This window comes from Polymorphospora sp. A560, from assembly GCF_045781765.1.
GTDB classification, from domain to species: domain Bacteria; phylum Actinomycetota; class Actinomycetes; order Mycobacteriales; family Micromonosporaceae; genus Polymorphospora; species Polymorphospora lycopeni.
The window spans coordinates 3,898,822-4,129,507 of record NZ_CP122282.1; the positions used below are offsets into that span (position 1 = coordinate 3,898,822).

General features: G+C 72.8%; 188 protein-coding genes, 1 tRNA gene, 5 pseudogenes and 3 riboswitches (2 of these 197 running past the window's edge). Of the genes and pseudogenes, 100 read left to right on the forward strand and 94 right to left on the reverse strand.

The window, feature by feature from the left end; all coding sequences use genetic code 11:
- The 3 genes in view from QCD66_RS17465 to QCD66_RS17475 are tightly spaced (at most 9 nt apart) and all read left to right on the forward strand, a layout consistent with a single transcriptional unit that may run on beyond the window.
- Positions 1 to 8: the 3' portion of a hypothetical protein gene (locus tag QCD66_RS17465; RefSeq protein WP_364217304.1), read on the forward strand. Its footprint begins 520 nt before the window's first position; only the last 8 of its 528 coding nucleotides appear in the window; the start codon falls outside the window, past its left edge; it ends in the stop codon at positions 6 to 8.
- A gap of 9 nt (positions 9 to 17) precedes the next feature.
- Positions 18 to 959: an ornithine carbamoyltransferase gene (locus QCD66_RS17470; protein WP_364217306.1), complete on the forward strand. Its 942-nt coding sequence runs from the start codon at positions 18 to 20 to the stop codon at positions 957 to 959.
- Positions 956 to 1,684 (forward strand): SDR family oxidoreductase, encoded by a 729-nt coding sequence (locus QCD66_RS17475; protein ID WP_407567209.1) that lies wholly within the window; start codon positions 956 to 958, stop codon positions 1,682 to 1,684. The genes QCD66_RS17470 and QCD66_RS17475 overlap by 4 nt, the downstream gene beginning before the upstream one ends.
- 120 nt (positions 1,685 to 1,804) lie before the next feature.
- Here the strand turns inward: QCD66_RS17475 and QCD66_RS17480 are convergent, their stop codons facing one another.
- Entirely contained in the window at positions 1,805 to 2,632 is an 828-nt protein-coding gene (locus QCD66_RS17480; protein WP_364217310.1) for an alpha/beta hydrolase, read from the reverse strand.
- A 291-nt stretch (positions 2,633 to 2,923) separates the two neighbouring features.
- Here QCD66_RS17480 and QCD66_RS17485 point away from each other — a divergent pair, with 291 nt between their 5' ends.
- The 7 genes from QCD66_RS17485 (at position 2,924) to QCD66_RS17515 (ending at position 21,877) form a co-directional block, all read left to right on the forward strand.
- Positions 2,924 to 8,071, forward strand: coding sequence for an amino acid adenylation domain-containing protein (locus QCD66_RS17485; RefSeq protein ID WP_407567210.1), 5,148 nt, complete (start codon positions 2,924 to 2,926; stop codon positions 8,069 to 8,071).
- Positions 8,068 to 11,442, forward strand: a complete 3,375-nt coding sequence (locus QCD66_RS17490; protein WP_407567211.1) for an amino acid adenylation domain-containing protein — start codon at positions 8,068 to 8,070, stop codon at positions 11,440 to 11,442. The genes QCD66_RS17485 and QCD66_RS17490 overlap by 4 nt, the downstream gene beginning before the upstream one ends.
- Positions 11,442 to 17,954: an amino acid adenylation domain-containing protein gene (locus QCD66_RS17495; RefSeq protein ID WP_407567212.1), complete on the forward strand. Its 6,513-nt coding sequence runs from the start codon at positions 11,442 to 11,444 to the stop codon at positions 17,952 to 17,954. Before QCD66_RS17490 ends, QCD66_RS17495 begins: the two co-directional genes overlap by 1 nt.
- A complete protein-coding gene (locus tag QCD66_RS17500; RefSeq protein WP_364217318.1) occupies positions 17,951 to 18,697 on the forward strand; it encodes a thioesterase domain-containing protein in 747 nt (248 codons plus the stop codon). Before QCD66_RS17495 ends, QCD66_RS17500 begins: the two co-directional genes overlap by 4 nt.
- A 323-nt stretch (positions 18,698 to 19,020) precedes the next feature.
- Positions 19,021 to 19,410, forward strand: coding sequence for an ArsR/SmtB family transcription factor (locus tag QCD66_RS17505; RefSeq protein ID WP_375737064.1), 390 nt, complete (start codon positions 19,021 to 19,023; stop codon positions 19,408 to 19,410).
- Positions 19,407 to 20,048 carry an SRPBCC family protein gene (locus tag QCD66_RS17510; RefSeq protein WP_375737063.1) on the forward strand — a complete coding sequence of 214 codons (642 nt, stop codon included), beginning with the start codon at positions 19,407 to 19,409 and terminating at the stop codon, positions 20,046 to 20,048. Before QCD66_RS17505 ends, QCD66_RS17510 begins: the two co-directional genes overlap by 4 nt.
- A 206-nt stretch (positions 20,049 to 20,254) precedes the next feature.
- Positions 20,255 to 21,877, forward strand: coding sequence for an ABC-F family ATP-binding cassette domain-containing protein (locus tag QCD66_RS17515; RefSeq protein ID WP_375737062.1), 1,623 nt, complete (start codon positions 20,255 to 20,257; stop codon positions 21,875 to 21,877).
- A gap of 44 nt (positions 21,878 to 21,921) precedes the next feature.
- On the opposite strand, the gene QCD66_RS17520 is transcribed toward QCD66_RS17515, so the two are convergent.
- Positions 21,922 to 22,899: an LLM class flavin-dependent oxidoreductase gene (locus tag QCD66_RS17520; protein ID WP_364217326.1), complete on the reverse strand. Its 978-nt coding sequence runs from the start codon at positions 22,897 to 22,899 to the stop codon at positions 21,922 to 21,924.
- A gap of 21 nt (positions 22,900 to 22,920) precedes the next feature.
- Positions 22,921 to 23,124, reverse strand: a complete 204-nt coding sequence (locus QCD66_RS17525; protein ID WP_212818333.1) for an MbtH family NRPS accessory protein — start codon at positions 23,122 to 23,124, stop codon at positions 22,921 to 22,923.
- 279 nt (positions 23,125 to 23,403) lie between these two features.
- On the opposite strand from QCD66_RS17525, the gene QCD66_RS17530 reads away from it, so the two are divergent.
- From QCD66_RS17530 to QCD66_RS17555, 6 genes are all read left to right on the forward strand, one after another.
- Positions 23,404 to 25,695: an MFS transporter gene (locus QCD66_RS17530; RefSeq protein ID WP_407567213.1), complete on the forward strand. Its 2,292-nt coding sequence runs from the start codon at positions 23,404 to 23,406 to the stop codon at positions 25,693 to 25,695.
- A gap of 282 nt (positions 25,696 to 25,977) precedes the next feature.
- On the forward strand, positions 25,978 to 31,521 hold the full coding sequence (locus tag QCD66_RS17535) for an SDR family NAD(P)-dependent oxidoreductase (protein ID WP_375736998.1): 5,544 nt from the start codon (positions 25,978 to 25,980) through the stop codon (positions 31,519 to 31,521).
- Positions 31,522 to 31,587: 66 nt separating this feature from the next.
- A complete protein-coding gene (locus tag QCD66_RS17540; RefSeq protein ID WP_407567214.1) occupies positions 31,588 to 38,178 on the forward strand; it encodes an amino acid adenylation domain-containing protein in 6,591 nt (2,196 codons plus the stop codon).
- Between the two features lie 23 nt (positions 38,179 to 38,201).
- Complete coding sequence (locus QCD66_RS17545) at positions 38,202 to 39,788, forward strand: MBL fold metallo-hydrolase (RefSeq protein ID WP_364217334.1); 1,587 nt, start codon at positions 38,202 to 38,204, stop codon at positions 39,786 to 39,788.
- A complete protein-coding gene (locus tag QCD66_RS17550) occupies positions 39,785 to 40,858 on the forward strand; it encodes a hypothetical protein (RefSeq protein ID WP_375736448.1) in 1,074 nt (357 codons plus the stop codon). Before QCD66_RS17545 ends, QCD66_RS17550 begins: the two co-directional genes overlap by 4 nt.
- A gap of 5 nt (positions 40,859 to 40,863) precedes the next feature.
- Positions 40,864 to 48,501, forward strand: coding sequence for an amino acid adenylation domain-containing protein (locus QCD66_RS17555; protein WP_407567215.1), 7,638 nt, complete (start codon positions 40,864 to 40,866; stop codon positions 48,499 to 48,501).
- 152 nt (positions 48,502 to 48,653) lie between these two features.
- On the opposite strand, the gene QCD66_RS17560 is transcribed toward QCD66_RS17555, so the two are convergent.
- On the reverse strand, positions 48,654 to 49,421 hold the full coding sequence (locus QCD66_RS17560) for a hypothetical protein (protein WP_375736450.1): 768 nt from the start codon (positions 49,419 to 49,421) through the stop codon (positions 48,654 to 48,656).
- A 258-nt stretch (positions 49,422 to 49,679) separates the two neighbouring features.
- Here QCD66_RS17560 and QCD66_RS17565 point away from each other — a divergent pair, with 258 nt between their 5' ends.
- Genes QCD66_RS17565 through QCD66_RS17580 form a run of 4 tightly spaced genes read left to right on the forward strand, consistent with a single transcriptional unit; the run spans position 49,680 to position 54,737 of the window.
- Positions 49,680 to 49,916: an endonuclease domain-containing protein gene (locus tag QCD66_RS17565; protein WP_375736451.1), complete on the forward strand. Its 237-nt coding sequence runs from the start codon at positions 49,680 to 49,682 to the stop codon at positions 49,914 to 49,916.
- Entirely contained in the window at positions 49,913 to 50,587 is a 675-nt protein-coding gene (locus tag QCD66_RS17570) for a hypothetical protein (protein WP_364217344.1), read from the forward strand. The genes QCD66_RS17565 and QCD66_RS17570 overlap by 4 nt, the downstream gene beginning before the upstream one ends.
- Positions 50,584 to 54,102 carry an ATP-binding protein gene (locus tag QCD66_RS17575; protein WP_407567216.1) on the forward strand — a complete coding sequence of 1,173 codons (3,519 nt, stop codon included), beginning with the start codon at positions 50,584 to 50,586 and terminating at the stop codon, positions 54,100 to 54,102. Before QCD66_RS17570 ends, QCD66_RS17575 begins: the two co-directional genes overlap by 4 nt.
- Entirely contained in the window at positions 54,099 to 54,737 is a 639-nt protein-coding gene (locus tag QCD66_RS17580) for a response regulator transcription factor (RefSeq protein ID WP_364217347.1), read from the forward strand. Before QCD66_RS17575 ends, QCD66_RS17580 begins: the two co-directional genes overlap by 4 nt.
- 600 nt (positions 54,738 to 55,337) lie before the next feature.
- Here the strand turns inward: QCD66_RS17580 and QCD66_RS17585 are convergent.
- The 3 genes from QCD66_RS17585 to QCD66_RS17595 form a co-directional block, all read right to left on the reverse strand.
- Positions 55,338 to 57,107 carry a GAF domain-containing protein gene (locus QCD66_RS17585; RefSeq protein WP_407567217.1) on the reverse strand — a complete coding sequence of 590 codons (1,770 nt, stop codon included), beginning with the start codon at positions 57,105 to 57,107 and terminating at the stop codon, positions 55,338 to 55,340.
- Positions 57,108 to 57,241: 134 nt separating this feature from the next.
- A complete protein-coding gene (locus tag QCD66_RS17590) occupies positions 57,242 to 57,799 on the reverse strand; it encodes a hypothetical protein (protein WP_375736376.1) in 558 nt (185 codons plus the stop codon).
- A 149-nt stretch (positions 57,800 to 57,948) separates the two neighbouring features.
- On the reverse strand, positions 57,949 to 58,350 hold the full coding sequence (locus QCD66_RS17595) for a winged helix-turn-helix transcriptional regulator (RefSeq protein ID WP_375736375.1): 402 nt from the start codon (positions 58,348 to 58,350) through the stop codon (positions 57,949 to 57,951).
- A 118-nt stretch (positions 58,351 to 58,468) separates the two neighbouring features.
- Here QCD66_RS17595 and QCD66_RS17600 point away from each other — a divergent pair, with 118 nt between their 5' ends.
- From QCD66_RS17600 to QCD66_RS17615, 4 genes are all read left to right on the forward strand, one after another.
- Positions 58,469 to 58,843: a VOC family protein gene (locus QCD66_RS17600; RefSeq protein ID WP_357541056.1), complete on the forward strand. Its 375-nt coding sequence runs from the start codon at positions 58,469 to 58,471 to the stop codon at positions 58,841 to 58,843.
- Between the two features lie 150 nt (positions 58,844 to 58,993).
- Positions 58,994 to 59,365 carry an STAS domain-containing protein gene (locus QCD66_RS17605; RefSeq protein WP_364217352.1) on the forward strand — a complete coding sequence of 124 codons (372 nt, stop codon included), beginning with the start codon at positions 58,994 to 58,996 and terminating at the stop codon, positions 59,363 to 59,365.
- Positions 59,362 to 60,132, forward strand: coding sequence for an ATP-binding protein (locus QCD66_RS17610; RefSeq protein ID WP_364217354.1), 771 nt, complete (start codon positions 59,362 to 59,364; stop codon positions 60,130 to 60,132). The genes QCD66_RS17605 and QCD66_RS17610 overlap by 4 nt, the downstream gene beginning before the upstream one ends.
- 67 nt (positions 60,133 to 60,199) lie before the next feature.
- Positions 60,200 to 60,712, forward strand: coding sequence for a MarR family winged helix-turn-helix transcriptional regulator (locus QCD66_RS17615; RefSeq protein ID WP_375736374.1), 513 nt, complete (start codon positions 60,200 to 60,202; stop codon positions 60,710 to 60,712).
- 11 nt (positions 60,713 to 60,723) lie between these two features.
- Here QCD66_RS17615 and QCD66_RS17620 read toward each other — a convergent pair whose 3' ends face one another.
- Positions 60,724 to 61,071 (reverse strand): STAS domain-containing protein, encoded by a 348-nt coding sequence (locus tag QCD66_RS17620; protein ID WP_357541052.1) that lies wholly within the window; start codon positions 61,069 to 61,071, stop codon positions 60,724 to 60,726.
- Positions 61,072 to 61,278: 207 nt separating this feature from the next.
- On the opposite strand from QCD66_RS17620, the gene QCD66_RS17625 reads away from it, so the two are divergent.
- Both QCD66_RS17625 and QCD66_RS17630 read left to right on the forward strand, forming a co-directional pair.
- The gene (locus QCD66_RS17625) at positions 61,279 to 61,575 is read left to right on the forward strand and encodes a hypothetical protein (RefSeq protein ID WP_357541051.1); all 297 of its coding nucleotides are present in this window, start codon (positions 61,279 to 61,281) and stop codon (positions 61,573 to 61,575) included.
- 269 nt (positions 61,576 to 61,844) lie between these two features.
- A complete protein-coding gene (locus tag QCD66_RS17630) occupies positions 61,845 to 62,891 on the forward strand; it encodes a DUF4332 domain-containing protein (RefSeq protein WP_375736373.1) in 1,047 nt (348 codons plus the stop codon).
- Between the two features lie 118 nt (positions 62,892 to 63,009).
- Here QCD66_RS17630 and QCD66_RS17635 read toward each other — a convergent pair.
- A pseudogene (locus tag QCD66_RS17635) lies at positions 63,010 to 63,447 on the reverse strand (zinc-binding dehydrogenase); the annotation flags it as partial.
- Here QCD66_RS17635 and QCD66_RS17640 point away from each other — a divergent pair.
- The 4 genes and pseudogenes from QCD66_RS17640 to gcvP all read left to right on the forward strand — a co-directional run.
- Positions 63,442 to 63,867, forward strand: a pseudogene (locus tag QCD66_RS17640) (DNA-binding response regulator); the annotation flags it as partial. The pseudogenes QCD66_RS17635 and QCD66_RS17640 overlap by 6 nt on opposite strands.
- A gap of 197 nt (positions 63,868 to 64,064) precedes the next feature.
- Positions 64,065 to 65,000: a hypothetical protein gene (locus tag QCD66_RS17645; protein ID WP_357541047.1), complete on the forward strand. Its 936-nt coding sequence runs from the start codon at positions 64,065 to 64,067 to the stop codon at positions 64,998 to 65,000.
- Positions 65,001 to 65,138: 138 nt separating this feature from the next.
- Positions 65,139 to 67,472: an endopeptidase La gene (gene lon, locus QCD66_RS17650; protein ID WP_375736372.1), complete on the forward strand. Its 2,334-nt coding sequence runs from the start codon at positions 65,139 to 65,141 to the stop codon at positions 67,470 to 67,472.
- Positions 67,473 to 67,527: 55 nt separating this feature from the next.
- A riboswitch (glycine riboswitch) is annotated at positions 67,528 to 67,624 on the forward strand.
- A gap of 73 nt (positions 67,625 to 67,697) precedes the next feature.
- Complete coding sequence (gcvP, locus tag QCD66_RS17655) at positions 67,698 to 70,565, forward strand: aminomethyl-transferring glycine dehydrogenase (RefSeq protein WP_375736371.1); 2,868 nt, start codon at positions 67,698 to 67,700, stop codon at positions 70,563 to 70,565.
- Positions 70,566 to 70,630: 65 nt separating this feature from the next.
- Here the strand turns inward: gcvP and QCD66_RS17660 are convergent, their stop codons facing one another.
- Positions 70,631 to 70,831 carry a DUF5999 family protein gene (locus tag QCD66_RS17660; RefSeq protein ID WP_212828720.1) on the reverse strand — a complete coding sequence of 67 codons (201 nt, stop codon included), beginning with the start codon at positions 70,829 to 70,831 and terminating at the stop codon, positions 70,631 to 70,633.
- Between the two features lie 104 nt (positions 70,832 to 70,935).
- Between QCD66_RS17660 and QCD66_RS17665 the strand changes: the two genes are divergently transcribed.
- Positions 70,936 to 72,192 carry a chorismate-binding protein gene (locus QCD66_RS17665; RefSeq protein WP_375736370.1) on the forward strand — a complete coding sequence of 419 codons (1,257 nt, stop codon included), beginning with the start codon at positions 70,936 to 70,938 and terminating at the stop codon, positions 72,190 to 72,192.
- A gap of 272 nt (positions 72,193 to 72,464) precedes the next feature.
- The gene (gene def, locus QCD66_RS17670; protein WP_357541042.1) at positions 72,465 to 72,962 is read left to right on the forward strand and encodes a peptide deformylase; all 498 of its coding nucleotides are present in this window, start codon (positions 72,465 to 72,467) and stop codon (positions 72,960 to 72,962) included.
- Positions 72,963 to 72,995: 33 nt separating this feature from the next.
- On the opposite strand, the gene QCD66_RS17675 is transcribed toward def, so the two are convergent.
- From QCD66_RS17675 to QCD66_RS17690, 4 genes are all read right to left on the reverse strand, one after another.
- The gene (locus tag QCD66_RS17675) at positions 72,996 to 74,231 is read right to left on the reverse strand and encodes an alanine racemase (RefSeq protein WP_407567218.1); all 1,236 of its coding nucleotides are present in this window, start codon (positions 74,229 to 74,231) and stop codon (positions 72,996 to 72,998) included.
- A complete protein-coding gene (locus tag QCD66_RS17680; protein ID WP_375734168.1) occupies positions 74,221 to 75,936 on the reverse strand; it encodes an IucA/IucC family protein in 1,716 nt (571 codons plus the stop codon). Before QCD66_RS17680 ends, QCD66_RS17675 begins: the two co-directional genes overlap by 11 nt.
- Positions 75,933 to 77,579, reverse strand: coding sequence for an IucA/IucC family protein (locus QCD66_RS17685; RefSeq protein WP_375734169.1), 1,647 nt, complete (start codon positions 77,577 to 77,579; stop codon positions 75,933 to 75,935). The genes QCD66_RS17680 and QCD66_RS17685 overlap by 4 nt, the downstream gene beginning before the upstream one ends.
- Before the next feature lie 200 nt (positions 77,580 to 77,779).
- The gene (locus tag QCD66_RS17690) at positions 77,780 to 78,547 is read right to left on the reverse strand and encodes a TSUP family transporter (RefSeq protein WP_364217373.1); all 768 of its coding nucleotides are present in this window, start codon (positions 78,545 to 78,547) and stop codon (positions 77,780 to 77,782) included.
- A 612-nt stretch (positions 78,548 to 79,159) separates the two neighbouring features.
- Between QCD66_RS17690 and QCD66_RS17695 the strand changes: the two genes are divergently transcribed.
- From QCD66_RS17695 to QCD66_RS17715, 5 genes and pseudogenes are all read left to right on the forward strand, one after another.
- Positions 79,160 to 79,942 carry an endonuclease/exonuclease/phosphatase family protein gene (locus QCD66_RS17695; protein WP_364217375.1) on the forward strand — a complete coding sequence of 261 codons (783 nt, stop codon included), beginning with the start codon at positions 79,160 to 79,162 and terminating at the stop codon, positions 79,940 to 79,942.
- Positions 79,943 to 80,346: 404 nt separating this feature from the next.
- A pseudogene (locus QCD66_RS17700) lies at positions 80,347 to 81,027 on the forward strand (Hsp70 family protein); the annotation flags it as partial.
- A 780-nt stretch (positions 81,028 to 81,807) separates the two neighbouring features.
- Positions 81,808 to 82,920, forward strand: a complete 1,113-nt coding sequence (locus QCD66_RS17705; protein WP_364217512.1) for a hypothetical protein — start codon at positions 81,808 to 81,810, stop codon at positions 82,918 to 82,920.
- Between the two features lie 84 nt (positions 82,921 to 83,004).
- Positions 83,005 to 83,985 carry an ATP-binding cassette domain-containing protein gene (locus QCD66_RS17710; RefSeq protein ID WP_364217504.1) on the forward strand — a complete coding sequence of 327 codons (981 nt, stop codon included), beginning with the start codon at positions 83,005 to 83,007 and terminating at the stop codon, positions 83,983 to 83,985.
- Entirely contained in the window at positions 83,982 to 84,815 is an 834-nt protein-coding gene (locus QCD66_RS17715; RefSeq protein WP_375734170.1) for an ABC transporter permease, read from the forward strand. Before QCD66_RS17710 ends, QCD66_RS17715 begins: the two co-directional genes overlap by 4 nt.
- Here the strand turns inward: QCD66_RS17715 and QCD66_RS17720 are convergent.
- From QCD66_RS17720 to QCD66_RS17730, 3 genes are read right to left on the reverse strand one after another with little or no spacing between them, the layout of a single operon-like run.
- Positions 84,784 to 85,692, reverse strand: a complete 909-nt coding sequence (locus QCD66_RS17720) for a pentapeptide repeat-containing protein (protein WP_375734171.1) — start codon at positions 85,690 to 85,692, stop codon at positions 84,784 to 84,786. The two genes, QCD66_RS17715 and QCD66_RS17720, sit on opposite strands and share 32 nt — an antisense overlap.
- A gap of 40 nt (positions 85,693 to 85,732) precedes the next feature.
- The gene (locus QCD66_RS17725; RefSeq protein WP_364217379.1) at positions 85,733 to 86,308 is read right to left on the reverse strand and encodes a maleylpyruvate isomerase N-terminal domain-containing protein; all 576 of its coding nucleotides are present in this window, start codon (positions 86,306 to 86,308) and stop codon (positions 85,733 to 85,735) included.
- A 25-nt stretch (positions 86,309 to 86,333) separates the two neighbouring features.
- The gene (locus QCD66_RS17730; protein ID WP_375734172.1) at positions 86,334 to 86,906 is read right to left on the reverse strand and encodes a dihydrofolate reductase family protein; all 573 of its coding nucleotides are present in this window, start codon (positions 86,904 to 86,906) and stop codon (positions 86,334 to 86,336) included.
- Positions 86,907 to 87,005: 99 nt separating this feature from the next.
- Between QCD66_RS17730 and QCD66_RS17735 the strand changes: the two genes are divergently transcribed.
- Both QCD66_RS17735 and QCD66_RS17740 read left to right on the forward strand, forming a co-directional pair.
- Positions 87,006 to 87,584 (forward strand): TetR family transcriptional regulator, encoded by a 579-nt coding sequence (locus tag QCD66_RS17735; protein WP_364217383.1) that lies wholly within the window; start codon positions 87,006 to 87,008, stop codon positions 87,582 to 87,584.
- Positions 87,585 to 87,636: 52 nt separating this feature from the next.
- Positions 87,637 to 88,368, forward strand: coding sequence for a class I SAM-dependent methyltransferase (locus QCD66_RS17740; protein WP_375734173.1), 732 nt, complete (start codon positions 87,637 to 87,639; stop codon positions 88,366 to 88,368).
- Between the two features lie 227 nt (positions 88,369 to 88,595).
- Here the strand turns inward: QCD66_RS17740 and QCD66_RS17745 are convergent, their stop codons facing one another.
- Together QCD66_RS17745 and QCD66_RS17750 are read right to left on the reverse strand one after the other, a co-directional pair.
- Positions 88,596 to 89,081, reverse strand: a complete 486-nt coding sequence (locus tag QCD66_RS17745; RefSeq protein ID WP_375734174.1) for an NUDIX domain-containing protein — start codon at positions 89,079 to 89,081, stop codon at positions 88,596 to 88,598.
- Positions 89,078 to 90,460, reverse strand: a complete 1,383-nt coding sequence (locus QCD66_RS17750; protein WP_375734175.1) for a hypothetical protein — start codon at positions 90,458 to 90,460, stop codon at positions 89,078 to 89,080. The genes QCD66_RS17745 and QCD66_RS17750 overlap by 4 nt, the downstream gene beginning before the upstream one ends.
- A 184-nt stretch (positions 90,461 to 90,644) precedes the next feature.
- Between QCD66_RS17750 and QCD66_RS17755 the strand changes: the two genes are divergently transcribed.
- Positions 90,645 to 92,384 carry a hypothetical protein gene (locus tag QCD66_RS17755; protein WP_375734176.1) on the forward strand — a complete coding sequence of 580 codons (1,740 nt, stop codon included), beginning with the start codon at positions 90,645 to 90,647 and terminating at the stop codon, positions 92,382 to 92,384.
- On the opposite strand, the gene QCD66_RS17760 is transcribed toward QCD66_RS17755, so the two are convergent.
- Positions 92,349 to 92,777 (reverse strand): NUDIX hydrolase, encoded by a 429-nt coding sequence (locus tag QCD66_RS17760; protein WP_364217508.1) that lies wholly within the window; start codon positions 92,775 to 92,777, stop codon positions 92,349 to 92,351. The two genes, QCD66_RS17755 and QCD66_RS17760, sit on opposite strands and share 36 nt — an antisense overlap.
- 53 nt (positions 92,778 to 92,830) lie before the next feature.
- Between QCD66_RS17760 and QCD66_RS17765 the strand changes: the two genes are divergently transcribed.
- A complete protein-coding gene (locus tag QCD66_RS17765; RefSeq protein ID WP_375734177.1) occupies positions 92,831 to 93,670 on the forward strand; it encodes a sugar phosphate nucleotidyltransferase in 840 nt (279 codons plus the stop codon).
- A 153-nt stretch (positions 93,671 to 93,823) separates the two neighbouring features.
- On the opposite strand, the gene QCD66_RS17770 is transcribed toward QCD66_RS17765, so the two are convergent.
- On the reverse strand, positions 93,824 to 93,982 hold the full coding sequence (locus QCD66_RS17770; protein ID WP_407567219.1) for a hypothetical protein: 159 nt from the start codon (positions 93,980 to 93,982) through the stop codon (positions 93,824 to 93,826).
- A gap of 28 nt (positions 93,983 to 94,010) precedes the next feature.
- Between QCD66_RS17770 and QCD66_RS17775 the strand changes: the two genes are divergently transcribed.
- Both QCD66_RS17775 and QCD66_RS17780 read left to right on the forward strand, forming a co-directional pair.
- Positions 94,011 to 94,982 carry a hypothetical protein gene (locus tag QCD66_RS17775; protein ID WP_375734178.1) on the forward strand — a complete coding sequence of 324 codons (972 nt, stop codon included), beginning with the start codon at positions 94,011 to 94,013 and terminating at the stop codon, positions 94,980 to 94,982.
- Positions 94,970 to 95,302 carry a hypothetical protein gene (locus tag QCD66_RS17780; RefSeq protein WP_364217397.1) on the forward strand — a complete coding sequence of 111 codons (333 nt, stop codon included), beginning with the start codon at positions 94,970 to 94,972 and terminating at the stop codon, positions 95,300 to 95,302. The genes QCD66_RS17775 and QCD66_RS17780 overlap by 13 nt, the downstream gene beginning before the upstream one ends.
- On the opposite strand, the gene QCD66_RS17785 is transcribed toward QCD66_RS17780, so the two are convergent.
- Complete coding sequence (locus QCD66_RS17785) at positions 95,278 to 96,009, reverse strand: APH(3') family aminoglycoside O-phosphotransferase (protein WP_375734179.1); 732 nt, start codon at positions 96,007 to 96,009, stop codon at positions 95,278 to 95,280. The genes QCD66_RS17780 and QCD66_RS17785 overlap by 25 nt on opposite strands.
- A 29-nt stretch (positions 96,010 to 96,038) precedes the next feature.
- Positions 96,039 to 96,248: an SRPBCC domain-containing protein gene (locus tag QCD66_RS17790; protein WP_375734180.1), complete on the reverse strand. Its 210-nt coding sequence runs from the start codon at positions 96,246 to 96,248 to the stop codon at positions 96,039 to 96,041.
- A gap of 59 nt (positions 96,249 to 96,307) precedes the next feature.
- On the opposite strand from QCD66_RS17790, the gene QCD66_RS17795 reads away from it, so the two are divergent.
- A complete protein-coding gene (locus QCD66_RS17795) occupies positions 96,308 to 96,436 on the forward strand; it encodes a hypothetical protein (protein WP_375734181.1) in 129 nt (42 codons plus the stop codon).
- Positions 96,437 to 96,484: 48 nt separating this feature from the next.
- Here the strand turns inward: QCD66_RS17795 and argG are convergent, their stop codons facing one another.
- Positions 96,485 to 97,933 (reverse strand): argininosuccinate synthase, encoded by a 1,449-nt coding sequence (gene argG, locus QCD66_RS17800; RefSeq protein WP_364217405.1) that lies wholly within the window; start codon positions 97,931 to 97,933, stop codon positions 96,485 to 96,487.
- 95 nt (positions 97,934 to 98,028) lie between these two features.
- Between argG and QCD66_RS17805 the strand changes: the two genes are divergently transcribed.
- The 5 genes from QCD66_RS17805 (at position 98,029) to QCD66_RS17825 (ending at position 103,547) form a co-directional block, all read left to right on the forward strand.
- The gene (locus QCD66_RS17805; protein ID WP_375734182.1) at positions 98,029 to 98,511 is read left to right on the forward strand and encodes a hypothetical protein; all 483 of its coding nucleotides are present in this window, start codon (positions 98,029 to 98,031) and stop codon (positions 98,509 to 98,511) included.
- A gap of 78 nt (positions 98,512 to 98,589) precedes the next feature.
- Complete coding sequence (locus QCD66_RS17810) at positions 98,590 to 99,804, forward strand: MFS transporter (RefSeq protein WP_375734183.1); 1,215 nt, start codon at positions 98,590 to 98,592, stop codon at positions 99,802 to 99,804.
- A 304-nt stretch (positions 99,805 to 100,108) separates the two neighbouring features.
- Positions 100,109 to 101,557, forward strand: a complete 1,449-nt coding sequence (gene rox / locus QCD66_RS17815; protein WP_375734184.1) for a rifampin monooxygenase — start codon at positions 100,109 to 100,111, stop codon at positions 101,555 to 101,557.
- A 58-nt stretch (positions 101,558 to 101,615) separates the two neighbouring features.
- The gene (locus QCD66_RS17820) at positions 101,616 to 102,353 is read left to right on the forward strand and encodes a VOC family protein (RefSeq protein ID WP_375734185.1); all 738 of its coding nucleotides are present in this window, start codon (positions 101,616 to 101,618) and stop codon (positions 102,351 to 102,353) included.
- A gap of 285 nt (positions 102,354 to 102,638) precedes the next feature.
- Positions 102,639 to 103,547 carry an alpha/beta fold hydrolase gene (locus tag QCD66_RS17825; RefSeq protein ID WP_375734186.1) on the forward strand — a complete coding sequence of 303 codons (909 nt, stop codon included), beginning with the start codon at positions 102,639 to 102,641 and terminating at the stop codon, positions 103,545 to 103,547.
- A 53-nt stretch (positions 103,548 to 103,600) separates the two neighbouring features.
- On the opposite strand, the gene QCD66_RS17830 is transcribed toward QCD66_RS17825, so the two are convergent.
- From QCD66_RS17830 to QCD66_RS17845, 4 genes are all read right to left on the reverse strand, one after another.
- Positions 103,601 to 104,431, reverse strand: coding sequence for a phosphotransferase family protein (locus QCD66_RS17830; RefSeq protein ID WP_375734187.1), 831 nt, complete (start codon positions 104,429 to 104,431; stop codon positions 103,601 to 103,603).
- A 443-nt stretch (positions 104,432 to 104,874) separates the two neighbouring features.
- On the reverse strand, positions 104,875 to 105,606 hold the full coding sequence (locus QCD66_RS17835; RefSeq protein WP_375734188.1) for an MBL fold metallo-hydrolase: 732 nt from the start codon (positions 105,604 to 105,606) through the stop codon (positions 104,875 to 104,877).
- An 11-nt stretch (positions 105,607 to 105,617) separates the two neighbouring features.
- A riboswitch (guanidine-III (ykkC-III) riboswitch) is annotated at positions 105,618 to 105,686 on the reverse strand.
- A 587-nt stretch (positions 105,687 to 106,273) separates the two neighbouring features.
- Positions 106,274 to 106,795 carry an AAA family ATPase gene (locus tag QCD66_RS17840; protein WP_375734189.1) on the reverse strand — a complete coding sequence of 174 codons (522 nt, stop codon included), beginning with the start codon at positions 106,793 to 106,795 and terminating at the stop codon, positions 106,274 to 106,276.
- A 577-nt stretch (positions 106,796 to 107,372) separates the two neighbouring features.
- Positions 107,373 to 107,909 carry a pyridoxamine 5'-phosphate oxidase family protein gene (locus QCD66_RS17845; RefSeq protein WP_375734190.1) on the reverse strand — a complete coding sequence of 179 codons (537 nt, stop codon included), beginning with the start codon at positions 107,907 to 107,909 and terminating at the stop codon, positions 107,373 to 107,375.
- A gap of 681 nt (positions 107,910 to 108,590) precedes the next feature.
- Here QCD66_RS17845 and lexA point away from each other — a divergent pair.
- Positions 108,591 to 109,241, forward strand: coding sequence for a transcriptional repressor LexA (gene lexA / locus QCD66_RS17850; RefSeq protein WP_375734191.1), 651 nt, complete (start codon positions 108,591 to 108,593; stop codon positions 109,239 to 109,241).
- An 87-nt stretch (positions 109,242 to 109,328) separates the two neighbouring features.
- Here lexA and QCD66_RS17855 read toward each other — a convergent pair whose 3' ends face one another.
- The 4 genes from QCD66_RS17855 to QCD66_RS17870 all read right to left on the reverse strand — a co-directional run bounded on the left by QCD66_RS17855 (position 109,329) and on the right by QCD66_RS17870 (position 111,149).
- Positions 109,329 to 110,027: a TIGR03089 family protein gene (locus QCD66_RS17855; RefSeq protein ID WP_375734192.1), complete on the reverse strand. Its 699-nt coding sequence runs from the start codon at positions 110,025 to 110,027 to the stop codon at positions 109,329 to 109,331.
- 51 nt (positions 110,028 to 110,078) lie between these two features.
- Entirely contained in the window at positions 110,079 to 110,300 is a 222-nt protein-coding gene (locus QCD66_RS17860; RefSeq protein WP_375734193.1) for a hypothetical protein, read from the reverse strand.
- Between the two features lie 38 nt (positions 110,301 to 110,338).
- On the reverse strand, positions 110,339 to 110,479 hold the full coding sequence (locus QCD66_RS17865; RefSeq protein ID WP_375734194.1) for a hypothetical protein: 141 nt from the start codon (positions 110,477 to 110,479) through the stop codon (positions 110,339 to 110,341).
- A 115-nt stretch (positions 110,480 to 110,594) separates the two neighbouring features.
- Positions 110,595 to 111,149: a CGNR zinc finger domain-containing protein gene (locus tag QCD66_RS17870; RefSeq protein WP_375734195.1), complete on the reverse strand. Its 555-nt coding sequence runs from the start codon at positions 111,147 to 111,149 to the stop codon at positions 110,595 to 110,597.
- A gap of 433 nt (positions 111,150 to 111,582) precedes the next feature.
- On the opposite strand from QCD66_RS17870, the gene QCD66_RS17875 reads away from it, so the two are divergent.
- The gene (locus QCD66_RS17875) at positions 111,583 to 112,530 is read left to right on the forward strand and encodes a DMT family transporter (RefSeq protein WP_375734196.1); all 948 of its coding nucleotides are present in this window, start codon (positions 111,583 to 111,585) and stop codon (positions 112,528 to 112,530) included.
- A gap of 25 nt (positions 112,531 to 112,555) precedes the next feature.
- Here the strand turns inward: QCD66_RS17875 and QCD66_RS17880 are convergent, their stop codons facing one another.
- A complete protein-coding gene (locus QCD66_RS17880) occupies positions 112,556 to 113,188 on the reverse strand; it encodes a hypothetical protein (RefSeq protein ID WP_375734197.1) in 633 nt (210 codons plus the stop codon).
- A 2-nt stretch (positions 113,189 to 113,190) separates the two neighbouring features.
- The gene (locus QCD66_RS17885) at positions 113,191 to 114,126 is read right to left on the reverse strand and encodes a DUF2332 domain-containing protein (RefSeq protein ID WP_375734198.1); all 936 of its coding nucleotides are present in this window, start codon (positions 114,124 to 114,126) and stop codon (positions 113,191 to 113,193) included.
- Between the two features lie 99 nt (positions 114,127 to 114,225).
- Here QCD66_RS17885 and QCD66_RS17890 point away from each other — a divergent pair, with 99 nt between their 5' ends.
- Complete coding sequence (locus QCD66_RS17890) at positions 114,226 to 114,966, forward strand: class I SAM-dependent DNA methyltransferase (RefSeq protein ID WP_375734199.1); 741 nt, start codon at positions 114,226 to 114,228, stop codon at positions 114,964 to 114,966.
- A 13-nt stretch (positions 114,967 to 114,979) separates the two neighbouring features.
- Here the strand turns inward: QCD66_RS17890 and QCD66_RS17895 are convergent, their stop codons facing one another.
- Positions 114,980 to 115,867: an SDR family NAD(P)-dependent oxidoreductase gene (locus QCD66_RS17895; protein ID WP_375734200.1), complete on the reverse strand. Its 888-nt coding sequence runs from the start codon at positions 115,865 to 115,867 to the stop codon at positions 114,980 to 114,982.
- Positions 115,868 to 115,908: 41 nt separating this feature from the next.
- On the opposite strand from QCD66_RS17895, the gene QCD66_RS17900 reads away from it, so the two are divergent.
- The 3 genes from QCD66_RS17900 (at position 115,909) to pip (ending at position 118,470) form a co-directional block, all read left to right on the forward strand.
- Complete coding sequence (locus tag QCD66_RS17900) at positions 115,909 to 116,532, forward strand: GNAT family N-acetyltransferase (protein WP_375734201.1); 624 nt, start codon at positions 115,909 to 115,911, stop codon at positions 116,530 to 116,532.
- Between the two features lie 101 nt (positions 116,533 to 116,633).
- On the forward strand, positions 116,634 to 117,380 hold the full coding sequence (locus QCD66_RS17905) for an SAM-dependent methyltransferase (RefSeq protein ID WP_375734202.1): 747 nt from the start codon (positions 116,634 to 116,636) through the stop codon (positions 117,378 to 117,380).
- Between the two features lie 136 nt (positions 117,381 to 117,516).
- Positions 117,517 to 118,470 (forward strand): prolyl aminopeptidase, encoded by a 954-nt coding sequence (gene pip / locus QCD66_RS17910; protein WP_375734203.1) that lies wholly within the window; start codon positions 117,517 to 117,519, stop codon positions 118,468 to 118,470.
- 14 nt (positions 118,471 to 118,484) lie between these two features.
- On the opposite strand, the gene QCD66_RS17915 is transcribed toward pip, so the two are convergent.
- On the reverse strand, positions 118,485 to 119,117 hold the full coding sequence (locus tag QCD66_RS17915; RefSeq protein WP_364217451.1) for a hypothetical protein: 633 nt from the start codon (positions 119,115 to 119,117) through the stop codon (positions 118,485 to 118,487).
- Positions 119,114 to 119,326 (reverse strand): hypothetical protein, encoded by a 213-nt coding sequence (locus QCD66_RS17920; RefSeq protein WP_375734204.1) that lies wholly within the window; start codon positions 119,324 to 119,326, stop codon positions 119,114 to 119,116. Before QCD66_RS17920 ends, QCD66_RS17915 begins: the two co-directional genes overlap by 4 nt.
- 263 nt (positions 119,327 to 119,589) lie before the next feature.
- On the opposite strand from QCD66_RS17920, the gene QCD66_RS17925 reads away from it, so the two are divergent.
- From QCD66_RS17925 to pstB, 7 genes are all read left to right on the forward strand, one after another.
- Entirely contained in the window at positions 119,590 to 120,033 is a 444-nt protein-coding gene (locus tag QCD66_RS17925) for a helix-turn-helix domain-containing protein (RefSeq protein WP_407567220.1), read from the forward strand.
- Entirely contained in the window at positions 120,026 to 120,394 is a 369-nt protein-coding gene (locus QCD66_RS17930; RefSeq protein ID WP_375734206.1) for a DUF4180 domain-containing protein, read from the forward strand. The genes QCD66_RS17925 and QCD66_RS17930 overlap by 8 nt, the downstream gene beginning before the upstream one ends.
- A 151-nt stretch (positions 120,395 to 120,545) precedes the next feature.
- Positions 120,546 to 121,076 carry a hypothetical protein gene (locus QCD66_RS17935; protein WP_375734207.1) on the forward strand — a complete coding sequence of 177 codons (531 nt, stop codon included), beginning with the start codon at positions 120,546 to 120,548 and terminating at the stop codon, positions 121,074 to 121,076.
- A 224-nt stretch (positions 121,077 to 121,300) separates the two neighbouring features.
- Positions 121,301 to 122,404, forward strand: a complete 1,104-nt coding sequence (gene pstS, locus QCD66_RS17940) for a phosphate ABC transporter substrate-binding protein PstS (RefSeq protein ID WP_364217457.1) — start codon at positions 121,301 to 121,303, stop codon at positions 122,402 to 122,404.
- 116 nt (positions 122,405 to 122,520) lie between these two features.
- On the forward strand, positions 122,521 to 123,501 hold the full coding sequence (pstC, locus tag QCD66_RS17945) for a phosphate ABC transporter permease subunit PstC (RefSeq protein WP_357540934.1): 981 nt from the start codon (positions 122,521 to 122,523) through the stop codon (positions 123,499 to 123,501).
- Positions 123,498 to 124,571 (forward strand): phosphate ABC transporter permease PstA, encoded by a 1,074-nt coding sequence (pstA, locus tag QCD66_RS17950; RefSeq protein ID WP_364217460.1) that lies wholly within the window; start codon positions 123,498 to 123,500, stop codon positions 124,569 to 124,571. Before pstC ends, pstA begins: the two co-directional genes overlap by 4 nt.
- A gap of 16 nt (positions 124,572 to 124,587) precedes the next feature.
- Entirely contained in the window at positions 124,588 to 125,367 is a 780-nt protein-coding gene (gene pstB, locus QCD66_RS17955) for a phosphate ABC transporter ATP-binding protein PstB (RefSeq protein ID WP_357540930.1), read from the forward strand.
- Positions 125,368 to 125,463: 96 nt separating this feature from the next.
- Here pstB and QCD66_RS17960 read toward each other — a convergent pair whose 3' ends face one another.
- From QCD66_RS17960 to QCD66_RS17970, 3 genes are all read right to left on the reverse strand, one after another.
- Complete coding sequence (locus tag QCD66_RS17960) at positions 125,464 to 126,549, reverse strand: hypothetical protein (protein WP_375734208.1); 1,086 nt, start codon at positions 126,547 to 126,549, stop codon at positions 125,464 to 125,466.
- Positions 126,550 to 126,639: 90 nt separating this feature from the next.
- Positions 126,640 to 128,886: a hypothetical protein gene (locus QCD66_RS17965; protein ID WP_375734209.1), complete on the reverse strand. Its 2,247-nt coding sequence runs from the start codon at positions 128,884 to 128,886 to the stop codon at positions 126,640 to 126,642.
- Between the two features lie 2 nt (positions 128,887 to 128,888).
- Positions 128,889 to 128,960: transfer RNA gene (locus QCD66_RS17970), tRNA-Arg, on the reverse strand.
- Between the two features lie 144 nt (positions 128,961 to 129,104).
- Between QCD66_RS17970 and QCD66_RS17975 the strand changes: the two genes are divergently transcribed.
- A complete protein-coding gene (locus QCD66_RS17975; protein ID WP_375734210.1) occupies positions 129,105 to 130,106 on the forward strand; it encodes a tyrosine-type recombinase/integrase in 1,002 nt (333 codons plus the stop codon).
- Positions 130,107 to 130,116: 10 nt separating this feature from the next.
- Here QCD66_RS17975 and QCD66_RS17980 read toward each other — a convergent pair whose 3' ends face one another.
- Both QCD66_RS17980 and QCD66_RS17985 read right to left on the reverse strand, forming a co-directional pair.
- Positions 130,117 to 131,673: a hypothetical protein gene (locus tag QCD66_RS17980; RefSeq protein WP_375734211.1), complete on the reverse strand. Its 1,557-nt coding sequence runs from the start codon at positions 131,671 to 131,673 to the stop codon at positions 130,117 to 130,119.
- Between the two features lie 199 nt (positions 131,674 to 131,872).
- A complete protein-coding gene (locus tag QCD66_RS17985) occupies positions 131,873 to 132,706 on the reverse strand; it encodes a hypothetical protein (protein ID WP_375734212.1) in 834 nt (277 codons plus the stop codon).
- Between the two features lie 507 nt (positions 132,707 to 133,213).
- Between QCD66_RS17985 and QCD66_RS17990 the strand changes: the two genes are divergently transcribed.
- From QCD66_RS17990 to QCD66_RS18015, 6 genes are read left to right on the forward strand one after another with little or no spacing between them, the layout of a single operon-like run.
- Positions 133,214 to 134,188 (forward strand): amidohydrolase family protein, encoded by a 975-nt coding sequence (locus QCD66_RS17990; RefSeq protein WP_375734213.1) that lies wholly within the window; start codon positions 133,214 to 133,216, stop codon positions 134,186 to 134,188.
- Positions 134,185 to 135,399, forward strand: coding sequence for an SfnB family sulfur acquisition oxidoreductase (locus tag QCD66_RS17995; protein WP_375734214.1), 1,215 nt, complete (start codon positions 134,185 to 134,187; stop codon positions 135,397 to 135,399). The genes QCD66_RS17990 and QCD66_RS17995 overlap by 4 nt, the downstream gene beginning before the upstream one ends.
- 25 nt (positions 135,400 to 135,424) lie before the next feature.
- Complete coding sequence (locus QCD66_RS18000) at positions 135,425 to 136,291, forward strand: ABC transporter permease (RefSeq protein WP_375734215.1); 867 nt, start codon at positions 135,425 to 135,427, stop codon at positions 136,289 to 136,291.
- Positions 136,288 to 137,019, forward strand: coding sequence for an ABC transporter ATP-binding protein (locus QCD66_RS18005; protein WP_375734216.1), 732 nt, complete (start codon positions 136,288 to 136,290; stop codon positions 137,017 to 137,019). The genes QCD66_RS18000 and QCD66_RS18005 overlap by 4 nt, the downstream gene beginning before the upstream one ends.
- A 25-nt stretch (positions 137,020 to 137,044) precedes the next feature.
- The gene (locus QCD66_RS18010; protein ID WP_375734217.1) at positions 137,045 to 138,034 is read left to right on the forward strand and encodes an ABC transporter substrate-binding protein; all 990 of its coding nucleotides are present in this window, start codon (positions 137,045 to 137,047) and stop codon (positions 138,032 to 138,034) included.
- 2 nt (positions 138,035 to 138,036) lie between these two features.
- Positions 138,037 to 139,098, forward strand: a complete 1,062-nt coding sequence (locus tag QCD66_RS18015; RefSeq protein ID WP_375734218.1) for an LLM class flavin-dependent oxidoreductase — start codon at positions 138,037 to 138,039, stop codon at positions 139,096 to 139,098.
- 121 nt (positions 139,099 to 139,219) lie between these two features.
- Here the strand turns inward: QCD66_RS18015 and QCD66_RS18020 are convergent, their stop codons facing one another.
- The 7 genes from QCD66_RS18020 to QCD66_RS18050 form a co-directional block, all read right to left on the reverse strand.
- Positions 139,220 to 139,747: an RICIN domain-containing protein gene (locus QCD66_RS18020; protein ID WP_407567221.1), complete on the reverse strand. Its 528-nt coding sequence runs from the start codon at positions 139,745 to 139,747 to the stop codon at positions 139,220 to 139,222.
- A gap of 237 nt (positions 139,748 to 139,984) precedes the next feature.
- Positions 139,985 to 141,688, reverse strand: a complete 1,704-nt coding sequence (locus QCD66_RS18025; RefSeq protein ID WP_375734221.1) for an acyl-CoA dehydrogenase family protein — start codon at positions 141,686 to 141,688, stop codon at positions 139,985 to 139,987.
- Positions 141,689 to 141,895: 207 nt separating this feature from the next.
- Complete coding sequence (locus QCD66_RS18030) at positions 141,896 to 142,516, reverse strand: RICIN domain-containing protein (protein WP_375734222.1); 621 nt, start codon at positions 142,514 to 142,516, stop codon at positions 141,896 to 141,898.
- A gap of 223 nt (positions 142,517 to 142,739) precedes the next feature.
- The gene (locus tag QCD66_RS18035; RefSeq protein ID WP_375734223.1) at positions 142,740 to 143,111 is read right to left on the reverse strand and encodes a GntR family transcriptional regulator; all 372 of its coding nucleotides are present in this window, start codon (positions 143,109 to 143,111) and stop codon (positions 142,740 to 142,742) included.
- 70 nt (positions 143,112 to 143,181) lie between these two features.
- Positions 143,182 to 143,853 carry a thymidine kinase gene (locus tag QCD66_RS18040; RefSeq protein WP_407567222.1) on the reverse strand — a complete coding sequence of 224 codons (672 nt, stop codon included), beginning with the start codon at positions 143,851 to 143,853 and terminating at the stop codon, positions 143,182 to 143,184.
- Between the two features lie 37 nt (positions 143,854 to 143,890).
- Entirely contained in the window at positions 143,891 to 145,297 is a 1,407-nt protein-coding gene (locus QCD66_RS18045) for an MFS transporter (protein WP_375734225.1), read from the reverse strand.
- 18 nt (positions 145,298 to 145,315) lie between these two features.
- Positions 145,316 to 146,083 carry a glycerophosphodiester phosphodiesterase gene (locus tag QCD66_RS18050; RefSeq protein WP_375734227.1) on the reverse strand — a complete coding sequence of 256 codons (768 nt, stop codon included), beginning with the start codon at positions 146,081 to 146,083 and terminating at the stop codon, positions 145,316 to 145,318.
- 255 nt (positions 146,084 to 146,338) lie between these two features.
- Between QCD66_RS18050 and QCD66_RS18055 the strand changes: the two are divergent.
- A pseudogene (locus tag QCD66_RS18055) lies at positions 146,339 to 147,232 on the forward strand (Hsp70 family protein); the annotation flags it as partial.
- Positions 147,233 to 147,708: 476 nt separating this feature from the next.
- On the opposite strand, the gene QCD66_RS18060 reads toward QCD66_RS18055, so the two are convergent.
- The 4 genes from QCD66_RS18060 to QCD66_RS18075 form a co-directional block, all read right to left on the reverse strand.
- Positions 147,709 to 148,353 carry a DUF305 domain-containing protein gene (locus tag QCD66_RS18060; protein WP_407567223.1) on the reverse strand — a complete coding sequence of 215 codons (645 nt, stop codon included), beginning with the start codon at positions 148,351 to 148,353 and terminating at the stop codon, positions 147,709 to 147,711.
- A 330-nt stretch (positions 148,354 to 148,683) separates the two neighbouring features.
- The gene (locus QCD66_RS18065; RefSeq protein ID WP_357540360.1) at positions 148,684 to 149,334 is read right to left on the reverse strand and encodes a hypothetical protein; all 651 of its coding nucleotides are present in this window, start codon (positions 149,332 to 149,334) and stop codon (positions 148,684 to 148,686) included.
- A gap of 148 nt (positions 149,335 to 149,482) precedes the next feature.
- Positions 149,483 to 151,345 (reverse strand): dynamin family protein, encoded by a 1,863-nt coding sequence (locus QCD66_RS18070; RefSeq protein WP_364220037.1) that lies wholly within the window; start codon positions 151,343 to 151,345, stop codon positions 149,483 to 149,485.
- A 97-nt stretch (positions 151,346 to 151,442) separates the two neighbouring features.
- Positions 151,443 to 152,960 carry a dynamin family protein gene (locus QCD66_RS18075; protein WP_364220034.1) on the reverse strand — a complete coding sequence of 506 codons (1,518 nt, stop codon included), beginning with the start codon at positions 152,958 to 152,960 and terminating at the stop codon, positions 151,443 to 151,445.
- A 208-nt stretch (positions 152,961 to 153,168) separates the two neighbouring features.
- Between QCD66_RS18075 and QCD66_RS18080 the strand changes: the two genes are divergently transcribed.
- The 3 genes from QCD66_RS18080 to QCD66_RS18090 are packed head-to-tail and all read left to right on the forward strand — an operon-like array spanning position 153,169 to position 156,196.
- Complete coding sequence (locus QCD66_RS18080) at positions 153,169 to 154,893, forward strand: hypothetical protein (RefSeq protein WP_407567224.1); 1,725 nt, start codon at positions 153,169 to 153,171, stop codon at positions 154,891 to 154,893.
- The gene (locus QCD66_RS18085) at positions 154,872 to 155,675 is read left to right on the forward strand and encodes a LuxR C-terminal-related transcriptional regulator (RefSeq protein WP_407567225.1); all 804 of its coding nucleotides are present in this window, start codon (positions 154,872 to 154,874) and stop codon (positions 155,673 to 155,675) included. Before QCD66_RS18080 ends, QCD66_RS18085 begins: the two co-directional genes overlap by 22 nt.
- Entirely contained in the window at positions 155,672 to 156,196 is a 525-nt protein-coding gene (locus tag QCD66_RS18090; RefSeq protein WP_357540352.1) for a LuxR family transcriptional regulator, read from the forward strand. The genes QCD66_RS18085 and QCD66_RS18090 overlap by 4 nt, the downstream gene beginning before the upstream one ends.
- 19 nt (positions 156,197 to 156,215) lie before the next feature.
- Here QCD66_RS18090 and QCD66_RS18095 read toward each other — a convergent pair whose 3' ends face one another.
- Entirely contained in the window at positions 156,216 to 156,992 is a 777-nt protein-coding gene (locus QCD66_RS18095; RefSeq protein WP_375736343.1) for a lysophospholipid acyltransferase family protein, read from the reverse strand.
- Between the two features lie 133 nt (positions 156,993 to 157,125).
- Here QCD66_RS18095 and QCD66_RS18100 point away from each other — a divergent pair, with 133 nt between their 5' ends.
- The gene (locus tag QCD66_RS18100) at positions 157,126 to 158,541 is read left to right on the forward strand and encodes a cytochrome ubiquinol oxidase subunit I (RefSeq protein ID WP_375736342.1); all 1,416 of its coding nucleotides are present in this window, start codon (positions 157,126 to 157,128) and stop codon (positions 158,539 to 158,541) included.
- Positions 158,542 to 158,556: 15 nt separating this feature from the next.
- The gene (cydB, locus tag QCD66_RS18105; protein ID WP_375736341.1) at positions 158,557 to 159,555 is read left to right on the forward strand and encodes a cytochrome d ubiquinol oxidase subunit II; all 999 of its coding nucleotides are present in this window, start codon (positions 158,557 to 158,559) and stop codon (positions 159,553 to 159,555) included.
- 50 nt (positions 159,556 to 159,605) lie between these two features.
- Here the strand turns inward: cydB and QCD66_RS18110 are convergent, their stop codons facing one another.
- A complete protein-coding gene (locus QCD66_RS18110) occupies positions 159,606 to 160,304 on the reverse strand; it encodes a hypothetical protein (protein ID WP_375736340.1) in 699 nt (232 codons plus the stop codon).
- 85 nt (positions 160,305 to 160,389) lie between these two features.
- A complete protein-coding gene (locus tag QCD66_RS18115) occupies positions 160,390 to 160,863 on the reverse strand; it encodes a peroxiredoxin (protein ID WP_375736339.1) in 474 nt (157 codons plus the stop codon).
- 107 nt (positions 160,864 to 160,970) lie between these two features.
- Here QCD66_RS18115 and QCD66_RS18120 point away from each other — a divergent pair, with 107 nt between their 5' ends.
- Positions 160,971 to 161,708: an SDR family NAD(P)-dependent oxidoreductase gene (locus QCD66_RS18120; protein WP_375736338.1), complete on the forward strand. Its 738-nt coding sequence runs from the start codon at positions 160,971 to 160,973 to the stop codon at positions 161,706 to 161,708.
- A gap of 56 nt (positions 161,709 to 161,764) precedes the next feature.
- On the opposite strand, the gene QCD66_RS18125 is transcribed toward QCD66_RS18120, so the two are convergent.
- Positions 161,765 to 162,463 (reverse strand): C39 family peptidase, encoded by a 699-nt coding sequence (locus QCD66_RS18125; RefSeq protein ID WP_375736337.1) that lies wholly within the window; start codon positions 162,461 to 162,463, stop codon positions 161,765 to 161,767.
- A gap of 389 nt (positions 162,464 to 162,852) precedes the next feature.
- A riboswitch (cyclic di-AMP (ydaO/yuaA leader) is annotated at positions 162,853 to 162,992 on the reverse strand.
- A gap of 412 nt (positions 162,993 to 163,404) precedes the next feature.
- On the opposite strand from QCD66_RS18125, the gene QCD66_RS18130 reads away from it, so the two are divergent.
- From QCD66_RS18130 to QCD66_RS18145, 4 genes are all read left to right on the forward strand, one after another.
- On the forward strand, positions 163,405 to 163,848 hold the full coding sequence (locus QCD66_RS18130) for a helix-turn-helix transcriptional regulator (RefSeq protein ID WP_375736336.1): 444 nt from the start codon (positions 163,405 to 163,407) through the stop codon (positions 163,846 to 163,848).
- A 10-nt stretch (positions 163,849 to 163,858) separates the two neighbouring features.
- Positions 163,859 to 164,269, forward strand: a complete 411-nt coding sequence (locus QCD66_RS18135; protein WP_357540330.1) for a VOC family protein — start codon at positions 163,859 to 163,861, stop codon at positions 164,267 to 164,269.
- A 145-nt stretch (positions 164,270 to 164,414) separates the two neighbouring features.
- Positions 164,415 to 166,838, forward strand: a complete 2,424-nt coding sequence (locus tag QCD66_RS18140; protein WP_375736335.1) for an ATP-binding cassette domain-containing protein — start codon at positions 164,415 to 164,417, stop codon at positions 166,836 to 166,838.
- A gap of 530 nt (positions 166,839 to 167,368) precedes the next feature.
- On the forward strand, positions 167,369 to 168,394 hold the full coding sequence (locus tag QCD66_RS18145; protein ID WP_357540326.1) for a tyrosine-type recombinase/integrase: 1,026 nt from the start codon (positions 167,369 to 167,371) through the stop codon (positions 168,392 to 168,394).
- A gap of 20 nt (positions 168,395 to 168,414) precedes the next feature.
- On the opposite strand, the gene QCD66_RS18150 is transcribed toward QCD66_RS18145, so the two are convergent.
- Positions 168,415 to 168,804 (reverse strand): RidA family protein, encoded by a 390-nt coding sequence (locus tag QCD66_RS18150; RefSeq protein ID WP_375736334.1) that lies wholly within the window; start codon positions 168,802 to 168,804, stop codon positions 168,415 to 168,417.
- A 65-nt stretch (positions 168,805 to 168,869) separates the two neighbouring features.
- Here QCD66_RS18150 and QCD66_RS18155 point away from each other — a divergent pair, with 65 nt between their 5' ends.
- Complete coding sequence (locus QCD66_RS18155) at positions 168,870 to 169,472, forward strand: CGNR zinc finger domain-containing protein (RefSeq protein WP_375736333.1); 603 nt, start codon at positions 168,870 to 168,872, stop codon at positions 169,470 to 169,472.
- Positions 169,473 to 169,627: 155 nt separating this feature from the next.
- Complete coding sequence (locus tag QCD66_RS18160; RefSeq protein ID WP_375736332.1) at positions 169,628 to 170,359, forward strand: dienelactone hydrolase family protein; 732 nt, start codon at positions 169,628 to 169,630, stop codon at positions 170,357 to 170,359.
- 74 nt (positions 170,360 to 170,433) lie between these two features.
- On the opposite strand, the gene QCD66_RS18165 is transcribed toward QCD66_RS18160, so the two are convergent.
- Positions 170,434 to 170,925 carry a hypothetical protein gene (locus QCD66_RS18165; protein WP_375736346.1) on the reverse strand — a complete coding sequence of 164 codons (492 nt, stop codon included), beginning with the start codon at positions 170,923 to 170,925 and terminating at the stop codon, positions 170,434 to 170,436.
- A 17-nt stretch (positions 170,926 to 170,942) separates the two neighbouring features.
- Entirely contained in the window at positions 170,943 to 172,031 is a 1,089-nt protein-coding gene (locus QCD66_RS18170; RefSeq protein ID WP_375736331.1) for a MerR family transcriptional regulator, read from the reverse strand.
- Positions 172,032 to 172,172: 141 nt separating this feature from the next.
- On the opposite strand from QCD66_RS18170, the gene QCD66_RS18175 reads away from it, so the two are divergent.
- Complete coding sequence (locus QCD66_RS18175) at positions 172,173 to 174,959, forward strand: DEAD/DEAH box helicase (protein WP_375736345.1); 2,787 nt, start codon at positions 172,173 to 172,175, stop codon at positions 174,957 to 174,959.
- Positions 174,956 to 175,765, forward strand: a complete 810-nt coding sequence (locus QCD66_RS18180) for an SWIM zinc finger family protein (protein ID WP_407567226.1) — start codon at positions 174,956 to 174,958, stop codon at positions 175,763 to 175,765. The genes QCD66_RS18175 and QCD66_RS18180 overlap by 4 nt, the downstream gene beginning before the upstream one ends.
- A 43-nt stretch (positions 175,766 to 175,808) precedes the next feature.
- On the opposite strand, the gene bla is transcribed toward QCD66_RS18180, so the two are convergent.
- The 12 genes and pseudogenes from bla to QCD66_RS18240 all read right to left on the reverse strand — a co-directional run bounded on the left by bla (position 175,809) and on the right by QCD66_RS18240 (position 189,102).
- Entirely contained in the window at positions 175,809 to 176,765 is a 957-nt protein-coding gene (bla, locus tag QCD66_RS18185; RefSeq protein ID WP_375737329.1) for a class A beta-lactamase, read from the reverse strand.
- Between the two features lie 92 nt (positions 176,766 to 176,857).
- Positions 176,858 to 177,199: an RNA polymerase-binding protein RbpA gene (locus QCD66_RS18190; RefSeq protein WP_357540311.1), complete on the reverse strand. Its 342-nt coding sequence runs from the start codon at positions 177,197 to 177,199 to the stop codon at positions 176,858 to 176,860.
- Positions 177,200 to 177,420: 221 nt separating this feature from the next.
- Entirely contained in the window at positions 177,421 to 178,632 is a 1,212-nt protein-coding gene (locus QCD66_RS18195; protein WP_407567252.1) for a hypothetical protein, read from the reverse strand.
- A 67-nt stretch (positions 178,633 to 178,699) separates the two neighbouring features.
- A complete protein-coding gene (locus tag QCD66_RS18200) occupies positions 178,700 to 179,254 on the reverse strand; it encodes an FxsA family protein (protein WP_375736496.1) in 555 nt (184 codons plus the stop codon).
- A gap of 57 nt (positions 179,255 to 179,311) precedes the next feature.
- The gene (locus tag QCD66_RS18205) at positions 179,312 to 180,103 is read right to left on the reverse strand and encodes a polyprenol monophosphomannose synthase (protein WP_364219971.1); all 792 of its coding nucleotides are present in this window, start codon (positions 180,101 to 180,103) and stop codon (positions 179,312 to 179,314) included.
- Positions 180,100 to 181,761 carry an apolipoprotein N-acyltransferase gene (gene lnt / locus QCD66_RS18210; protein ID WP_375736504.1) on the reverse strand — a complete coding sequence of 554 codons (1,662 nt, stop codon included), beginning with the start codon at positions 181,759 to 181,761 and terminating at the stop codon, positions 180,100 to 180,102. Before lnt ends, QCD66_RS18205 begins: the two co-directional genes overlap by 4 nt.
- Before the next feature lie 529 nt (positions 181,762 to 182,290).
- Positions 182,291 to 183,616: a glutamate mutase L gene (locus QCD66_RS18215; RefSeq protein WP_375736497.1), complete on the reverse strand. Its 1,326-nt coding sequence runs from the start codon at positions 183,614 to 183,616 to the stop codon at positions 182,291 to 182,293.
- Positions 183,617 to 183,632: 16 nt separating this feature from the next.
- Positions 183,633 to 184,037 (reverse strand): hotdog domain-containing protein, encoded by a 405-nt coding sequence (locus QCD66_RS18220; protein WP_364219962.1) that lies wholly within the window; start codon positions 184,035 to 184,037, stop codon positions 183,633 to 183,635.
- The gene (locus QCD66_RS18225; RefSeq protein ID WP_364219959.1) at positions 184,034 to 184,792 is read right to left on the reverse strand and encodes an OAM dimerization domain-containing protein; all 759 of its coding nucleotides are present in this window, start codon (positions 184,790 to 184,792) and stop codon (positions 184,034 to 184,036) included. The genes QCD66_RS18220 and QCD66_RS18225 overlap by 4 nt, the downstream gene beginning before the upstream one ends.
- A gap of 127 nt (positions 184,793 to 184,919) precedes the next feature.
- A pseudogene (locus QCD66_RS18230) lies at positions 184,920 to 186,467 on the reverse strand (lysine 5,6-aminomutase subunit alpha); the annotation flags it as partial.
- A gap of 2 nt (positions 186,468 to 186,469) precedes the next feature.
- Positions 186,470 to 187,975, reverse strand: a complete 1,506-nt coding sequence (locus tag QCD66_RS18235; protein ID WP_364219956.1) for an amidohydrolase family protein — start codon at positions 187,973 to 187,975, stop codon at positions 186,470 to 186,472.
- 95 nt (positions 187,976 to 188,070) lie between these two features.
- Positions 188,071 to 189,102, reverse strand: coding sequence for a zinc-binding alcohol dehydrogenase (locus tag QCD66_RS18240; protein ID WP_357540293.1), 1,032 nt, complete (start codon positions 189,100 to 189,102; stop codon positions 188,071 to 188,073).
- A 142-nt stretch (positions 189,103 to 189,244) separates the two neighbouring features.
- Here QCD66_RS18240 and QCD66_RS18245 point away from each other — a divergent pair, with 142 nt between their 5' ends.
- Positions 189,245 to 190,657 carry a KamA family radical SAM protein gene (locus tag QCD66_RS18245; protein ID WP_375736498.1) on the forward strand — a complete coding sequence of 471 codons (1,413 nt, stop codon included), beginning with the start codon at positions 189,245 to 189,247 and terminating at the stop codon, positions 190,655 to 190,657.
- Between the two features lie 60 nt (positions 190,658 to 190,717).
- On the opposite strand, the gene QCD66_RS18250 is transcribed toward QCD66_RS18245, so the two are convergent.
- Positions 190,718 to 190,912 carry a CsbD family protein gene (locus QCD66_RS18250; protein ID WP_375736499.1) on the reverse strand — a complete coding sequence of 65 codons (195 nt, stop codon included), beginning with the start codon at positions 190,910 to 190,912 and terminating at the stop codon, positions 190,718 to 190,720.
- A 157-nt stretch (positions 190,913 to 191,069) separates the two neighbouring features.
- Here QCD66_RS18250 and QCD66_RS18255 point away from each other — a divergent pair, with 157 nt between their 5' ends.
- A complete protein-coding gene (locus tag QCD66_RS18255; protein ID WP_375736500.1) occupies positions 191,070 to 191,633 on the forward strand; it encodes a histidine phosphatase family protein in 564 nt (187 codons plus the stop codon).
- Between the two features lie 82 nt (positions 191,634 to 191,715).
- Positions 191,716 to 192,777, forward strand: coding sequence for a MerR family transcriptional regulator (locus QCD66_RS18260; protein ID WP_375736501.1), 1,062 nt, complete (start codon positions 191,716 to 191,718; stop codon positions 192,775 to 192,777).
- A 40-nt stretch (positions 192,778 to 192,817) separates the two neighbouring features.
- Here QCD66_RS18260 and QCD66_RS18265 read toward each other — a convergent pair whose 3' ends face one another.
- Positions 192,818 to 193,276 carry an Lrp/AsnC family transcriptional regulator gene (locus QCD66_RS18265; protein ID WP_212818169.1) on the reverse strand — a complete coding sequence of 153 codons (459 nt, stop codon included), beginning with the start codon at positions 193,274 to 193,276 and terminating at the stop codon, positions 192,818 to 192,820.
- Between the two features lie 257 nt (positions 193,277 to 193,533).
- Positions 193,534 to 193,890, reverse strand: a complete 357-nt coding sequence (locus tag QCD66_RS18270; protein WP_357540283.1) for an Lsr2 family protein — start codon at positions 193,888 to 193,890, stop codon at positions 193,534 to 193,536.
- Positions 193,891 to 194,219: 329 nt separating this feature from the next.
- Here QCD66_RS18270 and QCD66_RS18275 point away from each other — a divergent pair, with 329 nt between their 5' ends.
- Positions 194,220 to 194,537 (forward strand): STAS domain-containing protein, encoded by a 318-nt coding sequence (locus tag QCD66_RS18275; RefSeq protein WP_375736502.1) that lies wholly within the window; start codon positions 194,220 to 194,222, stop codon positions 194,535 to 194,537.
- Between the two features lie 60 nt (positions 194,538 to 194,597).
- Here QCD66_RS18275 and QCD66_RS18280 read toward each other — a convergent pair whose 3' ends face one another.
- From QCD66_RS18280 to QCD66_RS18305, 6 genes are all read right to left on the reverse strand, one after another.
- On the reverse strand, positions 194,598 to 196,619 hold the full coding sequence (locus QCD66_RS18280) for a hypothetical protein (RefSeq protein WP_407566682.1): 2,022 nt from the start codon (positions 196,617 to 196,619) through the stop codon (positions 194,598 to 194,600).
- Complete coding sequence (locus tag QCD66_RS18285; protein ID WP_357540277.1) at positions 196,616 to 197,749, reverse strand: VWA domain-containing protein; 1,134 nt, start codon at positions 197,747 to 197,749, stop codon at positions 196,616 to 196,618. Before QCD66_RS18285 ends, QCD66_RS18280 begins: the two co-directional genes overlap by 4 nt.
- A 13-nt stretch (positions 197,750 to 197,762) precedes the next feature.
- On the reverse strand, positions 197,763 to 200,108 hold the full coding sequence (locus tag QCD66_RS18290; RefSeq protein ID WP_407566683.1) for a DUF5682 family protein: 2,346 nt from the start codon (positions 200,106 to 200,108) through the stop codon (positions 197,763 to 197,765).
- Positions 200,108 to 201,217, reverse strand: coding sequence for an AAA family ATPase (locus tag QCD66_RS18295; RefSeq protein ID WP_364219933.1), 1,110 nt, complete (start codon positions 201,215 to 201,217; stop codon positions 200,108 to 200,110). Before QCD66_RS18295 ends, QCD66_RS18290 begins: the two co-directional genes overlap by 1 nt.
- 96 nt (positions 201,218 to 201,313) lie before the next feature.
- Positions 201,314 to 202,603 (reverse strand): hypothetical protein, encoded by a 1,290-nt coding sequence (locus tag QCD66_RS18300; protein ID WP_407566684.1) that lies wholly within the window; start codon positions 202,601 to 202,603, stop codon positions 201,314 to 201,316.
- A 139-nt stretch (positions 202,604 to 202,742) separates the two neighbouring features.
- A complete protein-coding gene (locus QCD66_RS18305) occupies positions 202,743 to 203,318 on the reverse strand; it encodes a TerD family protein (RefSeq protein WP_357540269.1) in 576 nt (191 codons plus the stop codon).
- Positions 203,319 to 203,483: 165 nt separating this feature from the next.
- Between QCD66_RS18305 and QCD66_RS18310 the strand changes: the two genes are divergently transcribed.
- The gene (locus tag QCD66_RS18310; protein ID WP_364219927.1) at positions 203,484 to 204,677 is read left to right on the forward strand and encodes a hypothetical protein; all 1,194 of its coding nucleotides are present in this window, start codon (positions 203,484 to 203,486) and stop codon (positions 204,675 to 204,677) included.
- A gap of 28 nt (positions 204,678 to 204,705) precedes the next feature.
- On the opposite strand, the gene QCD66_RS18315 is transcribed toward QCD66_RS18310, so the two are convergent.
- Positions 204,706 to 204,981, reverse strand: coding sequence for a hypothetical protein (locus QCD66_RS18315; RefSeq protein ID WP_357540265.1), 276 nt, complete (start codon positions 204,979 to 204,981; stop codon positions 204,706 to 204,708).
- 126 nt (positions 204,982 to 205,107) lie between these two features.
- On the opposite strand from QCD66_RS18315, the gene QCD66_RS18320 reads away from it, so the two are divergent.
- On the forward strand, positions 205,108 to 206,259 hold the full coding sequence (locus QCD66_RS18320; protein WP_364219924.1) for a LysR substrate-binding domain-containing protein: 1,152 nt from the start codon (positions 205,108 to 205,110) through the stop codon (positions 206,257 to 206,259).
- Positions 206,260 to 206,323: 64 nt separating this feature from the next.
- Here QCD66_RS18320 and QCD66_RS18325 read toward each other — a convergent pair whose 3' ends face one another.
- The gene (locus tag QCD66_RS18325; protein ID WP_375737031.1) at positions 206,324 to 207,430 is read right to left on the reverse strand and encodes an esterase-like activity of phytase family protein; all 1,107 of its coding nucleotides are present in this window, start codon (positions 207,428 to 207,430) and stop codon (positions 206,324 to 206,326) included.
- Positions 207,431 to 207,627: 197 nt separating this feature from the next.
- Between QCD66_RS18325 and QCD66_RS18330 the strand changes: the two genes are divergently transcribed.
- Positions 207,628 to 208,386 (forward strand): IclR family transcriptional regulator, encoded by a 759-nt coding sequence (locus tag QCD66_RS18330; RefSeq protein ID WP_375737030.1) that lies wholly within the window; start codon positions 207,628 to 207,630, stop codon positions 208,384 to 208,386.
- A gap of 56 nt (positions 208,387 to 208,442) precedes the next feature.
- Here the strand turns inward: QCD66_RS18330 and QCD66_RS18335 are convergent, their stop codons facing one another.
- Positions 208,443 to 208,685 carry a hypothetical protein gene (locus QCD66_RS18335; RefSeq protein WP_375737029.1) on the reverse strand — a complete coding sequence of 81 codons (243 nt, stop codon included), beginning with the start codon at positions 208,683 to 208,685 and terminating at the stop codon, positions 208,443 to 208,445.
- A gap of 14 nt (positions 208,686 to 208,699) precedes the next feature.
- Between QCD66_RS18335 and QCD66_RS18340 the strand changes: the two genes are divergently transcribed.
- Positions 208,700 to 209,203, forward strand: a complete 504-nt coding sequence (locus tag QCD66_RS18340; protein ID WP_375737028.1) for an NUDIX domain-containing protein — start codon at positions 208,700 to 208,702, stop codon at positions 209,201 to 209,203.
- Positions 209,204 to 209,580: 377 nt separating this feature from the next.
- Complete coding sequence (locus tag QCD66_RS18345; protein WP_375737027.1) at positions 209,581 to 211,110, forward strand: hypothetical protein; 1,530 nt, start codon at positions 209,581 to 209,583, stop codon at positions 211,108 to 211,110.
- A 129-nt stretch (positions 211,111 to 211,239) separates the two neighbouring features.
- Here the strand turns inward: QCD66_RS18345 and QCD66_RS18350 are convergent, their stop codons facing one another.
- The 7 genes from QCD66_RS18350 to QCD66_RS18380 all read right to left on the reverse strand — a co-directional run bounded on the left by QCD66_RS18350 (position 211,240) and on the right by QCD66_RS18380 (position 219,909).
- On the reverse strand, positions 211,240 to 212,667 hold the full coding sequence (locus QCD66_RS18350) for a GH1 family beta-glucosidase (protein ID WP_364219913.1): 1,428 nt from the start codon (positions 212,665 to 212,667) through the stop codon (positions 211,240 to 211,242).
- Between the two features lie 85 nt (positions 212,668 to 212,752).
- The gene (locus QCD66_RS18355) at positions 212,753 to 213,760 is read right to left on the reverse strand and encodes an ABC transporter ATP-binding protein (RefSeq protein WP_375736378.1); all 1,008 of its coding nucleotides are present in this window, start codon (positions 213,758 to 213,760) and stop codon (positions 212,753 to 212,755) included.
- Positions 213,757 to 214,803, reverse strand: coding sequence for an ABC transporter permease (locus QCD66_RS18360; RefSeq protein WP_375736384.1), 1,047 nt, complete (start codon positions 214,801 to 214,803; stop codon positions 213,757 to 213,759). Before QCD66_RS18360 ends, QCD66_RS18355 begins: the two co-directional genes overlap by 4 nt.
- A gap of 9 nt (positions 214,804 to 214,812) precedes the next feature.
- A complete protein-coding gene (locus tag QCD66_RS18365; protein ID WP_364219904.1) occupies positions 214,813 to 215,793 on the reverse strand; it encodes an ABC transporter permease in 981 nt (326 codons plus the stop codon).
- Positions 215,790 to 216,941: an ABC transporter ATP-binding protein gene (locus QCD66_RS18370; protein WP_375736379.1), complete on the reverse strand. Its 1,152-nt coding sequence runs from the start codon at positions 216,939 to 216,941 to the stop codon at positions 215,790 to 215,792. The genes QCD66_RS18365 and QCD66_RS18370 overlap by 4 nt, the downstream gene beginning before the upstream one ends.
- Before the next feature lie 94 nt (positions 216,942 to 217,035).
- Entirely contained in the window at positions 217,036 to 218,712 is a 1,677-nt protein-coding gene (locus QCD66_RS18375; protein ID WP_375736380.1) for an ABC transporter substrate-binding protein, read from the reverse strand.
- A 129-nt stretch (positions 218,713 to 218,841) separates the two neighbouring features.
- Positions 218,842 to 219,909 carry a LacI family DNA-binding transcriptional regulator gene (locus QCD66_RS18380; protein WP_357540241.1) on the reverse strand — a complete coding sequence of 356 codons (1,068 nt, stop codon included), beginning with the start codon at positions 219,907 to 219,909 and terminating at the stop codon, positions 218,842 to 218,844.
- Positions 219,910 to 220,193: 284 nt separating this feature from the next.
- Between QCD66_RS18380 and QCD66_RS18385 the strand changes: the two genes are divergently transcribed.
- Both QCD66_RS18385 and QCD66_RS18390 read left to right on the forward strand, forming a co-directional pair.
- Positions 220,194 to 222,119, forward strand: a complete 1,926-nt coding sequence (locus QCD66_RS18385; RefSeq protein ID WP_375736381.1) for a ricin-type beta-trefoil lectin domain protein — start codon at positions 220,194 to 220,196, stop codon at positions 222,117 to 222,119.
- 160 nt (positions 222,120 to 222,279) lie between these two features.
- Positions 222,280 to 223,266 (forward strand): helix-turn-helix domain-containing protein, encoded by a 987-nt coding sequence (locus QCD66_RS18390; protein ID WP_364219892.1) that lies wholly within the window; start codon positions 222,280 to 222,282, stop codon positions 223,264 to 223,266.
- A 100-nt stretch (positions 223,267 to 223,366) separates the two neighbouring features.
- On the opposite strand, the gene QCD66_RS18395 is transcribed toward QCD66_RS18390, so the two are convergent.
- Both QCD66_RS18395 and QCD66_RS18400 read right to left on the reverse strand, forming a co-directional pair.
- A complete protein-coding gene (locus tag QCD66_RS18395) occupies positions 223,367 to 224,059 on the reverse strand; it encodes an SDR family NAD(P)-dependent oxidoreductase (protein ID WP_407566685.1) in 693 nt (230 codons plus the stop codon).
- Positions 224,060 to 224,141: 82 nt separating this feature from the next.
- Positions 224,142 to 224,699 (reverse strand): DUF4142 domain-containing protein, encoded by a 558-nt coding sequence (locus QCD66_RS18400; protein ID WP_364219886.1) that lies wholly within the window; start codon positions 224,697 to 224,699, stop codon positions 224,142 to 224,144.
- Positions 224,700 to 225,030: 331 nt separating this feature from the next.
- On the opposite strand from QCD66_RS18400, the gene QCD66_RS18405 reads away from it, so the two are divergent.
- A complete protein-coding gene (locus QCD66_RS18405; protein WP_364219883.1) occupies positions 225,031 to 225,297 on the forward strand; it encodes a DivIVA domain-containing protein in 267 nt (88 codons plus the stop codon).
- A 64-nt stretch (positions 225,298 to 225,361) separates the two neighbouring features.
- On the opposite strand, the gene QCD66_RS18410 is transcribed toward QCD66_RS18405, so the two are convergent.
- Positions 225,362 to 226,351, reverse strand: coding sequence for a pectate lyase (locus QCD66_RS18410; protein WP_364219880.1), 990 nt, complete (start codon positions 226,349 to 226,351; stop codon positions 225,362 to 225,364).
- Positions 226,352 to 226,746: 395 nt separating this feature from the next.
- On the opposite strand from QCD66_RS18410, the gene QCD66_RS18415 reads away from it, so the two are divergent.
- The 4 genes from QCD66_RS18415 to QCD66_RS18430 form a co-directional block, all read left to right on the forward strand.
- Entirely contained in the window at positions 226,747 to 227,553 is an 807-nt protein-coding gene (locus QCD66_RS18415) for an NUDIX domain-containing protein (protein WP_364219877.1), read from the forward strand.
- On the forward strand, positions 227,550 to 228,536 hold the full coding sequence (locus QCD66_RS18420) for a serine/threonine protein kinase (protein WP_375736383.1): 987 nt from the start codon (positions 227,550 to 227,552) through the stop codon (positions 228,534 to 228,536). The genes QCD66_RS18415 and QCD66_RS18420 overlap by 4 nt, the downstream gene beginning before the upstream one ends.
- A 15-nt stretch (positions 228,537 to 228,551) precedes the next feature.
- Positions 228,552 to 229,517: a hypothetical protein gene (locus QCD66_RS18425; protein WP_364219871.1), complete on the forward strand. Its 966-nt coding sequence runs from the start codon at positions 228,552 to 228,554 to the stop codon at positions 229,515 to 229,517.
- A 114-nt stretch (positions 229,518 to 229,631) separates the two neighbouring features.
- Positions 229,632 to 230,686 carry the 5' portion of an adenylosuccinate synthetase gene (locus tag QCD66_RS18430; protein WP_364219868.1) on the forward strand. It continues 202 nt past the right edge of the window, so 1,055 of the gene's 1,257 nt are visible here — the first part of the coding sequence; the start codon lies at positions 229,632 to 229,634; its stop codon lies beyond the right edge, outside the window.

The following is a 230,686-nucleotide window of genomic DNA, read 5'->3' on the forward strand; positions in this document are numbered from 1 at the left end:
ACCACTGAGGGGGCGGGATGCGTCATCTGCTGTCCATATCGGACCTGGACAACGACGAACTGCGGCAGCTGGTCGACCGGGGGGCGGCGATCGCCCGGAACCGGTCGGCCGTCGAGGCCACCCGGCCGCTGGCCGGCCGGGTGGTCGGCGTCTACTTCCGCAAGACCTCGACCCGGACCCGGACCGCCTTCTCGGCCGGCGCGCTGCGACTCGGCGCGTCGCTCATCTCGTACGGCCCGGCCGACCTGCAGGAGAACACCGGGGAGACGGCCGCCGACACGGCCCGGGTGCTGTCCGGAATGCTCGACGGTTTCGTCGCCCGCACCAGCGGCACCGAGGCCGAACTGGCCACCTTCGCCGCGCAGGACCGGATGGCGGTCGTCAACGCGATGAGTGCCCGGGAGCACCCGACCCAGGCACTGACCGACCTGACCACGATCGCCCGGCACTTCGGGCGGGTCGACGGGGTCACCGTCCGGTACATCGGCGAGGGCAACAACACCGCCGTCGCGCTCGCCCTGGCGCTGCCCCGGTTCCCCGGCACCACGCTGCACCTGAACACCCCGGCCGGGTACGGGCTGCCGCCCGACGTCGTCGAGGAGGCAACGGTGCTGGCCAAACGGTCCGGGTCGACGCTGGTCGAGCACCACGACATGACCCCGTGCCCGGACGCCGACGTCGTCTACACCACCCGGTGGCAGACGACCGGCACCAGCAAGCCGGACCCCGACTGGCGGACCCGGTTCGAACCGTTCCGGATCGACGCGCGGGTGCTCGCCGGGCAGCCGGGCGCGATCTTCATGCACGACCTGCCGGCGCACCGTGGCGAGGAGGTGACCGGCGACGTCCTCGACGGGCCCGCCAGCATCGCCTTCGACCAGGCCGACAACAAGCTGCACAGCGCCATGGCCGTCCTCGAGTGGTGCCTCGCCCCGGCCGACGGCACGGGGCCGGCGTGACCGGCACCCCGCTCGCCGGCCGGGTCGCCCTGGTCACCGGCGGCGGCAACGGCATCGGCGCGGCGGTCGCCCGCCGGCTGTCCGCCGCCGGTGCCGCCGTCGTCGTGGCCGACCGGGACGGCGCCGCCGCCCGGTCGGTCGCGGCCGAGGTCGGCGGCACCGCCGTCCGCGCCGACCTCGCCGCCCCGGAGGGCACCCGGACCGCCTTCGCCCGCGCCGAGGCCGTACACGGTCGGCTCGACCTGGTGCACCTCAACGCCGGCATGCTGTCCGGCACGCCCGACCTCACCGAGCTCGACGAGGCCCGCTACCGGGCCGTCACCGGCGTGAACATCGACGCGGTGGTCTTCGGCGTACGGGCCGCGATCCCGGCCCTGCGCCGGGCCGGTGGGGGAGCGGTGCTGGTCACCTCGTCGATCGCCGGGCTGACCGGGTTCGACCTCGACCCGGTCTACGCGATGACCAAGCACGCCGTCGTCGGTCTGGTCCGGGCACTGGCCCCGAGCCTGGCCGGGCAGGGCATCCGGATCTCCGCGATCTGCCCGGACTTCGTCGACACCGGCTTCCTCGGGCCGCACCGGCACCTGGTCACCGGCGGGCCGATGCTCACCGCCGACGCGGTGGCGGAGGCGGTGCTCGGTGAACTGGCCGACGGCGAGTCCGGCCGGCTGCTCGTGCTGCGCGCCGGGCAGCCGCCGGCCCCGTACGTCTTCGCCCCCGCCTGACCGCCCCCGTACCGGTCCCTGATCCCCGTGATCAGGGACCGGTACGGGCGTGTCGTCGGTGGGTCGCCCGCCGAACTCCCTGATCACGCGGATCTTGCGCGGGGCCGGCAGGCCGACGGGTCACCAGGCCGGGGTGGCCAGGCTGTCGAAGAAGTTGACCACGTGGGCGTTGACCTCGTCGGGGCGCTCCAGGAAGCCGAAGTGGCCGCACTCCTTGACCTCGACGTAGGTGCTGCCCGCGATCGCGCCGGCCACCTCCCGGCACAGCTCCACCGGCGTGATCACGTCCTGCTCGAACGCCATCACCAGGGTCGGCGTCGTCACCGCCGACAGCGCGGCCAGCCGGTCCGGGATCGCCGCCGCGTCGTACTGGCTGGCCGGCCCGTCACCGGCGACCGGGAACGCCTCGGCCAGCGCCAGCCACTCGGCGGCGAACTTGTCGTCGGCCAGCGTCCGCTGCCCGAACAGGTTGCCCATTCCGGTGACGGCGGCGTAGCCGACCGGCACCGTGTCGGCGTGCCGGACCGCCTGCGCCGTGGCCGTGGTCAGCGCCCGCAGGTAGTGGGTCAGCCGGCCCCGGGTGCCCAACAGCGCGATGCCGGTCACCAGGTCGGGGCGGGCCAGGGCCAGCTCCTGCGCGACCATCGCGCCCAGCGACGAGCCGGCGACCCGGCACGGCCCGATGCCGAGCGCGCGGATCAGCCCGGCGGTGTCGGCGACGAGTTCGGCCAGCCGGTACGGCCCCGGCGGGGCGCTGGACGGCACGGTGCCCCGGTTGTCGAAGGTGATCACCTCGTATCCGGCGGCGACCAGTGCCGGCACCTGGTGCATGTCCCACAGCGCGGCCCGGGCCGCCGCCGGGGCGACCAGCAGGACCGGTGGTCCGGCACCGTGCCGTCGGTATGCCAGCGTCACCCCGTTGACCTCGACGGTCGCCCCCCTACCCATGCCCCAATCCGAGCCGAGCCGGTGTGGACGGTCAACGCCGCTGGCGACTAGTCGCCAGCGGCTTGTCAGGTCTGTCACCGGTCCCGAACTCTCGTATCCGCATACCGCGCGCCACATGCGTGCGGGACGCGCGCCCACCGGGGGACCCGTCCGGTGCCGACCGACCGTGCCGGACGCGGCGGCCGGTGTATCCGACCGCCCACCCGTTCCCGCCGGTCCCGACGGGTCGCCGTCCCGCCGCCGGGCGTCCGGTCACCGGCCGGCCGCACACGGGGAACTGGAGTTGAGGACATGACAGCCAGTCTCGACGCCGCGCAGACGCTGCACGGCCTGGTGGCCGGGCACGCCGTCGCCCGTCCCGACGCATGCGCGGTGGAATGCGGGTCGCTGCGGCTGACGTACGCCGAACTCGACGACCGCGCCACCGCCCTGGCGGCCCGGCTGCGGGCCGCCGGCACCGGCCCCGAGGACATCGTCGGGGTCCGCACCGCCCGCGGCCCCGAACTCGTCGTGGCGATCCTCGGCGTGCTGAAGGCCGGGGCGGCGTACCTGCCGCTGACCGCCGACCTGCCGCCGTCGCGCGTCGCCGCGCTGATCGCCGACGCCGGCGTACGCGTCGTCGTCGCCGGGACCGGGACCGCGACCGCCGTCACCGGCACCGCCGTGACGGTCGTCGACCCGGCCGGCACCGGCCCGGCCGTCGACGTGGCCGGCGACGGCGTCGACCCGGACACCGCCGCGTACGTCATCTACACCTCCGGCTCCACCGGCGTGCCCAAGGGCGTGGTGGTCGAGCACCGCGCCGCCGCCGCCCACATCCGGTCGATGGTCGCCCACCTCGGGCTGACCCCGGACGACGTGGTCCTCCAGATGGCCGGGCACGGCTTCGACGTCGCCGTCGAGCAACTCTTCGCCGGCCTCGCCGCCGGTGCCCGGGTCGTCCTGCGCGACGACCGGGTCTGGGGGCCGGCCGAGGTGTGCGCGGCGCTGCGCACGCACGCGGTGACCGTCGCCGACCTGCCGACCGCGCTGTTCACCGAACTGGCCACCGCCCGCCACGCCGGGCTGCTGCCCGCCGCCGTCGGCACGCTGCGCGTGGTCCTCGCCGGTGGCGAGGCGCTGCCCGCCGCCGCCGTCGACCGCTGGCGGGCCGCCGTCGGCCCGGACGGGCCGCCGGTCCTCAACGCGTACGGTCCGACCGAGACGGTGATGACCGCGTCGGTGCACCGGTCCGGCGACACCGCCGGGGCGGACACCGTGCCGATCGGCGCCGCCGTCGGCCCCCGCGTCCTGCACGTGCTCGACGCCGACCTGGCCGGCACCGGCGGCGGCGAGCTGTACATCGGCGGCACCGCCCTGGCCCGCGGCTACCTCGGCCGCCCCGACCTGACCGCCGAACGGTTCGTGCCCGACCCGTGGGGGCCGCCCGGCGCCCGGATGTACCGGACCGGCGACCGGGTCCGGCGCGCCGACGACGCCGCCGACCTGACGTTCCTGGGCCGGGTCGACGACCAGGTGAAGGTACGCGGGTTCCGGATCGAGCCGGCCGAGATCGAGGCCGTCCTGGCCGGGCACCCCGACGTCGCCCAGGCGGCGGTCCTCGCCGGCGGCGGCCGGCTGACGGCGTACCTGGCCGGGGTCGACGGCACCGACGGCCCGGAGCCGGCGGCGCTGACCGCCTGGCTGACCGGGCGGCTGCCGGCGTGGATGGTGCCGGCCGTCTGGCACCGGCTGGACCGGCTGCCGGTCACCCCCGGCGGCAAGGTCGACCGGGCCGCGCTGGCCGCGCTCACCCCGGCCCCGGCCGCACCGGCGGACACCGCACCGGCCGGCGACGAGCCCGCCGACCCGACCACCGCGAGCATCCGGCGGATCTGGGCGCGGGTGCTGGACCTGCCCGGCGTCGGCGTCGACGACACCTTCCTCGACCTCGGCGGCACCTCGCTGCTCGCCGCCCGCATCCAGGCCGACCTGCGCGCCGACCTCGGCGTCGAGCTGCCGCTGCACGAACTGCTGGCCAACCCGACCGTCGCCGCGCTGGCCCCGCGGGTCGAGGCGGCCCGCGCCGGTGACACCGCCGGCGCCCCGGCCCTGCCGGAGTTGACCCGCTACGACGGCGACCGGCGCACCGCGCCGCTGTCGGTGATGCAGGAGCAGATCTGGTTCTTCGAGCAGCTCACGCCCGGCAACGTCGCCTACAACGCGCCGACGACGATCCGGCTGCACGGCCCGGTCGACGTACGCCTGCTCGAGGCGGCGCTGTCCGAAGTGGTCCGCCGGCACGAGATCCTGCGCACCACCGTGATCACCCGCGACGGGGACCCGGTCCAGCTCATCCACCCGCCCTACCGGGTCCGGGTCGCGACCCGCGACCTGCGCTACGCCCCCGACCCGGCCGGCGCCGCCGAGCACGTCGTCGCCGCCGAGATCCGGGTGCCGTTCGACGTGTCCCGGCTGCCGCTGCTGCGCTGGCTGCTGCTGCGCCTGGCCGACGAGGAGTACGAGCTGGTCCTCGTCGAGCACCACATCATCCACGACGGATGGTCGTTCGCGGTGCTGATGGACGAGCTGCTGGCCAACTACGCCGCGGTCGCCGGCTGGGCGCCCGCCCCGGCCGAGCCGCGCCTGCAGTACCTCGACTTCGTGCACTGGCAGCGCGCCGCCCTGCCCGGCCCGGCGCTGCGCGCCCAGTTCGACCACTGGGCCGACCGGCTCGCCGGCGCCCCGGACCGGCTCGACCTGCCGTACGACCACCCGCGTTCCGGCGACAACCCGGCACCGGGCGCGGTGCACCGCGCCGAACTGCCCGCCGACCTGTGCGCGGCGGTGCGCGAGTTCAGCCGCCGCCGGGGCGTCACCCTGTTCATCACGATGATGGCCGGGTACGCGGCCATGCTGCACCGGTTCACCGGACAGGACGAGCTCAGCGTCGGCTCGGCGTACGGCAACCGGGCGATCCCCGGCACCGAGGGCATCCTCGGCATGTTCGTCAACCCGGTGGTGCTGCGGCTGGAGGTGCCCGGCCGGCGGCGGTTCACCGACGTCGTCGACGAGGTCCGCGCGGTCGCCCTCGACGCCCAGGCCCACCAGCACCTGCCGTTCGTGCACCTGGTGCGCGAGCTGGCGCCGCCGCGCCGCCCCGGCCACAACCCGATGTTCGCCGCGATGATGAACTTCGACGACGCGCCGCTGGTGCCGCTGTCCAGCGGCCCGATCTCGGCGTCCTACCTGGAGCGGCACAACGGCACCGCCAAGCTCGACCTGTCGGTGCTGGTCGTGCCGCGCGCCGAACGCCAGATCGGGGTGCCGGCGCACGAGCGCGACCAGCGGATCACGATGATCTGGGAGTACCGCAGCGACCTGTTCGACCCGGCCACCATCGCCCGGTTCTTCGACGCGTACGTCGCCCTGCTGCGCGCCGCGCTGACCGACCCGGCCCGCCGGATCAGCGACCTGCCGATGAGCACCGCGGCGATCCCGGCCGCCCCGGCCGCGCCACCGGCCACCGGCGCCGACGACCCGGCGGTGCACCGGATGTTCGCCCGGGTCGCCGCCGACCGGGGCGACGCCGAGGCGGTCCTGCACCCGGGCGTCGGCGCCGTCTCCTACGCCGAACTCGACCGGCGCGCCAACCGGTTCGCCCACCTGCTAGGCGACCGTGGCGTCGGCACCGAGGACCTGGTCGCCATCTGCCTGCCGCGCGGCGTCGACTGGGTCTCCAGCGTCCTGGGCGTGCTCAAGGCCGGCGCCGCCTACCTGCCGCTGGACCCGGACAGCCCCGCCGACCGGCTGGCCGGCCTGCTCGCCGACGCCGGCCCGCGCGCCCTGGTCACCGTCCGCGCCGACCTGCCCGGCACCGCTGACCCCACCGACGGCGACCCGGCCGCCGCCGCCGGACCGCTGCTGGTCCGCCCGGACGACCCGGCGCTGCGCACCGCACCGGAGCACGACCCCGGCGTCGCGGTCGACCCCGACCAGCTCGCCTACCTGATCTACACCTCCGGGTCGACCGGCCGGCCGAAGGCGGTCGGGATCTCGCACCGCGCCCTGGCCAGCAAGTACGCCGCCTGGCGCAGCGCCTACGACCTGGACCTGCACCCCGGCACCCACCTCCAGCTCGCCGCCCTCGCCTTCGACGTCTGCACCGGCGACGTGGTCCGGGCCCTGCTCTCCGGCGGCCGGCTGGTCCTCTGCCCGCCGGAGGCGGCCCTCGAGCCGGCCGCGCTGCTGCGGGTGATCCGCGAGTACGGCGTCGACACCGTCGAACTCCTGCCGTCGGTGATGAACCTGCTCGCCAGCCACCTGCGCGCGACCGGCTCCCGGTTGACGACGTTGCGCCTGGCGGCGATCGGCGGCGAGGCGTGGACGACCACCGACCACCGGCGGTTCCGCGAGGTCCTCGGCCCGAACACCCGGCTGCTCAACGTCTACGGCGTCACCGAGGTCACCATCGGCAACACCCTGCGCGAGCTGGGCCCGGCCGGCGGCCTCGACACCGACGACCAGCCGCTGCCGATCGGCGAACCGCTGCCGGAGGTCGAGGCGTACGTGCTGGACGCGGCGGGCCGGCCGGTGCCGGTCGGCGCCGTCGGCGAGGTCTTCCTCGGCGGGGTCGGGGTGGCCCGCGGCTACCACGGCCGGCCCGACCTGACCGCGGAACGGTTCCGCCCCGACCCGTCCGGCACCCGGCCCGGTGCCCGCCTCTACGCCACCGGCGACCGGGGCCGGTTCCGGCCCGACGGCGGCATCGAGTTCCTCGGCCGGATCGACCACCAGGTCAAGATCAGAGGCTTCCGGGTGGAGCCCGGCGAGGTCGAGCACGCCCTGCGCGGCGAACCGTCCGTCGGCGACGCGGTCGTGGTCGCGCACACCGACCGCACCGGCGTCCGGCTGGTCGGGTACGTCACCGGCAACGGCCCGACCCCGCCCGACCCGGCGAACCTGCGCGACTTCCTGCGTGGCGTGCTGCCCGCCTACCTGGTGCCGGCGGCGATCCAGGTGCTGCCCGAACTGCCCCGCACCACCAGCGGCAAGGTGGACCGCCGGGCGCTGCCCGACCCGGGCAGTGTCGAGGCGGCGCCGGGCGGCTCCCGGCCGCCCACGCCCGGCGTCGAGCAGCAGGTCGCCGACGTGTGGTGCGAGGTGCTCGGGCTGCCGGCCGTCGGCGCCGACGACGACTTCTTCGACCTCGGCGGGCACTCGCTGCTCGCCGCCCAGGTCACCGCCCGGCTGCTGGCGGTGCTCGGCGTACCGCTGTCGGTCCGCGACCTGCTGGCCGCGCCCACCGTCGCCGGGCTGGCCCGGCGGGCCGGCGCGGCCGCCGAGCGGCCCCCGGCCCGTACCGGCCCGGCCCTGGTGCCCCGGGCCCGGCAGGCGTTCACGGTCGCGGCGTCGGCGTTCGACGACGCCGGGCCGGTGCCGGCCGAGGACGGCCGGTGACCGCCGGCGGCCCGGTCGAGGCGCTGCCGGCGTCGTCCGGCCAGGAACGCCTGTGGTTCTTCGACCAGCTCGAACCCGGCAACCCGCTCTACAACGTGCACTTCGCGGTCCGGCTGCGCGGCCCGCTGCGCCCCGACGCGCTGGCCGCCGCCGTGCAGACGGTCGTCGACCGGCACGAGGCGCTGCGGACCACGCTGCGCGCCGTCGACGGCCAGCCCCGTCAGGTGATCACCGCGTCGGTCGAGGTGCCGACCCGGGTGACCGACCTGACGTCGGTGCCGGCGACCGACCGGGCCGGCACCGCCAGCGGCCGCGCCGCCGAACACGCCCGGACCGCGTTCGACCTGGCCACCGGCCCGCTGCTGCGCAGCGACCTGCTCCGCTTCGCCGACGACGACCACGCCTGGCTGCTCACCCTGCACCACGCCGTCTGCGACGGCTGGTCCGCCGAGGTGCTGTTCGGCGAGGTCTCCGAGGCGTACCTCGCCGCCGTCCAGCACCGCCCGGCCGACCTGCCCGACCTGCCGTTGCAGTACGCCGACTTCGCCCTGTGGCAGCGCGACGTGCTCGCCGACGGCGGCCTCGCCGACCAGCTCGACCACTGGCGGCAGCGGCTCGACGGCGCCGCCCCGCTGCTCGACCTGCCCACCGACCACCCCCGCCCGGCGACGCAGAGCTACGCCGGCGCGCTGCTCGAGGCGGTCGTCCCCGATGACCTCGCCGGCGCGGTACGCGACCTGGCCCGCCGGGAACGGGCGACACCGTTCATGACCCTGCTCGCCGCGTTCGCGGTGGTCCTGCACCGGCACACCGGCGTCGACGACCTGGTCGTCGGCACCGCCGTCGGCGGGCGCGGCCGGGTCGAGCTGGAACGGCTCGTCGGCTTCTTCACCAACACCGTCGCGCTGCGCGTCGACCTGCGCGGCGAGCCGACCTTCCGCGATCTGCTGGCCCGGACCCGCACCGTCGTCGCCGACGCCCAGTCCCACGCCGACCTGCCGTTCGAGCAGGTCGTGCAGGCGCTGCGCCCGGACCGCGAACCCAGCTACCACCCGGTCTTCCAGGTGATGTTCGACGTGCAGCCGGGCGGGCTCGGCGCGCTGCGGCTGCCCGGCGTACGCGCCACCGACGTACCGGTGCTCGACCGGCGGATCTCGCTGTTCGACTTCAGCGTCTCCGTCGTCGACGGCGACGAGCTGCGGCTGGTCGCCGAGTACGCCACCGACCTGTTCACCGCCGACACGGTGGGCCGGCTGCTGGCCGCGTACCAGGCGGTCCTGGCCGGCGTGGTCGCCGACCCGGACCGGCCGGTCGGCGCGCTGCCGCTGATGACCGCCGCCGAACGCGACCGGATCCTGGCCGCCGCCGACCGGCGGGAACAGGCCGCGCAACCGGCCACGCTGACCGACGTGTTCGCCGCGACGGCCGAGCGGTCCCCGGACGCGCCGGCGCTGCTCGACGCCGCGACCGGCGTCGGCTACGACTACCGGGAACTGCGCGCCTGGTCCGGCGACGTCGCCGCCCGGCTGCACGCCGCCGGGGTACGCCGCGGCGACCTGGTGGCGCTGCTGTGCCGGCGCTCGCCGGCCGCGGTCGCCGGGCTGCTCGGCGTCCTGCGGGCCGGCGCCGCCTACCTGCCGCTGGACCCGGACAGCCCGCCCGGCCGGATCGCCGCCCTGCTCGCCGACGCCGCCCCGGCCGCCGTACTGGTCGAACCGGGGCTGCGGGCGGTGCTGCCGGCCGGCGGGCCGCCGGTGCTGGCCGTCGAGCCGGTGCCGCCGTCGATCGCCGCCACCGCGCCGGACGTCCACGTCGAACCCGACGACCTGGCGTACGTCATGTACACCTCCGGCTCCACCGGCCGGCCCAAGGGCGTCCTCGTCCCGCACCGGGGCGTGGCGAACTACGCCGCCGCCGACCGGGCCGAGTACGGCCTGACCGCCGCCGACCGGGTGCTCCAGTTCACCGCGCTGATGTTCGACGTCAGCGCCGAGGAGATCTGGCCCTGCCTGGCCACCGGCGGCTGCCTGGTGCTGCGCGCCGACGACATGATCGACACCGCGCGCGAGTTCTTCGCCGCCTGCGAGCGGCTCGGTGTCACCGTCGTACACCTGCCGACCGCGTACTTCCACGAGCTGGTCGCCGAGTGCGAGCGCGACGGCCTGCGGCCGCCGGCCGGGCTGCGGGTGGTGGCGATCGGCGGCGAGGCGACCACCCCGGCCCGGATCGCCGCCTGGCGCCGGCTGGCGCCGCACGCCCGGCTGTCCAACGCGTACGGACCCACCGAGACCAGCATCGCGACCACGCTGGCGGCGCTGTCCGGGCCGGGCGTGCCGGAGGTGGCCACCCGGGTGCCGATCGGCCCGCCGGTCGCCGGCTCCGCCGTGTACGTCCTCGACGCCGAGCTGGCACCGGTGCCGGCCGGTGTGGTCGGCGCGGTCTACGTCGGCGGCGCCGGCCTGGCCCGCGGCTACCTCGGCCGGCCGGAGCTGACCGCCGACCGGTTCGTGCCCAGCCCGTTCGGTGCCGGTGAGCGCCTCTACCGCACCGGCGACCTGGCCCGCACACTGCCCGACGGGCAGCTCGAGTTCTGCGGCCGGGTCGACGCCCAGGTCAAGATCCGCGGCCACCGGATCGAGCCGGGCGAGGTCGAGGCGGCGCTGACCACCCTGCCCGAGGTACGCCACGCGGTGGTTGTCGCCCGGCCCACCGCGCGCGGCGACCACGAGCTGTTCGCGTACGTCGAGCCGGTGTCGGCGCCAGCGCCCGACCTGGACCGGCGGCTACGGGAACGGCTCGGCGAGCTGCTGCCCGCCTACCTGGTCCCGACCGGCTGGCTGGTGGTCACGGCCCTGCCCCGGACCGGCACCGACAAGATCGACCGGACGGCGCTGCCCGAGCCGCCGCCGCCCCCGGCCGCGCCGGTCGGGCCGGCCCCGCGTACCGCCGCGGAGCGGCTCGTCGCCCGGGTGTGGTGCGAGGTCCTCGGCGTCGAGCGGGTCGGCCCGGACGACGACTTCTTCGCCCTGGGCGGGCACTCGCTGCTGGCCACCCAGGTGGTCGCCCGGCTGCGCCGTGAGCTGGGTCCCGACGTACGGCTGCGCCAGGTGTTCGAGCTGCCGCGGCTGTCGGCGTTCGCCGCCGCGCTGCCGCAACCGCCCGCCGCCGGGGCGGCCGACCCGGCGGCGGCCGGTACGGCACCGGCCCGGCCGGCGATGCCGGCGCTGCGCCGCGCCACCGGCGACGAACTGCTCGCCGGCCTGCTCGACGCCGGTGCCGCGCCCGGCATCGCCAACCTGCTCCAACGGACCACCGGTGGCGCACCCGCCGCCGTCCGCCGCGAAGGTACCGACCGCACCCAGGAGTCGTGATGACGAGCTTCGACGACCAGGCGCCCACGACCGAGCAGACCGGGTCGGCGGACCGCCTCCAGGTGCTCGCCGAACTGCTGGCCGACGGCGACCCGGACAGCCGCTTCGCCCCCGTTTCGCTGGGGCAGCGGCGGTTGTGGTTTGTGGATCGGTTGGTGCCGGGTGGTGTGGATTACAACGTGGTGTGGCCGTTGCGGTTGGTGGGTGGTTTGGATGTGGGGGCGTTGGTTGGTGCGGTGAATGAGGTGGTGGCGCGGCATGAGGTGTTGCGTACGCGGTTTGTGGCGGTGGATGGGGAGCCGGTGCAGGTGATTGGTGGGGTGGGGGTGGTGGATGTTCCGTTGGTTGATTTGTCGGGGTTGGGGGTTGGTGTTCGGGCTGGTGAGGTGGCGCGGTGGGTGCGTGAGGCGGGGTTGCGGCCGTTTGATGTGGCGGTGGGGCCGTTGGTGAGGTGGGTGTTGTTGCGGGTTTCCGAGGGTGAGCATGTGTTGTTGGTGTCGGCTCATCATATTGTTTTTGATGGGTGGTCGGGTTCGGTTTTGTTGCGTGAGTTGTCGGTGTTGTATGGGGCGTTTGTGCGGGGTGAGGGTTCGCCTTTGCCGGTGTTGCCGGTGCAGTTTGCTGATTTTGCGGTGTGGGAGCGGCAGTGGTTGTCGGGTGGGGTGTTGGAGGGGCAGTTGGAGTTTTGGCGGGGGTATTTGGCGGATGCTCCTGCGGTGTTGGATTTGCCGTCTGATTTGCCTCGGTCGGTGGGTCGTGGTGGTGGTGGGGATCGGGAGCGGTTTGAGTTTCCGGTGGGGTTGTCGGTGGGGTTGGGGGAGTTGTGTCGGGGTGAGGGTGCGACTGTTTTTATGGGGTTGTTGGCGGGGTTGGATGTTGTGTTGGGGCGGTATGCGGGGGTGGAGGATGTGGTGGTGGGTACGTTTGTGGCTAATCGGGGTGCGCCTGAGTTGGAGGATTTGATCGGGTTTTTTGTGAATACGGTTGTGGTGCGTGGGGATTTGTCGGGTCGGCCGTCGTTTCGTGGTTTGTTGGGGCGGGTTCGGTCGGGTGTGTTGGATGTGTTCGGGCATCAGGATGTGCCGTTTGATCGGGTGGTTGAGGAGTTGCATCCGGTGCGGCGGGCGGGTTCTATGCCGTTTGTTCAGGTGGCGTTGGTGGTGCAGAACACGCCGGCTGAGGTGGGGTTGTTGGGTGGTGATGTGGTGGTGGAGTCGTTGCCGACGGAGACCCGCACCGCGGCCTTCGACCTCTCCCTGCACCTGTGGACCACCGAGACCGGTGCGCTCGCCGGTTTCGTCGAGTACGCCACCGACCTGTACCGCCGTCCCTTCGCGCAGCGGCTGATCGGCCACCTGGAGAGCGTGCTGACCCAGGCCGTCGCCGACCCGGACCGCCGCATCGACCTGCTGTCGCTGCCCGGCGCGGACGAACACCGGGCACTGCTCGCCGACGCGACCGTCCAGCCCGCCCCCGCCGCGACCCCGGCCGTCGGGCCGGCCCCGGCCGGCGAGCCCGTCACGGCCGGCGAGCCCGCCGTCCACCTGCTGCACGAACTCGTCGCCGCGCAGGTGGCCCGCCGCCCCGACGCCGTCGCCGCCTCCTGCGCCGGTGAACGGCTCACCTACCGCGAACTCGACCACCGCGCCGCCCGGCTGGCCCGGCACCTGCGCGCCGCCGGCGTCGGGCCCGAGGTCCTCGTCGGGATCTGCGTCGAACGCTCGCTCGCCTCGGTCGTCAGCGTGCTCGGCGTGCTCAAGGCCGGCGGCGCCTACCTGCCGCTGGACCCGGAGAACCCGGCCGAGCGGCTGGCCTACATGCTCGGCGACGCCGGCGCGACCACCGTCGTGGCCACCGCCGCCACCCGCCACCTGGTCCCGGCCGGCATCGAGCCGCTGCTCGTCGACGAACTGCTGGCCGACGCCGACGCCGACGACAGCGAGGTCGCCGAGGTCGACGCCGGGGTCACCCCGCAGAACCTGGCGTACGTCATCTACACCTCCGGCTCCACCGGCCGCCCGAAGGGCGTCGCGGTCAACCACCGGTGCGCGATCGCCCGGGTGCACCGGCCGGCGTACGCCGCCATCGACGAGACCGACGTGATGCTGCACGCGCTGTCGCTGTCGTTCGACGTGTCGGTCATGGAGGTCTTCGGCGCCCTGGCCAACGGCGCGGAACTGGCCGTCCTGCCCGGCAAGGCGCTGCCGGAGCGGGTCGGGATCTTCCTGCCCGGGGCCCGGGTCACCGTCGGCTGGCTGACCGCCGCGCTGTTCCACGCCGTGGTCGACACCGCGGGCGAGTCGCTGGCCGGGATGCGGACCCTGATCGCCGGCGGCGACCAGCTGTCGACCAGCCACGTCGAGAAGGCCCTCGGCCTGCTCGACGCCGACGCCACCCTGGTCAACGGCTACGGCCCGACCGAGGCGGCGATCTTCGCCGCGACGCACACCATGCGGCCGGCGACCGGTGTCGACGGGCGGGTGCCGATCGGCGGCCCGATCCCCGACACCGAGCTGTACGTCTTCGACCCGCACGGCAACCTGTCGCCGGTCGGCGTGCCCGGCGAGCTGTACATCGGCGGCGACTGCCTGGCCCGCGGCTACCTCGGCCGGCCGGAGCTGACCGCCGAGCGGTTCGTGCCGCACCCGTACGCCACCGGGGCGCGGCTCTACCGCACCGGCGACGTGGTGCGCTGGCGGGCCGACCACACCCTGGAGTTCCTGGGCCGGGTCGACCACCAGGTGAAGGTGCGCGGCTTCCGGGTGGAGCTGGGCGAGATCGAGCAGCGGCTGCGCCGCTGCGCCGGGGTCGGTGACGCCGTCGTGGTGGCCCGGCCCGACGGCGAGGACCACACCCTCGTCGCGTACGTCGAGACGGCCGCCGGCGCGCAGCCGCCGGTCGTCGGGGACCTGCTCGCCGACCTGCGTGGGTTCCTGCCGGGCTACATGGTCCCGAACGCGTTCGTGGTGCTCGACGCGCTGCCGCTCAACCCGAACGGCAAGGTCGACCGGGCCGCCCTGCCCGACCCCGACGGCCACCGGCCCGACCTCGGCACCGGATACGTGCCGCCGCGCAACCCGATCGAGGAGACCCTCGCCGGCATCTGGGCCGACCTGCTCGGGCTGGACCGGGTCGGCGCCCACGACGACTTCTTCGACCTCGGCGGCCACTCGCTGCTGGCCAGCCGCCTGGTGGCCCGCATCCGCCGGGCGTTCGACCGGGAACTGCCGCTGGCCACGTTCTTCGCCGCGCCGACCGTGGCCGGCCTGGCCGCCGCCCTCGAGGCGATGCTGCGCGCCGACACCGCCGGCGCCCGCCCGCCGATCGTGCCGGCCCGGCGCCCGGACCCGCTGCCGGTGTCGCTGGGGCAGCGGCGGTTGTGGTTTGTGGATCGGTTGGTGCCGGGTGGTGTGGATTACAACGTGGTGTGGCCGTTGCGGTTGGTGGGTGGTTTGGATGTGGGGGCGTTGGTTGGTGCGGTGAATGAGGTGGTGGCGCGGCATGAGGTGTTGCGTACGCGGTTTGTGGCGGTGGATGGGGAGCCGGTGCAGGTGATTGGTGGGGTGGGGGTGGTGGATGTTCCGTTGGTTGATTTGTCGGGGTTGGGGGTTGGTGTTCGGGCTGGTGAGGTGGCGCGGTGGGTGCGTGAGGCGGGGTTGCGGCCGTTTGATGTGGCGGTGGGGCCGTTGGTGAGGTGGGTGTTGTTGCGGGTTTCCGAGGGTGAGCATGTGTTGTTGGTGTCGGCTCATCATATTGTTTTTGATGGGTGGTCGGGTTCGGTTTTGTTGCGTGAGTTGTCGGTGTTGTATGGGGCGTTTGTGCGGGGTGAGGGTTCGCCTTTGCCGGTGTTGCCGGTGCAGTTTGCTGATTTTGCGGTGTGGGAGCGGCAGTGGTTGTCGGGTGGGGTGTTGGAGGGGCAGTTGGAGTTTTGGCGGGGGTATTTGGCGGATGCTCCTGCGGTGTTGGATTTGCCGTCTGATTTGCCTCGGTCGGTGGGTCGTGGTGGTGGTGGGGATCGGGAGCGGTTTGAGTTTCCGGTGGGGTTGTCGGTGGGGTTGGGGGAGTTGTGTCGGGGTGAGGGTGCGACTGTTTTTATGGGGTTGTTGGCGGGGTTGGATGTTGTGTTGGGGCGGTATGCGGGGGTGGAGGATGTGGTGGTGGGTACGTTTGTGGCTAATCGGGGTGCGCCTGAGTTGGAGGATTTGATCGGGTTTTTTGTGAATACGGTTGTGGTGCGTGGGGATTTGTCGGGTCGGCCGTCGTTTCGTGGTTTGTTGGGGCGGGTTCGGTCGGGTGTGTTGGATGTGTTCGGGCATCAGGATGTGCCGTTTGATCGGGTGGTTGAGGAGTTGCATCCGGTGCGGCGGGCGGGTTCTATGCCGTTTGTTCAGGTGGCGTTGGTGGTGCAGAACACGCCGGCTGAGGTGGGGTTGTTGGGTGGTGATGTGGTGGTGGAGTCGTTGCCGACGGAGACCCGCACCGCGGCCTTCGACCTGGCCTTCCACGTCTACACGACCGAGTCGGGGGCACTGGCCGGCTTCGTGGAGTTCGCCACCGACCTCTACCGGCGCTCGTCCGTACAGCGTCTCGTCGGGCACCTGGAGAGCGTGCTGACCCAGGCCGTCGCCGACCCGGACCGCCGCATCGACCTGCTCGCCCTGCCGAGCCCGGCCGAACACCACCACCTGACCAGGGACGTCGCCCGTGGCGCCGTACGCGACTTCGGCACCGGGACACCGCTTTCGCGGTTCACCCGGCAGGCCGCGCTCACCCCGGACGCGGCCGCCTACGTCGACGGCGACCGGGTGCTGACGTACGCCGAACTCGACGCGCGGTCCACCCGGCTCGCCCGCCGGCTGCGCCGCCTCGGCGTCGGCCCGGAGACCCCGGTCGGCGTCTGCCTCGGACACGGCCTCGACCTGCCGGTGGCCGCCCTGGCGGTCTGGAAGGCCGACGGTGCCTACCTGCCGCTGGACCCCGACAACCCGGCCGAGCGGCTGGCGTACATGCTCGACGACGCCGGTGCCGCCGCCGTGGTCACCACCGGGGCGCTGCGCTCCCGGCTGCCCGGCGACCTGACGGCCGTCGTCGTCGTCGACGCCGAGGACACCGCCGACGACGGCGCCGGGGCCACCGACGTCGACGACCCGGCCCCGGTGTCCACGATCGACAGCCTGGCCGCGGTCATCTACACCTCCGGCTCCACCGGCCGCCCCAAGGGCGTCGCGGTCACCGGCCGCTCGATGGTCAACCGGATCGCCTGGTTCGCCGACGAACGCCCCTTCGGCCCCGGCGAGGTCGGCGTCCTGAAGACCCCGATCGGCTTCGTCGACTCGCTGTGGGAACTACTCGGCGGGCTGCTGTACGGCGTACCGACGGTGGTCGTGCCCAAGGACACCGGCCGCGACCCGAAGGCGCTGGTCCGGGTACTGGCCGCGCACGGGGTGACCCGCCTGCTGCTGGTGCCGTCGCTGCTGCGGATGCTCCTGCTCACCGTCGACGACCTGGCCGAGCGGCTGCCCCGGCTGACGCTGTGGATCAGCTCCGGCGAACCGCTCTCGGCCGACCTGGCCCGGATGTTCGTCAAGACGCTCCCGGGCCGGTCGCTGCACAACCTCTACGGCGCCGCCGAGGGCTGGGACTCGCTGTGGCCGCCGGCCTGCGGCGAGGACGAGCTGACCGGCGCGGTGCCGGTCGGCCGGCCGCTGGCCAACGTCGGCGCGCACATCCTGGACCGGGCCGGCCAGCCCGCCCCGGTCGGCGTACCCGGCGAGCTGTACGTCGGCGGCGACTGCCTGGCCCGCGGCTACCTCGGCCGGCCGGACCTGACCGCCGAACGGTTCCTGCCCCACCCGTACGAGCCCGGTGCCCGGCTCTACCGCACCGGCGACCTGGCCCGGATGCTGCCCGACGGGCAGATCGAGCTGGTCGGCCGGGTCGACCAGCAGCTCAAGATCCGCGGATTCCGGGTCGAGCCCGGCGAGGTCGAGCGGGCCCTGGAGGCCCTGCCCGAGGTACGCCAGGCCGCAGTGGTCGCCTGGACCCGCGAGGGCGCCGAGCCGGAACTCGCCGCGTACGTCGTCGCCGACGGCCCCGCGGACGCGGCCGGCGTACGCGCCGCGCTGGGCCGTACCCTGCCGTCGCACCTGGTGCCGACCAGCTTCAGCTTCCTCGACGCCCTGCCCTCGACGGCCACCGGCAAGATCGACCGGCTGGCGCTGCCCCGGCCCGTACGAGCCCCGTCGGCCGAGGGCGCGACACCGGCCGACGACGCCGAACTGCTGCTCGCCCAACTGTGGGCCGACGTCCTCGGCGTCGAGCGGGTCGGCGTGCACGACGACTTCTTCGACATCGGCGGGCACAGCCTGCTGGCGGCGCAGCTCGTCGACCGCATCGGTCGCGAGATCGGCCGCGAACTGCCGCTTCGTACGATCTTCGACCACTCGACGGTGCACCGCATGGGCCTGGCCCTGCGGGCACCGCACACCGAGCCGGAAAGGCCGCTGTCTTGACCACACCCTGGATCGCCCGGCTGCGCCCGTCCGGCACCGCCACCACCCGCCTGATCTGCCTGCCGCACGCCGGTGGCGGGGGCGCCACCTTCCGGAGCTGGTCGACCGGGCTGTCCGACGGCGTCGACCTGTGCGCGGTACGGCTGCCGGGCCGGGAGAGCCGGCTACGGGAACCGCTGCTGACCCGGATGGGCGACGTGGTCGGCGAACTGGCCGGCGCGCTCACCGACTACCTGGACCTGCCGTACGCCCTGTTCGGCTACTGCTCCGGCGCGCTGACCGCGTACGAGCTGGCCCGGCTGCTCGAGCAGGCCGGCCGGCCGCCGGCGCACCTGTTCGTCTGCGCCTGCCCGTCACCGGCGGCGGTCGAGCGGGACAGCGGCGTGCACAAGATGTCCGGCCCCGAACTCGCCGACCACCTGCGGGCGCTGGGCATCATCCCGGCGACGATCATCGACGACCCGGGGCTGTTCGCCCTCTTCGAGCCGAGCGTACGGGCCGACTACGAGATCTTCGAGACCGACGTCTACCGGCCGGCGCCGCCGCTGAACCTGCCGATCACCGTCTTCGGCGCCGACGACGACCCGAGCACCACGGTGCCGACGATGATGCGGTGGCGCGAGGAGACCAGCGGCGAGTTCACCATGCGGCTCTTCCCCGGTGACCACTCGTTCTTCGAGCAGGACCGCAAGTCGATCATGCGTACGGTGGCCGCAGAACTCGAGGCGGTGGGCGCCCGCTGAGGTAGGCGCGCGTACCGGCTCGGCCCGGCGGCGCGTGGCAGACTCGTCCACCCTGGACAGGCCGCCCTGCTCCGGCAGTTCGCGCCGCCGGAACCCGGCCGTCCGACGCCTCGACCCGCCCGCGGCCCGCGGGGGAACCTGTGATCATCAGCTGCCCAGCAGCTCGACACGCCGTACGGACAACAGCGGAACAGCTAACGATCACCATGCACCGCCACGTCACGAAGGGCGCGCGGGGGCAGCCGGTTGACGCGCCATGGGGCCCTCCCGCTCGCCGAGCGTAAGCTCTGGATTATATAAGTCAGAGCTGCAATACTCGACCCGTGCACGCGTTCGACATCCTCGGCGACCCGGTCCGGCGCCGGATCCTGGAACTTCTCGCCGACGGCGAGCAGACCTCCGGCGCGATCACCACGGTCATCCGGGCGGAGTTCGGGATCTCCCAGCCGGGGGTGTCCCAGCACCTGCGCGTGCTGCGGGAGAACGGGTTCACCACGGTCCGCGCGGAGGGAACCCGCCGCCTGTACGCGGTGAACTCCCAGCCACTGCGGGAAGTCGACCGTTGGCTGGCGCGCTTCCACGGGATCTGGGACCAGCATCTCGACGCCCTGGCGACCGAACTCGCCCGGGGCAGGCGGGAACGCCGCCTGCGCGGCGGCACCGACGGGTCGCCGGGCGACAGCCCGGCCGGTGAGGGAAGGAACCACCGATGATCGACATCGCCAGCCAGCTCAAGGCCATCCACCGCGAGGTCAGCCGGCTGCCGGCCGCCAGCGGCGAGACCGTCAGCGTCCGGCTCCGCCGCGAGTACCCGGCGCCGGTCGAGGACGTCTGGGACGCGGTGACCGACCCGGACCGCCTGAAGCGGTGGTTCCTCCCGATCAGCGGCGACCTGCGCGCCGGCGGGTCGTTCCAGCTCGAGGGCAACGCCGGCGGAGACATCCTGACCTGCGAACCGCCCCGCCTGCTCAAGGTGACCTTCGGCGGGCCGACGAGCCTGGTCGAACTCCGGCTGACCGCCGACGGCGACGACACCGTGCTCGAACTCGAACACAGCGTGCCCATCGAGATCGCCGGCAGCGGCGCGGGCGCGCTCTACGTCGGTCCCGGTTGGGACGGCGCCGTCATGGCGCTCGCCCTCTTCGTCGCCGGTGAGACCATCGACGACCCGGTCGCGACCGCGAACTCGGCACAGGGCCAGGAGTTCTCGCGGCAGTCGGTGCACGCCTGGAGGGACGTGGTCGGGGCGTCGGGCACCGCCGGCCCGGACGAGATCGCCGCGGCGACCGAGGTCTCGCTGGCCCAGTTCGCCCCCGACCTCGGCGCGGCCGGGCAGCCGGAGCAGCCCTGATCGGCACCGGGACCCGGCCGCCCACCCTGTTACGATCGCTCCGTGGCAGGCCAACTCTTCCTCTGAGCTGACTCCGGACGACCCGCCGCTCGCTGAAGCGAGCCACGGGTGGTCGGACGCCGTCATCGACCCGTCCACGGGTCGCGTCAGCCGCGAAGCACCTCCTCCCGTTCCAGGGACGAGTGTGCCTCCGTCCGGAGGAAACAGTGACCATCTCCATCACCCTGCCCGCGCGTGCGCGGGCCCAGCTCACCGCCGAGGGCGTCCACATCGCCCGGGGCGGCCGTACCGTGCTCGCCGGCGTCGACGTCGCGGTCTCCCCGGGCAGCCGGTGGGGCGTCGTCGGCGAGAACGGCCGGGGAAAGTCCACCCTGCTGCACATTCTCGACGGGACGCTCGTTCCCGACGCCGGCACCGTCCACCGGGTCGGCACGCTCGGCACCGCCGCCCAGGAGATGCCGGTGGCCGACGGCGCCACCGTCGGCCGGGCCGTCGACACCGAACTCGCGCAGGTCCGGGCGGCGCTCGCCACCTTCGAGACGACCAGCCGGTGGCTCGCCGAGGGACGGCCGGGCGCCGCCGACGCGTACGCCGCAGCGCTGGAGGCCACCGACGTCCTCGACGCCTGGGACGCCGACCGCCGGGTCGACCTCGCCCTGGCCGCGCTCGGCGCCGTCACCGACCGGAACCGGCGCCTCGACGAACTCTCCGTCGGCCAGCGGTACCGGGTCCGGCTCGCCTGCCTGCTCGGTGCCCGGCACGACTTCCTGCTGCTCGACGAGCCGACGAACCACCTCGACGCCGCCGGTCTCGACTTCCTGACCGCGAGACTGCGCGAGCACCCCGGCGGGGTCGTCGTCGTCAGCCACGACCGGGCGCTGCTCGCCGACGTGGCGACCACGGTCCTCGACCTCGACCCGAGCCGCGACGGCCGGCCCCGCGTCTACGGCGGCGGCCTCGCCGGCTACCAGGCCGGCCGGGAGGCCGAACGCGAGCGCTGGGAGGAGGAGTACGAGCGGCAGCGCACCACCCACGCCCGGCTGACCCGCGACCTGTCCGAGGCCCGCAACCGCCTGGTGACCGGGTGGCGGCCGGACAAGGGAACCGGCAAGCACCAGCGGGCGACCCGCGCCCCGGCCCTCGTCCGGTCGGTGCACCGCCGCCGCGACGAGCTGGAACGGCACGCCCTGACCGCACCGCCGCCACCGGCACGCTTCGCGATGCCCGCACTACCGACCCGGCCCGGCGTACGGCTGCTCGCCGCCGACGGCGTCGTCGTGCCCGGCCGGCTGGACCAGCCGGTGACCCTGGCCCTGGAGCCCGGGGCACGGCTGGTCGTCACCGGCCCGAACGGCGCCGGCAAGTCGACCCTGCTCGCGGTGCTCGCCGGCGTCCTGCCACCGGCGGGCGGGACCCTGACGCGGGCCCGCGACGCCCGGGTACGCCTGCTCGCGCAGGAGGCGTCCCGTGCCGACCACCGGCCGGTCCGTGAGGTCTTCGCCGCGCACCTGGCCGGGCTGGCCACCGGTGCGCCGGAGGTGTCGCTGACCGGGCTCGGACTGCTGCCGGCGGCCGATCTCGGCCGGCCCGTCCGCGACCTGTCGACGGGCCAGCAGCGCCGGCTCGACCTGGCGATCGTCCTGGCGGCCCGGCCGCACGTGCTCCTGCTCGACGAGCCGACGAACCACCTGTCGATCGCTCTCGTCGACGAACTCACCGAGGCGTTGCACGCCACCGGGGCGGCCGTCGTCCTGGCGACCCACGACCGGCAGCTGCGCCGTGACGTGGCCGGGTGGCCCCGGCTGGACCTGCCCGGCACCGGGCACTAGCGGGAACCGTCGCGGGCCCCGGGCGTCCCCGGGGCCCGCGACGGTCACCTCCCGCCGGACGCCCGTACGGCGGCCTCGCCGGTGCGCCGCCACAGGTCGCGGTCCTGGTGGGCGCTCGCCATCGGGGTGATCACGACCTCGGTCGCACCGGCCGCGGCGTATTCGGCCACCCGGGCGGTGACGTCGTCGTCGGAGCCGATCACACCGACCGCCGACAGCAGGTCGTCACCGATCTCACCGCCGGCCAGCGCGTGGGCGAACCCGCTCGCCTCGTACATGGCCCGGTAGTTGGGCACCCGGGCGTACGTCGACAGGTAGTGCCGCAGCGACTCGACGTCGCCGGCCCGGTCCACCGACACCGCGCCCGGGGCGAACACCACCACCGGGAAGCCGTCGAGGTCGCGGCCGGACCGTTCCAGCCCCTTGCGCAGGTGCGGGATCGCCACGTCGCGTACGTAGTCGACGGTGCACATCCACAGCAGCAGCCCGTCGGCGACCTCGCCGGCGAGTTCGCTCATCTTCGGCCCGAGCGCGCCCAGGCAGGTGGCCAGGCCGTCCCGGCGTGGGGACGCGTACCGCGAATGGCCCTTGTACCACTTGCCGTCGACGTGCACCTCGCCGGTGCGCAGCAGCGCCGTCACCACCGACAGGTATTCGCGCATCGCCGGCAGCGAGGGCCCCAGCGGTACGCCGAGCGACCACTCGGCGGTGAGCCGGTGCCCCAGCCCGACACCGAGGGTGAACCGGCCGTCGGACACCTCGTCGATGGTGGCCGCGGTCTGCGCCATCACCACCGGTGGCCGGGTGTAGAGCGGCATGATGCCGGCACCGAGCTGGATCCGCTCGGTGACCGCGGCCATCGCGGCCAGCACGCTGAAGCTGTCGCGCATGTTCGGCAACTGGATCAGCCACGCCGCGTCCAGCCCGACCTGCTCGGCCAGCCGGGCCCGGTCGATCAGTTCCCGTACCGGCAGGTCGCTGCCCTCGATCGCGATGCCGGTGCGCAGCCGGCGGGCCGCCACGGGCCCGTCCGCCGCCACGCCTCAGACGCCCATCCGCTGCCGGAGGCTCTTGGGCCGCATGTCGGTCCAGACCTCCTTGATGTGCTCCAGGCAGGCGGCCTTGGGGCCGGTGGTGCCGACCTCCCGCCAGCCGGCCGGCACGTCGCGCCCGGTCGGCCAGATCGAGTACTGCTCCTCGTCGTTGACCACCACGGTGTAGTGGCGGTCGTCGTCGTCCTCGAACACGCTGCGCTCCTTGTCGACTCTGTCGGGCGGTCCCGCGACCCGGCCGGCGGTTCGCGTGAATGCCAGCGGGCGCGCGCGTATACCGGCGGGAGCGGTCGGCGCCTGAGTCTTTCGCCGGTGCCGGCCGCCCGGCAAGGTCGGACCTCGCCGCTGGCGAGAAGTGGACAGCCCGTTGACCCGGCCACCCGCCCTGAAGTCGGCTAGACGCGTCAATTCGCGGCCACCTCGGACCTCCCTCCGCTGGCGCCATCGACCACCCCTTCCAGACGAGGAGGCGACGTGCGTGAGCCGGCGCCCGAGGTGAGCTCGGGCGGGACCGCAGTCGCGCCCGGACCGGCCGGACCGCCACCGGCCGGCCCGGGCACCCCCGACCCGGTCACATCGACGACCGACCCGGCACCGGCCGCCGGCCACAAGCCGCCGGCCGGTGCCACCCGACCGGCGCCGCGCCGGACCGACAAGCTCGGCACCGGCTTCTGGGCGCTGTTCGCCGCGATGTTCGTGGCCAACCTCGGCTCCGGCATCACCACGGTCGCGTTCCCGTGGCTGACCACCGAGATGACCACCGACCCGCTGCTGGTCGCCGGCGTCGGCGTCGCGGCGGAGCTGCCCTGGCTGCTGTTCAGCCTGCCGGCCGGAGTGCTGGTCGACCGCTACGAGCACCGCCGGCTGATCTCCTCGACCCACCTGGGCCGGGCGCTGGTCGTCGGCCTGCTCGCGGTCGTCCTCTTCGCCGACGTCGCCAGCATCTGGATGGTCTACCTGGTCGCGTTCACGATCGGGGCGCTGACCGTGCTCAACGAGAACGCCACCCAGACGATCCTGCCCCGCATCGTGCGGCCGTCCCAGCTCAACCGGGCCAACAGCAACCTGGTCCTCGCCGACACCACCGGCGGGGTGTTCCTCGGCCCGGCGATCGGCGGCCTGCTGCTGACCGTGGCGGTGACCCTGCCGTTCGCCGTCGACGCCGCCCTCTACCTGCTGGCGGCCGGCCTGATCCTGCTGGTCACCGTCTCGGCCCGGCGGACGGCGCCGGCGGCCGGCACGCTGCCCGCGCCCCCGGTCGGCACGGCGCCCGGGCCCGTACCGGCGGCCGGCGCGGCGGCCGAGACCGCGTCCGCCACCGACCCGGTCGGGGGGCCGGCCCGGCGGTCGCTGCGGACCGAGATGGCCGAGGGCGCCCGCTACTTCTGGAACCACCGGGTCCTGCGCCAGCTCGGCATCTTCCTGGGCCTGCTCAACCTCGCGAGTTCCATCATCGTCGGCACCCAGGTGCTGTTCGCCCAGGAGATCCTGAACCTCAGCGCCGCCCAGTACGGCGTCCTGTTCGCCGTCGGCGCGGTCGGCGCCGCGGCCGGCGCGGGTCTCGCACCGATGCTGGAGGCCCGGCTCGGCGCCCGCCGGGTGCTGCTGCTGACCCTGTTCGGCAACAGCGCGGTCAGCCTGACGATCGGCTTCACCTCCAACGCGCTGCTGGTCGCGCTCGCCCTCACGGTCGGCGCCGGTCTCGCCGTGGTGTGGAACGTGGTGACCATCTCCTACCGGCAGCGGATCGTGCCCGAACACATGCTGGGCCGGGTCAACAGCATCTACCGGCTGCTCGCCTGGGGACCGCTGTCCGCCGGCTCGCTGATCGGCGGCCTGGTGGTGAAGCTCGGTGAGCCCCTGCTGGGCCGGGAGAGCGCGCTGCGCGCCCCGCTCTTCCTGTCCGGAACCCTGACCGCCGTCCTGATCTGCTACGCCCTGATCCGCCTGCGCGACGGCATCTGGTCGCGCGACCGCAATGCCGTGTACGGCCCCGACGACCCGATACCCGAAGAGGAGGACGGCATGGCCGAGGAGCAGTTGACCGACGAACGCCCCGGAGGCACCGCGGCGCCGCCGTTGCCGGCCTTCGGTGGCACCGGGGGAGCCGACCGGCCGGTCCTGAAGACCCTGATCTCGATCAACGTCCTCATCGCCGTCGCCGGCCTGGTGATGATCGGCCTCGAGGAGGGCCTGACCCCCGCCGCCGCGATCTGGGACGGGGTCAGCCCGCTGCACCTGGCCACCGAGATGAACGGGCCCGCGGTCGACCGGGGCGAGGTCTGGCGCCTGGTCAGCTCGATGTTCGTCCATTACGGACTCGCGCACCTCGTGGCGAACATGGTGATGCTCGGCCTCGCCGGCTGGAAGCTGGAGCCGATCCTGGGCTCCCGGCGGTTCCTGGAGCTCTACCTGCTCTCCGGCCTCGGCGCCGGGATCGCCACCTACCTGTTCACCCACGACGCGCTGACCGCCGGAGCCTCCGGAGCCAACTTCGGGGTCTTCGCCGCACTGCTGGTGGTCTGCCTGAAACTGCGCCAGCGCAGTGTCCTGGCCATCGTCCTGCTCGCCTTCGGTGTGGTGACCACCTTCGCCATCCCGGGCATGGCCATCGCCGCGCACATCGCCGGCCTGGTCGTCGGTACGGCCGTCGCGGCCGGCTACGCGCTGCCCACCGGCGACCGGCGCGACCGGCTGCGGGTGGCGGTGCCGGTCGGCACGCTCGTCGTACTGCTGCTGGTGGCCGTCGTCGCGCTGCTGCTCTGAGCGGCGGCGCGACCGGTGCCACCGCACGGCGGGCGGTGGCACCGCGCGAGCCTGCCCGTGTCCGGTGGCCGGAAGTCCCACCGCGACGCTCCCGCCAGGTGATGACAGTCGCGCCCGCGAGGTGTTGACAGTCCGGTGACCTGGCGACTACTCGCCAAGCAGCCCCCGGCATCTTGTCGCTGCTCGGGCGGGGCCAACAGACTTCCATCGTTCATGTCCGGCCAACCTCGGCGAGAACTCCAACCCGCCGGTCCGGTCCAGGTTGAAGCGAGAGGGTAAACGGTGAGCGGTGTCGAAGACGCGCATATTGCCATCATCGGATTGGCGGGACGTTTTCCCGGTGCGCGCGACGTCAACGAGTTCTGGCACAACCTCCTCGGGGGCGTCGAATCCATCACCTTCTTCAGCGACGACGAGCTGAGGGAGGCCGGGGTCTCCGAGGAGACCATCGCCGACGCGAGCTACGTGAAGGCCGCGCCGATCACCGAAGGCGCGGACATGTTCGACGCCGCGTACTTCGGCATGAGTCCGCGCGAGGCAGAGATCCTCGACCCGCAGCAGCGGATCTTCCTGGAGGAGTGCGAGACCGCGCTTCAGCACTCCGGCTACGACCCGGCCTCGTTCGCCGGCCGCATCGGCGTGTACGGCGGCCTCGGCTTCAACAACTACCTCGAGGACAACGTCAACAAGAACCCCGACGTCGTCGACGTGATGGGCCGGCTGTCCACCAACATCTCCAACACGGCCGACTACCTGGCCACCGGGGTGTCGTACCGGCTCGGCCTGCGCGGCCCGTCGTTCACCTGCCTGAGCGCCTGCTCCACCTCGATGGTCGCGATCCACCTGGCCTCCCAGGCGCTGCGCAGCGGCGAGTGCGAGATGGCCCTGGCCGGCGGTGTCGAGGAGTTCATCCCGCGGGTCTCCGGCTACTTCTACAGCGAGGGCGGCCTCTACTCGCCCGACGGCCACTGCCGCACCTTCGACGCCAAGGCGCGCGGCACCGTCTTCGGCAGCGGCGCCGGCGTGGTGCTGCTCAAGCGCCTCGACGCCGCGCTCGCCGACGGCGACAACGTGCTCGCCGTGATCCGGGCGACCGCGATCAACAACGACGGCAACGACAAGGGCGCCTTCACCGCGCCGAGCATCTCCGGCCAGTTCGCCGCCGTCTCCGACGCCCTGTCCCGCTCCGGCGTCGACCCGGCCACCATCTCGTACGTCGAGGCGCACGGCACCTCGACGTTCGTCGGTGACCCGATCGAGGTCAACGCGCTGACCAAGGCGTTCCGCGCGCACACCGACCGCAAGCAGTACTGCGGCATCGGCTCGGTCAAGACCAACGTCGGCCACCTCGGCGCCGCCGCCGGCGTCACCGGCCTGATCAAGACCGTGCTCGCGATGCAGCACCGGGTGCTGCCGCCGAGCATCAACTTCGACGAGCCCAACCCGCAGATCGACTTCGAGAACTCGCCGTTCTACGTCAACACCGACCTCACCCCGTGGAAGTCCGACTCCGGGCCGCTGCGGGCCAGCGTCAGCTCCTTCGGCGTCGGCGGCACCAACGGCCACCTGATCCTGGAGGAGGCGCCGGCCGTCGAGCCGTCGTCGAGGCCGCTCCGCTCGCACCAGCTCCTGCTGCTGTCGGCGCGTACGCCGACCGCGCTGGAGGCCAACGCGAACGCGGTCGGCGCCCACCTGCGGGACCGGCCGGAGGAACTGGCCGACGCCGCGTACACCCTCGCGGTCGGCCGCACCGCCCGCCCGGTCCGCAGCTTCCTGGTCACCACCGACGGCACCGAGGCCGGCGACCGGCTCGCCGCCGGCGTGCCGCAGCCGTCGCCCGGCGTGATCCCGCCGCGCGGCGTCAAGCGCGAGATCGCGTTCGTCTTCCCCGGCCAGGGCGCCCAGTACCCGCAGATGGGCCGCGACCTCTACGAGACCGAACCGGTCTTCCGCACCGAGATCGACGAGTGCGCCGAGGTGCTGCGCGAGCAGACCGGCTGGGACCTGCGCGAACTGCTGTTCCCGTCCGACGACGACGCCGCGGCGGCCGACCGGCTCAACCAGACCGCGGTCACCCAGCCGGCGCTGTTCGTCGTCGAGTACGCCATGGCCAAGCTGGTGCTGAGCTGGGGCCTGCGGCCGGAGTCGATGGTCGGCCACAGCGTCGGCGAGTACGTCGCCGCGACCCTGGCCGGCGTCTTCACCCGCGACGACGCGCTGCGCCTGGTCGCCGCCCGCGGCGCCCTGATGCAGGAACTGCCCGCCGGCTCCATGCTCGCGGTGCCGCTGTCGGAGCAGACGGTCTCCTCGATGCTGCCGGCCGACCTGAGCCTGGCCGCCGTCAACGCCCCCGACCTGGTCGTCGTCTCCGGCCCGGACCAGGCCATCGAGCAGTTCAAGGCGGTGCTCGCCGTGCAGGGCATGGAAGGCCGGCCGCTGCACACCTCGCACGCCTTCCACTCGCAGATGATGGACCCGATCCTGGAGCGGTTCACCGCCCTGGTCGCCGCGGTCCCGCGCAGCGAGCCGACCATCCCGTTCGTCTCCAACCTCAGCGGCGACTGGATCACCGCCGCCCAGGCGACCGACCCGGCGTACTGGGCCGCGCACCTGCGCGGCGCGGTACGGTTCGCCGACGCCGTCGCCCTGCTGACCACAGGCACCGGCCGGGTGCTGGTCGAGCTCGGCCCCGGCCAGACGCTGTCCAGCCTGGCCCGCCGCCAGCTCGGCACCGACCGGCAGGGCCTGGCGGTCTCGACGATGCGGCACCCGCAGCAGCGGCAGCCCGACACCGCCGTGCTGCTCGCCGCGCTCGGCCAGGTCTGGCAGACCGGCGCCGACATCGACTTCACCGCGCTGTGGGGCGACGAGCGCCGGCACCGGGTGGCGCTGCCCCGGGTGCCGTACGAGAAGCAGCGGTCCTGGCTGGACGGCGGCCCGCAGGCCGCCGCGTCGACGCAGGACGTCGCCGCGAACACCGAGACCGGGCCGTACTACGTGCCGGTGTGGAAGGAGACCTCGGCGCCCACCCCGGCGGACGTCGACACCGCCGCCGCCTGGGTGGTCTTCGAGCCGGCCGACGGCGGCGTGGCCGCCGAGCTGACCAGCCGGTTGCGCACCGCCGGCGCCAAGGTGATCACCGTACGCGCCGGTGCCGAGCAGCGGGCCGACGGCGACGCCTACACGGTGCGCGCCGGCGAGCTGGCCGACTACTCCGCGGTCGTCGCGGCCGCCCTGGCCGACCAGCCGGAGCGGCTGAAGATGGTGCACGGCTGGCTGGTCGGCGACCTCGCCGGCGACACCGGCCGGGACCGCGCCCGCGACGGCCTCGACCGCGGCTTCTTCAGCATCCTGTCCGCCGCCCAGGCGGTGTCGCGTAACCCGGCCAGCCCGCCGCTCGACCTCTACCTGCTCACCAGCGAACTGCGCGACGTCGTCGGCGGCGAGCGGATCGAGCCGGTCAAGAGCGGCGTCGACGGCTTCGTCAAGCTGCTGCCCAAGGAGTTCAGCGACACGACCTGCCGGTCGATCGACGTGTCGACCGGGCGGGCCGACACCGTCGCCGACCAGGTCCTGCGCGAGATCTCCAGCGGCAGCACCGACCAGGTCGTCGCCTACCGGGGCCGCAAGCGCTGGCTCTGGTCGCACGAGGAGGTCGCCCTCGACGGCGTCGGCGCCGCCCAGCGGCTGCTGCGCGACGGCGGCGTCTACCTGATCACCGGCGGCCTGGGCGGCATCGGCCTGGTCACCGCCCGCGACCTCGCCGAGCAGCACCGCGCCAAGCTGGTCCTCGTCGGCCGGTCCGGGCTGCCGCCGCGCGAGGAGTGGCGCGACCTGCTCGCCGGCCCCGACACCCAGGTCACCGCCCGGATCAAGGCGGTCGAGGAGATCGAGTCGCTCGGCGGCGAGGTCCTGGTCATCGCGGCCGACGTCACCGACACCGAGTCGCTGCGGGCCGTACGGGCCCAGGCCGAGGCCGCGTTCGGGCCGGTCAACGGCGTGCTGCACGCCGCCGGCATCACCGGTGGCGGCATGCTGGAGACCCGCCAGTTCGCCGACGCCGAGGCGGTGCTCGCCGCCAAGGTGTTCGGCACCCTGGCCATCGAGGAGGTGTTCGGCGACAGCATCGACCTGCTGGTCCTCTACTCGTCGTTCACCGTCTTCTCCGGCGACTTCGGGCTGTTCGACTACTGCTCGGCGAACTCGATCCTCGACTCGTACGCGCAGTCGCGCAGCGGCGGCAACACGCACGTCGTGTCGATCAACTGGCCGATCTGGAACAAGCTCGGCATGGCGTTCGACATCGACGTACCCGACCTGCTGACCTCGTTCGAGATGGGCGACCGCTACGAGAAGGTGGCCCACCCGCTGCTCGGCAGCCGGCTCGTGCGGGCCGGCAGCGACCAGGTCATCTTCGTCAAGAACCTGTCGACCGAGGACTGGGTCACCGCCGAGCACCAGCTCGACAGCCTGCCGACGATGCCGGGCACCAGCCTGGTCGAACTCGTCCGGGCGGCGTACGAGGAGGTCACCGGCTCGCGGACCGCAGAGATCCGCGACGTCGTCTTCATGCGCCCGGTGCAGTTCGTCGACAGCCGTACGGTGCACATCATCCTCACCCCGAAGCCGAACGGCGTCTACGACGTGCTGATCGCCGACGCGGACAGCGAGGGCGGCAACCCGGTCGAGTTCACCACCGCCAAGGTCGGCCCCGGCCCGCGCGACGACGCACCGCGGCACGACCTGTCGGCGTGGAAGGCGACCTGCCACGTCGAGGACGAGCCGGAGGGCGTCACCGAGGGCATCATCACCCTCGGCCCGCGCTGGCAGCAGAGCATCCGGGCGCACTGGCACGGCGACCAGACCGACCAGGGGCTCTTCGACGAGCTGGTGCTGCTCGAGCTGGGCGAGGAGTTCCTCGGCGACCTCGACGAGTACGGCCTGCACCCGGCGCTGCTGGACAAGGCGACCGCGCTCGGCCAGACCGTCGTCGCCAGCCAGACCAGCCACCTGCCGTTCGGCTACGACCGGATCACGGTCCGGGCCCCGCTGCCGCGCCGGTTCTACAGTCACATCCGGCACCTCGACGACACCCGGGGCGCCCTGATCCGTACCGACATCACGCTGGCCGACGAGGACGGCGTGGAACTGGTCGCGATCAAGGGCTTCACGATGTTCGAGTACAACGACACCTCGATGTCCACCTCGGAGGGCAACGGCACCGCCCCGGCGGCCGCCGCCGACGAGGACGACGAGAGCAAGTTCAGCATCGCCCGCCAGCTCGAACGGGCGCTGCTGCGCTCCAACGAGAAGGCGTTCGGCATCGAGCCGGAGGACGGCTACCGGATGCTGCACCGGATGCTGGACTCGGCCGCGGCACCGCAGATCATCGTCTGCCCGGACAGCTTCGTGAAGCGGATGCGGATGGCCGGCGAGGTCACCCGCGACGCGCTGCGCGAGCAGCTGATGGCCGCCCCCAAGGCGGCCGCGTCGGTGGCGACCCGCAGCCTGATGACGCCGTACGTCGAGCCGGAGTCCGACGTGCAGCGGGTGCTGACCCAGATGTGGGCCGACACCCTCGGCCTGGACAAGGTCGGCATCGACGACGACTTCTTCGACCTCAACGGCAACTCGCTGATCGCGGTGCAGCTGGTGGCCCGCATCCGCGAGCAGTTCCAGGTGGACCTGACGGTCGCCGGGCTGTTCGAGGCCCGCACGTCGCGGGCCCTGTCGGAGCGGATCGAGGAACTGCTCGTCGAGATGCTGTCGTCGCTGTCCGACGAGGAGGCGGCGGCCCGACTGGCCAGCATCACCACGCGCAACTGACCGCCGGCGGTGGTGGCCGGCCCGGGCCGGCCACCACCGCCGCCAGACCACGAGGAACGGGGCCAGATGACAGACGCCGGTGTCCGTACGCCGTCCGGCGGCGACGGGCTGTCCGCGGTCAAGCGCGAGCTGCTCGCCAGGCTGCGCAAGGGGAACGCGCCCGCGGCGGCCAGCCGCATCCCGCGCGCCCCGGGCGACGAACCGGCCCGGCTGTCGTTCGCGCAGGAGCGGGTCTGGCTGACCAGCCAGCTTGCCGGTGACATACCGGCGTTCAACCTCGGCGGCGCCGTCCGGCTGCGGCTGCCGGTCGGACCCGACACGCTGGCCGTCGCGCTGGCGCAGGTCGTCGACCGGCACGACAGCCTGCGTACGACGGTCGAGGTCGTCGACGGCCGGCCCCGGCCGGTCGTCGCCGCGTCGGTGCCGGTCACCATCCCGCTCACCGACCTGTCCGGCACGCCCGACCCGGCCGACGGCATCGAGGACCGGATCCGCGAGATCATCCTGCGGCCCTACCGGCTCGACACCGCACCGCTGTGGCGGGTCGAACTGATCCGGCTCGCCGCCGACGACCACGTCCTGGTCATCGGCACGCACCACCTGGTCACCGACGCCGCCTCGATCATGTACGTCCTGCACGAGCTGGCGTTCCCCGACCGGCGGCCGGCGCTGCCGGTCTCCTACACCGACTACGCCGCCTGGCAGCGGGCCGAGTTCGACGGTGGCCGGCACGACGACCAGTCGGCGTTCTGGCGCCGCAAGCTCGCCGCGCTGCCGCCGCCGCTGGAGCTGCCGACCGACCGGCCCCGGCCGCCGGAGCCCGACTACGCCGGTGCCACCCTGGTCCTGACCACCCCGGCGGCGACCGGCGAGGCACTGCGCCAGCTGGCCCGCGCCGAGGACACCACCGTCTACACCGTCGTGCTGACGGCGCTGAAGGTGCTGCTGGCCCGGCAGACCGGCCGGACCGACATCGTGGTCGGCACCCAGGTCACCGGCCGCAGCCTGCCCGAGTTGCAGAACCTGGTCGGCATGTTCGTCAACGTCGTCCCGGTCCGCACCTCGCTGGCCCCCGACGCCACGGCCCCCGACGCCACCGCCGACGGCACCGTCGGCTTCCGCGAGGTGCTGCGCCGGGTCCGGCACAACCTCGCCGAGGCCATGGCCCACCAGGACGTACCGTTCGAGACCCTGGTCCGCGACCTGCGCGGCGACGCCGACCGCAGCTTCCCGCCGCTGGTCCAGGTCGCCTGCAACATGCCGGTCCAGGACACCGACCACCCGCTCGGCGAAGAGATCCCGATGCCGATCGCGCCGGGCGGCTCGCTGCTCGACCTGACCGTGCACGTCATTCCGCGGCCGGACGCCTCACTGGAGATCCAGTTCGAGTACGCCAGCTCGCTGTTCGACGCCACGACCGTCGAGCGGCTCGCGGAGCAGCACCGCCGGCTGCTCGCGGCCGTCGGCACCGACCCCGACGTCGACTGGCGCACCGCCGACCTGCTCGGCGCCGACGCCCGCCGGGACGCGCTGGCCGCCGGCACCGGCGCCCCGGCCGCCCGGACCGAACTGCTGCCGGCCCTGGTCGCGACGCAGGCGGCGGCCACCCCCGACGCGACCGCCGTCGAGGCGGCCGCCGGGCGGCTGACGTACGCCGGCCTGACTACCGCCGCCGACGCGCTCGCCGACCGGCTGCGCGCCGCCGGCGTACGACCCGGCGCGGTCGTCGCCCTCTGCCTCGACCGCGGCCTCGACCTGCAGGTCGCCACCCTGGCCGCCTGGCGGGCCGGTGCCGCGTTCCTGCCGCTGGACACCGAGCACCCGCCGGCCCGCTGGGCGCTGCTGCTCGACACCGCCGGGGCGCCGGCCGTCGTCGCCGACCCGGAGCGGGCCGAGGCGCTGCGCGCGGTCGTCCCGGCCGGCTGCGCCGTCGTCGAGACCGCCGACCCCGCCGTCCCGGCCGGAGCCGGCAACCCGGCCGAAGCCGCGACCGTCGGCGCGGCGGAGGAACCCGCCGCCGACACCCCCGCGTACGTCATGTTCACCTCCGGCTCCACCGGCCGCCCCAAGGGCGTCGTCGTCACCCACGGCGCCATCGCCAACCGGGTCGTCTGGTCGGTGCACGCCCAGAAGCTCGGCCCGGACGACCGGGTGCTGGCCAAGACCCGGGTCGGCTTCGACGCCGCCGTCCTGGAGTGGTACGCCCCGCTGGTCGCCGGCGGCACCGTCGTCATGGCCGGCCCCGGCCTCGAACGCGACCCGGCCGGCCTGGTGCGGGCGGTCGCCGACACCGGCGCGACCGTGCTGCAACTGGTCCCGTCGGTGCTGCGGGCCATGCTCGACCAGCCCGGCTGGGACCGCTGCACCGCGCTGCGCCAGGTCTGGTCGGCCGGCGAGCCGCTCGACCACGCCCTGGTCCGCCGGCTCACCGACCGGCTTCCGGTCGCCGTCTGGAACACGTACGGGCCGACCGAGTGCGCGATCGACGTCACCGCGTACGCCGTACCGGCCGGGCCACGGACCGGACCGGTGCCGATCGGCGGCCCCGTCGACGGCGTACGGACCCTCGTCCTCGACCCGTACGGCCAGCCGACCCCGCCCGGCGTCGCCGGCGAGCTGTGCGTCGGCGGTGCCGCCGTCGGCGGCGGCTACCTCGGCCAGCCGGACCTGACCGCCGAACGCTTCGTCCCCGACCCGTACGGCCCGCCCGGCGCCCGCGTCTACCGCACCGGCGACCAGGTCCGGCGCCGCGCCGACGGGGTGCTGGAGTTCGTCGGCCGGGTCGACGACCAGATCAAGGTCAACGGGGTACGGGTCGAGCCGGCCGAGGTCCGCGCCGCGCTCGCCGACCACCCCCGCGTACGGCAGTGCGTCGTCGTCGGCCACACCGGACCCGACAACACCCGCCGGCTGGTCGCCTACCTGGTCGCCGACGGCGACGTCGACACCGCGCAGCTGCGGGAGTTCCTGCGCGGCCGGCTGCCCGAGGCGATGGTGCCCGGCGTCTACGTGCCGCTGCCCGCACTGCCGCTGACCCCGAACGGCAAGGTCGACCGGGCCGCCCTGCCGGCACCGGACCTGTCCACCGTCGGCGTCGCGTACGTCGCCCCGGTCACCGACGCCGAGAAGGCGGTCGCCGACGCCTGGGCCGACGTGCTCGGCGTGGAGCGGGTCGGGCTGCGCGACGACTTCTTCGCCCTCGGCGGCCACTCGCTCCAGCTCGGCCAGCTCGCCGTCCGGCTGCGCGAGCGCAGCGGCGTCGAGGTGTCCATCCGGGACCTGTTCGCCGCGCTGACCGTACGCGGCCACGCCGACCTGATCGCCGCCGCGGGCGGCGAGACGCCGCCGCCGGTCGTACCGGTCGCCGGCACCGGGCCGCTGCCGCTGTCGTTCGGCCAGCGCCGGCTGTGGTTCCTCGACAAGCTCAACCCGGACAGCATCGAATACCTCACCCCGGTCTTCGTGCCGGTGCCCGGCCCCGCCGACCCCGACCTCGTCGCCCGTACCCTGGGTGACCTGGTCGCCCGGCACGAGGCGCTGCGGACCCGCTACGTCGTCGTCGACGGCGAACCGGCCCAGGTCATCGACCCGCCGGGCCCGGTGCCGCTGCGCGTGGTCGACATCCCCGGGGAGCCGACCGCCGCCGTCTTCGCCGACGACATGTCGCGCGGCTTCGACCTCGAGGCCGGCCCGGTGCTGCGGGCCGTGCTGGCCCGGCCGGCGGCCGGCGACGCCGTACTGCTGCTCCTGATCCACCACATCGCCTGCGACGGCTGGTCGACCGCGGTCCTCGGCCGCGAGTTCGCCGAGATCCACGCCGCGCACCGCGCCGGCCGGCCGGCGGACCTGCCCGCCCTGTCGCTGCGCTACGCCGACTTCGCCAGCTGGCAGCTGTCCTGGCTGTCCGGCGAGGTCCTGGACCGGCAGCTCGACCACTGGCGGGACCGGCTCGCCGGCCTGCCGACCCTGGAACTGCCGACCGACCGGGTCCGGCCCGCCGTACGCGACCCGCGCGGTGCGGCCGTCGCCTTCGAGGTGCCCGGCGACGTCGCCGGACCGCTGCTGGCCGCCGGCCGGTCCCGGGGGGCCAGCCCGTTCATGACCCTGCTGGCCGCGTTCGCGGTGCTGCTGTCCCGCTACAGCGGGCAGCGCGACCTCGCGGTCGGCTCGCCGGTCGCCGGCCGCCCGGTGCCGCAGTCGCACGACCTGGTCGGGGTCTTCATCAACACCCTGGTGCTGCGGCTCGACCTGTCCGGCGACCCGACCTTCGGCGAACTGCTCGACCGGGTCCGGGCCACCACGATGTCCGCCTTCGCCCACCAGGACCTGCCGTTCGACCGGCTGGTCGAAGAGGTCCGCACCGACCGCGACCTGTCCCGCAACCCGCTCTACGACGTCCTGTTCGACCTGCACGAGGACGGCCACGCCGGCTACGTGCCGACGACCGGCGTGCGGGACGCGCCGCTGGCCGCCCGGCAGGACCTCGGCCTGATCATGCGGCGGCACGCCGACGGCGCGGTGAGCGGCATGCTGGAGTACGCGACCGCGCTGTTCGACCGGCCGACCGTCGACCGGATGATCGGCCACTACCTGCGGCTGCTGGAGCAGGTCGCCGCCGACCCCGACGTGGCCGTCGCCGACCTCGAACTGCTCACCGGTGCCGAACGCGACCTGCTCGGCGCGTGGAACGACACCGCCCGCCCGGTGCCGGCGGCGACCCTGCCGGAACTGCTGCGCCGGCAGGCGGCGGCCACCCCGGACGCGCCGGCCGTCGTCTTCGACGACACCACGCTGACGTACGCCGAACTCGACGCCCGCACCGACCGGCTGGCCGCGCTGCTCGCCGGGCGCGGCGCCGGCCCGGAACGGTTCGTCGCCGTCGCCGTGCCGCGCTCCGTCGAACTGGTCGTCGCCCTGGTCGCGGTGCTGAAGTCCGGTGCCGCGTACGTGCCGGTCGACCCCGGCTACCCGGCCGACCGGATCGCCTACCTGCTCGCCGACGCGCACGCCGAACTGCTCCTGACCACCTCGGTCGTGGTCGGCGTGCTGCCGGCCGTCGACACCCCGGTGCTGGTCCTCGACGACCCGGCCACCGCCGCCGCCCTCGAGGCCGCCACCGCGACGCCGACCCCGCCCGGGCCGGCGAACCCGGCGTACGTCATCTACACCTCCGGCTCCACCGGCCGGCCCAAGGGCGTCGTGGTCCCGCACGCCGGCATCGTCAACCGCCTGCTGTGGATGCAGGACCGCTACGGCCTCACCGCCGACGACCGGGTGCTGCAGAAGACGCCGTCGTCGTTCGACGTGTCGGTGTGGGAGTTCTTCTGGCCGCTGCTGACCGGGGCGACGCTGGTGCTGGCCCGCCCCGAGGGGCACCGCGACGCCGCCTACCTGGCCGGCGTGATCCGCGACCGGGGCATCACCACCATCCACTTCGTACCGTCGATGCTGGACGCGTTCCTCGGCCACCCGGGCGTCGCCGACGGCAGCGCGCCGCGCCGGGTCATCTGCTCCGGCGAGGCCCTCGGACCCGCCCTGCGCGACCGGTTCTTCGAACTGTTCGACACCGAACTGCACAACCTGTACGGCCCCACCGAGGCGTCGGTCGACGTCACCTCCTGGCAGTGCGCGCCCGGCCGGCCGGGCGAGCCGGTACCGATCGGCCACCCGGTGTGGAACACCCGGCTCTACGTCCTCGACGCCGAACTGCGGCCGGTGCCGCCCGGCGTACCGGGGGAGCTGTACCTGGCCGGTGTCCAGCTCGCCCGCGGCTACCTGCGCCGGCCGGACCTGACCGCCGAGCGGTTCGTCCCCGACCCGTACGTCGCGGGGGAGCGGATGTACCGCACCGGCGACGTCGCCCGGTTCCGCGCCGACGGGGCGGTGGAGTACGTCGGCCGCGCCGACCACCAGCTCAAGATCCGTGGCTACCGGGTCGAGCCGGCCGAGATCCAGGCGGTGCTCACCGCCCACCCCGGCGTACGCGAGGCGGTCGTGGTCGCCGTCGACCGCGACGGCGACCGGCAACTGGTGGCGTACTGGACCCCGGCCGGCGACCCCGGACCGGACGGCGCGGCCCCGGCCGGACCGGACGGCGACGAGCTGACCGACCACTGCTGGGAGCACCTGCCGGAGCCGATGATCCCGCAGTTCTGGGTCCGGCTGGACAGCCTGCCGCTGACCGAGAACGGCAAGGTCGACCGCAAGGCGCTGCCGGCACCGGAGCTGTCGGCGACCGCGCTGACCGGCACCGAGACGGTCGCCCCGCGCACCGTCGCCGAGGAGCGGATCGCCGAGATCTGGACCGAACTGCTCGGCATCGAGGTCGGCGTACACCACAACTTCTTCGCCGTCGGCGGCCACTCGATCCTGGCCGTCCGCCTGATCTCCCGCATCGCCGAGGAGTTCGACGTCGAACTGCCGCTGCGGCTGGTCTTCGAACGCGCCACCGTCGCCGCCCTCGCCCAGGCGGTGGAGGACGAGATCCGGGCCGAGATCGCCCGGCTCACCGACGCCGAGGTGGCCGCCCTTTCCGACGACGCCGCGCAGATCGCGGCCCTGCCCCCTGACGCCGCGCAGATCGCGGCGCTGCCCGATGACGCCGCCGCCCCGGCGGCGCCGACCGATCCCGACCCGGCCGCCGCGCCGGCACAGTGACGAACCCGATGGGGAAGGACGCGATGAGCACCGAACCGCTGTACGTGAAGCCCAACGTCCGCATCGAAGGGCTGGTCAACCAGTTCGTCGCCTGGACGCACGTCTACACCCCGGTCTCCGGTGCGATGAACCTCGCCAACCTGCTCTTCCCGATCATGGACTCGTTCGTGCAGCGCCCCGAGGTGCACGCCGCGGCCGTGGCCAACCCGAAGATGAAGGGCGGCTTCTTCGTCAACGCCGACCTGTCCCGCGTCGACGAGGTACGCGACCTGCGCGACCGGATCGCCCGCGACGACGCGGCCGCCCTCGCCTTCGCCGGGGCGATCAAGGGCGCCGAGGACCTGCTGCGCGCCCAGGCCACCGGCTACGACCTGTCACCGCTGTACGCCCAGCTCCCGCCCGAGCTGCGCGGCTACGTCGAGCTGGTCTACGACGTCAACCACCACCCGTCGCTGCGCTTCCTGGAGCCGCTGCTCTACCGCAGCCCGGTCTTCCGCCGGGACCGGGAGGCGATCGAACTGTCGCTCGACGACGGCAGCGAGCCGCCGTTCATCCTGAGCACGCCGCGCCTGGAGCACCCCGACCACCTCCAGCTCCCGCTGCGGCTCGACCACGCCGGCATCGACGAGCTGTTCGCCACCCGGACCGCCCCGCGCTCCTTCGACGAGATCGGCAAGGCGCTGGAGATCGGCACCGGCGAGCAGGAGCGGCTGCTGCGCACCCTGCTCACCACCGACGCGGCCCTGCCCGCCGACCGGCACATCGACGGCGGCGGCCGGATCCGCTACTTCGGCCACGCCTGCATCCTGCTGCAGACCCCGTCGGTGTCCATCCTGGTCGACCCGTTCATCAGCTCGAACCCCGCCGCCGGCGACCGGTTCACGTACGTCGACCTGCCCGACAAGATCGACTACGTCCTGATCACCCACGCCCACCAGGACCACGTCGTGCTGGAGACGCTGCTCCAGATCCGCCACAGGGTCGGCACCGTCGTGGTGCCCCGCAACGGCGGCGGGCACCGGCAGGACCCGTCGATCCGCCTCTACCTGGAGCAGGTCGGCTTCACCGTACGGGAGGTCGACGACTTCGACGAGCTGGCCTTCGACGGCGGCCGGATCGTCGCCGCGCCGTTCTTCGGCGAGCACTGCGACCTCGACATCCGGGCCAAGAGCAGCTACTGGGTGCACCTGGCCGGCAAGGGCGTCTTCATCGGCGCCGACACCTCCGGCCTGGAGTCCGAGCTCTACCACCGGATGCGGACCGGGATCGGCGAGACCGACCTGGCGTTCATCGGCATGGAGTGCGACGGCGCCCCGCTGACCTGGCTCTACAGCTCGCTGTTCACCCAGCCGGTGCCGCGCAAGATGGCCATCACCCGCAAGCTGTCCGGCTCCAACGCCGCCCAGGCCACCGGCATCGTCGACCAGCTCGGCGCCAAGGAGGCGTACGTCTACGCGATGGGCCAGGAGGACTGGCTCCAGCACGTGATGGCGACCAGCTACACCCCGGAGTCGTACCAGCTCCTCCAGGTCGCCGAGTTCCTCGACAACTGCAAGCAGCGCGGCGTGTACGCCGAACACCTGCTGGTCCGCAAGGAGCTGCGCTGGTGAACACCGCCGTCCCGGTGACCGCCGCCCCCTTCGCCCTCGACGCCGCCCCGACCGGGGCGGCCCGTCTCCAGGTCCGGGTCCTGCTCGACACCGGACCGACCGCCGACGAGGTCGACCGGATGGAGGCGCTGTTCGACGGGTGCGGCATGGCCGCGTACGCCGAGGGCCACTCGTACGGCGGGCCGCCACCGACGTCGGCGTTCCTGATCGTGCTCAACATCCCGCTCGCCCCGTTCCTGGACACGTTCGCCGGCACCGGAACCGACGCCGGCACCGGCACCGGCACCGAACCGGACACCGTCGGCGACGGGGCGGCGCGCCTCGCCGCCGTCGTCCGGACTTTGCAGGCGATGCGGGCCGACGAGGAACTGTGGGGCCGCCCGCACGGCGTCAAGCTCGAGGACTCGCACAGCGGCCACGGCGTACTGCTGGAGGCCGGGCTGCTCGACGCCGCGTACGACGCCCTGCTCGACCTCGACCTGTCCGGCCTCGACCAGTGGGCGATCCCGGTGCAGCTCGAATGGCATCCCGCCCTGCACACCTGGCAGGCCCGGCTGACCACCGTGCCGCGCCGGTTCGCCCGCCGGGTGCCGCTGCGCGCCCGGGCCGCCGACAGCCCGCGCGCCCGCCAGTGCGACGACGCCGAGATCGGCGAACTGTGGCGGCTGGCCGGCAGCGCCGAGGTGCCGGCCGTCACCTGGCAGCGGGCGCAGATCGTGCTGCTCAGCGCCCAGGGCTCCAACATCGCCTCGATCGCCCAGCACACCGTCACCGGCGCCGGACGGGTCCGCGCCGTCATCCGCAACTTCAACGACGACGGGTTCGCCTCCTTCGACCCGGGCTACGACCGTGGCGAGCGGCCCCAACCGACCCCGGCCGAACTGCGCGACGCCCGTGCCGTCGCCGCCCGCGGCCCGGCCGCGTACGGCCTGACCGGCCCGGCCTGGGACGTCGCCACGCTCGGCGACTTCCTGGTCCGCGAGGGCGTGGTCGAGGATGTCGACCCCGACTGGCTGGCCGCCCTGCTCACCGGCACCGGCACCGACCACCTGCATCGAGACGGGATTTGACACCGATGAACGCGGAGATCACTGACCCGGCGCGCAACGACGCGGACGCCCGCCGCGAGGCGCTCATCCGCCAGCGGCTCGCCGGCGGGCGGACCGGCCGCCGGGACACCATTCCCCAGGTCGACCGGGGCGGCCGGCTGCCGGTGTCGTTCGGCCAGCAGCGGCTGTGGTTCCTCACCATGCTCGACCCGCGCAGCCCCGAATACCTGGTGCCGCTGGTCCTGCGGGTCACCGGCGAACTCGACGTCGCCGCCCTCGGCGAGGCGTGGCGCCGGCTGGTCACCCGGCACGAGGTGCTGCGCACCCGCTACCAGCTCGCCGACGCCGAACCGGTCCAGGTGATCGACGCACCCCCGGCCGGCTCCGCGATCCGGTTCACCGACCTGACCGACCTGCCCGCCGCCGAACGCGACCGCCGCGCCCTGGACCTAGCCGCCAGCGACGCCGCCGAACCGCTCGACATCGGCCTGGAACACCCGGTACGCGTGCACGCGATCCGGCTCGCCCCGGACCGGCACCTGCTCGCCGTCGTCTTCCACCACATCGCCTGCGACGGCTGGTCGATGGGCGTGTTCATCAACGACCTGTTCACCCTCTACCTGCACGCCATCGACTCGCCGCAGGCACCCGCCCTGCCCGAACCGGCCGTGCAGTACGTCGACTTCGCCGCCTGGCAGCGTGGCCGGCTCGCCGGCGACGAACTCGACCGGCGGCTCGGCTACTGGCGCGACCACCTCGCCGGACTGTCGCCGCTGGAACTGCCGACCGACCGGCCCCGCCCCACCAAGCGGGACTGGGCCGGCGACCGGGTGCTGTTCACCGTGCCGGCCGACCTCACCGGGCGGCTGCGGGAACTCGGCCGGAGCCACGACGCCACCCTGTTCACCGTCGGCGCCACCGCCTACCAGGTGCTGCTGTCGCGCTACAGCGGCCAGCGGGACATCTCGGTCGGCAGCGCCGTCGCCGGCCGCGGCCGCCCCGAGGTCCGCAACCTGATCGGCTTCTTCCTCAACACCGTCGTGCTGCGCGCCACCTGGACCGGCGACCCGACCTTCGCCGACCTGCTGCGCACCAACCGGCGTACGGTCCTGGACGCCCTGGAACACCAGGAGGCCCCGGTCCAGTTCCTCGTCGACGACGTCGACCGCAAGCGCGACCGGTCCCGTACCCCGCTCTTCCAGGTCATGTTCGACATGGCCGAGTCGGCGCCGTCCGCGTTCACCATGCCCGGCCTCGACGTCGAGGCCGTCGACCTGGTCGGCGCGGTCGCCAAGCACGACCTGCGGCTGGAGTTGACCGAGCAGGGCGACGGGTCGCTGCGCGGCGTCCTGGAATACCCGACCGCACTGTTCGACCGGGCGACCGTCGAACGCTTCGCCGGCCACCTGCTCACCCTCTTCGACTCGGTCACGGCGGCCCCCGAGCGCACCCTGTCGGCCCTGGAGATCCTCGACCCGGGGGAGCGGGAGCTGCTGCTCGGTGCCGGACCGGCCCCTGCCGGCCAGCCGGCGCCGCGCCCGGTCACCGCCGCCGTCGCCGAACACGCGCGGCAGCGCCCGCACGAGACCGCCGTCGTCGCCGGCACGGACCGGCTCACGTACGCCGAACTGCACGAGCGGGCCAACCGGATGGCCCACCACCTGCGTGGGCGCGGCATCGGCCCGGGCAGCGTCGTCGGCGTGTGCCTGGGCCGTGGCGTCGACCTGCTGCCCACCCTGCTCGGAGTCTGGCGGGCCGGCGCCGCGTACGTGCCGGTCGACCCCGGCGACCCCGCCGAACGGGTCGGCTACGTGCTGCGTGACGCCGGCGCGGCCCTCGTCGTCACGCAGACCGCCCATGCCGGCGTCACCGCCGCCCACGGCGGCGCCGTCCTGCTGGTCGACGCCGACCGGGCCGCGATCGACGCCGAACCCGCCACCGACCCGGCGGGGGAGCCGGACCCGGACGCGGTCGCCTACCTGATCTACACCTCGGGCAGCACCGGCCGCCCCAAGGGAGTGCTGGTCAGCCACCGCGGCCTGGCCAACTACCTGACCTGGGCCGCCGACGCCTACCTGACCACCGACGGGCGCGGCGCTCCGCTGTTCTCCTCGACCGCGTTCGACCTGGTCGTCACCACCCTCTACCTGCCGCTGCTGGCCGGCCAGCCGGTCCACCTGCTCCCGGCCGACCTCGCCGTCGGCGACCTCGGCCGCGCCCTGGCCGACGCCGCCGCCGACGGCCCGTTCAGCTTCATCAAGCTGACCCCGGGCCACCTCGACGTGCTCACCCACCAGCTCACCGCCGAGCAGGCCGCCCGGCTCGCCGGCCACCTCGTCGTCGGCGGCGAGGGCTTCGCCAGCCGGCTCGCCGACCGCTGGTGGGACCTCGCCGCCGGCGGGAAGACCCGGCTCGTCAACGAGTACGGCCCCACCGAGAACACCGTCGCCAACGTCGCGTACTTCGCCGACGGGCCGCCCGCCGACCCGGCCGCCGTCGCCGAACTGCTCCCGATCGGCCGCTCCATGCCGGGCACCACCGCCTACTGCCTCGACGCCGAGCTGCGCCCGCAGCCGGTCGGTGTCGTCGGCGACCTCTACCTCGGCGGCGTCCAGCTCGCGCACGGCTACCGCAACCTGCCGGCGGTCACCGCCGAACGGTTCGTCCCCGACCCGTACGGCCCGCCCGGCGCCCGCCTCTACCGCACCGGCGACCGGGCCCGGGTCCTGGCCGGTGGCGACATCGAGTTCCTCGGCCGCGTCGACGACCAGATCAAGGTCCGCGGCTACCGGGTCGAGGCCGGCGAGATCGTCGCCGTGCTGCGCCGGCACCCGGGCGTACGCGACGCCGTGGTCACCCTGCGCGGGACCGGATCGGCCGGCAAGACCCTGGTCGGGTACGTCGTCACCACCAACCCCGACGCGCTGCCGATCGCCGACCTGCGCGCGATGCTGGCCACCGCCCTGCCCGAATACATGGTCCCCACCCACCTGGTGGCGCTGACCGAGCTGCCGCTGACCAGCAACGGCAAGACCGACCTCGCCGCGCTGCCCGACCCGGACCGGGGCGCCACCTCCACCGAGTCGGAGCTGGTGGCACCGCGTACCGCCGCCGAGGAGCAGGTCGCCGCCGTCCTGCGGACCGTGCTCGGCATCGCCGAGGTCGGCGTCGACGACGACTTCTTCGACCTCGGCGGCGACTCCCTGTCGGCCGTCGCGCTCGTCGGCGACCTGCGCGACGCCGGCCTCGACATCGCCGTCGACGACGTCTTCGCCCACCCGACCGTCGCCAAGCTCGCCGAACTCGCCGCCGAGCGCCCCGCCGTCACCGGGGCCCGCACCGGCGTCGCGCCGTTCGCCCTCATCTCCGACGAGGACCGGCGGAAACTGCCCGCCGACGTCGAGGACGCCTTCCCGGTCTCGATGCTCCAGGCCGGCATGGTCTTCGAGATGATGGGCGGCGGCGAGGTCAACTACTACCACAACGCCACGACGTACCAGATCCGCGACGACGCCGAGTTCTCCGTTCCCGCGTTCGAGGCCGCCGTACGCCTGCTCGTCGAGCGGCAGGAGGTGCTGCGCACCGGCTTCGACCTGATCGGCTACTCCCAGCCGCTGCAGCTGATCCACCGCACCGCCCACCTGCCGACCAGCGCCGTCGACCTGCGCCACCTGACCGTCGCCGAGCAGGACGAGCAGATCCGCCAGCGGATGGCCGCCGAGCGGGCGGACCTGTTCGACCTGGCCACCCCGGCCCTGCTGCGGCTGCACGCCGTCGTACGCTCCGACACCGCCTGGGCTCTGGTCATCACCGAGTGCCACCCCATCATGGAGGGGTGGAGCTACCACATGCTCCTGATGGAGCTGCTTACCTACTACCGGCAGATCCGCGACGGCCAGCCGCCGCAGGCGGCACAGGACCTCGGCATCCGGTTCGCCGACTTCATCGCCGCCGAGCAGGCGTCGCTCAACTCCGAGGACGACCGCGGCTACTGGCGCCGTACCGTCGAGGGCGCCGCCCGGCTCGCGCTGCCGCCGGGCTGGGCCACCGGTGACGGCCCGCGCGGCCCGCTGCGCGTCGAGGTGATGTTCGCCGACCTCGAGGACGGCCTGCGGACCCTGGCCAAGGCGGCCGAGGTCCCGATCAAGGCGGTCCTGCACGCCGCGCACCTCAAGGTGATGAGCATGCTGACCGACGAGCGCCGGTTCTTCGGCGGCCTGGTCTGCGACACCCGCCCCGAGGTCGCGAACGCCGACCGGCTCTACGGCCTGTTCCTCAACACCGTCCCGTTCCCGTTCGAACTGACCGCGCCGACCTGGCGCCAACTGGTCAAGGACGTCTTCGCCCAGGAGATCGAACTCTGGCCGCACCGGCGCTACCCGATGCCGGCCATGCAGCGCGAGCTGTCCGCCAACCGGCGCCTGGTCGACGTCATGTTCAACTACCTCGACTTCCGCACCGTCGACATGGACCTGGTCGACTTCGCGGCCAGCATCGACGACAGCCAGATCGAGTTCAAGCTCTCCACCACCGTCTTCCGGCAGGGCCTGATCAACCTGCGGATGCACCCCGACGCGGTCAGCCGCGCCAACGGCGAGCGGCTCGCCGCCATGTACCGGCTGGTTCTCGCCGAGATGGCCGCCGACCCCGACGGCGACGCGCTCGCCACCTACCTGCCCGCCGACGAGCGCCGCCGGCTGGTCACCGAGTGGAACGACACCGCCGTACCGCGACCGGCGACCGACCTCGCCACCCTCTTCGAGCGCCAGGTGGCCGCCGCCCCGGCGGCGACCGCCGCCGTCCTCGCCGACGGTACGACCGTCAGCTACGCCGAACTCGACGGCCGGGCCGACCGGCTCGCCCGGCACCTGCGCGGGCTCGGCGTCGGGCCGGAGCAGTTCGTCGGCATCTGCGTCGAGCCCGGCCTGGAGATGCTGGTCGCGGTCCTCGGCGTGGTCAAGGCCGACGCCGCCTACCTGCCGCTGGACCCGGCGCACCCGACCGAACGACTGTCGTACGTGCTGCGCGACGCCGGGGTGTCGGTCCTGCTCACCCAGGAGCGGCTGGCCGACGACCTGCCACCCTTCATGGGACAGGTGCTCAACCTGGACACCGACTGGCCGGAGATCGCCGCCGCGGACGGGCCCGCCGTCACCCGCACCGCCGGCCCGGACAGCCTCGTCTACGCCATCTACACCTCCGGCTCCACCGGCCGCCCCAAGGGCGTCATGATCACCCATGGCGGCCTGCACAACTACCTGACCTGGGCGGTCGGTGCCTACACCGGACCGGACGGCACCGGCGCCCCGATGCTCGGGTCGATCGCCTTCGACCTGGCCGTCACCAACCTGCTGGTGCCGCTGGTCGCCGGCCGCCCGGTCACCCTGCTGCCACCCGGCGGCGAGGTCGAGGCGGTCGCCGGCATGCTCGCCGCCCCCGGCCGGCTCGACCTGGTCAAGCTGACCCCCGGCCACCTCGACGTGCTGCGCGGGCTGCTGCCGGCCGGCGGCACCGTCGACTCGGTCGGCACCTTCGTCGTCGGCGGCGAGCAGTTGCCGCTGGAGACCGTCCTCGCCTGGCAGGAGTTGGCCCCGTCGACCCGGATCGTCAACGAGTACGGACCGACCGAGACCGTCGTCGGTTGTGTCGTCTACGACGTACCCGAGGGCGTCGACCGCACCCAGCCGGTCGCGATCGGCCGCCCGATCGACAACACCCGCCTCTACGTGCTCGACCGCAACCTCCAGCCGGTGCCGGTCGGCGCCACCGGCGAACTGTTCATCGGCGGTGCCGGGGTGGCCCGCGGCTACCACGGCCGGCCCGAACTGACCGCCGAACGGTTCGTCCCCGACCCGTACGCCACCCGGCCCGGCGCCCGCCTCTACCGCACCGGTGACCTGGCCCGCTACCGCGCCGACGGCAACCTGGAGTTCCTCGGCCGGGCCGACGACCAGATCAAGATCCGCGGTTACCGGATCGAGCCCGGCGAGATCGAGACCCGGCTGCTGGCCCACCCCTTCGTCACCGAGGCGGTCGTGGTCGCCCACACCGGCGCCGACGGCGACCGGCGCCTGGTCGGGTACGCCGCCGGCACCGGCGAGCAGCCGTCGAGCACCGCCCTGCGCGACTTCCTGCGCGAGACCCTGCCCGACTACCTGGTCCCGGCCACGTTCGTGCTGCTCGACGCGCTGCCGCGCAGCGCCGCCGGCAAGGTCGACCGCAAGGCGCTGCCGTCCCCGGACGGCGCCCGCGCCGACCTCGGCACCGAGTTCGTCGCCCCGCGCACCGCGACCGAGCGGCGGCTCTGCGAGATCTGGGAACGGGTTCTCGGCGTCGAACGGATCGGCATCCACGACGACCTGCTCGACCTCGGCGCCGACTCGCTGAGCGGGCTGCGGGTCGTCGCCGCCGCCACCGACCTGGGCCTGACCATGTCGCCGATGGACGCGATCGCCTTCCCGACGATCGCCCAGCTCGCCCGGCACCTGCTCGGCGGCGGCACCGAGGAACTGGACCGGATGCTGCGCGCCGACTCGGTGCTCGACCCGGCGATCCGGCCGGCCGGGCCGCCGGCCGACCCGACCGGGCCGGTGCTGCTCACCGGCGCGACCGGCTTCGTCGGCGCGTTCCTGCTGCGCGAACTGCTGGACCGGATCCCGAACCGGATCGTCTGCCTGGTCCGCGGCACCTCCGACGAGCAGGCCCGGGAACGGCTGGTCGCCGCGCTGCACCGCTGGTCGGCGTACCACCCGCAGGTCGAGAGCCGGGTCGACGTGATCGCCGGCGACCTCGGCGCGCCGCACCTCGGGCTGGCCCCCGAGCGGTTCGCGGAACTGGCCGGCACCCTCGGCGCCATCTACCACAACGGCGCCGACGTCAACGCCGTCCATCCCTACCAGGCGATGCGACGGACCAACGTGGACGGCACCCGGGAGATCATCCGGCTGGCCTGCACCGGCCCGACCACGACGCTGCACCACGTGTCGACGATGTCGATCTTCAAAGCCGACGCGTTCGACGAGTGGATCGACGAGTCCAGCCTCCAGGTCGAGCCGCCGTCGTCGATGTCCAACGGCTACGGCCAGAGCAAGTGGGTCGCCGAGAACCTGGTCCGCGAGGCGTCCCGGCGCGGGCTGCCGACCACCATCCACCGGATGGCGAAGGTCTCCTGGGACACCGTCACCGGCACGTCCAACACGGCCGACCAGTTCAACCGGCTGATCGCCGCCGCGGTCGAGGTCGGGGCCGCCCCGGACTTCGACTACTCGATGACGCTGACCCCGGTCGACCGGGTCGCCGCCGGCATCGTCGACATCGCCGGCCGCCCGGACGCGATCGGCGGCTGCTACCACCTCATCAGCCCGCACCAGGTGACGTGGCGGCAGATGCGCGACTGGCTCGCGGCGGCCGGACACCCGCTGGCCGAGACCGACTACGCCAAGTGGCGGGAGGCGCTGGTGGAGCTGAGCCGGCAGCCGGGCGGCGAACGCCTCAACCCGCTGCTGATGCTGTTGCCCCGGGAACGGGACAACTTCGAGGTCGACGCCCTCGACGACGACTACGTCCCCCCGACCCCGACGTGGTGGGCCCGCCACGGCGGCGAGATCGCCCCGATCGACCAGGAGGACTTCGCCCGTTTCCTCGGCCGGCTGGCGGGCACCTGAGCCGGGGGTACTCCGGTGCCGTGACTCGGCCCGGACGGTGAACTCCCGGTGGCGGGGGACCTCGTAGGGTCCTTCGGTCACCAGGAGTTCGGTCGTGCGCGGACCGCGGCCTCGCCGCAGATCACGGGAGGCCGCGGTTCCGGTGCCGGCCGTCAGCCGAACTGAACGGACCAGTTCACGCCGTCGAAGGTGGCGGTGGCCTTGGTCTCGCCGTCCGGGAACTGCAGTTCGTAGGGGCTGGTCAGAATGTCCTCGGTGACGACCGTGCCCGGCAGGTAACTGCCGAATGCCAGCCAGTAGGTCGGGGTGATCTCGAATTCGACGCCGGTGGCGGGCTGGGTCGGGACCACGAATGTTCCCGCCCCCGACATTCCGATGCCGACACTGCCCTGATCGGACGAATTCGGCCCCGGAACCGTGTCGTCCTGTTTGACGACAAGCGACCCGCCGGCGGCTCCCGACGTCGGCTTACCGAATTCGAAGCCGTCATCGATGTAGGAGAGCGAAACCGTGTTCGCGGTATCGAGATCAGCCGGGATGACCTGACCCGCGTCGTAGTTGACGCCGGGCTTGAGTATTCCCGTCTGGCCCCAGACGAAGTTGTAGTCCACGTCCCACGTGAAAGTGACGCTGGTGCCCGCGTGGCACATCTTCGACAGCCAGGCCAGCGAGTGGACGTCCGAGGGCTGGCTCGGCTGCTGCTGGAACACGATGGCGTTCTCGTCGTCGATCGCGGAATTGTTGATGATCGTGACGCTGTACGACGTCGCGGCGAGATCGGCGCCGCCCCGGCTTCCCGACGCCGTGCCCGCCTCCGCGTACGCCGCGGGCGCCACTGCCGCGCCCAGCAGGGTCACGCCGACGGTCAGGCCCAGGGCGACAAGCCTTCTCCGTCGACCCGCCGACACTTTTCCCGCCATGTGTCCCTCCCCGGAACTCTGGGCGCCAAGATGCGTCGATGATGCGATCTGCATTGGAGTCAATGATTGCGTGGGCGCCTTATGCGGCGTCGGCTGAAAGAGTAAGGCGACTTAATCGATGATCGCAAGTATGTCCTTTGTGGGGGAAATGGCAGAAGGGGTATCTCGCTGGAGGCCGCCCTGTCGACGACCACCTGGGCCGCCGGCCGGACCTGGAATCCGACGTACCGGTCCCATCCGCTTGCCGCCCCCGTCGGGGTGGACCTGCTGTGGTCCGCCGAACGGTGCGTCGTCGAGATCGACGGGCCGGAACACCGATCGGCGGTGCGGTTCGCGGCCGATCGGCAGCGGGATGTGCGGCTCCAGTTGGACGGCTACGCTGTCCTCCGCTTCACCAACGCCCAGGTGCTCCACGACGTGCGTGTGGTCGCGGCGCAGATCGAGCGGTTCCTCCTCGGTCGCCGCCGGTCCATATTGGAAGGACAACCGCGATGACCGACGAGAAGCTGTCCCTGCCGGAGAAGGCCGTCATGATCACCCTGATGGCCGAGGCGCGGGAGGTGTCCAATCCCGAGCTGAAGCAGCGGTACGGCCTCACCCTCGACGGCAGGAGCCGGACCCGGCTCAACGACCTGCGGTACGTCAGCAGCCGCCGGCACGGCCGGGCGTTCGCGCACCTGCTGGAGGAGCGTGGCTGGGCCTGGTGCGTCGGCCACCTCGGCGCCGACCTGCCACCCCGGTCCGGGTCGGCCGCCGGCGCGCTCTACGCGGTCCTGGCGAACCTGCCCCGGCACCTCGACCGGGCCGGCCTGAGCCTCGCCGACGTCTTCCACCGCGCCGAGGACGTCCCGGCCCCGGCCCCGGCCGGGTCGGTGCCGGTCCCGCGCACCGCTCCGGCCGCCGGTGACACCGAGGCCCGGATCCGCGCCGCCTACGCCGATCTCGCCGACGCCCCCGGCGCCTGGGTCAGCCTGGCCCGGATCCGGGCCGGCGTCGACGACCTGCCCCGCGCCGACGTCGACCGGACCCTCGGCCGCATGTACCGGCTGCCCGACGTGCACATCGTGCCCGAGTCCAACCAGAAGAGCCTGTCCACCGCCGACCGGGCAGCGGCGGTGATCATCGGTGACCAGGACAAGCACCTCTTGGCGATCGGTACCCGATGACCGAGGAGGAACACGCCGCCCTCGCCGCGCTGCGGTTCAACTGGGCGCCCACCCCTGACGACCTGTGGCAGCCGTCCCGCTACCACGTCGAGGACCTGCACCGCGACGTCGTACGCACCGTCCTCGACGGGCTCGCCGACGCCCGGGACAGCTCCGGTTCCAGCCCGGTCGGGGTGGTCGTGCAGGGGCAGAAGGGCGCCGGCAAGACCCACCTGCTCGGCTGGGTACGCGAGAGGGCCCAGGCCCTCGACGGCTACTTCGTCCTGGTCAGTCTCCTCAACCCGGCCACCTTCTGGACCACCACCGTGCAGTCGGTGCTGGAGAGTCTTTCCCGCACCGGCGGCGGCGCCGACCGGCAGGTCCGGGTCTTCCTGCGCCGGCTCGCCTCGCTGGTCGGCGTGCCCCGCACCGTACGCCGCGCGGTCGCCGGCGAGACCGCGATCACCCCGCAGCACCTCGACACGTTCATCGGCGCGCTGCGCCGCCACGACGGCGACGTCGGCCGGGACTGCCAGCAGACCGCCCGCGCCCTGGTCCTCTACGCCGCCGAGGACTTCGCCGCCCAGGACCTCGGCCAGGCCTACCTCAACTCGGTCGAGGAGACGATTCCCGGCGAGCGGGCCGCCTGGGGCATGCGGCGCGATCTGCCGCCGCCGGAGCGGATCGTCCAGGACATCTCCCGCCTGCTGGCGCTGACCGGCCCGACTATCATCGCGGTCGACCAGATCGACACGCTCATCGCGCAGTCACTGCGCTCCACCGCCGCCCACGGGCCGCTGGACCCCGGTGACGCCCTCGCCCTCGAGCAGGTCGCCGGCGGACTGATGTCGCTGCGCGAGGTGACCCGCCGCACCCTGACCGTCGTCGCCTGCCTGCCCGCCTCGTGGGCACTGATCAGGGACAACGCCACCGACACCGTACGCGACCGGTTCCGTGAGGCGATCCAGCTCAAGGGCATCCCGAGCGCCGCGGTCGGGCAGGCCCTGATCGGCAAACGGTTCGCCGCCAAGTTCGCCGAGATCGGGTTCCAGCCGCCGTACCCGACCTGGCCGGTCGACCCGGCGGCGTTCGAGGACGCCCCCGACTACACGCCCCGCCAACTGCTCATCCGGATCGACGCGCACGTCCAGGACTGCCTACGGGCCGGCGAGGTCACCGTCCTCCGGCTCGGCCCGGCGGCACCGGCCGACGCCGGCCCGACCGCCCCCGCCGGCGACCCGGCCACCACCGACGACCTCGCCGCGCTCGACACCCGGCTCGCCGCGCTCGTCGACGACCCGGCCGTGACCACCGAGGTCGAGCGGGCGCTCGCGCCGAAGACCGAGGACGAGACCGTACCGGCCCTGCTCGCCGCCGGCCTCACCGCGTGGATCGCCGAACAGGGCGACGCCGGCCGGGCATTCAGCCAGGACCCGCCACCGGGTACGGCCAACCCGCCGCTGCACGCGCGGCTGCGGCGCAGCCTCGACGAATCCACAGAGGACGAGGAACACTGGGCGTTCCGGGCGGTCGGCGCGAAGCACGCGACCGCCGCGCTGAACCGGATCCGGGCCGCGGCCACAATGGCCGGGCTCGACGCCGGGGTGGCCAAGCGGCGGCTGTTCCTGCTGCGCGACCACGCCTGGTCGAGCGGGCCGGCGACCACGAAGACGGTCGCCGCGTTCGAGGCCGCCGGCGGCCGCACCCTGCCGATGCCCGCCGCCGACCTGCGGATCCTGGCGGCGCTGCGCCGGCTGCTCGCCGACGACCCGCCGGGGTTGCGGGCCTGGCTGGCGTCCCGCCGACCGACCGGCCGGGTGTCGCTGCTGGCCGGGGCGCTGGCCGGTGCCGTACCCGCGCCGGCCGCCGACCCGGCTCCGGCCACGGTCCGCGCGGTGGTGCCGGCGCCGGCGTCCGCCCGGCTGACCGGGTACGAAACCAGGGAGTACGCCCCCGTCGCCGGCCCTTCCCCAGGGGCGCTCGACGGCGTCGGCCCACCCGCCGACGCACCGACCACGGTCGGCCCGGGCGGCGACGCGGACGCGGGCACGTCGGTCGACGGCGGTGTGCCGGTCGACGGCGGTGCGGCGATCCCGGTCCAGCGCGGACCGGAGCCGGCAGCGGGTGCGGGCGACGCGGGGCCGGGAGTTCCGCCGGCAGTGGGCGACGGCGCGACGGATCCGCGTCGGGCGGGCGGCGGTGTGCCCGTACCCGGTCCGACCCGGCGGGCGGCGCACGGTGCCGTCGCGACGGTCCTGCTCGGCCGGTCGACCGGCGGGGAGACGGCGGAGGCCGGACGGCCGGTCGGGGTGGCCCTGGAGGCGCTGCGCAAGCACACCGCGATCTTCGCCGGCTCCGGGTCGGGCAAGACGGTGCTGATCCGCCGGCTGGTCGAGGAGTGCGCGCTGCACGGCGTCTCGTCGATCGTCCTCGACCCCAACAACGACCTGGCCCGGCTCGGCGACCCGTGGCCGGAGCCGCCGGACGGGTGGGCGGCCGGCGACGCGGCGCGGGCGGCGGACTACCTGGCGGGCACCGATGTGGTCGTCTGGACGCCCCGAAGGTCCGGCGGCCGGCCGTTGAGTTTCCAGCCGCTGCCCGACTTCCGCAGCGTCGTCGACGACGGCGACGAGTTCGGCGAGGCGGTGGAGGCGGCGGTCGCGTCGATCGCGCCCCGCCTGCGACTCGACGGCCGGACCCAGAAGGCGCAGCTGGGGCAGGCGGTGCTGCGCAAGGCGGTCGAGTACTTCGGCCGCCGCGGCGGCAGCACCCTGCCCGGGCTGGTCGGGCTGCTCTCGGCGCTGCCCGACGGGGTGATCGACCTCGACAACGCCGAGAAGATCGCCGGCGAACTGGCGCAGAACCTGACCGCGGCCATGGTCAACGATCCGCTCTTCGGCGGGGAGGGGACCCCGGTCGACCCCGGCCTGCTGCTCACCCCGCCGCCCGGCAAGCGGGCCCGGGTGTCGGTGATCAGCCTCGTCGGCCTGCCCGGCGACGACCGGCGGCAGGGTTTCGTCAACCAGCTGCAGATGGCGCTGTTCGCCTGGATCAGGCGCAACCCGGCCGGTGACCGCCCGCTCGGCGGCCTCTTCGTGATGGACGAGGCCCAGACGCTGGCGCCGAGCGGGCCGATGACCGCCTGTACGCAGAGCACGCTCGCCCTGGCGTCACAGGCCCGCAAGTACGGCCTCGGCCTGGTCTTCGCCACCCAGGCCCCGAAGGGCCTGCACAACCGGATCCCCGGCAACGCCGCCACGCAGTTCTTCGGGCTGCTCAACGCGCCGGCCCAGATCGCGGCCGCGCGGGAGATGGCGCAGGCCAAGGGCAGCGACGTGTCCGACATCTCGCGGCTGCGGACCGGGCAGTTCTACGCCGCCGTCGACGGCACCGAGTTCGCGCGGATCCAGGCGCCGTTGTGTCTGAGTCACCATCCGCGCAGCCCGCTGACGGTCGAGGAGGTTCTGCGGCGGGCGCGGGACGGGACCTTCGCCCCTGTGCACGAGCCGGGGGCAGGAGGTACAAACGGGGAATGATCCGTGTGTTCCTGCTCGACGACCACGAGGTGGTCCGCCGTGGCCTGGCCGACCTGCTGCAAAGCGCCGGAGACATCGAGGTGGTCGGCGAGTCGGGGTCGGCACCGGAGGCGGCCCGCCGGATCCCGGCCCTGCGCCCCGACGTGGCGATCCTCGACGCCCGGCTGCCCGACGGCAACGGCATCGACGTGTGTCGGGACGTCCGCGCCATCGACTCGTCGATCAAGGGCCTGATCCTCACCTCGTACGAGGACGACGAGGCGCTGTTCGCCGCGATCATGGCCGGCGCCGCCGGTTACGTCCTCAAGCAGATCCGCGGCACCGACCTCGTCGACGCGGTCCGCCGGGTCGCCGCCGGCCAGTCGCTGCTCGACCCGGCCGTCACCCAGCGGGTCCTCGAACGCATCCGGGGCGGCGTCGAGGGGCCGCGCGAACTCGACTCGCTGACCGAGCAGGAACGCCGCATCCTCGAGCACGTCGCCGACGGGCTGACCAACCGGGAGATCGCGGCGAAGATGTTCCTCGCCGAGAAGACGGTCAAGAACTACGTCTCGAGCGTGCTCGCCAAGCTCGGCCTGGAGCGGCGTACCCAGGCGGCGGTTCTGGCCACCCGCCTCCTCGGTCCCCGGCGCTGAGTTTCCGCCGCTGGGTCCATGGCATGGGGGTTGTGCGCCGATCAAGGAGAAGTCGTGTCGGGCCTGCCGCCCGGTCAGCGGTTCGTCCCGCTGTTCCCCGGTCGACGCGGGCTCGTGATCGTCTGCGGCTCAGGCGTTCCTTCGACGGCGTGTCGACCGGCTGAGCCACAAACGATCGAGGCGCCCCGGGCGCCCGGCGTCCGGGGTCCGGGGTCCGGGTGCCACCGTCACGCCCCACAGCGAATTCGCTGTGGTTACGCCGAATTCGCTGTGGGCCGCGACAGCATCCCTGCTCCGGACCATCACCCGAATGAGTCGCCCTCGGCGGCGGTGACCGTGGGCCGGCCCAGGCGTCCGCCATGCGGCACCTTCTCGGCAGGGCGCGTCGACCGAGGACAAACCATGCCCGTTTCGCCCGCTTCCTCGCCCAACAACTCCTTGATCGACGAGCCGGACCGGACGGGGCGGGGCGGGCGGGTCGAGGACGGGCCGGGCGGCGAGGGGCGGGGCGGCGAGGGGACGGGCGGCGGAGGAGAACGCCGGCCGGGCGGGGGAGGAGAACGCCGGCCGGGCGGGGAAGTGAGTGGGGCGGGGGGCGGGTCAGGTGGGGAGAGGGATGGTCCAGTGGAGGCGGGTGCCCTGCGGGCTGGCCGCGGCGACCTCGAAGTGGCCGCCGTGGCGGCGGGCGCGTTCGCCGAGGTTGACCAGCCCGCCCCGGGCCTTGCGCGGGTCGCAGCCGATCCCGTCGTCGACGACCTCGACCGTCAGCCGGCCCGCGGCGACCCGGACCGTCACCGTGACCCGGCTGGCCCGGGCGTGCCGTACGGCGTTGGACAGCGCCTCGCCCAGCACCGCGAGCAGGTCGGGCCGGACCGCGGCCGGCACCGCGCTGTCGATCGGCCCGGCCAGTTCCAGGGCCGGCCGGAACCCGAACGACCCGGCGCTGGCCCGGACCGCCTCGGTGATCTCCGTACGCAGTTCCGCGGTAGCCGGCGTACGCAGCTCGAAGATGGCCCGGCGGATGTCGCGGATCGTCGAGTCGAGGTCGTCGACGGCGGCGTTGATCCGGCCGGCCAGTTCCGGCCGGGAACCGGCCAGCGGCATCGTGCTCTGCAGGTGCAGCCCGGTGGCGAACAGCCGCTGTATGACCACGTCGTGCAGGTCGCGGGCGATGCGTTCGCGGTCCTCGAGGACCACCAGCATCTCGCGTTCCTCCTCGGCGCGGGCGCGTTCCATGGCCAGCGCCGCCTGGCCGGCGAAGCTGGCCAGGAGCGGGGCGTCGTCGTCGGTGCGCGGCTGCCGGCCGGGCTGGTGCGCGACGACGAGTACGCCGTGCAGGGTCTCGCCGGCGGCCAGCGGCGCGATCACGGCCGGCCCCGCGCTCACCGGCTCCGGCCAGGATGCCGCCGCCGCGAGGCTGTCGACCAGCACCTGCTCGCGCCGGGTCACCGATGCCGAGAACGTGGTGTCGGAGGCCGGCAGCACCGCCCCGACCAGGCCGGTGCCCCGGCGTACCCCGTCGTCCGTCGGCGTGGCCCGGTCGCCGGGCGCCGGCTCCGGCTCCGCGTCGACGACCTCGACGGTGAACCGCTCGGCCTCCTCGTCGTAGAGCAGCACCAGCACCATCTCGGCCTCGGCGACCTCCCGGGCCCGCCGCGCCACGAGCGCCAGTGCGTCGGTACGCCGTACCTCGCCGAGCAGCACCGAGGTGATCTCGGCGGCGGCGGCCAGCCAGCGTTCGCGGCGGCTGGCGACGGCGTAGAGCCGGGCGTTCTCGATCGCGACACCAGCGGCCGCGGCGAGCGCGGTCATGATCTCCTCGTCGTCGTCGGTGAACTCCCGCGAGCCCTGCTTCTCGGCGAGGTAGAGGTTGCCGAACACGGTGTCCCTGATCCGGATCGGCACGCCGAGGAAGCTGTGCATCGGCGGGTGGTTGGCCGGGAAGCCGTACGACCTGGGGTGCCGGGTGATGTCCGGCAGCCGGACCGGGCGGGGGTCGTCGATGAGCAGGCCGAGCACGCCCCGCCCGTGCGGCAGGTCGCCGATGGCGGCGTGCTCCTGCGGGCTGAGGCCGTGCGTGATGAACTCGGTGAGCCGCCGGTCGGGCCCGACGACGCCGAGGGCGCCGTAGCGGGCGCCGGCGAGTTCGCAGGCGGCGGTGACGATGCGCGACAGGGTGCTGCGCAGGTCGAGGTCGGTGCCGATGCCGACGACCGCGTCCAGCAGGGCCCGCAGCCGTTCCCGGCTGGCGACCACCTCGCCGACCCGGTCGAGCATCTCCCGCAGCAGTTCGTCGAGGCGTACCCGGGACAGCGGGGTCAAGCCCAGCGACGGCGTCTCGCGGCTCTCCGGTTCTGCGGGTGCACCCATCCCGATCATCCTATCGACCGTCGCCCGCGACGGGGTACCCGCGTGGACGGGGCCGGTCGGTGTGCCCGACCGGCCCCGTCCACGCGGGCAGGCGGTGGTTCCCGGCCCGGGGCGCCGGGAACCACCGCCTGCGTTCACTTCAGCCACGGCATCCGCTGGACCAGGGGCAGCCGGCCCCAGACCCGGCCGAGGCCGAGGGTGTCGCCGGCACCGTAGAGGGCGAGCCCGACCAGGACGGTGGCGTTGACGAGGTGGTCGTCGAGGAACGGGTTCGTCTCCGGGGGCAGCACCGCGGTCCACATCATCACGTAGAGCAGGGCGCCGGTGGCGGCGGCGACCCGGGTGCCGATGCCCAGGAGCAGGGCGGTGCCGATCGCGGCCAGCCCGACCATGAACAGGGTGTCGGCCCAGACGGCGCCGGCGATGCCGTTGTAGAAGCCGGTGAACGGTCCCTTCGCGGCGTTGCCGAGGAAACCGGCCGTCGGGTGGCCGCCGTTGATCCAGGCCCGCTCGGTCGGGGTGCTGAACCCGAGGCCGAACGTCTTGTCGACGAACGCCCACAGGAAGTACCAGCCCAGGGCGAGTCGGACGACGGCGAAGACATAGCGGGTGGCTTTCTGGCGGGGGGTTTCGACGGTCCCGGTGGCCGGCTCGGTGGCGGGTCGGTTCGCCATCGCGGTCATGGTGTCCACGTCCTCTCGTACCGGCCGGTGAGGGTGGCTCCCTCGTGGCCACCTCCATTGGACGCCGGGGCCGGGTACCCGCACGAGGGCCGGCGGTCCGCGCCGACCCGGGACCTTCGACCCGTAACCACCCGGCCGTCCGGTCGCGCGGTCCGGCCTCAGCCGGTCGGGCCGGACCGGGTACGGGCGGCGAGGATCTCGGCGAGGTGCCGCCGACTCCAGTCACACATGCCGTTGACCACGTCACGCAGCCCGCGACCGGCGGCGGTGAGCCGGTAGTCGACCCGGGGCGGCACGGTCGGGTGGACCGTCCGGGCGACGATGCCGTCGCGTTCCAGGGCGCGCAGGGTCTGGGTGAGCACCTTGTGGCTGATCCCGGGCAGTTCGCGCCGCAGTTCGGCGAAGCGCAGCGTGCCGGGCGCCAGCGCGTTGACGGCGTCCAGCGCCCACTTGGTCCCGATGACGGCGAACACCTCCCGGGCGGTGGCCTCGGCCGCCGCCCGTACCCAGGCCGGGTCCGTGCCGTCGCCGGCCGGCCCGGCCACGTCCCGCTCGGTCACCGCTCACCCCTCTCCCGCGGTTACCGGAAAGTGCGTACTTCCCGCCCGCTCCACCCGCTCCTAGCGTTCCACGGGCAGGCGCGGACGCCGCCGCGCCGCCGGACGGAAGGGCACCTCGATGGCGATTCTGAAGACGTACGCCCGGCTCTGGGTCGACGACCTGGACCGCGCGCTGCCGCTGCTGCGGGAACTGGTGGGCGCCGCGCCGGACCTGCGGTTCGCGTTCGGCGGGGTGGAACTGGCGGCCATCGGCGACTTCCTGGTCATCGCCGGGCCGCCCGAGCAGCGGGCCCGCTACGCCGACGCCAGCGCCACGGTCGTCGTGTCCGACCTCGACGAGGTGGTCGCGCTGCTGGCCGCGCACGGCGGCCGGGTGACCGTACCGGTCGCGACCAGCGAGACCGGCCGGTTCCTCTACGCCCGGCACGACGGCGGCGCGCAGGTCGAGTACGTCGAGTGGGTGCCCGAACTCGTCGCGCGGATCGTCGGCTAGCGGCGTGGCGGGCGGCCCGATGGTCATCCGGCCCGACCCGACGGATATCGTCACGTGGACGGATGCGTGCAGGCATGCACGGAGCTTGTCGGGGGTGGCTGTCGTGGGGGCGGCCGCGGGCCGACCCGTCGCGCCAAGCAGGGGAGCCGCGTGTTCAACGTCCAGGTCGACCATCCGGTCGCCGACACCTGCGTGGTGACGCTGTCCGGTGAACTCGACATGATGTTCACCGGCCGGCTACGGGAAATCGTCGACGGCGCCTGCCCGGTGCCGGATGTCCGTTGGGTGGTGGTCGACCTGCACCGGGTCAGCATGATCGACTCGAGTGCGATCAAGGAGTTGGTGGAGGCGCACTACGCCGCCGCCGGACGGGGCCAGGTCCTGCTCGTCCGCAACGCCCGCGGCATGGTCGACCGGGTGCTGCGCGTCGCCGGGGTCTCCGCCGCACTCGGCATGCCGCCGCCGTCGGCCGGGACCGTCTATCCCGGACAGCCCGGACCCGCCGCCCGGGGCGAGCGGTGACCGCCGCCGCCTGCACCGTCGGCCGCGACTTCGCCACGGGCATCTCCACCATCACGGTCAACGGACAGCTCGACGAGTCCGCCCTCGTCGGCCTGATCGCGGCGGTGCGTCGCGCGATGCTGGACGCGCCGCTGGCCATCGTCGTCGACCTGGACGCCGCCCGGATCGTGCGCGCCACCGCGCTGCGTACCCTCAGCGAGGTCGTCGCGCCCGGCCGGACCTCGACCCAGCTGCTGCTGTGCGCCGAGCCGGCGAGCGCCACCGGGCGCATCGTCTACCGGATGCTGGGCCGCCTGTTCGACATCTGTCCGGCGGTGCCCGACGCGGTGGCGGTGGTGACCCGCCGGCCGAGCCCGGCCGGCCGCCGGCACCGGCTGCTGCCGGCCCACCCGTCTTCGGCGGCGGTGGCGCGCCGTACGGTGTCGGCCGCCTGCCGCGACTGGCGGTGTGACGACCTCACCGACGACGCCGTCGTCATCACCTCGGAACTGGTCAGCAACGCCATCGAGCACGCCGGTACCGAACTCGACCTGACCGTGGCGCAGGTCGGTGGGACGGTCTGGCTGGGGGTTCGCGACCGCGACCCGCGCGGGCCGCACATGCCGCCGCCCGACTCGTTCCCCGACGGCCGGGCCTGGCGCGGTCGCGGGCTCGCGATCGTCAACGTGCTGGCCCGGGACTGGGGGTTCGCCGAGGCCGACGACGGCAAGACCGTGTGGGCCGCGGTGGGTCCGGAACCGGCGAGGTGGCCGCTGCCGGCGTCGTGACGCCGGGCGGCGTGGCGGTCGTGCCGGGCGAACCGGTCAAGTGTGCCGCTATGCGAGGATTGCCCCCGTGAGCCTATCCACGGAGTCGCCGGGCTCCACGGTCAGCGGCGTCAATGTGCTGGTCGACGGCCTGTCGGCGCTGGCCCGGGTGCTGGTCGGGATGACCGCGCACACCCTGACCCGGCTGGACGTCGACATCACCCTGCCGCAGTACCGGATGCTCGTCCTGCTCGTGTCGAACGGGCCCCGCCGCACCGTCGACCTGGCGGCGGACCTCGGTGTGCACCCGTCGACCGTCACCCGTACGTCGGACCGGCTGATCCGGCGCGGCCTGGTCCGTCGCGAGCACCGCGAGCAGGACCGGCGGGTCGCCTGGGTCGGCCTGACCAGCGAGGGCTGCGCGCTGGTCGCGGCGGTGACCCGGCAGCGGGCCGGCGAGATCCGGGCGCTGGTCGAATCGGCCGGAGTCGGCGATCCGCGGTCGCTGGCGTCGGCGTTGCAGGCACTGGTGGCGGCCTCCGGCGAGGCACCGGAGGCCCAGTGGTGGGACCGCTGGGCGCGCTCGGCGATCCGCCCCTGAGAAGGGGCGGATCAGCGTACGCCGTCGGGGTCGCCGAGCGGCGAGTCGGTGGGCAGGCCGAAGAGGCCGAGCAGTCCGGTGGCCCAGATCTGCCGGCGGACGAACGGCGACAGGTTCTCCAGCACCAGCCGGGCACCGCTGACCGTGGCGGCCTTGTGGCAGGCGACGAGTTCGCCGATGCCGGTCGAGTCGATGAAGGTGACGCTGGCGAGATCCAGTACCACGGACTCGGGACGGGACCGGGCCAGGGTGGCGATCACCGTGTCGCGTACGTCGCCCACGGTGGCCAGGTCGATCTCGCCCTCGAGGATGAAACGGACCTGGGTTCCCGAATCGATCTGGCGGATCAGCAACTGCACGTCGCACCTCCCGCGCAGTGACCGATCATGGACGGGTAAGCCTGTATATATGCAATCATCCTGGACGTCACGTTACGCTACCGCGGTCGGTTCGCGCCACAGTCTCACGCCTGCCGCCCGGCCCGGCCACGTCCCACCGCAGGTGTCGGGCTTAGGCGTACGTCGAAGTGTCCGTCCGGTACACCGTAGCCGGCTTATGGTCGACGGGTGACGGTCTCACCCGACGACGCCGAACTCGGCGCGGACACCGCGGTCGACTCCGCCGTCGACGGGGACGTGGCCGCCGACGCGGACATCGACGCGGAGTCCGGTGTCGACGCCGAGCCCGGCGAGAACGTGGCGGTCGACGCCGAAATCGGCACCGACCCCGCTGGTACGGGGCTCCCGACCTCCGAGGGGCCCGGGTTCGACCAGGACGGCGGGACCGGCTACGTCGTGGACGACGACCTGCCCGGCGACGACGGCAGTGGCGGCGCGTCCGGCGGCGCGGGCGACGGCACCTGACAATTGCCGGCGCGCCTCCCGGAAAAGGCCGGGCGCAATTGTGTTTCCGGACCGTGAACGATTGTGCCGCGTCATTAGGTGCCCTGCCCGTCCCGGACCCGTGTGCCGGCCGAATCAACCCGACCAGCAGCAACGAGGCACGAATGCTTGCGTGCCGTAGTTGATTCGTCACCGGACGACCGGTGTGGTTGCTTTGTCGGAAGCACTCGATGTATGCGAAGCTGCGGCGAGATTTCGCGCTTCCGGCGCATTCATCCAGGAGGTCTTCTATGGCGTGGTCGTTCGCGCATTCTCTGATACTCGGTCTGGCCCTGCTGGTCGGCGTCGCGGTCGGCTGGTTCGTGTGGGGGCGTAGCCCACGCGCCCCGGAAAACGACGTACGTGGCGCCGCCGACACCAAGGCCGCCCCGACCGGCACGCTGCCCCCTGTCGTACCGGTCCCGACCCCGCCCGTCGACCCCGCGACGGCCACCGCCGCGCCGATCGACACCGCACCCGACGCCACGACGCCGGCCGCCGCCCTGCCGGCGATCACCCCGCCGGCCGTCGCGCCCGAACCCGTCGCGGACGAGCCGGCTGGGCCGGCCGGGCGCCCGGCCACCGGGCCGACTGGCGTCGCCGACGCGGAGCCCGCCCCGGTCGAGACCGAGCCCGCCCCGGTAGCGGACCGGCCGGACGTGCTGGACCCCGAGCCGGTGGCGGCCGCGAAGTCGGACCCCGAGCCGGTGGTCGAGCCGGTTCCGGCGGCGAAGTCGGAGCCCGAGCCCGAGCCGGTCCCGGTCGTGTCGGCCGAGCCGGTCCTCGAGCCCGCCCCGTCGGGGAAGCCGGCCGCCGTGGTCGACCCCGCGCCGGTCGAGGCCGTCGTGTCGGAGCCCGAGCCGGTGGCGGTCGTCGCGGCCGAGCCCGCCGCCACCGAACCGGTCGAGCCCATCGATCCCGTTCCCGCCGAGCCGGTCGCCGTGACGCAGCCGGAGCCGGTAGCGCCGGTCGCGGTGTCCGACCCGGAACCGATCGCGGATCCGGTTGCCACGGTGGAGCCCGAGCCGGTGCCGGCGGCGGTCGTCGTACCCGCGCAGCCGGTCGGGACCGACCCGGTCGAGCCGGCCGACGACCTGCGCCGGATCGAGGGGATCGGACCGAAGACGGCCGCCGTCCTGACCGCTGCCGGAATCCGCACCTACCGCCAACTCGCCGACAGCGACGTGGAGACGCTGCGCGGCACGCTGAAGGCGGCCGGCGTACGGATGACGCCGAGCGTGGCCGCCTGGCCGCAGCGGGCACGGACGCTGGTCGAGGTGACCGAGCCGGTCGCCTGAACCGCGACATCGCGCCGCCGGTGGCTGGGGACACCACACCCACCGGCGGCGAACCCGGTCGGGCCGGTCGAGATCCGCATCGTCACCCCGCGCCTCGCCGCTGACTGACCGGCACCGGTCACTCGGCGCAGGTGATGACCACCTTCGCCCGGGCGTGCTCCACCTCCAGGTAGCGGATCGCGGCGGGTACCTCGGCCAGCGGGTAGGTCCGATCGATGACCGGGGTGACCTGCCCGGACTCGACGAGGTCACGTAGCGTCGCCGGGTTCTTTCGGCCCGTCACCGCGGCCGGCGCGACGATCCGGTGCCGGACGAACGGCGACAGCGCCCGCGCGCGGGCGAACAGCCCCAACGGTCCGACCAGGCTGCCGCCGTCGGACATCCCGCCACCGGACAGGACGAGCGTCCCGCCCGGTGCCAGCGCCCGCCGGCAGTCGGTCAGCGACCGGTTGCCGACCAGGTCCAGCACGACGTCGTACGCCGGCCCGTCGCGGGTGAAGTCCTCCCGGGTGTAGTCGACGGTCCGGTCGGCGCCGATCGACCGGACCAGGTCGACCTCACCACGTTCGAACTCGACGAGTACGTCGGCGAGGCGCTGCGGGCCGGGGCCGCCGGGTTCCTGGTGAAGAACACCCAGCCGGCCGAACTCATCCGGGGCGTCCGGGTGGTGGCCGCCGGCGACGGCCTGCTGTCGCCGAGCGTCACCCGGCGGGTGATCGAGCAGTTCGCGCTCCGGACCGCCACCCCGCCGACCCCGCACCGGCTCGCCGAACTCACCGACCGGGAACGGGAGGTGGTGGGGCTGGCCGGCACCGGCCTGTCCAACGACGAGATCGCCGCCCACCTGAGGATCAGCCCGGCCACGGCCAAGACCCACGTGTCCCGCGCGATGGTCAAGCTCGGCTCCCGGGACCGCGCGCAACTCGTGGTGTTCGCCTACGAGGCGGGCCTGGTCCGCCCCGGCTGGCTGTCCTGACGGCCGGGATCTCCGCCCCCGGGCGGGGCGGTGGTTCCGCCCCGGATCGGGGAGCCGATTCCAGCGACGGAGCGACAGATTGTCTTCATCGGACCGACAGATAGCCAGTAGTGGATCTACGGTCGTCGAACACTGATCGGAGCTCGTATGTACGTCCCCGCCCGGTGACGCGGGGACCGACTCCCAGGTGGGCGCCCATGAGTACCACGCAGACTGGCAAGACCTCCCTTCCTCTCCAGCTGGAGCAGCGGCCCCGTACCGGTGTGATCATCGGGTGGAGCGTGGCCGCCGGCATCCTGTTGTCGATCCTGTGGTCGTTCGAGTTCGTCGACTCGGTGATCGGCGACAACGTGGCCAACGCCCTGCTCGGCCACGACGCCAAGGAGACCGCGATCGCCGGCACCGCGGCCGGGTTGCTCTTCGCGTTCGTCTCCGGCCTCGCCGGCACCTTCACCGCCTGCAACATCGCCGTGGCCGCCTCGGTCGGGCCGATGGGCCAGGCCGGCGCGGCCCGGGGGGCTCACGACGGTCCGGTACGCGCCCTGCTGCGCCCGGTCGGCTGGCTGACGCTGGGCATGGTCGTCGTCTCGGCGGTCTACGGCTTCGTCGGGGTGCTCCTCGGTGACCGGCTGCCGCAGCTGTCCACCGAGACCGTCGGTGACATGCCGGTCCGCATCATCCAGTCGTCGGTCGTCTTCGGCCTGATCGGCCTGGCGCTGACGTACCTCGGTCTGGCCGCGCTGAAGGTCGTGCCGGACCCGTTCGCGAACCGGCCGGTGGCCCGGGTGGTGACCCTCGGCGCGTTGATCGGCGGGTTCCTGATCGGCCGGCCGTACCCGCTGTTCAACAAGCTCTTCCACTGGGCGGTCGACACCGGCAACCCGCTGTACGGCGCGGGCGCGTTCGTGCTCCAGTCGCTGGGCAACGTCGTCGTGGTGACCGCGCTGTTCGCGCTGCTGATCGCCGGCACCCGGGGCCGGTTCCTGCGCTGGCTGTCCGAGAGTCCGGTACGGACGACCGTCATCACCGCGTCGCTGCTGATCGCGCTCGGGGTCTTCACCGTCGTCTACTGGGACCTGCGGGTGCCGGCCATGTTCGGCTTCGGCTGGTTCCCGATGATGCCGTACCGCTGAGCCGCCCGGATCCGACCCCGCCGGCGGCGCACCACGTCGCTGGCGGGGTTCGGCTGTGGCCTGCGTCACTACGGGAACATAGGGCACTGTTTGTAACTTGAGTGGAGCAAGCTCAACTCAATTGATGGCAGGTGCTCGATGGCAACTCTTCCCGTACTGCCGCTGACCGACGACGTCCTGCTCCCCGGCATGGTCATCCCGGTGACCCTCGACGCGACCACCCAGGCCGCCGTCGACGCGGCCCGGGCGACCGGCGACAAACAGGTCCTGGCCGTGCCCCGCGTCGACGGTGAATACGGCCCGGTCGGCGCGGTCGCCACGATCGAGAAGGTCGGCCGGCTGCCCAGCGGCGAACCCGCCGCCGTGGTCCGCGGCCTGTCCCGGGCCCGGATCGGCTCCGGCGTGCCCGGTCCCGGCGCCGCGCTCTGGGTCGAGGCCACCCCGCTGACCGAACCGGCACCCGCCGGCAAGGCCCGCGAACTCGCCCGCGAATACAAGGCCCTGATGACCGCCGTGCTCCAGCAGCGCGGCGCCTGGCAGGTGATCGACGCCGTCGAGCGGATGACCGACCTGTCGGAACTCGCCGACTCCGCCGGCTACGCCCCGTGGCTCACCGTCGCCCAGAAGTCCGAACTGCTCGCCGCCGGCGACGTCACCGCCCGGCTCGAACTGCTCGTCGGCTGGGTCCGCGACCACCTCGCCGAGCAGGAGGTCACCGAGCGGATCAACACCGACGTGCGCGAGGGGCTGGAGAAGTCGCAGCGCGACTTCCTGCTCCGCCAACAGCTCGCCGCGATCCGCAAGGAACTCGGCGAGGACGAACCGGACGGCTCCGCCGACTACCGGGCCCGCGTCGAGGCCGCCGACCTTCCCGAGAAGGTACGCGAGGCGGCGCTGCGCGAGGTCGGCCGGCTGGAGCGGGCCAGTGACCAGTCTCCGGAGTCGGGCTGGATCCGCACCTGGCTCGACACCGTGCTGGAGATGCCGTGGTCGGTGCGTACCGACGACAACACCGACCTGGCCGCGGCCCGCGCGGTGCTCGACGCCGACCACGCCGGACTGTCCGACGTCAAGGACCGCATCCTGGAATACCTGGCGGTGCGCAACCGGCGCGCGGAACGCAACCTCGCCGTCGTCGGCGGGCGCGGCTCCGGCGCGGTCCTGGCCCTGTCCGGCCCGCCCGGGGTCGGCAAGACCAGCCTCGGCGAGTCCGTCGCCCGGGCGCTCGGCCGCAAGTTCGTCCGGGTGTCGCTCGGCGGCGTCCGCGACGAGGCCGAGATCCGCGGCCACCGCCGCACGTACGTCGGCGCGCTGCCCGGCCGGATCGTGCGGGCGCTGCGCGAGGCCGGCTCGATGAACCCGGTCGTGCTGCTCGACGAGGTCGACAAGATCTCCGCCGGGTACGCCGGCGACCCGGCCGCCGCCCTGCTCGAGGTGCTCGACCCGGCGCAGAACCACACGTTCCGCGACCACTACCTCGAGGTCGACCTCGACCTGTCCGACGTGCTGTTCCTGGCGACCGCGAACGTCGTCGAGGCGATCCCCGGCCCGCTGCTGGACCGGATGGAACTGGTCACCCTGGACGGCTACACCGAGCAGGAGAAGGTCGCGATCGCCCGCGACCACCTGCTGCCCCGGCAGGTGGAGCGGGCCGGGCTGACCGCCGACGACGTCACCGTCGACGACGCGGCCCTGGCCCGGATCGCCGGCGAGCACACCCGGGAGGCCGGCGTACGGCAGTTCGAACGTGCCCTGGCGAAGATCCTGCGCAAGGTCGCGGTCAAGCTCGCGACCGAGCCCGGCAAGGTGGCGGTCACCACCGACGACCTCGCCGGCTACCTCGGCCGGCCCCGGTTCACCCCGGAGTCGGCGGAGCGTACGGCGGTCCCCGGCGTCGCGACCGGTCTCGCGGTGACCGGCGCCGGCGGCGACGTGCTCTTCATCGAGGCGACCAGCATGGAGGGCGAACCGGGGCTGACCCTGACCGGTCAGCTCGGCGACGTGATGAAGGAGTCGGCCCACATCGCGCTGTCCTACCTGCGCTCGCACGGCCGGGAACTCGGCCTCGACCCGAACGCCCTCGCCGGCCGGCGGATCCACCTGCACGTGCCGGCCGGGGCGGTGCCCAAGGACGGCCCGAGCGCCGGCGTCACCATGGTCACCGCGCTGGCGTCACTGGCCTCCGGCCGCCCGGTACGTCCCGAGTTCGGGATGACCGGCGAGGTGACCCTGGCCGGCCGGGTGCTGCCGATCGGCGGGGTCAAGCAGAAGCTGCTGGCCGCGCACCGGGCCGGGCTGACCGAGGTGGTCATCCCGGCGCGCAACGAGCCGGACCTCGACGACGTGCCGGCCGAGGTGCGCGCGGCGCTGACCGTGCACACCCTCGCCGACGTCGCCGACGTACTCGCGCTGGCCCTGCGGCCGGCGGAGGAGGCCGGCCGGCGCGACGGCGCGGTGCTGGCCGCCGCCTGACCCGGGTCTAGATCATGCGGGTGGTGCCGGCGCTGGTAGCGTGGCCAGTGCCGGTACCACCCGCGCGGGAGAGACCACCTGGCGAAACCAGGCGGCGCCGAAGGGGCAACTCCTCCCCGGAACCTCTCAGGCAAAAGGACCACGCGGGCAGGCGCTCTGGAGTCGACGCGGATCATCCGCGCCGGTGACAGAAGGGGAGGCCGCCTCGTCGACCTCGCCCGGGAGATGCCTGTGAGTACCAGACCTTTCGCCGACCGTCACATCGGCCCCGACGCCGCCGCCGAGCGCCGGATGCTGGAAACCGTCGGCTACGACTCCGTCGACGAGCTGATGGACGCCGCGATCCCCGAGGTCATCCGCTGGCACGACGGCCTCGACCTGCCGCCGGCCGCCACCGAGGCCGAGGTGATCGCCGAACTGCGCGACCTGGCCGCCCGCAACACCGTCGCCGTCTCCATGATCGGACTCGGCTACCACGGCACCCACACCCCGGCCGTCATCCGCCGCAACGTGCTGGAGAGCCCCGCCTGGTACACCGCGTACACGCCGTACCAGCCGGAGATCAGCCAGGGCCGGCTGGAGGCCCTGCTCAACTTCCAGACCATGGTCACCGACCTGACCGGGCTGGCCACCGCCAACGCCTCCATGCTCGACGAGGGCACCGCCGCCGCCGAGGCGATGACGCTCGCCCGCCGCGCCTCGAAGAGCAAGAGCCCGGTGTACGTCGTCGACGCCGACACGCTGCCGCAGACCGTCGCCGTCATCCGGACCCGGGCCGAACCGCTCGGCATCGACGTACGCGTCGTCGACCTGGACGCCGACGAGCTGCCGGCCGAGTTCTTCGGCCTGCACCTGCAGTACCCCGGCGCGTCCGGCGCCGTCCGCGACCACGCCCCGCTCGTCGAGGCCGCCCACGCGGCCGGCGCGCTCGTCGCCGTCGCCGCCGACCTGCTCGCCCTGACCCTGCTGCGCCCGCCCGGCGAGATCGGCGCCGACATCGCCGCCGGCACCACCCAGCGGTTCGGCGTACCGATGGGCTTCGGCGGCCCGCACGCCGGCTACCTCGCCGTCCGCGCCGGCCTGGAGCGGATGCTGCCCGGCCGGCTCGTCGGGGTGTCCCGCGACGCCGCCGGCGCCCCCGCCTACCGGCTCGCGTTGCAGACCCGCGAGCAGCACATCCGCCGGGAGAAGGCGACCAGCAACATCTGCACCGCCCAGGTGCTGCTCGCCGTCATGGCCGGCATGTACGCCGTCTACCACGGGCCGGCCGGCCTGAAGGCGATCGCGGAGCGTACCCACGAGATGGCCGCCCGGCTCGCCGCCGGACTGCGCGCCGGCGGGGTGACCACCGCCCACGACGCGTTCTTCGACACCGTGACCGCGGTCGTGCCCGGCCGGGCCGCCGACGTGGTCGCCGCCGCCGCGCGGCGCGGCGTCAACCTGCGGCCGGTCGACGCCGACCGGGTCGGGATCTCCTGCGACGAGACGACCGTCGAAGCCCACCTGGCCGAGGTGTTCGCGGCCTTCGGCGTGGCCGCTCCGACCGAGCCCGCCACCCCGGCGCAGCCCACCGACGCCGCCCTGCCGGCCGCCCTGCTGCGCACCAGCGACTACCTGACCCATCCGGTCTTCTCCCGGCACCAGTCGGAGACCGCGATGCTGCGCTACCTGCGCCGGCTGTCCGATTCCGACTACGCGCTGGACCGCGGCATGATCCCGCTCGGGTCCTGCACGATGAAGCTCAACGCCACCACCGAGATGGAACCGGTGAGCTGGCCGCAGTTCGCCGACCTGCACCCGTTCGCCCCCGCCGAGCAGGCCGCCGGCTACCGCGACCTGGTCGCCTCCCTGGAGGGCTGGCTCGCCGAGGTCACCGGCTACGACGCCGTCAGCGTCCAGCCGAACGCCGGTTCGCAGGGCGAACTCGCCGGCCTGCTGGCGATCCGCGCCTACCACCTGTCGCGCGGCGACACCGGCCGCGACGTCTGCCTGATCCCGTCGTCGGCGCACGGCACCAACGCCGCCAGCGCGGTGATGGCCGGCATGCGGGTCGTCGTGGTCGCCTGCGACGCCGACGGCAACGTCGACCTGGTCGACCTCGACCGCCGCATCGAGCAGCACCGCGACACCCTCGCCGCCATCATGGTCACCTACCCGTCGACGCACGGGGTGTACGAGACCGGCATCGCCTCGCTGTGCGCCAAGGTGCACGACGCCGGCGGCCAGGTGTACGTCGACGGCGCCAACCTCAACGCCCTGCTCGGATACGCCAAGCCGGGGCGGTTCGGCGCCGACGTGTCGCACCTCAACCTGCACAAGACGTTCTGCATCCCGCACGGCGGCGGTGGGCCGGGCGTCGGGCCGGTCGCCGTACGCGCGCACCTGGCCCCGTTCCTGCCCGGTGACCCGCTGGCGGCGGCCGGCGAGGGGGAGTCCGGCGGTGCGGCGGCCCGGCCGGCGATCTCGGCGGCCCGGAACGGCTCGGCCGGCATCCTGCCGATCCCGTGGGCCTACCTGCGGATGATGGGCCCGGACGGGCTGGCCCGGGCGACCGGGGTGGCGGTCCTGGCGGCGAACTACGTCGCGGCCCGGCTGCGCGCCCACTTCCCGGTGTTGTACGCCGGCAACAAGGGGCTCGTGGCCCACGAGTGCATCCTCGACCTGCGGCCGTTGACGAAGGCGACCGGGGTCAGCGTCGACGACGTCGCGAAGCGGCTGATCGACTACGGCTTCCACGCCCCGACGATGTCGTTCCCGGTCGCCGGGACGCTGATGGTGGAGCCGACCGAGAGTGAGGACCTGGCCGAGCTGGACCGGTTCTGCGACGCGATGATCGCCATCCGGGCCGAGATCGACAAGGTCGGTTCGGGGGAGTGGCCGAAGGGGGACAACCCGCTGTCCAACGCCCCGCACACGGCGACGATGGTGACCGGCGACGAGTGGCCCTACGCCTATCCGCGCTCGGTGGCGGCCTTCCCGGCCGGGGTGGACCCGGCGGCCAAGTACTGGCCGCCGGTGCGCCGGATCGACGGCGCGTTCGGTGACCGCAACCTGGTCTGTGCCTGCCCGCCGCCGGAGGCGTTCGAGCAGTGACCGCTGGTCACGGATGTCGTGACCGGACCGTGGCCCGACGAGCGGTCAGGCCCGGCAGGCTCAGGTCAGGCGGCCAGGGCGTGTCGGGCCGGACCGCGGTGCGGTGCGATAGTGCTGCCGTCGGGCAGCAGTTCCCCGGTGTCCTCGAAGCTGATGACGCCGTTGCAGAGCAGGCTCCAGCCCTGCTCGGGGAAGCAGGCGATGACGCGGGCGGCTTCCCGGTCGGTCGCGTCGGCGGAGGGGCAGGTCGGTTGGTGCTGGCACATCAGGATCTCCGGTGTGGGGGCGTTGCGTTCGGCTGTGTAAAAACTCACATGAACAGTGATGCACGTTACCAAGTCGAACGACGCGTTTTCGAGCAGGTAACGGCATGATCAGGGGAGAATCCACCCTTCGTATGAGGCACATCGGACCACTTGGCGTGGGAACGCTCCCAGTCCGGCCCCTTGCGTCACGCACCGTGACCGGAACAAGGCTACCCGCCCTGCGGGAGCGCTCACGACTGGAGTGGCGGATCACCGACGGTGGCGACCCGACCCGGCTGCTCGAGGATTTCCTCGCCCACGCCGGACTCCCCGTACGTGACCTGACCGCCCCGCCCCGGACGCCCGGACCCGACGAACCGGCCGGCGCCACCGTCTACCTCTCCACCGCGGCCGCCGCCCACGCCATCGGCGCACCGACCGGCCCCGCCAGCCCCGTGCCGGCCGTACCCGACCTGGTCGCCGTCGTCCACGAGCCCGCCACCGACCCGCACCCCGACCGGCCGACGGCCGCCGGCGGACCGACCGGCGGCTGGTGGCTCGGGCCGTGGCGGGAGAGCTGGACACCCGCCCAGCACGCCGCCGCCGTCGAACAGGCCCGTACCGCCATCGCCCGCGGCGACATCTACCAGGTCAACGTCGTCGGCCACGCGTCCGCCGACTACACCGGCGACCCGCTGCCGGCGCTCGCCCGGCTCGCCACGCTCCCCGGAGCCCGGTACGGGGGAGTGCTCCAAGGGGCCGGCTGGGCCATCGGCTGCGCCTCCCCGGAGACCCTGGTCGAGGTGACCGCCGGCCGGGCCACCACCCGCCCGATCAAGGGCACCCGCCCGGCGACCGCCACCGGCCGCGCCGAACTGCTCGCCTCGCCCAAGGAACGCGCCGAACACGTCATGATCGTCGATCTGGAGCGCAACGACCTGGCCCGGGTCGCGAAGACCGGCACCGTACGCGTCGACGAGCTCTACGGCATCCGGCGCTGGTGCGACCTGTGGCAGGCGGAATCCGTCGTCTCCGCCGACCTCGCCGACGGCTGCGGACTGACCCAACTGCTGCGCGCCGTCTGCCCCGGCGGCTCGGTCACCGGCGCGCCCAAGCACGCCGCGCTGGCCGAGATCGCCGCCCACGAACCGGTCGGCCGGGGCGCCAGCATGGGCGCCCTCGGCTGGATCGGCCCCGACGGCATCGACCTCGGTCTGACGATCCGTACCGCCGCCGTCGACGCCGACCGGGTGCACGTCTGGGCCGGCGGCGGCATCACCTGGGGCAGCGACCCGGACGCCGAGGTCGCCGAGGCGGCGGCGAAGGCCGCCCCGGTCCGCGCCGCCCTCGCCGGCCCGGCCGGCACCCGCCGCCCGGCCTGACCCACGCCCCGCCGCCGCCCTCGGCGCCACGTCGTGGGCGCCACGTCGTGCTCGCGCCGGTCCGCGGCCGCCGGTCCACGGCCGCCGGTCGCGGTCGCCACCCTCCGGGTATCGCTGTCGCGCCCCACAGCGAATTCAGTGTGGATACAGCGAATTCGCTGTCAGCCGCAACAGCAACCCCTCCCGGGCCCGGGCGCGACCGCCGCCCGCCCCGCAGCGGTCCCGTACCGGCTACCGGCCCGTGCGCACCGGCGTCGGCTAGCCTTGCCGGCATGACGATGCGGCCGATCCGGATCATCGGCGACGCGGTGCTGCGCAGCCCCTGCGACCCGGTCACCAGCTTCGACGCCGAACTGCGTGCCCTGGTCACCGACCTGATGGACACCATGCTCGGGGCGCCCGGCCGGGCCGGCGTCGCCGCACCACAGATCGGGGTCGGCGCCCGCGTCTTCGTCTACGACGCCGACGGCCACCGGGGCCACCTGGTCAACCCGACGATCGAGCTGTCCGAGGAGACCCAGGACGGCGAGGAGGGCTGCCTGTCCATCCCCGACCTGTACTTCCCCACCCCGCGCGCCATGCACGCCACCGTCCGCGGCTTCGACCAGCACGGCGAACCGCTGACGGTCACCGGCAGCGGCTTCCTGGCCCGCGCGCTCCAGCACGAGACCGACCACCTCGACGGCCGGCTCTACGTCGACACGCTGCGCGGCGACGTACGCCGGCAGGCGCTGCGCGAGATCCGGGCCAACCCGCGCGCCCGCAGCTGACCGATTCCGGCCGGCACCCCGACCGGCCCACGGTCAGAGCACGACCGTCCGCGGGTGCTCGTGGCGCAGGAAGTCGTGGTGGGAGATGTCCCAGCCGTACGCGCCCGTGCGGCCGAACAGCAACACGTCGCCGACCCGCAGCCGGGCCACCCGCTGGCCCCGGGTCAGCACGTCGCGTGGGGTGCACAGCTCACCGACCGCGTCGACCGGCACGTCCCGCACCTCCGGCCGCTCGAACGGGTACGGCCACCGGTCGACCGGCAGCACCTCGAACGGGTGGCTGTAGCCCCAGGCCGCCGGCAGCCGGAAGTGGTGGGTGCCGCCGCGCAGCACGGCGAACCAGCGGCCGTGGGTGTGCTTCAGGTCCAGCACCTGGGCGGCGTACCAGCCGGCGTCGGCGGCCAGCCAGCGGCCCGGCTCGAAGACCAGTTCGGCCCTGTCCGGCAGCAGGTCGCGTACCGGCGCCAGGCCGCGCCGCAGCACGTCGAGATCGAACTCCGCCGGGCCGGCACCGTCAAACCCCGTCGCCCCACCGGTGTGGTCGACGCCCAGGCCGCCGCCGACGTTGACGTACGCCAGGTCCAGGCCGTGCCGGGCGGCGGCCGTGACCGACCAGCGGACCGCGTCCACGACGAAGTCGGCGTGCGCGGCCGCGTCGAGGTTGTTCGACACCGCGTGCAGGTGGAAACCCACCGGCCGGACGGCGGGCAGCGTCGCCGCCAGCCGCAGCACGTCGGCCAGCTCCGCCTCGTCGATCCCGAACGGGGTCGCGGTGCCGGTCATCCGATGGCTGCCGCCGGGCCCGCCCGCCGCCCGGTTGACCCGCAGCGCGACCCGGACCGGCGCACCCCCGGGGCCGCCCCCGGAACCACCGCCGGCCACCGGCCCGGCGCCGTCCGCCGCGACCAGCGCCAGCCGGCGCAGCTCGAGGACGCTCTCCACGTTGACCAGCGCCCCGGCGTCGACCGCCGCCCGCAGTTCGGCGTCGGTCTTGGCCGGTCCGCCGAAGACGATCCGGGCCGCGCCGGCGTCCCGCGCCAGCGCCAGCTCGCCGCCGGAGGCCACCTCCAGCCCGTCGGTGGCGGCGGCGAGCGCGGCCACCACGTCCGGATTCCCGTTCGCCTTCACCGCGTACAGCAGGGTGCTCCCGGCCGGCAGCGCGGCCCGCAGCGCCGCCGCCCGCTCCCGCAGCGTCGCCCGGTCGTAGACGTACGCGCAGACCGGGCCGGGCAGCGCCCGGACCGCCGCGGCGACCCGTTCAGGCGGCATGCAGCGGGTTCCGTACCGGGATGTAGATGTCGCCGTCGCCGGCCAGCCGCATCCGGACCAGCGCCTTGTGCGGCACCCGGTCGGCGGTCAGCGCCAGGTGGTCGGCGGCGGCCGCCGCGGCGGTGGCCGGGTCGGCGCGCAACGGCTCGTACACCTCGTCCACGACCGCGCGTACGGCCCGCCACGCCGCCGGCTCGGCGAGCCCGTGCGAGCCGGCCAGCCGCACCACCAGCTCACCGAGGTGCGCCTGCAGCGCGGTGTAGCCGACCTTGGCCCGCAGCACCGCCACGTCGTCGGTGCCGACGACCGAACCCGGCCACAGCGGCACCGACTGGCCGGCGGCCGCCAGCCTCGGCCGGTGCAGCCGCAGGCCGGCGAAATCCCGGAACACGATCCGGTGCGGCACCCCGTCGACGAACGTCGGCAGGCAGTTCTGCAGGTGCGCCTCGAGGCCGATGCCGTACCGGGTGGCCAGGCGCAGCACCGGGGTGAGCAGCAGCCGGGCGTACTCGGTCAGGAAGCCCAGCGCGGCGCCCGCCCGGTCCGGCCGGCCGCGGGTCACGGCGTACCGGTCGACCAGGGCGGCGAGCACGGTCCCGGCGCCGTCGCGGGCCGGCAACGCACCCCCGGGTACGGCGACCTCGCCCTCACCCAGCCGGTCGTCGAGACCGGACCGCAGGATCGCCGACGCGTCCCGCCCGGCACCGGCCGGCAGCGCCGCCCCGGCGGTCTCGGCGAGCAGCAGCACCCGCCCGCCGGCCGGGTCGTCGGCGAGCAGCCGGTGCAGCAGGGCGGAGATCGCCGGCCCGTTGCGGGTGCTGGCGATCGAGATCGTCCGGCGGGTCGACGTCACCTGGATGTCCAGCGACAGCTTCAGGTAGCGGTGCCGGCCGTCGCGGCCGGCCGGCAGCAGCAGGGTCCGCAGCGCCGCCGTCGGCGCGGCCGCCAGCTCCCCGTCGAGCGGGCGCAGGGCACCGTCGCGCCACAGGTCGGCGTACCGGTGCGGCAGCACCGACTCGAGCTGCCAGGCGTGCACCGGCTGGCTGACGTAGCCGGGCGGAGCGGCGGGCACGTCCGGATGGCCGGCGGCGAGTTCGGCGCCGATGTCGTCACCGGTGAGCAGGTCGCGCCGTACGGCGACGAACCCGACCCGGGTCGCCCCGGCCTCGAGGTCGTGGGCGAGGACCTCGGCGACGCTCCACCCCAGCCGGGTACGCCCGCACGGGTGCAGGTTGTGCCCGTCGACGGCGAGCCGTTCGGCGTCCACCGCCGACCCGTCGGCACCGGACCCGGCCGGCACCGGGCGGGCGGCCCGCCGGGCGTACGCGATCGCGAGGTTGACCACCGCGTTGGTGAGTTCGGTGGCCAGCGCCCAGCCCCGGCGGTCCATGACCTGGCCGGGCAGCAGGTCGACCGGGTCGTCGGCGTCGACGGTGTCGAACTCGACCCGGTCGAAGCCGTGCCGGGTCCCGGCGCCGGCCCACCGGGCCCGGGCGTCGCCGATGTCCTCGCGGACCAGGGCGCCGGCGAGCCGCCGGCCGACGGTCGACGCGGCGGCGGGCAGCGCCGCCCGGAATCCGTCGACCAGGTCGGGGGCGTGGATCCGCAGCTCGTCGGCGGTGTGCGCGGCGGCGCCGGCGACCGTGCCGACGCCGGTGGCGCAGGCGCACAGCCGGCGGCGGTGGATGGTGGGGATGGCGGTCATCGCGGCTCCGCGAGCGGGTTCGGTACCCGGGCCCAGACGACGTCGAGCGGGTCGGCGGCCATCCGCATCGCCGTCGTCGCCTTGACCGGCAGGGTGGGGCGGAAGAGCAGGTCGTCGTCGGGCGCGGCGGCGGCGACCGCCGACCACAGCGTACGCGGATCGGTGCCGTACGCCCGGCTCAGCACGGCGACCTGTTCGGTGAGGACGGTGCCGGCGGCGGCGAGCAGGGTGTCGCGCAGTTCGGCGGGGTCGTCGGTGGCCAGGTCGCCGTGGACCGGCGGGGCGGTGACGCCGTGCCGCGCCAGCCGCGCCGGGCTGAGCCGGATGCCGCCGACGTCGCGGTAGAACAGCCGGGTGGGCCGGCCGTGCCGCAGCCCGACCAGCGTGTTCTGGCCGTGTGCCTCCAGCGCCACGCCGAGGTCGAGCATCCGTAGCAGCGGTGGCAGCAGCACCCGGGCCAGGTCGGTGAGCCAGCCGGCCGGGTCGCCGCCGTACCCGAGGGTGACCGCCTCGGTGACCAGGGGGCGGCCGTCGGCCGGGGACGGGGCGGCCAGCGCGGCGAGCGGCAGCACGGTCTCGCCGGGGTCGGGCGCCGGGGCGCGGCGTACGACGACGGCCAGGCTGCGGCACGGTTCGCCGTCGACGAGGACGGCCCCGGCGGCGGTCTCCGGCAGCACGGTGAGCCCGCCGATCCGGGCGGCGAGCCCGGCGAGCAGGGCGGTGACCGGTGGGCCGTTGCGGACCGCGGCGGCCGAGACGGTGCGTACGGCGCTGGTCATCTGCACGTCGACGGCGGTCTTGACGTGGTGGCCGGGGTCGTCGAGCGGGGCGAGGGTGCGCAGCGACATCAGCGGGCGGGCCGGCCGGGTCCGCCCGGTGCGGCGCAGCCACGGGTACGTGTCGAGCAGGTGGGCGGCCTGCCAGGGGTGCATCGGCAGGACCGGTGGCAGGCCGCTGCCGGTGGTCAGCCAGCGGTCGGCGGGTACCTCGACCAGTTCGAGGTCGACGGTGGGCCGGTGCTCGGGGGCGTACGCGAGCACGTCGGCGGTCGACATGCCGTACCGGGTCCGGCAGCCGGGGTGCAGCGGGTGGCCGTCGACGACGAGTTGTTCCCAGTCGGCGTCGGTGCGGCCGGGCCGGGTGAGGGCGGGCGGCCCGCCGTCCGGGGCGGGCTGGGCGGCCCGGGCGAGGGCGAGGTTGGCGACGCTGTCGTCGAGTTCGTCGGCGAGCCTGCGGTGGGCGCCGGTCGTCGGGGCGACGCCGTCGCCGAGTGCGGCGACCAGTGGTGCGGGGCCGGCGACGGTGACCCCGTCCAGTTCGAGGTCCAGCCTGTCGGGTGGTGACACGTACGGGGCCGGTGGGGGACCGGTGAGCCGGCGCCCGTCGGCGAGGGTGACGGTGAGCCGCCCGGCGTCGGTGGTCCGGCCGGTCACGCCGGGGACCGGTTCGCGGGAGAGGGCGGTCCAGAGCCGGCCGAGTACGGCCGCACGGGCGCCGGGCAGGGCGGCGGTGTAGGCGGCCAGCAGGTCGGGCCGCTGGGCGGCGAGGGCGACGGCGGTGCGTTCAGGGCCGCTGGTCGGCTCCGGGGTTCGGTTCGTGGCACTGTCCGGATGGCCGGAGCGTGGTCCGGTTCGTCCCTGCACAAGGTCATTCTTCCGCGAGCGACCGTGAGCGTCGAGCGGCGGGGTCCGCCCAGTCATTACTAGCTTCCTAGGATGCGCTACGCACAGTGCCCCACCTCACAGGGGCGTCGGCGACCTTGCGCCGACGCCGGGGGCCCAGCTTTTCGGGGGACGATCCGGGCCGTACGGGGGACCGGTGACCGGCCCAGGCACACCGCGGGTCAGGCGAACTGGTCGTAGCCGAGCTTGGCCACCAGGGCGAGCACGACGACAAGCAGCACGACCCGGACGAACCCGGAGCCGCGCCGCAGTGCCATCCGGGCGCCGACGACCGCGCCGAGGATGTTGCAGACGGCCATCGCGGCGCCGAGCAGCCACCACACGTGGCCGGCCAGGCCGAAGACGACCAGGGCGCCGAGGTTGGTGCCGGCGTTGACGAGCTTGGCCATCGCCGAGCCGTGGACGAAGTCGGCGCCGACGATGGTGGTGAACGCCAGGACGAGGAACGTGCCGGTGCCGGGGCCGATCATGCCGTCGTACAGGGCGATCAGGCCGCCGGCCACGGCGACGGCGGCGCTGATCCGGGTCGGCGTACGCCGTAGCGGGTCGGCGACCATGCCGAGCCGGGGGCGCAGCGTGACGAACAGGGCGACGGCGACCAGTACGCCGAGGACGACGGGCCGGTAGGCGCTGGGCGGGACGGAGCCGGCCAGGGCGGCGCCGAGCCCGGCGACGGGTACGGCGAGCGCGGCGGCCGGTCCGGCGGTGGTCCAGTCGACTTTGGTGCGGCGGGCGTAGGTGATGGCGGCGGTGGTGGTGCCGGCGATGGCGGCGAGCTTGTTGGTGCCGAGCGCGGTCGCGACGGGTACGCCGGGGGCGGCGATGAGGAGGGCGGGCAGGAGGAGGAGTCCGCCGCCGCCGACGACCGCGTCGACCCAGCCGGCGATGGCGGCGGCGGTGAGCAGGGTGGCGATGGCTGCGGGGTCCACGTCCGGCGATTCTTCCGGGGTGGGGTGGTGGGTTGCTCCTGGTTGTGCGCAGCCTCACGCACACGCCACCCGCTGCCCCGGATGCCCTGGTAGCAGGGCATGGACCGCCGGCGCACGCCGTGCTCTGGCCGGTGGCGCCGTGCGATGGCCATCGCGCGCTGTGCTCTGGCCGGTGGCGCCGTGCGATGGCCATCGCGCGCTGTGCTCTGGCCGGTGGCGCCGATCAAGGAGAAGTTACGCGACAAGCCTCGCGAAACGCCCATGCTTTGTCCTTGATCGTGGCGGCGAGGGGGAGGCCGGGCTGATCTCGGGCTGATCAAGGAGAAGTCTTACGGCAATTGGTGCGGAGCGGGCACGCTTCCTCCTTGATCGCGTGGAGGGGCGGCGCGGCAACGCGGCGGCGGCGGGGCGCGGCCGGCTAGGGGCGGGGGTGGCGGCGGAGCCAGATTCCGATGGCGCCGAGGGCGAGGAAGAGCAGGGTCGAGCAGCACAGGAGCTTGATCAGCACGGGGTCACTGTGGCACAGGGCGGTGCGGTGTGGGTGGGCCGGCAGGGGCGAGGGGACGGTTTGTGTCGCGGGCGGCGTGGCCGGTGCGGTCTTATGGTGCAGTGATGCGCCTGGCGACGTTCAATCTGCTGCATGGCCGGTCGGTGCACGACGGGTTGGTGGTGGGGGAGCGGCTGGTTGCGGCGGTGGGTGCGTTGGATGCGGACGTACTGGCTCTGCAGGAGGTGGACCGGGGGCAGACGCGTAGCGGGGAGTTGGATCTGACGGCGGTGGTGGCGGGGGCGTGTGGGGCGGAGGCGTACCGGTTCGCGCCGGCGGTGGTCGGTACGCCGGGGGAGCGGTTCCGTTCGTTGGATCATGACGATGACGGGGTGGGGGAGCCGTGTTACGGGGTGGGGTTGGTGACGCGGTTTCCGGTGCGGTCGTGGCATGTGGCGCGGTTTCCGGGGGCGCCGTTGCGGTCGCCGGTGTACGTGCCGGGTACGGGGTTCATGCGGTTGCGGGACGAGCCGCGGGTGGTGTTGGCGGCGGTGGTGGTGGGGCCGTGGGGGGAGTTGACGGTGGCGGCGACGCATCTGTCGTTCGTGCCGGGGTGGAACGTGTGGCAGTTGCGGCGGGTGACGCGGTTTCTGCGGGGGTTGCCGGGGCCGCGGGTGTTGTTGGGGGATCTGAATCTGCCGGGTGGGTTGCCGGGGTTGGTGTCGGGGTGGCGGTCGTTGGGGCGGCGGCCGACGTATCCGGCGGTGCGGCCGCGGGTGCAGTTGGATCATGCGTTGGTGGATCGGCGGGGGGTGGGTGGGTTGCCGCCGGTGGTGGCGGTGCGTACGCCGGTGGTGGGGGTGTCGGATCATCGGCCGTTGGTGGTGGAGTTCGGGGGTAGGGGTTGACGGGTGTCGGTGGGGTTGTCGTCGGGGGGCAGTAGCATCCGCCGCGGTGCGTCCGTGTCGTGTCGTTAGGGGTGGGTGTCGTGTTGGAGCCGGTTCGGCTGGCGGTGGATCTTGGCACGACGCATACGGTCGCGGTGGTGCGGCGGGGGGATCAGCAGCCGCGGGCGCTGTTGTTCGACGGGTCGCCGTTGTTGGCGTCGGGGGTGTTCGTGGATGCGGCGGGGGTGCCGCACACGGGTCGGGATGCGCAGCGGTTGGCGGGTTCGGAGCCGGAGCGGTTCGATCCGCATCCGAAGCGGCGGATCGACGAGGGGCGGGTGTTGCTGGGTAGTCATGAGGTGCCGGTGGAGCAGTTGCTGGCGGCGGGGTTGCGGCGGGTTGCGGTGGAGGCGCGTACGGCGGGGGTGGATCCGACCGGGGCGACGGTGTTGACGTGTCCGGCGGATTGGGGGCAGCCGCGGCGGGCGGTGTTGTTGGCGGCGGCGCGGCAGGCGGGGTTGGGGCATGTGCGGTTGTTGGACGAGCCGATTGCGGCGGCGACGTACTGCATGCAGGTGTTGGGTCAGCAGGTGCCGCCGTTCGGGTGTCTCGGGGTTTTTGATTTTGGTGGTGGGACGTTGGATGTGGCGGTGGTGCGGCGGGAGTCGGCGGGGTTGCGGGTGTTGGCGACCGGCGGCTTGGATGATCTTGGTGGGTTGGATGTGGACAGTGCGTTGGTAGCTCATCTGGGGCAGTTGGTGGGGGTTCGGGATCCGGGGTTGTGGGAGCGGTTGCGGGCGCCGCGGGGGTTGGCGGAGCAGCGGGATCGGCAGGCGTTCTGGGCGGAGGTGCGGTCGGCGAAGGAGATGTTGTCGCGTACGTCGGCGGCGCCGGTGCATGTGCCGGGGCGGGAGGAGCCGATGCATCTGACGCGTGAGGAGGTGGAGCGGATCGCGGGGCCGCTGGTGGCGCGGGCGGTGGACGAGACGCGGCGGGTGTTGCAGCGGGCGGATGTGGAGCCGGCGGCGTTGGCGGGGTTGTTGCTGGTGGGTGGTTCGAGTCGGATGCCGTTGGTGGCGAGCCGGTTGCATGCCCGGTTGGGGGTGGCGCCGGCGGTGCCGGAGCAGCCGGAGTTGCCGGTGGCGTACGGGGCGTTGCTGGCGGGGATGTCGGGGGTGGCGGCGGGTCCGGTCGAGCGGCCGGTGTCGGGTACGGCGACGTTCCCGGTGTCGGGTGTCGGCCCGGTGTCGTCGGTGCCGGTGTCGGGTGGGTCGGTGTCGTCGGTGTTTCCGGTGTCGTCGGTGTTGGGGGCCGAGCCGGTGTCGGGGGTGCCGGGTGTTCGTCCGGTGTCGGATGGTGGTGCGGTGCCGGGTTCGCCGGCGGGTCCGGGCTCTCCGGCGACTGGGCCGGTGGCTGCGGCGGCGGCCACCGGGGCGGGGTCGCAGTGGGCGGGGATCGGTGCGTCCGCGCGGCCGCCGGTGGCGTTGCCGGTGTCGGGGGTGAAGCGGCGGCGCCGGCCGGTGGTGCGGACGGTGGCGGCGGCGTTGTCGGTGGCGGTGCTGGTCGGGTGTGTGGCGGGTGCGGTGCAGGGTGGGTCGTGGTTGGCCGGGAAGTTGTCGCAGACGGTGCAGGGGGCCGGTGGTGGGCCGTCGGGGGGTGGGTTCGGGCCGTTCGGTGGTGGTTCGGACGGTGGTGGGCGGTCGGGTGGTGAGCTGGTGCGGGTGACGGAGCGGCCGGCGTCCGGGGTGGGTGAGCTGGCGGTGGCGGTGGTGAATGGGCATGTGGTGTCGGCGGTGGTGGGGCTGGGTGGTACGGAGGTGGTGTCGCTGCCGGTGGCCGGGGGTGAGCCGCGGTGGAGCACGACGTTGAAGGTGGAGCCGACGGAGGTGCGGTTGACGCCGGTCGGTGAGCTGATCGTGGTGGATGCGCCGGATTCGGCGACTGACGGTGGTGACTGGATCCGGTCGGTGTTGCAGGAGTCGGACGGGAAGCTGCTGTGGCGGGGGAAGTGGGACCGGGATCGTACGGATGTGGTGTTCCTGGGTGGTGATGTGGTCGTGGAGGTCCGGGACGGGTTCGACAACTCGGTGGTGCGGGTGGATCTGCGGACCGGTAAGCAGAAGTGGAGTCGCAAGGGGCCGCGGGACCTGCTGGTGATCAACTCGCATCGGGTGGAGGCGATGCGGCAGTGGACGGGGCCTGATGTGGCGGCGGGGCCGGGGGTGTTGCCGGTGGCGTCGGGGACGTTCGTGGAGACGGTCACCGCGGGTGACGTGGTGGTGGAGTTGGACAACGTGCAGGGGCGGGGTTACCTGCTGGACGCGAACACGGGTAAGCCGCGCGGCAGTGGTTCGTTGCCGATCGTGGAGGATTTCTGGACGGCGTACGACGGGTTCGTGGTGGGGCAGTTGAACGACGACGCGTCGCCGGGGCGTTCGGTGGTGGCGGGTTTCTCGGTGCCGGGGTTCAAGCAGGAGTGGGCGATGCCGTTGGCGGCGGGTACGTCGGTCGACAAGGTGAAGCCGTGTGGTCAGCACCTGGTGTGTGTGGCGGTCGACGCGCGGGCGAACGACGGTGACAAGACGATGGCGTTGGACGTGCGTACGGGGGTGGAGAAGTGGTCGGTCGGGGTGGAGTGGTCGACGGAGGAGGACTGGTTCGTGACCGAGGGTGGGTTGCTGTTCGGTGAGGGGATGTTCGGTTCGCTGCGTGGGGCGCAGGTGCTGGACGCCGACGGGAAGCCGGTGCGGCAGGTCGAGGAGGGTGCGTCGGTGCGGGCGACGGCCGGTGGCCGGATGGTGTTGACCGATGCGGTGGCGCAGGGGCCGGGGGGCGTCGAGTGGTTCGTGTGGGTGGAGGAGGTCGGTGCGGCGAAGGGCACCGAGGGGGTGCCGGTCGGGGCGAGCATTCCGGATCAGGTGGTGTTGGCCGGTGACGGGGTCGGGGTGGTGACCGACGATCGTCGTACGTTGGTGTTGCGGTCGGGGGAGTTGGGTTGATCCGGTTGGTTCGCCGGGTGGGTGTGTCGATGTCGTGCGAGACTCGCGTGTCGGGTGTCCGCGACTGGTGAGGGGGGCCGGGTGGTGGCCGAGCTGGCGATCGAGACGGCCGGGTTGGTGAAGTCGTTCGGGTCGAAGCGGGCCGTGGACGGGGTGGATCTGGCGGTGCCGGCGGGTGGTGTGTACGGGTTTCTGGGGCCGAACGGTGCCGGGAAGACGACGACGATCCGGATGTTGGCGACGTTGTTGCGTCCGGATGGTGGTTGGGCGCGGGTGCTGGGTCACGACGTGGTGCGTGCGGCGGACGCGGTTCGGGCCCGGGTGGGGTTGACGGGGCAGTACGCGTCGTTGGACGAGGATCTGACGGGGGTCGAGAATCTGGTCCTGTTGGGCCGGTTGCTGGGTTTTTCGCGGGGTCGGGCGCGGTCGCGGGCCGGTGATCTGTTGGACGCGTTCGGGTTGTCGGATTCGGCGGGCCGGCAGGTGAAGACGTATTCGGGTGGTATGCGGCGGCGGATCGACATCGCGGCGAGCATCGTGGTGACGCCGGCGTTGATGTTCCTGGACGAGCCGACGACGGGGTTGGATCCGCGCAGCCGTAACCAGGTGTGGGAGATCGTGCGGGCGTTGGTGGGTGAGGGTACGACGGTGTTGTTGACGACGCAGTATCTGGAGGAGGCGGATCAGCTCGCGGGCCGGATCGCGGTGATCGACCATGGTCGGGTGATCGCGGAGGGGACCAGTGGTGAGTTGAAGGCGTCGGTGGGTGCGGGGGTGTTGCACGTGCGGGTGGTGGATGCCGGGCGGCGGGCGGACGCGGAGCGGGTGCTGGCCGGGGTGTTGGGGGTGCCGGTGGTGGCGGAGGGGGATCCGGTGGCGTTGTCGGCGCGGGTGTCGGATCCGTTGCGGGTGTCGGAGGCGTTGGCGGCGTTGGCGCGGTCGGGGGTGGAGGTGACCGATTTCGCGTTGGGGCGGCCGAGTCTGGACGAGGTGTTCCTGGCGTTGACGGGGCATCCGGCGGACGACGACGAGGCGTCGGGTGTCGGTGTGGGGGTGAAGGCGTGACGGCGGTGCGGGAGCGGCCGGCGTCGGGTGAGGCGTTGCGGGCGGTGTTGGCGGTGCGGGAGCGGCCGGCGCGGCCGAACGCGGTGCGGGCGTCGTTGACGTTCGGGTGGCGGGCGATGTTGCGGATCAAGCATGTTCCGGAGCAGTTGTTCGACGTGACGGCGTTTCCGGTGATGTTGACGCTGGTGTTCACGTATCTGTTGGGTGGGGCGCTGGCGGGGTCGCCGCGGGAGTATCTGCAGTTCCTGTTGCCGGGGATTCTGGTGCAGACGGTCGTGATGATCACGATGTACACCGGGGTGGCGTTGAACGTCGACATCGCCAAGGGGGTGTTCGACCGGATCCGTACGTTGCCGGTGTGGCGGCCGTCGGCGCTGGTCGGGGCGTTGTTGGGGGATGCGGTGCGGTACACGCTGGCGTCGGTGGTCGTGGTGACGTTGGGGTTGGTGCTGGGGTTCCGGTCGGCGGGTGGGGTGGTCGGTGTGGCGTTGGGGGTGTTGCTGTTGCTGGTGTTCTCGTTCGCGTTGTCGTGGATCTGGACGATGCTGGGGTTGGTGATGCGGACGCAGAACGCGGTGATGGGGGCGAGCATGCTGGTGCTGTTCCCGTTGACGTTCGGGAGCAACATCTTCGTGGATCCGTCGACGATGCCGGGGTGGTTGGAGTCGGTGGTCCGGCTGAATCCGATCACGCATCTGGTGACGGCGGTGCGGGGGTTGATGGCCGGTGACGTGACGGTCGGTCAGGTGGGTTGGGTGCTGGTCGCGTCGGCGGTGCTGGTGGCGGTGTTCGGGCCGGTCACGATGCGGTTGTACGCGACGAGGCGGTGACCGGCCAGTGGGTGGGGCGGGTCAGGGTCGGTGGGAGCCGGGTGGCGGTGTCGCCGTGGGCGGCGTTGACCTGGGCCTGGGTGAGGAAGATGGCGCCGGTGAGGTCGGCGCGGTGCAGGCGGGTGTCGCGCAGGTCGGCGCCGATCAGGTCGGCGGTGCGCAGGTCGGCGCCGGTGAGGTCGGCGGCGATGAGGTAGGTGCCGCGCAGGTTCGCGCCGCGTAGGTCGGCGCCGGCGAGGTTGGCGCCGATCAGGTCGGCGCCGCGGTGGTTGGGGCGGCGGGTGGTGGCGCGGACGAGTTCGCTGGTGCGCAGCAGCAGGATGTTGACGTCGGCGCGGTGGGTGGCAACGTCGACGGCGGCGACCTGGTCGGGGGTGCCGAGGGTGAGTCGGCGGGTGTGGTCGTAGGCGTGGCGCAGGTCGTGGTGCAGGGTGCGGGCGGCGGGCAGGGTCAGTGCCTCGGCGAGGTACCACAGCAGTTCGTGGAGTTGTCGTGTGGTCGCGAAGACGTCGAACATCTGTCGGGCGGTGGTCGGGTCGTGGCGCCAGTCGCGGCCGGCGTACGTGGTCTGGGAGACCTTCTGGCCGGCGCCGAAGCAGTCGTAGACGGTGCAGCCGGTGAAGCCGGTGTCGCGTAGCCGGTGGTGGATGCCGCAGCGGTTGTCGTCGCGCAGGTTGGCACAGGGGCGGCCGGCGGGTTTGTCGACGGCGAAGTCGGTGGAGGCGGCGAACGGCAGGGCGACGCAGCACAGGGCGAGGCAGTTGCCGCAGTCGGCGCGTAGTTCGGTGCGGTCCGGGCCGGGTTCGGTGCGGTCCGGGCGCGGCCCGGCGGTGGCGGGGCGTCGCGGGTTGTGGTGGCGGGCGGGTTTGCGGGGCAAGGGTGCCGGCCTCCTGTGCTGGTCGGGAGCGGTGGCCAGGCTAGGCGACGGCGGCCTGCCAGGTCCACGGGTTTCGTGGTGGCCGGCCGTCGAGTGGGGCCCGTCCGGTCGACCAGAGCAGGACCTGTGCCGGGTCGCCGGCCGGGGCGTCGGGGAAAAGGCGGGCGAGTACGCCTGCGCACAGTTCCTGCGGTGGCTGCCACGGTACGCCGAGTCCGGTGGTGATGTCGTGGGTGTGCAGGACGGTTTCGGCGACGCCCATGGCGGCGAAGCCGGCCGGGTCGCAGGGGCCCCAGTGCCAGGCGCGGGTGCCGGGGGCGGCGGTGGTCAGGGCGGCGTGCAGGAGGCCGCCGCAGGCGGTGATCGTCTGGAGCAGGTCGCGGGGGGTGGCGGTGTCGTGGATGCGCAGGTCGAAGGGGAGGTAGCCGGTGTCGGGGCGGCCGGTGAGCTGGCCGGCGTAGGCGAGCAGGTCGTGGGCGATGTGGGCGGCGGTGGTCCAGCAGGTCCAGGTCAGGGTGCCGGCCGGGACCTGCCAGTCGGTGTCGGCGTGCGGGGTGAGGACGGTGACGGTTTCGGTGACCGCCTGCCGCAGGTGGGTGGCGTCGAGGGTCGGCATGGGGTGATTGTCGCGCGGGCCGGGTTCAGGTGGCCCTGGTGTAGGTGGTCATGACGACGCCGGAGGCGAATTCGTGGGTCTCGACGGGGGTGTAGGTGGTCGGGGTGAACGGGCCGTCGAACAGTGGGATGCCGGCGCCGGCGACGATCGGGTTCCGTTTGATGATCAGTTCGTCGATCTCGTCGCGCAGGGTCGCGGCGAGCTTGCCGCCGCCGCAGAGCCAGATGTCGAGGCCGTCCTGCTGTTTGAGGTCGCGTACGACGCGGACCGGGTCGTCGGCGACGACGGTGACCTGCGGGTCGTCGGTGGTCAGGGTGCGGGAGACGACGTACTGGCGCAGGTGCGGGTAGGGGCTGGTGATTCCTTCGCGCAGGGCGGGTTCGTAGGTGCCGCGTCCCATGACGACGGTGTCGAACCGCTGGTTGGGCAGGTCGGCCAGGCCGAGTGGGGCGCGTACGTGGCCGGGGATCGTCTCGGGGTAGCGGGCGACGATCGCCTCGGTCAGGTCGGCGGGCAGGGGGAAGAAGTCGAACTCGCCGGCGGGGCCGGCGATGTGGCCGTCGAGGGTGGCGGCGACATAGTAGGTCAGCTTTCGCATCGTTTCCCGTTCCGGTCCGGTCACCGGACCTGATGTACTGTGCTTGCAGTGATTCGACCGTAGTACTGCAGTCACAGTGGTGTCAATCGGGAGGCCCCCATGCGACAGAACCCGGCCCGGCGCACCGCGCTGCTCGACGCCGCCATCGAGGTCCTGGCCCGCGACGGCTCACGCGGCCTGACCCTGCGCGCCGTCGACACCCAGGCCGCCGTCCCCACCGGCACCACCTCGAACTACTTCACCAACCGCGCCGACCTGCTCGCCCAGGTCATGCGCCGCACCCGCGAGCGGCTCACCCCCGACCCCGCCGAACTCGCCGACACCATGACCGCGCCACCGTCGGCCGACCTGACCGTCACCCTCATGCGCGCGATCGTCGAACGGATGCGCCGCGACCGCAGCAGCCACCTCGCCCTGCTCGAACTGCGCCTGGAAGCCACCCGCCGGCCCGAACTGCACGCCGAACTGACCCGGTTCCTCGCCGCCGACCTGGCCGCCAACATCGACTTCCACGTCGACGCCGGACTGCCCGGCGACCGCCGCGGCGTCGTCCTGCTCTACCTCGCCATGTTCGGCCTGATCATCGAAGACCTCACCGTCCCCGGCCTGCTCGCACCCCACCGGCCCGACACCCTGATCGAGGACCTAGTCGCCCGGCTGCTGCCACCGACCGGCTGACCGCCCCGGCCCCCCTTGCCCCCGTCGGCCGCACCGTGCTGCGGTGGACGGCATGGCCCGCATCGCGTACGACACCACCGCCGCGGCGGCGTTCGAAGCCAACCGCCACCTGACCGACGACGCCGTCGCCGCCTGGCGGCCGGCGCTCGCCCGGCACCTCGCCCCCCGGCCCGGACTGCGGCTGCTCGACCTCGGCGCCGGCACCGGCCGGTGGGCCCGGACCCTCACCACCTGGTACCCCGGCAGCCACGTCGTCGCCGTCGAACCGTCACCGGCGATGCGGGACCGCTGCAGCCACCCCGACGTACGCCCCGGACACGCCGCCGACATCCCGCTGCCCGCCGCCGACGTCGACGCCGCCTGGCTGTCCACCGTCATCCACCACGTACCGGACCTGCCGGCGGCCGCCGCCGAACTGCGCCGCGTCGTACGGCCCGGCGGCCCGGTCCTGATCCGTTCGGTGTTCGCCGGCCGCCACCACGGCATCACCCTGTTCCGCCACTTCCCCGAAGCCGTCCGCGTCGTCGACACCTTCCCGGCCGTCGCCGACGTCGAAACCGCCTTCGCCGCCCACGGCTTCACCACCACCGCGCTCGAACAGGTCCCGCAGGTCACCGCCGCCACGCTCGCGGCCGCCGCCACCGGCCTGCGCCGCGACGCGCACACCCCGCTGCGACTGCTCACCGACGACGAGTACGCCACCGGCCTGGCCCGGCTGAAGCGGGCCGCCGCCACCGACACCGGCCCGGTCATCGACACCTTCGACCTGCTCGTCCTACGCTGACCTGAGCCGCCCGGACAGTTCGGTCCTCGGCCGCGTTCCACACGTAGACGACGACGGTCGTACCATCATCCAGGGCCAGCCGGTAGACGCCCTTGCGGGTGCCACCCCGTAGTCGCCCGACCCGGTCGCCCGCCGGCCGGCGCCGAACACGGCCCGTACGACGGCGGTATGTCGGGCGCCGAAGCGGCGGCGTTGCGGACGGGGCGTTTGAGTTCGTGCACGGTGCCTTATGAGAGACCGAGCGCGCCGTCGGTCAGGTAGATCGTCGTGCCCTTGGCGCGGGCCGCGAACGCGGCCTCGATGCGCGGCGCTACGCGTGGGGGCAGAAGGCTGCGGCACTGCTCCGGGTTGTGGAACCCGAACGTGTCCAGTTCGTCAGGGCAGAGCCGGATGTCGTGGTCGTCCGTGAGCCGGCCACCGTCGAAGACGAAGTTGACCAGGGCGCGGATGCGGGGCCCGGCCGGGGCGGCCCAGTCGACGACCAGAAGGTCCCCGGCGGGCAAGGCGAGTCCGAGTTCTTCGCGCAGTTCGCGCTCGGCGGCGATGTTGGGGGTCTCGTGCTGGTCGACGTACCCGCCGGGGATGGCCCAGTGGTCGCGGTAGTTCGGTTTGACCAGCAGCACCCGCCCTCGCTCGTCGGTGACGAACAGGGCGGCGGCGGCGTGGAAGGCCGCGAGCTGCGCGTACCACTGCCTCGGCTCAACCCACGTCATTGCCTGACTTTACCCACGGCTGGCGAAACGTAGTCGCGGGCGCGGCGCAGGAACCCGTCGACCATCGGGTTGCCGCGATGCGCGGATAGGCGCCCGGCCAGGTCGGTGATGCGGTCGCTGACGCGGCGGGAGCGGACCCGGCCGGCCAGGTCGAGGGCGTCGTGGCCGAGCTGGCCGGCGTGCTCGGGCTCTGCGGAGGAGCCGGTGGCGTAGACGCTGGCGACCAGCGCGGTGTGCAGGGCGCGGGTGCGTACGCTGCCCTCGCCCAGGTCGAGGGCCTGCCCGGCGTACCCGAGGGCTTCCTTGGTGCGGCCGAGGTCGCGCAGGCAGCGGATCGCTGTGCCGGCCAGGTGCGCCGGGGTGAAGTACCCGGCCCACGCCGGTTGATCGTTTCCACCTGCCTTCGCGGTCGCGTCCTCGGCCAGCCGCAGCGCGGCTGTGCAACTGCGGGCGTCCCCGGCGATCGCGTGGGCGCACGCCTCGGCGGTGTGCAGCCTGGCCATGACCGACGTGTGGGCGCGGCCGCCGTCGACGGCGGCCCGGGCCAGCCGGACGGCTTCGCCGGGCTGTCGAAGGTAGACGGCCTGGGTGGACATGTTGGCCAGGATGTGTGCGCCGAACCCGACGTGATCGGCTGCCTTCGCCAGGCGCAGCGACTGGATGAAGTGCCGCTGCGCCCATCCGTGATCACCGATGTCGTAGCTCATGAACGCGACCTGGCCGGTCAGCTCGGCGACGGCGGCGAACAACTGCCGGCCTACCCGGTCGGTGTACGTGCCGTGGAGCATCGGCTCGACCTCGCGGTGCAGCCACTCGGCGAGGAACGCGCGGAACTGGCCGCCGCCGTGGCGCCGGTCGAGATCGAGGAACTGCTGCTGGCAGGCGCGAAGCGCGTCGACGTCGGCGAGGGTGACGCGGCGGGCGCCACGGTGGGAGGCGTCCGGGTCGCGGGGGTCGAAGTGCCAGCGCCATCCGGCATCAGTAGTGGCGGCCGCGACAAACGGCACCGCGCTGAGTGCGCCGTGGCGGGCGACTTGCTGCCGCCACAGGTCCGCGACGGTGGCGCGGGCGTCCTTCAGGTCGGCGGGGAACGTCAGGCCGAGGCTTGCCAGCGCGCCACCGGTGGTGAAGCCCAGTGCGTCGACGCCGATCGGCCGGCCGAGGCGTCGGGTCAGGACATCGGCGATGACCTGGGGTACCGGGTGGTCAGGGCGGCGGCCGCGCAGCCACCAGTACACCGAGGCGGCGTCGTAGCGAAGCGTCAGCCCGTGCGCGCGGCCGCGCAGGTTGACCTGCCGGGCGAACGCGGCCCGCGCCTGCGCGTACCCCGCCTCCTCGAGGAGCGCATATAGGTGGTGGTTGGAGACCACTCGTGCCATCGGCCCGTCTCACCACCCTTCCCCGTCGGTGACGCGACCCAAGCATAGAGCGACATCAACGCTGGTCGTGGGTCGCGCAACCCCGCGCAAGCCCTGACAACCCGGCCCAACCCCGCCGACGCCGGAACACCTTCCGCGACGAACGCGTATCCGGCCAGCCTGGACCTCGGAGGTGAGGTCGGGTATGGACACAGCGTTCATCCACGTGCTGGACGAGATCGACCAGCGAGTCACCGATGTACGGGCGCAGGCCCGCGACGCCGGCGTGACCGTGCTGCCACCGCTGCTCGCGCTGGGTACCAGCGAGCGGGTCGGCTCCAACTGGCTGTCGGACACGCTGCGGCCGGTCATGCCGCAGCACAACGAGCCGTTCCGGCAGCAGATCGGCGCACTGCACCCGCTGTCGCCGGTCAACCCGGACGGCGTCGACGTCGAGCAGGTGCCCCGGGCGCTGCTCGGCACGCTCGGCTGGCACTGCCTGGTCGAGTTCGTGCTGGCCAAGTACGCGCCGGTGCGGCATCTGGTCAAGGAGACCAACCTGTTCTTCACCGCGCGGTCGCTGCTGCGGCTGTTCGCCGATGCGCCCGTGGTCGTGCTCACCCGCAGTCCGCTCGGCGTCGCCAGTTCCTTCGCGCGGTCCCAGTTGTTTCATCGGTGGGGGTACGCCGACCGTTACCGGCAGATGGTCACCATGACCTGCGCCGGGCCGCGCGAGCGGTTCGCGCCGCTGGTACCCGATGACGGCCCGGGCGAACTGACCGCGCTGACCCGGCTGATCGTGCTCAACGCGGTGCTGCTGGCCGACGCGCTCGACGGCCGCGACCACGCCCACGTCCGCTACGAGACCGCAGTGCTCGACCGGCCTGCTGCCTGGGCGGCCCTGGCTGCGCTGATTCCGCAGAATCGCCTTCCGCATGCGACGCAGCCTGCGCCTGCGGCTGGTGACGACCTGTTCGCCACGACCAACCACAAGACCAGGCTGGCCGCGCAGCTCACCGCTGCGGAGGCCGCCCAGGTCACCGCGTGCACGGCGGAGACGCTGTCGGCGGCGGCCGACCGTGTGCCGGCCAGCGTGCTGGAGCGGGCGGCGACGTGGCTGACCGGGGCGGAGCACTACCAGCTGGCTGAGCGGCCCACGCCGTCGCGTAACGGTCGCGGCCGCACGGCGAGCCCGCCGCCGCAAGTCAGGTATGTGTATCTGCACAGGCTCACTTGGCGGAACCTGCTGGTCAGCAACGCTGAGTTCTGCGGCCTGCTCAACGCGCTGCACACGGCCGGAATGCCGAACACCCAGCACGGTACACATCTGCTGCTGGTGCCGATGCCGCACGAACGCGGCGGCCGCATCCACTGGTCGCCGGAGCGGGAGAGCTGGACGGTCAGCCCCGGCTTCGCGCATCACCCGGTCTACTGGGTGACCTGGTTCGGGGCGGCCGTGTTCGCCGCGGTCAACTCCGCCCGCCTGCCCACGCACGGCGAACTGTGCGTACTGGCGGCCGACACCGAGCCGTCCAATCACGGCTACGCGCTTGGTGACGTCGCCCCGGTCACCCACATGATCAGCCCGCACGGTGTGCACCACCCGGTCGGCAACGTGCAGGTGTGGTGCGGCGACGGCCCACCAGCGGACTTCGGTCAACCTGTCGAGCGGTGGATCCACGGCGCGGCGTGGAACACCCCGGCCACCGCCGAGGAGGTCAACCGGCTGCGATCCGGGCACCTGCTCGGTGCGTCCCGCGGCATCGGCATCCGGCTCGCGCGGGACGTGAGCGCGCCGTTCACCGGCCCGACCGTCGCGCAGATCGCCACAGTGCTGGACACCTGGATCGATAGCCTCGCCGGCCGGGACCGCAGCCTCGCCGACCTGGATCTCGGGGTCGCGGCCTCGCTACAGGCCGATGTTGGCCTTCGGGCCCATATATGACCCGGCGTCGGGCCAGCCGGCCCTGGCCAACTCCACGAACCGCTCGCTGAACCCCAGCGACGGCAGATCAGCGAGCTTGACGAACTCCACCGCGCGGATCGGCCGGGTGTCCGCCCCGGGCACGACCGCCCCGAGCGTGCCACCCACCCGGCGGCACTCGAAGGTGAGGTGAACGACGTGCGCCTGCACGACATCGCACACGTACAGCAGATCCCCGACCCGGATCTCCAGACCAGTCTCCTCCCGCACCTCACGTTCAAGGGCCTCTTCGACCGTCTCGCCGGGTTCGACCTTGCCGCCAGGCAACGACCACGACCGGTCGCCCTCGGTGTCCTGGTCCAGCAGCAGGATCTGGTCATCCTCGATCACGATCGCGGTGACGCGCACATTCATCGGCACCTGCAGACCGTAACAATCCTGGACGATCACCACACGGCGGCGCGGCCATGAGCCGGCAGCCGATCACCCAGGTCGTCGTCTGCGCAGGTGGCCTGGGGACGAGGGTGGCGACGTGGGCGCGGCACCTGCCCAAGGAGTTCACGCCGGTAGCCGGCCGGCCGGGCATCCTGCACCTGCTCGACGAGCTGACCGCGCTCTCCCCGGCCCAGGTCACCGTCGTGTATCACCCGTTCTACGAGCCTTTCATCGCCTGGGCCAAGACAACACTCGGCCGGGGCGGCCTGGCCGCCTACCAGCGCGCCGCGCGCCTGCCGCGCACCGACCTGCCCCTGAGCGAGCAACTGGACCTGACGTTCATTCCGCAGCGCGGGCGGTACGCCGACGTCACCTCGGTCCTCAACGGCACCGATCACCTGCGTGCGGCCGGGGACGTGTTCGTGGCGTTCGCCGACAACCTCTACCCCCACGACAACCCCAGCCGCGCGCTGGCGGCCGTCCCGGCCGGACAGACAGCGGTGCTCGTGCGGCGCTACCACCCGGCCGAGGCCGGCCACCGCGGCGTGGCCGTCTCCCACCGCGACGGCGCCGAGCTCGTCCTGACCGACCTGATCGAGAAACCCTCCCCAGAGCGGGCGCGGGAACTGGAGGGCGAGCACGGCGCGTCAAGCCTGTGGCTGCTGGAAGGCCGCGCCCGGCTGACCCGAGCGTTCGTCGACCAGCTGCGCCACGCTCCCATGGACCCGGGTACCGAGCCCAAGCTGTCGCTGGCGATCCGCCGGTACGCCACCGGCGAGCCGGTGCGTCTGGTCGTCACCCACTCAGCCGTGACCGACCTGGGCAACCCCACCGTGGACCGGCCATCAACCGTCGCGGCGCTGATGCGGTGACCCGGTGTCAGGCCGGCCAGGCCGAAGCCACATGCCGCTACCCGTCGTGCCCTCACCACCGCCACCCTGGCAGCGGCGTGGGTGACCTCCCGCTGGAGTTCCCGATCGCGCAGGTACCGGCAGGCGAAATCGTGCCAGTTGGGTGAGCCCGAATCAGATGAGGGACTGGTCGGGGGTGTCGACGTAGTTGGAGCTCACGTCCATATTCAGGGTGACCCGCAGCCCCGGGTCGAGCGGCGGCCCGGTCGACAGCGCCGCGACGTGCGCCAGCGCCCGCTGGTGCGGTGCGGGGGGGGGCGGGGCGGCGTCCACTGTCGCAGTATGCCGGTACCCTGCCGCCGTGCGTCCACGACTTTTGGCCGAGACCTCCGTACCCGCCGGCGATGTCATCTCCCACGTCGACGGGGTCGGCTGGCTCGTCGCGCGGCCCGCCGAGCAGGTGGTGGCCGTCCTCGACGACCTGCTGCGCCCCACCGCCCGGATTCCGGTGCCGACCGGTGGGGCGGCGTTCGAGGCGACCGTACGCGGCCGGCACGTCGCGGTCGTCACCCTCGACCACCTGGCCGTGGTCGACCTGGCCGGCAACCTGCTGTGGCGGCGCGACCAGCCGGTCGAGGCGGTTGGGACGCCGTGCACCCCGAACTGCTTCCTCGACGCCGACGGCGTGCTGTGGGTGTACGTGCCGGGCGGCGACCACCTGGTCGCGTTCGACGCGGCGACCGGGCGGGAGATCGACCGTATCGAACTGGAGTCGCAGATCGGTGCCGCCACCTTCTGGCCGCACCCGGACCGCGGCCGGCTGGGGCTGCACGTCGTGCTGGGACAGGACGGCTCCTACAGCTGGCTGCTCCGCCTCGACGGCGACCGGATCGACTGCCGTGAGCTGGCCGGCGAGGTCCTGACCGGGTTCACCTCCGGCGGCGACCGCTACCTGGCGATGCCGCACGTCGACGGCGAGATCGGCATCCACGACGCCGCGACCGGCACGACGGTGGCCGGCTGCAACGCCGACGGCATCCCCGGCTACCCCACCGACCCGGAATACATCCTGGTCGAGGCCGCCGCCGTGGTCGACGACGACCTCGTCGTCGTCGGGGTCAACACCGACGAGTACGAGACCGACACCGAGGAGCATCTGCTGCTGTCGACGGACGACTTGCGGTACGTGGCGACGGTCGACTACGGGCAGCCGATGACGACGTACGCGATCCGGCCCGCCGGGGGCGGCGGCCGCTGGCTCACCACCGGCCACGACGGCGACCTGGTACGCCTGTGGCGGCTCCCCGGCCCGGAGACATCGTGGTCGACGTGACCGTCGACGGCGGCCCCGACCTGGCCCACGTGAGGCTGCGGTCGCCGACCTGGGAACTCAACGTTCGTGCCCCGTACGCCGGGCTCGCCGGCCTGCGGGCGATCCGGGACGCGGACTGGGCGGCCCGCCGGTCGCTGCGCGTCGGCACGTGCGCGGGAGTGCCGGTGCACTGGGCGTACGCGGACGGGTCCGTCGCGGTCCTGGTCGGCGCCGACGACGAGAGCTGGGACGTCGCCGTCCTGGTGCCGGTGGCGGTCGTCGACACGATCGTCGCCGCGTGTGCCGGCGGCGACGGTCAGAAGAACTCGTCCAGAAGCTGAAAGAAGTCGATCTTCGCCTGGTCGGTGCGCGACGGCCCGTACCGGGTGAGGAAGCGGGCGGCGTGGTAGGGATGCCACTCCCCGGCGAGGTCGCGGGTGACCAGTGCCAGGTCGCTGTGGCGGTCGGCGACGCCGAGCCGGGCGACGTCGACGACACCGGTGACGGTGCCGTCGTCGGCGACGAGCACGTTGGTCAGGGTCAGGTCGTTGTGGCAGACGACGAGGTCCTCGGACGCCGGCCGGGTCCGGTGCAGCTCGGCGCGCAGCCGGTCGGCGGACCAGCCGCGCCGTACGTCGTCGAGGTCGGCGAGGTCGACGGTGCCGGCGGTGACCGCGGCCTCGGCGGCGGGAACGGTCACCGCCAGCGACATGTCGAACGGGCAGTCGCGCACCGGCAGGTCGTGCAGCGTACGCAGCAGGTCGGCCAGCGAGTCGACGGCCCGGTCGCGGGCGGCGGCGGTGGTGAGCTCGACGGCGGGCCGGCCGGGTACGGCGGTCGTGACCAGCTCGCGGGGTCGGTGTCCGACGACCCGGGGGCACGGTACGCGCCGGCCGGCGAGCCAGGTGACGCGGTGCGCCTCGGCGGCGATCCCGGCGGGGTCGCCGTGTTTGCGGTAGCGGTCGGTGCCGCGCCACACGCGGGCACCGGACCGCCCGGCGGTCACCGGTTCCCAGGACGCGGCCGCATCGCCTTCCCCGGCCGTCATGCCATCGTCGCCAGGGTCGCCGCCAGGCGTCAGGCGAGCTGGCCGCGCCAGCCGCCGCCGAGGATGCGCCAGGTCCGTTGCTGGGCCGGGTCGGTGCGGAACGTGAACCGGTGCCCGACCCGGGGCTCGAACGTGTTCGGCATCAGCCAGGCGGCGACCAGGTCCGGGTCGGTCAGCGCCCGCCACACCTTCTCCGGCGGGTGCGACAGGAACGCGTCGGTGTGGATGTCGGCGGTCACGGCGTCTCGTCCAGGAGGTCGCGCAGCGCACCGAGGTGGTCCTTCCAGAACCGCTCGTAGTGGCCGAGCCAGTCCTCGACCTCGCGCAGCGGGCCGGGTTGCAGCCGGTAGCGGCGTTCGCGGCCGGCGACTCGTGGCTGACCGCGCCCCGGATCGGGCTGGTGCCCAGCACCCGTGGCTGGGACTGACCTCTCCGGTGGCGCCCGCGACCGGGTGCCACCGGAGAGGTCCTTGCGTCAGTCGGTGCCGAACTCCATCGCGGCGTTGTCGAGAAGTTCGCCGTTGGGGCCCTCGCCGCGCGACGCGATCGCCTCGGCCCCGCCCTCCGGCATCGCGCCGATCAGCCCGGTCGGGGCCGGCTGGGCGGCGATCGTCAGCGCCGGGTGCGGGCTGCCGCCGACCATCCCGAGCCGGGCGTACTGCTCCAGCTTGGCCCGCGAGTCGGCGATGTCGAGGTTGCGCATGGTGAGCTGGCCGATCCGGTCGACCGGGCCGAACGCCGAATCCTGGGTGCGCTCCATCGACAGCTTGTCGGGGTGGTAGCTGAACGCCGGACCGGACGTCTCCAGGATCGAGTAGTCCTCGCCGCGCCGCAGCCGGATGGTCACCTCGCCGGTGATCGCCGACCCGACCCAGCGGTCCAGCGACTCGCGCAGCATCAGCGCCTGCGGGTCCAGCCAGCGGCCCTCGTACATCAGCCGGCCCAGCCGCCGGCCGTCGTTGTGGTAGCTGGCCAGGGTGTCCTCGTTGTGGATCGCGTTGACCAGCCGCTCGTACGCCGCGTGCAGCAGCGCCATGCCCGGCGCCTCGTAGATGCCGCGGCTCTTGGCCTCGATGACCCGGTTCTCGATCTGGTCGGACATGCCGATGCCGTGCCGGCCGCCGATCGCGTTGGCCTCCAGCACCAGGTCGACCGCGGAGGCGAACTCCTTGCCGTTGATCGTCACCGGCCGGCCGCGCTCGAAGCCGATCGTGACGTCCTCGGTGTCGATCACGACGGCCGGGTCCCAGAACCGTACGCCCATGATCGGCTCGACGATCTCGATGCCGGCGTCGAGGTGTTCGAGGGCCTTGGCCTCGTGGGTGGCGCCCCAGATGTTCGCGTCGGTGGAGTATGCCTTCTCGGTGCTGTCCCGGTAGGGCAGGTCGTGGGCGAGCAGCCACTCCGACATCTCCTTGCGGCCGCCGAGCTCGGTGACGAAGTCGGCGTCCAGCCACGGCTTGTAGATCCGCAGCGACGGGTTGGCGAGCAGCCCGTAGCGGTAGAACCGCTCGATGTCGTTGCCCTTGAAGGTGGAGCCGTCGCCCCAGATCTGCACGTCGTCGTCGAGCATCGCCCGCACCAGCAGGGTGCCGGTGACGGCCCGCCCGAGCGGGGTGGTGTTGAAGTAGGTGCGGCCACCGGACCGGATGTGGAACGCGCCGCAGGCCAGCGCGGCGAGTCCCTCCTCGACGAGCGCCGCCCGGCAGTCGACCAGGCGGGCGACCTCGGCGCCGTACGCCGTCGCGCGGCCGGGCACCGAGGCGATGTCGGGCTCGTCGTACTGGCCGATGTCGGCGGTGTAGGTGCAGGGAACGGCACCCTTCTCGCGCATCCACGCGACCGCTACGGAGGTATCGAGGCCGCCGGAGAAGGCGATTCCGACGCGTTCGCCGACAGGCAGGGAGGTGAGAACCTTGGACACGAGCAGAAGTATATGCACGCGACCGCATGACCATGCAAGGCATTCCGAAACCGGGTCACGGCCGCGACAACTCCCGTCAACGTACTGTTGACAGGATGACGGCTGAACTGGCGGACCTGGCGGAGGTCCGCGCCGCCCGCACCCGGCTGGACGAGCACGAACTCACCCTCATCGAACGCGCCCGCCACACCGGCGCCACCTGGGCACAGATCGCCGCCGCACTCGGCCTGGCCAGCCGGCAGGCCGCCGAACAGCGCCGCCAGCGCCTCGTGGCGGCGGCCCAGGCCCGCCGGCACGAGGCCACCAGCGCGTACGCGCCCCGGATGGCGGCGGCCCGCACCGCAGTGGCGCGACTGCAGAGATGGATCGACACCGACCGGCGGTGGGACACCCGCTTCACCCGGGCCGCGCTCGTACGCGCCACCGTCGCCGCCGCCCTGCAGGCCCAGCCCGGAGCCGTCCACGCCCTGGGCACGCACGTCCTCACCGACCTGACCGAGGTGGACCAGCGACTTCTGCCCGTACCGGTCCGGGAGGCGACCGCCGCCCTGCGGGACGCCCTGTCAACAGACCATTGACAGTTGCGACGCATATTGCTCCGCATCGACTCAACTTCCAGGATGTGGGTCGCAACGACTCAATCCGCCGGGGGTGCCATGCGGCGCAACACCATGCTGTTCGTGACGATCTCGGTGCTGTCCGGCTTCGGCAGCAGCGCGATGTCCCTGGTCGCCGGCGTCTGGATCCTCGACCTGACCGGCTCCACCAGCCTCGCCGCGCTCACCGGGCTCTGCATCTACGCCCCGCAACTCGCCGGCCCCTGGCTCGGCGGCCTGCTCGACCGGCTGCCCAAGCGACCCACCCTCGTCACGACCAACCTGGCACTCGCCGCCGTCCTGCTCAGCCTCCTCGGCGTACGCGCCGCCGAACACACCTGGCTGCTGTTCGCCGTCTCGCTCGCCTACGGCGTCAGCTACGTCCTCATCGACGCCGGCGAAACGGCCCTGCTGCCCCAGGCACTCCCACCCGACGGGCTCGCCGCCGTCAACGGCTGGCGCTCCAGCGCCCAGGAAGGCGCCAAGCTCGTCGCCCCGATGGCCGGCGCCGGCCTGTACGCCTGGCAGGGCGGGCACCAGGTCGCCGTACTCAGCGCCGCCATGCCCCTGCTCGGAGCCGCCCTCTACACCGCCCTGCGCCTGCGCCACACCCGACCCGCCCCGCCGGCACCTCGACGGTCCGGCCTGCGCGCCGGCCTGGCCGTACTGCGCACCGAACCCACGATCAGCCGCACCGTCACCCTGGCCGCCGTCGCGATCGCCATGTCCGGCTTCGTCACCGCGGCGCTGTACGCCGTGGTCACCGTGGACCTGCGGCTACCGGCGACGTTCCTCGGCGTCCTGCTCAGCGCGCAAGGGCTCGGCTCGATCGCCGGTGGCCTGTTCGCCGGCCGCCTGCTCACCCGATGGCGACCGGTCGCGGTCGGGGTCACCGGCACGGTCCTGGTCGCCGCCGGCTGCCTGGCCCGCTGCCTGCCCTGGCCGGCGGCCACCGTCGCCGCCTCGGTGATCACCGGGATCGGCCTGCCCTGGACCCTGGTCGCGGCCGTCACCACCGTACAGACCCACACCCCGCCCGCGGTGCTCGGCCGTGTCGCCGCCACGGCCAACACCGTCATGTTCGCGCCGATCGCCCTGGCGATCCCACTCGGCGCCGCCGCCGTACACCTGGGCGGCCGGCCACCCCTGATCATCGCCGCCGTGATCTGTCTCGTCGCCGCGGCGGCCGTGTCGCGCCGACGGCGGCCCGCAACCGGTGGAGTCGGGGCCGGCAATCTCGGGTCCGACGAGCGGAAGACCGCCCCGGCCCGGTGACGCGGCCGTGAGTGACCGGGTCGTGTCGGGCATCCGAAAAGGCGGCGAGGCAACAGAAGGCGAGACAGCAAAAGGCGAGGAGAACGAACTCCTCGCCACTCCCAACATATAGCGCACCGGGGGTCTTGCGGCAAGACCCGGGTCGTACCGCAGAATCGTCGGCCGGGGCCAGAACCTGTGGAAAACAGCGGTTCATGCAGTACGTGTGCTCTTGTCGACGTATGAGCATTCGGGGCACGCGGGCGCGCACCACCGGACCGGGACGGATCTGGCCGACACGCAAACCTCAGGGAATGGGCGGTTCATGTTCGACGTGATCGTTGCCGGCGGCGGCCCGACCGGCTTGATGCTGGCCAGCGAGCTGCGACTGCACGGGGTGCGGGTGCTCGTACTGGAGAGGGAGACCGAACCGGTCCCGTACGTCCGCGCGCTCGGTCTGCACGCGCGCAGCATCGAGGTGCTGGACCAACGCGGCATGCTGGACCGGTTCCTCGCGCTCGGCCAGCGGTACCCCGCCGGTGGGTTCTTCGCCGGCATCGCCAAGCCCGCGCCCGACCGGCTGGACACCGCACACCCCTACGTTCTCGGCATCCCGCAGACCACCACCGACCGCCTGCTGGCCGAGTACGCCACCGAGGTCGGCGCCGAGATCCGGCGCGGCTGTGAACTGGTCGGGCTGAGGCAGGACGACAGCGGGGTCACCGCCGAACTGGCCGACGGCACCCAGCTGCGCTCCCGCTACCTCGTCGGCTGCGACGGCGGTCGCAGCACCGTACGCAAGCTGCTCGGCGTCGGCTTTCCCGGCGAGCCCAGCCGGGTCGAGACGCTGCTCGGCGAGATGGAGGTGGCGCTGCCAGCCGAGACGGTGGCCGCCGTGGTGACCGAGGTCCGCAAGACCGAGAAGCGCTTCGGTCTCGGCCCCATCGGTGACGGGGTGTACCGCGTGGTCGTACCCGCGGCCGGCTTGGCCGAGGACCGCTCGATCCCGCCGACCCTGGAAGAGTTCAGCCGGCAGTTGCGGACATACGCCGGCACCGACTTCGGCGTCCACTCACCACGCTGGCTGTCCCGCTTCGGCGACGCCACCCGGCTCGCCGAACGCTACCGGGTCGGCCGGGTCCTGCTGGCCGGCGACGCGGCGCACATCCACCCGCCGACCGGCGGACAGGGGCTCAACCTCGGCATCCAGGACGCCTTCAACCTCGGCTGGAAACTGGCCGCCGAGATCGACGGCTGGGCACCGCACGGGCTGCTGGACAGCTACCACACCGAGCGGCACCCGGTTGCCGCCGACGTACTGGACAACACCCGCGCGCAGATGGAACTGCTGTCCACCGAGCCGGGGCCCCAGGCGGTACGCCGGCTGCTTTCGGAGCTGCTGGCCTTCGACGACGTGAACCGGTACCTGACGGAGAAGATCATGGCGATCGGCATCCGCTACGACTTCGGCGAGGGCCACGAACTGCTCGGCCGGCGGATGCGCGACCTGCGGCTGCAACGGGGGCGTCTCTACGAGCTGACCCACGCCGGCCGTGGACTGCTTCTCGACCAGACCGGCGGGCTCTCGGTCGCCGGGTGGGCGGACCGGGTCGACCACGTCGTCGACAGCAGCACGGAACTGGACGTACCCGCCGTGCTGCTGCGGCCGGACGGCCACGTCGCCTGGGCCGGCGAAGACCAGGAAGATCTTCTCGGCCAGATGCCTCGGTGGTTCGGCGCCGCCCGCGACGAGCCGGACACGACTGTCGGCTGAGTCTGACGCGGTTCCCGCGGTCCATCCTGGTCTGATCGACGGGCATAGGGTAGATGGCGTGGCGCTGCGACTTGTTCAGGCGAACTTCAAGGCCCGGGACGACTCGACACTCGGCCGGTTCTGGGCGGAGGCCCTCGGCTGGGTTTCCCGCTCGGTTCCCGGTGCGACCAGCGTCGCGCCCGCCGGCTTCGTCTGGACGGACCCCGACGCCCCGGTCTGCGTCGACGTCATAGCCGTGCCGGACCCCGAAACGGTGAGGTGTCGCGCGCGCCTCGACCTCGCCACCACCTCCACGATCCATCGGACGGAGTTGGTCGCGCGCCTGAAGGAGCTCGGTGCGACGCCCGCCGACGCGGGCCGGGGCGACGTCCCGTGGACGGTGCTGGCCGACCCGGAGGGCAACGTGTTCCGCGTGCTGGAGCCTCGGGAGATCTACCGGGACACCGGGCCGATCGCCGCCGTGGTCGTCGACTGCGCGGACCCGCGGGCCATGGCCCGCTTCTGGGGCGAGGTGATGGACTGGACCCCGCACGAGGTGACCGACGACCATGCGCGGCTGCGCTCGGCCAAGGGGGTCGGGCCGTACCTTGAGTTCCTCCGCGCGCCGGGCGTGACGACCGTGCGGCACCGCGCCCATCTCGACGTGGCGCCGGATCGCGGTGACGATCAGGCGGCCGAGGTGGCCCGGCTGCTGGCTCTCGGCGCGACCCGCGCCGACGTCGGTCAGGGCGACGTCTCGTGGGTCGTCCTCGCCGACCCCGAGGGCAACGAGTTCTGCGTCCTCGCTCCGGGCTGACGCGGAACGTCCCCCTAGCCCGCGCGACGAGTCGATGCCGAGACGCTCGACTCCGCACTCACCCAGATCACCCGGCTCCTACCGTCGCCGTAGCCGGATTCGGTGTCGTCGAGTACTTCCGGCCGGCCGTAGTGGGGTTTGTGCTGGGCAAACGCCGTTGAGCCGGCCACGGTGCGTAGAGGCTCAACGCGCTCTCGCCCACCTCTTCATTATCCCATGGGCATCCTTTTTGGTTACAACGGGTAGCGGCTTCCGGCCTACCCGGTGACCATTACGGTGCACGGCATGCTTACTGGTGAGGAGAAATTCGTTCGTTCCGGGCAAGTTCGGTTGTGGACCGAGCGTTTCGGGTACCCAGATGACCCCACCGTTCTGTTGGTCATGGGCACCTCTACGCAGGCCATCGGCTGGCCCGATGAGCTGGTGGAAGCTCTCGTGAACAGCGGCCGGCAGGTGATCCGGTTCGATCACCGCGACACCGGCCGTTCCGACTCCGTCGATTTCACAACGCATCCGTACGCGCTTGCCGACATGGCAGCCGACACGGCCGCCGTTCTGGACGGTTACGGCGTCACGGCCGCGCACATCGTCGGGACGTCGCTGGGCGCGGCGATAGGGCAGTGGCTCGCCGTGCATCAGGCGGTCCGTGTCCGCACGCTGACGGCCATGGCTTCCTCCCCCATGGGGAACAATCCTGGCCCGGCATGGGCGCGGGCGATGGCAGGCCAACCGGCTGCGGCCGACGAGCTCCCGCCTCCGACGGCACGGTTCCTCGACCACCTGATGGCCTCGGCGAAGGCGCCCCGCACGACGGCACAACAGCGCATGGACGCCGACGTTCAGACCTGGCGAGTACTCAACGGCGATGTCCTGTCCTTCGACGAGGCCGCCGGGCGGCGGTTTGTCGAACACTGTCACGCCCGGGCCGACAACCTCGCCGCCGCCTCGAATCACGACCTGGCCGGTCGGCGTTGGGCCGACGACCGGCGGGCCTCCTTGTCCCGGATCACCGCTGCGACCCTGGTCCTGCACGGCAGCGATGACCCGCTGTTCCCCCAAGCCCACGGTGAGGCCCTCGCGGCGCAGATCCCGGCGGCGCGACTAGAGATCGTGCCTGGAATGGGCCACCACCCGTTCTTCTCACCGGGGCTCACCGAGCGGATCGCAGGCTCGATCATCCGCCACACGACCTGATTCCGAGCCGCCCACCCCCGGGTCAGAGTCCGACATGGCTCACCCCTACGTACCTATCCAGACTGGGCCGTTACCTTCTCCCGGAGTTGGTTCAGCCACTCGATGCCGAGTTGGCGGCCGTCGGGGAACTGGTCGTCGCGATCCCAGCGCCACGCTGTGATCATCGCCAGCACGAGGGTCCGGCAATCTCGGAGCAGTCGGTGATCGATGTTCGGGTAGTGGTCTCCGACCTCGTCGGGCGCGTGGGCTAGGTCGAACTCGATCGGCCCCCGGCAGCACGTCTCGAAGTCGATGAAAAGCGCGCCGGTCCGGGTCAAGAGCAGGTTGCCCGGATGGGGTTCGCCGTGCAGGAGTTGCTCGGCACGGCCGCTCTCGCCGACCGCTCGTCGCAGGCGGTCCAACGTGCTGGCGAGGAAGACCCGGTCCGGGTCGGCCAGATCCGGTGTTCGGGCAGGATCGGCCACGAGCGTCTGGGCCTCAGAAACTCGGTCCGTGAAATGCGGGGTGGGCAGGTCGACCTTGCGCATTCCGGCGTGCAGACGTTCGAGCGCGCCGACGTACTCGGCGTTTGAGAGCGATCGGGTAGTCACCGGTTCGTAGTAGGTCCAGAAGGTGACGACGTAGTCGCCCCGGACAAAGACCTGGGGCGATTCCAGCGCGGCCACCGGGCTCCCGACCTCGGCCAACCGCTGAGCGACATCCACTTCGAGCTTGGCGCACTGATGCGCGGCCGGCGTCACCCGGGCGAGCACGTCGCAGGGCTGCAAACGGAGGGTGAGCGTGTTCGAGTTGTGCAGGACGGCGGCGTCGTGGGCGGTTAGGCCTAGCCATGAGGCGCTTGATATGGCAGCCTGTTTTGCCCGCTGAGCCTCATATGCCTGCATCGGAGCACCGTAGTTCAGTGGTTGTGGCGCAGCAGCCGTATTTGGTGTCCGATCCCCTGGCGAACCTCCGCTGAGCTGGGGTTATGAAATGGACTGCGCCTCCATCCAGCTTTCGCTCCGCCGTGCCTGATAGGAGCGAAATCGGGCTGGTCGCTTCTAAGGCGTGTGCGTCGGTAATCGGGGCCGATCCAGGCGAACGGGTTACCCCGGCCGCTGGTCGGGTCGACGAAGGCGCGGCCGGTCACCACGGCAGCGGTGGTGACCGGCCGCGGGAGGGCGGGGGAGATGGCCGCCCATCACGGTTACCGGCAGATGATGAAGTCGGCGTAGGAGTGCCGTCCGGTCTGCTCGGCGACCTCGTCGATGGCCGCACGGATGTCCCGCAGGCGCTGGGGGCTCATCTGCAGCGGTGGCTCGTCGGGCTGGTACGTGGTGCGGATCGGCTAGTCGACGCCGGGCGTGGTGGTCATCTCGATGTGGCAGCCGAGGACGTGGCTTACCGCGCGCATGTCGGTGAGGCGGACGAGCCGGTCGATGGTGTCTCGGAAGGCTGCCCAGTCCTGCACGTAGAGGCGCCCGGGGTAGACGGTGTCGCCGGTGAAGAGGAAACCGGTGTAGGCGTCGTAGAGGGTCACCGCCGCTTGGTGGTGGCCGGGGCTGGCCAGGCACTCCAGCACCCGCCCGCCCAGGTCGAGCGTGGTCACCCGGTCCAGATCGCCGCCAAGGCCGAGGTAGGCCCACGCGGTCGCGCGATCGGCGCCCACGACCACGGTGTCCGGCCGGTCGGCGAACTGCCCGTCGCCGGCGACATGGTCGCCGTGGGCATGCGTGTGCAGGACCAGCAGTTCGTACCTATCGCGGGGGTTGTCGGCCAGCCACCGCGCCACCAGCTCGTCAACGATGCGGCGTAGCGGGAAGAACTCCGCTGCGGCGGTGGCCCCGGTGTCGAGCAGGACGGCGCGGTCGTTACCGAAGAGCAGGAACAGAAACGGCGCCTCGTAGTTGACCGCCATGTTCTGCCGCAGGATGACCGTGTGCGCGTCGTAGGCGTGCACCTGGATCTCGGGGTCGGTGTTATGCCTGGCCGACTCCGAGCCGTGGATCCATCGCACGTCGAGGCTTCGCCCCTCGGCGGGCGGTGAGGTGAAGTCGATCGGGTGCGTACGGCCGGTCATGACGTCTCCTGCGAGCGTCGTCTTTGCAGACCGGGTACGGCGCACGTCTCGTCCGGGGAAGGCGATCATCCGCCTCCAACGGAGGAAGGTAACAAGCCTTCCCCCTGTCCGCAACGCACCTGACTGCCTCAGGGACGTCTGAGACGTCAACAGCGTCACGCGTTGCCAAACCGGCCACCGAAGCGGACCGGACAGCGGTGTCCCGGCTCGCTGCAGTTGATGCATAAGCGTCCTTCTGACCTGGGGTGCATCAGTTTCATTGAGCCGTCCATGCTGGGTGCGGCCCAGTGAATCTGATGTTCCTAGAAACCAGGGCGTGTCCCCGGATGGGGTTCGGACGGGCGTAGGTTTCGATCCAGTCGGCGAGCATGCTGTGGTGGTGGGGATGCCAGGTGTCGTGGGCTTCGGACCAGTCGAGGCGGTTGCCGAACTCGGCGTAGGCGCGGGCTCGGGTCGTTTGGTAGGCGACCCGGGTCTGCCCGGGTCGCGATGGTGGCGAACCGGCTGGCTATCTGTTCGCCGTGGGTGCCGGAGAACAGATAGGCCCGCTCGACGTTGATGCCGGAGTAGACGAACGTGGCGGGGATCCGCTCGGAGAAGTATTTGAGCTGGTCGGACTCAACCGTGGCAGTACTCATCTCACCTCGCTGACCGTTGGCCAGCCTCTTCATGGATGCCCCCGCGGATCGTGTCGCCGTACGGCGCAGAGCACGGCGCAGACGGCGTTGGTGACGTCGGTGATGTTGGACCTGGATGCCAGGGGCAGGCCGAGGAATCGGGCGAACTCAACGGCGAGCATGCGGGGTGTCGCCGCTGGTGGAACGGTGACGTAGACGACCGGGATCCGCGGGCCGGTCATCGGGTTGCGCAGCGCGACGGACAGTTCGTGGGCGCGGCGGCCGAGCTGGGTGATGGCGGTCGTCTTGCCGGTGCCTGCGCCGCCGGTGATGATCAGCAGCCTGCGGACGGTCTTGACGACCTCCTGGATGGTTGGGGTGTTCACCACGATCAGGTCGTTGTGGTAGTCCAGCCGGGCGTCGTCGTAGGCGGCCTGCTCGACCGGGCTCAGGTGCGGCCAGTCCAGGCGCAGCTTGGGCGGGCGCGGGTCGTGCTGGACCCAGCGGAACCAGCCTTCCTTGCTGGTCAGTGGCTCGTCAGCCGGCGGGGTGAACGCGGCGGTCTTAGCCACCGTTGCGCCTCCTCGCGGGCGTCGAAGATCCCGAAGGGAATGACGTTGTCGACCTGCCCGTCCTCGGGCTCGTCGACGTCGTCCTCGGGTGCAGGCTCGGGAGCGACGCGGGCCGGTGCGACGTTGCGGCGGCCCGGGTCCTGGCCGCCAGCCGCCGGTCGGTCTCGCCCGGCGGGGCTTGCGGTGTGGGGTCCTCGCCGGCGCGGCGCAGCAGGTCGGCCAGCACCGGGCGGTCGCGGTCTCATTCGGCTCGCCGGCCGGATCGGAGGTGGCCTGCCGCCGGCCACCGCGCCAGCAAGGGGTGTTGGTAAGAATCGCGACACCAGAGGCCAAAAAGATGATCTAGGTGTGAGGGCTGGCATCTCAAACGGCGGCAGTAGCGCGCGCCTTTCCGCACACCTCCAGGAGCGGCAGGCCGGCCGCGTACCGCCGGAAGAAACTGGCGGTCGGGGTGTCCGCCGTCGCGACGGTGTCCGGAGTGCCTTCCGCGACCGCCGCGCCCCCGTTCGGACCGGCTCCCGGCCGCTTCACCAGATCTCTCATCACGTGGCCGGTCCCGATGCGGCCGTGCTGCGGATCAGGACTGGGACGCCGCAGTGAGCTTCGCGATGTCGGGGGCGTAGACGGTCATCCAGTGTGGATGTAGCCGGTAGTAGACCACGTCGTTTTCCCAGTCGAAGAAGTCGTCGCCGTCGCCGTAGAAGTCCTTGAAGTACGCGAGCAGGTCGGGCCAGTCCGCGGCCGGCTCGCCGTCCTGGGGGTTGAGGATCTCCACCTTGCCGTGCGTGAACACGCCTAGGTCCTCACCGCGCATATACGCGGCGCTGACGGCGGGCCGCGCCGCGAGATGGCGCGCCTTGGCGGCGTTGCGCGCCGTGCCAAAGTGCCACTTCCCGTGCAGGAAGTGCCCGTCCACACCGCTGATCCGTGGCTCGCCCTTCGCCGTCACGGTGGACAGGGCGAGGGTGCACATGCCGGTGAGGACCTGGGTGAGCTGCTCCGCGGTCAGTGTGCTTTCAGCCTTGATGATCGAGCGGAGGTGCGAGGTGGAGCGGGAGAGGGAGGCGTCAAGGAGGGCCTGAAGCTCTTGGAGATCTTCTGAAGTTTCGCGCATGGAGGTCCTTATCTATCCCAGATGTATCCGTGGTGCCCAGTCCGCGCCATCGACGCCGATCGGTGAAGCCATTTCATCAACGGCAACAGCTCCTCCACGGACACTTCGAGCAGCAACTGCGTTCCTTCGCCGCGGCCCACTCTTCGGCGTCAGCGCGGTGGCGCTCACGCCGCTGCGTCCGGGTAGAACGGCGCAGGCTCTTCGGACGCGGCTGCCGAGGGCGCAGCACCAACAGCAGACCCACCCCGGTGACGCTACGGCATCACTTTCACTGAGCCGGTGTCAGATCCACTGATCCAAGGCGTCAACTCTCCCGACCCGCATCAGTTGCGCCGAGTCAGGACAAGCGGTCCCTGCCACCCGGATTGCAGCCGATCCATCCCGTTACACCATAACGGTCATTATGGTGTACGGGGATTTTGGGGGCTTATGTCCACTTCCCCTGAGGACAGTTATCGGATTGCGATTACCGGTAATCCAATAATCGGGAGCGCTGTCGGCGCGGGAAGATTAGTGAGCGAACGCGCCTGGCCCACTGAGCTGGAGTCGCCGGCTCGGCCATCCCGAAACTGCACGGGGCTGCCGAGTGAACCGGGACCTGGAGGCGACCTACCCGGCAGGCCCGAACTGACGACGCGGATGATTAGCACATTTGATCGAACGCGGGGGTATCGTCCGAGGATGACGTCCTCGGAGCTGCCGCCGGACCTGCCCGGCTTGAGTCCCCGTCAACAGCAGATCCTGGCCGTGATACGGCAGTGGGTCGAGCGCCATGGGTATCCACCGACGGTGCGGGAGATCGGCGCCGCGGTCGGACTCGGGTCGCCATCGTCGGTGGCGTACCACCTGAAGTTGCTCCAACAGCGCGGATTCCTACGCCGGGCTGCACGCGGGCCACGCGCGGTGGACGCCCGCCCATCGCGACACTCAGACGACCCTGGCGATCCGGGCGAGCGCTCGGGCGTTCAGGTTCCACTGCTGGGCTCGATCGCTGCCGGCGCTCCCATCCTGGCCGAGGAGCACGTCGAGGAAGTCCTGAACCTGCCCAGGAAACTGGTCGGCCACGGAAGGCTGTTCGCGCTGCACGTCCTCGGAGATTCGATGCTCGAAGCTGGCATCGCGGACGGTGACGTCGTCGTGGTGCGGCAGCAAGCGGTGGCCGACAGTGGCGACATCGTCGCCGCGATGATCGACGACGAGGCCACCGTCAAGGTCTTGCGTGTCCGCGATGGCGCCGTGGACCTGCTGCCCCGTAATCCGCGTTACCCCGTCATCCCCGGTGACCGGGCGGTGATCCTCGGCAAGGTGGTCTGCGTACTCACTCGTAGGTGAGTGGTACGGCCAACGTGCCATCAACGAGCGGGCAGAGCTGACCGCGTCTGACCGGTCATGTCGAGGCAGGCACCGGGGGATCGGGTGTCACAGCATGCGCGTGACGCGCTCCGCACTGATCCGTTCGTCGAGCCTCGACCGGTCCAGATTCGCGCACAGCACCAGCGAGGCACCGGCGAACAAGGGCGCGAGGAGCCAGATCAGCGGCTCCTCGGCGGCCGCCGCGTCGATCAACACCCGGTCGCCGGGGCCGACGCCTTGGGTCCGCGCGACCTCGGCCGCGATCGCGCCGTACTGGGCGTAGGTGCTGCCGTCGACCGTCGCCGGGCCGTGTATGTCGATCTGCACGTTCGGAGGCGCTGCGCCCAGGTATGGGCGCACGGCCCGCGCGTAGTCCCGGTAGCCCTCTGGTACCTGCGCCGCTGGCGTGCCACCGGGCTCGAGGCCGAGAACGAACTGGTGCCGCCCCGACGGCACGTTGTCCAGCCAGCTGTTGACCCGCCGTTGTTCGACGAATGTCACGTCGAGCGGATCGCCGGCGGGGGTCAGTCCTGCGGTCGACCAGCCACGGAACGAGACCTCCACCCCTGCGGCCCAGGCCCCGAGCAGTACGGCCGCCGTTTGCCAGTGCGGCGGAAGCAGGACGCCGGCCTGTCGTCCCGGACCGAGCCCGCACCCGTCGGTCAGCAACGCTGCCGTCGCTGCCGTCCAGGCGCCCAAGTCGCCCGCCGTCAGCGCGACCCGTTCGTCCGTGGCGTCGTCGTAGTAGGTGATCAACGTATCCACGACGGGGTGCGCAAGGCTATGTGTCACAGCCGGCAACTCTAGCGATGACGCCTACCGGCGTCTGTCAGCCTGGCGGAGCATCGCGTCTGTTTCGGGGTCGGGCATGAGTGCCCGGACCTCTTGCGCACAGCGGCATGCGACGGCGAACTTGGCGGCCCACGCCAGAGCCTCTTCGCGCGAGGTCACGTCGACGATCACGAATCGCCCCGGACCCGACACCATGCCAGGAGATTTTTCACGGGACTTGCGCCGCTCGGCGGCTGCGGGCGTCATGTCGCCCCCTTGCCTCGGGCCACGCGCGCCCCGGCTCGTCACAGTGGCCCGGCCAGCTCGTGGAGCGTGCCGGCGAGTAGGACCGCCTTTTCGGTGCGGTGCAGCACGGTGTCGACGCGCAGGCCGGGGCACAGCGTGCGGGCCCGGTCGTCGAACGGGTGCGCGATGGTCTTGCTCACCGGTTGGCCTCCTCGATCGCGGCAGCAGGTCGTGGCCGGGGCACCGTCACCCCCTCCGGCACGACGACGGCGGCGGTACGGCAGGAGCGGTGACGCTCTCGAACAGCCGTGGGGCTCAGACGTTCCTGTGGTCGGTTCCGGCCTCGGCGGCCTGGCGGGCCCGGTGCGCCGCCACGTTGCTGCGATTCGAGCATGCCCCGGAGCAGTAGCGGCGCTTTCCGTTACGTGAAGCATCCACGAAGACACGCCCGCACGAGTCGGCCGGACACACGCCGAAGCGGGTCACCCCCGATTCGGCGATCTGCAGTGCGAGCGCCATGGCGGTGTTCGTCTGGACGCGGTGCACCGTCGGCGCCTCCGGTGGCGCGTAGTGCATGTGCAGGCCGTTGCCGTGATCGACGACGTGGGGCGCGAACGCGACCTTCCCCAGCAGTTCGTTGACGGTCTGGCCGGCCTCCTCGGCGGAGGCGGCGGCGAACACCCGCCGCAGCCCGCGGATCCAGTCGACCAGGTCGGCGGCACGGCCGAGGACGGACTCGTCCACGATCACACCCTGCTCTTCGAGCAGGGTGTGGAGCTGCTCGGGGGACTGTCCCGCGTGGACCGCGTTGACAAGGAGCGCGGCGAGCGTCAGCCCGTCACTGCGGTAACCGTTGAAGTCGAATGACATCTTACGTATGCTCACATGTAAGGCTCTATGGCGCTACGACTATTACAGAGGGGGAGTTGTGTTCTCCGCCCACGACCGGCCGCCCGACCGGGACGGCCGCGTGCTGTCCTGTCACCGAACCGCCACCGGCGTCACCATCTATCTCCAATCCCGCAGCGGGTCGATCCAGGTCTACACCTTCTCCTGCGATTCGGAGGTGAGCCTACTCGCGACGGTGCCACCCGGGCGCCCTGAGTCGTGGACGCCAAAGCCGTAGCCGCACCCGCCGACGGAGCCGGACGTCGGCCCGGGCCACCAGAGGCAACGCCCGCCAGCGGCCTCAACGGAGACGTGATGAAGATGCACACCGCGGCTCGCGGCGACCTGGACCGGCCCGGCTTCGGGTCGCCACGGCGGGCCCGGACACCGGCCGCGAGCTCAAGAAAGGCCTGGATTGGAACTCGAGCCCGAACCGCGCACCCACGGCGCGCGTACGGACGTCGCCGAACGCCGTACGACGGCGTCGACGATGCTGGTCTTCCTGCAGATGACAAGCCTTCAACTGGGGGCGGTCTTCGCGACAGGTCTCGCCGCCAGGATCGGTGCGGTGCCCGCCGCCACCCTGCGGCTCGGCTTCGCCGCCGTGTTCACCTGGATCGCCGTACGACCGAAGGTCGGCCGCATCACCCGCGGCGACCTCCCACTGGTCGTCACGTTCGGCGCGGTGCTCGCGGTCATGAACGCCTCGTTCTTCGCGGCGATCAGCCGCCTCCCGCTGGGTGTCGCCACGACGCTGGAGTTCCTCGGGCCGCTGGCCGTCGTACTGATCAGCGCGGCCCGGTTCCGGGACCGGATCTGGGGTCTGGTCGCCGCCGCGGGTGTCGTCCTGCTGACCTGGAACCTCGGCCACCTCGACGGATGGGGGATCGGGTTCGCGCTCGTCGCCGCGACGTGCCGGGCGCTGTACATCGTCGGCAGCAAGCGGATCGGCCAGCGGTACGGCAACGCGGACGGGTTGTGTTTCGCGCTGGCCGTCGGCTTCGTCCTCGCGCTGCCGTTCGGCGCCGTGATCGGCGGTCGCCAACTGCTACAGCAGGATGTCCTGCTGACCGGGATGCTGGTGGCACTCCTCTCCTCGGCCGTGCCGTACCTGTGTGACCTCTACGCGCTGCGGCACCTGCCGAGCCACGTCTTCGGAATCCTCGTCAGCATGGCTCCGGCCGGCGGCGCCCTGGCCGGGTTCCTCCTGCTCGATCAGGTGCTGCGCCCCGTACAGGCGGCGGGAATCGCCCTGGTCGTGGCCGCCAGCATCGGCGCGCTGATGGGGACCCGACGCCGCGCCCGGGTGGCGAGCGCCGCGAGCACGGTCGAGCCGGAAAGCGGAAGTCCGGCTCGGCCCTGAGGTTGCACGCCGATGGTCGAGGGTTTCAGAGGCCGAGCGTACGCGTGACCCGGTCGACCAGATCGTCCTCGGTCGACGCCGGGGCGACGTCGACGGCGTGAAGGCCGAGGACGCTCGTCTCCTCCCGTAGCCGCTGGGTGAACATCCGGTCACGTTCGAGCAGGTTGCGCAGGGCCCGCTCCGGGTCGCTGGTCCGGCCGGCGATCGTCCACAGCGAACCGCGGCTGGCGAACGCCGCCCGCCGGAACGCCGGCGTCGGCAGCAGCCAGACGGCGTGCGCCGGGGTGGCCAGCAGCGGCTTCACCAGGTACGGCAGCAGCCGGAAACCCTCCACCAGGACGGCGGGCCGCGCCGGCAGCCGGAGCAGGTCGTCGACGATGTGGGCGAACCCCTCGCCCCGGAACCAGTGGAACGTCTCCAGCATCAGGGCGGGGGAGCGGCGCACCCACCGCTCGTCCATGTCCATCGCCATGAACCGGTGCAGGTACGGGCACTCGTCGGCGGTGCCCCGGGCGGCGTGGTCCGGCATCATGTCGTCGGTCGCGTACAGGCGCAGGCCGTGCCGGTCGGCGATCCGGCGGGCGACGGTCGACTTGCCGGCGCCGCTGCCGCCGCCGAGCCAGTAGACGTGCCGCAGCCCGGCCGCCGGGTCCGCCATCGTCAGCCGAACCAGGTGATCGACTGGCCGTGGCCCCGCACCCAGGCGAGCGGCGTGCCGTCGAGCGCCAGCACGTTGTGCAGCCCCCCGTCGGGCGGTGCGGGCAGGCTGTCGAAGCCCACCACGTCGGGAGTCTCGACGGAGATCCAGTGTCCGGGCAGGGCGCGTACGGTCTCGGTGAAGCGTTCCCGGCCCGCGGCCGGCACCTGGTAGAGCACGCTGGTGTGGAAGACGACGAGCGTCGCGTCGGCCGGCGCCCGCGCGGCCAGGGCCGGCAGGTCGTCCACCAGGTCGCCGCGGACCAGCAGCGGCGGCTCCGCCTGGGCGACCGCGACGGCGGCCCGCAGCCGGGCACGCCGGTGGGTGTGCTCGGGCCAGATCAGCGCCTCCAGCCAGGCGACGTCGGCCGGGTCGGTCACGTCGAGCGGGTTCAGGTCCATGCCGGCCCGCCAGATCACCTCCGGCGGTACGGCCGGCACGGGCACGCCGGTGGCGGCGCAGTCGAGCACCGGGGCGCCGGATCCGACGAGTCGGTCGCCGTAGCGGTAGGCGTACCGGTCGGGATAGAGGCACAGGCCGGCCGACGCGCCCACGTCCAGCAGGGCCAGCGGGCCCGGCAGGGTGGCGAGCACCGGCAGCAGGGCGGCGCAGCGCCCGACCTCGTTCGTCTGGGTGGCCCGGGCGCGGATCTGCGCCACCACCGCCGGCCACTGCGCCACGGTGAAGTCGTGGAACGCGGCCGGGTCGTCGACCGGGCCGCCGAGCAGCCGTACGACGGCGAACAGCAGGTTCGGCTGGCGCTTTCCCGGCGGCAGTCCGGCCAGCCGGGTCAGGATCTCTTCGTCGCGGGACACCGCGTGCGCGAGGCGTTCGTAGGCGGGTGACTCGCCGTGCGCCTCCCGGATGGCGAACTCGCGGTAGGTGTCGGCGATCGTCATCGGACCATGCTCGCACGGACGCGGACCCGACGCGGACCGGGCGGCGGTCCACCGGAAATTCACGGGCGTCGCGGTGGCCGGCCGCGGTACGGTCCGCCGATGGACGATCCTGACGGCTATTTCGGGGAAGACGTCGCGGCGCGGTACGACGATCCGGGGTCGGAGATGTCCCGGCCGGAGGTCGTGGGCGCCACGGTCGACGTGCTGGCGGACCTTGCCGGCGGGGGTCGCGCCCTCGAACTCGGCATCGGCACGGGCCGGATCGCGCTGCCGCTGGCCGGCCGGGGTGTGCCGGTCCACGGCATCGACATGTCCCGGGCGATGGTGGCCCGGCTGCGGGCCAAGCCCGGCGGCGACGCGGTCGGCGTGACCATCGGCGACTTCGCCACGACCAGGGTGGACGGGACGTTCTCGGTCGCCTACCTGGTCTTCAACACGATCATGAACCTTACGACTCAGGAGGCGCAGGTCGCCTGCTTCCGCACCGTCGCCGCGCACCTCGAACCGGGCGGCTGCTTCGTCGTCGAGGTGATGGTTCCCGACCTGCGCAAGCTTCCGGCCGGGCAGAACGTCGTGCCGTTCCGGACCAGCGCGACCGGGTGGGCGTACGACCTCTACGACGTCGCCACCCAGGAGATGAGTTCGAACTACGTCGAGGTCGTCGACGGCCGGGGCTCGTTCCGGTCGGTGCCGTTCCGCTACGTGTGGCCGGCCGAACTCGACCTGATGGCCCAGCTCGCCGGGCTGCGGCTGCGGGAGCGCTGGGACGGCTGGAGCCGCGAGCCGTTCACCAGCGAGAGCGGCCAGCATGTCTCGGTCTGGGAGAAGCCGGCGGACTGACCGTGGGCCGGTGTCAGTGCCGGGCGGGGGTGGCCGGTGGGCCGGGCCAGGTGAACGCCGGGTCCTTCAGGTAGTCGTCGCGGCGGCCTTCGAGGGCGATGCGGACCATGTCGTGGGCGCCGTTGCCGATCACCGTACGCAGCGGCGGGTCCGGCTGGTCGAGGAGGGTGAGCAGCGCCTCGGCGGCCACCGAGGGCGGCGCTTCGGCCCACTCGCCGGCGTCCTCCGCCGGCTGCTCCACCGCGGCCGCGACCTGCTCCGGGGTGGGGTAGTCGGGCTGGCCGAGGATCGCGGCGCGGGTCTGCGCGTACGCCGGGTCGGCGGTCGCGAACCGCATGCTGGCGCCGGCCCAGTCGGTGGCGAACCCGCCGAGCTGGAGCAGGTGTACGCCGATGCCGTGCGGGCGCACCTCGTCGGCCAGGGCGGCACTCAAGCCTTCCAGGGCCCATTTCGTCGCGTTGTACGCCCCGAACAGCGGCAGGTGGCCGACGGCGCCGACGGTCGACACCTGCACGATCCGGCCGGAGCCGCGCCGGCGCAGGTGCGGCAGTACGGCCTGGGTGACCCAGAGCGCGCCGAACAGGTTGACGTCGAACTGGGCGCGGATCTCCGCCTCGCCGAGTTCCTCGACGGCGCCGACCAGGCCGTACCCGGCGTTGTTGACGACGATGTCGGGTATGCCGGTCGAGGTGGCCACCTCGTCGACGACGGCCCGGACGGTGGCGTGGTCGGCGACGTCGAGCCGCCGGCGGTGCAGGGCCGGGAAGCGCGCCGCGACGTCGTCGAGGGCGTCGTCGCGGCGTACGGTCGCGACGACGGTGTCGCCGTGGGCGAGGGCGGCCTCGACGAACGCGCGCCCCAGGCCCCGGCCCGCTCCGGTGACGAACCACAGTCGTGCCATCCGGGCACCATACCGTCGATCGGACCGGTGAGGATGGGACCATGCCGACACTTGCCGGCCCGGCGCTGCCCGCCGGTGCCCTGCGCGGGCTGGAGCAGCCCCGACTCACCGTCGACGACGAGCTGGTGCTGCGGCCGTGGCGGGTCGACGACGCCGCGGCCGTACGGGCGGCGTTCGACTGTCCGGCCATCCAGCGCTGGCATGCCCGCCGGATCGACAGCGACGACGAGGCTCGGGAGTGGATCGCCGGCTGGGCCGGGCGCTGGGCGGACGAGACGGACGCCAGCTGGGCGGTCGTCGGCTCGCGGGACGGGGCGCCGGTCGGCCAGATCGGGCTGCGGACCGTCTCGCTGTCCGAGGGGGTGGCGCAGCTGTCGTACTGGGTGCTGCCGGCCGCGCGGGGCGGCGGTGTCGCCGGCCGGGCGGCGCGGGCGATGGCGGCCTGGACGTTCGGCACCGTCGGGCTGCACCGGCTGGAGCTTCGGCACTCGGTGGCGAACACGGCGTCGTGCCGGGTCGCCGGCCGGCTCGGGTTCGGTCTGGAGGGGACCGCGCGCGGCTCGACGCTGCACGCCGACGGCTGGCACGACATGCACGTACACGCCCGGCTGCGCACGGACGTCGCTGGCGTAAACCCGGTCGACGGTGCCGCCGCCGAGGGCTAGGTTGGCGATCTTCATGTCTCGTGGGAGGTGGACCATGCCGGTGGGCGTCGCGTCGTCCCGGATCGACCAACTGACCATCCCCGACGTGAGGAACCCCAGAAGTGGACCTTCCACCTAGCTTCACCATCCGCGAGCGCGACCACCGCATCCACGACCCGTTCACCGAGGAGAAGTTCGCGATTCTCGGCCGGGCGGTCCGGCTGCGGCCCGGTGCGACCGTGCTCGACCTGGCCAGCGGCAGCGGCGAGATGCTGTGCCAGTGGGCCCGCGACCACGGCGTCACCGGCGCCGGGGTCGACATCAGCACCGTCTTCGTCGCCGCCGCCCGGGCCCGGGCCGTCGAGCTGAAGGTCGCCGACCGGGTGACGTTCCGGCACGGCGACGCCGCCGGCTACGTCGCCTCGACGCCGGTCGACGTCGCCTGCTGTGTCGGCGCCACCTGGATCGGTGACGGCGTCGCCGGCACCATCGCCCTACTCGAACGCAGCCTGCGCCCGGGCGGGCTGCTGCTGGTCGGCGAGCCGTTCTGGCGGCTGGACCCGCCCGACCAGGAGACCGTCGAGGGCTGCCACGCCACCTCCCGCGACGACTTCCGGGACCTGCCGGGCCTGGTCACCCTCTTCGGCGACCTCGGCTGGGACCTGGTCGAGATGGTCCTGGCCGACGAGGACAGCTGGGACCGGTACGTGGCCGCGCAGTGGTTCACGGTGCGGACGTGGCTGGACGCCAACCCGGACCACGAGCTGGCCGGTGCGTTCCGGGCCGAACTCGACACCGCCCCACTGCGGTACGTCCGCTACGGGCGGCCGTACCTCGGGTGGGGTGTCTTCGTGCTGAAGCGGCGCTGACCCCGTACGGTGGCGGCCGGCCGGTTTTCGTGGCCGGCCGCCACCCGGCGGAGGTCCGGTAAACCGACTTGCGTGCCGGCGCGGGGTCCGGATGATCGGGAAACGGCAGCGCCGTCGATGTCGTGGAGGCCGGAAAATGGGAGAGCTGTATCCGCCGATCGAGCCGTACGAGACGGGGATGCTCGACGTAGGCGACGGCAACCGCGTCTACTGGGAGGTCAGCGGGAACCCCGACGGCAGGCCCGCGGTCGTCGTCCACGGCGGGCCCGGCTCCGGTTCCGGGACCCTCGCCCGGCAGTTGTTCGACCCGGCCCGCTACCGGATCGTCCAGTTCGACCAGCGTGGCTGCGGACGTAGCACGCCGCACGCCGCCGATCCCGCCACCGACCTGGCGCACAACACGACCTGGCATCTGGTCGCCGACATGGAGCGGCTGCGCGAGCACCTCGGCGTCGACCGGTGGCTGCTGTACGGCGGCTCGTGGGGTTCGACGCTGATCCTGGCGTACGCGCAGCGGCATCCGGAGCGGGTGTCCGAGATCGTGATCTCGGCCGTGACGACGAGCCGCCGTTTCGAGATCGACTGGCTGTACCGGGGCGTCGGGCGTTTCTATCCGCAGCAGTGGGAACGGTTCGTCGCCGGGTCCGGCACGACCGCCGACGGCGATCTCGTCGGGGCGTACGCCCGGTTGGTGAACCACCCCGACGCCGCGGTCCGGGAGAAGGCCACCGTCGACTGGCTCGCCTGGGAGGACGCCGCCGTCTCCAACGAGACGAAGGGCGCCAGCAACCCGTACGGCGACCGGCCGCCGGCCGCCAAGCTGGCGTTCGTACGCATCTGTTCGCACTACTTCGCGCACGGCGCGTGGCTGGAGGAGGGGGCGCTGATCCGCGACGCCGGCCGGTTGGCCGGGATTCCCGGCGTGCTGGTCCACGGCCGGGTCGATCTGGGCGGCCCGCTCGACACCGCCTGGCAGCTCGCCCGGGCCTGGCCCGACGCGGAGTTGATCGTCGTCGAGGAGGCCGGGCATCTGCCCACCGGCACGACCCGCGACCACGTGCGACGGGCGCTCGACCGGTTCGCGGGGTGACGCGTACCGGGTGGTCAGTGGCCGGGGCCGGCCGGCCGGTGAGCGTCGACGTACGCCCGTAGCTGCCGGAAGAAGTCGGGATCGTCTTCGGCCCGCCGCGCGACCGCCTCGACCAGTGCCCGCCGGTTCACCCGGTCGATCGGGTCGGTCCAGAAGGTGTCGAGCCCGCCGTCGGGTTCGACTTCGCGCAGTTGCCGGTCGAGGAGGTCGTCGACCTGTTCGCGGACGGCGTCCGGTGCGGTGGTGTCGCCGGCCGCCAGCATCCGGACGGTGGCGTGGGCCAGGGCGATCGCGGACGCGGCCGTCGCCGGATCCGGCCGTCCGTGCGGCGGCAGGCCGCCACCGCCGGGCAGGGCGGATGCCGGGGCGTCCGGCTCGCCGTCGACCCGGCCGAGGACCTTGACGACGATCCCGCACGCGAGGACGAACAGTCCGAGCCAGAGCAGGAACGGCCGGAACTGGAACGCGAGGTCGACGGCGTGGCACCGGGCGGAGGGGGCGGTGCCGGCGGCCGCCAGGTCCGGCCCGGGCGGTGATCCGCACCGGGTGTGCGTGTCGCCGAGCAGCGGCAGGATCAGGTAGCCGCAGCCGGCCAGGGCGGTGCCGGTGACGATCGCGCCGAGCGCCGTACGCCGGATTTCGTTCACCGGTTGACCACGTCGCCTGAATGGTGGCCGGCGACCGCGCCGGACAGCTCGGCGGAATCGTCCGGCGGCTCGATTTCGGCTTTCCTCCGCCGCCGGTGTCCGTGCGTCGCACCGGCGGTGTCCGGGGCGTCGGCGGCGGGTGGCCGCGCGGCGCCGGCCGCCGGTGTCGGTGCGGTTTCGGCGTCTGCTTGGGAAGGGATGCCCGGCACGTGCGGCCTTCCTCGTCTTCGTCGGACCGGCCCGCCGAAAAGTCGATCACCGACAATTCCTGCGGTGTCAGCCGACGATAACGCGAATTGCGGACAATACTCGATTGCCCACACGGGCCGCTCGATTTCGGCGAAAGGCCGATGTCGATCAATGGCGGGGCCGCCCGGGTGGGCCCGCCACTCGGCGAGGTCGGGACGTCACTCACCTGCACCTTCCTCATCGCTCCCCATCGTGCCTACGATGGGGAGCGATGAGGAATGAAATGTATTCTGTCGAGCAGGTGGCCGAGCGGCTCGGGCTGCACGTGCGCACCGTGCGCGGCTACATCCGGGCCGGCCGGCTCAGGGCCGTACGGATCGGTAAGCAGTACCGGATCGCCGGGGCCGACCTCGACGCATTGACCGGGCAGCCGCCACCCGCCACGCCGACCGGCGTCGCGCCGGTGGAGGTCTCGAGCATCGTGCAGGTCGAGGGGATCGACCGGGTCGGCGCGGACCGGCTGGGCACGCTCGTGCTGGCCGCCGCGAACAACGCCGGCGACCCCGCGCATCCGCTGCGCGTACAGACCGTCCACGACCGGGAGAGGAACCGGATGAAGATCGTCATACTCGGCGGCGCCACCGAGACCGCCGAACTGCTGCACCTGGTCGACGCCGTGCTCGCCGACAACAACGGCCTGCTCGCCGGGGAGGTGGACGGTGCCTGACGTGATACGGGAGCGGGCCGGGGTGCCGGTGCTGGTGTGCGACCCCGCCGGTCCGCCGCTGGTGACCGAACAGGACGCGCTGGACCTGATCGGCGCGGCCTTCGCCGGGGCCGAGGTGGTGGCCGTACCTGCGAGCCGGCTCGGCGACGACTTCTTCGCGCTGGGCACCCGTTTCGCCGGCGAGGTGATGCAGAAGTTCGTCAACTACCGGATCCGGCTGGTCGTCGTCGGTGACATCAGCCGGCACCTGGCGGCCAGTTCGGCACTGCGGGCCCTGGTGTACGAGTCGAACCGGGCCGACCAGGTCTGGTTCGTGCCGGACCTGGACGCACTCGACGCGCGGTTGCGCGCCGGCTCCTGACCGCCGGCCGGCGGCGCCGGAACCCCGTACGCAAAGTTGATCTTGCGTTACCTGACGGTGATACTTTGGCGCGCACGTGACCGTGCCGCCGGCTCTCCCTGTCGGCGCGATGGTGTGTGGTCGCGATTGGACAGCCATCCGGACGGGGTAGATGAGCCGACGACGAGGGTCACTTTCCGGGCAGGCGGGACTTCGCTCCGCCGACCTGGTGCATCTCGCCGTGCCCGCCGAGTACGTCAACCACATCGTCCGCCTCATCGAAGACCTCGACCAGCGCAACCGCCCCCTCCCGCCGCCGGCGCCGCGACCCCGGCCGACCGGCCCGCGGCCCGGTCGGGAGTGGCCGGTCGAGGAACTGCGCCGGTTCGCCGAGGGCCGGTCGCGTACGCACGAGACCGTGGTCGCCATCCTCGACCTGCTCTCCGAACTGCCGGACCAGCGCCTGCGGGTCGGTGAGATCGCGGCCCGGCTCGGCAGCCCCGCCGACAAGATCATCGGCGCGATGGCCGGCCTGACCCGAATCGTCAAGGCCTACCACGACTATCCCGCGCTCGGGCTGCCACTGCGGCGGATCACCCAGCCGGTCCCGGGCCGGTCCGGCAGCGTGTTCTACAGCGTGACCGCCGAGCAGGCCCGGCGCTGGAAGGCGGCCCGCGCCACCCGGCCACACCCCACGGCCTGAATCTCCCCTTCGGGGCGGTACGGCACCTTCTGCGCTTCCCGTCCGCTACCCCGCCGGGCGCTGGGCGAACGTCTACAAGTTTGGTTCACCTGACGTTCACCATCGTCCGCCCGCCCGTTTAGCAAGGGCTCGTAGCGTCCACGACGTTCGAGACGGCGACCCGCGAAAAAGACGCACCCGCCACAGCGGCGTCGCCACCCCGACCTCAGAGAGGCAATGAAACCGTGAAGCGCAGAACCCTTCGGCTGGCCGCCCTGCCGGTCGCCGTCATGCTTGCCCTCGGCATGGCCGCCTGCAGCGGCGACTCCGAGGAGAACGGCTCGGATACGGGTAACACCACCGAGCTCAGTGGCAGCCTCGCCGGCTCCGGCGCTTCGGCCCAGGGCGCCGCGATGGAGGCCTGGATCGCGGGCTTCTCCAGCGAGGCCCCCGACGTCACCGTGACCTACGACCCGATCGGGTCCGGCGGTGGCCGCAAGGCGTTCATCGAGGGTGGCGTGCAGTTCGCCGGCTCCGACGCCTACCTCAAGCCCGAGGAGATGACGGCGGCGCAGGCCAAGTGCGGCCCCAACGGCTTCATCGAGTTCCCGGGCTACATCAGCCCGATCGCGGTCGCCTACAACCTGCCGAGCGTGCCGAAGCTGAACCTGTCGGCGTCGGTCATCGCGCGGATCTTCGACAACAAGATCACCAAGTGGAACGACCCGGCGATCGCCGCGCTGAACGACGGCGCCACGCTGCCGGACAGCAACATCACCGCCGTGCACCGCTCCGACGAGTCCGGCACCACCGAGAACTTCGTCGACTACCTCTCGCAGGCCGCCCCGAACGACTGGCCGCACGAGGTCTCCGGCGAGTGGCCGGTCCAGGGTGGCGAGGCCGCCGCGCAGACCCAGGGCGTCGCCGCCGCGCTGCGCGGTGGTGAGGGCACCATCGGCTACATCGACGCGTCGCAGGCCACCGGCCTCGGTGTCGCCGCCATCCAGGTCGGCGAGACCTTCGTCGAGTACTCGGCGCAGGCCGCCGCGGCCGTCGTCGACGCCGCGACCAAGGTCGAGGGCCGTACCTCGCAGCACAGCTACGCGATCGACCTGCCGCGCGACACCACCCAGGCCGGCGTGTACCCGATCGTGCTGGTCTCCTACCAGCTCGCCTGCACCAGCTACCCGACCCAGGAGCAGGCCGACCTGGTCAAGGCCTTCCTCTCCTACGTGATCAGCGAGCCGGGGCAGCAGGCCGCCGCCCAGAACGCCGGCTCCGCGCCGATCTCGGCCCAGCTCCGCACCCAGGCGCAGGCCGCCATCGACGCCATCACCGCGGCTGGCTGATCAACACGAACAGCAGGGCAGAACGCAGTGACGCGGGTCCTACCGGCCGGTTTGGCCGGTAGGACCCGCTCCGCGCGTCGCCCCCCTCACTGAAAACGTCCGAGGAGGCGCACACCGTGACATCACCCGCCACCGCCGTGAGCGGAGCCCCCACCGGCGGGGACAAGAAGCCGGGTTGGCGCGGTTCCCGCGCCCGAGTCGGAGACCGGATCTTCGCGGGGACGGCGACCAGCGCCGGGATCATCATCCTGGTGACCCTGGCCGCCGTCGCCGCGTTCCTGCTCTTCGAGGGTTTCCCGGCACTGATCGCCGACGGCGAGGACCTGCCCGGCGGTGAAGGCTTCCTCGCCTTCGTCGGCCCGCTGCTGTTCGGCACGGTGCTGGCCGCCGTCATCGCCCTGGTCGTCGCGTTCCCGCTGTCGATCGGCATCGCCCTGTTCATCTCGCACTACGCGCCGCGGCGGATCGCGTCCGGCCTCGGCTACCTCGTCGACCTGCTCGCCGCCGTACCCAGCGTCGTCTACGGCCTGTGGGGCATCTTCTTCCTCGCCCCGGCGATGGTGCCGACCTTCGGCTGGCTCAACGACAACCTGGGCTTCCTGCCGTTCTTCGCCGGCCCGACGTCGGCGACCGGCCGCACGATGCTCACCGCCGGCCTGGTCCTCGCGGTGATGATCCTGCCGATCATGACCGCGGTCAACCGCGAGGTGTTCCTCCAGACCCCCCGCCTGCTGGAGGAGGCGTCGCTGGCCCTGGGCGCCACCCGCTGGGAGATGATCCGCCAGACCGTCCTTCCGTTCGGCCGCTCCGGCGTCGTCAGCGGCAGCATGCTCGGCCTCGGCCGGGCCCTCGGCGAGACCCTGGCCGTCGCCATGGTGCTCTCCGCCTCCAACGTCGTCTCGGTCAACCTGATCAGCTCGGTCAACAGCAGCACCATCGCCGCCAACATCGCCCTGGACTTCCCGGAGTCCAGCGGCCTGGCGGTCAACGCGCTCATCGCCTCGGGTCTGGTGCTGTTCGCCGTGACCTTCGTCGTCAACTACGCGGCGCGGGCGATCGTCGCGCGGCGCCGGGAATTCTCGGGAGCGAACGCATGACCCTGACGAAGACCACCCCGGCGGCACCGGCCGAGAAGACGGTCTCACTCACCAGCGGCAACCTGCCCCGCTGGGCGCCGTGGACGGTCGTCGCGGTCAGCGCCCTCGTCGGCGTGATCGGCTACGTGGTGCTCGACTGGGCCGCGCTGCCGTCGGCCCTTCTCGGTATCGCCCTGCTGGTGATCGCCCTGCCGGTCCTGGCGCACGTCGTCGAAGGCCCCCGCAAGGCCAAGGACCGGCTCGTCACGATCGCCGTCTCGGTCGCGTTCTCGCTGGCCATCCTGCCGCTGCTGTCGCTGCTGTGGACGGTCGCCAGCAACGGCATCGACCGGCTCGACTGGCAGTTCCTCACCAGCGACATGCGCGGCGTCGTCGGCCCCGGCGGCGGCGCCCAGCACGCCATCGTCGGCACCCTGCTGATCACCCTCGCGGCCGCCGTCATCTCGGTGCCGATCGGCGTGATGTGCGCCGTCTACCTCGTGGAGTACGGCCGCGGCCGGCTCGCCCGGGCGGTCACCCTGCTGGTCGACGTGATGACCGGTATCCCGTCGATCGTGGCCGGCCTGTTCGCCTTCGCCCTCTTCTCGATCTTCTTCGGGCCGGGCATCCGGTTCGGCATCGGCGGCGCCGTCGCGCTGTCCGTACTCATGATCCCGGTCGTGGTGCGGTCGGTCGAGGAGATGCTCAAGCTGGTGCCGAACGAACTGCGGGAGGCGTCGTACGCCCTCGGCGTACCGAAGTGGCGGACCGTCATCAAGGTCGTGCTGCGTACGGCGGCGGCCGGCATCGCCACCGGCGTCACCATCGCCATCGCCCGCGTCATCGGCGAGACCGCCCCGCTGCTCATCATCGCCGGCAGCACCACGGTGCTGAACACCGACCTGTTCGACGGCCGGATGTCGTCGCTGCCGATCTTCACCTACTACTCGTACAGCATCCCCGGTGCCCGGGCCGAGTTCGGCGTCGAACGGGCCTGGGCGGCGGCACTCACCCTCTTCATCATCGTGATGGCGCTCAACCTGGTCGCCCGTCTCATCTCCCGCTACTTCTCCCTCTCGAACAGCCGCTGACCAGGGAAGGACTCTCATGGCAAAGCAGATCGACGTCTCGGACCTGAACATCTACTACGGATCGTTCCTGGCCGTCGAGAACGTCAACATGATGATCGAGCCGCGCTCGGTGACCGCCCTGATCGGGCCGTCCGGATGCGGCAAGTCGACCTTCCTGCGGTCACTGAACCGGATGCACGAGGTGGTGCCCGGCGGCCGGGTCACCGGCAAGGTCGCCATGGACGGCCAGGACCTCTACGGCGACGGCGTCGACCCGGTCAACGTACGCCGCCACGTCGGCATGGTCTTCCAGCGCCCGAACCCGTTCCCGACGATGTCGATCTACGACAACGTCGCCGCCGGCGTGAAGCTGAACAGCGGCCGGATGCGCAAGGCCGACCTCGACGAACTGGTCGAGAAGACGCTGCGCGGGGCGAACCTGTGGGAAGAGGTCAAGGACCGGCTCAACCGGCCCGGCTCCAGCCTCTCCGGCGGCCAGCAGCAACGGCTGTGCATCGCCCGGGCCATCGCCGTCAAGCCGTCCGTGCTGCTGATGGACGAGCCGTGCTCGGCCCTCGACCCGATCTCCACCGTCGCGATCGAGGACCTGATGTACGAGCTGAAGAAGGAGTTCACGATCGTCATCGTGACCCACAACATGCAGCAGGCGGCCCGGGTCAGCGACCGGACCGGCTTCTTCAACATCGCCGGCACCGGCAAGCCCGGCAAGCTGATCGAGATGGACCGCACCCAGCGGATCTTCAGCAACCCGCAGGTCAAGGCGACCGAGGACTACATCACCGGCCGCTTCGGCTGACCGTCGCCGAAACCCCGACGCCCCGGCGCCAGCCTCCACCGGCCGCCGGGGCGTCGCACGTCCGGGCCGGCGGGTGGCATCACGGCAGACGGCGGCTCAGCAGACGGCGTCGACGAGCAGCACCCCGACCCGGTCCGGCTCGACCAGCAGCAGGCAGCCGTAGAAGCCCTCGCCGTCCTCGTGGGCCTCGAACGGCAGACCGATCCCGTACGCCAGCAGCGGCCCGCGCCCCGGATCACCGGTCACCCGCTCGGTCGCGCAGTCGAACAACTCCCGGGTCAGCAGGGCGACCAGCCGGTCGCCGGGAAACCCGGGCTGCGGCTCGTCGTCCGGGTCGTAGTCGCCGATCCGGCCCATCGCCCACGCCGCCGACCTGGCCAGGTCGAGGTTGTGCCGCTCGAAGTCGGCCCGTACGTGCGCGAGTTCCCCCCGGCCCAGCGGCGTCGGCACCTCGTCGTCCCACCGCTCGGCGATCTGCGCCCACCGCTCGGATGCCGCCCACCAGGCCCGGAACGCGGCGTCGGCGGCGGCCGGGGCGAGCCGGTCCAGGCCCAGCCCGTGCGTCTCGACCGTCGTCGTGATCTCCATCCGGTCGTTGTTCGACAGCCAGGCCAGCCCGGCCAGCACCTCGGCGACACCGCTGGTGCGGGTCGCCAGGTCGGGACGGTCGTCGACGGGTCCGGCCGGTGCCACGGTCACCCGCGTCGTACGACCGGCGCCGCCCCGGCCGAGCAGGTGCAGTTCCCGGCCGGCCGGGAAGCCGTCCGGCGCGGCGACCACCAGCCGCAGCAGGTCGCCCGACCCGTACGCGAACTGCCCGGCGAGATGCTCGACCAGGAGCCGGGTCCGCTCGTCGAGCGGCACCGGCCCGGCCGCGAACGTGTCGGCCAGCAGCCCGGCCACCACGGCGGCGACCTCGACGGGCGGCCGCTCCGGTGCCACGCCGGCCCCGGCCGGGACGAAGCGGTTCAGCGGCTCCGCGCCGACCGGATGCCGGCCGGGCCGGTCCGGGAACAGCCCGAACTCGGCGAGTTCGGCGGGCGATGGAACCGCCGCCCAGGCCTGCCCGACCGGGGTGGGCGCCTTCCCGAAGGCCGCGGTGACCCGCCACAGCCGGGCACCGGTGTCCGGATCGGACGGCGTCCAGCAGTCGAGCAGACGTACGGTCGCGGCCAGGGTCACCGGTGCCTCCTCGGGGTGGGGCTCGACAGTGGATCTCAAGGTACCCGGCGCCGTCGCGCCCGCGCCGGATCACCGAAGCCCGGCCGGCGGCTAGCCCAGCCAGTGCCGGCCGACGGCCCAGCCGAGCAGACGCCGTCCGGAGCCGGCGGTGCCGTCCGGGCCGAAGCCGCCACCGGCGACCACGTGGCCCAGGCCGTCGAGGGCCGGGCCGAGCCGGTCGCGGACGTACGGCGGCTGCCGGTCCAGGTCGTCCCACAGCAGCCCGACGGCGGCGGTCGGGTCGACGCCCGGCATCGACAGGTGGAAGAGCATCTGGCGCCAGGCGTACGCGGTGTCCTTGACGGTCGGCAGCGGGCGCGGGTTGTGCTGGATCCGGGCGGTCAGCGTCGCCGCCGTGGCGAACGTACGCCGGGCCAGGTCCGGCCAGCCGGCGGCGGGGGAGACGCCGACCGTCACCAGGGTGGCGAGGTTGTGGGTGGTGAGGATCTGCGCCTGCTCGATCACCATTCCGTTCGCGGCGACCGAACACCGGCCGCCGGTGCCGGCCCGGGCCAGGCACAGCGCGTCGAACGCGGGCGAGGTGGCGGCGGCGTGCCGGCCGCGCCGGTCGACGTCGTCGATCCGGGCCAGGGCCGCGTAGTCGATGCCGTAGTAGCGCTCGTACAGGGTGCCGGCGAGCAGCTCACCGGCGACCTTGGCTGCGGTGAGGAACTTGCCGGAGAAGGTGCCCTCGAAGATGTCGGCGGCCAGCTCCTCCACCCAGGGCAGGCCGAGGCCGGCTTCGCGGGCGAGGCCGGCGAGCTGGCGCACCATCGGGTTCGGCAGCACCGTGGCCGGGAACGAGTCGAGGGTGAGCTGGCCGAGCCGGCGCAGCGCCGCGCCCGCGTCGTCGCGGGTGCCGTCGGTGGTGTGCCGGTGCCCGGCGATAGCCCGTACCCAGGGCAGTTCGTCGAACCGGACCTGGTGTTCGAGGTTGCGCAGCAGCAGCGACCGGCGGTTGCCGAAGGCGTGGTGGGTGGCGGCGACGAGAACCCGTAGGGTCTCGTCGGGGTACGCCGCCCCGGTGACGGCCGCGGCGATCCGCGGCACGAGCCGGGCCAGCACCTCGGCCGACGGTACGACGCCGGCGGCGACCAGTTCCTCGACGGTGCCGGCCCGGCCGCGGGCGACGACCCGGCGGATCGGTTCCGGAACGGCGGCGCCGGCCGGGGCACCCTGCTCGCCGGCACGGACCGGGGCGGTGCGGGCCGCGACGTCGGTGATCCCGACGTCCGGGGACAGGTCGGCCAGCCGGTCGCCGACGAGCCGGGCGAAGGCGTGGTGGGTCGGCGCGGTGCCGGTCACCGCCTGCCGGGTACGCAGGGCGGTGTGTTCCGGCGAGCCCGGCCGGCCGCGGCGGCGCAGCATCGAGTCGACGGCGTGCTGCAGCAGCCCCCGGGACCTCGGCGTCAGCCCGGCCCCGTACACCATGTCCTGCACGGCCGCGCGCAGGATGGCGAGGTTCTCCTTCTTCCGCCGGTGCTTGCCGCACCGCCGGTGCACGGTGGCGAGCCGCTCGTAGTGGTCGAGCAGGGTGGTGGCCCGGTCCCGCCACCGGTCGTCGAAGCGTACGGCGACGCGGCCGTCGACGACGGTGTCCAGCCACAGCGCCAGCAGCCGGTCGGCGAACGGGTTCCAGACGGTCAGCGCCTCACGCATCGCCTCGATCCGCTCGTCGGGGCGGCGCCGGGCCAGGTTGGCGCGGACCTCGCCGGCCGTCTCCCGCCACACGACCGCCGGGTCGGGGGCCGGCACGTCGCGCGGCACCGGCGCGAACCGCAGCCGGTCGGCGTACGGGCCGATCTCGTCCAGCAGTGCCAGCGCGACCTCCCGGTCACCGGCTCCGAGCAGCCACGCCACGACCGGCAGCGCCGCCTCCTCGGGCACGTCGACCAGGTAGGTGCCGGCGCGCAGCGACGCGACCAGGTCGGCGAGCCCCGCCTCGGTCAGGTGGTGGGCGAACAGGGCACGGCGTTGGGCGGGTCGGCCGGTCCGGTCGGCGAGCGCGGTCTCGTGCGGCAGCAGCGGTCCGCCGGCCATGGCCTTGCCGGTGGCGAAGCCGCCGCGGACCACCTCGGGCGTCACCCAGGCGGGCCGGCCGGCGACCGGGGTGCGCGACCCGATGGTCAGGACGCCGTTCAGCATGCCGCGCAACACGGATTCCCACCGGTGCAGCCGCTCGTCGGCCCGCTGCCGGGTGTCGGCGTCCTCGTGCCCGGTCGAGGTCGCGAACGCCTTGGCCAACTGGGTCGTCGGGTAGCCGGTGCCGATCCGCTTCTCGTGCTCGTTGCCGTCCATCGCCAACGTGGCGGGTACCGCCCCCGCGCCCTCCGGGGCCGAAGCCCGGTGCTCTGCTGCTGAGCTACACGCTGTCACCGGCCGTATGGTGATCATGCCGGTCGGGCGACCATACCGGACCGTTCCGACACACCGCACCGGCATAACGACGGCCGAGGAATGATCTCTCCGCGCGTCGCGTCGTGCCGGTCCGGCGCGGGTGCGGGAAACTGTCCGGCATGCCGGCCACCCCACCGTCCGCCCTCGTTCCGCGCGCCACCGCCGTGCCGGCCCCCGGCGGCGGCGCGACCGACTTCACCGAGGCGTGGCTGCGCAACCGGCGGCTGTCCGAGCACACCCGCGACGCCTACCGGCGGGACGTCGCCGGCTGGCTCGTTTGGTGCGCGGCGCGGTCGGTGGAGCCGCTGGCGGTGACGTTCCTCGACGTCAACGCGTACGCCCGCGAGCTGGAGTCCGGTGTGGACCCGCGCAGCGGCCGGCCGGTCGCCGCGTCGACCGTGGCCCGCAAGCTGTCGGCGCTGTCGAGCTGGTACGACTTCCTGGTCAAGCTGCGTGCGCTGGACGCCAACCCGGTCACCGGCGCCGACCGGCCACGGCTCAACCGCGACCACTCGGCGACCGTCGGCCTGGCCCCGGACGAGGTCGACGCGCTGCTCGCCGCCGCCGACGCGGCGAGCGGTCCGACCGCGGCCCGCAACCGGGCCGCCGTCGCCCTGCTCGCCGACCTCGGGCTGCGGGTCGGTGAACTCGTCTCGCTCGACGTCGCCGACCTCGGCCACGAGCGGGGACACCGCAGCGTCCGGTTCGTCGGCAAGGGCGGCCGGCCGCGCCGGCGGGCGTTGACCCCGTCGACCGCGTACGCCGTCGACGCGTACCTGACCGACCGGGCGGTGACCGCCCGGGTACGGCTCGACGAGCTGACCGGCCCGCTGCTGGTGACCGCCACCGGTGGGCGGCTGGACCGGCACGCCGTCTTCCGGCTGGTCCGCAGGCTGGCGAAGGAGGCCGGCATCCCGGCCTGGTCGAGGCTGTCGCCGCACTCGCTGCGGCACGCGTTCGCGACGACCGCCCGGGCCGAGGGGGTGCCGCTGGAGGACGTCCAGGACGCGATGGGGCATGCCGACCCGCGTACGACCCGCCGCTACGACCGGGACCGGCACAACCTGGACCGGGATCCGGCGTACGCGATCTGGGCGGCGCGGGCCCGCCGCCGCACCTGAACCCGCGCCCCTACGCTCCGGACGGCGGCGTCCGGAGCAGCCAGGAGGCGGTGGCCCGGGCGCTTTCCGGCATCGTCGGGTCGTTGCCGAGGTCGGCGAGCAGGTCGTGGTGCCGGTCGGTGCCGATCCCGTAGACCAGCCCCTGCATGATCCGCTCCTGCACCTCGGTGCCGGTACGGCTGCCCTGCGCGGCCTGGGCGCCGATGACCTGTCGCCACACGTGCACCGGGAACGTGCCGGCGCAGTGCGGGGCCGCCCAGGCGGCGACGGACCGGTCCGCCGGGCTGACACCGGGGGCGGTGAGTATCTCGGCGAGCAGCGGGCGGTGGGCGTCGGTGCCCAGCGTGGTCAGCGTACGCAGGCCGGCGCCGACCGGGATGCCACCGGTGCGGGTGGACACCGAACGCCGTAGCACCGACAGCACCGCCCGGATGACCGGCGTCCGGTACGGCGTGGCCGAGATGGTCATCGTGGCGAGGAACCGGCGCTCGGTGTTCGGGCTGAACAGCAGCTCGTCGACGAGGCCGGTGAGCACGTCGTCGTCGGTCGCGGCGGCGTCGAGTTCGCGCTGGGCCTGCTGCGCGATCCGGTGGCTGATCCGCTCGTGCCCGTCCATCGGCCGGCCGGGGGAGAGGTGGCGGCCCGCCGCGAGCAGAGTGTTGCGGACCCGGGCTTCGACCCGTGGCCGCCGGCGCAGCACCGATCGGCTCAGGTAGGAGACCAGGAAGCGGTCGTCGGGGGTGAGCGTGGCGTCGTCGGCGAGGGCGGCGAGGGAGCGGGCGAGCCGGTCCTCCTGCGCGGCGTCGAAGTGTCCGGCCGGGAGCTTGCGGATCGTGGCCAGCATCGCCGCGTGCTGGGAGCGGGGGCCGCCGGGGGTGTCGAGCTGACCGAGCAGATAGTCGTTCGCCGGGCGTTGCGCGGTCGTGTCCAGCAACGCGATCGGCTCGACGAAGGCGGTGGAGCCCGGCATCCGGGCGAAGTCCACGCAGGTCGTGGCGACGAACCGGCCGGCGACCGGGTGTTCGAGCAACCGGCACATCGCCTCCTGGCGCAGCAGCCAGGACGGCCCCTCGGAAACCATCAGCTCGGGCAGCAACCGTTCGGCGAGCCGCTGCCAGATCGTCTCGGGAAACAGCACGAGCGCCGGATGGCCGGACACGAGCTTGGCGAGTTCGATCCAGCTCTGCCCGGTCATGTCGCCGGGATGTTCGGCCCGGCGCAGGAGTTCGTAGAGCCGGTCCTCGTCCGGGCGCGGCAGCCCGCCCGGCGGGTTGCGGTCGGCGGGCCGCGGGACCGAGAAGTACCGCATGATCAGGTCGGTCACCACGACGAGGGAGTCGGCCGGCAGGCCGAGCAGATGCTCGTAGCGGGCGACGACGGCCCGCGAAGCGGCAAGCTGTCCGCTCTCCCAACGTGTCACGTGCGACGGAGCCAGTTCGCGGGTCGGCTCCTCGGCCCGGAACGCGGCGGCGAAGTTCCGGCCCACCCGAAGCCCGGGGTCGGGCCCCAGTCGCCGGTTGACCCGGAGCAACCAGCCGACCTGCCGAGCGGCGACCGAGGGTGACATTCCGCCAGCGTCGAGTAATCGTTTGATCCAGTCAACCCGACGAATGTCCACTCGGGACGGCGGCCGTGACGGTTCGTCGCCATGACTTCGGGGCGACCCGGTAGCTGTTCGGCTCCACAGCGAATTCGCTGTGGATACGCCGAATTCGCTGTGAGCCGCGACAGCAACCCCCACGCCTCCGTGCCGCCGAGTCGGGGCGTCAGGCCAGGAGTCGACGCAGGATCGGCGCGACCGCCGCGACGACCGCCCGCTCGTCCGGCTGGTGGACGGCCCAGTTGAGGACACCGAGCGCCACGACGGGTGGCCCCGAGGCCGCCGCGGTGAGGAGATCGGCTTCGGGCAGGGTGGCCAGGAGCCGCCGTACGAGCACACCCTCGCCCCACAGTGCCTCGGTGGGGAACGGCAGCCGGCCAAGCCAGTTCAGCAGCATCGCCGCACGGGCCACCGGGACCGGTTCGGTGGTGGCGAGCCGTTCGGCGAGCGCAGTTACCCGGTCCTGCGGCAGTTCGGCGGCAAGGTTGCCGGCCACGCCGACCAGATCGTCGCGGAGGGCTTCCGGCACCTGCCGCTCGGCGAGCACCGCCGGCGCCGACGCGGGACGGAACTGCGGCTCGCCGGATCTCTCGTCGTATCCAAGTTCCTGCACCAGTGGGGCCAGCAGGCCGCCGACGACGTTGGCGACGCCGTACTCGGAGAGGAAGAGCGTCAGGGCCGTCGGTGCGGCCACATCCAGGTCGTCGCGGAATCTCGACCGCTCCCACGAGACGCTGCCGTGCCCGTGGATGGTGGCGCTGCCCAGAATCCGGTCGTCGGCGTCATGCAGCGTCAGGGTCGGGCCACCGGGGCAGCGGCAGATGTCGACGGTGAACCGGCCGGTCGTGGTGAGTTCCCGCAGGGTGGCCAGGCGGGCGCGGTCGACGATCTCCGCTCGGATCTCGCGCTCGGCCAGCGGGCCGCCGAGCAGGCCGCCCGCGAGGAGGCGCGCGGTATGCGTGCGTGCCCACACGTCCGGCAGCCAGTCCGTCAGCAGCATCGCGCCATCGTAGGGGCGTCTGCCGCACGCCGGGGCACGGCACCTCGCCCGCGTGATCGTCTGCGCTTCAGGCGGTGGCCGTACGGCGTGTCGACCGCCTGGGCAGCAGACGATCATGGCGTGTCCGCAATGGCGGAGACCGGGGCGCTGCGGGTGGATTCGCTGGTCAGCGTACGGGTGAGTGTCCCGCATCGTGGACGCTTTCTTGTTAATTCCTATGGGATGAGTAGGGTTAGTTTCGTGATCAAGAAGCAGTGCACCGCCACCCTGTGTCGGGCCTAGCCAGCCACCCGCCGGCCTGACCTCCTCGGCCGACGCCTTCCGTTCCGGTGCTCTCGAAGGGTGCCGCACCGTTCGGGCGCGTCCCCACCCCGGGCCGCCCCGACTCCGGGCATCCCGGCCCGCCCGTTCCGGTGCCCGCGGATCGCCTGTCCCACGACCTGGAACCGCGCCCACCGGCCATCGACCAGCCGTCGCATTCCCACCGCTCACAGAGGTCAGATCAGTATGCCCGAAACCGCCCAGCCGGCGATCGTGGACTTCCACGTCCACTACGTCGACCCCGCCCACCCGCCCGCCCTCTGGGCCAACGCCCGACCCGAGATCGCCAAGCTGCGCGAGCGGACCGTACGCCGGATCGTCGACATCGACGACGTGCTGGCATCGGCGGCGGCCGGCTCGATCGCGACCCGGGTCCTCAACGCCCCGCCGTCGCTGGTCGCCCCCGCCGGCACCACCCTGCCGCCGGCGACCGTACGGGCGATCAACGACCACCTCGCCGGGCAGGTCGCCGCCCATCCCGGCCGGCTGCTCGGGCTGGCCACCATCGACGCCTGGCAGGGCGAGGCCGCCGCCGACGAACTCCGCCGCGCGGTCACCGAACTCGGCCTGTCCGGCGCGGTCCTCGACGCCGCCGCCGGGGGCGGCGACCGGCTGCTCGACGACCCGGCCGCGTTCCCGACGCTGCGCACCGCCGCGGAACTCGGCGTACCGGTCTTCGTGCACCCGATCAACCCGCGCGGCCTCACCGAGCAACTCGAAGGCGTCGGCCGCGCCGGCACCCTGCTCGCCCGGGGCACGATCGACGCGGGCAGCCTGCTGGCCCTGCTCAACTCGACCGTCCTGGACGACCTGCCCGGGCTGCGGGTCGTCATCCCGCTGATCGGCGCCCCGGCGCTGCTGATCGGCGCCTTCACCGGCCTGGTCGAGCGGATCAGCCGGCACGCGCCCGACCACCTGCGCCGGCACGTGTACGTCGACACGATGGGCTTCGACCCGGCCAGCATCCGCTACCTGGTCGACGTCGTCGGCGCCGACCACGTACTCGTCGGGTCGGACTCGCCGATCGTCGCCGAGTCGATCGACCGCGCCGGCGTCCTCGCCGCGCTCGCCGCCGCCGGCCTGGACGAGGCGGGTGTGGCGGCCGTCGCCGGCGGCAACGCCCGCCGCCTGCTCGGCGTACCCGAGACGGTGCCGGCATGACCACGCGGGCCGACACCAGGCCGGCCGCCGTCATCACCGACGGGACCGAGGCGGTACGCGTCGCCACCGAGCTGGCCGGGCGGTTCGCGCCCGGTGCCCGGGAACGCGACCGGGACCGCGTGGTGCCGCGCGCCGAACTGGAACGGATCGCCCGGTCCGGGCTGCTCGGCATCACCGTGCCGCGCGACGCCGGTGGTGCCCAGGTGAGCCACCGCGTGCTCGCCGACGTCTTCCGGATCCTGGCCGTCGCCGACGCCTCCATCAGCCAGGTGCTCCAGAACCACTTCGTCTTCGTACGGGTGCTCAAGGACCGGGGCACCCCGGCCCAGCGGGAGTTCTTCCACGCCGAACTGCTGCGCGGCGCCCGCTTCGGCAACGCGATGGCCGAGCGGGGCGTCGACCGGCGCAAGGGCGAGACCAGCACGTCGCTGCGCAGCCTCGACGGCACGACCGACCTGCTGCTGAACGGCCGCAAGTACTACACGACCGGCGCCGCCACCGCCGACTGGGTGCCGGTGAAGACGAAGGACCCCGACGGCGGCGACGCCGTCGCCTTCGTGGAACAGGGCAGCCCCGGGCTGTCGTTCGGCGGCGACTGGTCGGCCCTCGGCCAGCGCGGCACGCACAGCGGCACCACCCTGCTCACCGACGTACGGGTGCCGGCGGACCGGGTCGTCGCCTGGCCGTACAGCGCCGACGAACTGCGTACGGCCGGCGCCGCCGGGCAACTGCTGCACGCGGCGATCGACGTCGGCATCGCCGAGGGAGCACTGGCCGCCGCGGCCGAGTACGTCCGGACCCGTACCCGGGCCTACGCCGACAGCCCCTGGGACCGGGCCGCCGACGAACACCACCTGATCAACGACGTCGGCCGGCAGGCGGTGCAGGTACGGGCGGCCCGGGCGCTGCTGGAACGGGCCGCCGACGCGGTCGACGCCGCCGAGGCCGACCCGGTCCTCGACCCCGACAGGGTCGCCGAGGCGTCGCTGTCGGTCGCCGCCGCGCGGGCGTTCACCGCGGAGACGGCGGTGACCACGGCCAGCGAGCTGTTCTCGTACGCCGGCACCAGCGCCACCGACGAGGAGCACGGCCTGGACCGGTTCTGGCGCGACGCCCGCACCCACACCCTGCACGACCCGACCCGCTGGAAGTACCACCACATCGGCAACCACGTCCTCAACGGCGTCGCACCGCGCGGGCCGCTGCTGTGAACACCGTACGAAGGGATGATCCGCGATGACCGCGACAGTCCTGTCCACCCCGGACGGGTCGGTCGGACCCGCCCCACGACCACGGGCCCCGGAGGCCAAGGCCCCCAGAAAGACGGGCTCGCTGCGCCGCCGCGTCCTCAAGTCCGGCCGGCGGGTGCTGGTGCCCGTGCTCCTCGTCGCCGTGTGGCAGCTCGCGTCCAGCGTCGGCTGGCTCAACCCGACGACGTTCGCCAGCCCCGGCATGGTCTGGGACCGGTTCGTCGAGTTCGCCGCCAGCGGCGTACTGGCCGACAACGTGCTCGCCTCCCTGCGCCGGGTGGTCCTCGGGCTGCTGATCGGCGTCGCGGTCGGGATCGTGCTCGGGCTCGCCACCGGCCTGTCCCGGGTCGCCGACGAACTCGTCGACCCGCCGCTGCAGATGCTGCGCGCCGTACCGACGCTCGGCCTGATGCCGCTGCTGCTGCTCTGGCTCGGCATCGACGAGGCGCTGAAGGTCGGCCTGGTCGCGATCGGCGTGATCTTCCCGATCTACCTGAACTTCAGCAAGGGCATCCGCTCGGTCGACCCCCGGTTCCGCGAACTCGCGCAGAGCTGCGGCGCCTCCCGGTGGACGGTGATCCGGCACATCATCCTGCCCGGGGCGCTGCCGCACCTGCTGATCGGGCTGCGGTTCTCGCTCGCGATCGCCTGGCTCAGCCTGGTCTTCGGCGAGACCGTCGCCGCCGACTCCGGCATCGGCTACATGCTGACCCGCGCCAAGGACTTCCTGCAGACCGACACGATCGTGCTCTGCCTGGCGCTGTACGCGCTGCTCGGCCTGGCGATCGAGAGCCTGGTCCGGGTCATCGAGTGGAAGACCCTGTCCTGGCGCCGAGAGTTCGTGGACTCATGAGCGTGCGAATCGGAATCTCCGTACGTGGGCTGCGTAAGCACTACGGCAGCCGGCTCATTCTCGACACCGTCGACCTGGCGGTACGCCGGGGCGAGTTCCTGGTCATCGTCGGCGAGAGCGGCGGCGGCAAGAGCACCCTACTGCGCGCCCTGGCCGCCCTCGACACCGACCACGAGGGCGAGGTCGTCGTCGAACAGCCGGTCGCGGTCGGCTTCCAGGACGCCCGGCTGCTGCCGTGGCGCACGGTGTGGGAGAACGTCGTCTTCGGGCTGCCGGGCAGCCGGTCGGCGCTGCGCCGGCAGGCCGTCGAGGTGCTCGCCGAGGTCGGCCTCGAAGCCCGCGCCGACGTCTGGCCGAACACCCTGTCCGGCGGCGAGGCGCAGCGCACCGCCCTCGCCCGCGCCCTGGTCCGGCGGCCTGCCGTACTGCTGCTCGACGAGCCGTTCGGCGCCCTCGACGCGCTGACCCGGCTGCGGATGCAGGCCCTGGTGCACTCGCTGTGGAAGGCGCACGGCTTCACCACCGTCCTGGTCACCCACGACGTCGACGAGGCGATCGTGCTCGCCGACCGGATCCTCGTGCTGACCGACGGCCGGCTCGCCGACGAGATCAGACCCGACTTCGCCGGCGCCCGTACCCGCGAGGACCCCGGCTTCGAACGGACCCGGCTGCGGATCCTCGAACAACTCGGGGCCGCCCACTACGAAACCGAACTCGGCCGGCACTGACCGGCACAGATACGAAAGGCACGTCATGTTCACGCGCAGTTCCCGGCAGGCGACCATCGCCGCCACCACCGCTCTCGCCGCCGCGCTCGCCGTGGCCGGCTGCGGCGGGGGCGGCGACGACGCGGCCGCCGCCGACGGCACCGTCTCGCTCACCCTGGTCACCACCGACCTGTACGGCTACACCCCGCTGTTCGAGGCGAAAGACCTCCAGGTGCCAGGGGTGAAGATCATGTACCGGGAGTTCGCCAACTCGGTCGAACTGAATTCCGCGATGGAGGCCGGCCAGATCGACATCTCCGACACCGGCGACATCGGACCGATCAACGCGGCCGCGTCCGGCAGCCGGCAGAAGGTGATCGGCTGCACGAAGCCCAACGACCAGAACATCAAGTACATCGTGCGCCGCGACTCCGGCATCACCTCCTTCGCCGACCTGCGCGGCAAGCGGGTCGGGATGCCGATCCGGTCCAACCACGGCCTGCTCTACGAGCGGCTGCTGAAGAAGAACAACCTGACCGACAACGACGTGAAGGCCGTCAACATCTCCGGTGCCGACGGCGTCAACGCCCTGGTCAAGGGCGACATCGAGGCGTACTCGGCGAACGCGCCCGGCTCGCCGGACATCCTGGAGCGCTTTCCGGACCTGGTCGAGATCGACGGGATCGCCGGCACCGTCAACAACCTGTACTGCCTGCGGGTCAGCCCGCAGGCGTACGAGAAGAAGCACGAGGCGCTGCGGGCGTTCTTCCGGGCGGCGGCCGAGCTGGGGCTGTGGGCTTCGCAGCACCCGGACGAGGCGGCCGAACTGGTCAAGCCGCACGTCGACTACAGCCTGGCGACGCTGTCCACCACCTTCAAGATCAGTGGGGCGGGCTACCAGCCGATCGACGACGCGTTCCTGCTCCAGCAGCAGGCGTTCGCCGACGAACTGCTCGACGTTGAGTTCATCGACAAGCCGGTCGACGTGAAGCAGATCTTCGTCGGCGACTTCAACGACGAACTCCCGAAGGGCTGACCATGAGCACCTCACCGCGCCTGGGGGTGTGGACCCCGATCAGCGGCAACTGGGCCGTACGCGACCACCCCGACGAGCACCTCGACGGCAGCTACGCCGACAACCGGCGTACGGTCGTTGACGCCGAACGCCTCGGCTACGACACCACCCTCATCGCCCAGCACACCATCAACCCCGGCGACGACGGCGGCGACGTCATCGACACCTGGACCACGGCGGCGGCGATCGCCGAGGCCACCTCCCGCATCGAGTTCATCGCCGCGATCAAGCCGTTCCTCTACAACCCCGGCGTGCTGGCGAAGATGGCGACCCAGATCAGCCACATCAGCCAGGGCCGGTTCGCGATCAACCTGGTGTCCGGCTGGTTCCTGCCCGAGATCACCAAACTCGGCCTGCCGTTGATCGACCACGACCGCCGCTACGACTACTCCCGCGAATGGCTCTCCATCGTGGAGCAGGCGTGGGGGGAGGGCCCGGTGACGTACGCCGGCGACCACCTGCGGGCCGAGGAGCTGCGGCTGCGGCCGCGGCCGTACGGCGACACCCCGCCGGTGGTCTACTTCGGCGGCGAGTCGGAGCCGGCCCGGGTGCTGGCCGCCGAGGCCGCCGACGTGTTCCTGATCAACGGCCGGCCGTTGGACGGGCCGGACGGGGTGAAGGCCGTCATCGCCGACCTGCTGTCCCGCCCCCGGCCGTACCGTGACCCGCTGCGGTTCGGGCTGACCAGCTTCCTGATCGCCCGCCCGACGCAGGAGGAGGCGGACGAGGAGTTCGAGAAGCTGTGGCGGCTCACGCAGGCGCAGCGTAGGCCGATCGCGGGCGCCGACCCGGCCCGGGTGATGGGCCGCAACGCGGTCGGGGTGGCCAGCGTCGGCACCAACGGGGGGACGCTGTCCGGACTGGTCGGCAGCTACGCCCAGATCGCCGACCGGATCAGCGGCTTCGTCGACGCGGGCGTGGACACGTTCCTGTTCCAGTTCCAGCCGCATTTCGCCGAGATGGAACGCTTCGCCACCGAGGTCGCCCCGCTGCTGCGCTCGCGACACGGCGCTCCGGCCGTCTAGTCGGGTGGGCCCGCGCCGCACGGCGCGGGCCCACCCGACTTCGTCACACGGATTCCGTGGACGGCCATTCATTCACGTTCACGCGCGGCGGGAGTAGCCGCCGAATGAGGTCGTCTCCACCTCACCACAGTAGTTGCCACCAGTGGTCGTCCGCCGTCAGGCAACTGTATATACCGAGTGCCGCGCCGTTGCCGCCGACACAGCTATCACCCTTGACGTTTCTGAGCAGTTCGTCCTCGAAATAGAAGAGCTGGTTGTCGTTGGGGCTGGGTATGCAGGTTCGCTGGATCAGCGCGGTCCCGTTCGCGGGTGTGGCGGTGCCCGGTAGGTCCACGCACAGTCCGCTCTTTGCGTTACGGATCGTGAAGCTGGAGAATCCGGGGCGGTAGTCCACGTACCACCGCTGGTTGTCGGCGTCGGTGTTGTCGCAGGTGTACTGGATGACGGGGTCGCCGGGGCGGCCCGCCCCGGCGCCGGCGAGGTCCATGCACTTGCCGGTCACGGGGTTGTAGATGTTGAAGGGGCCCGCTGCTGTCGGGTCGACGATCGAATTGCTTCTTGTGGCGGGTGGTGCCGGTGTGGAAGAATTCGGGGAGTCGGTTTTGGTAAGGGTTGAGAGTCCGAGAACGGCTATCGCCGGCAACGTCATCGTGGCAGCGATTTTCCAGACATTCCTCAATGTGACGCCTCCCCGCTTTTTGTGCCGATGGGCGCGCTGGTAGTGCCATTGCGGGAGTTGTGGCTACTGTTGTAGCCATCAATAGGCTATCCGCTTGCGCAAGCTCGGTACAAGGCTTGAATTCGGGGCGGGCGCGTGCAGCGACCAGTCGCCGCGGAAAAGCGGCGTGACGGTAAACAGGAACCTGATCGCAGGTATACGGAGAGGCTAGGCCAGCAGCTCAAGATGATGATGGGCGTCGATCGCGATGTCGTCGCCGCGCAGCCAGCGCCGGGCCCACAGCCGGGCCGCCACCTCGGCCTGCTCGTCGCCCCAGTCGGCCTGCTCGACCAGCAGCGCCGTGGTCAGCGCGTACGCCATCCGCAGCGCCAGCCCGCGCGCCCCGGCGACCACCTGCGCGGCCGTCGGGTCGGCGGCGACGTCGGCCAGCGCCTCGCGTAGCCGGGCGGTCGCCCCGGCGAGGAGGTCGGCGACCAGCGGCGACCGGGTACGGGCCACGTCGGCGGCGGCGTCGAGCCGGCGCAGGAGCGGCGGGGCCGCGTCCTCGCGGGTGACGGCACGCAGCACGTCCAGGGCGAGCACATTGGTCGTGCCCTCCCAGATCGGCAGCACCTGGGCGTCCCGCAGCAGCCGGGGCACCCCGGTGTCCTCGACGTAGCCGGCGCCACCGAACGCCTCCACGTACTCGCTGGCCGCCGCGGCGGCCAGCCGGCCGGTGGCGAGCTTGGCCAGCGGAGCGACGAGACGCAGCTCGGCGGCGGCGTCCGGGTCGGCGCCGATCTCGACCCGGCCGAGCAGCGCGAACGTGTGGCCGGTGAGGACGAACGCGCCGGCGGTGTCGACGGCGAGCGTGCCCAGGGTGGCGCGGTGCAGCGGCGAGTCGGCGAGCCGCCCGCCGGCGATCTGCCGGGCCCCGGCGTAGGCGAGGGCGTACGCCAGGCCGCGGCGCATGCCGCTCGCGGCGGCCGACGCGTTGTGCACCCGGGTGACCACGACCAGGGTCATCGCCCGGACCAGGCCCGGCTGGCCGGGGTCGCCGACCGGCAGCGCGTACGCGTCGTGCAGGCCGATCTCGGCCGTCGGCAGCGCCCGCGTGCCGAGCTTGTCCTTCAGCCGGTGCACGGTCACCCCGGGCGCCGGCATGGCCGGACCGGCGCCGGCCCCGAGCGGAGAGTCGGCGGCGTAGCGGGGCACCAGGTACGGGGCGAGGACCCGGCTGCCGCGCCCGGCCCCCTCCGGTCGGGCCAACGCGATCGCCATCGCCGAGTCGGCGGCGGAGCAGAACCACTTCTCGCCGGTGAGCCGCCAGCTTCCGTCCCCGGCCGGGCGGGCGGTGGTGGTCGAGCGGGCCAGGTCGGAGCCGCCCTGCGCCTCGGTCATCCACTGCCCGCTGGTGATCGCGGTGTCCGGGTCGGTGCTGATCAGCCGGGGCAGCCAGGCGTCGCGTACGGCCGGATCCACATCCGGACGGGACAGCAGCGCCGCCGCCCCGTCGGCCATCGCCACCGGGCACGAGAACGTCGCGGACTCCGGGGCGTACAGGTGCAGTAGGGCGTGCTGGACCACCCGGGCGGCCGCACCCCAGGTGGCGCGGGCCTCGGCCTGATACGGCAGCGCGACGACAGCGTGCCGGGCGGCGGCGCCCCGCTGCGCCTGCCAGCCGGCGCTGGTGTCGATCCGGTCGACGCGGGCGCCCCAGCCGTCGTAGCGGACCAGGGTCGGCGGGTGGTTCTCGGCGTCGTGGTGCGCGGCCCGAAGCGGCCCGTCGACCTCGGCGGCGAGGGCGGCCAGCCGGTCCTTGGCGGCGGCGTGGCCGGCCGGTCCGAGGTGCCGCTCCAGCCAGGAGTTGAGCTGCCGGTCGCCGGCGTACGGGTCGGCCGGTGGGGGCGCGGGCTGGACGTGGCGGGCCATCGATGGACTCCTCGGCGTCGGCGGCGGGGGTGTGCCCGACGGTAGACCACCGGGCCGGTCATCGACAGCGGTGCGGCGCGAATGGCGGGCAGCACGATCGGCCCGAACCGGTGCCGGTTCGGGCCGATCGGTGGGAAGAGGCGCGGTGCTGGCCGAGTCGGTGTCAGCCGGTCACCATCGCGCTCTCAATACTGCGACGAATTCGTGTCAGGAAGTGGCTGGCTGCTGCGCCCGGAAACTGGTGGGCCACCAGTCCCATTCCTGGTCGTCGTTGTCGATGCAGTTGTACACGACCAGCGCGGTGCCGTTTCCACCGGTGCCGGGGCCGACAACATCGATGCATTTGTTGCTGACGACGTTCAGGAGCTTGCCGTCCCCGTACCACTGGAACATCTGGTTGTCAGTGGGGCCGGGCCGGCAGGTGTACTGGATCAGCGCGGTTCCGTTCGCGGCCGCACCGGGGCCCGGCAGGTCGAGGCACAGGCCACTTTTCTCGTTGCGGATGCTGAATGTGACGCCGCCGGCGTAGATGTCGGCGTACCACCGCTGGTTGTCGGCGGTGCTGGAGTTGCAGGTGTACTGGATGACCGGGTCGCCGAGGGCGCCGGCGCCCGTACCGACCAGGTCCATGCACTTGTCGGTGCGCCTGTTGTGGAACTGGGCTGGCCCGTCCGCTGCCATGGCGGCGAGTTCGGTGGCGGTAATCGATCCGGACGGGGCGATTCTCGAGGAGTCGGCGGAATCGGGCTCGGCCTGGGCCGGGCTGGCGATACTCAGTGCCATCACGCCGATCAGCGCAGCAATTGAAAGACTGCGGAACTTTCGCACGTTCACTGCTTCCCGTATGGCAGGGACACCTGTAGGCATCCACTGCCAAGCAGTCGTGTGGGATGAAAGAATTTCCGATTGGCCGCGCAGCCGTCAGTAGCCTACCTGTCACACAGCGCAACAGGCAACGACTGACTGTAATCAATATTTCTGGCACATCGTATTGACATTTTTAGTTTCGTCGCCGGCATCGAAAGCAGCCGGCCGCCCGGTGGGCCGCCGGTCAGCTACGGGCGTCGAGGGCGGCGGCGACCAGGGCCAGTGCCTGCTCGGGCGGCAGCCCCAGCCGGCGGGACAGGGCCGCGTAGTCGGCCGCCGCCCGCCGGGCCTCGTCCGGCACTCCGCCCGCCTGGGCGGTCACGAACGTGCCGTGCCGGCCCCGGGTCTCGACCAGCCCGGCCTGCTCCAACTCCCGGTAGGCGCGGGCGACGGTGTTGGCGGCCAGCCCGAGATCCTCGGCGAGCCGGCGTACGGTCGGCAGCCGGGTGCCGGCGGCCAGCCGGCCGGTCGCGGCCAGCTCCGCGATCCCGGCCCGGACCTGCTCGTAAGGCGCGACCGGCGACGCCGGGTCGACGGTGACCGGAAGCGACGTCATGCGTCCCCCTCGCTGCGCTCGGCGACCGTATGACTTGCCCTGAGCCTGATGATGACCTCGCTTCGCTCGGTCACGGGCGCACCGGGCCGAGGTCGCCGGTGCGGTGGTGGCGCCGGCAGAGCACCTGGTAACGCACCTCGCTGTGGTCGACGGTGTCGCCGATGACGACCTGGGCGCCCTCCCGGGCCACCTTGCCGTCGACGACCCGGGCGTTGAGCTGGCCCTCCCGGCCGCACCAGCACAACACCTCGACCTGGATGCGGGCGACCTCGTCGGCGAGTTCGAACAGCCGCCGGGCGGCCGGGAACAGTTCGGCCCGGAAGTCGCTGGCCAGCCCGAACGCGAACACGTCGACGTCGTAGCAGTCGACGAGTTCGGCCATCTGTTCGACGTGCTCGACGGTGTAGAAGCAAGCCTCGTCGCAGATGAGGTAGTCGACGCGCTCGCCGTCGGCCCACCGGCCCCGGACCAGCGCCCGCAGGTCGAGTTCGTCGGTGACCTCGATCGCCTGGTGGGCCAGCCCGATCCGGGTGGTGATCTGCGGCCCCAGCGAGCGGTCGATGCGGGTCAGCACGATCCCGCGCCGGCCCTGCCGGGCGTGGTTGTAGTTCATCTGCAACGCCATCGTGGACTTGCCGCAGTCCATCGGCCCCCAGAAGAACTTCAGGGCGGCACCGTGGCGCAGCCGGCCGTCGCCGGCGACCAGGCAGGCGGGGGACAGGGCGGAGTCGTCGACGGTCACGGTCGGGCAGCGTACCGGGAACGTGCCCGACCGATCATCACAGGACCCGGGGCGGGGTGTTGCCGGCCGCGATGATCGCCTTACGCATCGGCACCGCGAGCAGCAGCAGGAAGCCGACCACGAAGAAGATCAGCAACGAGACCAGACCGACCCGGTAGCTGTTGGTGAGCTGGAACACCAGGCCGAACGCCAGCGGGCCGAGCCAGCTGGTGCCCTTGTCGCTGATCTCGTAGAAGCCGTAGTACTCGCCTTCCTTGCCGGCCGGGATGAGCTGGCTGAACAGCGACCGGCTCAGCGCCTGGCTGCCGCCCAGGACCAGACCGATCGCCGCGCCCAGGATCATGAACGGGATCGGCGCCTCGGCCGGCAGCCAGAACGCGGCCAGGATCACCCCGGTCCACAGCACCAGGCTCATCAATACCGTCTTCCACGCCCCGATCCGCTTGGCGACCCCGCCGAGCAGCAGCGCGCCGCCGAAGGCCAGGAACTGCACCAGCAGGATCGTCACGATCAGCGTCGTCTGGTCGAGCCGCAGCTCCTCGGTGCCGTACTGGCTGGCCAGCGCGATCACGGTCTGGATGCCGTCGTTGAAGACCAGGAACGCCAGCAGAAAGAACAGCGTCAACGGGTACGCCTTGAGGCCCTTGATGGTGTGGCCGAGCTGCTTGAAGCCGTCGAGGAGCACGTTGCCGCGTACGCCGCCGGCGGCCGCCTCCACCGACGGCCGTTCCCGCAGCCAGAAGAGCGGGACCAGGGTGAACGCCGCCCACCAGACGCCGGCCGACACGATCGACCAGCGGGCCAGGTCCAGGGTGCGCTGCGGGTTGCCCTCCTCGCTGAACAGGGTCACCACGACCAGGTTCAGCATCAGCAGCAGGCCACCGCCGAGGTAGCCGAGCGCCCAGCCCTTGCTGGAGATCCCGTCCCGGTCGTCGGGGCCGCCGAGTTGCGGCAGGAACGAGTTGTAGACGACCACGGCCGCGCCGAAACTGACGTTGGCGAACACGAACAGGGCGCCGCCGAGCAGGTAGCGGTCGCCGGTGACGAACACCATCGCGATCGTCGCCCCGGAGCCGAGGAAGGCGGCGACGGCCAGCAGCCGCTTCTTGTGCGCCGACCGGTCGGCGATCGCCCCGGTGACCGGCAGCACGAACACGGTCAGGAACACCGACAGCGACACCAGGTACGGGAAGTAGGCGCCGGCGGCGACCTTGATCCCGAGCGGGTAGACGTATCCGGTGCAGTCGGCGGCGCCCAGCTCGCAGCCGGCCGCGACCTCGGTGATGCTGGTCAGGAACGGGCCGAGGAAGACGGTGATGACGGTGGTCGAGAACGCCGACATCGCCCAGTCGTAGAAGTACCAGCCGGTCCGTTCGCGGCGGGTGCTGTGCGGCGGTTGCGGCGGCGTGGCGGTGTCGCCCGCGGCGGTGACGGTGTCGGCCATCGGAGTTTTCCCGGGGGTTCAGGCGGTCCAGTGGCCGCGGCGGAGATAGACGTCGCGCAACACGTCGACGTGATCGGTCATGATGCCATCCACGCCCAGATCCAGTAACCCGTCCATCTGGGCGGGTTCGTCGATCGTCCAGACATGCACGTGCAACCCCAGCCGGTGGGCGTACGCGACGAGCCGCCGGTCGACGACCGGGATCCGGCCGTACTGCACCGGCACCTGCGCGGCGACGACGGACGGCGGCAGCGTGATCCGCCGCCCGTGCAGCGACGCCACCCGCAGCCGGGCGACCGACCGCATCCCGAGCGACGTCGCGACCGACGGGCCGGCCAGTGCGCGCAGCCGGTTCAGCCGGGCGTCGCTGAACGAGGCGAGCAGCACCCGGTCGCCGGCGCCGGCCCGCCGTACGTCGGCGACCGCCGGCTCGGCCGCGGCGTCGGCCTTCACGTCGACGTTGAACCGGACCTGTGGCCAGGCGCCGAGCACGTCGTCCAGCCGCGGCACGACCGCCGCCCCGCCGACGCGTACCGTGTCGAGGTCCTTCCACCGCAGGTCGGCGACGCGGCCGCGGACCCCGGCGACCCGGTCCAGGGTCGGGTCGTGCAGGACGACGGCGACGCCGTCGGCGGTGGCGTGCACGTCGGTCTCGACGTACCGGTAGCCGAGGTCGATGGCCCGCGCGAACGCCTCGGCGGTGTTCTCGTCGCCGTGCGCGGCACCGCCACGGTGCGCGAACGCCAGCGGTCCGGGGGCGTCGAGGTACGGGTGGGGGTGCGGCACGGTGGGCAGTATGCCCGGCCCGGTTGGCCGGCGGGTGGACGGCACCCGGCGGGGCGTGGTCGGCGCGGTGTTCGCCGGTGCGTCGGGTACGCGCACCGGTTCAGTATCGTGACCCGCATGCGGGTCCTCGGTGTCGACTTCGGCACGTCCAACACGGTGGCGATGGTGCGTGGCCCGGACGGCCGGGCGCGTCCGCTGCTGTTCGACGGTTCGCCGTTGCAGCCGTCGTGCGTCTACCTCGACCCCGAGGGCCGGATGCTGGTCGGTCGCGACGCCGAGCGGTCGGCCCGCATCGACCCGTCGCGCTACGAGCCCAACCCGAAGCGCCGCGTCGACGACGGTGTGGTGCTGCTCGGCGACCAGGAGCTGCCGCTGCCGCAGGTGATCGCGGCGGTGCTGCGGCGGATCGCGGCCGAGGCGCAGCGCCAGCTCGGCGGCTCCTGCGACGAGCTGCGGATGACGCATCCGGCGCAGTGGGGCGAGCGGCGCCGGGCGGTGCTGGTCGACTCGGCGCGGGTGGCCGGCCTGCCCGCCCCCCGGCTGATCGCCGAGCCGGTCGCGGCCGCGTCGTACTACACGGCGGTGCTCGGTACGGCGGTCCCGGTCGGCCGGGCGCTGGGCATCTACGACCTCGGCGGCGGCACGTTCGACGCGACCGTCGTACGCCGTTCCCCGGCCGGGTTCGAGGTGCTGGCCGAGCAGGGCCTCGGTGAACTCGGCGGCCTCGACTTCGACCAGGCGTTGGTGGAGCATCTGGGCCGGGGCTACTCCACCGACCACACGATGATGTGGAACTCGGTGATCAGCCCGGGTGACGCCGGCCAGCGCCGGCAGCGCACGCTGCTCTACGACGACGTACGCGGGGCCAAGGAGATGCTGTCCCGCACCACCAGCGCCGACATCCACCTGCCGGCGCTGGACATCTCGGCGCACGTGACCCGCGAGGAGTTCGAGGCACTGATCCGGCCGGCGCTGATGCGTACGGTGACCTGCCTCGCCCAGACGATCACGGCGGCCCGGCTGCGGCCGGCCGACCTGGTCGGGATCTTCCTGGTCGGCGGGTCGAGCCGGATTCCGCTGGCCGCACACCTGATCCACAGCGAGTTGGGGCTGCCGCCGACGACGCTGGAGCAGCCGGAGACGGTCGTCGCCGAGGGCGCGCTGTGTTTCGGCGTGCCGGGCACCGCCGGCCAGGGGCACTCGGGGGTGCCGCGGGCCGTACCGGCGCGACCGGTGCCTGGCCCGCCGGCCCGGCCGGCCCCGGCGCGGCCGGCGGCCGTACCACCGCGCGGGGGCCGGCGTACCCGCAGCAGCAGCCGGTCCGGCCGGTCTCCGCCGGCCCGGTCGGTCCGGGCCCGGCCCAGCCGGCCCGGCCGGTGTCGGCGGGGCCGCAGCCGCCCCGGATGGCCCCGCGACCGCCGCAGCCGGCGCGCCCCCGGTCGCCCCGGCGGCGCGCCCCGTCGCCCCGCCGCCGCAGCCGGTGCCGACGCCCCGACCGCCGGTGATGGCGCCACGCCAGCCGGAGAAGTCCTGGTACGAGGAGCCGGCGAAGGTGTGGACGCTGGCCTTGGGCGTGATGGTGGTCATCGCCCTGGTGGTGCTGCTCGCCTCGACCGCCTGAGCGCCTACAGGCGGCTCAGCATGTCGCGCATCGCGGTGATCTCGGCCTGCTGCTCGGTGACGATCCTCTGCGCGAGGGCCTTGGCGTCGGCGTTGGCGCCCGTCGCGATCTCCTGCCTGGCCATGGTGATGGCACCCTGGTGGTGGGTGATCATCATGGTGAGGTACTGCTGGTCGAACTCGGTTCCCCTGGCGTCCGCCAGCTTCTGCATGTCGGCGTCGGACAGCATGCCCGGCATCGGATGATCCGTGCCCGGTAGGGCCGTACCGTGGCCGGCGCCCGGCATCGGCGCCGGCCGGCCCCAGGCGGCCAGCCAACCGGTCATCGTGTCGATCTCCGCTTGCTGGTTGTCGCGGATCCGCTTCGCGAGCGCCTTGACGTCGGTGTTGTCGGCGCGGGTCTCGGCCAGCACCGACATCTCCACGGCCTGACGGTGGTGCGGGACCATCGCCTGGGCGAACGTCACGTCGGCGTCGTTGAACGTCGTCGTGGTGCCCGCCGTGGCGCCGGCCGGCACCGTCGGGGCCGCGCCCTGTTCGGTCGCGGAAGAGTATTTGCCACCGCCGCCGCACCCGGCCAGCACGACGGCGACGGTGACGGCGAGCCCGGCCAGGACGGCACGACGCGGTACGGCAGAAGGTGTCAACACAGGAGTGAGCCTTTCGGGCCGGTGGGCCGCGCGGGGCGGCCGGCAGCCGGGGATTCCCGGTTCACGGCACTCCATGCCGCCTTCTACGCGCCGTCATCAGCCGGTCGGCCGGCGGGCGCCGGGCCGCCGGCCCGTCCCGGCCGGCGCGCACGGATCCGACCGGCCCGCAGTGAAGGGCATGCTCGCCGCGCCCCTCACTGCGGGCCGGGCACATATAGCTGTCGCGGGCCACAGCGAATTCGCTGTGGATACGCCGAATTCGCTGTGGCCCGCGACACCATGGGTGGTCCGCCGCGCCCACGACCGCCCGAAGCGGCGCGGAAGCGGGTGTTACGCCGTTCCCGGAGCCCAGAACCGGGCCAGGCTGCTGGTCGCCGGGTCCTCGGAGCCGGCCAGGGTCGTCCACGGGTCGCCGCCGGCCGGGGTGTCGGTGCCGGCGTACGCGGCCAGGTCGTCGGCCGGCGGCGCGTCGGTGTACGCCGTACCCGGGTCGGCCAGCGGTGCGGCGTCGCCGGCGCCGAGCGTGTCGGCGTCGGTCCACGGGAACCCGTCGACCGGTTCCGGCGGGGCGCCGAGGTCGAGGGCGGGCGGGAACGTGGAGTCCGGCCACGACTCGCCGTCGCCGTGCGGGTCGAGGTCGGGGTCGGCGCCGACCGGGGCGTCGGCCGGGCCGAGCCCCGACTCGGCGGCCGGTGCCGGCTCGTCGAGCCCGGTGTCGTCGGCGTCGATCGGTTCGGCGTCGACGGGCTGGTCCACGAGGTCGCCGTAGCCGAGCGGCGCACCGAACGTCCCGGCGGCCGGGACGTCGCCGGGCAGCTCCTCGTCCGGCAGGTCGTCGGCCGGCAGGTCGGAATCGGCCGGGCCGAGCCCTTCACTGGCGTAGCCGTCGTCGGCGTAGCCGCCCTGGAGGTCGTCGAGGTTGGCGGTGTCGCCGCTGTCGAAGCCGTCTTCCTCGGGCCACTGGTCCCAGTTGTCGGTCATGACAGCCCTCCGCTGCGCTCCGAGCTGTCATGACTCGACCTGAGCCAGCTGATTCGCTCGCGGTGCTCGCTCATGCCACTCCTCCGCTGCGCTTCGAACCGGCACGACCCGACCTGAGCTGACTGATCACGATGCCCCCCATCGCCGTCTACTCCTGTACCTGGGCGGGCTGGATCGCCCGGGCCCGGACGAGGACCTCGTCGACCTGCTTGACACGGGCCCGCAGTGCCTCCCGCTCGGTCTGCAACGCGGCCTTGCGCTTGGCGCGGCTGGCCTTGTCCTCGGCCATCGCCTTGTCGATCGCGGCGATGTGCGCGTCGAGCTGGGCGAGCCGGCGCTCGATGGCGTCGTCGAGGGCGAGCGTCAGCGCGTACTGCAGGTCGGTGAACCGGTGCATGATCTCGTCGGAGATCGCGGCCCGTGCCTCGCCGAGCACCTCGCGCAGCCAGACCTTGGCCTGCTGGCGGTCGGACTGCACGCGGCGCTTGTAGATCAGGAACGCGCCGGCGGCCAGGCCGAGGCCGACGCCGGCGAACGGGATGAGCAGGCCGCCGCCGACCAGCGCGCCGGCGCCGAGCGCGGAGGCGCCGGCCATCGCCCCGCGCCCGGCCATCATCGCCATGCCACCGGCCGACATCGCGATCATGATGTTGTCGCCGTTGCCGCCCTCGCGGCGGGGCTTGCTGGCCAGGGCGTGGCGCAGGGTGGCGTTGAGGCGGCGCAGCACGTGCTGCAGCTCGTGCGGGGCGAACACCTGGGCCAGGACCCGCTCGCCGACCTTGCGGAACCGGAACTCCAGTTCGTGCGACAGCCGTACGGACAGCGCGTGCAGCGCCCGGTCGACCTCCTGGGGCAGGTTCTTGAGGTCGTCGCCCTTCGACTTCTCGATCTTGTTGAGGAAGTTCTCCTGCAGGCTGCTGACGTAGGTGCGCAGCCGGCCGGTGGCCTCGACCCGGGCCCGCTGGGTCTCGGTGTTCAGGGCCAGCGACCACTGCCGGGAGTCGGTGCGCTTACGGGCGGCCAGGGCGGCGCGGTCCTTCTTGGCCTTCTCGGAGTCGGCCGGGTCGGGGTCGGTGGCCTTCATCCGGTCGGTGATCTCCAGGTCGAGCCGGATGACCTCGGACCGGATGGTCCGCAGCACGTTGGCCTGCTGGATCAGGTGTCCCTTGCCGGCCAGGGCGATCAGGGCGTGCTGGAGTTCGGCGATCCGCGACTCGCGGATGAGTTCGGGGGCGGCCTCGCGGGGCAGCGTCATCGCGAGTTCGGCCAGCCGTGCCGACACCGGATACCAGGGGGCGGACGCGAACCGGGGCGCGTGGCTCTGCAGTTGGCCGCGGTCGTCGTCCCAGATGGTCCGCCAGCCCGGGTAGGCGTCGGTCTTGGTCAGCGCGAACACCACGAAGTTGACCCGCTTGCTGGCCTCGATGAGGAAGTCGAGTTCGGGCTTGGCGAACGGCCCGGACGCGTCGACGACGAAGAGCAGGGCGCTGGCCTTCTCGACGGCGTCGAGGGCGATCTCGGCGTGCATCGGGTCGAGGCCGCCGGTGCCCGGGGTGTCGACCAGCGTCAGGTACTGCAGCAGCGGGGCGGTGTGGCCGACCTCGATCCGCCGGGGCGGGCGGATCCCCTCGGGCAGCCGGCCGAAGGCGGTGCCCCAGTCGCGCAGGTCGTTCAGGCCGAGCGGGACCGGGTCCTCGCGGCCGGGCAGCCACGCCTTGGCGCCGGGCGTCTCGGCGTGGACGAACTCGAGGTAGGTGGCGGTGGCCACGGCGGCATCCACCGGCGACAGGTTCGGTACCCCGATCAGCGCGTTGACCAGAGAGCTCTTGCCGCGCTTGGTCTCCCCGACGACCACGATGGACGGCCGGGTGACCTGACGGCGGCGGAACGCGTCGATGTCGGCGGCGGCGTCCGGGTCGACCTTGCGCAGGAACGCCTGCGAGGAGTCGACCGCCGCGGTGAGCAGTTTGCCCAGGGCCGCCTCGGGTTTGGCGTTGGCGGTCGTGGTCACATCGGGCACCTTTCGTCTGCGTCCGTGGTCCGCGCGGTGGTCGCGGCTGCCGGATGATCAAGTCGCGACGGCCGGGCGGCCGCCCCGTACGTGCTGTTCACCGCATGCCCCCGCCGGCCCGCATCTGCTGCGACAGCAGGTAGAAGCCGCGGTGGGCGACCAGCGCGACCCGGGACTGGGCGGGGCTGGCGCCGGCGACGGCGTAGACCCGCCACCGGGTCGCGGCCTCCAGGGCCGCCTTGACGAGCTGGTCGACGCCGGCGCTGGGCAGGTTGAGGATCCACTGCGCGTCGTTGGACAGCGCCAGCCGGGTCAGTTCCTGCTCCATCGGCTCGGGCAGCTCCACCGACCCGGTGGTGACCTGCTGGGCCACCTCCAGCAGCCGCAGCCGGTGGTATTCCGGCTGCTGCAGCACCCGCTCGATGGCGTCGCGCAGCAGCTCGCGGTCCTGCGGCCGCTCGGTGTGGCTGGCGACCTTCTCCAGGCTGGACAGGCCCCAGCCCGCCTTGATGGCGTCGGTGCGCCACCGGAACGCCTGGTCGAGGGTCTGCTTCAGGCGCGGGAAACCGGACGCCTGGAACAGCATCCGGACCAGGTCTCCGCTGGCCAGTTGCGGCCGGGCGGCGAGCTGGGCGATGGCGAAGCCGATGCCGTACAGGTCGAGCAGCCGCAGCAGCCGCTCGCGCTGCTCGCGCGGTACGACGCACTCACGGGACGTGAACAGGTCGACCGACGCCAGCAGCACCAGCCGCTCGCTCTGCGGGAGCTGGCCGAGCGTACGCAGCGCCTCGCAGTCGGCGGCGGTGAGCCGGCCGGCCTCGGTGGTCTCGGCGAGCAGCCCGATCGCCGGGACCACGTCGGAGACGACCCGGCGCAGCACCTTGGTCTGGTCGGCGGCCAGCGGGCCGACCACCGGCCACGGGTCGGCCATCGCCCCGACCAGCTTGTCCACCTTGTTGAACAGGCCGAGGGAGTTGATGGGGTTGCTGGCCAGCCGGGCCGACACCGACCGGAACGCCTCCAGGGCCTGCAGGTCGTCGTCGCGTACGGACTGGGTGAAGACGTAGATGATCGCCTCGGCGCCGGAGATCGCCCCGACCGAGTCGTCGTCGATGTCGTCGTCGAACGGGGCGCTGCCCTCGCTGAACAGGAACCGTTGCGCGTTGGCGCTGACCGCGGTGTTCGTCGAGGACAGACCCGGGGTGTCCACCACGGTCAGGTCGCGCAGGTGGTCGCTGGTCAGGGTGACGTCGACGAACGCGATGTCGGCGCGGGCCACCCCCAGCCGCTGCGGGATCATGCCCGACTCGTCCAGCGGGAGGCTGACCCGGTGGCCGTCGCGGCGTACGACGTCGACCCGGTCGGCGGTGCCGTAGCGGAACTGGGTGACGATCCGGGTGCACTCACCGACCTCCGTGGGCGCCACCCGGCGCCCGATAAGTGCGTTAACAAGTGTCGACTTTCCGGCTTTCAGACGTCCCGCGATGGCCACTCGCAACGGTTCGTCGAGTCGGCGGCGTACGCCGAACACCTGCGCCTGAGCGCTAGGACCGACTCTCGGACCAACTTCGTCACACAGAGCAGCGACACGGACACTGAGCGGACCTGGACCCATGACTCGTCAGCCGGCGGTACGGTCGGCAACAATGACGGGGGTCCGGTGGCCTTGCTCGCTCATCTCGGTGGTCGTCCCTTTCGACAATCGGCAGGGCGCAGCGTCCCTGCCGGACCTCACACTACGAATATCCTGCCGGCGCAGGATCCCATGTTCGTGCCACCGTCTCACCCGACGGGGCCGCGAGCCCAGTGTCAGGGGAGGACGCGTGCGTCACGCACCCGGCGGCGACATCGCCGACCGCGCCCTGGACGGCCAGGCCGCCACCGCACGGCCGCGCACCGTCGTCGACGAGGCGACCGCGCTGCTGGCCGTACCGGGCCTGGTCGTCGTCACCGGCGGCCCCGGCAGCGGCCGCAGCACCGTCCTTTCCGGACTCGGCGCCGCGTTCCGCGGCCCGGTGTTCGCCGGCGGTGGCCTGGCGATGCTGTCGACCGTGCCGGCGTTCGCGCTGACCCGGGCGGTCAAGGTACGCCTGCCCGCCCAGGACCCGGCCCTGCTGGCCGAGGCCGTCCGCTCCCGGGTCCGGGCCGGCCTGCTGCTCCTGGACGACCTGCAGTGGGCCGACCCGGCCACGATCGCCGCCCTGGTCCCGCTCGCCGCGCACTGCCGGATCGTGGTCGCCCTGCGTACCCCGCACCGGCTGCCCGCCGAGGCCGTCGCCGCGCTGCGCACCGCCGCCGCCGGCTGGCTCAGCATGCCGGCCCTGGACCCCGACGCCGCCACCGACCTGGCCCGCCGGGTCGCCCCCGCCCTCGACCCGGCCACCGTCACCGACGTCGTACGCCGGGCCGGCGGGGTGCCGCTGGCCGTGGAGACCCTGGCCCGGCACGCCGGCACCCGCCGTGGCGCCGCCGCACCGGCCGCCGCCGACGACGACATCGACCAGGTCGGCTACGCCGTCGCGGCCGCGTTGTCCGACCTGACCAGGCCGGCCCGCACCGCGATGGCCGCCCTCGGCCTGCTCGGCCGGCCGGCCACCGTCGCGGTCCTCGGCGCCGGCGTCGACGAACTCACCGCCGCCGGCCTGGTCGCCGTCGACCCGGCCGGCTCCGTCGGCCCGGTGTCGCCGTACGTCGCCGAGGTCGCCGCCGGGCTGCTCGACGACGAGGGCCGGCGCGCCCTGCACCGCCGGCTCGCCGAACTCGTGCCGGCCCGGGAGGCGGCCCGGCACCTCGCCGCCGCCGGTGACACCGACGCCGCGTACGCGCACGCGGTCGCCGCCGCGGCCGGCACCACCACCGCCGGCGAGCGCGCCGAACTGCTGCTGCTCGCCTGCGGCCTGCCCGGCGTCGACCCGGCGCCGGGCGTACGCGTCGACGCCGCCGTCGCGGCCCTGGCCAGCGGCCGGCCCCGGGCCGCCGCCCGGGTGCTGACCACCACCTTCCCGCTCGGCGTCGACGCCGCCGTGCTGCGCGCCGAGGCACTGCTGCAGATCGGTGACCTCGCCGGTGCCCGCGAGGCCGCGGCACCCGTACCCGACTCCGCCGCGCCGGCCCATGTCGCCGGCCGGGACCGGGTGCTGCTGCTCGCCCAGCTCGCCGGCGACCCCGACGGCGCGGCGGCGACCGCCGCGGCGATCGTCGCCCGGCACGGCGACCCGCCCACGCACCCGGGGCTGCGGGCCGCCGTCGCCGCCGTCCACGCCGCCGGCCGCACCCCGGCTGGGAGCACGCCCTGGCGTCGGCGGCCGCGGCCGCCGGGGCGGCCGGCGAGGCGCTGGCCGCCCGCTGGAGCGCGTGGCTGCTGGTCGAGACCCTCGCGGCCGACGGCCGCCTCGCCGAGGCCGCGCAGACCGCCGACCAGGCCGCGCAGGCGTGCGCCGCCGACCTCGCCTACAGCTGGCAGACCCGGTTCCTGGCCGCGCAACTGTGGTGCACGGCGCTGCGCGGCGGCGGCGCCGACGAGGTCGTGCGCCGCGCCGGCGACCTGACCGACCGCACCCTGCCGGTGCTGGCGCGCGGTTACACGATCGCGGCCGCCAGTCTCGTCGAGGCCGACGGTGGCCTGCTCGCCCCGGCCCGGGCCCGGCTCGCGAGCGCGCCGACCGGGTCGACGACCGTCGACGTACTGCTGGACTGGGTGGGGCGGGAGGCGGCCTGGCTCGACGGGCAGCCGGACCGGGCGGTCGCGCCGGTCACCGCCCGTGGCGGTCCGGCCCTGGTCGACGGGCTGCGCCGGATCACCGCCCGGTGGGCGGCGTACGACGCCGGGGCCGCCGAACCCGTCGCCGCCGACCCGGCCACCGACCGGCTGCCGCCGGTCGCGCAGACGCTGGCCGCCTGGGCCGCCGCCGACGGGTTCGCGACCGCCGCGCAGGCCTGGCACGACCTGTCCGTACGCGAGGAGGTCCGCTGCCTGCTCGCGCACGGCCTGCACGAGGCCGACCCGGCCCGGGCGGTGCCGCCGCTGCTGGCCGCCGAGCAGCTCGCCGAGCAGGCCGGCCTGGTCGTCCTGGTCGGCCGGGCGCACCGGGCGCTGCGCCGGCACGCCGTACGTCGCGACAGCCGTGGCCCCCGCTCGGGCACCGAACTGACCGACCGGGAACGTGACGTGCTGCGGCTGGTGGCGCAGGGGGAGCCGACGCGCCGTATCGCGGGGCAGCTCGGGATCTCCGGCGAGACGGTCGAGACACACATCCGGGCCGGGATGCGCAAGCTCGGTGCCCGGACCCGGACCGAGGCGGCGGCGCTGGCGCTGGAGGTACTGCGGTGAGCGGCGGCGAGCCGCCCCGCTACGTGGTGCCGTCGGCTCCCGACGCGACGACGGTCCTGCGCCGGCTGGCGCGGGCGGGGTGGCTGACCCGGGAGGGCTTCGCCCTGGCCGAGTCGACGTGGGACATGTCCGAGGCGAAGGTGGTGCTGTTCGGCCGGGTTCCCGACCTGGAGACGGTGCGGCTGGCGGTGCTCGCGGCGGCCCGGGGCGTCGGGGTGGTCGCGATCGCCGACACGTCGACCGAGGTGGGCCGGGCGCTGGTCGGTGACCTGGCCCGGCTCGGTCCGGTGTTCCGCGACCCGGAGGCCGAGCCGGAGGACGACACCGCGGTGGTGCTGATCCCGGAGCAGCGGGCGCTGCTGGAGCGGCTGGCGAACGGGGAGACGATCGCGGCGGCCGCGGCGGCGGAGTTCCTGTCGCTGCGGACCGCGAACCGGCGGATCGCCCAGGCCCGCGAGGTGTTCGGGGTCCGGACGACCCGTGAGGCGGTGCTCGCCTACCTGCGCCAGCGGCGCGGCTGAGGGCTCGCCGGGCCGTACGTCAACGGTCGGTGCGGCGGCGGTGGCTGCGGCTGGTGTCGACCGGCCGGGCGGGGTCGACGTGCCGGGGCCGGTCGGGTTCGTCGGGGCGCAGCGGCACCAGGGTGTCGGTGAGCGCGTCGATGATCCGGTCGGTGGCCCTTAGCGCCGCGCCGGGCACGGCCGGGTCCAGGTCGGCCAGGTCGACCGGTGGCCCGAAGTGCACCCGGATCACCGGCCGGCGCATCAGGGCGCGGGCGATGCCGCCGAACATCCCTTTCGGGGCGCCGTACGGCAGCACCTCGTGCGCGCCCCACTGCGCGACCGGTACGACGGTCGCGCCGCTGGCGAACGCGAGCCGGGCGGTGCCGGTCTTGCCGCGTTCGGGCCACATGCCGGGGTCGAGTCCGATGCGCCCCTCCGGGTAGACCATGACCACCGAGCCGCCGGCGACGGCCTCGGCGGCGCTGTGCAGGGCCTGTCCGACGTTCTCGGTGCGCCGGTCGACCCGGATGTGGCCGCAGTGCCGCATGGCGGCGCCGACGACGGGGGCGCGGAACAGCCCGCCGGTGGCCATGATCCGTGGGGCGATCCGGCGGACCCGGCAGGCGGCGGTGAGCGCGATCGGGTCGAACGGGCTGATGTGGTTGGCGGCCAGGATCAGCGGCCCGTGCCGCAGCCCGTCGGGTACGTCGCCGGTGACCTTCAGCCGGGCCAGCAGCCCGACGACGACGCGGGCCATGAACTGGAAGAACAGCCACAGTCGTGGGGCGCGCCAGGTGGTGGGGGAGTCGTCCATCAGCGGTAGATCGTCGCACAGCCGCGCCAGCGGGAGGTGACGTGTGGCACCCCCGGGTAGGGCCGGAAGCCTCTACGACGAGCAGTAGTATTTACTACCGGTTGTCGTAGAACCTCGATGACGGGGGAAAACCGTGGACGCGTTGGACGTCGCCCGCTGGCAGTTCGGTGTCACCACCGTCTACCACTTCCTGTTCGTACCGCTCACCATCGGCCTGTCCGTCCTCGTCGCCGTCCTGCAGACCATGTGGCTGCGCACCGGCAACGAGCGCTACCTCAAGCTCACCAAGTTCTACGGCAAGCTCTTCCTGATCAACTTCGCGATGGGGATCGTCACCGGCATCGTGCAGGAGTTCCAGTTCGGGATGAACTGGAGCGACTACTCCCGCTTCGTCGGCGACATCTTCGGCGCCCCCCTCGCGATCGAGGCACTACTCGCGTTCTTCCTCGAATCCACCTTCCTCGGCCTGTGGATCTTCGGCTGGGACCGGCTGCCGAAACGCGTACACCTCGCCTGCATCTGGGCCGCGGCCATCGGCTCCACCGTCAGCGCCTACTTCATCCTCGCCGCCAACTCCTGGATGCAGAACCCGGTCGGCTACCGGATCAACCCGGACAGCGGCCGCGCCGAACTCACCGACTTCGTGGCGGTGCTGACCAACAAGGTCGCCCTGGTCACCTTCCCGCACACCATCTTCGGCTGCTTCCTCGTCGCCGGCTCGCTGATCGTCGCCGTCGCCCTGTGGCACCTGATCCGCCGCCCCGGCAACCCCGACGCCGGCACGTACCGCTTCGCCGCCCGCTTCGGCGCGGTCGTCACCCTGGTCGCCACCGCCGGCGTACTGGTCACCGGCGACATCCAGAGCAAGATCATGACGCAGGTGCAGCCGATGAAGATGGCCGCCGCCGAAGGTCTCTACGACACCGAGTCGCCCGCCTCGTTCTCCGTACTGACCGTCGGCAGCCTCGACGGCAGCCGCGAACTGTTCGCCCTGAAGATCCCGTACCTGCTGTCCTGGCTGTCGACCGGCGACGTCAACGGCGAGGTCCACGGCATCAACGACCTCCAGGCGCAGTACGCCGCCCAGTACGGGCCCGGCAGCTACACCCCGATCATCCCGGTCACCTACTGGAGCTTCCGCCTCATGATCGGCTTCGGGCTCGCCGCCGCCGCGATCGCCGCCTGGACGCTGTGGGCCCACCGCCGCGGCCGTACCCCCACCTCGAAATGGCTGCTGCGCGCCGGCCTCGTCATGCCGGTCCTGCCGCTGGCCGCCAACTGCTTCGGCTGGATCTTCACCGAGATGGGCCGCCAGCCCTGGATCGTCTTCGGCGAGATGCTCACCCGCGACGGCGTCTCCCGCAGCGTCTCCCTGGCCGAGGTCCTCACCTCCTTCGCCGCCTTCACCCTCGTCTACGCCACCCTCGCCGTCGTCGAGGTACGCCTGCTCGTCCGCTACGCCCGCCACGGCCTGCCGGACACCACCGCACCCGAGCCCGACCCGACCGAACACGACGACGAAGACAAGCCGCTCGCCTTCGCCTACTGACCCCGGGAGCACCCCGTGGAACTGTCCACCTTCTGGTTCCTGCTGATCGCCGTCCTGTTCACCGGCTACTTCATCCTCGAAGGCTTCGACTTCGGCGTCGGCATCCTGCTGCCCGCCCTCGGCCGCGACGACCGCGAACGCCGCGTCCTGATCAACACCATCGGCCCGGTCTGGGACGGCAACGAGGTGTGGCTGATCACCGCGGCCGGCGCCATGTTCGCCGCCTTCCCCGAGTGGTACGCCACCCTCTTCTCCGGCTTCTACCTGCCGCTGCTGCTCATCCTGATCGCCCTGATCTTCCGCAACGTCGCCTTCGAGTACCGGCACAAGCGCCCCGACGCCGCCTGGAAGGCCCGCTGGGACACCGCCATCACCGTCGGCTCCGCCGTCCCCGCCGTCGCCTGGGGCATCATCCTGGCCAACATCGTCCACGGCGTACCCCTGTCCGCCGACCACGAGTACACCGGCGACCTGCTCGCCGCCCTGCACCCGTACACCCTGCTCGGCGGCGCCACCTTCCTGGCCCTGTTCGCCACCCACGGCGCGCTGTTCCTCGCCCTGAAGACCACCGGCGACGTACGCGAGCGCGCCAACCAGCTCGCCGGCCGCCTCGGCATGGTGACGTTCCCGCTCACCGCGATCTTCCTGGCCTGGACGCTGAACATCCGGCAGAACACCGCCGCCGTCGCGCTCACCCTGCTCGCGATCCTCGCCCTGGTCGCCGGCCTGGCCGCCAACCGGGTACGGCGCGAGGGCTGGGCCTTCACCGGCACGACCGCCGCCACCGGCCTGCTCGTCGCCACCGCCTTCACCGCGATCTTCCCCGACGTGCTGCCGTCGACCACCGACCCGGCCGGCACGCTGACCACCACCAACGCCGCCGCCAGCGGCTACACGCTGGGCATCCTCACCTGGATCGCCGCGTTGTGCACCCCGGTCGTCCTGGCCTACCAGGGCTGGACGTACTGGGTCTTCCGGCGCCGGATCGGGGTGGCCAACATCCCACCGGACTGACCCCGCTCACCCGTGGCACCCGCCACGGGTGAGCGGCATCCACCGGGGCCTCAGCCCGCGTCGCGCAACTCCGCCAGCCGCGCCTCGATCTCCGCCAACTCCGACCGCAACCGCTCCGCCTGCTGCTCCGCCTCGGCCCGCTCGGCACTCACGATCTGCTCCACCGCCTCGTGCACACCCGGCACGTCGATCAACGCCACCATCTTCAACGCCTCCGCCGGCTTGATGACGTACGGCTTCGCCAACGCCTTGCTGCCCTGCGTCGCACCCACCGTCCACTCACCCTCGGCGTACGCCAGCGTCACCGTCAGCCCCGGCGCCGCCTTCGGCTTCGCCACCTTGGCCGCCTTCGCCGCCCGCCGCGCCGGCTTCGCCTCCACCTCCGGCTCCGACTCGGTCACCGGCTCCGGCCGCGGGGCCGGCACCGGCTGATCCAACTTGAACTCCGGCTCCGCCGGCGGCGCCGGCTCCACGGCCTCCACCTTCGGCTCCGCCGCCCGCCGGCCCGCCGGCACCCGCGGCGCGATCCCCAGATCCGCGGGGGAGAACGGCAGCTCGTCACGACCGAACCGGACCACCACCCACTCCTCGGAGACCGCCGGATCCGTCAGCGCCACCACCTGGCCGACCTGCCCCGCGATCTGCCCCGCCGACTCGGTGAACACCACCTTCGGCTTACGACCCGCCGCCAGCGAGTCACGGATGCCCTCCAGCTCCTCGGTCGACAACCCAGCGGTGCGCGTCGCCATCACAACCCTCTTTTCGTACGCATGTTTGATTGCAGCCTTCCTACCAGGCCACACCGACAACGTCGAGCACGACACCCCGGCCGCGTCAACCCGCCGCCGCCTCCCGCAGCACCGCCAACGCCCGGTCCGCGTGCGCCGTCATGCTCACCTCGCTGTGGATCGCCGCCAGCACCCGCCGATCCGTACCGACCACGAACGTCATCCGCCGCGTCGACAGCGCACCCAACGGCAACGCCCGCCGCACCCCGAACATCCGCGCCACCGACCCGTCGACGTCGGACAGCAGCGGATAACCGAACCCGTACCGGCCGGCGAACTCCCGCTGCCGCTCCACCGAATCCCGACTGACCCCCACCAACTTGGCCCCTACCTGCGAAAACTCGTCAGCCAGGTCCCGGAAATGACAGCTCTCCGCAGTACACCCCGGCGTCAGCGCCGCCGGATAGAAGAACACCACCACCGGCCCGTCCGCCAGCAGCACACTCAACCGCCGCGGCGTACCCGTCTCGTCCGGCAGTTCGAAGTCCTCGACCAGATCACCCTTGCCCAGACCGGCCACCACGCACCTCCACGTCGTCGACCGGCCCACCGTACGCCGGCCATCCACACCGGACGGCAGCGCGGTAGCGTCACCACCACGACCAGCCGAAAGAGGGGGAGTGGGCAGTGCCCGACACACCGGTAACCGTGGTAACCGGCGGCAGCCGCGGAATCGGCGCCGCCACCGTACGCCGGCTCGCCGCCGCCGGACACGACATCGCACTGTGCTACCGCGACGACACCGCCGCCGCCGAAACCGTCCTCGCCGACATCCACACCACCGGCCGACGCGGCATCGCCGTACGCGCCGACGTCACCGACCCCGACCAGGTCACCGACCTGTTCGACCAGACCGAGGCGAAACTGGGGACGGTCACCGGCCTGGTCAACAACGCCGGCGTCACCAGCCGCATCGGCCCACTCGTCGACCTCACCCCGCAAGACCTGCGCCACGTCATCGACGTCAACCTCGTCAGCGCCATCCTCTGCGCCCAACAGGCCGCCCGCCGCATGAACGCCGGCGGCGCCATCGTCAACGTCTCGTCCGCCGCCGCCACCCTCGGCTCACCCGGCGAATACATCCACTACGCCGCCGCCAAGGCCGGCGTCGACGCCCTCACCATCGGCCTGTCCAAAGAACTCGGCCCACGCGGCATCCGCGTCAACGGAGTCGCACCCGGCACCGTCTGGACCGACATCCACACCGTCTCCGGCGACCCCGACCGCCCCAACCGCATCGCCCGGCGCGCACCACTGGGCCGCGCCGGCGACGCACCCGAGATCGCCCACGCCATCGCCTGGCTGCTCAGCCCCGAGGCGTCGTACGCCACCGGCACCATCCTGCGCGTCGCCGGCGGACTCTGACCCACGAACAAGGGCCGGCCCACCAGGGCCGGCCCTTGTTCCGTACGTGTACCCGGTCAGTACGAGTAACCGCGCGACGCCATCCAGTGCGCCATCGTGATCGTGCTCATCCAGTAGCTCGCCGGACCGACACCACTGGGATCGGCGACCCGCACCTGCCGCCCCTCGTCGCCGTAACCGACGATCGTCACGTAGTGCCCACCGGGGAAGCTGCGCCAGAAGCCGTCGTTGTCCGTCGCCCCGCCGACGATGTTCGCCACCACCGGCCGCCCCTTGCCGACCGCCTCGACCACGTCCGCCTGCAGCCGGTCCATCTGCGCCGACGTCGCCTTCTGGCCGGGAATCTCCCGCACCCGGTAGGCGTCCCCGCCGACCACCTTGTTCAACACCCGCGCGATGTCGTGCGACGAGTTCGTCCCGGCGAACGTCGTACCCAGCTGCCCCGCCAGGTTGTCCTGGCTCGGCGTGTGCCCCTGCGCGCTCAGCGCGATACGGGTCGACGCCGGACCGCAGTAGTACGCGTTCGGCTGGTACTGGAAGTCGTACGACAGCGTCTTCTCCGCCGGCGCCTTCGGCGCGGCCTCCTTGGGTGCGGCCTCCTGCGGCGGCGCCGCCTGGGCCCGCTCCGGCGTCAGCGCCAACTGCACCACACCCGACTCGACCCCCGCGTTTGACTCCGCCCCGGTCGGGGTACCGGACGAAAGGCTGCCCGTCGTCGCGGCCACCGCCAGCACGGCGGCCGACGCCACGGCCACCGAACGGAAACGGTTGGGGATAACCCGACGGAACGGATTGTACGAACGAGAGTTTTCCACTTGAAGCTCCATTACCCGCCGACTGTCGTCGGCGTCCCAATCGAAAACGGCAGACGTCGACCAGACCGACGAATCGCGACCCACCCGGGACAGGACCCGCAAAACCGACGGCGGGCCGCAGACGGCACCGCCGCCACAACGGGAGACGCGAAACAGGAAAAGGACAGCCGGCAACGGCCGGCTCAGTCGATTCCGAACCGATCTGGTGTCGTGATCAGTGATCCGGCGTCAGCAAACAGCCAGGATCGTCGGTCCACGCGACAAACGGCCGCACGACAGGGAAATGGGGGATGTGCCAACCAGGCACGCTCGGTACCGCACGAACAGTCGTCTCCTTCCACAACCGCCTACCGGGTTAGCTGACGGATTCGGGCGGGAAAGGTCGCCCTACCGCAGGCATCGGCCCACGGATTCACCCCGATTGCTTGGGTCCCCGGCTCGTACGAATACGACTAAGCGGATCCGCTCCGGCGCCATCGGATGATGACCCAACAACCGGAACGGATTTCCCGACCGTACTGGCCGCCCTCCGCCGTGCCAAGACCCGGTTATCGCGCTGCGATCTATCGCACTCGCGTTCGCCGCACCCGGGCGAAGCCGGGCCGCAAGCGCCCAGCAAAGCCAAAACGGAACGGACGGTGTGTGCACCACCGAAACAACGGCGCCCCCGAGGCCCACCGTCGATACATCACCCGACCACGACGCCACCGAAAAGACGACCCCCATGCCCTCTCGGCCAAATCATCGGGTACGGGCAGCCAGGCCACCCGCCACGACACCAAAGGTGCCCCTGTGACGCCCGGCCACCAGTGGGAGAAAGCCGGCCGAACCACCCCGACCACGCTGGGCAACCCCACCACCGCCATGGCACCATCACGCACGTGACCAGCAACTCCGCCACGACGCAGCACCTGCGCGACCTCGCCCGCCTGCGCCGCGTCCGGGACCGGATCGACCGGGAGTACGCCCGGCCGCTGGACGTCGAGGCCCTCGCCCGCGGCGTGAACATGTCCGCCGGACACCTCAGCCGCCAGTTCCGGCTCGCCTACGGCGAGTCGCCCTACTCCTACCTGATGACCCGACGCATCGAACGCGCCATGGCCCTGCTCCGCCGCGGCGACCTCAGCGTCACCGAGGTCTGCTTCACCGTCGGCTGCGCCTCACTGGGCACCTTCAGCACCCGCTTCACCGAACTCGTCGGCGTCCCGCCCAGCGTCTACCGCCGCCAGGCCGGACACGCCACCGCGGGAATCCCGTCATGCGTCGCCAAACAGGTGACCAGACCGATCAGGAATCGAGAAGCAGCAGGCAACGGCCACAACTAGCGTGACCGGCATGGACATCACCATTCACCACACCTTCCTGCCGCAGACCGACCCCGACGCCGCCCTCGCCTTCTACCGCGACGCCCTCGGCTTCGAGGTCCGCAACGACGTCGGCTACAGCGGAATGCGCTGGATCACCGTCGGCCCCACCAACCAGCCCGGCACCTCCATCGTCCTGCACCCGCCGGCCGCCGACCCCGGCATCACCGACGACGAACGCCGCACCATCACCGAGATGATGGCCAAAGGCACCTACGCCAGCGTCGTCCTGGCCACCCACGACCTCGACAGCACCTTCGAACGCCTCCAGGCCAGCGACGCCGAGGTCGTCCAGGAGCCGACCCAGCAGCCGTACGGAATCCGCGACTGCGCCTTCCGCGACCCCGCCGGCAACATGGTCCGCATCCAGGAACTCGGCTGAACCCACGAAACGACCGATGACCGCCGACCCCCGCCCGGCGCCGCCACGACACCGAACACCGGCGCCGGGCGGGGGAGCGGGGAGACCGGCCCGCCACGCACCAGGCGACGCCGCACCGCGGCCCCGCCCGACAGATGGAGACACGATGAGCAAGGCCACGACGACGCAGCCGCCCGCGCCACACATCGCCGACAGCCACGACCTGATCCGCGTACACGGCGCCCGCGAGAACAACCTCAAGGACATCAGCGTCGACATCCCCAAGCGCCGACTCACCGTCTTCACCGGCGTCTCCGGCTCCGGCAAGAGCTCCCTGGTCTTCGGCACCATCGCCGCCGAATCACAGCGGATGATCAACGAAACCTACAGCGCCTTCGTCCAGGGCTTCATGCCGACCATGGCCCGACCCGACGTCGACGTACTCGACGGACTGACCACCGCGATCATCGTCGACCAGGAACGGATGGGCAGCGACCCACGCTCCACCGTCGGCACCGCCACCGACGCCAACGCCATGCTCCGCATCCTGTTCAGCCGCCTCGCCAAGCCACACATCGGCTCACCCCAGGCCTACTCCTTCAACGTCGCCTCCATCTCCGGCGCCGGAGCCGTCACCGTCGAACGCGGCGGCACCACCACCACCAAGGAACGACGCAGCTTCAGCATCACCGGCGGCATGTGCCCCCGCTGCGAGGGCCGGGGAGCCGTCAACGACTTCAACCTCGCCGCCCTCTACGACGACACCAAATCCCTCAACGAGGGCGCGCTGACCGTACCCGGCTACAGCATGGACGGCTGGTACGGCCGCATCTACCGCGGCTGCGGCTTCCTCGACCCCGACAAGCCGATCCGCAAGTACACCAAGAAGGAACTGCACGACCTGCTCCACAAGGAGCCGACCAAACTCAAGGTCGAGGGAGTCAACCTGACCTACCTCGGACTGATCCCACAGATCCAGAAGTCGTTCCTGGCCAAGGACGTCGACGCCATGCAGCCGCACATCCGCGCCTTCGTCGAACGCGCCGTCGTCTTCACCACCTGCCCCGAATGCGGCGGCACCCGCCTCAACGAAGGCGCCCGATCCTCCAAGATCAAGGGGATCAACATCGCCGACGCCTGCGCGATGCAGATCAGCGACCTCGCCACCTGGGTCCGCGACCTCGACGAACCGTCGGTCGCGCCACTGCTGGCGAAGCTACGGCACACCCTCGACTCCTTCGTCGAGATCGGACTCGGCTACCTCAGCCTCGACCGGCCCTCGGGCACCCTGTCCGGCGGCGAGGCACAGCGCACCAAGATGATCCGCCACCTCGGCTCCTCGCTCACCGACGTCACCTACGTCTTCGACGAACCCACCATCGGCCTGCACCCGCACGACATCCAGCGGATGAACGAACTGCTGCGGCAACTGCGCGACAAGGGCAACACCGTCCTCGTCGTCGAACACAAACCCGAGACGATCGCGATCGCCGACCACATCGTCGACCTCGGCCCCGGCGCCGGCACCGCCGGTGGGGAAGTGGTCTTCGAAGGCACCATCGACGCCCTACGCGCCAGCGGCACCCTCACCGGACGGCACCTGGACGACCGGGCCAGCCTCAAACCCTCGGTACGGACACCGTCCGGAGCGCTCGAGGTACGCGGCGCCAGCACCCACAACCTCCGCGACGTCGACGTCGACATCCCGCTCGGCGTGCTCGTCGTCGTCACCGGCGTCGCCGGCTCGGGAAAGAGCTCACTGATCCACGGCTCGGTCGCCGGCCGCGACGCCGTCGTGTCGGTCGACCAGGCCCCGATCCGCGGCTCGCGACGCAGCAACCCGGCGACGTACACCGGACTGCTCGACCCGATCCGCAAGGCGTTCGCGAAGGTCAACGGCGTCAAGCCCGCCCTGTTCAGCGCCAACTCCGAGGGCGCCTGCCCGGTCTGCAACGGCGCCGGCGTCATCTACACCGACCTGGGCATCATGGCCACCGTCGCCAGCACCTGTGAGGAGTGCGAGGGAAAGCGGTTCGACGCGTCGGTGCTGAAGTACCACCTGGGCGGCCGCGACATCAGCGAGGTCCTGGCGATGTCGGTGACCGACGCCGAGAAGTTCTTCGGCGCCGGCGAGGCGCACACACCCGCCGCACACAAGATCCTCGAACGGCTCGCCGACGTCGGGCTCGGTTACCTGAGCCTCGGCCAGCCGCTCACGACACTGTCCGGCGGCGAACGGCAACGGCTCAAGCTGGCGACCCACATGGGCGACAAGGCCGGCGTGTACGTCCTCGACGAGCCGACCACCGGCCTGCACCTCGCCGACGTCGAGCAGTTGCTCGGCCTGCTCGACCGGCTCGTCGACGCCGGTAAGTCGGTCATCGTCATCGAGCACCACCAGGCGGTCATGGCGCACGCCGACTGGATCATCGACCTGGGGCCGGGGGCCGGCCACGACGGCGGCCGGATCGTCTTCGAGGGCCCGCCCGCGGATCTTGTCGCCGCCCGTTCCACCGTCACCGGCGAGCATCTGGCGGCGTACGTCGGGAGTCCACCGCCGACGCAGGCGGAGGAGACGGGGTTGGCGTGACGCTCGACCGCCACGAGAGGAGAGCGTCACGCCGGGAACGGCGGTGGGACGCCGGTTCGGTACGACGAGGCGTGCCGGCCGGCTGCCGGACAGGGCGTGAGTGCGGGCGTACCCGAGCGGGACCGCCGGGCCGGCTGGGCGCGCACGTTCAGGGAAGGCGGGAAGGGCCGCCTGAGCGCGGTCCCACCCCTGATCTGAATGTTCGATAATGTACATTATGTCAACCAGAGCATTATCGGGGGCCCGGAGATCGGCCGGGCACCCGCTCCCGGGGCGCGTTGATCAAGGAGTTGTGTTTTCGCATAGGTGTACGAGTCGGGCATGCTTTCTCCTTGATCGCGGCGGCCAGTACGGGTCGGCGGCCCCGTCGGTCGGCACGTGCGGCGCAGCAAGGGCACAGCGCGTGGTGCGCGGCCCGCGGGGCGCGATCGGGCATCAACGCGGGGCCACCCGTCGGCGGAGATGAGTGAGGCGTCCCCCGAGCGGCTGGCCGGTTCTCAAGAAGCGGTGAATGCTGCATAATATTCCTTATGCATGACAAACAGGACGAAACCGGCGAACAGCGGGTAGTGGTCCTCATCGAGGAATTCCTGACGGCGCGGGCGGCGCGCAAGCCGTCACCGCACACCCTGGAGGCGTACCGGCGCGACCTGCTGTCGGTCGCCCGTCTGGTCGCCGAGGATCCCGACACTCCCCTCCCCCTGGCCAGCCTGCCGATCTCGGCGCTGACCGCCCGTACGCTGCGGTCCGCGTTCGCCCGGTTCGCCGCCCCGCGCGCGGTCGCCTCGGTCTACCGGGCCTGGTCGACGTGGAACACGTTCTTCACGTTCCTGGTCGCGGACGCGGTGGTGGCCGGCAACCCGATGCCGGCGGTCGGGAAGCCGTCCGCTCCCCCGGCGCTGCCCAAGCCGCTGCGGGGCGAGGAGACGCCGGAGCGGCTGCTGGAGGCGGTGGCGCGCGACGACGACCGGCGGCAGCGGCATCCGTGGCCGGAGCGGGACATGGCGGTGATCGCGCTGGCGTTGTGTGCCGGGCTGCGGCTGTCGGAACTGCTGGCGTTGCGGGTCGGGTCGCTGGCGGGCCGGCCCGGCGAGCGGCGGGTCGAGGTGGCGGGCAAGGGCGGCCGGGCGCGGGTGGTGCCGGTGGAGCCGGAGTTGGACGCGGTGGTGTCGGCGTACCTGGAGAGCCGGGTGCGGCGGTTCGGGGCGCGGTCGGTGGGGCGTACGTCGGTGTTGCTGGTGGATCGGCACGGTGAGCCGTTGCGGCGCGGTGGGCTGCAGTATCTGGTGGAGTCGTGTTACCGGCGGGCGGGGATCACGGATCGGGTGCCGGCGGGTGCGCAGTTGCACGCGTTGCGGCACACGTTCGCGACGCGGTTGGCGGAGGACGGGGCGAGCGCGTCGGAGATCATGCGGTTGTTGGGGCATGCGAGTCTTACGACGAGTCAGAACTACATCGACGTGACGGCGGGTCAGCAGCGGGCGGCGGTGCGGGCCAACCGGACGAACCAGTCGTTGGGTCGGTTGCTGGCGTCGGTGGTGCCGTCGGGGTCATGAAGGGCTGTCCCCTGGGCGGGTCAGACGACGGCGACGGCGCCGATTTCGACGAGGAAGCCGGGGCCCAGGCCGGCGACGACGTGGACGGTGATGGCGGGCGGCGGGTCGGCCGGGTTCCACGCCTGTTGGAAGGCGGCGAATCCGTCGTTGATCGCGTGGCCGTCCGCTACGGCGATGGTCCAGTGCACGATGTTGGCGAGGCTCGCTCCCTCGCTTTCGAGGATGGTCGCGAGGTTGCGGAGTGCCTGTGTGGCCTGCTCCCCGACGGTGGGGCCGACTATCTTGCCGGCGGCGTCGACGCCGTTCTGTCCGCCGATGTAGATGGTCTTGGCGGGTTGTTCGACCACGACGGCCTGGCTGAAGGCGGGGCTGCGGTGCAGTCCCGCGGGGTTGATGTGTCGTACGGCCATGTCTGCCTCCTGATCATGACACCGGTTATAGCGGTTACGGGTACGACACCAGTTATAGTGGTTTCATGCGAGCGGACGCAACCGGACGGGTGCTGCACGACCCCAAGGGAGGGTCGTTCTGGTTCGACGCCGGAGCGCTCTGCCTGGACTTCGCCCACACCGGCGGCGAGGGCCGGTATGCGGTGTTCGAGACCCTCCACGAGCCGGCCGATCTGGCCGAATGGCTGTCCCAGCCGCCGCTGGCCGCGATCCTGACGGTTCCTGCGACGGCCGGCGAGCTGACCGCGGCCAAGGCCCTGCGCCAGGCGATCTGGGAGGCGGCACACGCCCGGGCGGCACGGCGCGCCCTCCCCTGCGGCGCGGTCGACGTGATCAACCACGCCGCGGCCGCGGCGTCGCTGGTGCCCGAACTCGCCGCCGACGGCACGACGGCGCGATGGGCGACGCCGGTGGGGGCCGTGCAGGCGCTCTCGACGCTGGCGCGGGAGATGATCGGCCTGCTGTCCGGGCCGCTGTCCGAGCGTTTCCGCGTGTGTGCCGGCGACAACTGCCCGCTGGTGTTCGTCGACTCCTCCCGTCCCGGCGCCCGGCGGTGGTGCGCGATGGAACGCTGCGGCAACCGCCACAAACTGCGGGCTCTGCGCGCCCGGCGGGCCACCGAGCCCTGACGGCCGGGCGGTGTCGTCGTGATGGTTTCGGCGACGCCGTGCGCCGCTGTGAGTCGAGGAGGTGAGACCGATCAACGCTGTGACAGGTCGGGACTCCCTCCCCCGCATGGTCTAGGGAGTGCCCGCACAAGGCATCCCGAAAGGCTCGACACCCTGTGCGCTTCACCTTCGAGACGTCGTCGGACGGCGTCCGTGAACAGCTGTTCACCCTCGGCGAGATTCCTGGCGTGCTGTGGACGCCGGACGGCGCCACCGGCCCCCGTCCCCTGGTCCTGATGGGACACGGCGGCGGCCAGCACAAGAAGGCGCCCGGCATCGTGGCCCGGGCGCGCCGCTTCGTGGTCGGGTACGGTTTCGCGGTGGTGGCGGTCGACGTGCCCGGTCACGGTGACCGGCCGAAGGACCCCGAGTACGACCGGATCGCGACCGCGAACCAGGCCCGGGTGGCCGCCGGGGCGGAGCTGGCTCCGCTGATCGCGCGGTTCCAGGCCCTGGTGGCCCGGCAGACCGTTCCCGAGTGGCGGGCGGTTCTGGACGCGGTCCAGGATCTCGACCGGGTCGGTGCCGGCCCGGTCGGCTACTGGGGTGTGTCGCTGGGGTGCGGGCTCGGTGTTCCGTTCGTCGCCGCCGAGCCCCGGGTCCGTGCGGCGGTGCTGGGCCTGGGCGGGGCGCTGGCATCGGCCGAGGTCGCCGCGCGGGTCACCGTGCCGGTGGAGTTCCTGTTGCAGTGGGACGACGAGCGGGTGCCGCGGGCGCAGGGGCTGGCGCTGTTCGACGCCTTCGGTTCGGCGGAGAAGACGTTGCACGCCAATCCGGGCGGGCACGGCGAGGTCCCGGCATTCGAGGTGGACAGCGGCGTACGGTTCTTCGCCCGGCATCTCGGCTGATCCGGAGGGTGTGCGGTGGCGCGCCGGTCGGGATTCGTCCCGACCCGGCGCGCCGGATCGGCTGCCCTGGGCGGTCAGCCGTTCGAGGACGGGTGGGATGCGAGGCGGTGCGTCGACCCCGCCGCCAGGGCCCGGGTGACGTGCTGGATGCCCCCGCGGATCGTGTCGCCGTACGGGTCGTCGGGCAGGTGTTCGACGAGGCTCCGGGCGGTGGTCAGGTGCTCGCGGGCGAGGGCGGTGTTGCCCAGGCGCCGGTGGTCGTCGGCGAGGCTGAGGTGCAGTGACGGCAGGAAGCCCTGGACGTGGAGCGAGGAGTGGTACCGCTTCGCGCGTTCGTCGGTGAGGTCGGCGACGGCCGCCAGGGCGCGTTCGTCCCACCGCAGTTCGGCTTCGGTGGTGTCCTGCAGGTCGGCGAGGTGGTGCGCGAGGGTGCAGCGGTGGAGGGCGTCGCCGGTGGCGCCGATCTGGTCCCACAGGGCGGTGAGGGTGTCGCGGGCCTGGACCTTCTGTCCTGATCGGCCGAGTTCCACGGCGGCGGCGATGCTCGTCATGGTCGCGTCGGGCATGGTCTGCGCCGGCTGGTTCACGGTTCTCCTTGTGGTGCGGGCGGGGTGGTTGCCTTGACCGGCATGGCCAGGGTGGTGAAGTCGCCGTCGTCGGCCGAGCGGACGACGACGGGCCGGTGGGGTCGGGTGATCTGGAGCATCACGTCGGGGCCGACGCTGGCCGACAGGGCCGGATGCAGCGTGGTGAACCGGAAGCTGATCGCCACCGGTTCACCGGTGGTGTCGGCGGGGACCGTGACGGACGGCCGGTCGTGGGCGGACGACGTGATGGTCAGGCCGTCGCCGACGAGGAGGTCGAGGCGGGCTCGCGGGTCGTCGCCGAGGGCGGCCAGGAGCCGCCCTCGGGGGGCGACGACCCGGGTCAGGGGTTCGGGCGGGTCGTCGAGGACGACCCGGTAGGACGGGTAGGTGCTGTCGATCGTCGGTAGCAGCCGTTCGCCGTCCGGCCCGTCGAGCCGGACGTGGGAGTCGGCGAGCCGCAGCCGTACGCTGGCCTGCTCGCCGATCCACGGGCGTGCGTCTTCGAGGTGCGGGGCCGCGACGACCGCCGCTGCGGGCTCTCGGCGGCCTCTGACGGTTATCGACCTGGTCGCCAGCCGGTACCGGTCGGTGGCGACCAGGCGGAGTTCTCCCGCCGCCGTCTCGATCAGGACTCCGCCGAGCACGGGGATCTCGCCGGTGGTGTCGGCGGCCGGGGCGACCTGCCCGATCGCGTGGGCCAGTGTTCGGCCGGGGACGGTGACGACGTCGCCCGTACGGTCGCGGATCAGGGTCAGCGCGGTGGTGGCGGTGGCGCGGGCGGCCTCGACGGTGCGTTCCAGCGTGCGCAGGTGGGCGGCCAGGAGTTCCTCGGCCGCTTCGGCCGGGCCGGTGAGTAGTCGTCGTACGTCTTCCAGGGGCAGTCCCGCCTGCCGTAGTTGGCGGATCAGGACGACCTCGTCGATCTGGTCGGGTGAGTAGTACCGGTATCCGGTGACCGGGTCGACGGCGTCGGGGCGGACGAGGCCGCAGTCGTCGTAGAACCGTAGTGCGCTCGTGGTGACGTCGGTGGCCCGGGCGAACGCCCCGATCGTCATCCGGTCGTCTTGTTCCCTCACGCCGCCCATCGTGGGGCTTCGAGCGGCGTGAAGGTCAACCCGGTGGAGGAGGCGGCCCCGGGAGGCCGTCCCGCTGGCGTGGCTACAATAGTCGGACTCCGTACGGCGTACTGAGTTTGGTTGACGGATCCGGGGGCGGGCGTGACGACGATGTGGCGGCGGTGCGCGGTGGTCTTCGAGCCGGCGGACCCGCCGCGGGCCGGCCGGCTGGCGTTCTGGTCACCCGACGGCGGCCCGCCGCCCGACGACGTACCCGGCGACGGCGGTGAGCTGACCGTGGCCGTCCCCGACGGTGCCGGCGTCACCGTGTCGACGGTCGCCGCCCGCCGGCTACCGGTCGGCACGGCGCTGCCCCTGCTCGCCGAGGCGGGTGCGCAGGCCGACGCGCACCCGGCGGCCGCGTTCTGGTCGGCGGCCGCCGACGTGGCGTTGCACCTGGTGGCGCGGGGGCGGCTGCTACCCGGGGTCTCCCCCGCCGGCTTCGACGCGTGGCGGGTCGGCCCGCTCGACGCCGACGACGTCGGACGCATCGGTGCGCTGGGTGCGGCGATGCCCGGCTGGGCACGCGCCGTACCGGTGCCGGCCGCCGGCGGGGTCCGGCTGCCGGCGGCGTACCCGCTGCTGCGGGCGTTCCTGGACGCGGTCGCCGACGACCTGCCGCGCGACCGGGACGCGGACGGGACCGCGTACGCCGGCCGGGCGCCGCGGCGGGTCGACGGGCTGCGGGACTGGGCGGCCGAACTGGCCGCCGGCGTCGACGCCGGGGTACGGGTGTCGCTGCGGCTGGAGGTGCCCGGCGGTGATCCGGCGGCCGGCCCGTGGCAGGCGGTGGTCCAGGTGCACGGGCTGGCCGATCCGGGGCTGGTCGCCGACGTGGCGCCGGTGTGGGCGGGGGCGGCCGCCGGGCTCGACGCACGGGCGCCGCAGGACGTGGTGCTGGCGGTACGGCGGGCGGCGCGGGTGTGGGAGCCGCTACGGCGGCTGCTGTCGGGGCCGGTACCGGACCGGATGGTGCTCGGCGACGACGAGGTGGCCGAACTGGTCGACGGTGCGGCGCGCCGGCTGGCGGCGGCCGGGGTCGCGGTGCACTGGCCGCGGGAGGTGGAGCGCGACGTGTCCGTACGGGCCCTGGTCGGTGCGGGCTCCGGCGGTTCGGGAGCGGCCGGTGGCCGGGTGTTCGGTGCCGGTGCGCTGCTGTCGTTCGACTGGCAGGTGGCGCTACGGGGCGAGCCGCTGACGGCGGCCGAACTGGAGGTGCTGGCGGCGGCCCGGCGACCGGTGGTGCGGCTACGGGACCGGTGGGTGCTGGTGGCTCCGGAGGTGGTGGCGCGGGCGCGGGAAGGGTCGTTGCCGGCGGTGGCGGCGGTGGACGGGCTGGCGGCGGTGCTGTCGGGTTCGACGGTGGTCGGCGGGGAGCCGGTCGAGGTGGTCGCCGACGGCTGGCTGGCGCGGCTGCGGGAGCGGCTCGCCACCCCGGACAGCGCCACCCCGGACGGTGCCGGGCCGGATGCCGGCGTCGCCGTACCGGCCGGGCTGACGGCGACGTTGCGCGACTACCAGGTGCGTGGACTGCGGTGGCTGGTCCGGATGACGTCACTGGGGCTGGGGGCGTGCCTGGCCGACGACATGGGACTGGGCAAGACCGTCACGTTGATCGCGCTGCACCTGCACCGGCAGGCCGATCCGGCGACGGCGGGCCCGACGCTGGTGGTGTGCCCGGCGACGCTGCTCGGAAACTGGGAGCGGGAGGTGCGCCGGTTCGCGCCGGGGATCGAGGTGTCGCGGTTCCACGGCCCCGACCGGTCGCTGGACGCGGTGACGGGCGGGTTCGTGCTGACGACGTACGCGACGATGCGGCTGGACGCGGCCCGGCTGGCACGGTTCGGGTGGGCGCTGGTCGTCGCCGACGAGGCACAGCACGTCAAGAACGCCGGCTCGCTGTCGGCCCGGGCGCTGCGGCTGGTCGCCGGCGGCGCGGGGGCACGGGTGGCGTTGACGGGTACCCCGGTGGAGAACAACCTGGACGAGTTGTGGGCGATCCTGGACTGGGCGACGCCGGGGCTGCTGGGTCCCCGTACGGTGTTCCGGCGGCGGTGGGCCGATCCGGTGGAGTCCGGCGACGAGGCCGCGGCGCGCGGTCTGGCGCGGCTGGTGGGCCCGTTCCTGCTGCGGCGGCGCAAGTCGGATCCGGACGTGGTGCCGGAGTTGCCGGCGAAGACGCAGACCGACCGGCCGGTGGCGTTGTCGGTGGAGCAGGTGGCGCTGTACGAGGCGGTGGTCCGTGAGGCGTTGGCGCGGCTGCCGGATACGGCCGGGATGGCCCGCCGGGGTGCGGTGGTGTCGCTGCTGACCGCGTTGAAGCAGATCTGCAACCACCCGGCGCAGTACCTGAAGGAGGACGAGCCGGTCCTGGCCGGCCGGTCGGGGAAGCTGGAACTCCTCGACGAGCTGGTCGACGCGATCGTGGCCGGTGGCGGCGCGGTGCTGGTCTTCACCCAGTACGTGGCGATGGGGCGACTGCTGCGCCGGCATCTGCGCGGGCGCGGGTTCGGGGGCGAACTGCTGCACGGCGGCACGTCGTTGCCGCGCCGGCAGGAGTTGGTGGACCGGTTCCAGGCCGGTGCGGTGCCGGTGTTCGTGCTGTCGTTGAAGGCGGCCGGGACGGGGCTGAACCTGACCCGGGCCGATCATGTCGTCCACTTCGACCGGTGGTGGAATCCGGCGGTCGAGGACCAGGCGACCGACCGGGCGTACCGGATCGGGCAGACCCGGCCGGTGCAGGTGCACCGGCTGGTCGCCGAGGGCACCGTCGAGGACCGGATCGCCGCGATGCTGTCGGCGAAGCGGGAACTGGCCGACGCGGTGCTGCACTCCGGTGCGGCGGCGCTGACCGAGCTGTCCGACGCGGAGCTGGCCGAGCTGGTGGTGCTGCGGTGAGCGGCGACCGGGTGCGGGGCTTCCCGGCGTTCGGGCGCGGCGGCCGCCGGGTGCGGCAGTTCGCGGCGTCGTGGTGGGGCCGGGCCTGGGTACGGGCGATGGAGGAGACGGCGCTGGACGCCGAGCAGCTGCGCAAGGGCCGCCGGTACGCGTACACCGGGCACGTCGGGTCGATCACGGTCTCCCCCGGCCGGCTGGCCGCGCCGGTGTACGGCGACGACGGGGCGACGTACACGACGGTGGTCCACGTGGAACGGCTCGCCGACGCCGGCTGGGAGCGGCTGGCCGACGAGGTCGCCGGCAGTGCCGGCTACCTGGCGGCGCTGCTGGACGGTGAGGTGCCGCACGACCTGGTGGCGGCGGCCGGCGACGCCGGGGTGCGGCTGCTGCCGGATCTGGGCGATCTGCAGCCGGAGTGCGACTGCGCGGACTTCGAGTTTCCGTGCCGGCATGCGGCGGCGTTGTGTTACCAGGCGTCGTGGCTGCTGGACGCCGACCCGTTCGTCCTGCTGCTGTTGCGGGGCCGGGGGCGGGCCGAACTGTTGGCGGGGTTGCGGCGGCGCGGCGCGGCCGGCTCGCCGGCCACCGCCCCGCCGGAGCCGGCCGCGGACGGGCCGGTCGGGGTGGACGCGGTGGCCGCGTACGCGGGCGGGCTGCCGGCGCTGCCGGTGCCGCCGCCCACCGTGGCCGCCGACCCGGCCGGTGGCGTGGTGTTCCCGGTGGCGCCGGGCGTCGATCCGGAAATCCTGCGCCGGGCGGTCACGGCCGCCGCCGGGCGGGCGGCGGCGCTGCGCGACCGGCGGTAGCCGTCGGCACGGATGGAGGCGGGTATGGCGGCGGTAGCCGGCGTCACGGGTGCAGGTGGGTGACGACGATCCGGGTGGCCTCGGCGATGAGGGCGTTGTCGTAGCCGGCGTCCTTACGGTCACGGCTGGACAGCACGGCGACGACGATCGGTGCCCGGCCCGGCGGCCGCAGGACGGCGATGTCGTTGCGGGTGCCGTAGCCGCCGGCCCCGGTCTTGTCGCCGACGGTCCAGCCGTCCGGCACACCGGCACGGATCAGTTCGTCGCCGGTGGTGTTGCCGGCCAGCCAGCCGTTGAGGATGTCGCGGTCCTCGCCGGACAGGGCGTCGTCGACGGCGTACGCCCGCAGGCTCGTGGCGAGCGCCCGAGGTGTGCTGGTGTCCCGCCGGTCGCCGGGGGTGGCCTGGTTGAGGTCGGTCTCCCAGCGGTCGGCGTCGGTGGTCGTGTCGCCGACGCGCCGCAGCGCCCGTTCGAAGCCGTCGGGGCCGCCGAGGTGGCGTAGCAGCAGGTTCCCGGCGGTGTTGTCGCTGTAGCGGACGGCGGCGTCGCACAGGGCGCGCAGGGTCATGCCGGTGTCGACGTGTCGTTGCGTGACCGGGGAGTGGGTGACGAGGTCGGCGCGGGTGTAGCGGACGGTCGCGTCGAGTTGCGCGGTCGTGGTCGTGTCGAGGACCGCGGCGGCGGCGAGGGCCTTGAACGTCGACGCGTACGCGAACCGTTCGTCGGCCCGGTACGACACGGTGCGGCCGGAGCCGGTGTCGACGGCGTGGACGCCGAGCCGGGCGTCGTACGTGGTTTCGAGGTCGGCGAACGCCGCGTCGGCCGCCGGCGCGTCGGCGGCGGCGGTGGTCGTGGCGGCGCCGGGTGTGGCGGTGGGGCCGGATGTGCCCGGTGTGCCGGGTGTGGTGGCGGGTTCGGGGCCGGCGCAGGCGGTGGTCAGCAGGACGACCGCCGCGGCCAGCACGCCGACGCCCCGTACGGTGCCGTTCCCGGTCGACATTCCACCACCTGGTCCTTCGGTAGGCGCCACGACACCGAACCGCCCCCGGCAGGCCGGAACGGGCCTGCCGGGGGCGGTTCGACAAGACACGGTCAGCGGCCGCCGCGGCGGGCGCGGACCTCCTCCAGCCGCTCGTTCAGGATGTCCTCCAGTTCGGCGATCGAACGCCGTTCCAGGAGCATGTCCCAGTGCGTACGCGGCGGCTTGGCCTTCTTCTGCTCCGGCTCGCTGCCGTCGACCAGGCGTGCGACGCTGCCGTCGAACTTGCACTCCCAGGTCGTGGGGACCTCGGCGTCGACGGCGAACGGCACCTCGAACTGGTGGCCCTTCAGGCACAGGTACTCGCGGGTCTGGCGCGGAGCGAGTTCGGTGTTGCGGTCGGACTCGTAGCTGACTGCTCCCAGACGGCTGCCGCGCAGCATGCGCTCGCCCATGATCGGCTTTCCCCTCGGTCGTGGTGCTGGTGTTCCGTACGTGGTGCGGTGGTGGCCCCGGTCGGCCGGATGCCACCTGACAACCTTCTCGCTGAATGTAACGACCTGCGACAGCCCGGCGATTCCCGCCGGGCGGTGTCGGACAAACGCTCCGAGGATAGCCGGAACCCGCCACCGGCCGCCCGGTCATCCGGGGTGATACTGCCCGCTACCGCGTGCGCCTACACCGACGGTACGGCGCCGGCCGCCGCCCCGTCGACAGGTGGCGGCGCCCCGGACGGCCGGCTGGCGGCACCCAGCGCCGCCAGCGCCGCCGCGAGATCGGTGACCTGGCCGGACAGCTGCCCGGCGCGGGCCTGCGCGGCGTCGGCGTCGGCGCGCGCCGCGGCCAGCCGTACCGCGAGCTGGTCGGCGTCGGCGCGGGCCGCCGCGGCATCGGCGGCGGCGGCACGCAGCTCGCCGGCGACCCGGTCCCGTTCGGCGCGGGCCGCGTCCCGGTCCCGGACCGCGGCGTCGGCGACCGTACGGGCCCGGGCGGCGTCGTCGTCGGCCTGCCCGGCCCGGGCCCGGGCCTGCTCGGCGTCACGGGTCGCCTCCTGTGCCCGCGCCCGCGCCGCCGCCGCCTCGTCCCGGGACCGTTCGGCCTGCGCGACCGCGTCGGCGGCCGCCTGCGTCGCCCGCTGCGCGTCGGCGCGGGCGGTGTCCCGATCGGCGACCGCACCGGCCAGGTCCCGGCGCAGCCCGGCCACTTCCCGGCCGGCCCGGTCGGCGTCGGCGCGGGCGGCGACCAGCTCGCCGCGTACGGTGTCGCGGTCCTGTTCGGCACGCTCCCGCAGCGCTTCGGCGGCGCTGGCCTGCCCACGGGCGGTGTCCCGCTCGACGACGGCGGCCTTCGCCGCCGAGATCGCCTGCGCGGCCTGCTCCCGCGCCCGTTCGGCGTCGGCGCGGGCCTCGTCACGGGCCACCGCGGCGGCCGAAGCCTGCTCACGGGCCTGGCCGGCGGCGCGGGCCGCGGATTCGGCGTCGGCGCGGGCCTCGTCACGTTCGGCGTGCGCGGCCGCGACCCGGGCGGCGGCGGCCGCGTCGGCCTCGGCCAGCCGCCGCTCCACCCCGGCCGGCGACAGTTCGGCGTGCAACGCCTCGGTGAGGGTGCCGACGACCTGGTCGAGCCGGTCGACGGCCTCCCACGTCCGGGCGACCTGACCGGCCAGGCCCGGCGAGTTACGGTGCCGCATCCGGGTGTTACGGGACTCGCGCTGGCAGGCGCCGTCGTTGTCGCGGCAGTACCGGAACGGCCGCCCGGCCGCGGCCCGCTGCGGCACCGGCCGCCCGCAGTGCGCGCACGGCCGCGTCTCCGTGATCTCCCCGTCCGGCCCGGTCCGCGCCACCTCCGGCGCGGTGTCCCCGTCCGCCGTCGTATGCCCGTTTCGCATCGTCGTCATCGCCGGCAGATCCTACGTGCGGGCCGACACCGCCGGCCGGAAACGGTCGGGCGTGTCGTCAGCGGCGCGGCGGGCCGGGCTCGACGATCTCGCCCTCGATGACCTCGCTCGGCACGGCCGGCTCCGGAGCCGGCTCACCGGGCGGCGGCTTGGTCAGGGTCGGCCCGGCCGGCTCCGGCGCCGGCTCACCCCGGTGCACCCGCACCCGGCGGGGCCCGAACAGGTCACCGGCGACCGCCGACGACACCCGCCGCTCGGCGGCGCCCTGGACCCGGCGGCGGGTCAGCCGACGTACCGGCGGCACCGTCAGCAGCAGCCCGGCCGCACCCGACACCAGACCCGGCGCGGCCAGCAGTAGCCCGGCGGCGAGGCCGACGACGCCGTCGGTGACCTGCTCGCCGGGCGGCGCACCCGACTGTGCCGCGTCCCGGAACCCGCGCCAGGCGCGCAGCCCCTCCCGGCGCAGCAGCCACATGCCGAGCACCGACGCCGCCAGCCCGATCAGGATCGTCCACCCGAACCCGATGGCCCGGCCGACGAACACGAACACCACGACCTCGACGACCGCCAGGGCCAGCAGGGCCAACGGCACGTAGCGGAGCCTGCCGCGCATGTCAGCTCACATCCCGAAGCTCGGTGTCCAACCATTCAAGCATGACACGCGTACCGGTCACGGCCAGCGCGCGTGGGCGTCGGTACGGGACCGCACCGCCTTCGTCACCGCGTCCCGCCGGTCCCGGGCACCCCACATCGTGACCCGCCACAGCGCCTCACCGACGATCAGGGTGCTCATCTTGCTCGCCCCCCGCTCCCGCTCGGCGAACGTGATCGGCACCTCCACGATCCGCAGCCCGGCCCGGTGCACCCGCCGCGACAACTCCACCTGGAACGAGTAGCCCTGCGACGCCACCGACTCGAAGTGGATCTTCTCCAGGGCCGGCAGCCGGTAGACCCGGTAGCCGCCGGTCGCGTCGTGGACCGGCATCCCCAACGCCAGCCGCGTGTACAGGTTCCCGCCGCGCGACAGCAGCTGCCGGTGCCACGGCCAGTTCACGACCTTCCCGCCACGCACCCACCGCGACCCGATCACCACGTCGGCGTCACGGGCCGCGTCCAGCAGCCGCGACAGCTCCTCCGGGGCGTGCGAACCGTCGGCGTCCATCTCCACCACCGCGTCGTAGCCGCACTCGCGGGCCAGCGCGAACCCCGCCACGTACGCCGCACCCAGCCCCTGCTTACCCGGCCGGTGCAGCACGTGCACCCGCGGATCGTCGGCAGCGATGGCGTCGGCGACGTCACCGGTGCCGTCCGGGCTGTTGTCGTCGGCGATCAGGACGTCGACCGCCGGCACCGCCCGCCGCACCCGCGAGGTGATCACGCCGACGTTGTCGGCCTCGTTGTACGTCGGGATGACCACCAGCACCCGGCCCACCCCCGGGTAGCCGCCCACGTCGTCGCTCACCGTTCCTCCGTATCCTCACCGGCGCCCGCCACGACCGCCGTACCCGCGCCGGCCGGACGGGCCCGGCGACGCCACACCGCCGCGACGGCGACGACCGCACCGGCACCCACCACCAGCAGCACCTCCGGCCACAACCCGACCCGCGTCGCGACCGTGCGCCCCTCCCGCAACTCCAGCTCCCGCACGATCACCTCGGCGGTGTTGAACCCGGTGCCCTGGAATACCCGCCCGTCGACCCCGACGAACCCCGACACCCCGACCGTGGACGCCATCAGCGCCTGCCGGCCGTGCTCGACCGCCCGCAGCCGCACCATCGCCAACTGCTGCCGCGCCTCCGCCTCGTTGAACGTCGCGTTGTTCGTCTGCACCACCAGCAACTGCGCACCCCCGACCACGGTGTCGCGCACGATGCCGTCGTACGCCACCTCGAAACAGATGACGTCACCGACGACCGCCGGCCCCAGCGGCAACACCCCCGGCTCCGACCCCGGCACGAAGTCCGACGCCACCCGGTCGACCTCCTTGCTGACCATGCGCGCGATGTCCCGCAACGGCACGTACTCCGCGAACGGCACCGGATGCCGCTTGACGTACATCCGCTCCCGGTCGACGCCGACCCCCGGCAGCCACACCAGGCCCACGTTGCGGACCTGACCCGGCTCCGGCCCCCGCAACACCGCACCGACCAGGATCGGCGCCCCGATCGCGTCGGCAGCCACCGAGATCCGCGCCGCCGCATCCGCGTTCCGCAACGGGTCGATGTCGCTGGAGTTCTCCGGCCACACCACCAGGTCCGGCCGCTCCTGCTCGCCGGCCGCGACCCGCCGCGCCAACTCGACGGTGCCGTTGACGTGATTGTCCAGCACCGCCCGCCGCTGCGCGTTGAAATCGAAACCCATCCGCGGCACGTTGCCCTGCACCACCGCCACCACCGCCGTACCCGTCGTCGGCGTGCCACCGACCGGCACCACGAACCCGGCCCCGACGACCGCCACCGCACCACCGAGCCCGGCCACGACCGGCACCACCGCGGCCCGGCCCACCGGCCGCCACGACCGCCACAGCGCCGCCACCACGAACCCGCCGGCGACCGCGACCGCGAACGTCACCAGCGGCGCCCCACCGACCGCCGCCAGCCGCAGCAGCGGCGACTCGTCCTGGCTGAACGCCAGCCGCCCCCACGGAAACCCGCCGAACGGGGTCCGGTCCCGCAACGCCTCCTGCGCCACCCACAACACCCCGGCCACCGCCGGCCACGACCACCGCGCCCGGTCCACGACCGGACTCACGTACGCCGCCACCGCACCCAGCAACCCCAGGTACGCCGACTCCAGCCCGGACAGCAGCAGCCACGGCAGATTGCTCAGGTGCAGGTTCGTCCAGGACAGCAACGGCACGAAGAACACCGCACCGGACAGCGCCCCGTACCCGAACCCGGCCAGCGGCCGCCGCCGGTGCACCGCCACCGCGAACAACGCCACCCCGACCGGCGCCAGCCACCACCGGCCGTACGGCGGAAACGACACCAGCAGCGCCAGCCCCGCCCCGACCGCCGCCAGCAGCGACAACCACCACGGCAGCGGCCGGCCCGGCACGCCCCCGCCCACCGCACCGACGTCACCCGAACCCGACCGGTCCACACCGGCCGTCCGCACCATCGCCACCCGCGCCTCACCCATGACCCGGCCGCGCCGGCACACCCCGGCGACGGTCCATCCCCGCAACGCTACCGGGCCGCAAAACCACGCCCCGCACAAAGCCGCACGCAACGGACGACCAGCGGGTTCACCACCACAAACGGAAATCGGGGCGTGACCGTTACGGTCACGCCCCGATGCTCCCAGGCCCCTCCCGGCCGGTGCGGCAGTGGCGACCCACCCGACCTTCGGACCGACAAGACGGTGGCTGGCTGCCCCCGTCAGGCCGTTGTCTACTGGCCGCGTAATTCCCCCTGCCCGTACACCGGTAAGTCGCAGCCGGTTCGCGCCGCCCCGCCGACCCCCGCCCACTGGACCTGGCCGTGGCGACAGTTGCCGCGCGGCCAGCAGACGAAGGGACGAAGCGAACAACAGCCGCTTCCCGTTGTAGGACTCAAAGACGGTACGTGCCACCCCCCAGGACCTGTCAACAGCCGCAACGGCAGACATCGCGAACACCGGCGTGTCGCCCTGGCGTGTTGCGCCCGGATCACCTGTCCGACGTACCAGCCAACCCCCGCGCCAACCCCGCCGCCGCCACCGGAAACTCCTCCGCCAACAACCCCACCGCCGCCAACACGTAGTCGACGTCGACAACCGTCCGCGGCGCCCGCGGCACCGCCCACCCACCGGCATGATCCGCCAACGCCGCCGCCAGCACCCCCGCACCACCACGGGTGTGCCGCAACACCCCGCCCGAACCGACCACCAGCCGCACGTCCCGCAGATCCCGCGCCGCCCGCTCGCCACGCCCACCGCCACGGGCATGCCGGCGCAACGCCACCGTCACCGCCAACTCCGCGATCCGCAGATCCACCACACCACCCGCCCCCGCAAGCGCCGACGGATCCGCCGCCAGACCCGCCGCCGCCACCACCAACCCCTCACCCTCACCGGCGGCCAGCAACCGCTCCTGCTCCGCCGCCGCGACCACCCCCGGCGCACTCCACCGCATCCCCAGATCACCCTCGACCGTCCGGGCCCGCCACCACATGCCGGCCACCTCCCGCCCCGGCCCCGTCGCCCGCTCGTCCGGAGTCAACACCGAATACACGTCCGTGGTCGCCCCACCCACATCCACCACCAGCAGGTCACCACCGACCTGCCCGGCAAGGACCTCCACCCCGGTCAACACCGCGTCCGGGGTCGCCGCCCGCACCAGCGACGCGAACCGCGGCCCCCGCGACAACCGCTTACCGCCGATCACATGCCGCAGAAACACCCCCCGGATCGCCGCCCGCGCCGAACCCGGCGCCAGCACCCCGATCCGCGGCAACACGTTGTCGGCCGCCGACACCGGCACCCCCCGCCCGGAAAGCACCGCCACCACCTCGTCACGCACCTCGACGTTGCCGGCCACGACCACCGGCACCCGCCACCGCGCCAACCGGCCCGCGTTGTGGACCAGCACCTCCGCGTCACCACCATCGGTGCCACCGACCAGCAACACCACGTCCGGCCGCGCCGCCCGCAACGCCGACAACCCCGCCGCATCCAGCCGGCCCGCCGCCACATGCACCACCCGTGCCCCCGCCGACAACCCGACCCGGGCCCCGGCCTGCGCCGTCACCAACTCCTCGTAACCGACCACCGCCAGCCGCAGCCCACCACCGGCCGACGAACACACCAGCCACGGCACATCCGTGCCCCGAAGACCGGCGGTCGCCGCCGCCACCACCGCGTCCAGGCCGTGCAACACGTCCGAACCCACCGTCGTCGGCCCCGACGCCGACCCGACCAGACCACCACCGGCCAGGTCGACGACCGCCACCTTCGTGAACGTCGACCCGACATCGGCACAGACCGCGTACGTCACCGGCAACCGACCCGGATCACGGGCGGGGCGGGACGACCACCGTACCGGTCGCCGTCACCGCCACCAGCGGCTCCGGCAGCACCGACGCCGCCGACCCCACACCCTCACCACGGCACACCACCGCGCACACGAAATCCAGCGTCCGCGACCGCGTCCCCACCCGGGTCACCGTCGCCGACACCTCCACCACGTCACCGGCCCGCACCGGCCCCCGGAACTGCACATCCGAATACGACGCGAACAACCCCTCGTCACCATCGGTACGGATACACACCTCCGTCGCCACGTCACCGAACAACCCCAACGCGTACGCCCCGTCGACCAGATTCCCCGCGTAGTGCGCGTGCGAGTACGGCACATACCGCCGGTGCGTCACCGTCAACCCCAACCGCCCGTCACCGCTCTCGCTGCGCTCGCTCATGCCCCCACCTTCTTCGTGATCAACGCGTGCACCAGGTAGCTCGCGACCTCACCCGGCGTCGTACCCCGACCGAAGATCCGGTCCACACCCAACTCGCCGGCCATCTTCTCGTCGAACCGCGGCCCACCCACGACCAGCAACGGCCGCCGACCCGCCGGCAACGCCTCCCGGAACGCCGCCGACATCTCCCGCGTGTTGTGCAGATGCGCGTCCCGCTGCGTCACCACCTGCGACACCAGCACCGCGTCCGCCCGCTCCGCCCGCGCCGCCTCCACCAGATCCGGCACACTCACCTGCGCACCCAGGTTCGTCACCCGCAACTCCCGGTAGTACTCGAGCCCCTTCTCACCCGCGATCCCCTTCACGTTCAGGATCGCGTCGATGCCCACCGTGTGCGCGTCCGTACCGATACACGCCCCCACCACCGACAACTTGCGCCGCATCCGGCGCTTCACCACCGCGTTGACCTCCTTGGCGGACAGCAGCGGAAAGTCCCTCTCCACCACCTCCACCTTCGACAGATCCACCAGATGGTTCACCCGCCCGTACACCACGAAGAACGTGAAACCGTCCCCCATCTGCCGCGAATGGACCAGCATCGCCGGATCCAGCCCCATCTTCGCCGCCAACTGCAACGCCGCACCCTCGGCCCGCTTGTCCAACCGCACCGGCAACGTGAACGACACCTGCACCATGCCGTCCCCGGTCGTGTCCCCGTACGGCCGCACGACCTGCCTGCCCACCACATCCGTCACGGTGCCGACCTTTCGTTCGCGACTGCGGGGCTCCGCTTCGCTGCACTCCTCGCGCTCACGGTGCCGACCTTTCGTTCGCGACTGCGGGGCTCACTCGCTGCGCTCGCTCACTCCTCGCGCCCACGGGCCCCTCCAGGATCTCCGTCGCCGGGTTGTAGTAGCCCGCCTCGTGCCGCGCCACCCCGTCCAGGCCCTTGCCCCGGTCCGCCGGCCGCCGCATGATCCCGAACGTCCCCTCCGCGATCGCCCGCAACAACGTGTCGTCGACGATCCGCTCCAGCAACGACACCGCCTCACCCAACACCTGGTTCGCCCGCGCCTGGATGAACCCGCCCGGCGCCGGCACGAAATCCTCCGCCAACCCGCCCGCCGCACCCAGCACGTACCGCACGTTCTGCAACGCGATGTCCCGGTCGGACAACCACGGCGTCACCACCGCCTCGGTCATCATCCCCACCAGCAGGATCCCCTGACCGGTCAGCGCACCCACCAGATTGAAGAACCCGTCCAGCAGATTCCCCCGGAACACGTCCCCGGTCATGTGCTTCGTCGGCGGCATCCACTTCAACGGCGCATCCGGAAACAACTCCCGCGCCAGCAACGCGTGCGCCAACTCCAACCGCAACGACTCCGGCACATCCGGATTGATCTCGAACGCGTGCCCCAACCCCAACTGCCAGTCCGCCAACCCCGCCTCATGCGCGAAAAACTCGTTCAACAACTGCGACACCGTCACCGTGTGCGCCTCGTCGACCGCATCCGCCGTCGTCAGATAATTGTCCTCACCGGTATTGATGATGATCCCCGCACGCGCGTGCACCTGCCGCGAAAACCGCTGGTCGACAAACGTCCGCACCGGATTGATGTCCCGAAACAGAATCCCGTACATCGAATCGTTCAACATCATGTCCAGCCGCTCCAGACCCGCGAGCGTCGCCATCTCCGGCATACACAACCCGGACGCGTAATTCGTCAACCGCACATAACGCCCCAACTCCCGCGACGACTCGTCCAACGCCGCCCGCATCAACCGGAAGTTCTCCTGCGTCGCGTACGTCCCCGCGAAACCCTCCCGCGTCGCCCCCTCCGGCACATAGTCCAACAACGACTGCCCCGTCGACCGGATCACCGCGATCACGTCCGCACCCGCCCGCGCCGCCGCCTGCGCCTGCGGAATGTCCTCGTAGATGTCACCCGTCGCCACGATCAGATACACCCACGGCCGTCGTGGCGGATCCCCCCACCGCCGCACCAGACGCTCCCGCTCCGCCCGCCGCCGGTCGATCGACCGCACCCCCGCCGCCACCGCCCGACGCGACGCCCGCCGCGCCGCCGACGCCCCCCGCCCCGACGGCACCACGAACCGCACCGACCCCGCCGCCGCCTTCTGCGCCAGCAACGTCACATCGTCGACACCCTCCCGCGCCATCGCCTCGAACACCGGCACCGCCACCCCATGCCCCAACCCCACATCGGCGACCACCGCGTCCACCAACCGGTTCACCCACGGAATCCCGTCCGGATCCGCACCCGACACCCCGGCCAGCCGCAACACCGCCCGCTCCACCGACACCGTCGTATGACCGCGCGCCAGATCCACCACCGGCTGACCAGCCCGCCGCGCCAACTCCCGCGCCCGGCCCACCAGCACCGGGTCCAGATCCAGCTTGCCCACGCTCACCCCTCGCCGAAAATCACGTCGCCACGCAACACCGTGCGCCGACAAACCGGAAGCGGAGTCGGATCCGCCGGCCCACGAAGATCCGGGTCCTCGGCCACCAGAACCGGCAACCCACCCACCACCTCCGTCGCCACGTCCCACACCGCGAACGTCGCCGGCGCCCCCGGCGCCAGCACCCCGTCCATCACCCGCCCCGCCCCAGGCGGCAACGCCCGCCAACCACCCCGACTGTGCGCCGCGAACGCCGCCCGCACACTCATCCGATGCACCGGATTGAAATGCGACACCGCCGCCCGCACCGAACCCCACGGATCCACCGGCGTCACCGGCGAATCCGACCCGAACGCCAACGCCACACCCACCCCGTGCATCGCACCCAACGGATTCGAATCCAACGACCGCTCCACCCCCAACCGCTGCGCGTACATCCGCTCCCCACCACCCCACAACCGGTCGAACGCCGGCTGCATACTCGCCACGATCCCGAACTCCACGAACCGCCCGATCATCGGCTTGTCCGCCATCTCCGCATGCTCGATCCGATGCCGACCCGCCCGCAACCGCGCCACCCCCACCTCCTGCGCCGCCGCCGCGAACCCCGACAACACCGTCGCGATCGCCTCGTCACCGATCGCGTGGAAACCGCCCTGCAACCCCAACCCCACACACTCCACCAGGTGGTCACGCACCTGATCCACCGACACGAACCCCAACCCGCAACCCCGGTCACCATCCAGATACGCCTGCGACACATGCGCCGTACGCGACCCCAACGCCCCATCCGCGTACAGGTCACCACCCGCCGCCACCGCACCCAACTCCCGCGCCCGCACCCCACCCATCAACTCACCCCAATAGCCGTACACCTCCGGCAACCCCACCCCCGACAACCCCAACACCCCCACGAAATCCGCCTCACTCGACGTACCCGGCCCACCGCACTCGTGCACCGCCGCCACCCCCAACCCCGCCGCATGCCGCAACGCCGCCCGCTGCGCCAACCCCCGCTGCGCCGCCGACACCGACCCCAACGCCACCCCGCGCACCACATGGTGCGCCGCCTCCCGCACCCACCCCGACCCGTCGAACCCCTCCACCGCCCGCACCTGCGGCGCCGCCGCCAACAACGCCGACGAACACAACGCCGAATGGATCGACGCCTGCGACAGATACACCCGCCGCCCCGCTGCCGCCCGATCCAACTCCGCCGGCCCCGGCGGCACCTGATCCGACCACGTCGACTCGTCCCACCCGTGCCCGATCACCACCGCATCCGCCGGCAACCCCGCCGCGAACCCCGCCACCGCCGCCAACAACTCCCCCGCCGACCGCACCCCCGACAGGTCCAACCCCGACAACGCCAACCCCGTGTCCGTCGCATGCACATGCGCGTCCACGAACGCCGGCGTCACCAACCCCCCACCCAGATCCACCACCGCATCCGCCGACGGCGCCTCCGCGTCCACCCCCAACCAGGCGATCAACCCGTCCCGCACCAGCATCGCCGTAGCCGTCGGCTCCGCCGGACAGTAGAACCGGCCACCCCGGTAGAGCACCGAACGGCCACCTTCGCGCACAGAGGCATCAGTCATGCCCATCAGTCTGCCGCCAACCGCGCCTCGAACAACCCACGCACACCCGGCTCCGCCCGCAGCAACCCCAACGCGAACTCCGCATGCCCCGGCACGTAACCGTTACCGACCAGCATCGACACGTCCGCCGCCAACCCCTCCGCCCCCAACGCCGCCGCCGCGAAACTCGTCGCCATCGAGAAGAACACCACCGTGCCCCGCTCCGCCGTCGACAAAATCGCCCCGTGCTCGCAACCCGGCACGTCCACACACACCACCGTCACATCGGCCGGGCCACCCAACGCACCCGCCACCGCCGCCGACAACGCCACCGGATCACGCGCGTCCGCCAGCACCACCTCGTCCGCCAGCCCCGCCGCCACCAGCCGCTCCCGCTCACCGGCCACCGGAACCACCCCGACCGTGCGCGCCGCACCCGCCCGCCGCGCCGCCGCCAGCGCCAGCGACCCGCTCTTGCCCGCACCACCGAGCACCGCCACCGTCGGCGCCGCATACCCGCGCACCACCCGGTCGGTCAGCGCCGGCGCACCACACACGTCCAGCACCGACAACGACAGGCGCGGATCCAGGTCGTCCGGCAGCACCGCCGCGACCGACCGCGCGAACAGCACCGCGTGCCCCGCACACGGCACCTGCTCACCCAGGCCGTCCCAGCCGGCCAGGTCGTCGTCGACCGACAGCGGCGTCAACGTCAACGACACCAGCGTCGCCACCCGGTCACCGACCTTCAGTCCCAGCGGCGACTCCGGACCGACCTCCCGGACCGTACCGACCAGCATCCCGCCCGACCCGGTGACCGGATTGTGCATCTTGCCGCGCGACCGGATGATCCCGAGCACCTCGGCCCGCACCGCCGCACCGTCACCACCGTGCTTCTCCGACAACTGCCGGAAGCTCGCCGCGTCCAGGTTCAGCCGCTCCACACCGATGAGCACCTCGTCCGCGCCGGCCCGCGGGGTCGCGTCCAGCCGCCACGCGGCCTGCGGCAACACCCCCGCCGGCTCGATCACCCGGTGCAGCCCGACCGGCGACGTCATCGCGACCCCTCTCATCTGCCAACCCAACTCGCAACGCGGGAAAACTTCCGGCAGAATAGTTCCTCGACAGGAGGATTTCCAGTAGCCTCAGGCGGCCCCGACCCGGGTAACCCACCCGGGCGCGCACCCACCAGGAGGGTCCGTGACGCACCCCAAGGAGGCGGCACCCCGCCCCACGCACCCCGCGCCCACCACCCCCGGAGCGCGCCCCACCGCCGGACAGCCGTACGACTACGTCCGCCGCGAACTCACCGAACCCGACTGGACCCGCTTCCCCGGCTGGCGCGACATCACCCGCGAACAGTGGGAATCCGCCCAATGGCAACGCGTCAACTGCGTCAGGAACACCAAACAGCTCCGCGCCGTCCTCGGTGACCTCGTCGACGACACCTTCTACGCCGACCTCACCGCCGACCAGGCCGAACACGCCACCATGTCGATGCTCATCCCACCCCAGATGATCAACACCATGGTCCCCACCGGCCCCGTCACCACCGACACGCTGCGCGCCGACCCGATCCGGCGCTACATGATCCCGATCGCCTCCGACCGCCGCACCGACTGGCCGTCCCACCCCAACGCCAGCCGCGACTCACTCCACGAACACGACATGTGGGTCGCCGAAGGACTCACCCACCGCTACCCCACCAAAGTCCTCGCCGAACTGCTCTCCACCTGCCCCCAGTACTGCGGCCACTGCACGCGCATGGACCTCGTCGGCAACTCCACCCCCGCCGTCGACAAACTCAAACTCACCCTCAAACCCGTCGACCGCTACGACGCCCACATCACCTACCTACGCGCCCACCCCGGCGTACGCGACGTCGTCGTCTCCGGCGGCGACGTCGCCAACGTCCCCTGGCGCAACCTCGAGAACTACCTCATGCGGCTGCTCGACATCGAAACCATCCGCGACATCCGGCTCGCCACCAAGGCCCTCATGGGCCTACCCCAGCACTGGCTACAGCCCGAAGTCGTCGAAGGACTCGAACGCGTCGCCCGCACCGCCGCCCGCCGCGGCGTCAACCTCGCCATCCACACCCACGTCAACCACGTCCAGTCCCTGACCCCGCTGGTCGCCCGCGCCGCCCAGACCGCGCTCGACGTCGGCGTACGCGACGTACGCAACCAGGGCGTCCTGATGCGCGGCGTCAACGCCACCGCCACCGACCTGCTCGACCTCTGCTTCGCCCTCCAGGGCGAGGCCGGAATCCTGCCGTACTACTTCTACATGTGCGACATGATCCCCAACGCCGAACACTGGCGGGTCCCGGTCTGGCACGCCCAGCAGCTCCAGCACGACCTGATGGGCTACCTGCCCGGCTACGCCACCCCGCGGATCGTCTGCGACGTCCCGTTCGTCGGCAAGCGCTGGGTCCACATGCTCACCGAGTACGACCGCGAGCACGGCATCTCCTACTGGACGAAGAACTACCGCACCTCGATCGAGACCGACGACGACGAGGTCTACGACAAGCGCTACGCCTACTACGACCCGATCGACACGCTGCCCGAGTCCGGCCAGCGCTGGTGGCGTAAGCAGACGGCGGCCTGACCCGCGCACGAGGAAGGGGACCCCCGACGTCGGGGGTCCCCTTCCTCGTCGTTCGTACGATCAGCCCCGGAACGCGTCCCGTACGTCGCGGCCGGCGTCCTTCACGTGTTCACCGGCCTGTTTGGTCCGCGCACCGGTCTTCTCCGCCGCCCCCTCGGTCCGCATGCGCTCGTTGTCGGTGGCGTCGCCGAACTTCTCCTTGGCGGCGCCCTTCATCTCCTCGGCCTTGTTCCGGGCCTTGTCGGCGATGCTCATCTCGACTCCTCCGTCGTGCCGGTGTCGGTTGGTCCTGACTCCTGGCATGCCCCCTGGTCCGGTGCCGGAAACATGTTCGGTGGCGGGGGAGACCATCGCTATCGCATCCTAGGACGCTAGGTCAACACCGGGAAGCCGTCGGTGGTTGACTGAGGGCATGGCGGAGATCGTCCTCGTCCGGCACGGCCACACCGAGTGGAGCGCCGCGCACCGGCACACCTCGTACACCGACCTCGACCTCAGCCCCGACGGCGAACGCCAGGCCCGCGACCTGCGGGACCGGCTCGCCGGGCGCACCTTCGCCGCCGTCCTGGCCAGCCCCCGCCGGCGGGCCCTGCGCACCGCCGAACTCGCCGGGCTCACCGTCACCACGGTCGACGACGACCTCGCCGAATGGAACTACGGCGACTACGAGGGCCGCACCACCGCCGAGATCCACGCCGACCGCCCCGACTGGAACCTGTGGACCGACGGCGCCCCCGGCGGCGAGACCCCCGACCGGATCGGCACCCGCGTCGACCGGGTCCTCGCCCGCGCCGCCACCCTGCTCGCCGGCGGCGACGTCGCCCTCGTCGCCCACGGACACTGCCTGCGCGTCACCGGCGCCCGCTGGATCGCGCTGCCCCCGGCCGCCGGCGGCCGGCTCCGCCTCGACACCGCCACCCTTTCCGCCCTCGGCCACGAACACTCCCGCCCCGTCATCCTGCGCTGGAACACCTGAGAACGCGGACTGGACCCTTCCCCTGGGGCAAGCCGCAGCATCGGGTGACCGGCCGACCGGCCGGCACGAGGAGGGGGCGGGAGTGCCACTGCTGACCATCGGAGCCTTCGCCGCGGCCGCCCGGCTGTCGGCCAAGGCCCTGCGGCTGTACGACGAACTCGGCCTGCTGCCGCCGGCCGCCGTCGACGGCGACACCGGATACCGGTACTACGACCAGGCGCAACTCGACCGTGCCCGGCTCATCGCCCGGCTACGCGGTATCGGCATGCCACTGGCCCGGATCCGGGCCGTCTGCGACCTCGGCCCCGCCGCGGCCGCCGACGAGGTCGCCGCCTACTGGGCCCATGTCGCCGCCGACACCGCCGTACGCCAGCGGCTCGCCACCCGCCTCGTGGAAGACCTGTCAGGAAGGGTCACCATGCACGACACCGCACTGGGCATCCGCCCCGCCGCCCGTACCGACGCCGGCCACGGGCGCGACACCAACGAGGACGTCGCCTACGCCGGCACCCGGCTGCTCGCCGTCGCCGACGGCACCCGCGGCCCCGGTGGCCGGGCCAGCACCGCCGCCGTCGAGGCGCTCACCGCCCTGGAGACGGCCACCGTGGACGACCCGCTCGGCGCCCTCGCCGACGCCGTGGCCCGCGCCAACCGGGCCGTCGACCACGTCGGCGCCGACGTCCCGGCCGGCGACGGCGAGGCTGCCACCACCCTGACCGCCATGCTGTGGAACGGCTCGCACCTCGCCCTGGCCCACATCGGCGACACCCGCGTCTACCTGCTGCGCGACGGGCGGCTCAGCCAGCTCACCCACGACCACACCTGGGTGCAGTCCCAGGTCGACGAGGGACGGCTCGGCCCGCAGGAGGCCCTCACCCACCCACAGCGGGCCCTGCTCGCCCGCGCCCTGACCGGGGCCGCCGGCACCGAACCCGACCTGTCGCTGCACCGCGCCCTCGACGGCGACCGCTACCTGCTCTGCTCCGACGGGCTGTCCGGGGTCGTACCGCCCGCCGCGCTGCACACCACCCTGCGCGACGCCGGCGAACCGGCGCGCACCGTCGACGCGCTCATCGCCCTCGCCTACGACAACGGCGCCCCCGACAACATCGCCTGCGTGGTCGCGGACGTCGTCGCCGACTGATCCGGCGTACCCGGCCCCGGTGCCCAGGGCGGCGCCGGGGCTACGGCGCCGGCTGCTGGGCCACCTTCGGCGGCCGGTTCTCGTACGGCGTCGACAGCACGACCGTCGTACGCGTCGTCACGTTCGCCGCGGTGCGGATCTCCTGAAGGACCCGTTCGAGGTCGGTGGGACCCGCCACCCGCACCAGCAGCAGATAGAAGTCCTCCCCCGCCACCGAATAGCAGGAATCGATCTCCGGCAGGTGCGAAAGCCGTTCCGGCGCGTCGTCGGGCTGCGACGGATCGAACGGCCGGATCGCCACGAACGCCGTCAACGGCAGGTCGAGCGCCTCGAACGACACCCGGGCCGAATAGCCTTTGATCACTTCCCGTTGTTCCAGCCGGCGCACCCGCTGGTGCACGGCCGACACGGAAAGGCCGACCTTTTCCGCCAGATCGGTGTAGGACAGTCGGCCGTCCGCGGTGAGGGCGGCGACGATAGCGCGGTCGATCTCTTCCACGGCGAGAAACCTACCGTTCCCGGCCGTGTCGGGCGATCCCGAAATGAATGAATGTCCCGCCGTCTCGCGCCGGCACCACGGCGGGGCGGGACACGGGGGCGACCGGACCGGTCACCGCACGACGGCGGCGGCGGACGATCGCCCTCGGTGACATCGCGCGGCCGCCCGTCACGGTCCGGACGGACGCGGTACCGGCCGAGCCGCCAGGCGCTCCCCGCCCGACTGACGGCTCCGTCCCGGGAACCCGTGCCGGCAGATCACCGACCGTGCGCGGTCCGGTAGGCGTCGCTGACCTCCTGCGGAATGCGGCCCCGGTCGGAAACCTCGAAACCGTTCTCCGCCGCCCAGGCACGAATCGCGCGGTTCTCGTCGCGACCGCTGCTACTGGTCGCCGTCGAACGGCCGACCGGACGGTTCACCGGACGCACCACGCCGCCCCGGCCGATACGGTGGCCGGCCTTGATGAACTCGTCGAGAGCCGCCCGGAGCTTGCCGGCATTGGCGTCCGAGAGGTCGATCGTGTAGTTGACGCCGTCGATACCGAACTCGACCGTGCGGTCGGCCGGTTGACCGTCGAGGTCGTCGATGAGTGTGGTAATTACCTGTCGGGCCATGGAATCTCCTAGAAAGGTGGTCAGGGCGGAGATCAAGTCTCGCGTAGCACGAGGTCGAAGAGCAAATCCGAGGTGTGCGTGCCAGATTACGCTTCTGTTGCGACACGGAGGCGCCATTCACGTCGATCCGCAATGACGAATAGCGATCACAGCCTCACCGTACGCGTAATGGCAGGTGCGCCCGGGCGCCGATGCGGTAATCGCCCGACCCCCTACCGGGCCGTCCGGGCGCGGCCGGACGGCCGTGGGCGGGGCCGCGCTCCCTGCGCCGGGGTTGATCGTCGCCTACCTTGGGAAAGAGGAAGACGATCGCGCGGAGGGGGCAAGGCATGGGAGACGCAGTGGTCAACCAGCAGAAACTCGACGACGGCACGGTCGTGGTCGAACTGCGCGGCGAGCTGGACCTGGCGACGAACGACGCCCTGCGGGCAATGCTCGTCGACCTGGTGGAGGCACAGCGCCCGCCACGTATCGTGGTCGACCTGCTACACGTCAGTTTCGTCGATTCGACCGGAATCGGAGCGCTGCTCGCCGGCTACAACGCCGCTATCGATTCCGGCGTCGGCTACAAGGTCCGGGCGGTGGCCCCGTTTGTCGAACGGCAACTGCGGCTCACCGGCGTCTACGGCCAGCTCGTCTCGCCCTGAGCCCGGCCCCGGTCCCATTCCAATAGGGCCGGGACACCAATGCAATGCGCTCGGGACCCGTCAACGACGGTCGGCGGTCACCGACAGCCGGATCTGCGCGTCCACCCACGGCCCACACACCGCCGGCGGGTCGGCACCGAGCCCCGCCGCCACCTCCTCCACCGCGTCCGCCGACCGGCGCAGCCCAACCCCGGCGAGCACCCGGCCGGCGGCCCGCAGCCGCTGCGGAAACGTCGGCGGCAGGTGCCGGACCCCGCGATGCGCCAGCTCCGCCAGCAGCCCCAGCGCCGCGTCGACGGCGGCGCCCAGCTCGTCGACCCGCGCGTCGGCCCCGGTGGCCAGGTGACCACGGTCGTCGCCCTCGGCCAGATCCGGCACCACCACCGCGCCCTCCACCGCGACCGCGGCCGGCGCCACCACCAGACCACCCCGGGTACGGTGCACCGCCCCGCTGACGAACCGGGGCCGCCCCCGCTCGCCGCGCAACGCCCCGGCCAGCGCGTCCAGCGCCCCCGGGCACACCCCACGGTGTACGGCGGACACCGTGGCCGTACCACCGGCGGCGTCGGCGACCACCGCGTCGAGCCGCTGGTCGCCGGGCCGGTAGCCGATGGACCGTACCTCGGCGATCTCGACCACCCGGAACGCCTCCGCGTCGACCCGCGGGCGGATCAGCCGTGGCGGCAGCGCCTCGAGGGTGACGGCCAGCCCGGCCAGGTCCCGGACCACCAGCCCGTCGGGCAGCGACCGCCAGCCGCCGGACGACGGCGACACGGTCGTCGCCGCGATCCGCCGGGTCGCCAGCCGGACCCGGTGCGCGGCACTGCGCGCCGCCGACTCGGTGACGAGGTTGCCGGCGGCCAGCGCACCGACGGTGGCCCCGCCGACCCGCCGGCCGGCGAGTTCCGGCCCGGTCGGATCGGTGCCCTCGGCGACCGGCCACCGGTGGCGCAGCACCAGCACGGTCGCCGAATCCGCCTGGGCGAGGAACACCTCCGCCGTACGGTCCTCGGCCGTGCCGGTGATCCGGCAGCCGAGACCGGTGAGCCGGACCCGGCGCAGCGGGGTCTCGGCCGCCTCCTCGGTGCCGAGCACCCGCGTGCGCGGGCCGGCGGCGGCGCCGGTCACCGCCCGGTGCCGGGCGTGCAGCTCGGCGAGCAGGTCGGCGACGCGCTCGGGATGGTAGTGGGCACTGCGCTCCCGGTAGGCGGTCAACTGGCCGGCGAGGTCGTCGAGGGCGAGCAGCGGCCAGCGCAGGTTGGCCGCCTCGAGGTCACGCCGTACGACGGCGAACGCGCCGGCCAGCCCCGCGGAGTTGACCGCCCCCTCGAGCAGCACCTCGTCGGCGAGGTCCAGCGCCGCCTCGAGACCGGAACCGCCGACGGTGACGATGGCGCCGCCGACCTCGACGCGTACCTCCGGCACCCCCGGGGCGGTCTCGTCGGCGACCCGGCAGGCCCACACCGCCAGCGCGACCGCCTCCTGGTGGGCGCCCGGGGCGGCCGCGGTGTGCGCGTAGCCGAGCTGGTGCGGCACCAGGAACCGGACCGTGCACGACGGCAGCTCCACCAGCGGCGCCGGGTCGGCGGCCCCGGGACGGCGCACCAGCGCGCTGAAGCCGCGCCGGTGGGTACGGCGGGCCAGGGCCAGCGCCCGACTGCCGATCAGCGCCTCGATCTCGTCGTCGCCGAACGTTCCCGGCGACCAGTCGAGCACCGCCGGGGCGGCCGGCGGCGGGTCGCCGGCCGGTGCCGCAGGAGCCGGGGTTGGCGGGGCGCCCGGCCCGGCCGGCGAGCCGGTCATGGCGGCGGCCTGGTAGGCCAGCACCAGGGTCAGCACGTGCCGGCAGGCGCCCGGAGCGCCGCAGTCGCAGTCCGCCGCGTCGAGGGCGGCGCCCGGCCCGATCCGGGTCCGTACCCCGTCCGGGTGCTCCCCGGTCAGGGTGCCGTCCGACTCGACCCCGACCACCGGGCCGTCGCCGGCGTCGACCGCCTTCGCGGCACGCTTGAGCAGGCCGCGGTTCGTCAGCGCGGCCAGCGCGTCCGGGGTCAGCGCCAGCAGGTCGGCGCGGGTCGCGGTCATCGGCCGACGTGCTCGGCGACGAAGGCGGCGAGTTCCCCGGGCGTCATCGCGCCCACCCCGGCCCCGACGTCGGCCAGCCGCTGGGCCATCGCCCGGTCGTAGTCGGGGTTGGCATCCTCGTCCAGCGCGGCCAGGCCGAGGACGTGGGTGCCCTGCTCGACGAGGCGGGCGACCCCCCGGACCAGCTGGCCCTGGTCGCCGCCCTCGTAGAAGTCGCTGACCAGGGCGACGATCGTACGGCGCGGGTTCTCGACCAGGCCGGCGGCGTACGCGACCGCCCGCGCGATGTTGGTGCCGCCGCCGAGTTGCACCTTCATCAGCAGCTCCACCGGGTCGTCGACGTCGGCGGTGAGGTCGACGACGTTCGTGTCGAACGCGACCAGATGCGTCTTGACCCCCGGCAGCCCCCACAGGCACGCCGCGGTGACCGCCGAGTGGATGACCGAGCCGACCATCGACCCGGACTGGTCGACCAGCAGGATCACCTGCCACCGCTCGAGGTGCCGGCGGGTACGGGACACGAAGTACGGCGTCTCGATCACCAACCGGCGGTGTTCGGGCTGGTAGTGGGCGAGGTTGCCGGCGATGGTCCGCCGTACGTCGAAGTTGCGCGACTGCCGGAACCGGCTCGGCCGGCGCGACCGGGTACCGGCGAACGCCTGCCGGACCTCCGCCGCCAGCCGCTCCAGCAGCTCGGCGACCACGGCGGCGACGATCCGCCGGGCCAGCTCCAGCACCCGCGGGTTCATCAGGTGCCGGGTCCGTAGCACCGCCTTGAGCAGCGTCGCGTTCGGCTCGACCCGGGCCAACACCGCCGGGTCGGTGACCACCTCGTGGATCTCGTAACGTTCGACCGCGTCACGTTCCAGCCGCTCGACGGTCTCCTTCGGAAACAGCCGGTGGATCTCGTCCAGCCAGTCGATGGTGGTCAGCGCCGACGGACCGTCACCGCCGGCCCGGCCACCGCCCCGGCGTACGTCACGGCGGGCCAGGTCCTCGTCCCGGCCGTACAGCCAGCCGAGCGCGGCGTCGCGGGCCGCCGCCCGCCCGGTCAGCCCGCCCGCCCCCGCACAGGCGTCGGCCGGCTCGCCGAGCACCAGCCGCCACCGCTCCAGCCCCTCGTCGGTCACGCGACCGCCTCGCTCACGTCCCCACCCCGTTCCCGTTCGGTGACAGTGCCCGCTCCGGGAGCAGGCCGGCGCGGGCGAGGACCGCCTCGACGTCCGCGTCGAGTTCGCGGCCCCGGGCGAACAGGACCGGGTCACCGGCCGTACGCAGCAGGGCACCGCCGGAACCGGCCACCCCCCGGCGGTCCAGCAGCCGCCCGGCGACCCGTTCCCGCTCCCGGGGCGGGAAGTACGCGAACGCCTGCCGCAGGCCCGGCAACGCGACCAGGAACTCGCGCTCGGGCATCGCGGTGACCAGCCCGTCGAGCACCCCGAGCAGATCGGGCCGGCCGTCGCCCGGCCCGGTGTCGGCGCTCAGGATCTCCTCACGGGCCAGCGCGAACAGGCCGGCCAGCCAGTCGCCGAGGGTGTCGCTGCCGCCGGCGGTGCGGACCGCCGCGACCGGGTCGGCGCCGGTGCCCAGCGCCCAGGTGAGGCCGAACATGGCCCCGCGCAGGTCCGGTGGCACGCCCCGGTCGGCGGCCAGCCGGCCGGCGACCGCGAGCACCGCCGGCCGGTCGAGTTCCAGCACCGGCCCGGCGTGCACGACCGCGTCGCGCAGCGCCGCCACCGCCGCCAGCCGCGCCGGCTCGGCCGGTGCCGGCCCGCCCCGGATGCCTTCCGCCAGCCACAGCGCCCGGACCGTCGCCGACGAGATCACCGCGCCGAGCACGCCGGTGCGCGCCACCCCGAACAACCGGTCGTGCCGCCACAGGCCGAGGGCGACGGCGAGCACCCGGCCGAGCGAAGCCAGTTCCCGTACCGCGCCGACCGCCCCGGCCACCCGGTCGAGCACGTCCCCGGAGAGGTCGGCGATCCCGCACAGGGCGGCGTCGAACAGCACCGATGCCAGCCGGCCCGCGTCGCCGGCGACGACGGCGGCCCGTTGGGCGAGCCGGGCGACGGCCGCGTCCCGCAGCGTCGCACCGTAGCCGCTGGCCTCGATCAGGGCGCTGAGCCGCTCCTCGGGCACCTCGACCGACCACCGCTCGACCAGCACCGCGTCGACGCCGGCGGTCGGGCCGGACTCCCGCCGGAACCCGGGTACGCCCAGCGTGCGCAGCCGGTGCAGGACCCGGCTGCGGGCCAGGTCGGCCGGGGCGGTCAGGTCGAGCCGGACCTCGCCGGCGGTGCCGAGCCCGTGGCGTTCCAGTTCGGCGGTGACGTCGCCGACGAGCGGCGGCAGCGGGGTGTCCGGGTGCAGCCGGCCCACCCGGTCGCCGCTGAGCGCCGCCACCATCTCGACGACCACCGGGTGCGTGCCGGCCGGCAGCGGGCCCCGGCTGGTCCACGGCAGCGGCACCTCGAGTGCCTCGTCGACCAGCGCCGAGACGAGGCCGTCGAGGATGTCGACGCGCGCCGGCGGCCGGTGGCCGCGTACCCGGGCCAGGCCGGCCGCCATCGTGCGGGCGGCGACCAGGTCGGCGGTGGAGACCCGCTGGCGGCGGCGACGCAGCCGGGCGACGACCGACGCGGTCAGGTCGTCGGCGGCCCGGGCCGGGCCGTGCTCCCACAGCCGCTGGTAGTAGTCGGGCGACGGCATGCCGGACTGGTAGCCGTCGAACGAGTCGAGCCGGCGGAACGAATACGGCACCAGGAAGCTGCCGCCGCGGGCGCCGTCCGGCGGCCGGGGTACGTCCGGCCAGCGGCCGTCGCCGGTGCCGGCGAGCCGCATCAGGGCCGGCCGGTGGAAGCCGCCGGACACCACGACCACCGGGCGACCGTCGGCCCGGGTCGCCGCCGCGTCGACCCAGCGGGCCATGTACGCCTCGCGGGCGCAGTCGTCGTCGCCGGCCGTCGACTCGTCGCGCAGCAGGTCGAAGTAGGTGGCCAGGCGTTCGGCGAGTCCGTCGTCGGGCTGGATCTCGAACAGGTGGTCCCACAGCGTGTCGACGTTGTCGACGGCGAAGGTACGGCACAGCCGGTCGACGACCTCGGCGTAGCGGCGCTCGGCGTCGGCGTAGCGGTTGGTGCGGTCGGCGAACGCCGGATGCCACGCCGGCAGGTCGATGAACCGGACCTCGGCCCCGAGCCGCCGGCCGGTGGTGAGCGCCACCCACTCCGGGGAGTAGTCGCAGAACGGGCTCCACGAGGCGTGCGCCCGGGTGCCGTCGCGGTAGGAGGTGAAGACGGCGACCGGCAGCCGGTGGCCGAGCAGCAGCTCGTCGAGCCGGTCGTTGACGTCGGCCGGCCCCTCCACCAGCACGTACGCCGGCCGCAGCGCCTCGATCGTGGACGCGACCAGCCGGGCGCAGGCCGGGCTGTGATGGCGTACGCCGAGGTAGGTCACGCCGGCGACCGGGCCGGCGGGTGGTGCGGTCATCAGCCGGGCAGCAGGTGCCGGGCGTCGTGGAACGCCTTCCAGTGCGCGCCGGCGTGCCGGGGCACCCGCTGCTCCAGGTAGCGGCGCAGCCGGGCCAGGTCCTCGGCGTCGTCCTTGGCGGCTGTGCCGGCCAGGCAGGGCACGATGTCGGCCGGGGTGCCGGCGTCGCCGCGCAGGAACCAGGCCCGCAGGCCGACGGCGTGCGCCACCGACACGGCCTCGGCGGTGCTCATCACCGCCGACAGCCGGTCCGCCGGCTCACCCCGGCCGGTGGTGCCGGCCCGCAGCTCACGGAACGTGGTGACCAGCACCTCGAGTACGTCCCGCCGGGGTGGCACGGTCACCCCGGAGCGGCGCAGCAGCGCGCCGGCCTCGGCCTCCACCAGGTCGAGTTCGGTGGCCAGGTCGGGGATCGGGAAGACGGTCTCGAAGTTGAACCGGCGCTTCAGCGCCGCACTCATCTCGTTGACGCCCCGGTCCCGGGTGTTGGCGGTGGCGATGATGTTGAAGCCCTCCCGGGCGAAGACCATCGCGTCGGCGCCGGACAGCTCCGGCACCGACAGCACCCGGTCGGACAGCGGCGACAGCAGGCAGTCCTGCACCTCCAGCGGGCACCGGGTGATCTCCTCGAAGCGGACCACCCGGCCCTCGGCCATGCCGCGCAGCAACGGAGCCGGCACCAGCGACCGGGTCGACGGGCCGTCGGCGACCAGCAGGGCGTAGTTCCACGAGTATTTGATCTGGTCCTCGGTGGTCGCGGCACCGCCCTGGATGGTCAGCGTCGAGTCGCCGCTGACCGCGGCGGCGAGCAGTTCCGACAGCAGCGACTTGGCGGTGCCCGGCTCGCCGACCAGCATCAGTCCACGGCTGGTGGCCAGCGCCACCAGGGCCCGGTCGATCAGCGACGGGTCGCCGACGAACTTGGCGCTGATACCGGCCCGCTCGTCGCCGAGGACGAAGGTGCGGGCGGCCTGGAGGCTGAGCGCCCAGCCGGGTGGCCGCTCGCCACGGTCGGTGTCGCGCAGCCGGGCCAGTTCGTCGGCGTACCGGACCTCGGCCGGCGGCCGCTGCACCCCGACCGGCGCACTCACGCCGCCACGCCCGCTCATACCGCCCCCTCGCTGGGCTCACGGCCGGCATGAGTCACACCGAGCCGACCGACTCGCTCGCTCCGCCCGCTCACGCCGCCCCCTCGCCGCGCTCGCTCATGGCATCTCCTTGCGTGGGTCGGTGCCGGCGTCCTGGATCGCGGCGACCCGGCGACGGGCGTCGGCGGACAGGGCCGGCAGGGCGGCGGCGGTGGCCGCCGGGTGGGCGAGCACGTGCGCGCGCAGCAGCTCGGCGGCGGTCCGGGCGCCCGCCGTCGGACCGCCGGCCGCCTCGGCGAGCAGCCGTACGGCCCGGACCGGGAAGCGGCGGGCGGTCGCCTGCACCGACGCCGCCACCCGGGGCTGGTCGAGACGGTCGAGCTGGAGCCGCAGCGCCTCGTCGGTCGGCAGGACGGCGAGCGCGTCCAGGAGCCGCTGCCGGGCGTCGGCGTCGGCGTAGTCACGGTCGAACCAGTCGGCCAGCCGCGGCGCGATCGCCGGCCCGATGCCGTCGACGGCGGTGGTGACCAGGCTCTGGTGCTGGATCACCCACCAGGTCCGCACGTGTTCGGCGATCAGGTCGAGCTGCGGCAGCGACCCGACCGCGCACCACAGCAGGCCGCCCACGGCGTAGTCGCTGGTCGCCGGCAGCGCGGCGCACTCCTGGTCGACCCAGGCGGTCTGGGTGGGCAGCAGGAAGCAGATCGCGACCCGTTGCCGGGCCGAGCCGGCGCGCAGGGCGGCGAGCGCGTCGACGGCGGCCGCGTGGTCGGCGCCGGTGGCGGCGGCCAGATGGGCCCGGGTACGGGCGGCGACGGCGAGCCAGTGCGCGTGGTGGCTCCAGCCGGTCGCCGACAGGTCGGTGTGCCGGCCGATCCGGACCCGGCCGCCGCGCGGCGGGTACGGCCCGTGGTCGACCACGAGTCCACTGAGTTCGACGACGGCGGAGGCGGCGAACACCACGCCGTGGGCGGCGACCCAGCCGTCGGCCAGCGCCCGCATCCGGTCGATGTTGCCCCAGCCGTAGGCGTGGCTGGCGGCGGCGGCGACCGCGGCGGCGCCGGCCGCGGTCGGCTCACCGGTCAGGTGGGCGCGGGCGGCGGCGGCGATCCGCGGATCGGTGTGCGGGTCGGCGAGCAGTGTGTCGATGCCGGGGCGCAGCGGGGCGAGGAACTCGTCGGCGGCGGCGACGGAGGCCGGGCCGGCGTGCACGGGCGGGCCGGCCGCGCCGCCGCGGCGCGGGATGATGGTGCGCCGCCACGCGGGCGGTAGCTCGAACCGGTCCTCGTCGACGCGGGCCGCCGGCGCGGGCGGCTGCGACCGTCCGGTCTGGACCGGCACCGGCGCGTCGGCGCGGGCGGTCCGCGGGACCGTCGTGGTGCCACCGCCCGGTTCGAATGCTCGCACGGGGAATCTCCTTGATCATCCGCGTTGTCGGGCCACACTGTAGCGGTGCCGTCCGACAAAGCGGACCGACCTGGGCCGCAGCGACACGAAGGGCGCGGGAGGAGCCGGTCGGCCCCTCCCGCGCCCATCGATCACACCGTCAGACGTTGACGCCGTAGTCGGTCGCGATGCCGTGCAGGCCGGAGGCGTACCCCTGGCCGATCGCCCGGAACTTCCACTCGGCGCCCCGGCGGTAGAGCTCGCCGAACACCATCGCCGTCTCGGTCGAGTAGTCCTCGGACAGGTCGAACCGCGCCAGCTCCCGGTTGTCGGCCTGGTTGACCACCCGGATGAAGGCGTTCTCGATCTGGCCGAAGGACTGGTTACGGGCCTGCGCGTCGTGGATCGAGACCGGGAAGACGATCCGGGTCACCTCGGCCGGCACGCCGGCCAGGTTCACCTTGATCGTCTCGTCGTCGCCGTCGCCCTCACCGGTGAGGTTGTCACCGGTGTGCTCCACGCTGCCGTCGGGCGAGGTCAGGTTGTTGTAGAAAACGAAGTGCTGGTCGGAAAGGACCTTGCCGGCGTCCCCGCAGAGCAGGGCGCTGGCGTCCAGGTCGTAGTCGGTGCCGGTCGTGGTCCGCACGTCCCAGCCGAGACCCACGTTGACGGCGGTGAGGCCCGGCGCCTCCTTGGTCAGGCTGACATTTCCACCCTTGGACAGAGTTACACCCACGAAGAGCCCTCCCACACACGCGATGATTCTGCGAACGTGACTGAACGTTACACAAATGCCGCCACGGGTCGTCCACCGCTTCGGGTGCCGGCCGGGTCCGGACGATCATCGGATGTGGGCCACGCGTTGCGCACCGGGTGCGCCGATCGGGCACCATTGCACACTGTGTGGAGCAACCGTCGACGACAGCGGGCCGAGGAGGCCCGGCAGGCGGAGCAGGCCGCCGCCCGGGCCGCCGACGCGTTCCTCACCCTCGACTCCGAGCAGACCTCCGTCGCCGCCGACTTCGACCTGCTGCTCGGCGTGCTCGCGCCGGCCGACGTCCCGGCCGCCCGGCGGTCGTACGACGCCGCCGCCGGGCAGTGCCAGCGGGCCATCGCCGCCTACCTGGCGCTGAACGCGCCCGACGCGCCCCCGCCGGCGACCGCCGCCCTGGAGCGGTCCCGGGCCGACCTCGACGCCGCCCGCGCGGCGCTGACGCGGTTCGCGCAGTGGTGCCGGACCCGGATGGCGCACGCCGCCGCCGCGATCACCGCCGCCGAGGAGCAGGCCGGCGACGCCCGGGACGCGCTGGCCGCGGCGACCGCCGCGATCGAGGCGACCCGGGCCGCCGGCCGCGACACCACCGGCGCGCAGCAGCAGCTCGCCCGTGCCCGGGAGGCGTACCACCAGATCTCCGAGGCCGCCGTCGGGCGCGCCACGGTCGGCATACGCGCCGCGGTCGCCGAGGCCCGCCGCCAGGCCGAGCAGGCCCGCCGGCTGGCCGACGAGGCGCGTACGCTGCCCGAGCGCACGCCGAAGGCACTGGGCAGCCTGCGCACCCGGGTCGACGGGCTGCGCTACCGGATCGGGCAGCTCGACGAGCGGATGTCGGACCTGCGCCGCGAGTTCGTGGCGGCCTGCTGGACCGACCTGACCGGGGGCGCCAAGGCGGCACACACCGAACTCGACGCGGCGGTCGCCGCGGTCGGCGACGCGGAGCGGCGGGTGACCGCCGGCGAGTGGGAGGCGGCCTGGGACGCGGTCACCCGGGCCCGGGGCCACCTGGAGCGGGTCACCGAGACCGTCGACGCGCCGGGCGAGCGGCTGGCCGCGCTGCGGGCCGTACGCGACGACCCGCGGGCCGAGTCGGAACGGACCCGGCGGGTGATCCGCGACGCGCAGCGGTTCGTGCTCGGGCTGCCCGGCGGGCCGCCCGGCGACAGCGCGCGACAACTCGACAGCCGGTCGGCGCTGCTCCAGACGATGGTCGGCAAGCTGGACGTGCCACATCCGGACTACTGGACCTACCTGACGCAGCTGGCCCGCATCCGGACCGAGGTCGGCGAGCTGGTCGACCGGATCCGGCAGGGCGGCTGAGCGGCGCCCGGCACCGGCCGGGGCCGGGTCAGCGGGACCGGTGGGCTGCCGTGGCGGCGCACGCGTCGGCGACCCGGGCCGCCCGTCCGGCCAGGTCGGCGGCGAGGTCGGCCAGCTCTTGCCAGGTACGGGCCAGGACCTGCGCCTCCTCCTCGGTCATCGGGACCACCACGGGGGTCTGCGGTCGGCGCGGGTCGTCGATCGTCAGGGCGGCGCGGACCTCGTCGGCGGCCACGGTGGCCGCGTCGACGTCGAGGCAGGCGTCGTGCAGGCGGCCGAGGGCGGTGCGGGGCGTCCAGAACACGTTCTCCACCCTGAGTGACCGGGGCCCGGCCGAGCAAACGAAACCACCCCCTGATGCCTTCGGAACGCGAGTTCGGCCAACGATCTGTTGGCATACGGCGCGGGCCGGAGGGCTACCCTTGCCCGGGTGTCCCCCGACCGGCGGTTCGACCGCCTGCGTATCAAGCACCTGCGGGTCTTCGACGCGCTGGTGCGGCGCGGTCGCTACCGCAGCACCGCCGAACAGTTCGGCGCCACCGACCAGCACATCCGCGACCTCGTCGACGACCTCGAACAGGCGTTCGGCGGCGGACCCGGGACCCTGGTCACCCAGGTCGCCGGCGCCCGCGGCGCGTACGTCCCCACCCCCGCCGGTGAGCAGGCCCGGGACATCTTCGGGCAGATCCTGAACCTGCTCGACGCCGCCGAACGGCTGCGGGGCGCGGCGACCGGCCAGCAGCGGCTGCTGGCGTTCCTGCCCCACCACACCCAGTTGGTCACCAAGGTGATGGTCGCGCTGCGCGACCGCGACCTCGTCGTACCGCACACCCTCGACGAACTCGACCGGGCCGGCGGGCGCTTCGAGGAGCGGGTGCTCGACAACGTCCGGCGGCGGGTCTACGACCTGGTGCTCGGGCCGCCGCCGGAGCGGCGGGCCAGCGACCGGCGCCGCAAGGGTCTGCAGACCAACCTGCTCTACACCGCGCGGCTGGAGGCGATGGTGCCGGTGGAGCGGGTCGGCGACGGCCACCTCGAGTTGCACCGGCTCGCCGAACACGAACTGCTGCTGCCGCCACCGGGCTTCCGGTCCCGCGACATCCTCGACACCAGCTTCGCGGAGAGCGGCCTGGCCGACCGGGGGCTGCGGCTACGGGTGGTCAAGCCGTCACAGGTGACCGGGGTGCTGGTCAAGATGGGCTGGGACGGGCTGGGCACCGTCGTGCTGCCCTCGGACATCGCGCTGCCGTTCAAGGCGGGGAACTACTCGGCCGGCCCCGACGCCGACCGGTTCGCCTGGGTGCCGCTGGTCACCGGGGCGGACACCTACCTGACGCACGGCGTCTACGTCACCACCCGCGCCCACCGCGAGGCCGAACCGGGCGTACAGGAGATCGTCGACGCGGTCGCCGCGGCCGTCGACGCCACCCCCGGCCTGGAGGGCACCGACCCGCTGGCGGCCGGACCCGCCGACCGCGCGCTGCGGTCGCTGCTCGCCGGCCTCGCCGAAGGGCGGTACGACGGTCACCTCGCCGCCGTCCGCGCGGCGCTCGACGCCCGTGACCCGGCCGGGCCGCCCTGAACGGGCGGACCGCCGGGCCGTCCGGCGGGACGGGGTGGGAGCGCCGGACGGCCCGGGGCCCGGTTCAGGGCAACGTCGCGGCGAGCGTGAGCACCCGGGTGACCTGGGTCGGTGAGCCGTTGTCGTCGCTGATCAGGTGCACCACGGCCGGGCCGCGGCCGAGCGGGGCGAGGGCCGCCATCCCCTCGTAGTTGTCCATCAGCGGGTTGACCTGGCTGCCCGGAGTGGTCGCGCCCAGGGTGGGGCAGGCGGTCAGGTCGGCGACGAGCCGCTTGGTGACCAGCGTGCCGGGTGGCGCGGTGGACAGGTTGGCGATGCCGGAGACGTCGGGCGCGCTGTTCACGCCGGTGACGGCGTACAGCCTGACGTCGTTGCCGACACCGGGGGTGAACTGGATCTCCAGGACCAGCAGGCGGCCGTCGCCGTACGCGGCGACCTCGGAGATCCGGTGCCCGGGGTCGGCGGCGTACCCGAGCTGGCGGTCCAGCGCATAACCCGCGCCGGCCTTCCGGTAGACCAGCATCCGGCGGATCAGCGACTCGCCGGACGCGGGCGCGTCACCGGACAGCGGCGCCTCCATCGCGGCGTAGACGTGGCGGCCGGACGGCGAGATCGACAGGCTCTCCAGGGTGCCGTTGACGCGGGCCTCACCGGCTGGCGCGACCCGGAACCGGGCCGGCACCGGCAGCGCGCCGCGCTCTGCCCCGTCCCGCCCGAAGAGCCGGATCGACGGTTCGACCTCGGAACTGACCAGGAGGCGGCCGTCGGGCAGGACGGCGACGCCCTCACCGTCGAAGGTGTCGCCGTCGTAGCGGGTGCCGTCCGGGCGGCGCAGCGGCACCGTGGCGCTCACCCGCGGGTCCAGCGGGTCGCGGACGAAGAACAGCCGAGGGTCGTCGTCGGAGACCGTGACGAACCCGAGGGTACGCACGTCCGGGGCGAACGCGGACAGTTCGGTGACCGGTACGCCGGCGAACGTCGTCTTGTCCAGGGCGTCGCTGAAGGCGAGGGCGGATGCGGCCGGCGGGCAGTCGGCACCGCCGCGCGTCGGCGCCGCGCCGGCCGGCGGCACGACATCGGCGGGCGCGGCCCCGGCGGGAGCCACGGGTACGGCGACCCCGGCGAGCAGCAGGGTGGCGACGGTGAACAGGCGGGCGGTGGTGGACGGCATGATCGCTCCTTCCGGGCAGCGAGGGCGGTGCCGCCGCCGAGCATGCGCCGCCGCCCGGCCGCGCCGGCCCACCCCGTTCCACGGCCCGGAACCACCGGGCCGACCGTCCCCCGTTTGGTGACGATCCGTAGCTGACCGCAGTCGATCGGTGTACGTTGAGTCAGCCGTGGGCATCGGGCCCACCCCAGGAGGTCGGGATGCGGCCCGAGCCACCCGGCCCTGACGGTGGGCCGCCGACGGGCGCCGTCGGTCGCGCCGTACGCCTGCTGGAGCTGCTGGCCAGCGGCGGCCCACGCAGCCTGACCCGGCTGGTCACCGACACCGGGCTGCCGAAGACCACCGCGCACCGCGTCCTGCGCATGCTGGTGGCGCACGACCTGGTCGCGCACGGGCCCACCGGCTACGAGGTCGGCCGCCGGATGCGTGAGCTGGCGAACCTGATCGTCGGCCAGCACGACGACCTGCGCCGCGTCCTCATGCCGTTCCTGGTCGACCTCTACGAGCGCACCGACCACGCCGTACGGCTCGGTGTGTTACGTGGCGACGAGTGCGTCTACCTGGAGACCGTGTACGGCGCCCGGCACGCGGCGGCGGTGCGCGGTGCCGGCGACCACGGTCCGGCGCACAGCACGGCGGCGGGCAAGGTGCTGCTGGCGTACACGGCGGGTCGGGTCCCCCGTCAACGCCCGCTGCCGTGGTTGACCTCGTTCACCGTCGTCGACCCGGCCCGGCTCGGCGACGAACTGACGGCGGTACGGCGTACCGGCGCCGCGACGGCCAGCCAGGAACAGCGGCTCGGCCTGGTCACGGTCGCGATGCCGGTGCTGGGGCGGGACCGGGCGGTCGTCGCCGCCATCGAGATCGTCGGCGACGCGGCGTTCCGGCCCCGGGAGGTCGCCACCGCACACCGGCAGGTGGCGCTGGCCGCGTCGGTGGCGCTCGGCAGCCGCACGTGAGTTGATCTGAGCGCCAGGCACCCTACGCGGCGCCGATAAGGTGGCTGACGCTCGGATCAACAGCGGCACCCACCCGCGCCCTGCGGCGAGGCCCGGCGACGCCCGCCCTGCCACGCCCGCCACGCCCGCAGCGCCCGCACGATCAAGGGGATGATGTTCGCAAGCCGGGCGCGGAACGCCACGATTCCTCCGTGATCGACGCCTGGGGCGCGGGAACGGCCGCCGGCCGCGAGGATCGCTGGGCCGGCCACCTCCAGCCCGTCGGTGGCGGCGGCGAGCGGCCGTGGCGGCGCGTCCACGGTAGCCTCCTGGCGTGACGACAGCGTCCGACGACGACACCGCGACAGCGTCTGGCGACTGCACCGCGACGCTGCCGCGTAAGCGGATGGCCGCGGCCGTGCTGTTCCGCGACGTCAGAGGCCGGATCCTGTTGGTGGAACCCCGGTACAAGGACGACTGGGAGTTGCCGGGCGGATGCGTCGAAGCCGACGAGTCGCCGTACGCGGCCGCGATGCGGGAGCTGAACGAAGAACTCGGCCTGTCGCTGACGCCCGGCGGGCTGTTGGTGGTCGACTGGGTCCCGGCGCAGGCCGGCCGCACCGAGGGCGTCATGTTCGTCTACGACGGTGGCGTACTCGCCCCCGCCAGCGAGGCGGAGATCCGCCTGCCGGCCGACGAGTTGCGCAGCTGGGCCTGGTCGACTCCGGCCGAGGCGCGACAGCGACTCTCGCCGCTGCTGGCCCGGCGGGCCGCGGCCGCGCTGGCCGCGGTGGGCGGCGGCACGGCCTACCTGGAGGACGGCAACCGCGTCGGGTAGGCGTTCCGCCGGCCGAGAGAGGACGGTCGAAAGAGGACGGTCGAAAGAGGACGGTCGACGCCGCCCGGCGGCGGGCGGCAACGCCGACACGAAGAGACCGCCCCACCCGCGACACGGGCCCATGGCCGGACGCGCGGCGGCCGTACGTGAGTTGACCTGAGCGTCAGCCACCTTACGCGGCGTCGACAAGGTGGCCGACGCTCAGATCAACAGCGGCGCCGCCCCGCGGCCCGGCCCGGCGGCGCCCGCCCCTCCCGTCCGGCGGCACGTTGTATTGCGCCGGGATGACCCGTGCGTTTCAATTGGTCGACCCGACTGAGAGAGCGCTCTCAGATCCGCTGGTTCCCCCACCACCGACATCCACGCGGAGTGTGTCCATGCCAACCGACCAGCCCGCCCCGCTCCCCCGGCCCGCGCTGCGCCGCCGGCACGTCCTCGCCCTGTCCGCGACCGCCGCGACCGTCGCCGCCACCGGCGTCCAGGTCGCGACGCCCGGCAGCGCCCTGGCCGGCGGCGGCCACGACCGGCCGCGCCCCGGCCGGGTCGTCGACCGCCATCTCGAGGCCCCGGTCGAGCGCGCCTACCACTACCTCGACTTCGTGCAGGACGCCTACCAGCGTGGCGACACCCCGCGCCTGCTCCAGAGCTACAACAACGAGTCGCAGCTCATGACGACCGCGTTCATCTACGACAACGCGCTCGCCGCGATCGCCTACCTGGCCCGCCCGACCCGCGACAACGTACGCCGGGCCCGGATCATCGGCGACGCGCTGCTCTTCGCCCAGGGCAACGACGAGGCGTACGCCGACGGTCGGCTGCGGCAGGCGTACGCGGCCGGGCCGATGCTGTTCTACGGCGGCTCGCCGGAGTTCCCCGGACTCGTCCGCGCCGACGGCAAGGCGGCGTTCCTGTGGCCGTACGGCTTCAGTGGCTCCTCGGTCGGCGACGTGTCGTGGGCCGCGCTCGCGCTGACCCACGTCTACGCCCACACCCGGGTGCGCAAGTATCTCGACGGCGCGGTCGCCGCCGCCCGCTGGGTGGTGGACAACACCGTCTCGCCCTACCGGTACGGCGGCTACCACGGCGGCGTGCAGGGCGACGGCGTCACCCACCAGCGCTGGTGCTCCACCGAGCACAACATCGACGCGTACGCACTGTTCACGTTGCTGGTCCGCTACACCGGCGACCGGGCCTGGCACCGGCACGCCAAGGTGGCCGGCGACTTCGTCCGGTCGATGTGGAACCCGGTCGACGGGCACTTCTGGACCGGTACGCAGGGCGCGGGTCCCGCCGACGACCCGGACGAGATCAACCGGGCGGTCCGGCCGGAGGACCCGAACACGTGGGGCTATCTGGCGCTGCGCGAGCGGACCCACGCCCGCGGGCTGGACTGGACCGCGCGGGAGCTGGCCGTCACCGACGCCGCCGGCCCGAACTCGGAGATGCCACCCGGCCGGCCCGTCTCCGGGGTCACGTTCAGCGACCTGTCGAAGGTCCTCACCGGCACGGTGCCCGGCGGCGACCGGCCCAACAACCGCGACGCGGTGTGGCTGGAGGGCAACGGCCACCTCGCCGCCGCCCTGCTGGAGCGCGGCGACCGGCCCCGGCGCGGCCCGGACGACCGGACCCGGGCGGTGCACCACCTGCGCCAGACGGTGGTCGCGCAGGAGCGGCTCGGCGGCGGGCAGACCGTCGGGCTGACCGACGACCCCAACGGCGGCCGGCTGTCCGACCCGGCGGCCGGCGGCACCTGGACCGGCCGGCGGCTGCCCGCCCGGTCCGGGATCGTCTCGGCGACCAGCGCCTTCGACACCGGGTTCGGGTTCGCGTACTTCCAGCGGCAGCACGTCGGCGCCACCGCCTGGTTTTTGATGGGCGCGCAGTCGGTGAACCCGTACCGGATCTGACGCCTGGCCGCCCGGCCGGGTGCCTTCGGCCGGGCGGCGGCAGGCGCCGGTCGGTGGCCGCCCGGACGGCCACCGACCGGCGTACCGGGCCGCCCCGGGACGCCGGCGCGTCCGGGGTGGCCCGGCGGCTCAGGCCCGGTTGCCGCGGACCCGCCGGATCGTGTCGCGATACCACAGGGCGCTGCGCTTGGGCGTACGCACCTGGGTGTCGTAGTCGACCCGGACGATCCCGAACCGCTTCGCGTAGCCGTACGCCCACTCGAAGTTGTCGAGCAGCGACCAGGCGAAGTAGCCGCGTACGTCGGCGCCCTGCTGGCGGGCCCGCGCGACCGCGCCGATGTGCGAGACGAAGTAGGCGGTGCGCTCGTCGTCGCGGACGAACCCGTTCTCGTCGGGCTCGTCGTCGAACGCCGAACCGTTCTCGGTCACCACCATCGGCAGGTCGGGGTAGTCGCGGCCGAGCCGCACCAGCAGCTCGGTGAAGCCCTCGGGCACGATCTCCCAGCCCATCGCGGTACGCGGCCGGCCGGTCGACACCTCCCGCACCACCGGGTTGCCGTCGGCGTCGGTGGTGTTGCCGTCCTCGTCGACGCCGGAGAACGCCGAGCTGAAGTAGTGGTTGACGCCGAGCACGTCGAACGGCGTGGAGATGATCTCCAGGTCGCCGTCGCGGACCGGGATGGTGATCCCCTGGGCGGCCAGGTCCTCGACCACGTCGGCCGGGTAGCGGCCGTACCGCAGCGGGTCGAGGTAGATCCGGACCCCGAGGCCGTCCGCGCGCCGGGCCGCCTCCCGGTCGAGTTCGGTGTCGGTGGCCGGGCTGGACGAGCCCATGTTGAGCGTGATGCCGAGGTCGACCGGGCCGGACGCCGCCGCCCGCATCCGCTGGGTCGCCAGGCCGTGGCCGAGCAGCAGGTGGTGCACCGCCGCCATGCTCGCCGGGAAGTCCTTGATGCCGGGCGCGTGGTTGCCGTACGCGTAGCCGAGCATCGCCGAGCACCACGGCTCGTTCAGCGTGGTCCAGGTCCGTACCCGGTCCTTCAGGTGGTCGAAGACCAGCATCGAGTAGTCGGCGAACCGGTACGCGGTGTCCCGGGCCGGCCAGCCGCCGGCGTCCTGGAGTTCCTGCGGCAGGTCCCAGTGGTAGAGGGTGATCCACGGGTCGATGCCCTGACCGAGCAGTTCGTCGACGAGCCGGTCGTAGAAGGCCAGGCCGGCCGGGTTGACCGGGCCGCGCCCGCCCGGCTGCACCCGTGGCCAGGCCACCGAGAACCGGTACGTGTCGACGTCGAGTTCGCGCATCAGCGCGACGTCCTGCGGCATCCGGTGGTAGTGGTCGCAGGCGACGTCACCGTTGTCGGCGCCGTCGATCGCACCGGGTACCCGGCAGAACGTGTCCCAGATCGACGGCGTACGGCCGTCCTCGGCCACCGCGCCCTCGATCTGGTACGACGAGGTGGCCACCCCCCACCGGAAGTTCGGTGGCAGGGTGTCGATCGGGTCGGTCTGACCGCTTTCCACGTGGCCGGGATCGAGTGTCGTGGCGGTCGTGTCCATGCTGCTCCTGATCGGTTCGATGGATGGGTACCCGGTCGACGGACGGGTACCGGGTCGGTGGGTACGGGAAGCGGGTGGCCGGCCGTCAGCCGGTCGGTGCGGCCGGGTGCAGCCAGCAGGCGACGGTGCGGGCCGGTCCGGCCCGGTCCGGCGGCGGGCCGAGCACCGGGATCTTCTCGTGGCACGGGTCGAACGCCTTGGGGCAGCGTGGGTGGAAGGCGCAGCCGGTCGGCATCGCCCGCAGGTCCGGTGGTGAGCCGGGGATGCCGGACAGTTCGCGGCGCGGTCCGCGCAGCGCCGGGAACGAGCGCAGCAGCCCCTCGCTGTAGGGGTGCAGCGAGTCACGGTAGAGGGTGGCGGCGGGTGCCTCCTCGACGATGCGCCCGCCGTACATGATGGCGATCCGGTCGGAGAACTCGACCAGCAGCGACAGGTCGTGGGTGATGAACAGCACCGCGAAGCCGAGCCGTTCGCGCAGTTCGACGAGCTGGCCGAGGATCTGCCGCTGCATCACCACGTCGAGCGCGGTGGTCGGCTCGTCCATGATGACGATCTGCGGTTCGAGGGCCAGCGCCATGCCGATCATGACCCGCTGGCGCATGCCGCCGGAGAGCTGGTGCGGATAGCTGTCCAGCCGGTCGGCGGAGATGCCGACGAGCCGGAGCAGTTCGCGGGCCCGGTCGAGCCGGGCGGCCGGGCTCAGTCGCGGCTCGTGCGCCTTGATCACGTCGAGGAGCTGGGTGGCGACCTTGTGGACCGGGTTGAGGGAGTTCATCGCCCCCTGGAACACGATCGACGTCTCCGCCCAGCGGAACCGGCGCAGTTCGGCCGGGGTCAGGGCCATCACGTCGAAGGGTTCGGCGCCGCCGGGCGGGTGGTAGACCACCGATCCGCCGCTGACGACGCCGGGCGGCGGCAGCAGCCGGGTCAGGCCGTACGCCAGCGTCGACTTGCCGCTGCCGCTCTCCCCCGCCAGGCCCAGCACCTCGCCGCGGTGCAGGGTCAGGCTGACGTCGCGTACGGCGCGTACCGCCTGGTCGCCGAGGCCGTAGTCGACGTCGAGGTGCTTGATTTCGAGTACGGGCGTGGTCATCGCTGGCCGACCCTTTCGCTGGAGAGCACGTCGGCGCCGCGGGGCGCCGGTGGCGGGGGCGCGGTGCGCAGGACCGGGGTGAACCCGACCCGCATCCGCACGGTGCGGCCGTCCGCGGTCTTGACACTGGTCTTGCCGCTGCTGCGCAGCCGGGGGCTGACGAACTCGTCGATGCCGAAGTTGACCAGTGACAGGGCGGTGCCGAGCAGGGCGATGGCCAGGCCGGCCGGGACGAACCACCACCAGGCACCCTGGGCCAGGGCCTGCTGGGACTGGGCCCAGAACAGGATCGTGCCCCAGTTCCACTCCGACACCGTGGAGATGCCGATGAAGGCCAGCGTGATCTCGGTCATCACCGCGAAGATCACCGTGCCGACGAAGCCGGAGGCGATGATCGCGGTCAGGTTCGGCAGGATCTCGAAGATGATGATCCGCCAGGTGCTCTCGCCGGTGGCCCGGGCCGCCTCGACGTAGTCGCGCCGGCGCAGCGACAGGGTCTGCGCACGCAGCACCCGGGCTCCCCAGGCCCACGAGGTGGCGCCGATGACCAGGGCGACCATCAGGTCGCCGGCGCCCGGGATGGTGGAGGCCACGATGATGATCAGGGGCAGGGCGGGGATCACCAGGAACACGTTGGACAGCGCCGAGAGGCTCTCGTCGGCGGCGCCGCCGAGGAACCCGGCGGTGACCCCGACGAGCACCGACAGCACGGTGGCGACCAGGCCGGCGAGGAAGCCGACGAAGATGACGCCCCGGGTGCCGACCAGCACCTGGCTGAAGATGTCCTGCCCCAGGTGGGTGGTGCCGAACCAGTGCTCCGCCGACGGCGGCGCGACCAGGTCGGAGCCGCGCGCCGACGGGTCGTACGGGGCGATCCACGGCCCGATGACCGCCAGCAGCAGGAAGAAGCCGAGGACGACCAGGCCGGTGGCCGCCTTGGGGTTGGCGACGAACCGCAGCCGGCGCCGTTTCGGGGCGGCCTGGGCGGGCGCGGCGGGCGCGCCGTCGCCGGTGACCGTACCGGTCATCGTGGTGGCGGGCATGGACACCGGTCAGCCCTCCTTGCGGGTACGCGGGTCGAGTGCGAGGTAGGCGAGGTCGGCCAGCAGGTTCGCGACCAGCACGGAGATCGTGATGATCAGGAAGATGCCCTGCATCAGCGGGTAGTCCTTGGCGCCGACCGCCTGGAAGAGCTGGAACCCCAGGCCCGGGTAGGAGAAGACGATCTCGACCAGGAGGGTGCCGCCGACGATGAAGCCCAGCGACAGGGCGAAGCCGGAGACGTTGGGCAGCAGCGCGTTGCGGGCGGCGTAGCTGACCGCGACCCGCCGCTCGGACAGGCCCTTGGCGTGCGCGACGGTGATGTAGTCCTCCGCCGCGACGGTGACCATCATGTTGCGCATGCTGAGGATCCAGCCGGAGACCGACGAGACCAGGATGGTCAGTGCCGGCAGCAGGCTGTGCTGGATGGCGCTGGGGATGAAGTACTGGTCCCAGGCCGGCACCAGGCCGGGCGCGTAGCCGCCGGACGACGGGAAGAAGCTGCCCGGCCCGGCGAGCAGGGCGATCGCGATCAGGCCGAGCCAGAAGTACGGGATCGACGAGAGGAAGGTGGTCACCGGCAGCAGCCCGTCGGCCCACGACCCGCGCCGCCAGCCGGCCAGCACGCCGAGCGAGGTGCCGACGAAGAAGCTGATGATGGTGGTGATGCCGACCAGGGCCAGGGTCCACGGCAGGCTGTCGGAGAGCACCTGGGAGACCGGGGCCGGGAAGAACGTGAACGACATGCCGAGGTCGCCGCGGAAGAGCTGGCCCCAGTACTCGACGTACTGCTGCCAGAGGCTCTTGTCCTCGTCGAGGCCGAACAGGACGTAGAGCGAGGCCATCGCCTCGGTGCTGAGCTGGCCCTGGTAGCGGGCGATCAGCGAGCGGACCGGGTCACCGGGGATCATCCGGGGGATGAAGAAGTTGAGGGTGATCGCCGCCCACGCGGTGAAGAGGTAGAACGCGACGCGTTGCAGCAGGAACCTCACGGCTTCACCACCCGGCCGTTGTCGGTGCCGGCCGCCGGTGCGGCGTCCCCGTCGTCCGCGGACCCGGGCGCGACGTCCGTCGCCGGTGCGCCGTTCTCGTAGAGCCAGCAGGCCGCCCAGTGCCCGGTGCCGTCGGCCAGGTCGAAGCGGGGCGGCAGGTCGGTGCGGCACTTCGGCATCACGTGCACGCACCGGGGGTTGAACCGGCAGCCGGCCGGCGGCCGGATCAGGCTCGGCGGCTCGCCGCCGGCCCGGTCGACCGGGGTGGTCTCGGCCAGTTCGTGCGCGTCGCCCTGCAACCGGTCGGGATCGGGCGCCGACTCGATCAACAGCCGGGTGTACGGGTGTGCCGGCCGCTGGGTGACCGTCTCGCTGTCGCCGCCCTCGACCATCCGGCCGGCGTACATGACCAGGGTCTCGTCGGCGAAGTAGCGGGCCGAGGCGATGTCGTGGGTGATGTAGAGGATGCCGAGGTTGAGCCGTTCCTTCAGGTCGCGCAGCAGGTTGAGCACGCCGAGCCGGATCGAGACGTCCAGCATGGACACCGGCTCGTCGGCGAGCAGCACCTGCGGGTCGGCGCCGAGGGCGCGGGCGATCGCGACCCGTTGCCGCTGCCCGCCGGAGAGTTCGTGCGGGAACTTGTCGAGATAGCGCTCGGGCGGGGTGAGTTGCACCCGGCCGAGCAGGTCGTGCAGGTTGGCCTCGAGGTCGGCGGCGGTCTTCCCGGCCCGGCCGTGGATGCGCAGCGCCCGGGTGAGGTGGTAGCGGACCGTGTGGACCGGGTTCAGCGAGGCGAACGGATCCTGGAAGATCATCTGCACCTGGCGGCAGTAGGCCCGGAACCGGCGGCCGCCGCGTACGGTGACCGACTCGCCGCGCAGCCGGATGTCGCCGGCCGTACGCCGGAAGAGTTGGGCCAGCAGCCGGGCGACGGTCGACTTGCCCGAGCCGGACTCGCCGACCAGGGCGGTCACCCGGCCGCGCCGCAGGGTGATGTGCACGTCGTCGACGGCGTGCACGTGCAGTGCCGGGCGGAAGAGGTCGCGGACCCCCCGCCGGACCGGAAAGTGCTTGGTGAGGCCCTCGGCTTCCAGGACCACCTCGGTGGTCGGGGCCGCCGCGGGCGTCGGGACGCTGGTTGTGGTCATCGTGCCGAGGCTCCTGTGCCGGGTCGGGCCTGTCGCCGCCTGGGGCCTCCCGGGCGGCACCGTGGCGCCGCCCGGGAGGGGTCAACAGGTCGGATCAGGCGTTGGCGGGCTTGAGGTTGAGCACGACGTCGACCGCGTTCGGCTGGGTCGGCTGCGCCGGGGCGTACGGGTTGGCGTCGTCCGGCCAGCCCACCCAGTTCGTCGTCACGTACGCGCCACCGGCGTTGTCGGCGCCGACCGGGATCATCGGCATCTGCTCGACGAAGATCTTCTGGAGGGTGTTCATCGCGGTGGTGCGGGCCGCGTCGTCGGCGGCGTTGGCGAAGGCGGCCAGCGCCGCGGTCGCCTCCGGGCTGTCGAACCGGCCGAAGTTGCCCGCCGCCGGGGTCCCGATCGGCTTGAGCAGGGCACCGTCCATGATGGTCTGGTAGATGTCGTACGGCGTGGTGCCGCCGTTGGTCCACCGGAAGGTGGCGTCGAAGTTGCCCTCCTCGACGGCCTGGAACCAGGCGTCCTGGTTGGCCTTGTCGACGGTGGCGGCGATGCCGATCTGGGACAGGTTGTCCTTCACGATCTCGAGGCTGGTGATGTAGTCGGACCAGCCGGCGGGGTCGGTCAGGGTCAGCGTGACCGGCTTGCCGGTCGGGTCCTTCAGGGTGTTGCCGTCGAAGGTGAAGCCGGCGGCGGTCAGCTCGCGCTTGGCGCCCTCGACGTCGACCTTGTGCAGTTGGCCCTTGAACTCCGGCGCGATGAACGACTCACCGGCCGGGGTCGGGATGCCGGTCACCGAGGTCACCTCGGGGTGGAAGTACGCCGCCTCGGCCTGCACGAAGATGTCGTTGCGGTTGATGACCATGTTCATCGCCCGGCGCAGCGCCGGGTTGTCGAACGGCTTCTTGGTGGTGTTGATGTAGAGGCCGTGGATGCCGAGCACCGAGGCCGGCCAGACCTTGTTGTGCTCGGGGTTCTTGTCGACGTAGACGGCCTTGTAGTTGGGGATGAAGACGAAGCTCCACTCGGCCTCGCCGTTGGCCAGGGCGGTGGTCTGCGCGTTGTTGTCGGTGTACGACGTGTAGCGCAGTTCCTTGACCGCCGGCGGGTCCTGCCAGTAGCCGTCCCGGGCCACCAGCGTGGTGGTCTGCGGGGTGAACGACTTCAGGGTGAACGGGCCGGTGCCGACCGGGTTCTTGTTGATGTCGGTGGTCGGGTCGGCGATGCCCGACCAGATGTGCTTGGGCACCATCGGGATGGAGTTGAGGATCTTGGCCTGGTTGACGAACTGCGGGGAGCCGAACGTCATGTTGACCACGTTGCCGGCGACGGTGATGTCGCCGTACGGCACGGCGGCGCCGTTGAGCCCCTCGTGCTTCTTGATCAGCTCGAAGGTGAACGCGACGTCCTCGGCGCTGAACGGCTTGCCGTCGGACCAGGTGACGCCGTCGCGGATGGTCAGCGCGACCGCCTTGTAGCCGTCGGTCCATTCCCACTTGGTGGCCAGCCACGGCTTGGCGGGGTCGGCGGGGCGGATCGCGTTGGTCATCACCAGCGGCTCGTAGATCTGCCAGCGGTAGCCGAGCGAGGCGCCCGACGACGAGCCGAGGAACGGGTTGTGGTTCTCGGTCTGCGGGCCGTTGGGCATGCCCACCTTGAGCACGGTGGTCGAGCCGGCCCGGTTGTTGTTGCTGTTGGGCGACTCGCCGCTGCAGGCGGCCAGCAGGCTCATCGCGGTGAGACCCGCGACGGCCGCCGCCGCCAAACGCTTGGCGCGCATCTGGTTCCTCCTGATGGTCGGGTGGTGCGGTTGTGGTGTGGTGTGGGTGATATGTGTGCTGGAGATGGCTCGTAGAGCGCTCTCACGATCGGGTACAGCTAAACCCCGGCAGGGTGTGCCGGGGTTTTGTCAGACGGGAACTGCGGGGGTCGCCGGAACGGCGGGCCCGGTCTGGCCGGGCGGGTTCGGGACGGGAGTGGTGGGTACGGTCGAGCCGCGGACGATCAGCGTGGTGGGCAGCACCTGCGGGGTCTCCGGCAGGGGCGTGCCCGCGAAGTGGTCGATGAGCATCCGGGCGGCCGCCTCGCCCATTTCGCGCATCGGCTGGTGCACGGTGGTCAGCGGCGGGTCGGTGTGCTGCGCGTACGGCACGTCGTCGAACCCGACGACGGCGACGTCGCCGGGCACCGACCGGCCCGCCTCGCGGACGGCGCGGATGGCGCCGCCGGCGGACAGGTCGTTGTGGGCGAAGACGGCGTCGAAGTGCACGCCGCCCTCGAGCAGCCGCTGGACCGCGCGGCTGCCGCATTCGAGGGTGAAGTCACCCTCGACGACGAGTTCGGGGGGTAGCGGGTGGCCGTTCGCCGCGTACGTCTCGACGAAGCCGGCCAGCCGGTCGCGGGTGCAGCCGAACCGCCGGCTGCCGGTCACCACGAGCGGCCGGGTGCGGCCGATCCCGAGCAGGTGCCCGGCGGCGGCGGCACCCCCGGCCAGGTTGGTGGTGGCGACCGACGGGAAGACCCGCCGGCTGCCCCGGTCGTCGATGAGCACGACCGGCAGCCCACGTCCGGGCAGTTGGGTGATGTAGTCGAGGGTGCCCTCGGGCTCGATGACCAGCAGCCCGTCGAACGACTTCGCCGACACCTGGGCGGCGAACTGGCGCATCGACTGGGCACCCCGGTTGCAGGTGAAGAGCAGCAGGCCGTAGCCGCCGCTCTCGACCACGTCGACGGCGCCCTGGACGACCTCGCCGATCCACGGCCAGATCAGCGAGGGGACCAGCATGCCGACGATGCGGGTACGGCCCCGGGCCAGGCCGACGCCGCGGGCGCTGGGCACGTAGCCCAGCTCCTCGATCACGGCGCGTACCCGGGCGGCGGTGTCGTCGTCGAGTTCACCGCGGCCGTTGAGCACCCGCGAGACGGTGGTCTTGCTGACCCCGGCTCGCGCGGCGACATCGGCGATGGTGATACGCACGACACCCCCTCGTGTGTCACGGCGGTTAACCGCGGATGCGGAACCGGTTTCGAAACCGGTTCCGGGCCGAGTCAACCGGAGTGACGCGCACCACGTCAATAACGCACGGATAACGAAACTAAATGTATAGCAAACCTTGCTAACAGTTAGATCCTGGTGTTACCTCATATCAGCGTCGATGTCTCGCCCACCACCCCGGGGCCCGAAGGTCACCGTGCGTGACCAAACACAGGTGCGGCAACGCCCACCCACCGAAAGCCCTTCTCAGGAAGGGGGAGATCCCCGTGCCATCGACCGGGACCCCACCACCCGTCACCGTCCGTACCGGCCGGCGCACCACCCGCCGCCGGGCCGCCGCGGCCACCGCACTCGCCACCTGCCTGGCCGCCACCAGCCTCGCCCTGGCGGCCAGCCCACCCGCCCACGCCGCCAACGAGCGGGTCGACGTCTGGCTGACCACCACCTCCGACGCCGGCGGCCGGGTCGTCACCCGGGGCCTGCAACCGCAGACCCCGACCGCGTTCTCGGCGGGCGCCGGCAGCGCCACCCACACCGTCACCGTCGACGAGAACACCACCCACCAGAGCTTCGAGGGCGGTGGCGCGTCGTTCACCGACAGCGCCGCCTGGCTGCTGGGCAGCAGCAACACCGTCAGCGCGACGACCCGGGACCGGGTCATGCGCGACCTGTTCCACCCGGTCGACGGCATCGGCCTGGCGTTCGTACGCAACCCGATGGGCGCCTCCGACCTGGCCCGGTTCAACTACTCGTACGACGACACCTGCTGCGACCTCGGCGACTTCAGCATCGGCCACGACCTCGCCGACGTGGTGCCGCTGACCAGGCAGGCGCGCGCCCTGAACCCGGCACTGAAGGTCAAGGGCGCACCCTGGAGCGCGCCGGCCTGGATGAAGGACAACAACCGGTTCACGAACCGGGGTTGGCTTAAATGGGAGCATTATCCGACCTATGCGCAGTATTTCGTGAAATACATCCAGCAGAACCAGGCCCAGGGGCTGAAGATCGACTACGTGTCGGTGCAGAACGAGCCGACCTGCTGCGGCACCGACGCCACCGGCTACGCCTCGATGAACTGGAACGGCTCCGGGCTGCTGGAGTTCACCAAGAACCACCTGCTGCCCGCCTTCCGGGCCGCCGGCATCACCACCAAGGTGCTGATCCTCGACTACAACTGGGGCAACTACGACGACCTCGGCTCGGTGCCGCTGGCCGACGCCGCGCTGCGGGGCGACCCGCTCTTCGGCGGCATCGCCTGGCACGGGTACGGCGGCGACGTCAACCTGCAGAGCACCATCCGCAACCAGTACCCGGCGGTCAACCAGTACATGACCGAGCACTCCGGCGGCACCTGGGTCGGCGACCAGCACGCCCAGGACATGCACAACCTGATCGACTACACCCGCAACTGGAGCCGGTCGTGGGTGAAGTGGAGCCTGGCGCTGGACCAGAACATGCTGCCGTACGTCGGTGCCGGCTGTAACGTCTGCACCGGCCTGGTCACCGTGCAGCGCGGCGGCAGCCGGCACGGCCAGGTCGACAAGACCGTCGAGTACTACACGATGGGCCACCTGACCAAGTTCGTGAAACCCGGCGCGGTACGCATCGCGTCCACCGCCAACGGCTCGGTCAAGAACGTCGCCTGGAAGAACCCGGACGGGTCCAAGGCGCTGATCGTCCACAACACCACCGGCGGCAGCCAGTCGATGCGGGTCAACTGGGGCAACCAGTCCTTCGTCTACACCCTGCCCACCCGGACCTCGGCCACGTTCACCTGGTCCGGTACGCCGGGCGGCCCGAACCCGCCGGCCGGCGGGCCGATCACCGGCCTGGCCGGCAAGTGCGTCGACGTCGCCGCCGCCGGCACCGCCGACGGCACCACCGTGCAGTTGTACGGCTGCAACGGCACCGACGCGCAGCGCTGGACCCGTCCCGGCGACGACACCGTACGGGCGCTGGGCAAGTGCCTCGACGTCAGCGGCGGCTCCACCGCCGACGGTTCCCGGGTGCAGTTGTGGACCTGCAACGGCACGCCCGCGCAACAGTGGACGTACACCGCCGGTCGTGACCTGGTCAACCCGCAGGCCGGCAAGTGTCTGGACGTGACCGGCAACAACTCCGCCGACGGCACCCCGCTGCAGATCTGGAGCTGCACCGGCGCCGGCAACCAGAAGTGGACCGTCCCGGCCTGACCTCCGCCCCCGCCCGGTCGGGGCCGGTCCGCCATGGACCGGCCCCGACGTTTCTGTCGTACCCGTTGGGTAGGGTGGCGAGCCCCGTAGTCCCACGTCCACACCCCTGCCGGGCCGGCGGCGCAGCGCCGGTGCCGAGGGGTGCCGGCCAGGAGTGCAGATGCTCAGAATCCACTTCACGGTGGCCGACCTGAACCGCACCCGGGTCGCCACCGCCCCGGACCCGCTGTGGGAGCTGACGCTGAGCATGCACCACCTGCGCCGGCGCGGCTCCCCGCCGCTGCTCGCCGGCTGGAAGGCCGACCTCGCCCACCGGCTGCGACCCGACACCACCCTGCGGCACGAGATCTCGCCGGCACTGGCCCTCAACCCGCCGACCGGCTACTTCCCCGACTTCCTCACCCCGGCCGAGGCCGCCGACGGGTTCGAGGCCGGGTTGCAGGCCCTGCTCGACACCCCGCGCGACCGGCTGCGCGCCGAGATCGCGCTGCTCGGCACCGACCGGCACCGGCTCGACCCGGCCGCGCTACGCATCGGCGACGGCGACCCGGCCGCGCTGCGGACCCTCGGCCGGGCGCTGCGCCGCTACCACGACGTCGCCGTGGCACCGATGTGGGACCGGATCCGGGCCTCGTTCGACGCCGACCGGGCCCTGCGCGCCCGCACCGTGCTCGACGGCGGCGCCGTCGCGCTGCTCAACGGTCTGCACCCGGCCGCCCGGTTCACCGACGGGGTCCTCGAGATCGCCAACTACCGGGCAGACCGCGACCTGCACCTCGACGGCCGCGGACTGGTGCTGGTGCCGAGCTACTTCAAGGCGGCCAGCCGGCCGATGGCGCTGGTCGACCCCAACCTGCCGCCGGTCCTGGTCTATCCCGTCGAACGGTCGGCCCGGGTCGCCGGCGAGGCGGGCCGGGCCTCGCTTTCGGCGCTGCTCGGCCGGACCCGGGCCGCGGTGCTGGAACTGGCCGCCGACGGCCCGTCGACCGGAACGGTGGCCGGGCGGCTCGGCATCTCGGCACCGGCCGCCAGCGAACACCTGACCGTCTTGCGCGACGCCGGCCTGGTGGTCAGCACCCGGCAGGGCAACACGGTCCGGCACACCCTGGCGCCGCTGGGGCACACCCTGCTCGACGGCGGCCCCTGACCCGGGCCCGGCGGTCTGGCGGACGACGGCCCCGGCCGGGCCGGGATCGGATCGGGGCCGGGAATCAGGTGCCGCCGCGCGAGCGGCCTGGAATCAGGAATCAGGTCAGGCCGTGCACCGGGATCTGGGCGCCGTTGACGACCGCCGACTCCGGGCCGCACAGGTGCCGGACCACCTTCGCGATCTCGGCCGGGTCGACCCACCCGCGCCGGTCGGCGTCGGGCTGGCTGGCCCGGTTGCCGGGCGTGTCGATGGTGCCGGGCACGACCGCGTTGGCGCGCACCCCGTCCCGGCCGTACTCGGCGGCGAGCGCGCCGACGAAGCCGAGCACCGCCGACTTCGCCGTGATGTAGCCGGCCGCGCCGGCGAACGGCCGGGTCGCGGCCCGGCTCGACACGCAGACGACCGACCCGCCGCCGGCCGCGACGAGGTGCGGCAGCGCCGCCTGGCAGACCAGGTACGTCGGCCGCACGTTGAGCCGCAGCTGCGCCTCGAACTCCTCGACGCCGGTCTCGTGCACCCGGCCGCCCATCGCGAAGCCGCCGACGAGGTTGACGACCGCGCGCAGCGGTGCCGCCTGCGTTCCGGCGGCCAGTGCCACGCAGCGGCGTACGGCGTCGGTGTCGAACAGGTCGGCCTCGACCAGGACGAGGTCGGGGTGTGGTTCGAGCCGGTCGCGTTCGTCCTCGACCAGCCACGGCACGACGACCCGCCAGCCGTCGGCGAGCAGGGCGGCGGTGACCGCGGTGCCGAGCCCGCCGGTCCCACCGGTCACCAGCGCGGTACGTCCCAAAGCCGCTCCCCTTCCAGGTTTCCGCCTACCGTACGCAGGACCGGACGGCCGTGTCGCCGCGACCCACCGGGTCCGGTGGCGGTCAGCCCGGCCGGGGCAGGCCGAGTTCGGTCGCGACGGCACGCAGGTCGTCGTAGTGGGTCTGGAGGATCGGCGTCGACTCCTGGGCGTACCGCTTGGCCTCTGCTTCGGTCCCTCTGTCCAGTTCGGTCTTGTTGCGGCGGATGGCGCGTTTGTGGGCTGACGCCTCGGACGCGATGAAGAGCCGCTCGAACCGGTCGCCGTCGGCGTCGCGCAGTCGGCCCAGAACCACCTGCTGGTCGCGGTTCAACCTGTCCGGCAGTTCGACGCCGACGGCGGCGGCGGTCCGGCGCAGTTCCACGTCGAGCTGGGTGTTGTCGGCGACGAACTGCGCGCCGAGGTCGGCGATCTGGGGTGCGACGTCCTTGGTGCCGGCCAGCTGGCCGGCCTCGATCCCGGCCAGGTTGGCCTGGTGGGCGGCGCGCAGGTAGCGGGCGTCGTGCCGGGCGGGACGGTCACGTTCACCGGCGGGTCCGGTGACGGCCGTCGGGGCGGCGCCGCCGGTCGGCGGGTGGCCGGATGGCGGCGCGGCCGGCGCGGGTACGGGGATTGACAGCACTATCGCGGCTATACCGGTTATTGCGAGGTTTCGTACGTTTTGCCACATTCGAACCACCTCCCGCCGGTTCGGCGCTCCCCTCGGATACCCGCGACGGTGGCGTGATCACCACCGATCGGTGCCCGACTCCCCCGGCCGCCCGGGCGACGGGAAGCCTTGCGGCGCAACGGGTCCGGCGCCGGGTGACCGCCGGACGCCGGGATCTGGCCGGCAACGCCGCAGGTCGCATACCGGTTACGGAACGGATCGGGGGCATTCCACAACCGTTACCAGGCACATAGAGTGGTGTCGCTCGTACGGCCACGACAACCGACCACCGGAGGCAGAGCGGATGCGGACAGACGACTGGTCCACAGCGGAACGACCGGCGCGGATGGGCCATCAGCAGATCCGCGACGCCGCTTTCGGACCGGCGCCCCGCCGCGGCGGCGGCCTCAACCCCGACGAGGTACGCGCCTTCCTGCACCAGGTCGCCGACCAGATGCTCCGCCTGGAGCGCGAGCTGGCCGAGGCGACGAGCGAGTCGATCCGGGTCAAGGAGGCCCTCTACCGCTGGCAGGTCGAGCACGCCGCCACCTGCGCCCAGCGCCCGCGCTGACCCCGCCGGACGCCCCGGCGCGGCACCCCGGGGACGGGATGCCGCGACGACGGGGGATTGCGGGTCAGAGGTTGCCCGCCCCGGCGCCCGCGCTGACGATCGACTTCACCTCGGCGGCGGGGTCGAGGGTGTAGGCGTACGGAATCGCGGCGACGCTACCGCCCTGCTCGCCCTCGCCCGAGTTGACGAAGTGGTTGTCCCGGGCGACCAGCGTGCCCGGCCCGGACGAGCCCTCACCGAGGTGAAACGGGTCGTCGGTGTCCTCGAAGAAGTTGCCCTCGACGAGCACCCCGGCGTCCTCGGTGGACGCGACGCCGTACCCGCCGACCGAGGCGTAGTAGTTGTTGAACACGTGGACCGGATTGCCGAACCGCACCCGTGGGTTGCGCTGCTCGGTGCCGTCGAACCAGTTGTGGTGGTAGGTCACCCGCAGGTGGCCGATGTCCTGGCCGCCGTTGTCGTCGCTGTGGCCGAGCAGCATGGTCTTGTCGTGGCCGCGTACGTGGTTCCACGAGATGGTGACGAAGTCGGAACCGCGCTTGACGTCGACGGCACCGTCGTAGCCGACGCCGAACGTGTTGTGGTCGATCCACACGTTGGTCGACTCGGTCTCCACGTTGATCGCGTCGTCGTCCCAGTCGTCGAAGTACAGGCCCTGGATGATGACGTTGTGCGACTCGCGCAGGGTGAAGCCGTTGCCGGTGATGGTGCCGCCGCCGGTGATGGTCTTGTCGGAGCCGACCCGGACCATGTCGGACAGGTTGATGGTGCCGCTCACCTGGACGATCGCCGGCCCGTCCTGCTGTACGGCGTCGGCGAGGCCGGCCTCGTCGGTGACGGTCACGGTCGGGCCGCCCGCGCCGCCGGTCGTGCCGCCGTTCTCGGTCGCCCAGCCCACGAGTCCGGGTGCGTCGAGAGCCTCGACGCGGTCGGGCGCCGGGCCGGCGTTCGCGATCGCTCCCGCACCGAGGGTGAGCGTCGCCGCGGCGAGTGACGCGCCGAGGAGCACCGGGAGGGATCTGCGGTGCCGGGTGGTGGGTTGCGTGGTGTGCATGGGTTCTCCTCTGCCTGGGTCCCGGCGACGCGGGGTCGCCGGTGCGGCGGCGGGCCGTCGGGCCACCGCCGCACTGCCTTCGTGCGTGGGATGAAGGTCCACGATCCGAACGGGACCTTCGCATTCACCGTAGGCAGGCAGAAATATATGCGTCAATAAGACGGAATTGCAGGAAATTTGAGGTGGAATTAGCGCTAATCGGCCAACCCGGCCGTGGAATTGCCGGGTTGCATCCGAATAGCGCCACTTCCACCCTACGGCGCGACTCCGGAACTTGCAGCGCGAGCCGGGCAGTTTTGCAGTCGTCCACTGTGATCAGGGTTATTCACGGGTTGAGAAAGACTCAGAGTGAGAGTAACGTTCTCGACGTACCGCCCGACCGGAAAGGACGCCCGATGACCGAAGAGGACTTCCTCGCCGCGTACGACCCGCGCGCCTACCCGCCGGTCGCGGTGACCGTCGACGTCGTCGCGTTCACGATCCGCGACGGACGGCTGCACCTGCTGCTCGTACGCCGGGCCGCCCCGCCGTACGCCGGACACTGGGCCCTGCCGGGCGGCTTCGTCCACCCCGACGAGGACCTGCCCACCGGCGCCGGCCGCGAACTGGCCGAGGAGACCGGCGTACAGGCCGGCGGGCTCGGCCGGGTCCACCTGGAACAGCTGGGCACGTACGGCACACCGGGACGGGACCCGCGGATGCGGGTCGTCTCGGTCGCCTACCTCGCCTTCGCCCCCGACCTGCCCGACCCGGCGGCCGGCTCCGACGCCGACGAGGCGGCCTGGGTGGCCGTCGACAGCCTCGGGCTGCCGGACGCCGCCGCGCTGCCCGGCCGCCCGGTCCGGCAGCGGCCCGGCACCACCCGGAAGCTGGCCTTCGACCATGCCCGGATCGTCGCCGACGGCCTCGACCGGGCCCGCTCCAAGCTGGAGTACACGCCGCTGGCCACCCGGTTCGTCGGCCCCGAGTTCACCATCGCCGAACTGCGCGCGGTCTACGAGACCGTCTGGGGCGACACCCTGCACGCCGGCAACTTCCACCGCAAGGTGCTGTCCGTACCCGGGTTCCTGGAGAGCGTCGGCGCGACCACCGACCGCGGTGGCGCGCGCGGCGGGCCACGGGCCCGGCTCTACCGGGCCGGCGACGCCCGGCTGCTGCACCCGGCGCTGCTGCGGCCCTCCCGAGAGGAGGCCGTCCGATGACGACGGTCGCCGAGGCGATCCGGCTGGTCATGTCGGCCCGCGACGCCGACGACCTGTTCGGCGACGCCGACCCGGCCCGCCGCTACCGCGACCTGGCCCGGGTGCTGCACCCCGACCGGCGGCCGGCCGCCGGGACCGGACCGGATGCAGCCACCGAGGCGTTCGTCCGGCTCAGCGGCCTGTGGCAGGACCGGCGGAGCGTGGTGATCCGGACCCGCCGGGACAGCTACCGCCTCACCGGGAGCCCGACCCACCGCGGCGACCTCGCCGACCTCTACGACGTCGGTGCCGACCGGCTGCTCAAGCTGCCCCGCGACCCGGCCAACAACGACCTGATGGCCCGCGAGGCCCGGGCCCTGCGGGCGCTCGCCGACCGCGGCGACCCGCGGTTCCTGCCGTACGTGCCCCGGCTGGTCGACACGTTCCAGCACACCGACACCGCCGACGGCACCCAGCGCCGCGTCAACGTCGTCGCCGCCGTCGGCAACCTGCACAGCCTCGCCGAGGTCCGGCGCCGCCGCCCGGACGGGCTCGACGCCCGCGACGCCGCCTGGATGTGGCGACGGCTGCTCACCGCCCTCGGCCTGGCCCACCGGGCCGGTGTCGTGCACGGCGCGGTGCTGCCCGAACACGTACTGATCGAACCGGACGCGCACGGCGTCGTCCTCGTCGACTGGTGCTACTCGGCCAGCGACGAGGGCGAACGGATACCGGCGCTGGTGCCGGCGTACGCCGACTGGTATCCGGTCGAGGTCACCCGACGGGAACGCCCCGGCCCGGCCACCGACATCGCCATGGCCAGCCGGTGCATGGCCCACCTGATGGGTGACCTGGCCCCGCCGGCGCTGCGCCGGTTCGTCGCCGGCTGCACCCTGCCGTCCCCGCGCCAGCGTCCCGACGACGCCTGGCGACTGCTCGACGAATTCGACGACGTGCTGGCGGACCTCTACGGCCCCCGCACGTTCCGACCGTTCACGCTCTAGAGAGGAAGGCCCGAGATGGGAAGCGGAATCTGGTCCACCGACGTCTACGACGCCGCCAAGAGCTACCGCCGCGCCAGCGGCAAGAGCGCCTTTGCCTACAGCGACGGCGGTGCCCGTACGGTGCACCCGTCGCTCGACCCGCGCGGGGTGACCGCACGGGAGAGCCGGGACAGCGCCGAACACCCCGAGTCGGTCGCGATCGCGGTGCTCTTCGACGTCACCGGCTCGATGCGCAACGTGCCCCGGGTGTTGCAGGAGAAGCTGCCGCAACTGCTGGGCCTGCTGCTGCGCAAGGGCTACGCCACCGACCCGCAGATCATGTTCGGCGCGATCGGCGACGCCACCTGCGACCGGGTGCCGTTGCAGGTCGGCCAGTTCGAGTCGGACAACCGGATGGACGAGCACCTCGGCAACATGGTGCTGGAAGGCGGCGGCGGCGGGCAGATGACCGAGTCGTACGAGCTGGCGATGTACTTCATGGCCCGGCACACCGCGATCGACTGCCACGAGAAGCGGGGCCGGCGCGGCTACCTGTTCATCATCGGCGACGAGATGGCGTACCCGCAGGTGAAGCGGCGCGAGGTCCGGGCGGTGCTGGGCGAGGGCATCGCCGAGAACGTGCCGCTGGCGGGCATCGTCGACGAGGTGCGCCAGAAGTGGGACACCTACTTCCTGCTGCCGGCCGGCAGCTCGCACGCCAAGGACCCGCGGGTGCTCGGCTTCTGGCGCGACCTGCTCGGCCAGAACGCGATCGAACTCGACGACCTCGACGCGGCGTGCGAGACGATCGCGCTGACCGTCGGGCTGGGCGAGGGCACCGTCGACCTCGACGAGGCGCTCGACGACCTGCGCGAGGTCGGCTCGGACGCGGCGGCGACGGTGTCGAAGGCCCTCGTCCGCATCGGCGCCGACCGCGCGCCGGCGACCCGCTCGGCGCTGCCGGCCCGCACCGGCACCACCGACCGCGTCACCCGGCTGTGAGTGCGAGGAGCGCAGCGCAGCGGAGCACCGCAGCACGAACCAAACAGCTGAGTGCGAGAGCGCAGCGCAGCGGAGCACCGCAGCACGAACCAAACGGCAGCTAGGGAGCACACCGTGGAGCACGTCATCGTCGTCGACCTCGGGTACGGCGACGCGGGCAAGGGCACCGTCGTGGACTGGCTGTGCGCGAGCCGGCCGGTCCACGCGGTGGTCCGCTTCAACGGCGGCGCGCAGGCGGCGCACACCGTCGTCCTGCCGGACGGGCGGCACCACACGTTCGCGCAGTTCGGGTCGGGGACGTTCCGGCCCGGGGTGCGTACCCACCTGTCCCGGCACATGGTGGTCGACCCGCTGGCCCTGGCCGGCGAGGCCGACCATCTGGCGGCCCTCGGGGTGACCGACGCGCTTCCCCGGCTGACCGTCGACCGGGACGCGCTGCTCGCCACCCCGTGGCACCGGGCCGCGAACCGGGCCCGGGAGCTGGCCCGGGGCGGCGACCGGCACGGGTCGTGCGGGATGGGGGTCGGCGAGACGATGGCGTACGCTCTCGCGTACCCCGACGACGCGCCGAGGGTCGCCGACTGCCTGTCCCCCGCCCGGCTGCGTACCCGCCTGGCGGCGCTGCGCGACCGGCTCGCCGCCGAAGTCGGGCCGCTCGACGCGCCGCCGGTCGACGACTGCGTGGCCGCGTTCACCGCCTTCGCCGAGCAGGTGTCGGTAGTGGACGGCGACTTCACCGGGCGGCTGCTGCGGGCCGGGACCGTCGTCTTCGAGGGCGCCCAGGGGGTGCTGCTCGACGAGTGGCACGGGTTCCACCCGTACACGACGTGGAGCACGACCACGTTCGCCAACGCCGAGGCGCTGCTCGCCGAGGCCGGGCTGGCCGGTACGGCGACCCGGCTCGGCGTGCTGCGGACCGTCACCCCACGGCACGGGCCGGGGCCGCTGGTCACCGAGGACCCGGCGCTGGCGCCGGCCGAGCCGCACAACCACACCAACGCCTGGCAGGGCCGCTTCCGGTTCGGGCACTTCGACGCGGTCGCCCACCGGTACGCGATCGAGGTCGCCGGCGGTGTCGACGGGCTGGCGCTGACCCACCTGGACGTGGCGCGCACGCACCGGCCGAGGATCTGCGCCGGGTACGACTGGACCGACCGGCTGGTGCCCGG

Excerpts from the sequence above, each read along its gene's own strand:
- QCD66_RS18000 (WP_375734215.1), top strand. The coding sequence starts at position 135,425 with ATGACCGCGACAGTCCTGTCCACCCCGGACGGGTCGGTCGGACCCGCC.
- QCD66_RS18140 (WP_375736335.1), top strand. The coding sequence starts at position 164,415 with ATGAGCAAGGCCACGACGACGCAGCCGCCCGCGCCACACATCGCCGAC.
- QCD66_RS18195 (WP_407567252.1), bottom strand. The coding sequence starts at position 178,632 with ATGCGAAACGGGCATACGACGGCGGACGGGGACACCGCGCCGGAGGTG.
- QCD66_RS17760 (WP_364217508.1), bottom strand. The coding sequence starts at position 92,777 with ATGAATGTGCGCGTCACCGCGATCGTGATCGAGGATGACCAGATCCTG.
- QCD66_RS18280 (WP_407566682.1), bottom strand. The coding sequence starts at position 196,619 with ATGACCGCGACCCGCGCCGACCTGCTGGCGCTGACCCCGGACGCGCTG.
- QCD66_RS17585 (WP_407567217.1), bottom strand. The coding sequence starts at position 57,107 with ATGGGTGCACCCGCAGAACCGGAGAGCCGCGAGACGCCGTCGCTGGGC.
- QCD66_RS18290 (WP_407566683.1), bottom strand. The coding sequence starts at position 200,108 with ATGACCGCACCACCCGCCGGCCCGGTCGCCGGCGTGACCTACCTCGGC.
- QCD66_RS18110 (WP_375736340.1), bottom strand. The coding sequence starts at position 160,304 with ATGGCGACGCGCACCGCTGGGTTGTCGACCGAGGAGCTGGAGGGCATC.
- QCD66_RS17555 (WP_407567215.1), top strand. The coding sequence starts at position 40,864 with ATGAACGCGGAGATCACTGACCCGGCGCGCAACGACGCGGACGCCCGC.
- QCD66_RS17560 (WP_375736450.1), bottom strand. The coding sequence starts at position 49,421 with ATGGCGGGAAAAGTGTCGGCGGGTCGACGGAGAAGGCTTGTCGCCCTG.
- QCD66_RS17600 (WP_357541056.1), top strand. The coding sequence starts at position 58,469 with ATGGCGATTCTGAAGACGTACGCCCGGCTCTGGGTCGACGACCTGGAC.
- QCD66_RS17570 (WP_364217344.1), top strand. The coding sequence starts at position 49,913 with ATGACCGACGAGAAGCTGTCCCTGCCGGAGAAGGCCGTCATGATCACC.
- QCD66_RS17725 (WP_364217379.1), bottom strand. The coding sequence starts at position 86,308 with ATGCCGACCCTCGACGCCACCCACCTGCGGCAGGCGGTCACCGAAACC.
- QCD66_RS18220 (WP_364219962.1), bottom strand. The coding sequence starts at position 184,037 with ATGAGCGAGCGCAGCGAGAGCGGTGACGGGCGGTTGGGGTTGACGGTG.
- QCD66_RS18175 (WP_375736345.1), top strand. The coding sequence starts at position 172,173 with ATGTGGCGGCGGTGCGCGGTGGTCTTCGAGCCGGCGGACCCGCCGCGG.
- QCD66_RS17870 (WP_375734195.1), bottom strand. The coding sequence starts at position 111,149 with ATGTCATTCGACTTCAACGGTTACCGCAGTGACGGGCTGACGCTCGCC.
- QCD66_RS17630 (WP_375736373.1), top strand. The coding sequence starts at position 61,845 with ATGGCGTGGTCGTTCGCGCATTCTCTGATACTCGGTCTGGCCCTGCTG.
- QCD66_RS18250 (WP_375736499.1), bottom strand. The coding sequence starts at position 190,912 with ATGAGCATCGCCGACAAGGCCCGGAACAAGGCCGAGGAGATGAAGGGC.
- QCD66_RS17980 (WP_375734211.1), bottom strand. The coding sequence starts at position 131,673 with ATGTCACCCTCGGTCGCCGCTCGGCAGGTCGGCTGGTTGCTCCGGGTC.
- QCD66_RS18075 (WP_364220034.1), bottom strand. The coding sequence starts at position 152,960 with ATGGGTCCAGGTCCGCTCAGTGTCCGTGTCGCTGCTCTGTGTGACGAA.
- QCD66_RS18145 (WP_357540326.1), top strand. The coding sequence starts at position 167,369 with ATGCATGACAAACAGGACGAAACCGGCGAACAGCGGGTAGTGGTCCTC.
- QCD66_RS17755 (WP_375734176.1), top strand. The coding sequence starts at position 90,645 with ATGGACACAGCGTTCATCCACGTGCTGGACGAGATCGACCAGCGAGTC.
- QCD66_RS18255 (WP_375736500.1), top strand. The coding sequence starts at position 191,070 with ATGGCGGAGATCGTCCTCGTCCGGCACGGCCACACCGAGTGGAGCGCC.
- pip (WP_375734203.1), top strand. The coding sequence starts at position 117,517 with ATGGGAGAGCTGTATCCGCCGATCGAGCCGTACGAGACGGGGATGCTC.
- QCD66_RS18045 (WP_375734225.1), bottom strand. The coding sequence starts at position 145,297 with ATGGCCGACACCGTCACCGCCGCGGGCGACACCGCCACGCCGCCGCAA.
- QCD66_RS18135 (WP_357540330.1), top strand. The coding sequence starts at position 163,859 with ATGGACATCACCATTCACCACACCTTCCTGCCGCAGACCGACCCCGAC.
- QCD66_RS17665 (WP_375736370.1), top strand. The coding sequence starts at position 70,936 with ATGATCAGGGGAGAATCCACCCTTCGTATGAGGCACATCGGACCACTT.
- QCD66_RS17660 (WP_212828720.1), bottom strand. The coding sequence starts at position 70,831 with ATGTGCCAGCACCAACCGACCTGCCCCTCCGCCGACGCGACCGACCGG.
- def (WP_357541042.1), top strand. The coding sequence starts at position 72,465 with ATGACGATGCGGCCGATCCGGATCATCGGCGACGCGGTGCTGCGCAGC.
- QCD66_RS17495 (WP_407567212.1), top strand. The coding sequence starts at position 11,442 with ATGACGAGCTTCGACGACCAGGCGCCCACGACCGAGCAGACCGGGTCG.
- QCD66_RS17750 (WP_375734175.1), bottom strand. The coding sequence starts at position 90,460 with ATGGCACGAGTGGTCTCCAACCACCACCTATATGCGCTCCTCGAGGAG.
- QCD66_RS17730 (WP_375734172.1), bottom strand. The coding sequence starts at position 86,906 with ATGCGAAAGCTGACCTACTATGTCGCCGCCACCCTCGACGGCCACATC.
- QCD66_RS17895 (WP_375734200.1), bottom strand. The coding sequence starts at position 115,867 with ATGGCACGACTGTGGTTCGTCACCGGAGCGGGCCGGGGCCTGGGGCGC.
- QCD66_RS18035 (WP_375734223.1), bottom strand. The coding sequence starts at position 143,111 with ATGACGTCGCTTCCGGTCACCGTCGACCCGGCGTCGCCGGTCGCGCCT.
- QCD66_RS17835 (WP_375734188.1), bottom strand. The coding sequence starts at position 105,606 with ATGACCGGCCGTACGCACCCGATCGACTTCACCTCACCGCCCGCCGAG.
- QCD66_RS17545 (WP_364217334.1), top strand. The coding sequence starts at position 38,202 with ATGAGCACCGAACCGCTGTACGTGAAGCCCAACGTCCGCATCGAAGGG.
- QCD66_RS17540 (WP_407567214.1), top strand. The coding sequence starts at position 31,588 with ATGACAGACGCCGGTGTCCGTACGCCGTCCGGCGGCGACGGGCTGTCC.
- QCD66_RS17985 (WP_375734212.1), bottom strand. The coding sequence starts at position 132,706 with ATGCTGCTGACGGACTGGCTGCCGGACGTGTGGGCACGCACGCATACC.
- QCD66_RS17845 (WP_375734190.1), bottom strand. The coding sequence starts at position 107,909 with ATGCGCGAAACTTCAGAAGATCTCCAAGAGCTTCAGGCCCTCCTTGAC.
- QCD66_RS17765 (WP_375734177.1), top strand. The coding sequence starts at position 92,831 with ATGAGCCGGCAGCCGATCACCCAGGTCGTCGTCTGCGCAGGTGGCCTG.
- QCD66_RS17880 (WP_375734197.1), bottom strand. The coding sequence starts at position 113,188 with ATGGCGGACCCGGCGGCCGGGCTGCGGCACGTCTACTGGCTCGGCGGC.
- QCD66_RS17680 (WP_375734168.1), bottom strand. The coding sequence starts at position 75,936 with ATGACCGCCATCCCCACCATCCACCGCCGCCGGCTGTGCGCCTGCGCC.
- QCD66_RS17990 (WP_375734213.1), top strand. The coding sequence starts at position 133,214 with ATGCCCGAAACCGCCCAGCCGGCGATCGTGGACTTCCACGTCCACTAC.
- QCD66_RS17825 (WP_375734186.1), top strand. The coding sequence starts at position 102,639 with ATGCTTACTGGTGAGGAGAAATTCGTTCGTTCCGGGCAAGTTCGGTTG.
- QCD66_RS17480 (WP_364217310.1), bottom strand. The coding sequence starts at position 2,632 with ATGGGTAGGGGGGCGACCGTCGAGGTCAACGGGGTGACGCTGGCATAC.
- QCD66_RS18170 (WP_375736331.1), bottom strand. The coding sequence starts at position 172,031 with ATGGGCGGCGTGAGGGAACAAGACGACCGGATGACGATCGGGGCGTTC.
- QCD66_RS18095 (WP_375736343.1), bottom strand. The coding sequence starts at position 156,992 with ATGGACGACTCCCCCACCACCTGGCGCGCCCCACGACTGTGGCTGTTC.
- QCD66_RS18235 (WP_364219956.1), bottom strand. The coding sequence starts at position 187,975 with ATGCTGGTGCGGGACGGGTTGATCGCCTGGTTGGGGGTGGACGCGGAG.
- QCD66_RS18025 (WP_375734221.1), bottom strand. The coding sequence starts at position 141,688 with ATGGCCCGCCACGTCCAGCCCGCGCCCCCACCGGCCGACCCGTACGCC.
- QCD66_RS18155 (WP_375736333.1), top strand. The coding sequence starts at position 168,870 with ATGCGAGCGGACGCAACCGGACGGGTGCTGCACGACCCCAAGGGAGGG.
- QCD66_RS17925 (WP_407567220.1), top strand. The coding sequence starts at position 119,590 with ATGTATTCTGTCGAGCAGGTGGCCGAGCGGCTCGGGCTGCACGTGCGC.
- QCD66_RS17510 (WP_375737063.1), top strand. The coding sequence starts at position 19,407 with ATGATCGACATCGCCAGCCAGCTCAAGGCCATCCACCGCGAGGTCAGC.
- QCD66_RS18190 (WP_357540311.1), bottom strand. The coding sequence starts at position 177,199 with ATGGGCGAGCGCATGCTGCGCGGCAGCCGTCTGGGAGCAGTCAGCTAC.
- QCD66_RS18390 (WP_364219892.1), top strand. The coding sequence starts at position 222,280 with ATGCTCAGAATCCACTTCACGGTGGCCGACCTGAACCGCACCCGGGTC.
- QCD66_RS17900 (WP_375734201.1), top strand. The coding sequence starts at position 115,909 with ATGCCGACACTTGCCGGCCCGGCGCTGCCCGCCGGTGCCCTGCGCGGG.
- QCD66_RS18350 (WP_364219913.1), bottom strand. The coding sequence starts at position 212,667 with ATGGACACGACCGCCACGACACTCGATCCCGGCCACGTGGAAAGCGGT.
- QCD66_RS17830 (WP_375734187.1), bottom strand. The coding sequence starts at position 104,431 with ATGCAGGCATATGAGGCTCAGCGGGCAAAACAGGCTGCCATATCAAGC.
- lon (WP_375736372.1), top strand. The coding sequence starts at position 65,139 with ATGGCAACTCTTCCCGTACTGCCGCTGACCGACGACGTCCTGCTCCCC.
- lexA (WP_375734191.1), top strand. The coding sequence starts at position 108,591 with ATGACGTCCTCGGAGCTGCCGCCGGACCTGCCCGGCTTGAGTCCCCGT.
- QCD66_RS18165 (WP_375736346.1), bottom strand. The coding sequence starts at position 170,925 with ATGCCCGACGCGACCATGACGAGCATCGCCGCCGCCGTGGAACTCGGC.
- QCD66_RS17485 (WP_407567210.1), top strand. The coding sequence starts at position 2,924 with ATGACAGCCAGTCTCGACGCCGCGCAGACGCTGCACGGCCTGGTGGCC.
- QCD66_RS17995 (WP_375734214.1), top strand. The coding sequence starts at position 134,185 with ATGACCACGCGGGCCGACACCAGGCCGGCCGCCGTCATCACCGACGGG.
- QCD66_RS17935 (WP_375734207.1), top strand. The coding sequence starts at position 120,546 with ATGAGCCGACGACGAGGGTCACTTTCCGGGCAGGCGGGACTTCGCTCC.
- QCD66_RS18370 (WP_375736379.1), bottom strand. The coding sequence starts at position 216,941 with ATGACCACAACCAGCGTCCCGACGCCCGCGGCGGCCCCGACCACCGAG.
- QCD66_RS17965 (WP_375734209.1), bottom strand. The coding sequence starts at position 128,886 with ATGGACGGCAACGAGCACGAGAAGCGGATCGGCACCGGCTACCCGACG.
- QCD66_RS18330 (WP_375737030.1), top strand. The coding sequence starts at position 207,628 with ATGCGGCCCGAGCCACCCGGCCCTGACGGTGGGCCGCCGACGGGCGCC.
- QCD66_RS18005 (WP_375734216.1), top strand. The coding sequence starts at position 136,288 with ATGAGCGTGCGAATCGGAATCTCCGTACGTGGGCTGCGTAAGCACTAC.
- gcvP (WP_375736371.1), top strand. The coding sequence starts at position 67,698 with ATGCCTGTGAGTACCAGACCTTTCGCCGACCGTCACATCGGCCCCGAC.
- pstA (WP_364217460.1), top strand. The coding sequence starts at position 123,498 with ATGACCCTGACGAAGACCACCCCGGCGGCACCGGCCGAGAAGACGGTC.
- QCD66_RS18425 (WP_364219871.1), top strand. The coding sequence starts at position 228,552 with ATGGGAAGCGGAATCTGGTCCACCGACGTCTACGACGCCGCCAAGAGC.
- QCD66_RS18295 (WP_364219933.1), bottom strand. The coding sequence starts at position 201,217 with ATGAGCGGGCGTGGCGGCGTGAGTGCGCCGGTCGGGGTGCAGCGGCCG.
- QCD66_RS18240 (WP_357540293.1), bottom strand. The coding sequence starts at position 189,102 with ATGACGTCGCCGGTCGGGCTGCACCGGGTGATCGAGCCGGCGGGGGTG.
- lnt (WP_375736504.1), bottom strand. The coding sequence starts at position 181,761 with ATGGTGCGGACGGCCGGTGTGGACCGGTCGGGTTCGGGTGACGTCGGT.
- QCD66_RS18065 (WP_357540360.1), bottom strand. The coding sequence starts at position 149,334 with ATGACCGACAACTGGGACCAGTGGCCCGAGGAAGACGGCTTCGACAGC.
- QCD66_RS17745 (WP_375734174.1), bottom strand. The coding sequence starts at position 89,081 with ATGACGTGGGTTGAGCCGAGGCAGTGGTACGCGCAGCTCGCGGCCTTC.
- QCD66_RS18020 (WP_407567221.1), bottom strand. The coding sequence starts at position 139,747 with ATGACGTTGCCGGCGATAGCCGTTCTCGGACTCTCAACCCTTACCAAA.
- QCD66_RS18405 (WP_364219883.1), top strand. The coding sequence starts at position 225,031 with ATGCGGACAGACGACTGGTCCACAGCGGAACGACCGGCGCGGATGGGC.
- QCD66_RS17885 (WP_375734198.1), bottom strand. The coding sequence starts at position 114,126 with ATGACGATCGCCGACACCTACCGCGAGTTCGCCATCCGGGAGGCGCAC.
- QCD66_RS17470 (WP_364217306.1), top strand. The coding sequence starts at position 18 with ATGCGTCATCTGCTGTCCATATCGGACCTGGACAACGACGAACTGCGG.
- bla (WP_375737329.1), bottom strand. The coding sequence starts at position 176,765 with ATGTCGACCGGGAACGGCACCGTACGGGGCGTCGGCGTGCTGGCCGCG.
- QCD66_RS17695 (WP_364217375.1), top strand. The coding sequence starts at position 79,160 with ATGCGCCTGGCGACGTTCAATCTGCTGCATGGCCGGTCGGTGCACGAC.
- QCD66_RS18410 (WP_364219880.1), bottom strand. The coding sequence starts at position 226,351 with ATGCACACCACGCAACCCACCACCCGGCACCGCAGATCCCTCCCGGTG.
- QCD66_RS17575 (WP_407567216.1), top strand. The coding sequence starts at position 50,584 with ATGACCGAGGAGGAACACGCCGCCCTCGCCGCGCTGCGGTTCAACTGG.
- QCD66_RS17890 (WP_375734199.1), top strand. The coding sequence starts at position 114,226 with ATGGACGATCCTGACGGCTATTTCGGGGAAGACGTCGCGGCGCGGTAC.
- pstB (WP_357540930.1), top strand. The coding sequence starts at position 124,588 with ATGGCAAAGCAGATCGACGTCTCGGACCTGAACATCTACTACGGATCG.
- QCD66_RS18015 (WP_375734218.1), top strand. The coding sequence starts at position 138,037 with ATGAGCACCTCACCGCGCCTGGGGGTGTGGACCCCGATCAGCGGCAAC.
- QCD66_RS18200 (WP_375736496.1), bottom strand. The coding sequence starts at position 179,254 with ATGCGCGGCAGGCTCCGCTACGTGCCGTTGGCCCTGCTGGCCCTGGCG.
- QCD66_RS17810 (WP_375734183.1), top strand. The coding sequence starts at position 98,590 with ATGCGGCGCAACACCATGCTGTTCGTGACGATCTCGGTGCTGTCCGGC.
- QCD66_RS18010 (WP_375734217.1), top strand. The coding sequence starts at position 137,045 with ATGTTCACGCGCAGTTCCCGGCAGGCGACCATCGCCGCCACCACCGCT.
- QCD66_RS18325 (WP_375737031.1), bottom strand. The coding sequence starts at position 207,430 with ATGCCGTCCACCACCGCCCGCCTGTTCACCGTCGCCACCCTGCTGCTC.
- QCD66_RS17735 (WP_364217383.1), top strand. The coding sequence starts at position 87,006 with ATGCGACAGAACCCGGCCCGGCGCACCGCGCTGCTCGACGCCGCCATC.
- QCD66_RS17785 (WP_375734179.1), bottom strand. The coding sequence starts at position 96,009 with ATGACGGCCGGGGAAGGCGATGCGGCCGCGTCCTGGGAACCGGTGACC.
- QCD66_RS17675 (WP_407567218.1), bottom strand. The coding sequence starts at position 74,231 with ATGCCGCCTGAACGGGTCGCCGCGGCGGTCCGGGCGCTGCCCGGCCCG.
- QCD66_RS17860 (WP_375734193.1), bottom strand. The coding sequence starts at position 110,300 with ATGACGCCCGCAGCCGCCGAGCGGCGCAAGTCCCGTGAAAAATCTCCT.
- QCD66_RS17740 (WP_375734173.1), top strand. The coding sequence starts at position 87,637 with ATGGCCCGCATCGCGTACGACACCACCGCCGCGGCGGCGTTCGAAGCC.
- QCD66_RS18355 (WP_375736378.1), bottom strand. The coding sequence starts at position 213,760 with ATGACCACGCCCGTACTCGAAATCAAGCACCTCGACGTCGACTACGGC.
- QCD66_RS18150 (WP_375736334.1), bottom strand. The coding sequence starts at position 168,804 with ATGGCCGTACGACACATCAACCCCGCGGGACTGCACCGCAGCCCCGCC.
- QCD66_RS18375 (WP_375736380.1), bottom strand. The coding sequence starts at position 218,712 with ATGCGCGCCAAGCGTTTGGCGGCGGCGGCCGTCGCGGGTCTCACCGCG.
- rox (WP_375734184.1), top strand. The coding sequence starts at position 100,109 with ATGTTCGACGTGATCGTTGCCGGCGGCGGCCCGACCGGCTTGATGCTG.
- QCD66_RS17805 (WP_375734182.1), top strand. The coding sequence starts at position 98,029 with ATGACGGCTGAACTGGCGGACCTGGCGGAGGTCCGCGCCGCCCGCACC.
- QCD66_RS17975 (WP_375734210.1), top strand. The coding sequence starts at position 129,105 with ATGCCGGCCACCCCACCGTCCGCCCTCGTTCCGCGCGCCACCGCCGTG.
- QCD66_RS18360 (WP_375736384.1), bottom strand. The coding sequence starts at position 214,803 with ATGCCCGCCACCACGATGACCGGTACGGTCACCGGCGACGGCGCGCCC.
- QCD66_RS17645 (WP_357541047.1), top strand. The coding sequence starts at position 64,065 with ATGAGTACCACGCAGACTGGCAAGACCTCCCTTCCTCTCCAGCTGGAG.
- QCD66_RS18415 (WP_364219877.1), top strand. The coding sequence starts at position 226,747 with ATGACCGAAGAGGACTTCCTCGCCGCGTACGACCCGCGCGCCTACCCG.
- QCD66_RS18275 (WP_375736502.1), top strand. The coding sequence starts at position 194,220 with ATGGGAGACGCAGTGGTCAACCAGCAGAAACTCGACGACGGCACGGTC.
- QCD66_RS18420 (WP_375736383.1), top strand. The coding sequence starts at position 227,550 with ATGACGACGGTCGCCGAGGCGATCCGGCTGGTCATGTCGGCCCGCGAC.
- QCD66_RS18270 (WP_357540283.1), bottom strand. The coding sequence starts at position 193,890 with ATGGCCCGACAGGTAATTACCACACTCATCGACGACCTCGACGGTCAA.
- QCD66_RS18345 (WP_375737027.1), top strand. The coding sequence starts at position 209,581 with ATGCCAACCGACCAGCCCGCCCCGCTCCCCCGGCCCGCGCTGCGCCGC.
- QCD66_RS17580 (WP_364217347.1), top strand. The coding sequence starts at position 54,099 with ATGATCCGTGTGTTCCTGCTCGACGACCACGAGGTGGTCCGCCGTGGC.